Raw genomic sequence first — 230,686 nt, 5'->3', positions numbered from 1 at the left:
TTTATATAAGTCAAGGATCTGCAGCGTTTTTCCTTTGTCCGTGCTTTTGACAATCCCAAACGGGTTCTCCATCTTAGACCCTGGAGCAGGATGTCCACTGCTGTAAAAACCATCCTCTGCCATTGAGAAACCCATATAATCATGTTTTTCTCCTTCCTCATGGCTTTGCCACGCACCATCCTTGTATATTTTTAAACCATCATGTGCTGGTACGAAAATTTCTTTCCCATCACTTGTATAATCTAAACCATGTATATGATGAAAGTTAACTACCCCTTCGGAAATTGGAGAAGCACTCATCCATCCAAGAATGACCCCCATAACCAAAGGCAATAAGCTGGTCAAACCAACGGCTTTTCCGGCTTTTTCTAGTTTGTTTCGCTGTATCCTTTCTTCCTTTTTCTTTACATTTAAGCTCTTCATTCTTCTCCTGACTAGAAACCAAGCAGCAATCAAAATAATAAACACAGCGATAGACGTAATAAATCCATATCGAATTAGATTTTGCATAAAAATTTCTCGTTGATGCTCTTCTTCGGTTCCGTGCGCCAAAACATGTAAAGGAACATAGAACATACTTCCCGCAATACCTATACCATAAATGAGATGTTTCATATGATGAGCTATCCTTTCCAGATTTATAAGTTTATAGCATTATCTTATCTCTTTTTTTCTCGTCAATAAAAAATAAAGTAGACCGATAGTTGCGATTGGAACTACGGTCCAAAAACAAACCGTAACAAATGAATGAATCATAACCCATATCGGGTATCCTGCCATTACAGTCGGTGCTATGGAGAGGCATAATAAACCCGCAACAATTAGTATCCCTGCCATAAACCAAACCAGATATTTCATGTTCCCATCTCCTCTTTTCCAATAGGATAGGAAAACTCCTCGAAAATTCTGCTCCACGTCTCAATATTTTATTACTAAAATATTCCCCCTTTATATTTCACTGCCACAAGTAATACATAAGAACGAGATTTTCCAAGCTGTTAGCAATTTATTATGTCGTCTATACGTTCTATAAATAGTTTAAGATATATTTGTGAAAAAAGTATGTAGATACTATATCTCAGCGATTCCCTAGTTCATGTCACTTGAGTTATTTTATGAATTTTGGCACAAGAAAACGCTAGGACAAAAGCTATCCTAGAGTACTTAGCTATAGTTTGTTGAACCACCATGTTATACCTTATGGGTGTGACCCTTACCTTGCTCGCGTTGTTTACGCCACCCATAGCGGGTTATTCCACGAGGTTTGTGTTTCGTCACAAAACTGTAACTAAAGAAAGCTAATCCCATCAAAGTTTCTTCACAACTACCATCTAAGATGAAAAGGAGAAGAAAATGGGAGGTTACAATATGAAAAAATTCAATATCCTGTCCATAGCTTTAGTTGCAATTTTCGTGTTAGGAGCTTGTAGTAATACAGAAACCAATTCAAATCCAGAGCAGAATAACGAACAAATAAAGGTGGAAGAGCCTGTCACCTCAGAAGTTCCTGCAGAACAACCGAGCAACTTAAGCCCCTATTATTTCACCGCTAATCACAATGGTATTTCTAAAATAGATGCGAATTCAAACAACCTTATTGAAACTATTCAAGTAAAGGGTTCCGTCCATAATGTTCAGTTGTCCCCAGATGGAAAAACGTTAGCAGCTACTCTCATTCCAGAGTCTGAACACGGGCATAAAGATGACGGACATGGACACAACGATGAATCCAAAGGGTTTGCTCTATTTTACAATGCTGAAACAAATGAATTAATTAAAAAAGTCGAAGTAGGCTTACACCCAGCCCACATTGTTTTTACGGCCAATAACAAGTATGCCCTTGTAACCAATAGTGAAGATAACAATGTTTCGGTGATTGAGTTAGGTACTTATCAAATCGCTGAAAACATCCCCACCGGAAACGGTCCACATGGCTTTAGAATCTCCGCAGATAGCAAGTTTGCTTATATTGCGAATATGCTTGAAGATACCGTGAGTGTCATTGACTTAGATATCTTAAAGGAAACAAAGCGGATTAAAGTGGGAGATACACCGGTCACAACGGCTGTAACATCAGACGGGAGAACCCTTCTTACTACATTAAATAGCAAAAACTCTCTAGCTATTGTGGATTTAACCAATGATTCTGTTGAAGAAATCAAAGTTGGAGACGGTCCAGCACAGGTATATATCCAATCAGACGATAAATTTGCCTTCGTTGCCAATCAAGGTACCCATGATAAGCCGTCTAACACGATTACTAAAATAGATTTACAAACCAAACAAGTCATAGCGACTATTGAAGTAGGGAATGGCGCTCACGGGGTCGTAACAAGCGCGGACAATCGGTTTGTATATGTGACCAATATGTTCGATAATACAGTCAGTGTAATAGATAATAAAGAAAACAAGGTAATTACTACTTTCAATGTTGGTAACGAACCGAATGGTATTACTTTAAATTAGACAGAATGCGTCTTACAGTTTTTAAAACAGAAAGGAGCTTCTAACCAACACATATCGTTGGATGAAGCTCTTTTGTTTAGGATCCGATTTACTTACTTTTTTCCAGCACTCCAACTAGGTTTTGTTCAATACCTTCGGCAATCTCTTTTAATTCTTCATCATCCAACAGGTTTATCATTGAAGTTGGTTTAGGCAACCCTATTTTTCTTTTACCATCGCTTTCGTAAACAACAATTTTACAGGGCAAGAAATAACCCACTAATTCATTGCGCTTTAACTCTTGCTGCTTCGTGTGGATTACTACTTCAAGAATTCGATATGGATTCGTATAGGTATCAACACCTTTTTCTTCAAGCTTAGCTGGGAGGTCAAGTTGCCATAGGATACCGAATTTATGCTCCTTCAGATTTTGCTCAAGTGAATTAATCGCGTCATCAATAGATTTATTAGTAATTACGGTATAATGAAAATCCATTTTCAAAACTCCAGCGACTAGTATTTTCTTCTTAATATTTCCAACCAGAGAAAAATACATCTTAAAAAAGAAAAGTTTAGAAATTCAGGAACATACAAAAAAAGAGCGTAACTCAATTATGAATTAACGCTCTGCGAAATTAACTAGTCCAGACCAGAATTGGTCCCTTAGGCTGATTAATGATGTTTATTATGGTCTGCTGGTTGTCCCTTCTTATCCGTGCCTTCTGCTTGGTTTCCACCACCAGCTCCATGCCCTCCATGCCCTTCTCCGGTTGCCGAAACAATTTCAAGCATATCATCAATCTCTGCCTGAGCATCAAACGTAAAGCTCTCTATAGCCCCTGTTAGCCAAGCATGATTAAAAGGTCCATCAGAAGGAGTTAACTCAAATTTAGGTTGGATAGACATCACGTAATCCATAACTGACGCTGGCATCTTATCGTTATCCGTCCATAACATCGGAGCGTGTTTACCTAGGTGCGAGAATGGAGCTGCCGCCAGTGCTAAACCTGCAGAACCACTTGGAATAAAGGAAAGGTTATGCCCTGGTTTCGTTATCCCCCAACCGAATTGGGTTTCACTATCTTTAAACTGGGCGAAAGCTATCGCGTTCTCATAAGCATCGTTACCAGAAATTCTTGTTACCTTACCGTATTGCTTTAATTGCTCTTCAACGGCTGAAGATACCACGGTGTCCGGTCCCAGAAGATATATATTGGCTTTACCGTTACGGGTTTGGAGTGCATCCACAGTTTCTTGTGGAACTTCATCTTTACTTACTAGAAGTAGAGGTTCTGACATGTGAGAAATCCATTTTACAGCAGGTAGTGTAAATTCAGGACTATCCATTGAACCAATTACAACGGATTGCGGAATCTCATTTGCCGCCTTTGCATAGTACGTGTCAATGACCTTGCCATAATCCGCTGGACTACTTGCTTGGAGATGGTCCGTCTTAAACCCTAATGTTTCCAATTGCTCTTGTACCTGATTATCAAATTCCCCCACTAAAATCACTTGAATCCCTTGATTTTCTTGCGCTCCTGTTGGATTTAGTCTTTTTATTTCATTCAATGTGATTTCTGGGATTTCATTTTTACCGGTGAATAATAAAGGTCCATTGTTAGGAAAATGAACTAAATTTGCGCTGACCGCAGCGATTGGCCAATCGTCAGGATTTACTAGAATTACAGCTCCAGGGCGGTTCTGTTCATTAGTCGACGTCCAAAGTGTTTGGGATACCAATACCGCTGCTTCAGTTGGGTCATTTGTATTGATGCGGGTCGTATTCTTGGTTGCTACCCAAGGTGTTTGATTGGAAGCAGGCTCACTTACTGTATTAGGTGTTTCTGTTGGTGTCGTCGGAGCTGCTGTATCCGGCTCTTTCGATGTACAGCCTGCAATAATGACCAAAGATGCGATACCTATTATTCCAGCTTTCATGAGATTTTTTTTCATACCCTCAACTCCTGTAAGCTTTATTTCTAATCATTACGTGACCTATTATGGATTATAGCCCGTAATTATGTAGGAAGTGTGAAGAAACACGGTCGTTTTTCATTATTTGTTTATTCTCGTCTAAATCAATGTTAGGTTATTCACTTACCAAGATTAATCACAACCATTCAGCACTATCAGCCTCAATGTAAACCCATGGTAAACATGCTACTAGGTAGACCGGCTGTTTCAGCAAAAACCATGCTGGAATAAACAAACTTAACCAAAGAATAACACACGTACTCCAAAACACACTATCTCTGGAAAGCACTGGGAGCACCGCTTTATCATAACCAAATGGCTTATTAAACAAAAAACCACCCAAATTACTTGGGTGGTTTTGCCTATACATATTATCTAAATTCATTCCAGATAAATTCAAATCTATTTAGATAATCCTTTATACCTTGAATGCCGGATGTCACGGACTTGATGAATTTTGATTCGTAGTTCAAGACAAGAGAGTTGCTACCACTGTAGGATACGACTCATCTAAACCGCTTTTCGTTGATTCCCTTTAGTGGGTTCTCCCCAACACTCTACATTCTGGAGTCCATCAATGTTCGAGACATGGAAGATCGGATCGATTCCCTGCCGCTTTTGCTGTTGATAATCTTTTAAAGCGGCTAGCGCAATACGTCCTAACATAAGAATGGCAATCAAGTTTGTAATCGCCATTAGGGCCATGAATAGATCAGCTAGATCCCAAACGATTCCTACTTTTGCTACTGAGCCGAACAAGACCATCCCCACAACAGCAAAGCGGTAGATTAGCAGCCAAGTTTTACTCTTTTTAATAAACTCTATATTCGTTTCTCCATAATAATAGTTTCCAACAACCGAGCTGAAGGCAAATAGGAGAATTGCCAAAGCTATGAATCCAGCTGCCCAAGATCCAATATGAGGAGCGAGAGCGGCTTGAACGAGTTCAATACCTGTTAACTCTTTTCCGTAAGCATCGGATAGCAAGACGATAAAAGCCGTTGCACTGCACACTAATAGAGTATCTACAAAAACCCCAAGAGATTGGATAAGACCCTGTTTTACCGGATGCGTGACATGAGCGGTAGCCGCTGCATTCGGAGCACTCCCCATTCCGGCTTCATTCGAGAACAGTCCACGTTTAATCCCATCATGACCGCAGCGCCCATTCCCCCACCAGCAATTTGTTCAAGGCCAAATGCGCTTCTTACTATCATGGTGAGAACAGCAGGCAGCTCTGAAATGTTCGTGATCATCACATAAAGGGCTAGAATCACATATCCCCCCGCCATGATAGGAACGATAAATTGAGAGGCTTGCACAATTCTCTTTAGACCACCAAAGATAATAAAGGCTGTACATGCAGCCAGAATCACACCCATAATCATGCGATTAATGCCATAAGCCGATTCCATAGCCACCGAGATGGTGTTGGCTTGTACCGAATTGAATACAAGACCGAAACATAAGGTAATAAGAATAGCAAACACTATACCCATCCAGCGTTTATTCAAGCCTTTTTCCATATAATAAGCCGGTCCGCCTCGGAAATTCTCTTTATCCTTGACCTTATAAATCTGAGCCAAGGTAGATTCGATGAAGGCAGATGCCGAACCAATTAACGCAATCAGCCACATCCAGAAAACAGCTCCGGGTCCTCCAGCCGTAATCGCAATGGCAACCCCAGCCAGATTCCCTGTACCTACTCGCGAAGCGGTACTGATACAGAAAGCCCCGAATGAGGATACTTCCTTTCCTCCTTTGGAGGATTGGCTTGCCCCTTCCCCGAGTAAACGTATCATCTCCCCAAACATTCTAAACTGAACCCACTTCGTTCGGAAAGTAAAGAACAGCCCGACACAAATAAGAGAGGCAATAATTACATAAGACCACAATAAATCATTACTTTTTGCAACAAACATCTCTAAAAATCTCATTATTCTAACCGCCTTTCCCTCTTGATGATATATTGAATGCTCATGAATGCTTGCTTAAGCGGTTCCACGTTAAAATACTTTATTGATTATACATACTTATGTCGATTTTGTGAATGACATCTAGTATTTTAGCAATATTTCAAACTGATGATCGATTGAATTTGTTTTTATATAAAGTTATTAAGCTGCATGTGAACGTGGAAGTTTCTTGGTCAGATAAATGCCTTAAGGAACGAAAGTCAACTAGAATAGTAAAGCCCTAGGAAGTGCCTACTGGCAATCCCTAGGACTCTGAAGTTTCAATTATGTCGCCACCCTTTTGTGTAACAAATAATAAGACCGAACACAGCCATACTGATTCTGACGTAAGGTTATGAGCACTCTGCTTACAATAGCTTAAATAGTGTCATTTTTCCTTTTTCAGTAATTGCAAAAGCATTCACCGAAATCTGTTTAATATATTTACGCTCACACAAAAAAGCTAATTGATCAGGGATTTGAGGATCATCAATTTCAAGATAGAGTGTATGTTTATCGACAATTCCCTTCTGATCTAAAGAATTAAGAATCTGTTTTGTTAAAACCATAATTAACCACCTTTATACACTTGTTTATGTAGTTCATAGTATCAACACAATAATCTTATTTTGAGGGAATATATGAAAATGACTAGCGCTCGTCAAAGCATTCGCTAGTCATTTTTTATTTTGTAATTTTATTTTTCATTTTGGCAGCAGGTACACTTTCCGTAAAGTACACTTATCTTTTCATCTTTCATGAAATCGATTGTGTGTTCACACTCTTGGCAAACTAAAATTGTCATTTTGTTCATCTCCTTATCGATTGATGTGTCACAATTACCAATAAGTATATCACATTTGTATTTTAATATCGTTTACAAAAAATTAAAAGACTGCAATTTATGTCTTTGTTGGACAAGGTGAGTCCCACATTGCACACTGATAGCTTGACTATATTTAAAAATAAAAATCTCATTTATTAAGGAAGCATAAAAATGACAAAAAAAAGAGCAAGGATGGTTATCCTTACTCTACAGTCAAAGACTTCGCCAAATTTCTCGGACGATCCACATCATGATCACGGACGATTCCTGAATAATAAGCCAGCAACTGAAGCGGAATCACGGCCAAGATCGGCATCAAATAGGGATGGGTTTCAGGGATATAAAGCACCTGATCCACCTCTTCAACCAGAAGCTCATCTCCGGTGGTGGTGATGCCAATCACAAAGGCATCTCGAGCTTTCACCTCGCGAATATTGCTGATGACTTTATCAAGCACATGATGTTGGGTTGCTAAAGCAATTACGGGAACACCGGGTGTGATTAAAGCCATGGTTCCGTGCTTCATCTCTCCTGCTGCATAGGCATCCGCATGAATGTAAGCTACTTCCTGCAGCTTCAGAGCCCCTTCTAAGGCCAGAACATAATCTAAGCCTCGCCCAATTAAAAACAAATGCTCCTGGTCAAAGGTGACTTGTGCAAATTGATCAATGGCATCCTTTGTCATAATTAAGGTCGAATCAATATCTCCTGGTAAGCGGGCCAGTGATTGAAGCAGGGAAAGGGTAATTTCTTCTTCAAGGCCTTCCCTTTGTTCTTTGAGCCATAGCGCGAGAAGCATGATCGCCGTCAGCTGGGAGGTATAGGCCTTGGTAGAAGCCACAGCAAGCTCCGGGCCCGCTTTCGTATAGATGGTCGAATCCGCTTTACGCGAGATCGTGCTGCCCACGGTATTGGTAATCGCAATGGTGGGACACTTCAAACGCTTGCCTTCTCTTAGCGCAGATAAAGTATCCGCTGTTTCACCAGATTGACTCAAAACCACAATTAGACTGTCTTCATCCAGAGGTGGATGATCGTCCCTGAACTCTGACGAATAGGAAACGTGAACAGGGAGCTGCAGGAGCTGCTCCAGCACTTTTCGGCCAATCATCCCAGCATGGTAAGAGGTTCCGCTCGCCACAATGTCGATCTTTTTTAATTGTTGGACGCGTTCTTTACTCCAGGCTGCTTCTAATTCCGGCAGATGAATGCCTGATGAAGTCAAGCGCCCTGCAAGCGTTTCTTCCGCTGCCTTGGTCTGCTCAAAAATCTCCTTTAGCATGTAATGCTCATAGTCTTGGAATTGGACATCTTGCTTATCCCATTCCACGCGCATTCGTTTAGGTTCGATTGCTTCCCCATCAACGGAAGTCAATTGCACCTTGCCCGGAGTGAGGATGGCGATTTCTCCATTTTTAATCGGGTAGATCTCTCTTGTATAAGGAAGTAATGCTGGAATATCCGAAGCTAAAAAGGTTTCACCTTTTCCAAATCCAATAACCAGGGGGTTGTCTTGGGAGATCGCCACAATGGTTTGTGGATGCTGCTGCGACATGATCGCAAGGGCAAATGAGCCCTTAAGCAAAGGCAGCACGGCTCGTACGGTGGATTCAAAATCTCCCGTGTCATGCTCCTCTAACAGATGGGGAATGACTTCCGTATCCGTATCCGTCCGAAAGGTATGTCCGCTCTTCTTTAATCCCCTCTTCAAAGCGGTGTAGTTCTCAATAATTCCATTATGGACAACTAAGTAACGATGATCACACCCCGACAAAGGATGGGAATTCTGCTCAGATGGGGTACCATGCGTCGCCCAGCGGGTATGTCCAATACCTATGGTTCCCGCAGGAATCGGTTCTCGGAGAATGTGGGTTCTAAGATCCTTTACCCTTCCTACCGCTCTTCTTTTTTCTATACTGGTACCAGTTGAAATGGCTATGCCAGCGGAGTCATACCCGCGATAATCTAATTGATCTAAACAGTCCAACAGGATGGGCTGAGCATTCCGTTTACCTATGTATCCTACAATTCCACTCAATCGTTATCACCTCGTTCAACTCATGCACCTCCATTATAGCGAATTGATCTGGTTTGTGCGAATGATTGGGCGTATTCCTTACGAATAAACCATTTGCTTTCTAAGTAATTTTAGATTTTCAATGTCACAAACGTTGAAAAAGCGGTTATCTCTGGAGGGCATCTATATGTAATTTGTCGGTAGGGATCAATTTCAAAAAAAATTTATCAAATTCAGGCAACATAATACTTGGAGGATAATATATTTCTACTAATGACAGAAATCATAATTTCTTCATTCGTTATGATCTAACACAATAAAACTAAAAGGAGGCATGTACGATGAGCCTAGCGAACTGGTCTGATATCATCGACATCTGCAACAACAATTTCAAACAAGAAACTTTCCTTCGCGCGAAAAGGAAAAAAATCTCCCTTTCACAACTTCACAAAACAACGAAAGCTCCTCAACAAGAAGCTATCGCCCTAAAGTAACGCTTTCCCTCTTCACATCAACGTATAACCAGGAATACACTGCCATATAAACAAGGATTAGCATGGAGGGTAAGCAATGAAGGATTTCAAATGGCTTAAGGTGGAAAAGTCGAAGATTCACGACTATCCAAGAGACGCTCGATATATCATTAAGACCTATAAATTTTTAGGCATTCCGATTCATAAAGAGGTGATCAGGTGGTTTTAGTTAGATCAGGGTGTCCCTAGGCACCCTCTTTTTTAATGATTACCGTTGGGTGCAAATAGTACGGTATCCGCTCTACCTAGGTTGGCCGACCGGTCCGATCGGTCCTTTTTCCTCTGCTTAAAGTGGAAAAACTCCACTTATTTAAAGCAACAAGGGAAAATAAGAGCGAATACGTGGTAAAACTCCACCTATTATGCTGGGAATCGTTCCGTGATGAGGCTTTGAATCTGCTTAGGTGGAGAAAATCCACCTATACACCGCCTTCTAGCCTTCTCTATCGTAAATAGATGGATTTTTTCCACTTGTCCCCCTACCAACCTAAAACCACAGAAAAAAGGATGAAGCCAACTCGCTTCACCCTTAGGTGGCCTTCTCCGTTTTTCCTTCACGGATTAGCCAACGGTGCTGATAATATTCGGTTATGGCTAAGAAAGATGCTGCAATGAGAGCTCCAATCATCGATACATAAGCTCCAGCAAAGAAAAACTGGCTAACAAAGACGATGGCGGCGCTAGCGAAAAAGTCCACGATGGTCATCATCCACAGTCTGCCTCTTTGCAGCCACATGACTTCCATCATATGACCGGAAAAGGCTAGAACAAGTCCAACAACTAGCGCTTGATAGAACCTAGGATAATAGACGTCCATTGTTATCCAGTTCACAAATAAGATCACGGTAGGGCAAACCACGATTTTCATCCACAAACCTGTCACAGACCATTTCACTCCTCAAAGCGGTTAATTTGATCCTAGTTTACCCCCAACTACTTAAAGTATTAGTAGGATCCCTTCCTAAGAAGGCTCTTTTGCGAAAAGGAACGTGACCCATTCATTGGATTGCAATCGCTGAATCCCTTTGAAGCCCGCTTCCGACAACATGCTCTCGAGCTTCGCCGTATTCCACTCTACTAGCCCAGACACCAAGAGCTTTCCATGGAATCCGTCTAACAAGCCATGCCTCTCGAGCAGCTGAAGGGCTTCGTCTCCCCCGATATTAATGAAGATCCAATCAAAGTCCTTCCTTAATACGTAATCCCCGTGCAATAAATCTTGTTGCTCCACTTGAATGTCGACTCCATTCTGGGAAGCATTGTACTCGATTTCGCGTGCAACCGGCTCGATATCAATGGCCAGCACGCGGCTTGCCCCCCGCAGTGCGGCCGCGATGCCTAAGATGCCTGAGCCTGTCCCGAGATCAGCTACACAAAGACCGGAAAAGTCCTGTTCTAAAATCACACGCAGGCAATCTTGAGTTGTCCCATGCAATCCGGTGCCAAAAGCCACTTGAGGATCAAAGCGAATGCAGTGAGCATCCTGGTACTGCTCCGCTCGCTCAGGTAGACAGATCATCCAGCCATTTCCCAGATCAATGTCTTCGAAAGGTTGCTGCCACGCATCCTCAGTCAAGAGTTGGTAGGCGATTTGATCCTTTTCTAACGAAAAAAGCTCACCGATCAATTCTAGATAAGCATCCGGTAGATGGGGCCTGTCCCCTTCTTCTGCATAGATTTTAAGATCCACCAGAGCATCTGGCTTTTCCTGATAGTCATAGCCATTCTCGGTGGTAATCACCTCAATGGGGGTATCGTAGGAAACATAATAGACTCCCGCGTGATTCAGCTTCTCGATATAATCATCCGCCATGGCGTAGGGAATCGTGATCGTAAATTCATGAAGCATCTTCTTTACTCCTGTAAGAAAAGTTTGTATAAGGCTTGCGTTCCGCTATCCGCTTCCCCTTGATCAGCTAGCTGCTCATATAATGACTTGGCAAGTTTCAGCCCGGGTGTCATTAAGCCCATTTCTTCAGCGGCTTGAAGCGCAATGTTCATATCCTTGATAAAATGCTTAATATAGAAGCCTGGTTCAAAGTTACCCGCCATCATGCGTGGGGCCAGATTGTTCAGCGACCAGCTTCCTGCAGCTCCCGCCCCAATACTCTGCAGAACCAGAGCTGGATCCAATCCTGCTTTCTTCGCATAAGCCATCGCTTCGCAGACACCTATCATATTCGAAGCGATAGCAATTTGATTGCTCATTTTAGTATGCTGTCCTGCCCCCGCTTTTCCCTGTAGCACAATATTTTTCCCCATGACTTCAAGAATCGGCCTTACGCGTTCAAAGGCGTCCGGATCTCCTCCAACCATGATCGTTAATCGAGCCTCTTTCGCTCCTACATCCCCTCCCGAAACCGGGGCATCCAAAGCGATCATCTCTTTTTCTTTGGCCAGCGCATAGATCTTTTGAGCCAGAGATGGGGTTGAGGTAGTCATATCCACCATGACCGTACCGGCCTTGGCATGGGCCAGGATCCCCTCTTCACCTAAGTACGTTTCTTCTACATCACTTGGGTAGCCCACCATGGTAATGATGACCTCTGCTTCTGCTGTGAGTTGGGCTACCGTATCCTTCCAAGTCGCACCCTCCTCCATCAGCTCTTGAGCCTTGTTCTTGGTTCTGGTATAAACCAATACGGGATAGCCCGCTTTCAACAAGTGGCCGGCCATACTTTTCCCCATCACTCCCACTCCAATAAAGCCTACGATCGGTTTAGACATGTCTTCCTCTCTCCTTTAGCCTGCAGATGTTTTCTCCCCTCATTATAAGAAAGATCCTTATAAGAAACAATTGCCAGAGCGAATTCACAGATTCCCCTTCCACACATACAATATAACAGACTATGTTGGAGGAGATGTCTTCTTTTATGAGGAAACCAATTATAGGTATTTTAACCTGGAGACAGGGAACCCGATTTGAAGAACCTAACTACCTCCGCGGGTTAATATACGAAGGTCGTAGATTAGGAGCGACTATATTCTTATTCTCGCATGAGGATATTTTACTAGAAGAGAAAAAAATAAAGGGCTTTATCCCACACTCTGCATTTGGTTGGAAGAGTGCAATCTTCCCTTGGCCAGATGTTGTCATTGACCGTTGCAGGAAAGGGCTGCCTGGCTATCGCGCCTTGCGTAAACAGAAAGATTTATTTCGATATGCCAACAGTCCTTATACCAATAAATGGAGTGCCACTCAGCTTTTTTCCCAAGAGGAATCGTTAAGTAAGTGGATTCCTAAAACCGTTGAATATACAACGGAGAACCTCAGAGACATGTTAACTCAATATCCCATCCTTTATATTAAACCCGGAAACGGGACGGGCGGAAGAAGTATTATGCGGCTGACTCGATTGAAGGACGGCATACACTTTTTGGGTCGATCGCGTAACTTAGCAACGAAATCAGCCACGTTCCACAACTATGCGGGGCTCGTTGCAGCCGTTCAGCAATGGGCTTCCAAAGAAAAGATTCGCAATGGAAACTTTATGATCCAACAAGGATTGAATCTAGAGCTCATCCCCCATCGAGTAGCTGATGTTCGACTGCTCATCCAGAAAAATCAAAGGGGGGAATGGGAAATTACAGGAGCTGGAGTGCGGGTAGGACCTAAGCATAGTCCCACGTCCAATCTTCATAATGGGGGCAAACCGATCCCGTTCAAGAAATTGATATTCGCCCGTTTTGGTAAAGAAAAAGGGAAAGAAATTCAAAAAGAATGCCAGTTGCTCGCCTTCCATGTTGTGGAAATTATTGAAGAGCACTTTGGGAATATGATGGAATTTGGGTTAGATATTGGAGTCGATGTTGATGGAAATGTATGGTTAATTGAGGTAAATCCTAAGCCGGGACGTGAAATATTCAAAGAGCTCGGTCTTTCCAATGTTTACCGCAAATCGATTCAGCGCCCCGTTCAGTACGCGATCCATCTCGCTCAAGACCCCACCTATACCCCTATTTGAAAGAGTTCCAATAAGGAACTCTTTCAAATTTTGGAAGACTGTTGGTAATTTTTAAGGAGTTCTCACCTCTCAGTAAATCCTTTACTATTGGAAAAAGCACTTTCAATGCCAAATCAAAACACTACTACTACGAGAGGATGGAACAAGTCCATGAAAAAACTACTCCATCTTACCCTTGCCGCGATGCTGCTGACGACAGGAGTTTTGGGGTTTACTCCACAAGCTTCTGCTAATACGGCAACGACGAGCTCCTTAACTAGCACGCAAATTCAAACACTACGAACCAAAGTTGTGAAAACCGGGCATCAATTTCTCGGCGTACCCTATAAGTTCGGGGCAGAATATGAAACGTCCCGCCGATTTGACTGCTCCTCGTTCGTACAATACGTTTATAAAAAAAATGGGATCAAGCTTCCTCGTGGGGCGAGAGATCAATACCGAGCAGGGACCCCGATCGCGCGTAAAAACCTTAAACCAGGAGATCTTGTATTTTTCTCCACGAAAGCCACGACAAAATATTCGCGTACCTCTGTTAAACGAATCGGACATGTTGGGATCTATGCTGGGAACAACCGGGTTCTGCATACGTTCGGCGAAGGCGGAGTCAAATACAGCACCATGGCCAGCGGCTGGTGGGACAAGCACTATGTAGGAGCTGCGCGCGTAATTAAGTAATTTGATACAATGGACAAAACCATGTACTAGCTTTTGAGGGAGTGACTAGTTTTGTCTTCATTTGTACTGATTACAGGCGCTTCAAACGGAATTGGGTATGAACTCGCGAAGCATTTTGCCCGAAATGGGTATGCTCTGGTGTTGGTTGCCCGAAACAGAAAGAAATTAGAAGAATTGGCCCAAGAGCTGGAATCCATGTACGGCACAAAAAGTCATATACTTGTCAAAGACTTATCGATTCCTGGGACTCCCCTTGAGATTGCGGAGGAACTCCAACAAAAAGCCTTACCGATAGAAATTCTCGTTAACAACGCTGGGTTTGGCTTATATGGGTTGTTTTCCGAAACGGAGGCAAAAGAAACCCTGGATATGATCCAGGTGAACATCTCCTCCCTTACCCATTTAACCAGGCTGCTTCTCCCTGAGATGATGAGCAGAAAGTCCGGGAAAATCCTGAATGTCGCATCCACGGCTTCCTTCCAACCGGGTCCGTTGATGGCTGTTTACTATGCAACGAAGGCTTATGTTTTATCTTTTTCCGAAGCTCTTGCTAATGAGCTTGAGCCCTATGGGATAACAGTGACAGCCCTTTGTCCTGGCCCTACCGCTACTGGATTTGAACAGCGCGCCGGTTTCCGAGCTTCCAAGCTATTTAAAGGCATGAGCGCGGAACAAGTGGCTGTTATAGGGTATGAAGGCCTTCAGCAAGGGAAAACGGTGGTTATCCCCGGTCTAAAAAATTGGTTGCTTGCCTCGAGTGTTCGATTTATCCCGCGTCGAGTGATCACGAAAATCATCCGCCGTTTTCAGGAAACGCGGGCATAAACAAAAGGAATGAGGGTACTTGTAGGAGTACCCTCATTCCTTTAAATACAGTTTCGTCGGATAAGCCCCATTAAAGCAAGCCAGGCAATGCTCCGGACCATTTGGCATACCCATGCCAATCACCTTTAGCAGTCCTTCTTCGCTCAGAAAAGCCAAAGTATCCGCGCCGATGGCTTGTCCCATCGCGACTTCTTCCGCATGGCGATTGGCGAATAATTCTTCTCTGTTGGGCATATCGATGCCATAATAGCAGGGATTTCCGACTTTAGGAGAGCTAATACGTACGTGCACTTCTTTTGCACCGGCTTCACGCAACAGCTGCACAATTCGCTTACTCGTGGTTCCACGGACGATGGAGTCATCCACTAGAACGACTCTTCGGCCTTCTAGCAGCTCTCTGACTGCGCTTAGCTTAAGACGAACGGCAAGTTCTCTAAGCTCCTGAGTGGGTTCAATAAACGTTCGGCCTACATAAGGATTTTTAATAAGCCCGATCTCGTAGGGAATACCTGAGGATTGAGCGTACCCAATGGCCGCTGGAACACTGGATTCCGGGACCGCAACGACTACATCCGCCTCCACCGGATGCTCTTCTGCTAGGATTTTGCCTAGCTCTTTTCTTACGGACATCACGCTACGCCCTTGGATCACACTGTCTGCTCGAGCAAAATAAATAAATTCAAAGGAACAAAGCGACTTCTTTTCTTCCTCTGCAAAGGTTCCCGTTCGAATCCCGTCCTCATCCACGAGAATCCATTCGCCCGGGACCACATCTCTCCAAAAAGTGGCTCCCACCGCATTTAAGGCACAGGTTTCGGAAGCCACCACGATTCCGTTCTCTCCAATTCTGCCTAGGGATAGGGGACGCAATCCATGGCGATCGAGAGCAATCAGCATTTGTTTTTCCGTCATCATCAGCAACGCAAAGGAACCGTGCACTCTCTTAAGTACATCCGGAGCAGCTTCAGCGAATGTCTTTTTAGCTGAACGCGCAAGAAGGTGTGCGAACACCTCGGTATCCGTGGTCGTTTGAAAAATACTTCCCTGTTGCTGCAGCAGCCCTCGTTCGTATTCGGCATTAACAAGATTGCCGTTGTGGGCTAACGCAAGATCTCCTTCGCGGTACTTGAATACAAGAGGCTGAGAGTTATGCAGCAAGCTTTCTCCCGTCGTAGAATAGCGAACATGCCCAATCGCCATCTGTCCTTCTAGGCGGTCTAGGATCTCCCTCGTGAAAACCTTCGTCACTAACCCCATCCCCCGGTGATAACTGAAGGTTTTTCCATTACTGGCCACGATACCAGCACTTTCTTGCCCACGGTGTTGAAGAGCATGAAGTCCGTAATAAGTCAGGTCAGCTGCTTTCGGATGATTGAAAACCCCGAAGACCCCGCATTTTTCCTTCATTTCACTTCCCATTGGTTCCTCTCCTTATCTAAGAAAATCAAGGATATGATGGTTGGTTTCTTCCCACTTTTCCTCATGTAAGAAATGACCACAATTCGAAAAGGTAACCAACTGAGAATTAGGCAAATCCTCACGCAAGCGGTGGGACTGCTCTAGTGGAATCACCCGGTCATTTTCTCCCGCTAAAATAAGGGAATCGTGTTGGATCTGCTGATAAGAATCTTTGTACTTTCCAAAGTCAAATTCACGCAGCATGCAGAGATACGATTCCTCGAAGCCTTGAGAGTAGATCGGGTTTAAATAGGCTTTAATCTCTTCCGGCGTTAAGACATCAGGGTTATAGTAGGCTCCTTTTACCATTTCCGCTAGTACGTCCTCTTTTAAGTATTTATTGCGAATAAAGCGTTTAATGAATGATTTGTACGGTAAATGTCCCAGCAGTTTAACCCATATAGGAAGCTTATCCCTGTAGCCGGAACTGCCAACCAAGACCAGTCGCCCAATTAAGCGTGGGTTCTTGAGACATAACCGCAGTCCTATTTCTCCCCCCATCGAACTACCAATATAATCTACACGGCCAAGGCCCATCCTGGTGATAAATTTTTCCATCATTTGGACATGATCATCAATCGAATAACCTGAGCCTAGCGGCTTTTCTGAATATCCGAAGCCTTTTAGATCAACGGCAAACACCTGATAGGATCGGGCTAGTTCATCAATGTTATATCTCCAGGTAAAAGAGTACGCTCCCAAGCCATGAACTAAGACAAGCGGCTTCCCCTCTCCTTTTACTACATAATGAATTCGCACGCCATCAATCTGTATGAAATGACCTTTCCACACACTCTGGGGCTGATTTATCATAGGCATTACCATCCGTTTATTCATTGTAGTAATAGTATAAGTATGCCCGGGAAAAAGTGCCTCTATTTCACTACCCAACTTTTCAGTTCAGAGGCAAGCTGAACAGGACCCGTAAATCTTTGTTTCGCCTGTTCCACTAAACGCTGATGCTCGCCATAATGAGGAAAATGGGCAAGGATCAAAGCTTCGACTCCTGCGAGTTGCGCCAGCTGGCCGGCCTCTCCCCCGGTCATATGCCCTGGAACCTGGTCTTTTTGTTCGTCATATAGACTAGACTCACAGATCAGGAGATTGGCCCCCTTACAGAACTTCACGAGCTCATCGGACCACCCCGTATCAGCGGAGTAAACAATCGACCTTCCTGCAGAAGAAAACTTCATAGCAAGACAATAAGCAGGATGAACCGTAGGGCAAAACGACACCTCCCACGGTCCAATCGTGATCTTGCGATCGGCACTAATTTCTACCCCATGGGAATAAGTCTGATAGGTTAACGAATCAAATGGGCCTTCTCGATGCGCATAAATGGGAAGCGAGTCCTTTCTTTTTCCCAATAGGGTGTTGATCAGCAGAGCATACTGCATACAGCCCAAATCCGCTATATGATCGTGATGATAATGAGACAGCACGAGAGCATCCAATTGTTCAACGGGGACGATCTTTTGCATTTGAGCGAGTACCCCACTGCCGCAGTCGATCAACAGCGTAAAGCCTTCATCCTCTAGAAGAAAAGACGTAGTAGCGGATCCCGCTTCCGGGTAGGCACCCCAGAAGCCTAAACAGGTGAGTTTCATCGATTAGCCCTCCTTGATATTATTCCTTGTAGTTTTGCCAGAACTAGAAACTACATGGGCGACCAATTTATCACAATAGCAGAGAGTGTCTTCTCGCTTCGGCTTCTCTTTTTTGATCCGTATGATTCACTGAAACCGCCCTGGAGCGAAAATGGAGGTATCATAGAAGCCGAATGAAGAAGGGCTTCTTCCAACATAACAAGTTGAGAGAAGCCCTTCTTTTGTGATTTTAACTCATCCTTGCTCTTAGTGATCGCCGTGATTTCCTTTGCTTGGATTCGTAATCACAAATCCTTCTTTAGGGATATAGAGATAATCGATCTTTACCCCATCTAACAGTTCTTGATTTCGGTCGAGAAGAACATCAATATCTTTGTCGGTTTTGACAATAGCATCATTTTCTCCTGGCTCATCCACACCTATACCATAGTGGGCGTGATCTCCGTGAGAATGTGTGATATACACCCTGAGGGTTTTGCCCTGTGTGTCTTCCTTCTCCATAATCTCTTTTATTTTTTTAGCTGCGTTTCTTGTAATTTTGCAATTCATAGCTTTACCCTCATTTCTCAGTTCTCATATCATTCATATACCATTATAAACCAAACTCTATTAATCCAACCTACATTTTTAAGAGTCTCAGCCCATTCAATATCACCAGGATGGTACTTCCTTCATGGCCGATAACCCCTAATGGAAGAGCAAGCTCATAGGCGAAGTTTGAAAAAATAAGCAAAAAGATGATACTCAGTGAAAACACCATGTTTTGCTTCATTACTTTTTTCGACCGTTGTCCGAGGCGAACCGCAGCTGGAACCTTTTCTAGATCGTCTTTCATAAGTACTAGGTCTGCCGTCTCGAGAGCAACATCACTGCCTGTAGCCCCCATGGCAATCCCTACCGAGGCCGTTGCTAAGGCAGGAGCATCATTAACGCCGTCTCCCAACATAGCCACTTTTCCATACTTCTGTTTTAATTCTTTTACCATCTCTACTTTTTGCTCTGGAAGCAGATCAGCATAGTAGGCATCTACCCCTGCCGCACTCGCGATATTTTTAGCCGTAGCTGATCGGTCCCCCGTGAGCATGACCACTTGAATCCCTAATTGCTGAAGCTGCTTAACGGTTCGTTTCGCTTCCGGGCGAATGGTATCCTGGATGCCAATGACTCCTGCTAAACCTTGTGTATTCTGAACATACACCACCGTCTTGCCCTCACCCTCCAGCCGTTCCGTCAGAAGCTGCAATTCGCCTGTCAAAAAAGACGGCTCCATAAAAGCTCCTTTGCCAATTTTCCAATGCTCCCCTTCTAGTGTTGCCTCAATTCCAAAGCCCGGAATCGCCTGCACTTCCTTCGGACGCTCAAGTGAGGCTCCTAGCTCTTCAGCCTTCTGGACAATAGCCAAGCTGAGAGGATGTTCAGACAGACTTTCAATGGAACCGATGGTGCGAAATAACTCTGCCTGACTCAAAGACTGAAACACATGAATATCTGTCACTTGGGGGCGTCCATAGGTTAAAGTCCCTGTTTTATCTACAGCCAACACCTTAATCTCTGCTAAATTTTCTAGATGCGCTCCTCCCTTAAACAAAATGCCATGTCTTGCCGCGGAAGAAATGGCAGACAGAATCACTGGCATAATCGATGCAACTAAAGCACAAGGAGAAGCTACAACCAAAAACACCATCGCCCGGTAAAGCGACTGCTCCCAATCCCAAGATAGCAAATAGGGAGGAACGATTATAAGCAGCACGGTAACCCCAATGATAACCTTCGCATAAATCTTCTCGAATTTCTCCATAAAGCTCTGGGAAACAGGCATCTCGCTTTGCGCTTCTTGAACCAACCGAATAATTTTAGAAAACAGAGTAGATTCACTTCGACAGGTGACCTCGATGACGAGCGAGCCTTGACCATTCAAGGTACCGGCAAACACACCGTCCTGCGGCCCTTTCTCTACCGGTACGGATTCTCCCGTGATGGAAGCCTGGTTAACTAAGGAGGTCCCCTCAAGGACCATACCATCCGATGGGATTCGTTCTCCTGGTCTTACAATAACAAGATCTCCGATCTGCAAGTCCTCAATGCGCATTTCCTTTTCCTGATTGTCCTTCAACACGATGGCAGTTTCTGGCTTCATCTCAATGAGTGTGGCAATATCGCGATAGCTGCGCGCAATCGTGTAACTTTCCATAACCCCACTTACGGCGAAAATAAAGATGAGAATGGCTCCCTCTAGCCAATATCCTATTGTAGCCGCTCCTATAGCGGCCAGCAGCATTAACAAGTTCACATCGATTTCTCTATCCTTGACTAAGGTGATCAAACCTTCTTTTGCTTTAACAAAGCCTCCTATCACATAAGCGCAGATAAATAGGAAAGGGGCTAAGACAGCAAAGTCCATTTGTTCTACTATCCATGCGATTAAAGTCAGCCCTCCACAGGCTAATGCCGCGATCCCTTCTGCATGCCGCTTCACAAACGCAACCACATCTGGCACATTGTTTTGTATTCTTGAATCGTGCTCGGGTCTAATGGTACTCACGTCTCATCCCTCCTGATAATGAAATTCATTTAATTTCTCCCCCTAAAATGAGCCGATGCTGCTGTCACAAGGACAGCAGCATCTTAGTTAAGAATGATTATTATTATTTTGTACACATCTAATTTTGTTGCCCATAGGAAACTCTTATAATTCCATTATATGCTACCCTCTGATTTTTGTAAACAATAATTTGACAATTTAGGTTAACGCCATTATAATAAGGTAAAAATGATAATTATTCTTAATTAGGAGTGGATTTCATGACTCTTCAATTGATAGAAGTCGGTCTCTTGTGTAGTTTGTTGGTTGCCTTGCCTTTCCTAATGAGAAGATTTAACAATACAATGAAATAAATAAGTTGCGGACAGTAGATTCGTTATCTGATAAAATTTGCTATAGGTTGAGGGCGCAATGGATATAGCTTCCGTTATTTTGTTAAGATCCAGCTCTTTTTTCTCATTTTTGCACATTTAACAGACTCCATGTCCGAAAGAAGCTCCAATCTCCTGTATTTCACGAGAATAACGAACCTTATGTCCGAAAAATAAAAAGACGCGAGCTTAGTTCGCGTCTTTTTCCTTTGGCAATATTCCTTTCAGGGAGAGTAGCGAGCGAGCCACACTTTCGATGGATCTGCGCTCCTTCATGGCTTGCATTCTCATGAGCTCATAGGCCTTAGATAGGCTGACGTGATTGAGCTCGGCCACGATTTCTTTGGCCCGATCGATGAGTTTTCGTTGCTCTAACTTCACCTTTAGTTTCTTGTTTTCGATCATAAGACCTTTCCGGCGCTCAAACTGGTAACAGCCCAGAAGCAGCATCCCTAAGATCTGAGATTCATTCATAGTGTGATCAATGAATCCATCCGCTTCCAGATTCCACTTGCGAAATGCACCCTCTTGCCCATGTCCATACCAAAAAACAGGCAATTGCTGGTTGACTCGGCTAATCCATTGCCCCAGTTCTTCTAAACGACAAACTACAACCACCGCGTCATACACCGTTAGATCCTCAGGAAGCTCTTCGCAGAAAGTAAGGTGAAGCGAATGGAACTGGAAGTCCCGCTCCCAGCCATTCGCCTCATCCCTTCCTATACGCTCGAGCCATACCAAGCGTATAACGGAATCAAACACTTTGTTTGAATTGCGGTGTTTTGCCTTGAAGATGCTCAGGGTATCCATAAGCCCCATGCTCACTGATATCCAAGCCCATAATCTCTTCTTCTTCACTTACACGCAATCCAATCGTCGCCTTGAGTACAGCTAAGACAACATACGTAGCAACAGCTACATAGATACCACATGCGAGCACCCCTACCGCTTGAACTCCTAATTGGTGGAATCCGCCACCGTAGAACAACCCTTCTTGACCCACTCCTACAATTTCAACTAATCGCGGAGAAGCGAATAATCCGTTAGCTAAAGTTCCCCAAACCCCTGCGATACCGTGAACCGATGCCGCATAGATGGGATCATCAATTCCTTTTCGATCAAGGAAGATCGAGAAGAAGTAAGACAAGACTCCGGCAATGGCCCCAATGACAACGGCTGCCCATGTTTCAACGAAAGCACAAGAAGCTGTGATGGCAACTAGAGCAGCTAATACCCCATTTAACATCGCCGAGATGTCAGCTTTACCTGTGTAAATCCAAGAAGCAAGAAGAGCAAACACGGTACCCGCTCCGGTAGCCAAAACAGTAGTCATGGCTACATGGCCAAAAAATCCATCGGTAACACCTAGCGTACTACCTGCATTAAATCCAAACCAGCCTACAAAAAGAATCACAACGCCTAGCACTGTATAAACCTGATTGTGTCCTGGCAAGAAATTCGGTTTGCCATTTGCATTGTATTTGCCAAGACGAGGCTTCAGCATAATCGTAGCAACAAGAGCGGCAACGGCACCTGTTAAGTGAACAACGGTGGAGCCGGCAAAATCCTGCTTCCCATGGTCACCCAACCATCCGCCTCCCCAGATCCAATGTCCGATCACAGGATAGATAAGAGCTGTAAACAATACGCTAAAGATTAAATAAACGGAAAGCTTCGCTCGTTCTGCAAATCCACCGAAAGCAATCGCTAAGGAAACCCCGGCAAAAGCCATTTGGAAAACAAAGAAGATCGGAAGGGGAACACCGAAAACTTCGTCAATTCCTTCTAATAGAAACCCATCCAACCCGATAATGGAATTTCCTTCACCAAATGCAAATGCAAATCCTACTGCCCAGAAAACTAAAACACATATTCCAAAGGTAAATACCGTTTTCCCTGCGACGTGACCTGCATTCTTCATTCGCGTAGAGCCTGCCTCCAGCAATACGAACCCCGCTTGCATGAAGATGACCAACACCGCAGAAATCATTACCCATAACCAATCCACCGTACTTGCGACTTGTTCGATCTCGGCTGCCAAGGCCATGTGAGGGAACAAGAGCAGAAGAGCTAAAATCAAGGAACCCCATAATTTTGTTTTCATTTCTCAACACTCCTTTGTGTTAGTTTTCATAACAGCCGTTGTTATATTTAGATTTTATGCTGAGATGGGGTTCACTTCAACTGAAGTGTTAGATTATCTTACACACGAATCTTTTCAACAATTTTTAACCATTCACATAATATGGGTATCATCCTATTAAGGAGGCCTCTGCCTACCTATGACAACTGTTAAAGCAAGATTAACCCCTGTGGAGGAGCACTCCTTCTGGTTAGAAATTTTAGAAGATCATGCCCGGTTCATTCGTGATTATTTATCATCTGAGGAAGCCGTTTGGGTTAAAACGGCTCAGGAATATATCCTTCGATTCCAGGCTTTGCGCACGCGACTAGCTTCCTTTGCTCTAGACGTGCCGGTTAATTCCCCCGATTTGATTCTCTTTTCCCGGAATGCTCATGCTACTGCTTGGGGCTATTATCAGTTTGAAGGGCATATGCAGCGTCTTCGTATTCTAAATGAAGTCAATCTGAATCTCACTCCCACTTACCTCATTGGCACATTGAATGAAAACGCTGAATACTTAAGAAGACTGCATTACTACGTCAAGGGTTTAGACTCCCCCGACCAACCCCTCACCGATCTGCTAGATCTGTGGCTCGAAGATCAACTGGGACATGCGGCCCTTCTGCGCAACGGATTAGATCCGGTAGAGTTAGCCCTGGCCGGAGAAGCAGCCAAGTATATGGAAGCCTTCAATGCTCATATGCTTAAAAATAATGCCATTAAGCGATATCTTCGCTTTCTGCCACCCGGTTTCCCTGAACAGCTAGGATTTGTCCGGGAGGTCGGACGGACGGTAATGGGCTTTAATCAGCTCGTGGACCGCGTAATTCAATTGCATAAGGTGGATCAAGTGCTGGGTCGCTTAACCCTTCGGTTCCTGGAGCACCACATCCCAGAGTCTTGCTATTTCCTTCGCAAGCTTGCCTCTTTTTCTCCTGCTATCCTTCTGGATCCTAACTGTCCGCTGACTAAGCCTTCTTTCTAACGATAGTAAACAAAAATGATCATTGGGCGGCCTGCCGCCCCCACCGAACTTGACTCGAACAGAAGGGTTTGTCATCATATAGGGGTGTACACTCAGAGGAGGAAGCTTATGGAGGAATTACGCTGGGACATCCCCGGAAAATTAACACATCTGATTATACATAACAGCAACACCTATCAAGTCAAGTTTGAAAACGAAACCGTTCAGGTCTTTGAAAACGGCGAAATGATAATAGAGGAGGACCTCTCCGAGGACTTCTTGCCTCGTCATCGGGATCCTTCCATCGCGATGGAAGCGCAATTGCTGAATTGGGCCCAGAACGTTTTGAAAACGTTTCTTCAGCCCTGTGGAAAATGCAAGCAGGTGAAGCTTTCTTTCCCCCCTGAACTCACAGCTCCATCCATCCAACATACCTTGGAACAGCAGGGGATCCAATTTATCTGTCCCTCCTGTATTGAGGTTACATTACAGGAAACGCAGGAACACTCCAAAGGGAAGAAGGAAGCTTTTTTCCGAGGGGATATTCGGATTATGGGGGGATCCCAGGAAGAAGTTCAACGCCTTGTTCAATCGGCAGCGATCCTGTCCATCCGTCGTTATATCCAAACGCTAGGCAAGGGATGGCATTTAGGGATGATGAAATTTTCACAACATCGCTTTTACCTTGTGGCGCTGAAGATCACTTCAGACAATGAAATGGAGTCCTTCCTCCTATTGACCCAAGACGATAAAGGGATCATTGCCTCTTTGCCTCCAGCAACGGGTTTGCCTGCTTTAGGCTTCCAAGAAGGGGAAGAAATCGAATTTATGGCTATTGGAGACTGATCGGATCCTTTTCCACATAGAATGTACAAACCCAAGTACATCCATAGGAGGGAGTCCCTTTCAATGAATGAAAGAAGCTTTCTTCTCTATAACCTTGCAGCCATCTTTCTCTTTTATCTGAACGTGGTGATTAGCTTCGCGCTGGTATATATCTTTTTAGATACCACACAATGGGGACCTATCGTGGACCACCATGCTTCTGCTATTCATCAGGCCCACGAATGGGATCGAATTACTCGTTCCTTGTACTTTAGTGCGGTAACTTTGCTTTCCGTAGGTTATGGAGACGTTACGCCTTTGGGCTGGTCCAAAGCTATTGCTATCCTCCAAGCCATGATCGGTTATATACTGCCTGCCTTCATCGTCGTGAATTTTGCAAAAAACGTTAAAAATGGCATTCATGGATAGACTAGGAAAGTGAGGTGATGGTATGCGTTACGTCGGCCAATTTCGTATGTCTAAGAGCGACAACTTACTTTACTATTTTGAGGATGGCCCCTATAAAGATGTATTGCAGTATTTAAAGGAATGGACGCAGAGTGAACCTAAATATATCCGCTCTACCCGTGCATGGACCGTTCCCTTGCCTAAGGTGAGCAAAAAGTCTTTCCAGGAGATCCTAGAAAGCAAGGGCTGGAGCGGGGAGATTCTATAAGGCTGTGGGTGTCCCTGAAAATTTCAGGGACACTTTTTTAGCTTACAACATACCCCTCCCCCTATTTAAGAGTGCCCTAATACTTACTTGCCGGTAAACAAGCCTCAGTCGCCAGTAAACTAAGGTGTGTCGCTAGTATTTGAAAAAACTCGCCGGTAAGACTAGCTGACTCGCCAGTATCCTTGCCAAAGTCGCCAGTACCCTCCGATTTCTCGCCAGAAGCGAACCCGCCGCCAGCAGCGCTGGCACCCTCACCCCAAGGCTGGATCCCTTTTTCCATGTTTATTTTCTTCCGAGTGAAGGGGATAATAACGATACTTTTCGAAAGGAAAAGGAAAGAGGAGGATTCACCTTGAGAAGTGACAGCTCATTTGAAGATTTAGGCGATTGGGAGAGTTCTCCTAATCTCTATGAAGTGTATGTAGATGAAGAGTTTGTTGGTCAAAAACTGCTCTTGGGTCAAAGTGACTCGGTCCAGGATGTAGATTATTTCCTTATACAAAATGGGTTTCAACCCTTTACCTCCGAGCTAGAGGGCGAACGCTATCGCATCTCCCCCACACAGAAAGAACAAGCAGCGGCTATGAAGGAACAGCTCGGCATTTATTTGCAGCTAAGATAGCTTTTAACAGCTTCCTCGTTGTATCATGGTACTTAAAGGAGGAATGACCATGATCACCGTTATTGTAAAATATCCTGAGCAAGAACCCCTTACTCAAGCCATTACAGGGCCTGAGAGGTTAGAGGAGCTGATGGAGGGAGAATTCGAAGTTGCTCACGATGATCATCTAGAAGGGATCCTGATCCTCGTGAATGAGGAAGTACGGGGAATTAAGCCACATAACTTTACCATTGAAGCCGATGGCTCACATGACTGGGTGTATGGCACCGCCATCTTTACAGCCGTAGAAGATGGCCAGCTGATCTCGCTCCATGACGCTCAGATTGCCTTGGTTCAGGAATACTTTGCTAAAACGAGGGCGTACAAATAGGTCAGAGGGAAAACTCCCTCTGACTTAATACGTGAAATCAAAAAGGGTAGGCGCTTTTTGATAGTCGTCATCCTCTTCCGAGTAAGGCATAAAATCTTGATATGCCGCCTTGGATACCGCCACCGCATCATCAAAATGATCGAATAACCCCAGATTTTTCATCTTTCCTTGTAGGCAAATCTGTACTCTCCACTGTCCGGTTTTCTTATACCACGAAACCCCACGAACACCACTTGTATTATTGCTGTGAATCTTTCGGTTTTGCATGTTCTCCCCAGCGGAAATGACGCGAAGGTTTTCTCTTTTATTATTTAAAGAATTTCGATCGATATGATCCACCACCATGCCATCAGGGCAATCCGTAATCCAACGGTGTAGCATGATCGTTTTGTTAACCCCATTTTTTCGGTCTTTCCCATGGATATAATATCGTTTCCCAGAATCATCAAATCCGGCAAACCATGTTCCTCTGTAGGACTGGACCTTCTCCAAATCTGCCGTATCGATAAACACTCGAAGATAATATACTTTATAACGTACATAAAGGACCGTGGTTTCGCCCACGATCTCAAACTCGTTTTTCATCCGTTACCTCTTTCGTCTTCAGAATCTCACCCAAGCGCAGGAGAACAAGTTGATCACGCGATAGTCCTTTTCGCTTCCATTCCGTTTGCAGCCGGACAAGAGCTTCCCAGGGGGTATCGTCGGCAAGCCGGAATGTACTGTAGTGCATAGGAATGAAATGTTGAGCCTCTAGATCCAGAAAGGCTTGAACCGCTTCCTCCGGAGAAACATGTTGCATGCCCATAAACCACTCGGGCTCGTAAGCCCCGATGGGCAGAATCGCGAAGTCCACGCTAAACTTGCTGCCAATTTCTTTAAAGCCCGGAAAATATCCACTATCTCCTGAAAAGTAAAGGGTCTCGTTGGACTCTTGATCCCTAATGATCCACCCACCCCAGTGAGAGGCATTGGTGTCAAAGGGTGTCCTCTTCGACCAATGCTGGGCCGGCACAAAGGTCATCTCAATCCCTTTCACCTGTTTCGATTGCCACCACGTGAACTCCTCCACCTTCGGCAAGCCTTTGATCATAAACTTCCTGGCTAGTCCTTCAGGCACGAGATGCGTGGGATTTCCTTGCAGACGCCGAAGGGAGCGGAAGTGCAGATGGTCATAGTGACTATGAGAAATCAGAACGAAATCAATATCTGGCATATCCGCAAGAGCAATCCCTGGAGGGGTCAGTCGCTGGGACATCGCCATCCGCTTAGCCCATACCGGATCCGTTACAATGTTAAGACCTCCAATCTGAATCAGAAAGGTCGCATGACCGATCCAAGTAAGGGAAGTCTGCTCACGGTTCGCTTTAAGAAATGCCAGGTCGGGCTCTGTCTCACTTGCCATGACATAAGAATAATCCTTCGTTACGGAGCGACGAGATCGCTGCCAACGGACAAAGTGATCCCATGTCCGTTTGTTTGGAGTATCGTCCATATTCGAATATCTCTTTCGACGCATCGCGGCAAGGTCCCTCCTTTGCTGTTTCTATTATATGATCGCTCTTTCCCGCGCTACATACTTTTTAGTAATAGCTTTTTCAACAAAGGAGCAAAGTGCTCAGGCAGCTCCTTCACACTAGGGACCATCACGTGCTCCCGGTCGTAGATGTTCTGCATGGTTTTTTCATCCTCTTCAAAGATCTCTCCATTAGATAAGAACATCCCTATCACTTCAACCCCCTGCTTTCGCGCTTGCATCACCGCTTCTTTCGTGTCTACGATTCCATTCTGATCATATTGGGCTGCCGCGGGTTCTCCATCCGAGAACACAAGGAGAAAGTGATTTTTTTCCTTTCGCTTCTTCAGCTCCTGGAGCGCTACGCGGATACTGAATCCATCCCGATTATCCTCCTGGGGCTCCAATTGCATGATCTCCGCTCCACTTCTGGCCGTGATCGAGTAGTGAAAATCTTTGATCCAGTGAAAGTAGTTAGGCTGATATCCATCCTTTACTCCGTTCGCATCCTCCCAAAAGCCTACAATGGCGTGCGGGATTCTTAAGCTCTTTAGGACCTCATGGAATAGGATAATGCCTTTTTTCGTTTCCTCCATTTTATTATGCATGGAGGCTGAACAATCGACAAGCAGCATAAAAGCGGCATCAATATCTTTAGATTCGTTTTTCTTTTTGTAAAAAACCTTAGGGAAATCCTCCAAAACCAAGGGCAGTAAATTCTTAGAAAGTCGTCCAAAAGGCAAACCCTGCTGCGGATCTTCTCGCCGATGCTCCAGTGTTTTTTGAATGGTCTTAGACAAATCTTTAATATATAAATCCACTTCCAGGAGAAGTTCTTTGTACCGCTGCTCATCTAGGGCGCTCGGTTTTTCCGCGTTTTTCCGAATGGATACCGCATGTTTATTTTCTGTACCAAAGGCGCCTGCCCCTCCTGGCATCGCTAGAAGCTGTTCTTTGGTTTCTTCCGCTTCGCTATAGTCCCTTTGTTTGCTGGCACCTGATTTTCCTTGCACACTGCCTAACGCTTCATCCCCATCTTCGGTGGCCCGTGCAGTACCGCCAAGCATCTGCGTCTGGGTCCCACTTTCTAAGTCGAACTGCAAGAAAGCTCGGGATTGTTCCTGATCTTTAGTCTCCCCATGCCAGGTTGGCAGTTTTTCCTTTTTAGCTTCTTCCAAGTCATGGCGGTTCTCGTCTTGATCTTCATTTTTTAAGGAAGAGCTTCGCTTAAGTTCATCAAAGGTCAGGCCTTCTTCTGCCTTGGAATGAAGATGGAGCACAGGAAGAATAAAATATTCATTCAGGACATCCTTGCTGTAATGAGGGGCCACATAATGAATCATTTGTTCCGCGATCCTGACATTATCTCTTGTTGATGATGCATCGAACACTTCATAAAGCATCGGTCTTAAGGCTTCGAAATGAATCCTTTGACTGTCCTCCACGTCCGAAAAACTGCGATCTGGCCCGCTCGCGTGCAACGTCAGATAGACCATACAAAATAAATGATCAAGCAAGTACCCTCGGCTTTGGTTAACGATCAGCTGATTCTCAAAATATTTATGGTACTCCTGATTTCGTATGGAGAACAACCGTGAAGTTCCAGGTCTTTCTCTTTTACAAATCTCTTGGAGTCTCAGATCCTCAAATAAAGTAAAAAGCTCGATCCCGAATTTCTTTAATGAAGATGGCTTTAAGAATTCGCCATACGCCTGGACCTGAGCGGTGTCCGTATGACGAAGCGTTCCAATCGCCCGAAGGTAAATATCTGTTTTATAGCCTGCCTCCATCTCGAGGGGCGGGAGGGTATCCCAAAAATGGCTAGCTGAGATTACCTGTCCCTCAAGATCGACATAAGAACCGTAATCAAACTTAAACTTCAGCTCTTTTACCCCAGACAACACATTGGCCAAATCTTGCAGCTGGATAAAAAGAGCCGTATCCACTTTTTTGTTGTTAAAAACAATATACTTCAACGTTTACACCTCATACGAAAAGGAACTTAAAAAAAGGTTTCTGCAAGGTTTTGGATAAACATTTTTTCTGATTCCTCTTCCATCTTATCACTAATCGCCCGTTTGATCGCTCGTATTGGGGGGATGGCTGTACTTAAATCGCAAGCATCGAGCAGCGCTCGAATCGAAGCCGCTTCTTCTGAAACCTTGCCCTGACTTGCGGCAAGGATTAAATCTTGAGATAGCCGAACAAATAGATCGATCGTTTTCTCGTCCTTTAACAGGCTATTAGAACGAATCAATCCCTTCAACTCTTCTCCCTTAATATAAGGGACTTCAATAACGATAAAGCGATTCATTAACGCTTCGTTAAGAGGCACGGTCCCAATATATCCTTCATTGATCGCAGCAATTACTCTGAACCCCTGCTTCGCTTTTACAACATCACCGGTATACGGATTGGTAACCATTCTTCGATAATCCAATACTCCGTTAATAAGCGGAAGGGTCTCTGGCTTGGCCATGTTAACCTCATCGATGTAGAGGAAATGCCCGTGGTTCATGGCTTTAATCACTGGACCAGGTGCAAACTCAATCACCTGCTTCTCATCCTTATAGGCAATGAATCTTCCCCCGATTAAACTCTCCGCATCTAGATCCACGGAGCAGTTGACCATATGCATCGGCTGGTTAAAAAGAGCGGACAGCGTCTCAGCAAACTTGGTTTTGCCTGCACCTGTCGGTCCCTTTAACAAGACATTCTTTCCCATCATTAAAGCGGCTAGCGTATCGACTAACAAATCCGGATGAGGAGGAATATACCCCCCTTTTCCAATCAAATCGGCAAACTCGGTAGACCCTGGATTTCTATGTTTGGTTAAAAATTCTCTGATTTCAGGTGTAATTAAGCTTTCTATATTTGACAACCCCAACACTCCTTATCAATCACTCTCTAGTTAAGTATAGTTCCTTCCCTTAAAAAAGACAAAAAAGCTGTCCTCCATGCAGGGCATCGGAGACAGCTCAAGTCTGTTGGGTATCTGGTTACTACAAGATTCGGTTGGAGTTCTGTTTTTATGGGGGAAAACTCAGAAGCTTTTGTATCGCTTGTGCCACTCCGTCGCGTTCATAATGATCCGTAACCTCATCGGCGGCAGCCTGTACTTCGGCTGGTGCATTCGCCATGGCAAATCCAAATCCTGCCCAACGAAGCATAGCTACATCATTCAGGCCATCCCCCATCGTGACAACCTGTTGCGCCGTAATATTTAGATAGTCACAGACCTTCTGGAGTCCAGTCGCTTTGGTTATGCCTTTGGGGTTCACCTCAATGTTGCTAGGGTCAGAACTGCTGAGCTCTAGCCTTCCGTAGGTTTTTAAGCGTTTCCAAATTTCTTCTATCACATCCCGATCTTCACTTTTAAACCCAAATTTAAGCCACTGATAGAGCTCAATCTGTTCGGGGAACGTTCCAGGCTTAAACACTTGATCAACCACAGAGCTCCAGAATCGAGTACCAAATTCCTGTGTCAGAGCATATAAAAAACGAATATCCTCATGTTCGATGGTATGGCGCTCTAGCAGGACTCCCCCAGAAGTCCATACCTCACTCCCATTTGCCACTACAAAAGGAACCTGTACATCTAACATTTCTAAGTAGGGTATAATCATACGTTTCGGCCTTCCGGTTGCAATCGTAACTTCGATTCCTGCATTGCGGGCTCGACGGATCCATTGCAAATTGGGTTCCGATATCGTCCCTTCCGCTTCCAAGAGTGTGCCGTCCATATCCAAAGCAATGAGCCTCCAGCGATTCAACCTTACACCTCCACTCCAGCAAGACTTACCTTTTATTACTATATTCTACATTGATATATTGTTAACCTTTAAGCAGAAGTGAAACTTAAAAGGACATAAGGCATTCGCGCCTTATGTCCTTTCGTCCTTTTATGAACGGTAGCTTGCATTGATCTTAATGTAATCGTAGGTGAGGTCACATCCCCAAGCGGTGGCGGCTGCCTCTCCATCATGTAAATCAATCACAACTTTAACATTCTCTTGCAACAAGTAGTCCCTCGCTTCTTCTTCGCTAAAAGGCACAGGGAAGCTTGCCTTTACCACCTGGATCTCCCCCAGAAACACGTCGACCAGCTGTGGTTGAATCGCTGCTCCGCTATAACCGACCGCACAAAGGATTCTGCCCCAGTTAGCATCGGCACCGTAGATCGCGGTTTTGACTAGGTTAGAGCTGATGACGGTCTTGGCTACTTGTCTTGCAATCTCCTCTGATGGCGAGCCCTTTACTTCCACTTCAAGCAGCTTCGTCGCACCTTCACCATCGCGTGCAATCTTCTTCGCTAGCTCTTTCATCACATAGGCTAACGCTTGATAAAAATCATCCGCTTGAACGTGCTCGCTGTTTAGTGCGCTGTTACCTGCCATTCCGTTGGCCATGACTACGACCATGTCATTCGTACTGGTATCTCCGTCCACGGTGATCATGTTAAACGTCTCATCGGTCGCTTTTCTCAAAGCCTCTTGCAGGTAAGCCTGCTCAACCTTGGCATCGGTCACGATGAAGCCGAGCATGGTTGCCATGTTAGGATGAATCATGCCGGAACCCTTAGCGGTTCCCGCGATCGTCACTTTTTGGCCATCCAATTCAAGCTCCACACATAAGGTTTTTTCCACCAAGTCCGTAGTAAGAATGGCTTGGGAAAACAAAGGGCCACTCTCCTCGCTCAACACAGGGGGAAGTTGCTTCATTCCGCTGCTTACCTTGTCCATAGGCAGGAATTCACCTATCACTCCTGTCGACGCCACACCAACGAATTCAGGCGAAACAGCGAAAGCCTCCGCAACCCCACGCTGCATGGCTCTTGCATCTTCTATGCCGCGGTCTCCAGTACATGCATTGGCATTCCCACTATTTACAATTATCGCCTGAAGCTTGCCTTGCTTTTCGATGCTTTCCTTAGTTACCACTAAAGGCGCCGCCTGGAATAGATTCGTTGTATAAACACCAGCAGCTTCCGCAGGCACTTCACTTAGGATCAGACCCAAATCGTGCTTCTCCACTTTCTTGATTCCACTGTAAATCCCTGTGGCCTTAAACCCCTTGGGTGTTGCGATATTTCCATCTATAATATGAAACGTTGACATCAGATTCTCTCCTCTAACCAATGAGATCGAAAACAGCTATATTGTATATTTATACTATATAATCTATGTTAATACAATAGCATTTTAAAACTCCGCTTTAATCATGTTGTGCTTTAAAGCGTGAGGGTATATAATGTTTTTAATCACGAAGCCTGGTAAGGCGGAGGGGGCTAAACAGATGAAAGAAGTAGGAGAGAAACCGGAAGCGGGAGACGTCTACCAAAGCTATAAAGGAAACCTCTATATGATTATTGGTAGGGCGATCCATGCCGAAACCACGGAAGAGATGGTCATCTATAAGAGTGATGGCGAGATGACGTTTGTGCGACCCTTAAGTCTGTTTCTGGGGAGTGTCGTTATTGACGGACAAACTCGGCCACGGTATATAAAGATCTGGGATAAAGAAGGTCATTCGGCTTCTTAAATCCATGAGAGAAGGGCTAGCTTCGATGCATAGCCCTTTTTTTCATCTTCCGGAAAAAAGACGCGTCAGCCATCCGCTCTCTTTCTGCCTTCTTCTTCGCTGTCTGGGCGGAAGTTTCGGATAGGGATCCTCTCTAGAGACCAAGTCTGCGGGAGCGTGAGTCAAATAGTGGAGCAGCTTAGCCTGACTTTCCTGATTTTCAAGATGCTCGCGAAAGAAAAAGTTGCTAAACAAAGGGGGGACATGTTCCTCTGACAAGACAAGGGCATCGTTGAGTACGTAACGAATGTTGCTTTCTTGGCCTGGTACAATATAGTATTCATAGACAGGAAGCGGCACTAGACCTTTCTCACGTTGGATATGTCGGACCCCTTCTCCTCCCCGCCCCACTTGATATCCTCCTTCCTCTTTTTCAGTCGCCCAAATTAGAGAATTCGGCAACACAGAGATCCGCTGAACATCCAGGGGAAGCAGATAGAAAAGATAGACTCCTCCTGGCGTTAGCAGTATGGCCTGGCATAGGAGATGTGGATGGACATTTTCCATAAGTAATACTTTCGTATAGGAAGTGGTTTCATCTACCTCCTGTAACCTCATAAAAAAGGATAAGGTAAATTCGATCTGCTCATATTCGCTCTGTTCACTAGGGGTCCATTCTCCCTGAGCTTCGAGCTCTTGCTTACGTTCCTGCAAGAATAGGATAGCCTGGTTCATAGTAGATGTTCAGCCTCCGACTAGTTGTTCACCGGTTCTAATTCAATATCCAGATATCCTAAATTTTTGGCTAAGTCCGTAATCAGGCTATTCACTTTCAAACGTTCCTCATCCATCAGCTTTACGGTTTCCTCTAAACTCGTAATAAAGGCCTCTGCCTGGATAGAGCTTCCTTCTAATTGATCCATGGCTGAAAATACATTAGGAATGCCATAAGAAATACAGTCATATTTGTTAATCGGCAATTTTTCTATCTTTTGTGACTTTAATTGAATAAATCCTTGATAGATTTCAGCTAAACGTTTTTCCACTTGAATTTTTACACCTTGGCGAATGCGATTGTGCTCAAAGTCAATGTTGCGCACCAAGAGCTCACGCAAATAACGCACCTGCTCGTAGGCATCGTTCAGATAGGTACGGACTTGCATCATTAGTTTCATGCCGTTCTTGGTATTAAGATAGTATTGCTCCTTCATCACCGGACTAACAATCGCATCCTGAACAGCGCTCTGGGCTCGATATTCCTCGAGTTTATGCCTACTGAAGACATATCCGGCCAGAAGCTTAACCCCGCCATATCTCGGATAATGATCAACAATAGATCTTTCTGATTGACCCAGAATCGCTGCTGCCGTACTCACATCGACAGGATCAAAAATAGGGGCTGGCTGACCCGCTAAGATGTAACGGCACAAATACCCAAGTGGGGTGTGATGCCATTCTTCTGGCACACGATAGTGGGTGTCCCCTAATGGTTTCCATAACGCCTCATGCACTTGGTGAACAGCCGTTAAAGATGGATTATGTATAAGCCCTTGTTGCTTGTACACTTGAATAATCGCCTGGAGGGCTTGTCCTAGCTGGGTTTGCTTCAACGACTCCACACTCATCGAATGAAGAGATAGGCCATACCATTGAGAGACCTGGGCTGCCTGCTGATGGTATAGGTTTACGAGAATCTCTTCCGCCTGTTGTGTGAGTTCCTCTAGGGTTAGCTGAGCAAAACTAGTAATGCGAGAGGATGGATCTTCGTCTTGAGCCATCTCGAGCTTACTCGTTGGTGCCTCCACGAAGCTGGATCCCTCAAGTTCAGGCTCAGGCTCAGCCATCGTAACAAGCTCTGGGAGAGCTTCTTCCCTCAATGGTTCGTCTACGTGCGGAGTGTCTACTTCTGGTGTTAGAGCCTCAGCGTTCTCTGCAGGAGGCGGTATGAATGGTTCGACTTCCTCTTCCTTAGGGACTTGCTTTTCCTTATGGCTATTAACAGCCTGCTGCCATAATTCACGAATGGATACCTCTTGATCCTCAGAAGGAGACAAGCTCTCTTCCTCCTTTGACTTCGGGTCACGGTCTTGCTCTCGAAACTGATTCAGTTTATTAAAGAAGTTCATAGCGCCCTCCTATTTATTCAATATATTTTTTATATTAAATTCCGCTGACACCTCGCCCTGCGCTTCTTCGATGGGTAAAGAAACAGTCTCCGAATTCCGGAGGTCCATACGGATATGCATTCTACCTACTAAACACGATGGGCAATGGATCTGTTCGGTCTGGACATGCAAGGAGGTATGGTAAATCCATTCCTGGTCGTAATCCTTGCAATCCCTATTCATACACTTTTGGGTGACCCACACTCTTTTTCTCCCCCTATAGCCTTGGGATTTGCTTGTATCAGGTATTCCACAAAAAACTCCAAAAACCTTCCTCAAAAGACAGAATCCTGCAAATTTCGCACCAAAAAAGCCCGCCATCCTATCGACAGCGAGCTCTACAATTAGGCTTCGGTAAGGGATAAAGGCGGATTGCCTCTCGAGCTTATCCGCATATCATATAGTACTAGAATTTCTCGAGGGGGAGAGCGATGGGATCCGATCGGGAATGGATGGTAGTGTTACAATGCCCATGTACCCCATACGAAAATATCATCATTACCCACCGAAAGATGAAGGATGGCTTAGTCGTGATTTGCAGTCTATGCAAAAAACCATTAGTAATCCTCGGTACGGATGGACATTTGTACCTAGTTGGAGATATTATTGTTTCGGATGCCAAAACAAATAGCTCTTGAGTATCTCTTTTTCCCTGGTCAGCTCACTCAGGGAAAGTTTTTTGGTTACTGATGGACAAGCACCTGTGCCGCTGGCCCATACTCTTGCAGCAAGCTTGCGATGACATCTGCACGCTCTTTGGCTTGAATCTCCAGCTTAGGAGCCTCGGCTAAATACAGAATATGCCTTTGCGTCAACTTCTCGCAGATTTCCTGGAACACCACTTGGTTTGCACACTGGATACGACAGAGCATATGTTTTTCCTCCCTATTTTCTGTCTTTATCCTATGTATATGATCCGACCAGGCTAGGGATTACGACATCTATGTTACAATGTACCTTAAGGCAGATATCGCTTACTGAAAGGCAGGCTCTTTAGATATGACCCTTGCAGTTACCATACTTAGTGTTCTAATGGCTATTTTTGTTACCACCATGCGCGTCAAGCGGGCAAAACAACCAACCTCCCTGAAACAAATCGTTTTACCCCCTATTTTTATGAGTACGGGATTTATCATGTTTCTCTATCCTCCCTTGCACGTGGAGTGGTCTTATGCCCTTGAATCTTTTTTTCTAGGTGCTGTCTTATCCTTGCCTCTGATTTTCACAACGAAGTTTGAAGTTAAAGGACAAGATATTTACATTAAAAGATCTAAATTATTTATTTTCATTTTGTTAGGCTTATTTCTTACTCGCATGACGATGAGACATTTTATAGAGGAATACGTCTCGTTCTATGAGGCTAGCGGGTTGTTCTATATCATGGCCGTAGGGATGATTTTTCCGTGGAGAGCCGCCATGCTTCTTCAATATCTACAAATCCGCCGGGTACTAAAGAATGGCTCCCCTCGAAGTAACGGTTCTATTTAAAGAGGCAAGCAAAGAAGGACTATTTCAATGGAAGAAATAGTCCTTTGTTGTTTGTATATGCTTTATTGCTACCCTTGAACGTAATTTTAGTGTGCAGACAACCCCAGCATGTTTTCCATATCTTCTTGCGCTTCCCCAATAAGTTTTAAGTTGAAAGCCTGTTGCAAAACGTTCAGTACACCTGGAGTAATAAATTCTGGTGGCTTAGGACCAATGCGAATATCCTTAATTCCTAAGCTAAACAATCCTAGAAGAATGGCCACTGCTTTTTGCTCAAACCAAGACAAGACAATGCTTACAGGCAAATCATTAACCTCGCAACCAAAAGCATCAGCTAAAGCCATCGCAATCTTAACCGTTGAACCAGAGTTGTTGCATTGACCTAAATCAATGTAACGAGGAATGCCTGTATCTCCTACTGTTCCATAATCCACATCATTAAAGCGGAACTTACCACAGGAAGTCGTTAAGATTACTGTATCATTTGGCAAGGACGTCGCTAGTTCACGGTAGTACTCGCCACCTTTTCCAGGTGCGTCGCAGCCTGCAATAACAAAGAATCTTCGAATTTTGCCGGCTTTCACCGCATCGATAATTTCTGGCGCTAATCCAAGAACCGTTTCATGATGGTATCCGGTTGTTAAGGTTTGGTCAGATTCCATATTTGTATCCGGAAGGGACAAAGCTTTTTCAATTAATGGGCTAAAATCTTCGCCTTGAATTTTTGTAACATTTTCTAGACCAGCCACTTCATAAGAGAAGAATCTATCGGCATACGTTCCTTTAATCGGCATGACACAGTTTGTGGTCGCCAAAATCGCCCCAGGGAACTGTTCGAACAAACGGCGCTGATCAAACCAAGCCTTCCCAATGTTACCCTTCAGGTGAGCATATTTTTTTAGCTGCGGATAACCGTGAGCCGGAAGCATTTCGGAATGGGTATAGATATTGATGCCTTTACCTTCGGTTTGCTTCAATAACTCCTCTAAAGCAAAGAGGTTATGTCCGGTTACCACGATAGCTTTGCCTTCCACCTTATTTTGGGATACAGTAACCGGCTGCGGAATCCCTAAACGCGACGTATGGGCCCGATCGAGCAAATCCATCACCTTAACAGCTGCACGTCCAACCTTCATCGCCATATCAATATGCTCTTGCATGTTAAAATTCGAATTGGTTAAAGTCAAATACAGCGCTTCATGTGTGGTAGCATCCACTTCAGGATCGGAATAACCCAACTGGCGAGCATGGGTCGCATATGCTGCAATCCCTTTTAAAGCAAAGATAATCGTATCCTGCAAGCTTGCGATATCTTCATTTTTTCCACATACCCCTACTACTTTACAACCGCCTGTCGGCGTCTGTTCACATTGATAACAAAACATTCCACATTCCTCCTTGGTAAGTTTCCTTGAACTCATCTTACCAAGGTGGGAAGATATATATAGTGATGGATATCACACGTCACAGATCTGTCAAAAAAAGACCTGGGTCAAAAAGGATTGAAAAAACTTATAGTGTTCCCCTATTTAGCATCATTACCGGTTTGGAAGCAAATGACTTGATTTTGTGATCAAATCGCATGAATAATTTGGAAATGTAACAAGTACGTGAGCAAACGGCACTTCTTTGTGAGCATCCATCACTTTTCCGTGAGCATATCAGAATTTTCGTGATCATCCCGACCCAAGCAGTAGCAATACAGTCCCCGAACACGCCAGGATGAAAATGAAAAGCCGGATTACTTTAAAAAGCAGCTTGAAATAGAAGGCTCTAAACCAAAGTTTAGATTGCACTTCTAAAAACGGGACTGAAATCACTCGAAACTTCGAAAAAACTTAGTGAGCTACTCTACTTATTTGGAATCATTTCCGGTATGGGAGCAAGTGACTTGGTTTTGGGAGCATCGTCGTCCTTGGACCGGGCGGCTAATTTACATTAAAAAAAGCTGTCCTTCGCCACAGTCGGTATAAACCGACTACGCTAAGACAGCCTCTCTCATACTATGCGTCTAAGTGCGCTAACACTTGTTTTAGTTTCCAAAGCTTTTCCTTCGATTGAGCAAGTACTTTATATTCAGCACTCCACATCAGGGAGTTAACCATATATTCAATCGTCTCAGTGGCCTCAATTAGGGACTTTCGCAACAATTCACTTTCCTGTTGCGATTGAACTTGGAACTCTTCTGCTTTTTCCAATACTTCCGTATTCATTACCTTCCCCTCATTTCATCCCTTAGTCATGTTTTAAATATACATTATAATTAATAAAAATGCAACACCCTTTTTATTTTGCCTTAGTAAGAGAAATAATATCACGGGACTTATGTGGGGCCTCACAGCCTCCATTGGGCATCCCACTCCCTCATTTGGGCGCTTCCCTGCTGGAATTGGGCGATCCCTTCTCTCTTTTGGGCGCTTGCTTCTCCATTGGGCGGCCCACCACCTCATTCGGGCGCTTCCCTGCTGGAATTGGGCGATCCCTTCTCTCTTTTGGGCGCTTGCTTCTCCATTGGGCGGCCCACCACCTCATTCGGGCGCTTCCCTGCTGGAATTGGGCGATCCCTTCTCTCTTTTGGGCGCTTGCTCCTCAATCGGACTCCTCACAGCCTCCATTGGGCGTCCCCCTCCCGCACAGCCGTCCCACCTCGCCCCATCACCATCCCTGAAAAAAAAAGAAGCATTCACCGCTCCATGCGTGAATGCTTCTCTTCTCATTATCCAAATTGTCGTGTTAAATTTGCCATTTCAATCGCGGAGGCTGCAGATTCCCAGCCCTTGTTGCCTGCTTTTGTTCCTGCTCTTTCAACGGCTTGTTCAATGCTGTCTGTCGTTAATACGCCAAAGATGGTAGGCACACCGGTTTGAAGGGCAACGGCTGCCACTCCCTTGGCTGCCTCGTTGCATACATAATCAAAATGCGGGGTCGCTCCGCGGATAACCGTTCCTAATGTAATGACGGCATCATACTTTCCGCTCTCCGCCATCTTTTTCGTAATGACCGGAATTTCGAATGCTCCAGGCACCCAAGCTACTTCAATATCATTTTCTTCTACGCCATGGCGCTTTAAGGCGTCTAGAGCGCCGCTTAATAATCTAGAGGTGATAAACTCATTGAATCGTCCTACTACGATTCCAAATCGAAGTCCTGTACCAATTAATTTTCCTTCGTATAATTTCGTCATGTTGTTTCCCCTTTTCCTATAAGTTTAATAGATGTCCAAGTTTCGTTTTTTTCGTGTGCAAGTACGCCTCATTGTCTGCATTCAATTCCATCTGGATCGGCACTCTTTCCACCACTTCCAGGTTATAGCCGGATATCCCTGTAATCTTTCGAGGGTTATTGGTCAAGAGTTTGATTTTCCCTACCCCTAGGTCTCTTAGGATCTGGGCGCCTATTCCATATTCCCTTAGATCAGCTGCAAATCCCAGCTTCTCATTGGCTTCTACCGTATCTAGCCCTTGTTCCTGAAGCTTATATGCTTTAAGCTTGTTCACTAAGCCGATGCCTCGGCCTTCTTGTCTCATGTAAAGGAGAACGCCTTGGCCCTCTTTTTCTATTTGCGTTAGCGCCGCTTCTAGTTGAGGTCCGCAGTCACAGCGATGGGAGTGAAACACGTCTCCTGTTAAACACTCAGAATGAACGCGTACCAGAACCGGCTGTTCGGGGTCAATCGTACCTTTAACAAAGGCCACATGTTCCTTTTGGTCGACTTCGTTTGTATAAGCAATGGCCTTAAAGGTGCCAAAATCCGTTGGCAAGTTGACTTCCACTTCACGATGTACGAGCTTTTCTTTCTCTGTGCGATATTTGATCAGATCTTCGATTGTGATAATCTTTAAATCAAATTTCTTGGCAATCTCCAATAGGTCAGGCACACGCGCCATGGTCCCATCGTCCTTAATGATCTCGCATATAACGCCTGCTGGATAGGAATTGCACATCCTGGCTAAATCAACCGCTGCTTCGGTATGTCCTGCACGACGAAGCACTCCTCCAGCCTTAGCGACGAGTGGGAAGATATGTCCCGGTCTCCGGAAATGAGTCCCCCTCACTGAAGGATTAATCAAGTCCATAATGGTCTGGGAACGCTCCGGAGCAGAAATCCCTGTTGTGGTATCAAACGAATCCACCGACACGGTGAAAGCCGTAGCGTGGGCATCGGTATTATTTGTTACCATAGGCCCCAAACGAAGCTCCTGGGCTCTATCCTCCGTGATCGGAACACAAACCAGCCCTCTCCCATGCGTAATCATGAAATTGATGACTTCAGGGGTTGCTTTTTCCGCTAGGGCGACAAAATCTCCTTCATTCTCGCGATCCTCATCGTCTACAACGATGATCGTTTTCCCCTGCCTTAGATCCTCTAAGGCCTCTTCTATTGGATGGAACATGCTTTTCTCCCCTTTCTTTTTACACTATTTACATAAATCCATGCTCTGCTAGAAATGATGCAGAAAGCTTCGACGTGGGCTTTCTAGCCGTAATAAATTTTTCCACATATTTTCCAATCATGTCGCATTCCAAATTTACCGTAGCCCCGATGCCCTTATCTTTTAGTATGGTCATCTCAAGGGTATGAGGGATAACCGAGACGCGGAAACGATCTAAGGATAGGTCTACGATGGTCAGGCTGATCCCATCAATCGTAATGGAGCCCTTAGGCACCATGTAATGCAGCAACTGTTCAGATGCTTTGATCTCAATGAGGACGGCATTGCCATAGACTGTTTTGCTGGCAATGGTTCCTGTACCATCGACATGGCCTGATACAAAGTGGCCTCCAAAGCGTCCCCCTGCAGCCATCGCCCTCTCCAGATTCACCTGGCTGCCGATTTTGATATCAGCGAGGCTTGTCTTATGAAAAGTCTCAGGCATGACATCTACCGTAAATTCCCGTGACGTAAACGACGTGACCGTTAAGCAAACACCGTTGACTGCAATGCTATCGCCTAGTTGAACATCCTTAAGAATGGCGGAGGCACCAATCGTAAGAACGAGCCATTCTCCTCCTCGCTTTACTCCAAGAATGGTGCCTAGTTCTTCAACGATTCCCGTAAACACTTCATCCCTCCTCATGAATGTAAGGTCTGTATAAATCTTAAGTAAAAACGAAAAACCCCGAGAATAGTCAAAACGACTCTCGGGGCATAATGGATGATAGCCAAAGAAAAGCAGAGAATAAGAGGTTTAAGCGCATAGCAAAATAAGCACTGTCCTCGTACTGCTTTAAACTTTTCCTTCTCCCATCCAGACTATACTGTCGGTTTCGGAATTGCACCGAATCAGCGTCAACCCTAAAAGGTATCGGCTCACGGACTAAGGGTGGTTACCTGCTTGTACCCCCATCACCGCCGGTCGGGAATCTCACCCGGCCCCGAAGGAATATTTAGTTTTAGATACTTGTGTTCTACAGATTATATCTAATTTATCAGTCAATGTAAACATTACAATTCATCAATCATTAGAATCTCCAAACCAGCGCTTCATAATCTTTCTCAGCCACGTTTCATTTGGATGATAGCCTTCACTATAAATATGAATGTTGCCTGAGGGATCAATGCTACAATAAATCGGCAATCTCCCTGGCCATTGGTTTAAATAATGTGGGATTAGTGCTTGTTTCACTTCTTCTGTATTCATCGTATGATCAGGGGGACCGTTGTTGATCAAATACCATTGGACCGCTCTTTTTAATGTCGCCTCTGCTCGTTTTTGCGCCTTTGTCTCTTCAATCGTCAGGAGCTGCTCAAAAATTAAGGGGAAAACTAGTCCAGCCAAAAGACCTAAAAGGAGAAAGAAAAATAGTAAACGTCCAAGCCCCTTCATCCAAATCACCCATTTGAGCTTTTCCTTTATTCTATGAGGCTAGGCGTTTGTCCTGTTACACTTTTTGTTTAGCAGCCTGTATTTCTTTCTTGAGTGCCACCGCCGCTTGCTTCGGTGACTCCGCATGGCAGACGGCCGAGATCACCGCAACAGAGTTTCCACCTGCATGAATGACAGGTGCCGCAAAACCAAGCTGTATACCCCCAATTCCGACGATGGGAAGCTCCGTCAAGCGTCGAATATCCGTAATAAGCGATGGAGTCACCGCATCGCCCGCATCGCTTTTCGAGTGAGTCGGATAAATTGAACCTACGCCGAGATAATCAGCGCCATGCTCAATCCCCTTTAACGCTTCTTCCACACTGGAAGCTGAAATACCAAGGATCATCTCCTCACCAATCAGCTCTCGAACGTTCCCCTCCGGTAGATCGTCTTGCCCAAGATGCAAACCGTCCGCTTTCATCTCAACCGCAAGGCTTAAACGGTCATTGATAATAAATACCGCATTTTTTTCTTGACAGAGCTGTTGAATCGGCGAGGCAAGTTGTATGAACTCAGCGTCTCCCATCCTTTTTTCTCGAATTTGAACAACCCGAACTCCGCCCTCTATCGCTTCCTTCGCTAACTCAAGCGCACTAAAGCGGCCATGCCCCTCTAAATCCATCACCAAATAGACATCCCATTCCGCCATTCGATCCCGTTTATTCATGCCTGCTCACCATATGCCCAATGATTGGTAGGTCCATGCCCTTGACCTAGACCCAGCTCATTCGTAATCGCCGCAGTAATAAAAGCTTTAGCCGTATGAATCGCTTCAGGCAGGCTTTTTCCTTTTGCTAATTCAGCGGTAATGCAAGCGGCAAAGGTGCATCCTGTCCCATGCGTATGGCGAGTTTGAACTCTCACCCCAGGGAAAGTCATGAATTCCGTTCCGTCAAAAAACAAATCTATCGGCTCTTCTTCTAAGTGCCCTCCCTTTACGATCACCGTTTGGGCTCCCATTCCTACAATCTCCCTCGCGGCCGTCCGCATCTCTTCCATATTGCGGATCTTCTTTCGGGTGATCACTTCCGCTTCTGGAATATTAGGGGTTACAACTGTAGCAAGTGGAAGCAGATGTTGAATCAGACTGTCTACGGCTTCCTCTTGCAGAAGCTTCGCTCCTCCTTTGGCCACCATCACAGGGTCTACCACCACATTGGGTACCTGATAGTGCTTCAGTTTCCGAGAGACAAGCTGGATAATCTCGGGCGTTCCCAACATTCCCGTTTTTACGGCATCGGTCCCAATATCCTCAATGACCATCTCGATTTGCTTAGCTATCATATCTAGAGGAATCGGGTGGATTCCCTCTACGCCTTGTGTATTTTGGGCGGTAATGGCCGTAATCGCACTCATTCCGTACACTTGACGAACGGTAAAGGTCTTAAGATCAGCCTGAATGCCTGCTCCGCCTCCGCTGTCCGATCCAGCTATAGTTAAGGCTCTTGGTATCGTCATGAACTGCTGCCTCCTTATGATCACAAAATTAAAGCTAGCATAGGACATTTTAGTTGAGATTTCAAGAGATGCATGAAAAAAGGAGCCCTTCTCCACAAGGAAAAGGCTCCCACTCATCTCATGACTACTTTTTCGGAGCAATATTCATCGTTCCTTTTTCCAAGGGCACGCCGTCCCTCATCAAGCCATTGCGATTACGAGGCGTTTTCTTCATGTTGGCTTGTTCCTTTAGCGCCATGCTTACCACCTCCCAGAAGTAGTATGCCCAATCCGTTAGGACTACTTGTTGGTTCTTTTTCGGTAGTCATATTGCTCCTGCATATCCGAATCCGAATCTGGATTGTTCATTTGGTTTCTTCCTTGGAGGTACACAAGGGGTTCACTTTTGGCGGGAATTGTTCGGCGACTATTGAACCAGCTTAATGCTAAAACTAGAAAAATAACAGCCCCTAAAAGTAAAACGAAGTTCCATTCCAAGTAGCTCTCCTCCTCTTTTTGTTTAGTCTTTTTCTTCTGCCTGTGCCTTATCCTTACCTGTTTTTGCTACGAGGAGAAGGATTTGGGGGAGGGGAACGCGAATCCATGAAGACACCATCTTATTTTACGGAGGAAACTTATGTATAAGATTCACGATATTTCCATGGCCATTTACCCAGGTATGACCGTTTATAAAAATAAGCCTGAGAAGCAGCCTGGCTTCGAACGAGTACAAAATAATTATGTAAGTGAAACAAGGGTGAGCTTGGACGTTCATGGAGGTACCCATGTAGACGCTCCCCTTCATATGGTGATCGATGGAGACACCATCGAAACGATTCCAGTCGAGAATTTGGTTGGCCCTTGCCGGGTTTTAGATCTATCCCACGTTACAGATGGGATCTCAGCCGCGGATTTTGCGCCATTTGACATTCAAGAAGAAGAATTTATTCTACTGAAAACGGCCAATTCAAAGGATGAAACCTTCAATCCTGATTTTATTTATGTCAATGAGGAGGGGGCACGCTTCCTAGTTGAAAAACGCATTAAAGGAGTCGGCATTGATTCACTTGGGATTGAGCGAAGTCAACCAGGCCATCCTACCCATAAAACCTTGTTTGGGGCTCAGATCATCATTATCGAAGGGCTTCGTCTCAGCGAGGTTTCAGAGGGACGCTATTTTATGATGGGCGCCCCCATTAAGCTATTAGGAACAGATGCGTCTCCTGCACGCGTATTGCTTATTGAAGGAATCACCTATTAATTATTTCATCAAAAGCTGAGTAGAGGTACCTTGCCTTTATTCAGCTTTTTCAGTAAGAATATGGTAAACTAAGACTACGATTAGTAATTAAGGAGAATCCCTATGTTCCAACTCATCGAAAAACCGACTTACTGGCACATCCGGATCAATCAAGATAAAGGAAATTCGATTGACAACCACTTTATCGAGCGCTTTTCCCATACGCTAGAACAGCTGCCTGAGGATGCGCGCGTCGTGATCATTGAAGGCAACGCTCATTTCTCCGTAGGAATGAATCTTCAATCTTTATCACACATGAGTCCACCCGAAGTGAAAGCTTATTTTTTGCGATATGAAACCCTCTTAACCCAACTCGAAAAAGCCCCCTTCATCACCATCGCCAAGATGACGGGCTATGCCATGGGCGCAGGTGCTGAGCTTGCTCTTGCGTGTGATTTTCGCTGGATGGAACAAAAGGCGAAGGTAGGCTTTCCTGGTGTAAACGTAGGGTTTACCTATAATACAAAAAGACTGAAAAAACTCATTCCCCACCAGCTGGCGAAACGATTGGTCCTGTCTGGAGCCACGATCAATGCCAAGGCGGCGAGTGAGTATGGTATCGCAGATCGGGTGCTTAGCCACAAGCGTTTAGACCTTGATCTGGAAGAATTTGCAACCCAATTTGCGGGAAAATCCCCCCATGCGTTAAAATATGCAAAAGCAGCTTTCTTCCACATGGATCCAGAAGAAGCCTTGGATCTCTCCATTGAAACCGAGCATTACTTGGAAGGAGCCACCGCTTTTATGGAGGGGCGAGCTCCTCGCTGGACTATGGAGGATAAAAAGGAACCATTAACACCTAGGCCTGATACATCCAAAAACGGTCTGATGAAAAAGCATTCCTTGAACGTGGATTCAAAGGAAAAGCAAGATCGGACGAGCAAAATTTTGTCTCGTTTTAAATCCCTAGATCAAGAATCCCTAAAGGATTAATGGAGGAGGCAATATGCTCCCATCACGCAAGTCCCCTTATCAGTGGGTGACATATTCATTTACTCATCTTCCACTCATTCTTCATCACCAAAGAGAGCTTTACTCCCTTAACTTTGCTAGAATGAATTTTGATGAGCAGTTCTACCAAAACATTACACAGTGGTATACGGAAGGTATCCAACTCCAGGATTGTCACTCCTTCTTGTTAACCGATGAGCTCGAACAACTCATTGGCTTTTACTTGTTTCAGCGCAATGACTCTACGGTCTACCTCATGCAAATGTTTGTGGAGAAGGGATACAGAGGCAAAGGCTACGGAACCCTTCTGCTGGGTCACTATGAGCAAATGGGAAAGCAGCTCGGCGCCGTTTCCTCCTTCCTTCACGCTAGCCAGATGAATCAACAAGCTGTAGGCTTCTATTTGGAAAATCGCTATGTCATCATCGATCAAGAGACGGACGAAGACGGAAGCCCGCGTTATTTAATGTTTAAGAACTTACGAAATAAGGAAGCTGAAGGCTCATAACCCTCAGCTTTTTTTCGTCATTCCCTGAAACTCTTCTTACAATTTCCACTAGATTTCCACTATAATAATATATGGGACTGAAACTAAAATTCAGGGGGAACAGAACTATGACTGACAAGCACGTTTATTTATTCTCTGAAGGGAATTCAAGCATGAGTAGCCTCCTTGGAAGAAAAGGAGCGAACTTAGCTGAGATGTATACCCTGGGTCTCCCTGTTCCGTTTGGCTTTACCGTTTGCACTGAGGCTTGCCGAACTTTTTATAAAGATGGCAAAAAGATCAATTCCTTTATCGAAAAACAGATTGACGACGCCCTCATTACGTTGGAAGAACAAACAGGAAAAGAATTTGGACATGCTAAGAACCCTCTTCTCGTTTCTGTTCGATCAGGGTCGCCCATATCGATGCCGGGCATGATGGATACCATTCTGAACCTCGGCCTTAATGATATTACTGTAGAAGGGCTCGCACAAAAAACAGGGAACCCGCGTTTTGCCTTTGACTCCTATCGGAGATTTATTCAAATGTTTAGTGATATTGTCCTTCAGATTGATCATTATCAGTTTGAAAGTGAACTAGAGCAAATGAAGGCAAAGGCTGGCGTCAGCAAGGATTCAGACCTTTCTGCCATGCATCTCTACGAGCTGGTTAGAGCCTATAAGAAAATTGTGAAAAAAGAAATTAAAGATGAATTCCCCCAGGATCCAAAAGTCCAGCTCATGCTCGCAACGGGGGCCGTGTTTGAATCGTGGAATAACCAGCGGGCGGTCTTGTATCGCAGAATCAACCGAATTGAAATGGATCATGGAACGGCCGTTAATATTCAAGCCATGGTGTTTGGAAATATGGGCGACGATTCAGGAACTGGTGTTGCCTTTACCCGAAATCCCAACACCGGCGACAACGAACTGTTTGGAGAGTTTCTCATGAACGCCCAAGGAGAGGATGTTGTAGCAGGGATCCGAACGCCACAGCCACTCTGCGAGCTGAAAAGACTGATGCCGGATACCTATCACCAATTTAAGCTTTTGGCCAGGAACCTTGAGACTCATTATAGAGCTGTACAAGATATTGAATTTACGATTGAACAAGGGAATTTATTCCTGTTGCAAACGAGGACGGCGAAGGTGACGCCCGAAGCAAGCATTAAAATTGCAGTAGATATGGCTCAAGAGGAATTTATTACCCAGGACGAAGCCCTTATGAGAGTGGATCCTCACTCCCTCCATTCGATGCTCCATGAAACTCTCGACTCCACGGTAGAGGTAGAGGTTTTGGCGGTCGGGTTACCGGCAAGCCCTGGTGCCGCTGCAGGGATCATTGTGTTTGATTCGGAAGAAGCGGAGCGCCTCCAAAGAACCGGCCACGAAGTCATTTTGCTTCGAAGGGAAACAAGCCCTGACGACATCCACGGGATGGTAGCAAGCGTAGGGATTCTCACCAGCCAGGGCGGTATGACTAGTCACGCTGCTGTTGTAGCCAGAGACATGAGCAAGCCTTGCATCGTGGGGTGTGAAACCATGCAAATTAATGAGTCTCGCCAAGAAGTTACGTTCGGTGAAACGATTCTTAAAGCAGGGGACACGATCACACTGGATGGATCGACAGGCCGGGTGATATTAGGACGAGCCCCTCTTGTGGCTCCGACGTTCAGCCAGGAATTTACCACGATGCTCTATTGGGCCAAGAGAAGAAAACAAATGGAGGTTCTCGGCAGTGTAAACACCCCTAAAGAGGCCATCCAAGCGAAATCCTTAGGAGCTGAGGGAATCGGCCTGTGCCGAACCGAGTTCATGTTTATGGATCCTGTACGCGTACCGATCGTCCAGGAAATGATCCTTTCTCAAAATAAATGGGAACGGAAAAAAGCCTTAGATAAGCTTCTTCCCATGCAGAAAAGCGATTTTCTGGAGATGTTTCGAATTATGGACGGCAAGGATGTGATTATCCGTCTGCTCGATCCACCGTTGCATGAATTCTTGCCAAGCGCCGAGACCCTCTCGATCGAGATTGAAAGAGCAAAGGTCAACAAGAATTTTGACGAGGTTCAAGAAAAGGAAAAATTGCTCCGCCGAGTTAAAGCGCTCCATGAGCTCAATCCTTCCTTTGGTCACCGGGGCTGCCGATTGGGAATTACCTACCCGGAGATCTATGAAATGCAAGTCACAGCTATCGCAGAGGCTGCGCTGGAGCTTAAACATGAAGGCATTCGCATACACCCTAATATCATTGTCCCGTTAGTTAGTCATGCCAATGAGATGAAGCTGGTGCGCGAACAAGTAGAAGAAACGCTGAAGCACGTATTCGAAGTCTATAAGGACGAGATCCAAATCCCGATCGGAGCCTTTATTGAGCTTCCTCGCGCCTGCATCACAGCCAATCAAATTGCGAGATATGCTGACTTTATGACCTTTGGTTGCAATGATTTAACCCAAACTACGTATGGGTTCAGCCGAGATGATGCCGAAGGGAAGTATCTAGCTTACTACATAGATCACAAGATCTTGCCCGATAACCCCTTCACCGTTATTGATCAGGAAGGTGTCGGAGGGCTCATCCGCTTCGGCACGGAAAACGGAAGAAAAAACAAACCGCAGCTTCGTGTAGGAGTTACCGGGGTGCCTAGTAGTGAGAAAAAATCGGTTCGATTCTTCCACGGAATTGGGCTAGACTATCTATCTTGTGTTCCTCATCTTGTTCCTATAGCCATCGTATCTGCTGCCCAAGCGGCCATTCTGGCTGAAGAAACCAAAGCAGTGAAGAAGGACCAAGTAAAAAGTACCGTATGATTAAAAGAAAAGGCTGCTGCCCTAGTCATCATAACCGACCAGGGGCGACAGCCTTTTTTTAGTCTTCCATTGGTTTTAATTCGTATCCTTCTTCAAATAGCTCTGCATAACGAATAGAAGGAAATTTTTTTTTCGTGTGGGTATAAAACATCGTATCCACAACAACTGAGCCTTCCATCGGATACTGAAGGATTTCAAAATACTTTTTGGCTTGCTTTAATTTTTCCTGAACGTCTTTCCACGCTTCAAATTGCCAGCAAACTTCAAGCTTATCATTGAAGATGCTAAAATGAAGTCCTGTCTCCGGCATGAACGGCATCACTTTGCTATGCATTACCTCACCATTCCAAACGATTACATCGCCGTTCTTTAGAATCACGCCGCGCGCATACTTCTCTTGGCTATAGATGTTCTTAACATCCCGTCTCGTTGGGTTCGTGCATATAAAAAGATCATCAAGATTGCTCATGGCTTGTCCCCCAGATTGGTCTAGTCCTCTTCTTCCTCATCCTCTTCATCATCCGTCACAAAGATGAGCTCCACGCCAAGATCTTGCAGCAGCTGAAGCACTTCATCGTTTAGCCGGGTATCGTGAACGAGTCCAATGGATTCAACCAGCTCAAGCTCCTCGAGATCACCTTTTTCCGCATCTTCAATCAGTTCAATGATATCCTCAAGACCTTTGCTTTTCAGGGATTGTAAAATTTCGTCTTTTGTCATCAGTTCGGCACCCCTCTTCTTCATTTCCCTTCCCATATTATACATGATTTTAACCGCTCATTATACTTTCCTGTTTCCTTTGCCTTCCTTTGGATTAAAATTACAAAATATTAACATTTGCTTCACATCGTCCTGTTAAACTGAATCATAAAGCATGTAACCGAGCACATAGACTTGTACAAAGGATCTTCTTATCTTGGATTCTTGAGGAGGGATACCGATGAGAGGAAAAGCACTGATCCTTTCAGAAGCCTTTGGCGGCGGCCATACCCGAGTGGCTAGAGCAGTCGCAGCTTCCCTGAATGGGTGGCAATGCTCTATTTACGAAATGGGCTATTTTCTGCACCCCAAACTCACTAGCCAGCTTACCAAAAATTATTTGCTCACCATTCAAAAAGCTCCGTGGATCTGGAAAAAATTATATTCGAGTTCACTTTCTGAGAGTAATGTGATACCCTTTATATATCAGAAAATTTACTTTACTAAACTATCTGTACTTTTACTGCAACATAATCCAGACATCATCATTGCAACACATCCTTTTCCAGCAGCAGCCATTAGCGCATTTAAGAAAAGGGGAGTGAACATCCCTCTCATCGGGGTCACGACCGATTTCCACGTGCATCCTAGCTGGTCGTTGGCTGACTGGGATATCCTCTGTACACCAAGTACGAGCATTCCAGAATGGATAAGCAGGCAGCACTGTACCTTGCCCACAGGAATTCCTGTGATGCCCGCCTTTCACCTGAAGTCTAATAAGAAAGAAGCTCGATCTATCCTCAACCTGGATGCGAATCGACCCGTCGCCTTATGGATGGGCGGCAGTCAAGGCATTCATAAAAAAATGAATTGGATCCACAATATTCCTAAGGACCCTTCTATTCAATGGATTTTTGTAGCAGGCCACAATGATGAACTTTTTGGATCCTTGTCCACCAGCTTAGGCGGGTTGGACTATGTAAGGCTCTTTAAATACACAGAGGATATTTCTTTGCTAATGGATGCTGCCGATCTCATCATTACCAAGGCGGGCGGAGTTACCTGTTCTGAGGCTATTCAAAAAGAGCTTCCTATTATCCTTGGACCCAGCCTTTCGGGTCAAGAAGCCGAAAATGTGCAGTTTCTCTTGCAGCAAGGATTGGCCATGCAGCCCTTATCATCTTCATTCTGGCTCACATTGAAAGAAGTCATTAGCAATCCCCAACAACTTCATATTCTTCAGGGTAACATAAGAGCTTACAAGCAATCCACTCAACCCAGAAGCTTGTATCCTCTTATCGAATTCTTAACTTCCAAAGGAGGCGTTGTGAGTTGAATCCAAATGAACGCATGGTAACCCGTATTAAGTCAATCTACTACTATCTGAAACAGAAAGGGAACGATGTTCATTCTACGGAGTTAGCAGAAGAATTTGGATATAATGCACGAACCATTCAGAGGGATTTAAAGACGTTAGAGTATAACAATCTTGTAAAGAATACTGGAAGAGGCAAGTGGGCGGTTATTTAGGAAAAAAAGTCCCTAGCGGTTTACGCTAGGGACAATTAAGGATGTAAAAACACTAAAACACTCGACCATTTTATTATAATCTATTGAAACCAAAATGTAAACGCTTTAAAACATGAACAAAAAAAGAAGAACGTTATGTTCTTCTTCTACTCTATCGTTAATTTGCCGCTTTTTCTTTCCAGTTTTCCAGGAACCGTTCCTTCTCTGTACGCTCTCTTTTCGTAGCTCTTCGTTCCATTTTATAAGAGGAACAGTCTTCGGAGTGATCGCTTGCGTGGAAGGAAAGCTTCTTTTCCTTTTTCATACATAGGTTTTCTGATTTCACCAGATAAAAGCAGTTACGGCATGAGTTAACAGCCTGAATTTGGGGTGTCTTCTTCTGGGTGATGACCATCGTGCCACTGCAAAATGGACATACTTCCATATCAAGATTCTTTGACCAGCCAATGCAATCATCACTGATGCATTTGCGAACTTCGACCCACTCTTCGCCAGCAATGATGTTAGTCTTCAGCTGAGCTTCAGGACTTTCAGACATTAGAAAGATGTGATTCACTTCATCACGTCCCATTCTATTAAGAATTCAGAATTCGTTGAAGAGGTCCTCTTATTAGGTAGTATTGTATCATACCTTGATCCAATTGGATGCAAGTAACTATTGGAAAAGCCACCTATACAAGGTGGCTGGATCATTACTTTATTACAGGTACAGCTTCCTTCACCAAATCAGGGGTAACAACTTCCATCTCACCAAGTCCACGGATGATCTTACGCGCATACGCCTTTTCTGGCTTTAGAATCTTAACCAAATATTCAATGGCAACTTCAGGATCTACGGTTTCACCGCAAGTATAACAGTCAAGAGCAGCAAAACCTCTCTCAGGATAAGTGTGAATTGAGAGATGACTCTCAGACAAAAGAACCAGAACAGTAGCCCCTTGTGGATCAAATTGCTTGGATTGCACAGATAACACCGTAGCTCCACAAGCCTCTGCAGCTTCTACCATATGATGCTGTAGCAGTTCTGCATTGTTTAGTAAATCAAAGTCTACACCCCAAGTATCAATTGCAACATGTCTTCCGAAAGTTGAGTATTCCATCTTTCGGTCCCCCCTCCTAGCATATTATAGTTAAACGATATCGCTAGGACCTACGCCATTCACTTTCATCGAGGAGAATTTCCTTGAGTGAATCCTGGTTCCTATTCTGTATCAACAATGAATAAAATAACATGTATCGCCCCATGACGCAAGCCTTTTTTTCATCGAGTTCCTCTAGGTTCACAATCATTTAAGGAGATAAACGCCTCTTTTACCCGATTCCAAAATGGAAAAGACCTAGACCTTAGGAATCGAATTCGCTGTTTGGCAACGGAACATTTCATGCGACAAATGGTATCAGGCTGGAATGATTCATGATCGACCGAAACCATATAGGCATCGGCCTTAGGAACCAACGTGAGTTCATGATGCTTCGGAATCACGAGGGAAGACCCAATGGTACGATATACGCGGTTGTTGATGGAAGCCATCTCGCTGAGCTGAATCATCTCCAGGGACGGGTGCACGATTGCTCCTCCTAAGCTCTTGTTATAACCTGTGCTGCCCGATGGGCTTGAAATGCATAAGCCGTCTCCCTTAAACGACTCAAAGTGGTACTGGTTCAAGTGTACATCAATTTGAACTGAACCCTTTACCCCTTTAATGGTTACGTCATTGAGAGCAAGATATGTCTTAGAAACCCCCTCTTCCTCCATCACCGCTTCGACTAAGGGATACTCTACCATGATTAAGCTGTTGTCCACGACTGCTTCAAGTAAGGATTCTACGGTATCCCAATCCGAGTAAAAACCAAGATGACCCGTATTATAAGCAATAAAAGCAGTTTTTTCTAACCTCTGTTTATACGTATGAAAAGCTTGCAAAACGGTTCCGTCTCCACCAATGGCAATGACCGTATCGGGGGATTCCTCATGATAGGTGTAGCCATGATCTTGTAGATGCTCTATTGCCTGCTTTTTTTTTGCTTCAGAGATCTCATCGCCTCTGCTCACCACCGCAAAATTCATGCTTTACCTCTCCGCCCTCTTATGATTAATGAATTCTAGTTCTAATTCTCCCGTATTTCGATTTTTTAATACAAGTTTGGCTTCATATGGATGTCCAGCTTTGCTCTTAAACTTGAGCTTATTCGTCTGGCCCTTATTGATCAAGGTCTGGACCATGCTGGAGGACAGCTTCTTGCCAAAGCTGTTTTTCCAGATGACGAACGTACAGCCCTGCTTGTATTGCGAGCAGCCAAAGCCCTTATGCCCCTCGATAATGACTCCGCCCTCACAGCCCTCTCTCGGGCACTTGGCAAGCTCTCGGGGTCCTTCTGAGGCCCGAACCCGTGTGGCAACAGGTGCCGGCTGCTGTCGAACTTTTTCTACGATCACATGGGCTAGCTTTTTTACTTGTTCGAGAAAGCTGGCGTCCGAGGCTTGTCCTTTCGCAATTTGGCTTAAACGCCTCTCCCATTGCCCTGTCATCTCAGGGGAGGTCAGGAGATCGATGCCAATCTCGCGGATCCATTCGATTGTACTTCTCCCTTTGTCCGTTAAGGTTAATTTTTTACCTGACAACTCAATATACCCGACCTTCTTCAGACGTTCAATAACAGAAGCACGCGTAGCTGGGGTTCCGAGTCCCGCATCCTTCATCGCTTCTCTTAGCTCTTCATCCTCAATCCGCTTTCCAGCGCTCTCCATGGCCTTCAGCAGGGTTCCTTCTGTATACAGGGAGGGAGCCGTCGTCTCCTTTTCCATGCACTTCGCTCCCTTGCATCTCACCGGCTCGGAAGACATAATCTCAAAGGCCTCTTTCGTCTCCTCGATCTCCTCTGGCTCCTCTTTTGATTTTTTCTTGCTACTCGAGTCGGGATAGACCACCTTCCATCCCAAGCTGATCAACTGCTTCATCTGAGTCTTAAAACGTTCCTGCTCTACCTCTGTCTGAATGAGATGTGTCCAATATTCGGCAGCAGGGTAGAATTGAGCCAAAAACCTGCGCACGATCAGATCATACAGCTTTTGCTCATCAGGAGTCAGCTTGCCTGGTTTCTTATTGGTGGGCAGGATCGCATGGTGATCCTCCACCTTAGACGGATTACAAATGCTTCGATTTCCTTTATGAACCAAGCTTTTATCCGCTCCCCGAACCCATTCCTCATAAGGTGTACCCCTAAGTGCTTCGAGGGCTCTGTGCATATCCGGAATATTTTCTTCTGTCACGTAATTGCTGTTCGTTCTTGGGTAACTGATGACCTTATGCTTTTCATAAAGCGATTGCGCCAGGTCCAGCGTCTTCTTAGCCGAATAATGAAGCTTCGCATTTGCCTCCCTTTGTAGGAGCGTCAAATCATAAAGCTTAGGAGCATAATCCTTCGTATGCTTTTTTTCGTATTTTGCAATGCGGCCCATTTTCCCGCGAACTTTATCCGCCAACGCTTGGGCCTGCGTTGGATCGACCAATTTCTCGCCCATCCATTTCCCCTTATATCCCTGCGCTCCTTGGATAAACTGGGCTTCCACTTCATAATATTTCGCGGGCTTAAACTCCTCAATTTCCTTTTGTCGATCATAAATCAGCGCAAGCACCGGGGTTTGTACTCTTCCAACGGAAACAAGGGTCTTTCCTTGAATCGTAAAGGCCCTAGACCCATTCATCCCTACTAACCAATCGGCCTCACTCCTCGAGCGGGCAGCCCTTGTCAAATTCGTGTATTCTTCTTCATCCTTCAAATTCTGGAAGCCTCGCCGAATGGTTTCAGGTGTCAGATCCGAAATCCATAGCCTTTTGACAGCTTGCTTCAAGCCTAAATGCTTGCGGATAAAATAAAAGATGAGCTGTCCTTCTCTTCCTGCATCGCATGCGTTAATGATTTCTCGGCATTGTTTGGATAGCTCGCTAATGGTCTTAAGCTGGTCGCGAGTTTTGTAATTGGGGACAAGTTTAAAGGCTTGAGGAATAATAGGAAGGTCAGTTAAATTCCACTTCTTGTATTTCATGTCATATTTATCCGGCTCAGCCAACTCCACGAGATGTCCAATAGCCCAAGTAATAATAAAGTTTTGCCCTTCGATATAGGTTTTATGATTTTTTCCTTTCGGCTCCACGACACTTGCAATCGTACGCCCCATGGAGGGTTTTTCGGCTATAATTAGGGTTTTCAATACAGAACTCCTCTCCTTTAAGACTAAAAAAAGCGCGCGAAGGCGCACTTTATTCATTCTATCTTTCATTTAAAAATCCCTTTGTCGCATCAAAAAAATCTTGAAAACGATAGGTAGGAAGTTGCTGGTCTGATACTTCCGTATGAATTAAAGCGGATGACATCCCAACCAAGTTTGCCCCTTTAATATCATGATGAATCGAGTCTCCAAAATGAACGGCCTCAGTAGGAGATATTCCAGCGGAAGTCAAAGCGGAATGAAATATACCGGGATCCGGCTTACTCACTCCCACCTCTTCCGAAATCACAATCAGCTTCTCTTCAAAAAAAGGAAGCATATTCATGCGTTCCAGCTTGGCTCTTTGCATGTCAACAGCACCGTTTGTAATTAAACCGACTCGGTATCGTTCCTGTAGAAGCCCTAAAAACTCTTTAGCGCCCTCGTAGGGCTCCACAAACTCGAGATAGTTAGAGATAATAAATTTATTCAACTGATTCATCATATCATGATCTACGGGAATCTGGAAGCTCTTAAAGGTCCGGATCCACCGTTCATCCCGATAGCTGTCCATGCTGCGTTGACCTTTTTCCACCTCAAAGTAAAGCTGATCCGCTATGCTTCGAAACTGATCATAAAACACATCAAATGAGATCCCTAGCTGATTAAGGCCTATGACGTGCTGGAGAGCTTGCTGGGAAACTTTTTCATACATATTGTCAAAACTGAACAGCGTATTATCCAAGTCTAAAAATACAACCTTATACATGGCTTGTCCCCCTTATCTTTTTCAGCTTGTCCTCCACCCTGCCCATCGTTCGGTTCACCTGTTCCCGGCAAGCTAACTCCAGCCTTTCCTTTTCCTTAAGAAGCGATTGGACAAGCTCTGGATCCGTAAGATACCTCAGGTTGATCTTCATGGTCAATAAAGAGCCTTCACAAGCCGAACGAAGAAAGAGAATAGCACAACCCAAGTCACTTGCTACATTTTTCTGTATCAAAGGCGCCAATTGTTCGCAAAGTTCTAGAGCTTTCAGACATAACCTAGCGATTTCTAAAGGAGCCTCGGCTGCTTTTTGGATTGCGGTTTGAAGGAGCTCTTCTCCTGCTTTTTTCCGAAGCGTGTCCATCACTTCTTGGAAAGAATAGATATCTTCTAAACATTGCTGTTCGAAACCTTCCGTTATCGGTTGAAAGGCCTTCACTAAGGCTTGAATGTTGGGTTCTTCTTTTCTTGAACGCAGGGTTATATTGGCGGCCATCAGGGCCATCGCAGCCCCTAGAGAGGCCACGACGGCAGATGTACTTCCTCCACCAGGGGTAGGGGCATCCGAGCCGAGCTGACGCAAGTATTCATGAATGGAAAGCTCATACGGTGCTACCATGGATCATTCATGACATTATAGCCTACTTCCTCGAGATATTTTTCTTTATTGAGCCGATCCAAATAGGAAGCTCCTGCAATATCCTGCTCAAACTTTCTAACCTGTCCCTTGAATCCATCAATGATCCAAAGAAAGACGAAAGATAAAAACGTTACCGCTGAAATCAATTGAACAAGCATGGCCATCCCTCCTACTTGAATAGTATTCCAACAGTCAGAGGTTAATTCATATAGGTGACCGCTTGTCTCCCCATCTGTATCCATCCTTTTTCAAACTGAAACCGGCTTACCTTTCGATTCTTATACCCTCTTAGCGGATCATTAATATATACATAGCGATGATCATACCCTACAAGCAGTACCGCATGTTCCCTAAAAGTGGCCCGAACAACTCCCTGGGGTCCTCTCCATGTGACCCAATCCTGCACGGGCCGAAAACGAGAGTTGATAATGGTCAGCACGGGCACTCCTTTTTCCAGGAAACGCAAAACATCTTGAAACTCTCCTCCTGTAAGGTCCAAGGCATTGCCTTTCAGGTACTGGTTGGCCAGCACAGTCAAGGGCTCATGGTAAACCCCAAACCCTGGTTTGTCCATGTCATACATATTTCCGACGAAGCCAAGCTCAGGATCTCCCCATGAGATGATCTGGTTTCCCTTCTTCTTGACAGGGGTGGAATCCTTGATGACCTGTTCAGCAAGTGCCATTTTATCAACAGGCTTACCTGCATAATGAAGGAGCATCGCCAGCGTAGTGACTTCACATCCCCTCGGCAATTCAGGGTTTTGTCGGATCAGGGGAACATCCAGTAAGGAATAGCCCTTGACGGAATCCTTAAACTCCCAGATCGTCCTCCGGTCTTTTTCCCGGACCACTCGGCTGTGCTCCCAGCGGCGCGCATAAGGAATAGCATCTTTTAAGTGAGTAAATCCTTTTAAAAACTTTTGGTTTTGATAGACATGAAAGGGCTGGCCGGTTAGAAAAACAGGCTCCATTTGCCCTTCTTGCCTCACCACTGAGCCTGGATGGTCTTTAGCATACCGTACGGCTTCCTTCGCTTTTTGAAACGACTTCAGCTTTTTGTTGTACTGGAACACTTCATAAGGGTAGTTATCCCACACCCGCATCGGACCCGGCATTTTCACGATGGCAGCATGATCCCACTTCCGGGCATAGCGAACCGCTTGCGCATAATGGTCAAATTCTTTGAGTTTCTTATTATACTGATACACTTGGTAGGGATAATTATTCCAAACCCAGTTTCCTTCTTGCCGTACAGAAGCGTGACCCCACTTTTTTGCGTAGGTAATCGCCGACAGTTTATTGTCAAATCGTTTCAGTAGCTTTTCTCCTTGATAGACGTCGTAGACAGACGAAGCTGCTAGAGCGGGGATAGACGTCCCGCTCCACACCGAAATGGCCATCATGATGGCCAGTAATCTGATCCAATACAACACCAAAACCCCCAGTGCATAAATATTTCCTATTTTGCACTGAGGTCGGTTCATTTATGTTGAACTTATTTGTATTTCTTCCAGTCCATTCGAGATTCGTTCAACAGCTCCTCAAAGGACTTGTTTTTCTCTCTTTGCTTGGCTTCAAATTGCTTGCGCGCCGCTTCTTCTTCTTTCTGTTTCTGAATTTCCTGTTCCTTGTCTTTCTTGATTTGCTTTAACTGCTCGGCCATTTCACTGCTTAGGAAGTCTCCTAGGCTTAAGCCTTTATCAGCCTCTTTGGGTTTAGATGTTGGTTTAGGTGTTGGTTTTTTCTTCATAGCGCCCTCCACTAATGCTTACGCGGCAATTCTCCAGTGAGTTGATACTGCTCGGCTAAGGCATCAATCTCTTTTTTAAGCTCTGCCACAAGTTCTTGTTCCGGTATTTTTCTAACAATTTCCCCGTGTCGGAAAAGAAGGCCCTCTCCGCGCGCACCCGCGATCCCAATATCGGCTTCCCTCGCCTCTCCTGGGCCATTGACCGCACATCCAAGCACGGCCACTTTAATCGGAGCTTTAACCTTACTGATATAGTCCTCAATTTCATTGGCGACGGAAATTAAATCAATCTCAATTCGTCCGCAAGTCGGACAAGAGATTAGGGTAGCAGCGTTGGCCGCTAGTCCGAAAGTCTTTAACAGTTCGCGACAAACCTTAATTTCTTCCACCGGGTCCGCACTAAGCGAAATCCGGATGGTAGACCCGATGCCTTGAGCGAGTAAAGCGCCTAGTCCAGCCGCACTTTTTACGGTTCCTGAAAAGATAGTGCCCGCCTCGGTGATTCCCAAGTGCAGCGGATAAGAAAAAGCCGCGGAGGCCTTGGTATATGCCTCAATCGCTAAGGGTACATCGGAAGCCTTCAGGGAAACAATGATATCATGGAAATCAAGATCTTCGAGAATCTGAATATGATGCAGAGCGCTCTCGACCATGGCGTCCGCAGTAGGATATCCATATTTATCTAGAAGGTGCTTTTCTAGAGATCCAGCATTCACTCCAATTCGAATGGGAACGCCTCTCTCTTTACAAGCCTTAACGACTTCCTCTACTTTTTCCCTTTTCCCAATATTCCCAGGGTTGATTCTTACTTTATCAATGCCATTCTCAATCGCCTTGAGAGCCAGCTTATGATCAAAATGTATATCTGCCACAAGTGGGATGTGAATTTGCTTTTTAATTTCGCGGATCGCTTCCGCAGCTTCCATATTATTTACCGTAACACGTACAACCTGGCAACCTGCTTCTTCAAGTCGAAGAATTTGCTCCACGGTAGACTTTACGTCCGCCGTTTTGGTAGTAGTCATACTCTGAATGACGACTTGATTACTTCCGCCAATCGTGAGATTCCCCACCTTGATTGGCTTCGTTTGCGTTCTATGGTACATGACATAACTCCTTTTTTACTGGATAAAGGTCTACTTATATTGTAAACAATCTGGGCAATATGTCGATATTGTTTTTCACCCCACAGGGGGCATAAACTCTTTTTTAATTTTTAAAAAAATTCTGTCAAAATACAGATGTTTATGATATAATAAGTTTACCTCATAACCTTTGTTTTTTCTCCTCAGCTCCTGAGGAGATTTTTATTTGAAAAAAGGAACGGTTTATACCGTCCCTTCAGGATCCGCTACTGCGCTTTCGATAGCTAGCCGAATTCGTTCCCCTAAATGGCTGAGCTGCGAGATTTGACCAAATTCCCATAGCTCTTTGAAGCTTTGGTAGAAGCGGTCGGCTTCCGTTACCTTGCCATATGTGTATAGCCTCTGAATGTCTCGTAAAATATTGCTCACCATTTGAGACTTCGTTTCAAACTCCTGCTGGGCCTCTTTGACCTCTTCACGGATAAGTGACATTTCCTGATCCAGCTCGTGGGCAGCCTCGGCAGCCTTGACTAGCCGCTTGCGAATATGAGGGGGAATGTTTTGTTCATATTTATAATTAAGAGAATGCTCAATGGTCGCCCAGAAATTCATGGCTAGCGTACGGATCTGGATCTCAGCCAAGATTTCTTTAGGGCCAAGTGAGGTTTGGACAGGATATCTTACAATGATATGATGACTGCGGTAGCCACTGTCCTTTTGGTTGTTTACATAGTCTTTTTCATAAAGAAATTCCATATCTTTCCTTAGTAAGATCAATTCCTTCACTTTTTCGATGTCGTCTACAAATTGGCACATCACACGAATACCGGCTATATCTTCAATGCCCGTCTCAATATTTTCCATGGGGACATTCAAGCGCTTCGCTTTTGAAAAGATGCTGGAGATTCGCTTGACCCTGCCTGTAACAAATTCGACGGGTGAATATTCTTCTCTTTTTTTATATTCCTTTCGGATTCCTTTAAACTTTATTTTTAATTCTTCTACCGCTTGTTCGTACGGTATCAAAAATTTGTCCCAGTCACGATTACTCACTCCGATTCCTCCTGCCAGAGTTTTTCCCTCCCATCCATCAAACGAGGGAAATCATGCTAATGCTTCCGAATCTATTTTACAGGATTTCTTCGGGATAAGAAAGTTATGAGGCCTCTCAACTTAACCGAGAGGCCTCCATTCGTTCATTATACAAGAACCGGTTTGTCGCATCTGCTCATCATATCTTCTATATCTTTAACAGATTGTTCCAGTTCTTTTATATCTTCGTCTAGCAACTCCTTTAAGCGGATTTTGTCTTTCAATAATTTCCTAGTATGTTCGAGTCGCTGCTTGAGATCGAATACGCCTAAGTACATGTCGAATCCCTCCATATTACCTATTCCTTGTTTTTAACCTTTATATCTATATGCACTATGGATGGAAAACTTGACACTTTTTTTCACACTAGGACACCCATTTGGCCACAATGGGGTATCCGAAAGGCTCATCTTTAGCCGCATAAATAATTCCTTTAATGGGGTACCATATCCCAACAATTCCAAAGAAAATTAATAGCGGAATCCCGATTAATACGAAGGATAGCACGAACGAAATAAAAATGCAGAAGCTCAGCAGAATATGGAACAAAAGTGCTTGGATGGCAAAATCCTTAACTTCGTGATCTTTCGTAATCAACATAAAGATAACAGGTACAAGAATAGGAGCAAAAAAAGCACTGGCATGTATCACAATAAAAGACCCTTTTCTATCCAAGATGTATAGGCCTCCTTTCATTGGTTCTCTTTTATATTTACGATGAAGATCGCAAAATAGTTTCGCTTGTGGTGAAGAAATAGGTGTGGGAGAGCGGGGCGAGTGCGAACCCAGAATGGGCACAGTTGGTGCCCCCCAGGCCGCTCAAGGCTCGGATCTGGGAATCAAAGCTGTCGATTGATGCCCTCCAGGCCTGCCGAGGCCCGGATCTGGGCACCAAAACCCTCGTTTGATGCCCTCCAGGCCTACCAAAGCCCGGATCTGGGCACCAAAACCACTCTTTGATGCCCTCCAGGCCGCCTGAGGCGTGCATCCGGGCACCAAAACCATTCTTTGATGCCCTCCAAGCCGCCCGAGGCCCTGATCTGGGCACCAAAACCACTCTTTGATGCCCTCCAGGCCGCCTGAGGCGTGCATCCGGGCACCAAAACCATTCTTTGATGCCCTCCAAGCCGCCCGAGGCCCTGATCTGGGCACCAAAACCACTCTTTGATGCCCTCCAGGCCGCCTGAGGCGTGCATCCGGGCACCAAAACCATTCTTTGATGCCCTCCAAGCCGCCCGAGGCCCTGATCTGGGCACCAAAACCACTCTTTGATGCCCTCCAGGCCGCCTGAGGCGTGCATCCGGGCACCAAAACCATTCTTTGATGCCCTCCAAGCCGCCCGAGGCCCTGATCTGGGCACCAAAACCACTCTTTGATGCCCTCCAGGCCGCCTGAGGCGTGCATCCGGGCACCAAAACCATTCTTTGATGCCCTCCAAGCCGCCCGAGGCCCTGATCTGGGCACCAAAACCACTCTTTGATGCCCTCCAGGCCGCCTGAGGCGTGCATCCGGGCACCAAAACCATTCTTTGATGCCCTCCAAGCCGCCCGAGGCCAGGATCTGGGCACCAAAACCCTCGTTTGATGCCCTCCAGGCCGCCTGAGGCGTGCATCCGGGCACCAAAACCATTCTTTGATGCCCTCCAGGCCTGCCGAGGCGCACATCAGGGCATCAAACAAAAAAACTTGCCCCACCATCCCCGGTGTTTGAGCAAGTTTTTTCCACTACTTGAATAAATTTAACCTGTCCAGCCGTGCCACAGCTTCCTTCAAGCGCTCTTCGTCGGTGAGCAGACCGACTCGGACATATCCTTCGCCATAGGATCCGAAGCCTTTTCCAGGAGCGACTACGATATGTGCTTCTTCAAGCAGCTTGTCCGCAAAGGAAACGGAGGTGTAGCCATTGGGAACCGGCAGCCAGGAAAAAAACGATCCTCTAGGAGGCTGTGCTTTCCAGCCGATTTCCTTCAATCCCTCAAAAAATACATTCCGTCGGCTTTCGTACGTTGACACCAGTTGTCGGACGCAATCCTGAGGAGCCGTTAAAGCATGGGCTCCCGCCATCTGTACGGCACCGAATAAGCTCACAAACAGGTGATCCTGCAGGAGGTTCACGAGGCGAACGATCTCGCGATTCCCTACCACGAACCCTACTCTCCAGCCGGCCATGTTATACGTCTTCGATAAAGTATAAACCTCGACGCCGACTTCCTTGGCTCCAGGAGCCTGCAGGAAGCTGATTGGCTTGTTTCCGTCGAATCCGATGGCCCCATAGGCGAAATCATGGCAAACCACGACCCCATGCTTCTCAGCAAATCGAACCGTTTCCTCGAAGAAGGAAAGAGGAGCTGTTGCCGAGGTAGGGTTATTCGGATAGTTCAAAAACATCAGCTTCGCTTTGTTCAGATGGTCTTGCGAAATTTCATGAAAGTCTGGAAGATAATCTGCAGACTCTCGAAGGGGCATAAACGACATTTCGGCCCCGGTTAAGGCTACGCCAGACCAATAGTCCGGATAGCCCGGATCCGGAACTAAGCAGACGTCTCCAGGATTTAATAACACCTGGCAAACTTCAATGAGGCCTGTCTTTCCTCCAAATACGATGGCGACCTCCTGCTCCGGATCTAACTCCACACCATGCTCCTGAAGGTACCAATGAGCCATTGCTTCTTTTAATTCCCTTCTCCCTTGAAAAGGAGAATATTTATGATGCGTAGGATTGGCTACCGCCCTTTGCATTTCCTCTACAATATGAGCAGGGGTAGGCTGGTCAGGGTTCCCTTGCCCTAAATTGATAATATCATGTCCGGCTTTAACGGCCTGACCCACCTTAGCAACGAGTGTGGCGAAGAATTGCGTAGGCAAACCTTTCATGATGTCCGCTGATTCGATTTTCATCCTATCATGCTCCTCTTAATTTTTACGGAGTCGCTTGGCAACGTAGTTTCCGATGGACTGAACTCCTTGCACAATGATGACAAGAAGGACTACCGTCCAAAACATGACGTCGAGTTCCCAACGCTGATACCCATAACGAATCGCTAAATCTCCAAGTCCCCCTGCACCAATTACCCCTGCCATGGCGGTTGCGCCAATAAGCCCGATCGTGGCAATCGTTAAGCTAAGGGTAATGGCGGGTCTCGCTTCTCTGACCATCACGCGCCAGATAATTTGGCCGCGGCTGGCTCCCATCGCTTTAAACGCCTCAATGACTCCCGCATCTACTTCAAGCAGAGCTTGTTCTATTAATCGCGCGATATAAGGAGCTGTATAGACCACAAGCGGTACAATCGCTCCTTTTACCCCAATGGAAGTACCCACAATCAGCTTGGTAAACGGAATAATCGCTACCATTAGGATAATAAAAGGTATGGAACGAAGAATATTAATCACGACATTCAACACATTGTAAACAATCGTATTCTCATAGATATGCTTCGGTCGGGTAACGACAAGCAATACTCCTAAAGGCAATCCAATCAAGGTGGAGATGGACAGGGCATAGAATACCATCCACCAGGTTTCCACGATCGACGTTAAATATAGACTACTTCGGTCAAACAAGCTAGTCAACATCATGCAGCACCTCCACCGTTAAGCCTTCTGCTTGTAGATACTCAATGGCTTCTCGAATCACTGCCGCTTCCCCGTTTAACTTGAGGATGAGGCTACCAAAAGTCGTATCCTTAATCTGTGTAATATTCCCAAACAGTATGTTGGGACGCAAAGGAAAGCGTGTCGCGAGCTCTGCAAAAAACGGCTCTGTTGTGTCTTCACCGATAAAAGACACACGGATCAATTCCCCATTTGCTCTTTCCCGTTGGAATTTAAGCTGCAGGCTTTCCGGTAAATTGATATCAAAGATATTTTTAATAAAATTACGTGTCGTTTGCGTTTGTGGTTTAGAGAAAATGTCCAACACACTTCCTTGCTCGATCACATGACCGTTTTCCATTACCGCTACCCGATCACAAATTTTCTTTATGACGTGCATCTCATGCGTGATGAGCATGATCGTGATGCGAAGCTTTTGATTAATATCAAGCAAGAGATCTAAGATCGAGTCCGTGGTTTGGGGATCCAATGCGGAGGTGGCTTCATCGCATAGCAAAATTTCCGGATCATTCGCTAGGGCGCGAGCGATAGCGACCCTTTGCTTTTGCCCTCCAGACAATTGGGAAGGGTAAAAGCTCCCTTTATCCGCTAATCCCACCAACTGAAGCAAGTCCGTCACTTTCTTCTCTATTTCCTTCTTCGGGGCATTCACGAGTCTTAGAGGAGACGCAACATTTTCGAATACCGTACTCGAGGATAAAAGGTTAAAGTGCTGGAAAATCATCCCGATCTTTCGGCGCGCTTCCCGCAAAGGCTTCTCCGCAAGACCTGTCAGCTCCACTCCATTCACGACCACGGAACCAGAGGTAGGAGTCTCTAAAAGGTTTACGCATCGAATAAGGCTGCTTTTTCCTGCCCCACTATATCCAATCACGCCAAAGATTTCGCCTTTTTGAATTTCGATATTTACATTCTTAACGGCCTCAACTTGCCGTCCCGCTTGATCGTAGGTTTTATATAAGTTTTTGAGTTTAATCATGAAGCTAAAACCTCCCGTCTTCAAATTTCAAAACCAAACAAAAGAAGGACCTCCAGTAAGGAGGCCACTCTTCCTAAACATTACCAACCTGGCACGACAGAGCCTTGGAATTGTTCTTCAATAAATTGTTTTACTTCATCAGACTGGTAAGCTTTTACCAGCTGCGCGATTTCCGCGCGATCCTTGTCTTCTGTACGAACGGCAATCAAGTTTACCCATGGAGAATCCTTTGGCTCGATGAAGATGGAATCATTTGTTGGGTTATAGCCGTGTTCCATTGCAAAGTTCGTATTGATCGCAGCTGCGGCTAAGTCATCAAGAGCTTTAGGGATAAATGCTGCTTCTAGTTCTTTAAACTTTAGATTTTTAGGATTTTCAGCGATGTCATGAATGGTGGCCTTTACGCCAACCCCTTCTTTTAGCTTAATCAATCCAGCTAGCTCAAACAATTGAAGAGCGCGCGCTCCATTAGTTGGGTCATTAGGCAATCCAACCTCGGCTCCATCCGCAATCTCTTGAACATCTTTAACCTTAGTGGAGTAGATCCCCATTGGGAAATTGATGGTGTTGGCAACTTTGATCAAATCTAGGTTATGGTCTGTCTTAAATCTCTCAAGGTATGGCTCATGCTGGAAAATATTCGCATCCAATTGCCCCTCGGCAAGCACTTTGTTTGGTTGAACGTAGTCGTTAAAGGATACGATTTCGATTTCTAATCCGTCTTTCGCTGCAACTTCCTTTACTTTTTCCACGATTTCTTCATGCGGTCCTGCAGTAACTCCAACTTTAATCTTTGCTCCATTCGCGTCGCTAGCTTCGGTAGCCTTATCTCCTGAAGTGCCGCATCCCGCAAGCAAAGATATTGCTAGAATAGAAGTTGTTACTACTTTTGTCCATTTTTTCATTTTTCTGTACTCCCCTTTTATGTTTGTAGTAATTAGGAGAACGAACCTTTTTATCGTCATGACCAGGGCCCTTGGGTTCTGACAAATAAAAAACCTCTTCGAGAGAAGAGGTTCGACGTGTAAAGGTCACGGTTACGCTCTTATCTACCAGGACTGTTCCGTCCTGTGGAATTGGCACAGCATCTTCTCCTAGAAGATCCGCTGCCGGGTTTCATCGGGCCAGTCCCTCCACCTCTCTTGATAAGGCGACAATTCCGATAAGAATTGTCTGATTTATTATTACAGTTACTTTACCATCCTTTTAAATTCCTGTCAACAACTAATGCTGTAGTCGTCATGTGGATGTTAAAGTGAATTAACCTATATGAGAATATTACGTTTTGGTAAGACTGTCAAGATAGGCTCATAAATACAATATAGTTGAAAAATTAAATGTTTTGGGAAAGAGGGCAAAATAATCGGAATTGCCTCCGGTATTTTCCAGCTAGCAAAACAAAAAAGAGGGCTTCCACTAATGGGCGCCCTCTCAACTTGGAACTACTCTTGATTATCTGGCATTAAAGAAACAGGTCGTTGCGGCAAGAACGTCGAAATCGCATGCTTATAGACGAGCTGCTGCTTCCCATCGCTATCAATAACTATAGTAAAGTTATCAAAAGCTCGAATCAAACCTCTTAATTGAAATCCATTTACAAGATATATGGTAACTGGAACATTTTCCTTTCTTAAGTGGTTAAGAAACGTATCCTGAATATTAATGGAATTTGCCATTGGGGGTTTACCTCCTCTATTTATATCTTAGAAATTATATTCGTGCTCTTAGCACATCTTTCCTGCTACAAAGGTTCGAATATTTTCGACAAGCGACAGCCTATCCCCTGCATTGGTCATATCAAGCCAATGGATATCCTTCATGGACCTGAACCAAGTCAATTGCCGTTTAGCAAAATTTCGGCTGTTCTTCTTAATGAGTTCAACCGCTTCCTCTAACGGAATTTTTCCTTCAAGATATTGAACCACTTCTTTATAGCCTATTCCCTGCATGGAAGTCAAACTGCCAGGATAACCGTTATTCAGAAGACTTTCGACTTCTTGTACAAGACCTTGACTCATCATGACATCTACCCGATGATTAATTCTCTCATACAAGAGAGATCGCTCCATCGTTAATCCTAACAGGCACAGCTGATAGGGTGATTCCGGAGATCGCTTCTGAAATTCTGCCATTGGCTTGCCGGTGAGCTGATAGATTTCCAGGGCGCGTATCACTCGCTTCACATCATTCGTATGGAGACGCTCGGCGGTAATGGGGTCAACTTCCTGCAATCGAAGATGTAGCGCCTCTTTTCCATGAACATGGGCAAATTCTTCCCATTTGAGTCTTAAGGCTTCGTCTTTTGGTGCCTCAGAAAATTGATATTCATAAATGACCGATTGAATATAAAGACCTGTCCCGCCTACAATCATAGGAAGCTTTTCTCTAGCATTGATCGTCGCGATTAAGCTTTTGGCTTCTCGCTGGAATTCCGCAACAGAATACGGTTGATCCGGATCTAAAATATCAATTAGATAGTGTGGTATGGACTCCATCTCATCTGGCGTAATCTTTGCTGTACCGATGTCCATTCTTCTATACACTTGCATGGAATCACCCGAGATGATTTCTCCATTCAGCTGTTTGGCGAGATCAATACTTAATGCCGTCTTACCGACAGCGGTTGGACCAACTATAACCAAGAGCTTTTCCTTCATGCTCCATCCCCCTCAAGATCGAGGATCCCATAGGCAACTTCTTTGCTTTCCTTGCGTTCTACTTTGAAGCCTAACCGCTCAAACTCCCCGCTGCTCTTGCGCTCCTTTAAAACAATGCGGCGTCGGGCCACCCTTCTAGCTTGTTTGATAGCCTCTTGGCTAATGGCAGCTGGGTTCGCATAATGACGCAGAACCTTTAAGGCATCGGATTCCTGGATGCCCGCGCGAAACATCGGATCAAAGTAAACGACGTCGAAGCATTTATCTGGCAGCTCCTTGAGGAAGACTTCATGCTCCTTGCACACCACTTCCACTCTTCTCGCTGCTTCATCAAGCTCCTGATATTCCGCTACCGTTTTTAGCCCTTCTCGAACCAATAGAGCAACCGTGGATTCAGACTCCACACCTACAACCTTGCCCTTAGGCCCTACCCTATATGAGGCAACGATGGAATCTGAGCCAAGACCCATGGTACAATCCAACCACGAATCTCCTGGTTGAATTTGGCACATTTGAATCATTATATCATTATCGCCTGCTAGTAACCTCTTTATACGAACGCTAGACATGCCGGGATGAAAAAAAAACGGCTGCTTCGTCCCCTTCACATACCAAAGAATACGCTCTTGGGTTACGACTAGACATTCCTCGGTGGCTTCTTCATGATAAATGGCTTCAATCGATCTGCCCCGCCGTGAAACTACACGGCCGTTAGTCAGGTGCGCCCAATGGATCGCTTGATGGATCAGTTCTTCATTTTCCTTTTGTGCCGTGGTTACCACCATCATCCGTTACATCACTCGCTTAAACATTTTTTCAATCTCATATTTGGAAAAGTGGATAATGATCGGCCTGCCATGCGGACAAGTATAAGGAGAGTCTGTTATTCGCAGCTTGTCCAGCAAACCTTCCATTTCCTGATGATTAAGATGTCGGTTGGCTTTAATTGCCGCTTTGCAAGACATCATAATAGCTGCTTTCTCCCGCAGTTTTAGGGTATTAATTTTCGATTCACCGGAAACGATCATGTCCACCATTTCATGGATTAAAGCCTCTTCTTCCCCCGCTACGAACCAGCGAGGGCAAGCGCGCACAAGAAAGGTTTGAGCTCCGAAAGGCTCTAGCTCAAGACCAATCTCTTTGAACCACTCCATTTTCTCTTGGACCTGCTTCACCTCTTTGAGCGACAAGTCGATGGATAAGGGAAACAAGAGCTCTTGCATCTCCACTTCTTCTTCATTCAGTCTAGCCAAAAAATACTCATACCATATTCGTTCCTGAGCAGCATGCTGGTCGATGATATAGAGCCCTTCTTCACTCTGAGCTAGAATATAAGTTCCGTGCAGCTGGGCAAGCGGATAGAATTCCGGAACCTCTGGACGGGGTGGCTGTTCGGGTTGAACAGGAACAGGAACAGGAACTGGAGCTGGAGTTGAAGTTTCTTTTTCCTCGACGGGACGTAACAGCTGTTCTTTTTTGGGCTCCTCTGCCTGTTTTAAGAACCAGTCTGTATAGCGTTCCGTCGTCTCCGACACGCTTTGCTCATACACATAGGGCTGACTTCGGGGCACCGAGCCCGTTGGATCGGCTTGTATCTGCGGACGAACCGCAGGCCGGCTTAAATCAAGTCTAGTCTGGATCGTCGCTTCGGTGGTTTGCGTTTTTGCCGGTTCCGGGATGAGCCGTTGGCCTCCTAATACCTCTTTAACCTTCCCTTCCACCCACGTAAGCAGCTCTTGCTCCTTGCTAAGCCGAACCTCCAGCTTAGAGGGGTGGACATTCACATCCAACAGAGAGGGTTCCATTTTGATATTCAGGACAGCAATCGGGTAACGATTGATGGGCAAAAGCGTGTGGTAGCCGCGGAGTATCGCCCCGTTTAGAGCTGGATTGCGGACATATCTGCCGTTGATAAGCAGCGAAATATACGAGCGATTGGCACGAGTGAGCTGAGGGTTGCCCAGATAGCCTTCTAGCTTGAAATCGAGGTTCTCAGCCCCAATGGGCAGCATCTCCTTCGCTACTCCCATGCCGTATACCGAAGCAATAACATGAAGCAGCTGGCCGTCGCCATACGTCTGAAAAACGGTTTTGCCCTCATTAACCAGCAGAAAAGATATATCAGGATAAGAAAAAGCCAAGCGATTCATGTAATCAGAAATATGGCCGAGCTCGGTCTGAATGCTTTTCAAGTATTTTAGTCGAGCAGGTGTATTATAAAACAGCTCTCGGACTCGAATTTCCGTCCCTCTCGAATGAGCGATGGTTTCAACCGATTGGATTTTTCCGCCTTCCATCACGACTTTCGTGCCTGCCTGACCGGCATGGTGACAACTCTTTAATTCCAATCGGCTGACGGCTGCGATACTAGGCAAGGCTTCCCCCCGGAAGCCTAAGGTAGCAATTTGGAATAGGTCTCTTTCTCGTTTAATTTTACTCGTCGCATGACGTTCAAAGCAGAGGTGGCAATCCTCGCTAGACATTCCGCTCCCATTATCTATAATCAAGATTTCCTGAAGTCCGCCTTCTTGAATATGTACCTCCACCCGCGTACTCCCTGCATCAATTGCATTTTCTACTAGTTCTTTTACTACGGAGGCTGGTCTTTCCACCACTTCACCCGCAGCAATCATATTGGCTAACCGGTCGTCTAATACTTGGATGACCCCCACAGTAACACCTTCTTTCTAGCCTTATCATATCACAGAAACTAAGAAGGCTACTAACGAAAGCCTTATGCGTATTATACTTTCTGATAAGTGAAAAAAAGGAACCAGTTTTAGGTTCCTTTATCCTTGGTAATATAGCCGTTGGTCCCGTTGGATCGTCTGCACTCTTCCTTGCTCGAGAAGAAGATCCAGATGTCCAATCACTTCGGAAAGAATGAGAGACATCTCCTCCTTGAGACGCTCGCCAAACATCGCGATCGAGATTTCCCAAGCTGTTTTTTCTCCTCGCTGCATCAAGTCAAGGATAGCATCTGCTCTTTGTTCCTGACGCTCTAGACGGTTCTCAATCAGCGAAGATACTTCTTCGATCGGTTCACCGTGACCAGAATAAACCTTCTCTATGTCCATACGTAGACATTTTTTCAGCGAATCGCGATACTGAATCAGAGTTTTCGGGCGTTCTACATCTGCTTGGGGTGCTTCGAGAATCGCATTAGACGAGATATGTTTAATCAAATGGTCCCCGCCTAACAGGATTTTTTGGTCCCGCTCATAGAAGCAGAGATGATCCTGAGAATGTCCAGGCATGTGATAGATCTCCCACTCTTCGTGTCCGGGTAGGCCCTCTCCTCCCTTTAACCAGCCATGGATCTCGGCCGTTGATCCGAAATCATCGTACAGCTTCTTATGCCCAATGGCTTGACTTGCCACGCGCTCGGGAACGCCATGGAGCAAATATAATTGTTCAAAGTAGTCCACTGCACGTTTTAACTTTTCTTCATCCCGTCGAACAAACATCTCGCTTAAAGGATGGCAATAAAGCCTTGCTCCTTTGATCTCCTGAATCCTAGAAGCAAGACCATAGTGGTCAATATGATGATGAGTGAGCAGTATCTGATCTATATCTCCTGGAGTCAATCCATGGGCTGCCAGCCCCCTCTCCAGAGCAACCCAAGCCTCAGGCGTGTTCGGGCCAACATCGACTAAAGATACAGCATCCCCCATGAGCAAATAGACATTGACATCCCCGACGGCAAACGGAGTGGGGATGATAATTTGCTCCAGACGTTCCTTCTTACTTAGCGTTACCATGTGATCACCTCCATTGTCTAAATGACTGAATAATCATTCATTTAGTATATTATACCATATTTATCCCATTATTGCCTTGGGAAATTATATAGTAGTGTATTTCCCCTTCCGTCAAGGAAGATTATACTTACCCCATGAAGAAAGGAGGACAAACGGGTGGACCCCAAACATAACCGTGCCATTTCCCTTCACCATTATAACAGTGTAAGGGACCCTAATGAACTGCAAGAAGGGCGTGTTGAGGGATTGAATGTATACGAAGCCCTCCTGCGCCCCAACGAGACAACAACCGCAGCGAAAAAAAAATAGAGGGGGAAACCCCTCCTAGTAGCGATGAAATTCTTCTGGCGTATCGAAGTCCAGCTCGTTATCAAAGTAATAATTCAGCTTGCCATCGATACCTAAGGTCTGATCCACAGCCTGAATCATCTCATTTAAAAATTCAGTTGCGGAACCTTCTGTTTTTAGTGAGGCTTTGGTCACATTCGGAATATTGTCTTCTCCTAATGTGATGGTCATGTTAAAATGCTTATTCACCAGTTCAACAATGGTTTCCATCAGGTTCTCTTTTGTAGACATTTGATCTTCCCCTAACCTTCTATTTGGGTTAGTATGCCACGATCATTCTTTTAATATAAAAACATCGACCTGCTGTACGCCGTACTGCATGATATTTCGCCTGGACTGGTTAATAAAAATGTCGATCTTGTTTCCTTTAATCGCCCCTCCGGTATCTTCCGCTACAGCGAGAAATCCCTCCGATGGCAAATACGGACACTTATACCCTGTCACAAAAAGCTTTGTCCCCAGTTTAATGACCTTAGGATCGACGGCCACCATGCCAAAAGCTACTCGTTTCCCTGTAGCGGTTCGGGAACCCACATGCGGACCGTAAGCCGTTGAGCGCATCGAAAGCTTCTTCGAATATTCATAGCTTCGACCGGAAACGGAGACCACCTTCTCACGAAGGGGAGGCGGAGGGCCAAAGGCCATGCGGTCTAGTAAGACGGCGACTTCTGCTCTTGTGGCCTTCTGTTTCGGGTTGAACTGCCTTTCCCCAATTCCTACAATCCAATTTTGTTCGGCTGCAAAAGCTATAGCAGGGCGGGCCCACTCGCTAATATCGTCATCATCAAGGAACTTCTTCTGTTGCTTTGCAGGTTTTATTGGCTGTTTGAGACGGGTAGCAATGGTAACCATTTCTTCCCTTGTCAAAAAGCCATAGGGATCAGTCCAGCTTGGCTTCGATCCCTTCAGGAGCTGGTATTGGAGAGCAATCGTAACTTCCTCGTAATAAGGATCTCCTTTTTCAAAGTTCCTAAAGACAGGATTGGGTGTTATATTTTTACTTGTCAAATTCATAATTTGAACCATCATCGCCAGAAATTCAACCCTTGTAACAGGGTCCAACGGTCGAAACTGTTTTCCCTCGAGGGGCAGCATCTTTTTTTCATCTAATCGTATAAGGCTCGCTTTTGCCCAGTGGGCTTCATCCACATCTGTAATGGCGGCGGCCTTAAATGGAACAAAATAAACCAACATTAAGACGAGTATTCCCAATCTCAACTTCATTCCTCCTCTAAACTCGTGATGCACACCGTCCATCTATATGTCGAAAAAACAAAGTTTAGAAGGAAAAAAGTTCAGAAGGAAAAAAAGCTTAGGTAAATTACCTAAGCTTTTGCTTCATCTCATGCAGGAAGTTGAGCGCCTGCAGGGGTGTCATATTAATGAGATCGACTTCTTTGAGCTCTTTTAACCACTTATCCTGCTTGCGTTTCGGATCTTCTGATGCCTTCACATCAGAGGATTCCTGTCCAGCGAATAAATCGAGCTGAAAGTTCTGGGTTGGCTCTTGCGGGGGTGGAGCGGCAACCGAATCTTTATAGCCAGTGAGCAATTGCTGGGCACGCGTCACAATATCATCAGGTAATCCTGCTAGCCGGGCGCAATAGATGCCGTAACTTTCATCCGTAGCCCCTCGCTTAAGCTTGCGAAGGAAGATCACGTTGTTTTCTTTTTCTTGGACCGCCATATGATAATTTTTCACGCCTGGCAACAGCTCTTCCAGAACAGCTAATTCATGATAATGAGTGGAAATTAAAGCTTTGCACCCTACATGATGGTGTAAATATTCGATGACTGCCTGAGCGATGGACATCCCATCATGGGTTGAAGTTCCCCTTCCAATTTCATCAATGATGACGAGACTATTGGACGTTGCTTCTGTGGTCATGAGTTGAATATCCTTCATTTCCACCATAAAGGTACTTTGCCCGCCCACAAGATCATCTGCAGCTCCGATGCGAGTAAAGATTCGGTCCACAACAGCCAGACGGGCCTCTTTAGCAGGAACGAAGCTTCCAACCTGAGCCATGATCACGATAAGGGCCAATTGGCGCATGTAGGTACTTTTTCCCGCCATATTGGGGCCTGTAATCAGTAAAATTCTTTGGTCGGAATCATCTAAGAGAGTATCGTTTGCGATAAAAGACTCGTTCGTAAGGACGCGTTCTACCACGGGATGTCGTCCTTCTCGAATCGCGATCGTAGGCTCAGCTGAAAACTCAGGTCGAACCAATCGGTATTCTTGAGCAATTTGCGCGAATGAACACAAGACATCTAAAGAAGAGACCTGCTTGGCCAGTTCCTGTAAGCGAACGGTTTCTCGCGCTACCTGCGTTCGGATATCTATAAATAGCTGGTATTCCAACTCTGTTAATTTTTCTTCCGCCTCTAGAATCAGGGCTTCCTGCTCCTTTAATTCAGGGGTCACGAATCGCTCGGCATTCGCCAGCGTCTGTTTCCTTTCATATCGCCCTTCAGGAACAGATACTAAATTGGACTTTGTAATTTCAATATAATAACCGAAAATTTTGTTATAGCCGATCTTTAATGATTTTATCCCTGTTGCTTCCCGCTCTCTTTGTTCCAATTGGGCGATCCACTTTTTGCCGTCTCGACTAACGAGCTTAAGCCTATCCAAATACTCGTCATATCCCTCTCGAATGATACCGCCCTCTTTTAGAGATATAGGAGGATCTTCGGTGATCGCACCATCAATCAGCTCCACGAGATCTTTACATTCATCTAGTTGGCTCACTAGCACCTCAAGCCCGCCCGGCAGATCTTGCGCCCCCATTAATAACGACTTGATCAAAGGAATGAAGGCCAATGAGTTTTTAAGATTAGCCAAGTCCCTCGCATTTGCGTTTCCATACGAGATCCGCCCGGCCAATCGCTCAAGATCATAGATAGACTTAAGGTAACTTCTTATTTCCTCGCGAAGCATCAGCTTCTCAGATAAGTATTCGACCGCATCCAAACGCTGCTCAATATTCTGTTGTCTAGCCAATGGCTTGTCCACCCATTTACGCAGCAATCTGGCTCCCATGGGAGTAAGCGTCTGGTCTAAGAACCAAAGCAAGGAACCTTTCTTGGATTGATCCATTAAGGTTTCGGCCAGCTCCAGATTTCTCTTGGAATGATGATCGATGGTCATATATTCAGCAGAGCTATAAAGGTCGATCTTTTGAATATGTCCTAGTGTTCTTTTTTGTGTATCGTGAAGGTAGGATAACAACATCCCCACATTTTTCCAAAGAAGAGATGAGTTCATGTCTTGAACATTAAACTGGCTCTTCACGAACCGCGCAAGTGTCTCCTCCTCTAGGGACGGTAAGGATTGAATGGCTCGTATCCCCATGGCGTAAAAGTGATTCCGGAGTTCCTGTTCACATGGACTGTCACAAATTAAGATCTCTTTTGGTTGATAAGACAAGGCCTCTCCGACTAGTCCATGAAGGCTATCGACTGATGTCGCGTGAAAATGCCCCGTAGAAATATCACAAGCCGCTAAGGCAAAGCTATCGTCCTGCATCCAAACCGCTGCTAGATAATTGCTTTCTCGATCCGTTAACATCTTTCCTTCCATGACGGTTCCAGGAGTGAGGACGCGGACAACCTCCCTTCGCACCACTCCCTTGGCTTCTTTCGGATCTTCCACTTGCTCGCAGATCGCGATTTTATAGCCTTTTTGCAGTAAGGCTTGAAGATAGCCCTCAACTGAATGATAGGGGACTCCGCACATCGGGATCTTTTCTTCCCCTCCCCCTTCACGTCCAGTAAGGGTAATCTCCAATTCACGAGAAGCCTGAATCGCATCTTCAAAGAAGAGCTCATAAAAATCTCCTAAACGAAAAAAAAGAAAGGCATCTGGGTAGTCTGCCTTTATAGATAAGTATTGCTCTATCATCGGTGTATATTTAGCCATACGAATTCCTCTCCTACTTCAGTAAATCCCTCCCTATTATATCATAAAACCAGCGATTTTCTCCTGGAATAAGGGGGGATTTGCCACGCGCCACGGATGTCCTTAAATTCGTCCCACTCTTCCATTCGGAAGATGCTATCCTTCAGAGGATTAATATATTTATGGTACTTGAAATAAGCTGGAAGTTTTTCTAGATTGCCCCAGATCGAACGAACAGCCGATAGCATCACATCTTTATTTCCTTCGTAGAAGGCCTGTTGGATCGAGGGATTCAAAACAGGCAGCTGGTTTAACTCGGTGTAGGATTCTGCAATGACCTTCGCCAGAGAAAGAACACCCTTAGTCACGCGGGGAGATACGAGCCAACTAGGAAGGGTTCGGTATTCAAAGCCACCATGAAACTGCATTCGGAAATCTCCCAGGAAGCCATACTTAGGTCTTCGGGCTAACGAATGTTGATTCTCTAATAGCATCAGAGGGAATGCGAGATAGGAATCTAAGGCGCGTAAAAAAGAAGAGTTGACCTTGGTTTGACTAAAGTGAATGTGACCTCCAATGGGATACCCCTTAACAGGCATGCCTCCGGCTAGCCACTCAATCGATGAACTGGCAATTTTCCTTTCGGCTAACAGCATGGCTTTATAAAGATTTACGGTTAATTGACGGGGTTCCGGAGAGGGTTCCGGGCGTAATTCGGCTAATGGATGCTGTCTTCTGTTTTGGTTAATGGAAATATTATCGCAGCCTACCCTCCCCTTTTTGCCAAAAAAACGAGAAGCTAGAACCATTTTTCCACTGGCTTGATTTCGAAACATGAATTCCGGATCTGCTCCCAATACGACAGGCTTAGGAGCCTTAGGTTGATACTGAGAAATGTAGTCGCGAAACGCTCGCGCATACTTCAAAGCAAGACCCTCATTTAACCTAGGAGTCGGTGTGATGTCCATGACATTAATGGAACCATTGAGTCCAATGGCAATCAAGACACCTCCAAAATCCAGCCCTGCAGCATAAAGACTACGTACGGCAAGCCGACAAACTTTTCGGATCTCTCTTATGCTTGGGTTGATCTTGATTTCCTCATACGTATCATCCGAGTTCGCTGAAATTTCATTGGTGAGCCATACTTTTCTTCCTTTTGAACGATACAGTCCCAGCTCCTGCTGTTGAAAAACAGGAACAAAATACCTTCTCACGGTTGCTACCTTCTTGGCTTGATACCTGCTATCCAGAATGGGAATTCCGTTCCAACTTAACAGATCCAACATGAGGCTGCGATTCGATACATTGTATAGCCCTTCCGCTCCATTCAGTACATGCTTGTTTGGATCCTGTGTTGAGAAAGTATTGACTCCCCATTGAATCACGATATCGGGGTCTACACTGGGCATGGTTGTGCCGCTGGGTATTTTTAAATGGGATAGTAATGGGGCCAATGAGATCTGCTTAGAATATAACAAGAATGCTGACATTGAACTCTTCCTTTCTCCAACATCAAGGGTACTTCCTTTAATGTCAAGAATACCGCCATTGCTCCATAACAGCATATGCACCTATGCTTTGAGGGTGCATAAGAGAAAATGACAAAAAACAAAAAGGGAGGAAACTCCTCCCTTCCTTAATCAAGGTCGTCAATAAGACCGTCTAGGTCATCAAAGTCTTCAACATCCTCAAGGTCGTCAAAGTCAATATCCTTCTCGTTATCATCGCAGCTGTCGCAAACCACAACGCACAGCTTCGTTTCACCGATGACCTCTACGGCAAATTCACTTTCGACTTGCACCAGAATCTCTCCGGCAGAGGCGATCCGGGCTTCTAGGCAATTTGGCTGTTGCGTCGCTTGCGCATATACTTCCAAACTTCCTCTTGCATTATTATCATAGAAGGAAAGGGGCACGTTTTCGACAAAGGAAACATTTTCCTTAATAACGGCTGTATCCGTATTGTTGTTATACGATACCCAGATTTGCACATCGTAAGAACCGGACACCTCAATCACGTCACCTACCTTATCTGCCTCAAAGGTATGGTTAATGATCCAGGCTCCCAAAATGCTCGTAGGTCTTTGTTTTGGGGTAATGGTATGCGTACGCTGTGAGAACTTACGACCTTTTCCACAGACCGCTTTTGTAAGAATTTCACGGCACTGCATTTCTTTATCTGTACTCGGCATTGTTTTTACCTCCTCCATACTGCTTTTCAGTACATTTGTATGCAGGACATTCGTCTAGGGTGCAACATTCACTTTGACAAAAGTGAAATTCACAAACGTACTTCCAAACCTAAGATGTTTTTCTATATTTACTTTTAGCCTATGCAGGTCATTCGTCTAGGGTTCTTACTTCTTCTGACACACAAAAAGAGCACAAGACTGGTGTCCTGTGCTCTCTTACTTCCCATTATTCTATTAGCAGCAACCGCAATCATCGTCACTATCGCTTGCCTTTGCCTTCGGGTAGCCAGTTTCTCCGCTTAGAGGATCCCCTCCCGTAGACACAATGATATTCTGTGATACGGTGTTCGCAATCACATTAGTGACCATCTGAAGCAAGTCATTAATGTCCACTTGGGTTTGCTTGAACTCTGAAACCAGTGGAATCTCGTCGAGCTCTTCCTGAAGCTGATCTATCTCAGCTTCTACTTTTTTCAAGAGTTCAGCACGACCTAGGTGTTCTAACGCCACCGCTTCTTTTTGCTTTTTCTTAATGGCGGATATCATCTCTTGGACCTTGTGATTGGCCTTAATCTGCTGCTCCGCTTTCTTATAAAATTCAACTTCGCTGGAGCTCGCAATCAGATCTGCTAACTCCTTTGCCTTATCTACAATCAAACTAGAATTAATCACTTGCTCATTCCCCATCCCCATCAAGCCTCCACTTTCGTCATGAGATCCCCATATAGGGTCCATGTTTTTGCCTCTGTAATTTTAACATGGACAAACTTCCCGATACAATCCTTAGGACCAACAAAGTGGACCAGCTTATTGCTTCTTGTCCGGCCTGAAAGCACTTCGGGGTTATTTTTCGACTCTCCTTCAACTAAGAGCTCCACAACCTGGCCTGTCAACGCCTCATTTTTCTCACGGGCAAGGCGGTTCACCACTTCCATTAAGCGATGAAGACGTTGCTTCTTGACCTCTTCTGAAATGTCGTCCTCCATGCCAGCAGCAGGTGTGCCATGTCTTGGGGAATAGATAAAGGTATACGCCGAATCATACCCCACTTCTTCAACTAGAGACATGGTATCCTGGAACTGCTCTTCCGTTTCCCCTGGGAATCCGACGATAATATCGGTGGTCAAGACCACATTTGGTATAGCTTTCTTGATCTTGTTTACCAGTTCAAGATACTGTTCTCTGCTATATTTTCTAGCCATTTTTTTCAGCACTTCGGTGTTACCCGATTGAACAGGAAGATGAATATGCTCTACCAAGTTCCCGCCTTTTGCCAGTACTTCAATCAAGTGATCGTCAAAATCACGCGGGTGACTGGTTGTAAACCGAATTCTAGGTACGTCTATTTTGGAGATGTCATCCATTAAATCCCCAAATAAGTACTTACGATCAGTTAAGTCCTTTCCGTAAGCATTCACGTTTTGCCCTAATAAAGTGATTTCCTTATAGCCTTGACGAGCTAGTTCCCGAACCTCGGAAATCACATCTTCCGGCAGACGGCTGCGCTCTTTTCCTCTGGTATAAGGAACGATGCAGTACGTACAGAATTTATCGCAACCGTACATGATGTTGACCCAAGCCTTTAAGCCGCCCTGGCGGACCTTAGGCATGTTTTCAATCACATCGCCTTCTTTAGCCCAAACTTCAACGACCATTTCTTTGCTGTAAAGGGCGTCTCTCAATAGAATAGGAAGACGATGGATATTATGCGTACCAAAAATCAAATCCACGTGTTGATATTTTTGCAGAATTCGATTTACGACCGATTCGTCCTGAGACATGCATCCACATACGCCAATGATCATGTCAGGGTTCTCTAGCTTTGCCGCTTTTAGTGCGCCGAGATGGCCGAAAACTTTATCTTCCGCATTTTCACGGATGGCACAGGTGTTATACAGGACAATATCGGCTTTTCGCTCATTGTCCGTAGCGCTATACCCCATATTCTCGAGAATACCAGCGATGGTCTCACTATCATGTTCATTCATCTGGCATCCAAAGGTAACCAAGCAGTACGTTTTATTTTTACCCAATTCCTTGAGCTCGTCAGGAACAGGATCAAAGTTTACCACCATGATTTCTTCTTTGCCGCGACGCTTCGCTTCTTTTTGAGAATATCCGACGTCCTCGGCTGTCTTCGGCTTTTTCTTTTTATCCTCTGGGTTAAAGGTGCTCTGGAAATATTGGCTATAATCTTTGTCAGACAATTATATTCACTCCTTAAGGGAAACTGGCTTTCCCCTATCTAAGATCCTCTTCATAGTGTTTACACATTTAACTACCCTATTATAACAAAAGCCACTCAAAAAAAGAAACAGTCACACGTTTCTGTGACTGCTGCCTTGTTACCTCTCTTTAACTTCGATGATGCGCTTGAGTCCGTTCTTCTCATTTACGTCTTGCTCCGCTCGTTTTCTGGCATCTTCTTGCGTGTTTGCCAGCATATGACCGGTGATCTGTTTTCCTTCCGTTGTCTCAAAAAGAATCTGATATCTGCCCATTCTAATCACCTGTGCCTTTTTGTTTTTTCCGAGTTATATTTTAAATCGAAAATCCTTCGACGTCCATTCTTTTTTCGCTGCAGTCATTAATCTTCAATAAAAGGAGGGGAAGCCCACACCCGGCTGTACACTTCTGTGCCTGAAGCAATCTTTTCATCGAATAATTCCCACACGTCGAGAACCTGTTCATATACCCATCGTGTTTTGTTTCCATTGGTTTCCCATATTTCATCCTCATATTCTTTTCCCCATTGCTCAGCCAAAAGATAAGCTTCATCATCGGAATCCGCGTTAAATAAGACTAATGTTTCACAATAGGTAGGCAAGCTTTCCATTTGCTCCAAGCGAAATAATACGGCAGTTGAATACCACATATCCTAGTCACCCCACTAGCTTAATTTCCGTAACCCAACATTATGTTTACGTTTCCCTAAGCCCCATGGCTCCATGCATTGGCGGATCTTTCAAGGAGTTGAGGGGACTAGACCCGGTTAAACTATAGCTAGTCCTTTAAGGAGGTGCTTCACTTGCCAAGTGACATTTTCCGCAATAAGCGTGACTTTGCCCGCGCTGAATTTGCGACTGAGTTTTACAAACCTGCTGGCCGTCCTCGACCACGCGAAGCAAAATCTCAAGTTCGTCAATATGCGCCTGAACATTATGAGGGTCTTAAAAATAGAAAAATACCTATGCAAAAAAAGCTTACCTAAAGTCCAGGGAAAAAGGAAGGGAATTCCCTTCCTTTTTATGTATGTCTATTTCCGTTTTTCAATGGCTAACACAAAGGGCGGCTGGTTCTTAGGATTTATATACTGATATTTTAAGACCATATATTCGGGATAGGGAAGCTGTTCTACATATTCTTCAACCTTCAGCTTTTCTTCCTTACCTTGTTCATGCCCCCAATAAACGGTTATAACAATAAGCCCCCCAACTTTAATGAGCTTTCTCGCTAAATCCAGTGCTCCAAGGGTGGTGTGGGGCTCCGTCGTTAGGCTTTGGTCCGAACCAGGCAAGTACCCAAGATTAAAAACCACCACAGATACAGAATTCTCCTCATGCTCCATTTGATCATGTGAACATAGCCGCAGCGTTACCCGATGGTGTAATCCCTCCTCTAGGAGGCGCAGCTCTGTATTCTCTATCGCTTGTTGTTGAATATCATAAGCAAATACTTGACCTGTGTCTCCCACTATCTTAGCCAAAAATACAGTATCATGCCCATTGCCCATGGTAGCGTCAATGACTAGATCTCCTTGCTGAATGCGGGGTTGAATCAACTGATGTACATACTCAGTAATGCGAGGGAACATACCTAAGCCTCCATTCTAAAGAAAACTTGGCTGGCGCCAAGCCCCAAGAAGGCGAAGGCAGCAGCCTCGTTGCGGCAGATGAAATTCTTATCTGCAAAGATATAAGACCTGCCCAATGTGGACAGGTCTTATCATTATGTCTTACATGAACTCCGCGCAAAGCTTATCGAATTTAGCTTGATCTAAAGATAGATCTGCCTTCGCTAATCCTTCTTCCTTAAATCCTGGAACAAGGGATTGATAATCCTTCACTTCGGTGTTTTGATAAATCAATCCATTTACAAGGTCATTATGTTCCATCAGAACGCGCATAGCATTGATTTTGTCGCTTGGATCATAGCCTTCAACATCACTTAGGTTCACAACATTTTCTTTAAACCAGTCATACGTGTTGATCTTGTTGAACGTCACGCATGGACTAAATACGTTAACAAGAGAGAACCCTTTGTGGTTGATGGCTTTCTCAATCAAGTCCGTCATCCCTTTAAGATCGCTAGACATCGTTTGTGCGACAAACGTTGCACCAACTGAAAGAGCTAACTGCATCGGTGATACCGGTGCCTCAATTGCTCCCTTTGGTGTGGACTTCGTTACGAATCCAGTTCCGCTTCGCGGAGAAGTTTGACCTTTGGTCAATCCGTAAATTTGGTTGTCCATTACGATGTACGTAACGTCAACGTTTCTACGGATAGAGTGAACCGTATGGCCCATCCCGATCGCAAAACCGTCGCCATCTCCACCTGAAGCGATAACAGTTAGATCACGATTCCCCATTTTCACCCCTTGAGCAATTGGGAGCGCACGTCCATGAATGGTATGGAAACCGTAGGAATTGATATATCCGGAGATACGACCAGAACACCCGATACCTGAAACTACAGCTAAGTTTTCAGGCTCTAAACCAACATTTGCAGCAGCACGTTGAATGGCAGCTTGAACAGAGAAGTCTCCACAACCAGGGCACCAGTTCGGCTTGACATTGTTACGGAATTCTTTAAATGTTGCCATGACTATAACAACTCCTTACACTCTTTGTAAACGATAGAAGGCAAGAACGGATTACCATCGTACTTTAATACAGACTTAATCTTGTCATGCATTCCTGCATGAAGCTTGATGAGGTTCGCTAGTTGGGCTGTCGCATTATTTTCTACTACGATAACGGTTTTGGCACTGTCAAGGTATGGCTTTAATTCGTCAATTGGGAACGGCCAGATCAGACGAACGTGCGCCTGGTTAACCTTTAATCCGTCTTGCTCTAATCGCTCAACCGCTTCTTCAATGGTTCCACGCGTAGAGCTCATCCCTACCACCAAGACATCCGCTTCTGCATGCTTCGCATTAACAAGAATAGGGTTCGTTACCTTAAGGTTTTTAAGCTTATTCAAGCGCTTATCCATCATCTTTTGACGGTTCATCGCATCCTCGGAAGGTCGTCCGCCTTCATTGTGCTCAACCCCAGTTACGTGGTGAATACCGTTCTTCACGCCAGGGATGATTCGAGGAGAAATTCCGTCTTCCGTAAACTCATAACGCTTAAACAAGCCGCCTTCTTGCTCCGGCTGGTCTGCAGTGACCAATTTACCGCGGTTGATGCTAATGCGGTTGTAATCTAGAGGCTCTACAGACATTTTCCCAAGAGAAAGTTGAAGATCTGTTAATAGAATAACAGGTACCTGGAACTCCTCGGCAATGTTCAAGCTTTCCATAGCATCGTAGAACGCTTCTTCAGCTGTACTTGGTGCAAGTACGACCTTTGGAATCTCTCCGTGCGTACCAAAGATCATAGCATTTACGTCACTTTGCTCTTGTTTCGTAGGTAGTCCTGTAGAAGGACCTCCACGTTGTGTATTTACGATAACGATTGGGGTCTCAGTCATACCAGCTAGTCCAATAGCCTCCATTTTCAAGGAAAGTCCAGGACCTGCAGAAGCTGTAATCGCACGAGTACCTGCATAGTTTGCACCCAAGGTCATTGTAACCGCAGCAATTTCATCTTCTGTCTGGATAACGGTGCCGCCAAACTCAGGAAGCTTCTTAATTAGGTACTCCATAACTTCAGAAGCTGGAGTGATCGGGTATGCCGCCATAAAACGTACTCCACCCGCTACAAAACCAAGAGCAATCGCATCGTTACCAATCATGAACATACGCTTCTTACCATCCGCAGGCTCAAGTTGGAATTCAGGAATGCTTCCACCTGCTTCATTATTTATATATTCAGCGCCCTTAGCGATAGCTTCCATATTCTTATCTACAACTTTTTGACCTTTTTTACCAAACAATTCGGTCACAACTTCAGTAAAGGCTTCGACAGGCAAGCCTAAAACCGCGGTCGATGCGCCCACGGCAACCATGTTCTTCATTAAAGAAGTACCAAGATCTTCTGCTAGCTGTGTGAAAGGCACAGAAAACAAACGAACATCCATGCCTTCTGGAGCCGTTGGTGAAAATTTACTATCAGCGATGATGATACCGCCCTTGCGTAATTCGTGAGCATTAACATCAATGGTTTCTTGATCAAAGGCAACGAGGATATCTAAATCATCGGAGATCGCGCTGATTGGCTTGGTGCTAACGCGCATTTTATTATTTGTATGTCCCCCTTTGATTCGAGAAGAAAAGTGACGGTAACCGTACAGATAGTACCCTTGACGGTTCAAGGCAATAGCAAATATTTCACCTGTACTGTCAATCCCTTCCCCTTGCTGTCCTCCAACCTTCCATGAAAGTTGACTTAACATGAACTCCACCCCTTCAAACGTAACATCATTTTCTTTCTCAAACTACACCTACAAGTTTAGCATTTCTTACTTTTAGAAGGAAGAGCATTCCTGAGGGTTTGAGCGAAACCCCACCTATTTGTAGAAATGTGAACAAATTGTTAAGCTTTTTTAACCGTCTCCATTGTAGTCCTATCTTCAGAAAAATGCAAGCAATTTTCCAAAAGTAAAAATGTAATTCACAATCTTCTATTTTAACCAAGTATATCCAAAAATAATCGCTTCCAATTTCCGCTTAGCCATTTTTCTACCTGCTCTTCTTTATAGTGGCTTAATAAGCGATTAACCAAGTTGGTATAATCTGCCATTTTGCCTAAATCCGTTAAGGTACTTGAGATCCCATCAAAGTCTGATCCAAAGGCAATATGATTTTCACCGCCCAAAGAAAGAGCATGATCCAGATGACGTAAGAAATCGGAGATGTTCCTCTCTTTTTTTGCAGCCACAAAATCAGGAACAAACGTTAATCCGAGTACGCCGTTTTTCTGATAGATTGCCTTGATCTGATCATCGTTAAGGTTTCTTTGATGGTAGTGGATACTCTGGCAATTGGAATGGGAGGCAATGAACGGGGCGGCTGAAAGCTGTACTACGTCCCAGAAGCCCTTCTCTGACAGGTGGGAAACATCCAGGATGATCCCTAATCGATTGCACTCCATCAGCACTTCTCGACCGAAGTGCGATAACCCCCCTGGATTAGGCTCTTCTACGCCGTCAGCTGCCTCATTACGATAGTTCCAGGTAAACCCTAGAGCTCTTACCCCTAAACGGTACAGGGTGCGCAGATGCAAAATACTGCCCTCTAGCGCATCAGCTCCTTCTAGGGATAAAACGCCTCCTAGAGGGCCTTGAGTATTGCCTAGTACCTGCTCTACTTCTGAGCCTGTATAAATGGGGATGATTCGGTCTTCCTTTACAACCTGCTCATAAAAGATATCAATCATTTTGAGCGCTTTCTGGAATCGCAGTTGGGATGGGGTGTCCGGGGAAATGAACAAGGCAAAAAATTGAATGGCCACATTCGCCTGTTTCATGTATTTAAATTGAACTTGCAGTTGGTCATTATCTTTATAAAAGGATAGATTGGGATCCTCCATAAGCTTCAGCAGAGCATCACAATGAGCATCAATGATTTTCATACCTATCGCCCTCCTCGTAAACACTAAAAAACCTGTTTATTCATCTAGAACAAACAGGTTTTAACCATATATTATCATAGAAACTTATCGGGGCTCTACAATAAGTTTAATGGCCGTACGCTCTTCTCCATCTATTAGGATATCTGTAAAAGCTGGTATGCAGATCAGATCAACACCACTAGGAGCTACAAATCCTCTTGCAATAGCTACCGCTTTAACCGCTTGGTTCAGCGCGCCTGCTCCAATTGCCTGGATTTCAGCAGCGCCACGTTCCCGCAGCACTCCAGCAAGCGCACCAGCTACAGAGTTGGGATTGGATTTTGCTGAAACTTTTAATACCTCCATGATCCAGTACCTCCTTGAATGATTGTAAGATTATTACCACTGCTACTATATTCAAGAGTTTTTGCAAAAATGCCTATATGAATTTCCGAATTTTCAAACTACCTAATTAAAAAACAAACCCCTTCTAATCTTCGAAGGGGTTGTCTTGGTCAATTCGTATAGCTTTGATCTTGAGTGCTTTTCCCGTTTGGGGCTGCAGGTCCATAATAACGGCATTCAATTGAGTTCGTCCTCCTGCCACTTCAAAACGAACGGGTAGCTGAGTGAGAAATTTTTTAAGAACAGCTTCTGTTTCCATGCCTAGAATCGAATCGTAGGGTCCAACCATGCCCACGTCTGTCATGTAAGCTGTGCCTTTAGGAAGGATTCTTGCATCTCCCGTTTGCACATGAGTGTGGGTTCCTACCACCGCTGATACCTTCCCATCCAGAAACCAGCCCATCGCTTGTTTTTCAGAGGTGGCTTCTGCATGGAAATCAACAAAAATATAGGGTGTTCGCTGTCTTACTTGTGGAAGCATTTCCTCTACTACACGAAACGGACAATCCAGTGGAGGCAAAAAGGTTCGTCCCATAAGATTAATAATCGCTAGCTCGGTTTGATTTGCTTTTATGTATCTCAGACCTACTCCAGGTGTTCCCGGAGGATAATTAGCGGGACGTGCAATCTTAGTATCCTCATCAATAAACTCAAAGACCTCTCGATTATCCCAAGTATGATTACCCAATGTAATGCCCTGTACCCCAGCTTCATAGAATGACTTCGCAATAGCGGGAGTAATGCCTCTCCCTCCGGCCGCATTCTCTCCATTGGCAATCGTAAATAAGGGTTGATATTTTCTTCTTAATCTCGGCAGCAGTTCGACTAAGGTCTCCCTTCCACTCTTTCCAACAATATCACCAACAAACATAATTCTCATGACTTCACCTCAGTCTTATAGTGCACCTGATTGTTTTCGCTTTATACGGTAAGACGGCCAATCTATGAGTTGTTGAAAAAAAATAAAGTGGCATAAGCCACTTTATTTTGCATATTCAACCGCTCTTGTTTCTCGAATGACCGTTACCTTGATATGACCAGGATAATCTAATTCACTCTCGATCTGCTTGGTAATCTCCCGAGCCAATCGATGGGCTTCTAAATCATCTACAACCTCTGGCTTTACCATGATGCGTACTTCACGGCCAGCTTGGATTGCATACGACTTCTCTACGCCATCAAAGGATTCAGAAATTTCTTCCAGCTTCTCAAGACGCTTAATGTACGTCTCAAGGGTCTCTCTTCGTGCTCCAGGTCTTGCCGCAGATAGAGCATCAGCAGCCGCCACGAGCATTGCAATAATATTATCTGGCTCCACATCACCATGATGGGAAGCAATCGCATTAATAACATGGGAATGTTCATTATACTTCTTCGCTAGCTCCACACCGATTTCTACGTGGCTTCCTTCCACTTCGTGGTCAATTGCCTTACCAATGTCGTGGAGAAGTCCTGCCCGCTTCGCCAAGATAATATCTTCTCCTAGCTCAGCAGCCATTAAGCCACAAAGATGGGCAACTTCTATGGAGTGCTTAAGCACGTTCTGTCCATAGCTTGTACGATACTTCAAACGACCAAGAATCTTAATTAAATCAGGATGTAACCCGTGAACGCCGGTTTCGAAGGTGGCTTGTTCTCCATACTCACGGATTCGTTCATCCACCTCACGTCGGGATTTCTCCACCATTTCCTCAATCCGTGCAGGGTGGATACGCCCGTCAGCCACTAGCTTTTCTAGCGCTGTCTTCGCAATTTCTCTTCGAATCGGGTCAAAACCAGATAAAATTACAGCTTCCGGAGTATCGTCAATAATCAGATCGATCCCTGTCAACGTCTCGAGCGCACGAATATTACGGCCTTCACGTCCGATAATTCGTCCTTTCATCTCATCGTTCGGCAAGGACACAACGGAAACCGTGGTCTCAGCCACATGGTCAGCTGCACAACGCTGAATCGCCGTGGTGATAATCTCTCTTGCGCGCTTATCCGCTTCTTCCTTCGACCTTTGCTCAATCTCTTTGACAAGCATTGCGCATTCATGTCTTACTTCACTCTCTACTTGGGTCAAGATAATCGATTTCGCTTCTTCTCTCGATAATCCTGATACTCTTTCCAATTCAGCTTTCTGAGTATTGTAGAGTTCTTCCACTCTGCTTTGCATGTCTGAAATGGCGCGTTCTCTGCGCTCTAGTTCAGTTTCTTTTCTTTCGAAATTCTCCAACTTGCGGTCTAGAGTTTCTTCCTTTTGCAGGATGCGTTTTTCTAAACGCTGAATCTCATTTCGTCTTTCCCGATTCTCTTTCTCTGCGTCGGTGCGAATCTTATGCACCTCGTCCTTGGCTTCAAGAATTTTTTCTTTCTTAAGCGCTTCTGCTTCTTTTCCCGCTTGATCTACAATCTGCTTCGCAGCTTCTTCCGCACTGGAAATCTTCGCTTCAGCAATGGACTTACGAACTAGATAACCGATACCGACTCCGACCGCCGTGGATGCAAGCAGAATGGTAATTCCTCCTACGGTTAACAGCTCCATCTGTTGTCACCTCCTTGCATCTGGGTCAAAAAGTCAAATCATTTTCACTTTTCATTTACACATAAACAGTTGATTGAAATTTAGAATAAAATGGTCCTAAGGACACGCTACATGTTTCTAAAAATCAAACTTCTTATCAGAAATAAGAGTATAAGTGAATATACCTTTATATTTTACTGATAGAAAGTGAACATTGTCAAGAAATTACTAATAAAACTACAACGGAACCATAACTTATCAATCTTCTGATTTTAAGTAATCGGGCCCAACACTGTTCACGACTTCTTGTATCGTATCTAACGGAAATCCTTTTCTTTGTAGAAAAGGAACTAATTTTCTTTTTAATTCATAAAGACTGTCAAATTTCTTTCCACTTATTTTTTTCTCCATCCATCTTTCAATCATTTCTTTTTCCTCTTGCGAGGAAAGGTGCTCAATCGCCAGATTGGCTTCGTCATCGCCAACCCCTCTTTGCGTCAGTTCTGCTTTCATCAAGTACCTGCCCCGGGGCTTAAGTCGTTTACGTTCTTCTACCCACTGTTTGGCATAGATCTGGTCATCTAAATACTTCTTTTCTATGAAGGAGTCAATTACTTGCTCTATGTCTTCTTTCGTGAAGCCCTTTTTAGTAAGATAATCTCTGACCTCTGTAATGGTTCTAGGACGAAAGCTGAGATAGCGGAGGCCATACTGCATAGCCTTATTTCGCTCTTCAGCCTCCAGCACCTCCTTCATTTCTTCAGGGTCCATTTCTCTGCCCTTGATCAGCCTATACTTAACCAGTATATCTTCATGGACAGCAAAGGAATACTCACCGTTGATGTAAATATTATACCGGGAACGGTTCTTTTTCTGCTGTTCGATCGCAGTAATTTTGGATTCTTGGATTCGTTCTTCATTCACGAGGATCCCTACTTTACTAGCTAAGATTATTGGACACAGGAAAGCAGTCTGCTTGGCTCCTCTAGGTGCGTGTCAGACTGCTTATAGACTGCTTCTATTCAAAGTCTAGCTCTAACTCCTCCAACTCATCAGCGCTGTCCTCCTGAGGCTGAATGACTGGATTATCTAAGCTATAGTGTTCGCGAATTTGTCGTTCGACTGCCTTCGCAATCTCAGGATTATCCTTTAGAAATTGCTTGGAATTCTCTCGACCTTGTCCTAAACGGTCCCCATTATAGGAATACCATGCCCCACTCTTGTTGATTACGTCAATATCAGAAGCAATATCCAACAGACTTCCCTCGTGGGATATTCCTTCTCCATACATAATATCAACCTCGCAAACCTTGAACGGAGGGGCAACCTTATTTTTAACCACTTTAAGCTTGGTTCTATTACCGACCATATCATTACCTTGCTTAATGGTGTCTGCGCGTCGAACATCTAATCTTACGCTGGAATAGAACTTTAAAGCTCTACCTCCAGGAGTAGTCTCTGGGTTACCAAACATGATCCCTACCTTCTCGCGAAGCTGGTTGATAAAGATAGCAATCGTCTTGGATTTGTTAATAGCTCCTGCTAGCTTCCTTAACGCTTGGGACATTAAGCGAGCTTGTAAACCAACGTGTGAATCTCCCATTTCTCCTTCGATCTCTGCCTTCGGTACAAGGGCAGCCACCGAGTCAACAACGATGATATCCACTGCTCCGCTTCGAACAAGCGCTTCTGCGATCTCTAAAGCCTGTTCACCCGTATCCGGCTGAGAAAGAAGCAATTCGTCAATGTTAACCCCTAGCTTCCGGGCATAGACCGGATCTAGAGCGTGCTCCGCATCAATAAACGCCGCTTGTCCTCCGCTCTTCTGCACAGATGCGATAGCGTGCAAAGCAACTGTTGTTTTACCAGAAGATTCCGGTCCATATATCTCTACAATTCTTCCTCTTGGATATCCACCAATACCTAAACAAATATCTAACGCAATGGATCCACTTGGCACGGTTGAAACAGTTGCGGAGGCAGCCATTTCCCCTAGCTTCATGATGGAACCTTTACCGAATTGCTTCTCTATTTGGCGTAACGCCATATCTAAGGCAGCTTTTCTATCAGACAAAAAAGCTCTCCCCTTCCCACAATTAGAGTAACGACCAAAGCTTAACTTCTAGCTTTGCATCCTTCGTCTCTATGATACCTAAAAACGAAGCTGTTGCCAATAGCATTTTCCAAACAAACGTTCTCTTTTTGTGATTCTGCGCTTTCAAGCCCAAAAAACAAAAAACTCCGTCTTATCATGGTGAAAGGATAAGCGGAGTTTTTAGGCATAATCGGAGAAACTCCGGTTATTTTCCCAAAAAGCTCCCCAATGGGGCAATAAGGCGGACAAAGTCCGATTAATTGCCCCATTGGGATCATTTATTAAGCTAAATTACCCAAATAAGCGGAAAATTTCCGGTTAAATCACACACTACCCTTCCATTTCTGAGAATGAGTCGGATTTACTCCGGTTAATTCCGGCCCACATGCCTTTTAAGCGTGTTTTATGCCTTAGCCCCTCTTGGCTTAGCCGGCTCTACATTTACACGTGCTCCTTTAATGCGAGACTGTCGAAGAGCCTCATACACGAAAGGAGCAACCTCTTCGGTCACTTCAAAGAACGTAAATTTCTCGAAGATATCGATGCGGCCAATAGACTTGGAAGTAATACCGACCATTTCCGATACTTCCTTCACAAGGTCTTGTGGCTTCATATCCACATTCCTGCCCACGTTCATGAAGAAGCGCACCATCCCCTTGGTGGCTCCCGTCTCTCCGAAGTTATACACCTCTTCTTCTTCTCCCACTTGGAGCGAGGAAGAGAAGGCGGTATAAAGAGCTGCAGAGGCAATCTTATCCAATGGGAACTTATCTTTTAATTCATCTACGATACTGTCAAATAAAGACAAATCAACATCCTCTGACAATAGAGAAATAATCTGATCCTTCCACTGTCCTTGTTGGCGCTCAGCCACTTCTTCAAGTGTCGGAACATGCTTAGGCGCAATGATCGATTTCGTTACTTTTTCAATCGTAATCAGCTGCTTCATTTCTCTTGGAGTCACGAGGGTTAAAGCAATCCCTTTGCGGCCTGCCCGTCCGGTTCTTCCAATGCGATGTACATAGCTTTCTGGATCCTGTGGGATATCAAAATTGATTACATGCGTGACATTCCCTACATCAATCCCTCTGGCTGCTACATCGGTTGCTACCAATAATTCAATGGTGGAGTCACGGAACGCTTTCATCACGCGATCGCGCTGAGCTTGGCTAAGATCCCCGTGCAATCCATCTGCCATATAGCCACGTTCTTGCAGGGCATCTGTTAATTCATCCACTCCTCGTTTGGTCCGGCAGAAAACGATGCCTAAACCAATGTCCTCCGAATCAAGGATACGACACAAGCTATCCATCTTATTGCGTTCCAAGACCTTATAGTACACTTGGTCAATCAAGGGTGCCGTAACTTCCTTGCGATTAATGGCAACCGTTTCTGGGTTGGTCATATATTTACGGGATAGATCTTTAATCTCATGAGGCATAGTCGCCGAGAACAGAAGGGTTTGTCGGGTGTTAGGCGTATGGGCAAGAATCTCTTTAATATCATCGATAAAGCCCATATCGAGCATTTCATCCGCCTCATCTAGAACCACCATGCTGACTTCGTCGAGACGAAGGGTTTTTCTTCTTAGATGATCCAAAATTCTCCCTGGCGTTCCGATGACAACCTGAACACCTTGCTTAAGCGTACGAATCTGGTGTCCAATGGACTGACCACCGTAGATGGGCAGCGTACGGGTCCGCTTATACTTCGAGATTTTTCTAAGCTCCCCTGACACCTGAATCGCAAGCTCCCGTGTGGGGGTTAAAACAAGGGCTTGAACCTTCATCTCATTCGTCATTTTTTCAATCAGAGGTATACCAAAGGCAGCCGTTTTCCCTGTACCAGTTTGGGCTTGGCCTAATAAATCTTTCCCTTCAAGAATGAGAGGAATTGCGGAAGCCTGGATGGGAGATGGCTCCTCAAAGCCCATGTCATGAACGGCGCGATGTACATTCCGATGCAAATCAAAATCTGAAAAAGTATTCATAATTTACCACCTTGCATTCAATTAGTTTCATTCTTAAGATGCTGAATCAGCATAAATAAACTGTTTTTGGCAGCTCGAGTTTGGATACCGTCCCTTGTCCCCGAAAGTCTAAGCTCGATAGAATAAGTCCTCAATGTAGTGGATAATCCCAGATAAACCAGTCCAACCGGCTTATTCTCGGTAGAAGCAGGTCCTGCCACGCCTGTAATGGAAACACCGATATCCGCCCCTAGCTTCTCTCGAGCCCGACTGGCCATCGATTCGGCAACTTGGCCACTAACGGTACCATGCTCGGCGATGAGCTCAGACGGGACGTCCAACAGGGTCTGTTTAGCTTTTGCTGCATAGCTCACCACTCCCCCTAAAAACACTTCCGAGGAGCCGGGCAGGGCGGTGAACATACGACTTACTAAACCTCCTGTACAGCTCTCAGCAAGCGCCAGGGTACTCTTATTTTCCTTCAATAGATGAAAGGCCACGACTTCTAAGGAATCTTGATTGTAGCCATACAAATATCGCCCTACACGTTGCTGAATCGCTGATTCCACTTCTTGAATCAACTGATTAGCTGACTCAATCGAATGTGTTTTGGCCGTGATACGAATAGTCACTTCTCCTTCACTTGCCAGAGGGGCAATGGTCGGATTGGTTTGCTGATCAATTAAATCCATTAAAATTTCCTCTAAGGCGGATTCACCAATCCCAAAGAAGCGAAGTACCTTGGAATGAACCACTTGCTGATCTGTAAACAGGGCCTGGAAGTAGGGAATAGCATAGGTATCAAACATGGGGTTGAGCTCTCTTGGCGGACCAGGCAACAGCATATAATGGATGTCATCTACCTCTATGGCCATACCAGGGGCCATTCCATGATCATTGGGGAGTACGGTGCAGCCCTCAATCACCATCGCTTGCCTGCGGTTGTTCTCCGTCATCGGGATCCCGCGTTGGATAAAATACTTTTCAATACGGTCCATGGCGTAAGGGTCAATCGTTAGAGACTTGCCGATGCATGTTGCAATGGTTTCCTTGGTTAAATCATCCTTAGTAGGACCAAGACCCCCTGAAAAAATAATAATTTGGGACCTTTGTTGTGCAGCCTCAACCACGCCCTTCAGTCGTTCCCCATTATCTCCGACTACGGTGTGGTAGTGCACATCCACTCCAACTTCCGCTAATTTTTTAGATATGTATTGGGCATTCGTATTGGCAATCTGCCCTAGGAGAAGCTCTGTGCCGACCGCTATAATCTCCGCTTTCATTTCTCTCCACCCCTTGCCATTAGCTAAAATCTATTACATGTTTATTTTTCACAAAGTAATCGATACCGGAAAAAAGCGTAATGAGTACAGCTGCCCAAACCGCGATGTCCGAGAAGGGAAATCCGATATAGGAGAAAGGAAAGTTGTTAATCATCAGAGCGCATACGGCAACAATTTGAACGACGGTTTTCAATTTTCCCCAATTGCTTGCAGCAATGACTTGTCCCTCGGCTACAGCGACTAAGCGCAAGCCTGTAACCGCAAATTCTCGGCTGATGATAAGGATGGCCACCCAGGCATCCAGTCGCTGCATCTCAACCAGTGAAATAAGAACAGCCGAAATCAGCAACTTATCTGCCAACGGATCAAGAAACTTCCCTAGGTTCGTCACTAGCTTCTTTTTTCTGGCGATATAGCCATCCAGTCCATCCGTACTGGCTGCAACAATAAAGATAAAGGTAGCAATGATCTCACTATATGTAATCTTGAATTCCCCAATGGTAAGCACACCAAAATCAAAGCGTACCAGTAGGAAAAGCATCACTACTGGTACTAAAAAAATTCGTGCTAAGGTTATCTTATTGGGCAGATTCACCTAGACTTACCTCCCCTGACAGGTCATAGTCATATGAATGCGTAATTTTTACTTTTACAATTTCACCAAGTGCTCCCTCGTAGCCGGTGACAAACACTTCCCCGTCAATTTCAAGAGCATCAAACTGGGTACGCCCAATATATATATCGTTTTTTCCATCATACTTTTCAATCAATACATCTAAAACTTGACCGACAAACTGACCATTTCGATCATTAGCAATCTCGCGTTGAATTTCCATAAGGGTATTCGCTCGGCGTTCCTTCGTTGCGTCATCAAGCTGATCACCCAAGCGATTCGCAGCGGTTCCCTCTTCTTGTGAATAGGTGAATACGCCTAAACGATCAAACTTCATCTCTCTTACGAAGTCACATAGTCTTTCAAATTCTTCTTCGGTCTCCCCTGGAAAGCCGACGATAATGGAGGTTCGAATGGCCACTTGTCCTACACGGTCTCTGATCTTATTGACTAATTCGCGGGTATCTCGTTGTCTTCCTGGACGGCGCATTCTCTTCAGAATAGCATCCTCACTATGCTGCAACGGCATATCAATATAGTTACAGATCTTTGGATTCGTCGCGATTTCCTCAATCAATTCATCTGAAAAATAGCCTGGGTAAGCATAATGGATGCGAATCCATTCGATTCCTTCAACTTTACTGACTTCCTTCAGCAATTCAGGAAGCTGATGCTTGCCGTAAAGATCCATACCATAATTGGTGAGGTCCTGAGCAATTAAGCTGACTTCCTTGATTCCTTGCGCTGCTAGATCTTCAGCTTCTCGCACGATGGATTCAATCGAGCGGGAACGAAACTTTCCTCTCAATTGCGGGATGATACAGAAGGTACAGGTGTTATCGCATCCCTCGGCAATCTTGATATAGGCAGTGTACGTTCCTTTTTCCACCTTGCGGCGGGCCACATTTTCGTAGGAGAAGGCAGGATTCCCCACATAAATGGGTCTTTCGCCGATGAGGGACTGCTCAATGATATCAGTAATTTTATCGAAATCGCCTGTTCCTACGATCCCATCAATCTCCGGCATTTCGTCCATCAGCACATCCTTATAGCGCTGAGTCAGGCAGCCGGCAACGATTAAGGATTTAACATTTGCCTTCTGCTTCAGGTCCGCCATGTCGAGAATAGTATTAACGGATTCCTCTTTCGCCGCATCAATAAAGCTACAAGTGTTAACGATGACCACCGTAGCTTCTTCCGGGTTTTTTACTAGCTCATATCCACGCTTATCGATCAGCTCCGTCATGATGTCGGAGTCTACAAGGTTTTTCTCACAGCCCAAGGTTACAATCGCAACTTTTTCCTTGGCATTTGTTTTTATTGTCATTCGTATGCCTCACTTTTCTATTAAAAACTCAGCTGATGGCTAAGTTGTTTTTTAACTCCTACAGTATAATATATGGATAAGTAGCTGTCAAAAAAGATACCCTTGCTAGGAGCAAGGGTTCTTAAGGTTTAAGCGTAATGGAAATGTTTTGCGATGATCTCTTCATCTGACTTGTATCAACGGATTGACCATTCACGGTAATCTCCACATCGGGAGCACTTCCTAAACGGATCCATGCTGAATTGGCTCCTGTCAGCGTCCAGTCCTTCTTCAGTCCAGTGGTCATCGTTAATTCATCTACTCTCTCCCCATTCTGACCATTCTTCAGAATACGCAACCAGCAGTTTCCCTTGGCCGAAATCGAAATGGATATATCGGTGGCACCGGTTAACTCATAGTTATAAATGTTATTGGTCTGTCCTATAAACTTGAGTTCAGCTGTAGGGGTCGGCTGTTCGGCAGCAGGCGGGGCTGCTGGCTCTTGTGCAGCAGGCGGTGGCTGAACAGTTCCCGGATCTGGATGCTGAACCTCAGGCGGAGATATAGGAGCAGTCGGTGCAGGCTGATTTTGTCCCATATCAGGAGTCTCACCATATTGAGAGACAGCAATATAGATAACAAAAAGGATAAGGACTGCAAAAAGATAAAGAAGAACCCTAGAAAGCCATCTACCGGCTTGACCTGGGGGTTTGGGTTGCCTTCCGCGCCTTAAGTTCACCATTTGTTCTTCTGGCGGAGGCGGGGCGAAATCTGTTTTAACTTGCCCGAGCACAACCTCTGGATCTAATCCAACAGCCTCCGCATAGCTCTTGACAAAGGCTCTTGCATAGAAATGGCCGGGCAGCGCATCAAGATTTCCTTCTTCAATCGCTTCTAAATACCGACGCTGGATCTTCGTCATCCGTTGTATATCTTCTAGGGTGTAATCCTTTTTTAGTCTTGCTTCTTTTAGCATTTCACCCAACTCATTCACGGTTTCACCTCTTCCCACATTCTTATGTTAAGTCAAATCCGGTGAAATTTGACTCGACCAATTCATATGTAATCTCTTCTTCCGGATAGCTTCGCAATTCGATGATATAATCGAAATCATCTAAGGTATACTCTGTTTCCCTCACAAAGATATCGGGGTGCTCAATCACTTTAGGTGCTGGAAAGTGCATGACTTCCCTCATCAAAGAATGGTGCTTTTCCGTTGAGCGCATCGTAGATACAATGCCGTCGATGAAAAAAACACTCTCCGCTACAATCTCGTCATTAGCCAGCTGATTGCGAACGGTCTGTCTTAGAAGGGTTGACGATATAAAAATCCATCTTCTATTCGCAGAGACACTTGCAGCCACCATGGATTCCGTTTTGCCGACTCGCGGCATCCCTCGTACTCCGATAAGCTGATGTCCCTCTTTCTTGAAGACTTCTGCCATAAAATCAACCAACAGCCCGATTTCGTCTCTTGTAAAGCGAAACGTCTTCTTATCCTTCATGTCTCGTTCAATATATCTTCCATGTCTTACAGCTAGCGTATCCATGATGGTCGGAGGACGAAGTGCTGTAATGGTAATATTCTCCACCTTGCGAAGGATATTCCCAAGAAGCTCAATTTTCTTCTCATCATCCGTTTGCAGAAGCATCCCTCTGCGTTTCGTTTCCACACCATTAATGGTAATGATATTAATGGTTAGCATACCTAGTATGGACGCAATATCTCCCAACAGTCCCGGTCTATTTTTATGAATCTCATATTCTAGATACCAATCTTGGCTTTCCATCTTATTATCCCCCTAATTCCCATGAATCATGTAGCAAAAACAAAATCTGGATAGCGGAAACGATTCTTTTGGAAAGTATATCATATTTTTTTTCATACATCCCCCATTTTATTTGTTTTCCGGCACAGATTTCAACCTTTCGTTGAAGAAAAAAAGAAAAACCCCCTATCGGGGGCCAAACGAACACTTTAATGGGACACACGTCCCTCCCTGAGTAATGGCCGCAGGCGAAATAACCTGCTCACTAATTAATATGAGAAGATATAGCCCCGTTTATTCAAGTATACCAGCCCCCATTTGGACTAATGACTTGTCCTGTGATGTAAGCGGCATCTTCTTGGATGAGGTACCAGACCAATGAAGCCACTTCTTCAGGTTTTCCTAGCCGCCCCATCGGAATTTCATCCGTAATCAGTCCTAGTTCCTCAGACGAAAACTGTCGCTGCAAAAGCTTGCCTTCAATCGCCCCAGGTACCACAGCATTGACAGTAACCTGACTCGGTGCCAACTCCTTGGCCAGTGCCTTGGTGAAGGAAAGAAGAGCCCCTTTCGTCATCGAATACAGAACCTCGCATGATGCTCCTGTCATTCCCCATATAGAGGAAATATTGATAATTCTTCCGAACTGCCTTCGCACCATAGAAGGAGTAAACATCTGCGCGAGCAGGAAAGGAGCCCTAATATTAATTTGGTAAAGCTGCTCTACATCCTCTATCCGCGTTTCCGTAAATAAGCCATAGTGCGTCAGGCCAGCGTTGTTAACCAGTACGTCAGGCATCCTGGATATCGTTCTTCCTATGTTCTGAAGCTCATCTAGATCAGTCAAGTCTGCTTGAATTAAAACGACATGGATTCCATATTGTTCGCAACGTACCTTTATCTTTTCAATTTCCTCATGGCCTTTTCTGTAATGGAGGTACAGATGGTATCCTTTCTGCGCTAACATCAGCGATATGGCTGATCCAATCCCCCCGCTTGCTCCAGTGATAAAAGCCCATTTTTCCATCCTTATAAATCCCTTCTTTCCAATACAAAGAGAAAAAGAGGGATCTATTCCCTCTTTCCTTTACTTAAGTTACTGCTTTTGCAATGGTTTGACAATCGATATGCTCAATTGACTTTCATGAATATGATCTTGAAGCCTTTGATTCACATCTTCAAGTGAAATTTGTTCTAGAGTCGGGACAATTTGAAACAAGTCGGTTTCGTTAAATTTATATTTGGTAAAGGAATTGGCAATAAATTCAATAGAATTCAAGGAGCGTAAGAACGAACCGATCTTCTTTTTGCGATTCAACTCAAATTCATCCTGCTTGATCCCTTCCGTCTTGGCTTTTTCAAGTCCCTCGGTAACTAACTGAACGAGTTTTTCTGGGTCTGGTGAATCTCCTCCCATAACAGAAAAGCCATATTGCGTCTCTCCGCTATAATCCGTTCCAAACGTATCATTGATCAAGCCCTGTTCATACAACTTTTGGTAAAGATCAGAGCTTTGTCCAAGTAGAATGTCGAGCATCAGCTGGGTTGTCATTTCTCTTTTAAGAAGCTCATCCCCCGTTAGCCCCACTACCCCTTCTTTATAGCCGAACATGACCTTAGGCATCGCTACTGACATTTCCCGGATTGTTTGACGCTTCTGCACCGACTTAGGCTCTTCTTCAAAAAAACGCTGAATGTCCGGTTGGCGGACGTAGGACTTCTTATTTTGGTTTTCTCTAACAAGTGCCATAATTTCTTCAGGCTTCACTGCCCCGACAATGAATAATAACATGTTACTCGGATGATAAAAGGTTTCATAGCAGGTATAAAGCATTTCTTTCGTAATTTCAGAGATAGAGGGAACCGTTCCGGCAATATCAATTTGAACCGGATGCTGATGATACATATTATCAATTAGACCGAAATAAACTCTCCAATCGGCATTATCATCGTACATTTTAATTTCTTGCCCGATAATCCCTTTTTCCTTTTCCACATTTTCGTCGGTAAAGTAAGGACTCTGGACAAAATCTAACAGGGTGGTCAGGTTTTCGCCTACGTGACCTGTGGATGAAAATAGATAAGCCGTACGATCAAAACTCGTAAAGGCATTAGCCGATGCGCCATAGGTGGCAAACTTATTAAATACATCGCCGCCCTCTTCTTCCTCGAACATTTTATGCTCGAGGAAATGAGCAATACCGTCTGGAACTTTCACAACCTCTTTTCCTGGAACTTGAAAGTGATTATCTATTGAACCATACTTGGTGGTAAAAGTAGCGTAGGTTTTACTAAAACCATGCTTCGGCAGGATGTATACATCCAACCCATTCTCTAGCTGTTCATGGTAAAGCGTTTCCTTTAGTTGATCATATCCGATTTCTCTCATCCTTGAGTCCCCTCCTTATCTCTTAAGAAATAAATGGTGTCAATTTCGATTTTGTTTGCAATCTGGATAATGTCTTCCTTTGTTACCTTCTCAATTCCCTCTAACATCTCCTCTAAAGACTTTACTCGTCCGCTCAATCTTCCGTTATATAAGAAGTCAACCATGGTACGTGCATTGTCTTGGATTTCCAGGAGTTGATTTTTTAAGGTGGCTTTGGTTTGTGACATTTCTTGCTCACTGATGATTCCGTCTTTAAGCTGCTGAAGCTGCTCTTTCATAATGCTGACGGCTTGCTCGTATTTCTCTATCTCAACTCCGGACATCAGCATGAGAATCCCCTTCTGACTCTCCAGTCGAGAAACAGCATAATACGCAAGACTGGCCTTTTCTCTAACATTCACAAAGAGCTTCGAGTGAGGAAATCCGCCTAGAATCCCATTGTACATCAGAAGAGCTTCATAATCGTCATCGACTAGTGTCGTATGGGTCCGGCAGCCTATGTTGAGTTTTCCTTGGCCTACTTCCATATGCTCGATCACGGTGCGTTCTTCTACATTTTTCTTCTGAACTGGATTGAATACCAGTTCCTTGGTTTGCTCTCGATCATGGGTAAAATGCTTGGTGATCTCAGCTTGCACCTGCTCTTGCTCTACATCTCCAACAACGTAGATATCAATCGGATTCTCAGAAAGCAGTTGCATGTAGTATGTATAAAGCTCCACAGGATCTACTTGATCAAGCTCCTCTAGATTTCCGTAGGAAAGAAGACGATAGGGTTCATCCTTGCACATTTCCTCTGTGACTCGTTGATTGGCATATTTAATTTTGTCATCTACCAATCCTGATATTTTATTTTTCAGGAGCTCAGCTTCAGACTTTACAAACGCAGGCGAAAATCCTCCGTTCTCGACAAGAGGGCGAGTCATCACTTCACCTAAGAATTCTATGCCTTTGCTCAGCAGGGGCTCTGCATCTGAAAGGTATTTTTCGTTAGCTAGCTCAATTTGTAGCTGAATAATTTGTTTTTCACCTTTTTTGATCACATCCGTATGGAATACAGCCCCAAACAAACTATCCAAATATTGACGTAGCTGTTGCGTCGTAGGATATTTAGCACTTCCACGCTTCAGCACATAGGGGACTAAAGCCGTTTTGGTTACCGTTTCCTCCTGTAAATCCTGCTCCATCTGAACAATGATGGTGGTTGTTTTAAACTTATCGGTTGCTAGTACATGAAGATTCATGTGATTGATCGAGGCGCTGTTTATCAAAAGCTGACCCAAAACGAACCCTCTCCTTTTAGAGTGTATTATTTCCATTATACGCCATTAAGCTTGATTGTTTAACCTTTAATGTGCAATAAGTCTCAAGATAGAAAAAAGAGTCCTGCTTATTCAAGCAAAACTCCAAGCCTCTTCCTCTGATTGATCCACTCCTCCAAAGGTTTGGTCATCCATCTCCTCAAAGCGACCGCAATCCGGGTGCATACAAAGCATTCCTTTTAAATTACGGTCCCTAAACTTAACTCCGCTGTGATTTCCGCAATAGGGGCAAGACCACATCTCTTTTACACATCCTTTTAAGGTTTTCAATTCTTATTTTTGGGAAAAGAGAGGGTTTTATACCCTAAAAAAGAAAAAAAGGAATAGACGCTCATCTATTCCTTCAAAACATATTAGGATATTTGGGAATCCGTTTTCTTGATGAGAACTTCACGCGGTTTACTCCCCTCAAACGGACCAACCACTTTATTTGCCTCCATCATGTCTACAAGCCTTGCTGCTCGCGTGTACCCAATTCTAAATCTGCGTTGGAGCAAGGAGGCCGATGCGGTTTGCGCATCAATCACCAATCTGACGGCTTCTTCATACAAATCGTCTTCTGGTACCGTTTCGGTTACCTGTTCCGGTTCAGAAGGGATCATTTCGGAGTGATAACGTGCTGTCTGCTGTTCCTTAACAAATTCCACAACAGCTTCAACCTCTTCGTCTGAAACAAAAGCTCCTTGTACTCGAATAGGCTTCGAGGCGCCCATCGGAAGATATAGCATATCTCCACGCCCTAAAAGCTTCTCTGCGCCACCCATATCTAAAATGGTCCGTGAATCGGTCATCGAGGATACCCCAAAGGCGATTCTGGATGGGATGTTGGCTTTGATTACTCCCGTAATAACATCGACAGAAGGTCTCTGGGTTGCGATAATCAAATGAATCCCTGCAGCCCTTGCCATCTGAGCCAAACGACAGATGGCATCCTCAACATCCCCTGCAGCAACCATCATGAGGTCTGCCAACTCATCTACAATAACCACAATAAATGGCAGAGGCTTGCCGGTGCCTGATTGAATGACAGATTGATTATATAAATCGATATTCCTGGTGCCGCTCTTCGCGAACAGCTCATACCTCTTTTCCATCTCTACTACCACTTTTTTCAGGGCCATAGAAGCTCGTTTTGCATCCGTTACGACAGGAGCCAGAAGGTGGGGAATCCCATTATACATATTAAGCTCTACCATCTTAGGGTCAATCATCATCAGCTTCACCTCATGCGGCTTCGCTTTAAAAAGAAGGCTAGTAATAATCCCATTGATGCACACACTCTTCCCGCTTCCTGTAGCACCGGCCACGAGCAAGTGCGGCATCTTCGCGAGGTTAGCCACAATGGGCTCACCAGAAATATCTCGCCCTAGCCCCACATTTAATTTAGCTTCCGCCTCTTGATACGTACCGCTCTCTAATACTTCTCGTAGGGTTACAATTGCCACTTCCGCATTAGGCACTTCAATTCCTACCGCAGACTTTCCGGGTATAGGAGCTTCAATTCGAATATCTTTTGCCGCTAGAGCTAAGGCAATATCATCGGCAAGATTGACAATTTTGCTCACCTTTACGCCAACAGCCGGTTGAATCTCATAGCGCGTTACGGTTGGCCCTCGATGGATCTGCATGACTCTTGCATTGACTCCAAAACTCTCCAGCGTCTGCTCTAGCTTGCGCGCGTTAGACTGCATGTCCCGGTATTCTTTGCCTTGCTGTTTGGCCACCTTAGGCCTAGCTAGAAGGGATAAGCTAGGAATCTCATAGTGAAGGACGGGCTCTTCCACAATGACTCCACTTGCATCTTCTGTACTAATGAATTCGATATCCTTCAAGTCTAAATCAAGCTCGGTGCTTTTCGCTTTTGGTGCGGCTGCTTGCGATGGTGGAATAGAAGGTACACCAAGCGCAGGCTCTATGCCCAGATCCATTTCTTCCTGCTTATAGGCAGTTTCTACAAAGTCATGAATAACAGGAGGGTCATAGGCTTTATCTGCTGGTACTTCCGTTGACTTCGAAAAAGTTAAGTCCACATCTTGAAAATCCCCAATCGTCCGTGTTGACTTTTTGGGTGAATCCTCAAGAGCAGGCTCCTTTTCTTTTTTCTCTAGCATAAGATGAACCGCTTCTCTCCCTTTGTCAGCGACTGAGCGGCCAGCGGAAGCCATCATATCTCTCATTTTGGAGAATAAGGTAACATACGAAATTTGGAACAGAAGCATTAATCCAATGAGAAAAGAGAAAATGGCGATAATCATCGTTCCAGTTCGGGCAAACAGATAATAATTAATGGCTAGTCCCATAGCCCCAATCATGCCGCCCCCGATATCGGTCGTTGACACTTGTCCTTTTTCAATTTGAGCCTTCTCCTGGAGGATCGAATCCCAAGAAACCCTTAGAATGCTTTGGTCGGTAAACTTGCCTTGGGCGGATAATTGATCAAAGAAGAAAATATGATCAAACAACAAAATAGCAGAAAACATGATAAACAATCCGATCCACCGTGGGGTAAAGAGAATAGGCCACTGTCTTCGAACCATGATATAGCCTGCACAATAAATCCCAATCAAGGGAATAATAAAGTCCCATGTCCCCGCCAGAAAACGAAAAATCCACGAAAAGGTTTCTCCAAACCATCCAAACTTAGACAAGGTAATAAGAAAAACCGCTAGCAGAATGAGCCCATATAATTCAAAAACAAGAGTTGCTTTCAGCGGAAATCTAGGTGAATGCTCTTTTTTTGTTTTTTTGCTTTTACTTGATGCCATAATTTGCTCCACCTCTCTTGGAAAAAGGAAAGGCAGCCATGAGGGGGGCTGCCCATTTATTACTATTAGTATAGCATAAATTCCAACTTGGATAATAGTTCCTTTTAACCAGCTAGGATAGCCGAGCCTCCGGGCGAAAATAGATGGTTTGTCCTGGCATGTAGCGAGGATTTAAATAATCCTGCGGGTCTGGACTCATTAATCGGACGATCTTGACTTCTGTTGAATGAGGCACTGGCTCTACCAGCATTTTTACGCCATCAATTTCTGTTTCTTGATATTGGTACTCCGTATGGTCTACGTTCCTCATAATCATTTCCATTGGCATGACCGAATAAATAATCATGTTCATTCCACCTTTTATTGGAGCATGTGACCCTGTTCTTTTTTCTGCTGTATGAGTTCATTTAGCTTCTTCATTGCCTGGGCAATCCCGCCGACCTCATTAATCAGCCCTACCTCCACAGCTGTCGTGCCCACCACATTGGTTCCAACATCTCGTGTAAGTTCCCCCACTTTTAACATGAGTTCACGGAATTTTTCCTGTTCAATTCGCGAATGCTCGACAACAAAACGGACGACACGATCCTGCATTTTCTCTAAATACTCAAAGGACTCGACCACATTGATCACCAGACCCGTTAATCGGACAGGATGCACAATCATCGTCGCGGAAGGAGCTATAAAAGAGTAATCGGCTGAAACTGCAATAGGAACCCCAATGCTATGCCCCCCGCCTAATACGAGGGAAACCGTCGGTTTTGATAAAGATGAAATCATTTCTGCGATCGCTAGCCCCGCCTCCACATCTCCTCCGACGGTGTTTAATACAATGAGTAGTCCCTCAATTTTAGGATTCTGTTCGATCGCCACCAATTGAGGGATGATATGTTCATACTTCGTCGTTTTGTTTTGGGGCGGTAGCTGCATGTGTCCTTCAATTTGCCCAATGATGGTTAAGCAATGAATATTGCTGTCTGGGCTTGTAGGAACATTAGTCTGTCCTAACTGCTGGATGGTTTCTAGGATTCCTTTCTTTTTATCGTCATTAGCCTGTGGAGGTTGGCCCGGATTCCGGTTTGGTTGTTGGCCAGGGTCTTGATTTGGTGGTTGCTGCTGAAACGGCTGATTCACAAACCCCGGTTGTCGCCCAGGAGTCTGTATAGGTCTATAAGGCACAAAGTTGTTCCAATCATATGACATCATCTATTCCCTCCATCATTAACGAAACTTGGAGCTTCCTCCATTATTATGAACCGAATTAGGAAGAACATGTGCTGAAATGATAAAAGCCTGTATTCAGGCTACTGAATACAGGCTCACGATGCTTTACTAGGCTTCCATAATAATAGGCAGGATCATTGGTCTTCTCTTCGTTTTCTCGTACAGGAAGCGGCTTAGACCGTCCCTCACGCTATTCTTAAGCGAGGACCATTCGTTAACCTTCTCTTCCATACATCTTAACAGGATTTGACTCACTAACTTGTTAGCTTCATCTAGGAGTGCTTCAGATTCCCTTACGTAGACGAAGCCTCTGGATAAAATATCAGGGCCAGAAAGAATCGCTCCCGTTTGCTTACAAAGAGTGACTACGACAACTAGGATGCCATCCTGAGACAATAGTTTACGGTCTCGCAAGACGATATTTCCGACATCTCCCACACCTAAGCCATCAATAAGTACTTGTCCAGCATGAACCCTGCCGCCAAGTCGCGCCAATCCACCGGAGATCTCAACGGTATCTCCGTTATCTAACAAAAAGATATGATCGGGAGGAATACCCACGAGTTCAGCGAGCTTCGCATGCGATCTCATCATACGAAATGCTCCATGAACTGGGATGAAGTACTTCGGTTTGAGCAAATTGATCATGAGCTTGAGCTCTTCTTGACTTCCATGACCAGATACATGAACCTCCGGGCCATAGTATACGTCAGCGCCAATACGATACAACTGGTCCACAATCCTGCCGACATGCCTCTCGTTCCCAGGAATCGGAGTAGCCGCAATCAAGACCGTATCTCCGGGGAGAATATCTACTTTACGATGGGCAGAGCGGGCCATTTTCGTTAAGGCGGACATCGGTTCGCCTTGGCTGCCTGTAGACAGGATCGCTACTTGCTCAGCCGCGTAACGATGAATATCTTCCACATCAATGAGCATACCCTCGGCGGCATGCAGATAGCCCAAATCCAACGCGACTTGCATCACATTTTGCATGCTTCTGCCGATGACAGCCACCTTTCGCCCATAGTGCTGGGCGGCGTCTAAAACCTGTTGAATCCGATGGATGTTAGAAGCAAAGGTGGCCACGACAATTCGTCCCTTCGCCTGGTAAAAGATCCGATCAATAGCTTGTCCCACTTTTCGCTCAGATCCTGTAAAACCCGGCTTATCTGAGTTGGTACTATCCGATAAGAGTGCAACCACTCCCTCTGCTCCGATTCGCGTCATGGCTGCAAGGTCTGCTACTTCATAGTCAACGGGGGTCTGATCAAACTTAAAGTCACCTGTGTGAACCACTTTTCCCTCAGGTGTATCGACACAAATGCCGAGTGAATCCGGTATGCTATGCGTAGTCTTAAAGAAACTCACGCTTAATGTTTCTAAAGAAATGACAGACTGGTCATCCACTAGGATCAGAGAAGCATCTTTTAGAATACCTGCTTCTTTTAGCTTTAGCTCCACGAGTCCGAGCGTCAGCTTGCTTCCATAGACCGGAACATTAAGGTGTTTAAGCACATAGGCCAAACCGCCAATATGGTCTTCATGTCCGTGAGTCAGGAATATACCTTTTACTTTATCGCGATTCTCTTGAAGATATGTAATGTCAGGTATAACCATATCGATTCCTAGCATCTCTTCTTCAGGAAACTTTAACCCCGCATCTATGACGACCATTTCATCATCGTATTGCACCACGTACATATTCTTGCCTATCTCGCCAACGCCGCCCAAAGCAAAGATGGACAATACCTTGTTGCCTTGTTTCACCAACTGTATACCTCCTAGCCTTGACTCCTGTATTCAGTTTTAGCATATGAAGATTCCCCGTAGTCAACGGCCACGAGAGAGGATGTTAGCCTTCATAGGTTCAATATCACCGGACGAGTCATTTAAAATAATTATACATCAATGATATATCTAAGGAAAGATATTCCGTCTCCATAGGAATGGTAAATAGTTAAATTTAATTTAACCCTCAACATAAAAGAATATGATTTGTTGAAAAAGAAAAAGCAGCCAAGATGGCTGCTTATTGTTCCAGTAATTTTTCGATAAATTGTGCTTCCTGTGGATTCGCTGGCACTAATGGAAGTCTCACAGAACCCACTTCAATTCCCTTTTTGTTAAGCGCGTGCTTAACTGGGACCGGATTGGATGTAATGAAAAGTCCCTCAAAGATCGGCAAGTACCTTTGATGAAGAGCAGCTGCCTGTTTTACCTCACCGTTGATGAAGGCATCAATCATGCTCTTCATTTCGCTGCCGATCACATGGCTTGCTACACTTACCACACCATGACCTCCAACGCTTAATGTAGGAAGAGTAAGCTTATCATCGCCTGTGTAAACAAGGAAGTCCGCTGGGGATTTATCAGCGATCACAGCAACAGCAGAAAGATCTCCGCTTGCTTCTTTTACTGAGGTAATGTTAGGAATTTGCGCTAATCGCAGGATGGTTTCTACATTCATGTTGATCGCAGAGCGGCCTGGAATGTTATATAGCATAACGGGAAGCGTCGTAGATTCCGCAATGGCTTTAAAATGTTGATAAAGCCCTTCCTGAGATGGCTTGTTGTAGTAAGGTACAACAAGCATAATACCGTCTACTCCAGCTTCTTCCGCTTTTTTAGTTAATTCGATCGATGCTTGGGTACTGTTGCTTCCTGTACCGGCAATTACCTTCGCTCTCCCTTTTGCTTGTTGAACCACATGCTTAAAGAGGGCAATCTTTTCTTCTTTGCTTAAAGTTGGGGATTCGCCTGTTGTTCCTGCCACAACAAGGGTTTCTGTCCCGGTTTGAATAAGATGGTCAACCAATTGTGTAGTTTTCTCGAAATCTACCTCGAGCTGTTCATTAAAAGGTGTGACCATTGCTGTTAGTAAACGTCCAAAATCCGTCAAGATCTGGCTCTCCCTTCGTGTCTAATCTCCTGGTTTATGCAAATTAAATTTCCGGTGGAGGGCACGGACTGCTTTAATCATGTCCACTTCTCTCACTAGGACCCATATGGTGGTATGGGAATCTGCACATTGTAAAATTTGGATGTCTTCTTGGTTAAGTGCTTCTGCAATTTTTGCCATAACTCCAGGAACTCCTGCCATGCCTGCCCCTATAATGGATACCTTGGCGCAGTGGGGGGTAGTTAAAGGATCGTAGCCCATTTCCTGTAAAATCCTTGTTGCTTTTTCCGCAACCTCATCCCGCACCGTATACGCCACACCGATGGGATTTACATTAATGAAATCCACGCTTATGCCATTCTCGGCCATCGCTTTAAATACACTTAGTTGCAGATCATACTGTCCATCCTTGGCCATTACTTTAATCTGAGTTATGTGCGAGATATGAGCAATCCCGGTGATCAGGCGTTCTTTTGTTCGATCCCCATTCTTTTGCATCTCCGAACGGTTCGTAACAAGCGTTCCTGTATCTGAGCTAAACGTAGAGCGCACTCGAATTGGCACATTGCCCTGCATCGCCATCTCAACCGCCCGCGGATGGATTACTTTGGCTCCTTGGTGAGCCATATTGGCAATTTCGGTATACGTTACGGTATCCAGCTGTTGAGCATCCTCCACAATGCGTGGATCAGCTGTCATTACCCCGCTTACGTCTGTGAAGATATCCACATACTCGGCTTGTAAGGCCACGCCAAGTGCAGTGGCTGTTGTATCACTGCCGCCTCTGCCTAGTGTGGTAATTTCCCAATCTTGCGTACGTCCCTGGAAACCAGTAACGACCACAACTTGATGGGTCTTTAGTTTGTCTAGAATCCGTTCTGGATTAATTTGTTGGATCTGGGCATTGCTAAATTCCTCATCTGTAACGATTCCTGCTTGGCCTCCAGAAAGTACCGTAGCCGTGATATTCCGGCTATTGAGCATGCTTGCCAAGGTTACTGCTGAGATAATCTCACCGCAATGCAGGAGTAAATCCCACTCTCTTTTCTCTAGTGTGGATCCATTCTGTTGAATCAAATCAATAAGCGTGTCTGTGGCATAGGGTTGGCCTTTCCTTCCCATAGCCGATACCACCACGCAAACAGAGAATCCCTCGTCAAGCGCTGTACAAATATGATTAATGGCTTCTTCCCTATCTTCAGGTAAAGATAGGGAAGAACCTCCAAACTTTTGCACTAGTATTTTCATGCATTCATTGCTCCCTTGCAAATGATTGCTTAGTAGGGACCCAATTAAAGGTAACTTACTATTCGTCAGATTTTAAGATCATTTGTTCAGCGATTTGAACGGCATTCCACGCAGCACCTTTAAGAAGGTTGTCGCTCACAATCCACATGTGCAATCCACGTGGCTCCGAGACATCTTTTCTTACCCGTCCTACAAATACATCTAATTTTCCCGTAGAGTCGGTGGCTAGTGGGTATCCTTGCTCCTCAGGAACATCCACAAGCGTAACACCTGGAGCTTGTGCCAACAGTTCTTTTACTTCTTCTATCGTAAAATCTTCTTTCGTTTCTACATAAACAGACTCGGAATGTCCATTCAGAACAGGAACGCGGACACATGTAGCGGATACCTTTACCGTGTCGTCACCGAAGATTTTTTTGGTTTCGTTGATCATTTTCATCTCTTCAAGTGTAAATCCGTTATCTTGGAATACATCGATTTGAGGAACGACATTGAAAGCCATTTGATGCTTTTTAGGAAGGGACCCTACAGGAAGAATTTCCCCTCTTACTTCCTCTCCTGCAAGTGCAGATTTGGTTTGGTTTACTAGATCATTAATCGCTCTTGCACCAGCTCCGGATACAGCTTGATAGGTGGATACAATGATGCGATCAATGCCAAACTTTTCTCTGATTGGGTTTAACGCGGCTACCATTTGGATGGTAGAGCAGTTTGGATTCGCAATAATTCCTTGATTTTCAAACGCCTTATCCATATTTACCTCTGGAACAACCAGGGGTACGTCTTGGGCCATACGGAAAGCATTCGTATTATCAATGACTACAGCTCCACGCTGAACGGCTTCCTTAGCTAAAAGCTTGCTTACGCTGCCACCGGCGCTGAACAAGGCAAAGTCAACCCCTTCAAAGCTCTCTGGTGTAGCTTCCTGAACGGTGACTTCCTGCCCTTTAAAGGTTAATTTTGCACCTGCAGAGCGTGCGGAGGAGAGAAGCTTTAGCTGATTCACTGGAAAATTGCGTTCTTCTAGCAAACGCAGGATTTGTGTACCTACAGCTCCTGTTGCTCCGACTACTGCTACATTATAGGTTCTTTGATTAGTCATTGTGTTCTCTCCCTTATCCTTTGTTTATGATTACATGTTTAATGTTTATACTAGTCCATATATCTAAATTTTTCAACGATTACCGGCTGAAGTTGTTTACCTTCAAGCGCCATCTCGCAAGTTTCCTTAATCAATTCCATTCGTGCGACTAAGGATTTAGGCTTTTTTTCAGGGGCATCCTGGCCAAAAGGAACAAAATAGATATCCTTCGCTGCCATCAGCTTTGCAATATTTGCCATATTTAATCCTAAGCCATCATTAGTAGAAATCGCAAGCACCACAGGACGGTGGTTGCGCATGGTTGCCTTAGCCGCCATGAGTACGGGACTGTCCGTTAGGGCATTCGCCAATTTGCTGGTTGAGCCGCCCGTCATCGGGGCGATCACCATGACGTCCAAGGGACGCTTAGGGCCAAGTGGTTCGGCATCTACAATGGTTGCTACAATTTCATTGCCTGTAATGTCTCTTAACTGCTTCTTCCAATCCACCGCATTCCCGAAATAGGTATCTGTTGTGGCTACCGTATGTGTAATGATAGGAATAACATTGGCTCCTTCATCCACTAAGCGCTTGATTTGCGGCATAATCTCTTCCAACGTGCAATGGGACCCCGTCACGCCAAATCCAATGGTTTTTCCAGTTAATTTCATGATGTTCCCTCCCGGTCTGCCATTTGTTCAGAAACAAGCCTTGACAAGGTCTTAGCTATGATCTGGCCTGCTGTCTTCGGCGCAACAATTCCAGGCAAACCAGGTGCTAATAGGGCTTTGATTCCTCGCTTTTCAGCATAACGAAAGTCTGTTCCACCAGGCTTTGACGCTAGATCAATAATCAAGGCATGTTGTGGCATCTGAGCAATGATCTGAGCTGTGACCACCATCTTAGGAATCGTGTTGTAAACGATATCTACATCATCGACCTGTTCGGCAAGATCTTTGAGCTCAAACGGTGATAATCCCATCTCATAGATTCTAGCTAGGTGCTCCGGCTTCCTTGCTCCTACTCTTACATGTGCACCAAGGGCATGAAGAGCGCGTGCCATAGAAATGCCTACTCTTCCAAGACCTAACACGATGCACGTGGAGCCATGGATTGTAATATCCGTATTCTGGATAGCCATCATCAAGGCACCCTCGACCGTCGGAATCGAGTTATATATAGCTACATCATCTCGGTCTAGTATCTCAGTTAAGTTAAGGCTATGAGCCTTACAACGATCCCTTAAATAAGCTTTAGCCATCCCCGTGTAGATCGCTATTTTCTTATTCATTGCTTCAAAATGCTTATCAGACAATTGAATCGACTTCGAACAGAAGATGCTCTCAACAAAGCCTTCATCATCTGTTCCTACTATGGGGAGAATTAATGCGTCCGTCTCTTGTAAGACATCTACAGAAAGATCTTTTTTCGTTGCTCCTGTAAAATTGCTTTCTAAATTATCAAAACCGATGAGGGTTACCGATGCGTCCAGCTCGATGAATTTTTTGATGACCTCAAGTTGGCGAGCATCTCCTCCGATGAAGGTAGCGTGAATCCCAGTGAGCATAAAGCTGATAACCCCTTTCAAACAGTTTACTACAATGAAGTGTACATTAAAAGTGGAAAACAAATTGAAACCTAAAACTTGAGTTTTGGTTTGCCGGAATTCGTTGCGTTCTACCCTCATCGTATGTGACCGCCCATCGAAGCGTTACACCCAAGTATTTGTTTAGGACCTCGTCTTTCCTCTCTCCCTTAACTCTACAATAATCATTTCTGGACCCACTTTCCGGATAGCATCCCACGGAATCATCACATCATTTTTTTTCTTTCCCCAACCGAACAAGGATGTTCCTGGCAGAATAATGGAATCAATCTGTCCCGTCTCCGGATGAATAACCAGATCCGATTGGCCTAATGGTCCCATTCGTTCCCCATTCTCCAAATCGATCACTTCCTTGCCGCTAAAATCACTATACCTCATGGCGCTAACCTCCCTTTTGCTTTTGTCCAAGTCCCTGCAGTGGAAGGATATGCTGAAGGAAAAAAAAAAAGTACTTCTCACCTTTGCAGGTAGAAGTACTTCTTTTATCCTTTTATTTAAACGCCAGTATGACCAAAACCGCCTTGCCCTCGATCACTCGATGGCAGCTCATCAACTATTTCCCATTCGACAGGCGGAACATACTGGATGACCATTTGGGCAATACGATCCCCACGAGTGATGCGAAAAGCTTCATGACCATGATTAATCAAAATCACGCCAACCTCTCCCCGATAATCGGCATCAATGGTCCCAGGAGAGTTCAAGCATGTAATACCCTTTTTTAATGCTAGACCACTCCGTGGTCGGATCTGCGCCTCCATATTCCTCGGTAGAGCGATACTGAAGCCTGTCGGGATCAACGTCCGCTCGCCGGGAAGCAGATCCATAGGTTCTTGCACTGCGGCCACAAGGTCAAAGCCTGCAGCCCATTCCGACATTCGACAAGGAAGCGGGATATCATCATTTCCTGGAGTTTTTCTAATTTGAACGGTTACTTTTGCTTCCTGCAATCGATTCACCTCGTCTGTCTCTAAGTCATAAGTTGAACTTGGTTAAAGGATGAAGGCAGCTCTTCATAAGGGCTGACTAAGGCAATCGACATGGAATGGTTAAAGATCTTTTCAATCGCAGCTTGAACATGATCAAGCGTGACACCGTCTACCTTTTGAAGGATCTCATCTAGACCTAAGTGCTTGCCGAGAAGCAATTCATTTTTTCCAAGTCTGCTCATGCGACTGTTCGTGCTCTCTAAGCTAAGCATCAAGCTTCCCTTAAGTTGTTCTTTACCCTTTAGCAGCTCTTCTTTCGTGATGCCTTCTTGCTTTAGTTTCTGCAGGGTGTTGACAATGACAGAGTAAACCTCCTCCAATTGCTTGGGAGCCGTACCTGCATAAACGGTAAACATTCCATTGTCTCGGAAGGAAGAATGGTAAGAGAAAACCGAATAAGCCAATCCTCTTTCCTCGCGAACTTCTTGGAATAAGCGCGAGCTCATGCTGCCGCCGAGAATATTATTCATTAGAATCAGGGCATAGATATCCTTATTTCCAACCTCTAGACCAGGAAATGCTAGGCAAAGATGCGCTTGTTCTGTTTCTTTCTTCTTTAGCTTACTGCCCGCGTGGAAGCTAGGCGATAGACGATCCGTGTTCACTTCCTCACGATAAAAATGAGAAAACTGTCCTTTGATGGAGTCCAGCAAGCTATCATTCACATTACCTGCGACCGTAATGACCACATTGGATGGTGTATAACGCTTATCAATGTAGGAAAGGATGGTATCGCGATTGATCTCGTTGAGTACCTCTTCCGTGCCTAAGATACTATAACCTAAAGAATGCTGGGGAAAGCTGGCTTTTGCGATGAGGTCGTGAACAAGATCGTCTGGCGTGTCATCATACATTTTAATTTCTTCAATAACAACCTTTCGCTCCTTCTTTATTTCCTCTTCATCATAAACGGAATGAAAGAACATGTCCGATAGGATATCCAAGGCCATAGGAGCGTGATCATCTAACACCCTTGCATAATAACAGGTATATTCTTTTGACGTAAACGCGTTTACGTGTCCACCGATTTGATCGAAGGATTCGGCTATCTCTTTCGCAGATCTGGTCTTTGTACCCTTGAAGAGCATATGCTCAATAAAATGAGAGATTCCATTGTTCGATGGCTCTTCATTACGGGAACCGGTTCCAACCCAAATCCCTAACGCTACTGAACGTACAGTAGGGATTTTTTCAATTATCACACGTACCCCATTCTCTAGGGTGTATTTTTCGATCACGAGTGAAAGCCTCCTTATGAATGCCTTAGCATCAAGTAACAAACTCTTTTTAAGCTGGAATTCTAATTGGTAAGTTCTACTTATTGAAAGTCAGTATAATTACTATAGCAAAATTACCTCTTGACCTCAATAGCATCTACACGCTTTGAAGACAGAAGATCACTTACGGTTCCTACCTTCAACCCTTTGGATTTGGCAGCTTCTAACAGAGCTGGCAAGGCCTTCATCGATGATTCGGTAGGATGCATTAAAATGAGTGATCCGTTTGCAAGCTTCGGGGATAATCTCCGGATAATCTCGGAAGGAGCCGGCTTCCGCCAATCTACCGTATCTAATGTCCATAATATGGTATACATCTTTTCTTGTGCAGCCATTTGAACTACACGGTCATCAAACGAGCCAGAAGGTGGGGCAAACAAAACGGGGCGAATATCCAGCTCTTTTTGAATGACCTCATTCGTCTTGGTGATTTCGAGTCGAATGCGGTTTAAGGAGATGGTCTTCATGTCCGGATGGGAATAAGCGTGATTGCCAATCTCATGTCCGGCCTGCTTAATTTTTCTTGCCTCGTCTGGGAACTTATTTGCCCAGGATCCGTCTAGAAAAAAGGTTGATTTGACCCCATATTTTTCTAATGTTTTCAGAATTTCAGGCAAATATTCATTGCCCCATGCAACATTGACCATAAAGGAGATCATGGGCTTTTCCGGATTGCCCTTATAGATCGGAGAAGGCTTCAAGTCCGCGAGACTTATTTTGGGCTCTAGTTCTTCCCATACGATTAAGGATTCATCCCACTTTCCAGCTTCCTTTAATTTTTTGTGCGACGCCTCTATATTGACCTGAACTCCATTATATCCAGGTATAGCTTTCCAGATCGGATCGATGCGGGCATCAATGGGGGCAACATCATGTTGACTCTTAAATTCTTTCAACTTCACCATCCAGTCCTCCGAGAGGGATCCCGATACAGGTGTACCTTTTACCGCCGAGATATACTGCTTGATTGCGGGAGATTGCAAGGTAAATAAAAAAAGCACAAGAAAAAGCCCGCCTAGTAAGAGCTGTACCTGCGCTTTCGTCCGTTTCATGGCACCACCACCTCCAAAGTTTCACAAACTTCCCAATGGTACAAGTTATGTCGGACGAGGTCGTTATATTCTCAAAACAAAAAAAGCTTCTGTTACGAAGCCTTTTGTTCTGATAAATGAAGGGATCTATCGATTGTAAACAAACCGATATCTCCCGCGTTTTATGTGGTTGGATTTTCTTGTTCCTTCGCTTCTTTCAACAACACTTTCCTAGAGAGGTTCACACGGCCCTGGTTATCAATCTCCACGACTTTAACCATGATTTGGTCACCTACCGCGACAACATCTTCTACCTTAGCGACTCTTTCCTCCGCTAATTGAGAGATATGCACCAGACCTTCTTTCCCTGCAAAAATCTCGACGAAAGCTCCAAACTTTTCGATGCGCTTCACCGTTCCAAGGTAAGTCTGTCCTACGGCTACTTCACGAACAAGGTCTTCGATGATTTGTTTTGCCTTCTGGTTCATGCCCTCATTGACGGAAGCAATGAAGATTCGACCATCTTGCTCAATATCAATCTTAACCCCTGTTTCTTCGATAATCTTGTTGATGATCTTTCCGCCTGGCCCGATGACATCGCGGATCTTATCCGGATGGATCTTCATGCTAAGAATCTTCGGAGCGAAAGGAGATAGACTTTCTCTTGGTTGCTTAATGGCTTCTAGCATGCGATCAAGGATGTGCAAACGTCCTTTCCTTGCTTGCATCAGGGCCTCTTCAAGGATTGTCCGATCAATTCCTTCGATTTTAATATCCATCTGTAGGGCTGTAACGCCTTCACTCGTACCAGCAACCTTAAAGTCCATATCGCCAAGATGATCTTCCATTCCTTGAATATCGGAAAGAACGGAAACGTGATCCCCTGATTTGACTAGTCCCATGGCAATTCCAGCTACTGGCGCCTTCAGCGGTACACCTGCATCCATCATCGCTAGCGTACTGGCACAAATACTGGCTTGAGAGGTTGATCCGTTCGATTCGAGTACTTCAGAAACCAAGCGAATGGTATAAGGGAATTCTTCTTCGGACGGGATTACCGGCTCGAGGGCTCGTTCACCTAGGGCACCATGACCGATTTCTCTGCGGCCTGGCGGGCGCAATGGTCGAGCTTCCCCTACACTGAATGGCGGGAAGTTATAGTGGTGCATGAATCGCTTACTTTCTTCGATGCCTAGCCCGTCAAGGATTTGCACATCTCCTAAAGCCCCTAGAGTACAAACACTCAAAGCTTGGGTTTGTCCTCTAGTAAATAAGCCGGATCCATGAGTACGTGCCAAGAGATTCACTTCAGAAGTAATCGGTCGGATCTCATCAATCGCGCGGCCATCTGGTCGGATCTTATCATGAGTAATGAGTCGGCGAACCTCATCCTTTACGATGGTGTAAAGGACTTCAGATACGTCTTTCGCATTCTCTGGGTAGATCTCAGCAAAATGAGTTTGCGTTTCTTCTTTGATCGCATCAATCGCTTCTTGTCTTGCTTGCTTTTCCTCCACTCGCACAGCTTGTACCAAGCGATCCATCGCATATTCACGAACCGCAGCATCAATTTCCTCATTAACGGAGTGAAGAACAACCTCCATTTTCGGCTTACCAACTTTAGCTTGAATCTCTTCAATAAATTCAACTACGGAGCGGATGTGGTTATGTCCAAACATGATTGCTTCGAGCATCACTTCTTCAGGTACTTCATTGGCACCGGCTTCTACCATGTTGATGGCATCTTTTGTTCCGGCGACAACCAAATGAATATCACTTCTTGTCTGCTGTTCCACGGTAGGGTTTAAAATAAATTCTCCATCTATTCTGCCCACAATGGCTCCAGCAATGGGCCCATTAAACGGCACATCGGAAATGCTCAAGGCAATAGACGTTCCGATCATGGCTGCAATTTCGGAAGAACAGTCCTGATCAACAGACATCACAATGTTTACCACTTGTACTTCATTCCTAAAACCTTCCGGAAAAAGAGGACGAATCGGTCTATCAATCAATCGACTAGCCAAAATCGCCTTCTCACTTGGTCTCCCCTCCCTTTTAATAAAGCCTCCAGGGATCTTTCCTACTGCGTAGAGACGCTCCTCATAGTTAACCGTTAGAGGAAAAAAATCGAGGGTAGAAGGTTGACTAGATGCTGTTATCGTCGACAAAACTGCTGTATCGCCATAGCGCACGAGAACTGCAGCATTGGACTGCTTGGCCATTTTTCCATACTCTACGGTGAACGGCCTGCCACCTAATTCATAAGTAAATACTTCCATTATATGTATGCCTCCCTTCTCCATGGGTCGTACGTATGATATTTACCACGGAAAATCTTGATATCTAAGTCATTATACTATTATTTCCTTCAAATTAAAAATTAAAAGATGGATAACGTTGAATATTTTTGTACCATTTACCAATAAGAAATATAACAGAAAAAGCGGGGGAATCCCCGCTTTTTTTGTTTCCAAAGCTTATCGACGTAAGCCTAACTTATTGATTAGATTACGGTAACGAGTCACATCAGAATTCTTCAAGTAGTTCAACAGGTTACGACGTTGTCCTACCATCTTAAGAAGTCCGCGGCGAGAGTGGTGATCTTTCTTGTGCTCACGCAAATGACCGTTCAAGTAGTTAATCTTTTCCGTAAGGATAGCTACCTGTACTTCTGGAGAACCAGTATCAGATTCGTGTACACGGTATTCTTCGATCAACTGTTGCTTGCGCTCTTGTGTTAATGCCATCCTTCTTCACCTCCTTTTTCATAAATCCCCAATAGCCTAGACAATCGCCGGTGAAAGTCGAATCTCCAAGCCACGGTTACTTGCCAATGATGGTGATGACCATACGTCCTTGCGGAATATCCTTCACTACCATATCGAAAACCCTGCCACTGTTCGACATGAATCCTCGAAAGCGAGTTGCCACGGGTACAGTGCCCGGGATAGACTTCGCCTGGTGGATAATATCTGGTACAGATATTCCTACCTGGCGATGTTCACGGATTCTCTGCTTGACATGTGAAGTGATGATCACATGCATAGCTAGAGGTAGGGAACTTCTTCCCTTGCCTCAGGATGGTATTGTTCAAGATAAATGGAAAATAAGGAATCTTGAAAGGCAACACGGTTCGCATCCGATAGTCCGTTCTTACGGTAGATCTTCGACATTTCCTTATGTAGCTTCTTAAATTCGTCGCTACAGCAGATATAGGCCACATCTTGGCAAATCTTGCTTAGACGCCGATCCATTTCTTCGGCCTTAGGCAATTCCACAGTGAACCTCTCCCTTCTTCATTGAAATGTTTCCAAGTGAAGGTATATAGGAGGAGTTATCCTAGCACAAATAAGCTACAATGAAATTACCAGAAGTAAGTATAACATATCTTAGAGGACAAGTAAATGTTTATATCGTTTTTTTTCGTTTTACTACCATGATTATGCCTTGTTTTTTAGGAATATGTCTAGAGTGACTTAAACTTTTGCTTAGCAAACAGCACATCTTGTTGAATTTGCTTGACGAGCTGCTCTACCCCAGCAAATTTTTGTTCTTCCCGGATAAAGACAAGAAACTCCACTTTCAATTCCTGATCATATAGGTTTCCTTCAAAGTCAAAAAGATGAACCTCTAGGCTCTTCTCCTTCTTCTCTTGCTCGAAGGTAGGCTTAATACCAATGTTCATCACTCCGAAGAATTCCTTCTCCGCGTGTTTCACACGTACGCCGTAAACGCCTGTGCGCGGGATCAGATACGGTTCGGTCATCCCAATATTCGCTGTTGGGAAACCGATCTGTCTGCCTCTTTTTTCACCATGGATGACGGTTCCGCTTAAACTATACGGTCGTCCTAAGAATTCATTGGCCTCTGCAATTTTACCCTCATAAAGATATTCTCTAATAATCGTGCTGCTCACTTTTTCTCCATAACGGGTAATAGGAGAAACCACGTCAAGACCATACCTTCCTTGGCTAAATTCTTTTAAGGTAAAGGCTGTGCCTTTCCCCCGATAACCGAATGTGTAATCGAAGCCCACAACCACATGTCTAGCCTCTAACGGTACCAAGAACTCATTAATGAAATCCTGAGGGTAGACAGAAGAAAAAGGAATATCAAACTGAACCACATACGCGATCTCAACACCCATTCGTTCCAAAAGCTCTAGCTTTGCGCTAAGCGGAGTTAAGTACCGCGTATAACCGCTTTGCCCCAGCACTTCTCGGGGATGAGGGTGAAAGGTCATTACAGCCGATTTTATCCTGAGTTCTTTAGCCAGATCGATAGCCTTCTGAATTACTCTTCGATGGCCCTGATGCACCCCATCGAAATAACCAATCGCGAGTACGGTTGGTTCATACGCTATGGATTCTAAGGGATAATGCAAATGCTGCACGATCATTTTTTATTCCCCTTCCAATCGAAACACTTTTTCCGGTTTCCCCCACCATTCTCCTTCTTGCTCTATTGTTCTATATAGGGCCAAAAATCTTCGGTCCGGGGAGTAGATTCGTAAAAGCTGACCGTCTACATATAGCGGACCCAGCCTGATCTTTTTTCCATTATATATATCTTGTACTTGTTGTCGCTCTACCGTAAATTCAGGATATTGCAAGAGAGCCCAATCGATAGGCTTAAGCAGCTCCTCAACAGCCCCCCTGTTGGCCGCTTCTTCAATTTGCTCAAAGGTGTAGCAGTTCTGAAGCTTAAATGGGCCGCTAGCTACACGGTTTAAGTTTTTCATATGCGCAGGGTACCCAAGCTTTCTTCCAATATCCACACACAGCGTACGAATATAAGTTCCTTTTGAACATTTCACATGCATGGTGAATTCAGGATAAGGACCCTCTAGCGAGGTGGATAGCAAATCGATTCGATAGATCTCCACTTTTCTCGCTTTGCGTTCAATTTCTTTCCCCTGTCTAGCCAATTCATGCAGGCGAACCCCTCCTACTTTAACGGCAGAGTACATTGGAGGAATCTGTTCAATCGTACCCATGAATTGCTGTAGAATATCAGCAATCTGATCCCCGGTAAAAGTCTCCTCAACCGGCTTGTCCTCCACCACTTCACCATCGGCGTCCTCCGTAGTCGTCGATCGTCCCAGCGAAAGAGTGCCTACATATTCCTTTGGTAGATCTTGAATGTATTCCGCAACCCGTGTAGCATGTCCTAAGCATAACGGTAGTACGCCAGAGACAGAAGGATCTAACGTTCCTGTATGGCCAATTTTCTTCATTTTTAGGATTCTACGAAGTTTATTCACGCAATCATGCGAGGTCATTCCTGGCGGCTTTAGCAAAGGGATAATCCCGGTGAAGCTCATTGTTCATTCCCCCAGGCTTGCTTCAGCTTTTCCCTCACCACTTCTGTCACCTCTGTAAGACTTCCTTTTACCGTGCACCCGGATGCTTTGGCATGGCCGCCTCCGCCTAGTTCCTTAGCAATAGCTGCAACATCTACGGTACGATTGGATCTCATACTAACCTTCACGATATCTGAGTCTACTTGCTTAAACAGAACTCCCACTTCAACCCCTTCAATGTTGCGAGCGTAATTCACGATCCCTTCCATGTCCTCCCGGTTAGCTTGGCTTGCCTCCATCGCCTCGAGGGTTATGGTTAAATAAGCTGCCCGGTTATTAAAATCCATGGTCAGGGTGGGAAGAACCTCTCGAAGTAAACGCAAATAGGAAACGGTAATCGTCTCCAGACAACGTTCCGCAACTTCTCCCGGAGAAACTTCGTAATTCAGAAGATCAGCAGCCTTATGCAGGACTTCCGCTGTCGTATTGGAATAGCGGAATCCTCCAGTATCTGTTAATAACCCCATATAAATCGATGTGGCTAGATCCTTATGTAGTGAAATTTGCATGTCCTTCATTAGATCATAAAGGATCTCCGCGGTCGCACACGCGTCGGTTCTTACAAGATTAGCTGACCCAAAGGAATCGTTAGTCGGATGGTGGTCAATATTGAGTAACTTGAACCCCTCAGAAAAATAATCAGCTACTGCCCCTATTCTTTGAAAATCCCCACAATCCAAGGCAATGACTCGGTCGAATGTACGATCTAATTTTTGCTCAGAGAGATCGATGATTGCTTCACTTAAGGGGATAAATTTAAATTTTTCAGGCGTAGGTCCTTCATTGGCTAAAGTGAAATTTTTTCCTAGCGATTTCAGCATGTGTCCAACCGCCAGCAATGAACCTGTAGCATCACCGTCAGGGTTAACATGATTCACAACAAGAAAGTGGTCGTTATCCGCAAGGAAACGACCAGCCGCTGCAAGATCCAGTTTATAGCTCATCTTCTGAATCCTTCTTGATGTCATTAAGCAGGTTTTCGATTCGGCTTCCATAATCGATGGAGACATCAATCTTGAATTGTAAATCAGGTGTATGTCGCAATTGGATTCGCTTGCCTAACTCGCTTCGAATAAATCCTTTTGCCTTTTGTAGAGCTGCAATCGAGTTTTCCTTCTGGTCTTCACTTCCCATTACACTAATAAAAACCTTCGCCAATTGAAGATCGCCGGTAACTTCAACAGCTGTTACCGTCACAAACCCAATCCTCGGGTCTTTAATTTCCCGTTGGATGATCTGGCTTAGTTCCTTTTTCATTTGTTCACCAATTCTGCTTACACGAACTTTACTCATGGCCCTCACCTCGAGGTAGTATTGTGCCGTCGGGAACTCGTACCCGACGGCAAATGATCCTTGCTTAATTATTCTTCAGTCAACATCAAGCGATTATCCTAGAAGATTTAGGACGCTGGAACTTCTTGCATGATAAACGCTTCGATAATGTCGCCTTCTTTAATATCATTGTATTTCTCAATCGTGATCCCGCATTCGTAGCCTTGAGCTACCTCTTTGGCATCATCCTTGAAACGCTTCAAGGTATCTAGCTTACCTTCGAAGATGACGATACCGTCACGAATGATACGAACACCAGAATCACGGGAAATTTTTCCTTCCGTTACATAACAACCTGCAATGTTCCCCACCTTGGAAACCTTAAACACCTGGCGCACTTCAGCTTGCCCGATGATTTTCTCTTCAAAGTTCGGATCGAGCATCCCCTTCATGGCTGCTTCAATCTCTTCCATAACTTTGTAAATGATGCGATGAAGGCGAATATCCACTTTTTGTGCTTCCGCAACAGACTTCGCATTTGCATCAGGACGTACGTTAAAACCAATAATAATAGCATTCGACGCATCGGCTAAGATAACATCCGATTCTGTGATGGCTCCTACTCCGGTATGGATGATGCGTACGCGTGCTCCTTCCACATCAATCTTCTCCAACGATCCTTTAAGCGCTTCTGCCGATCCTTGTACGTCGGCCTTGATAATTACGCCAACTTCCTTAATATCTCCTTCTTTGATTTGATTGAATAGATCATCCAAAGAAACGCGTGCAGAGGCTTTAAGTTCATTTTCTCTGCGCTTGGAAGCTCGCTTCTCACCAATCGATCTCGCTTTTTTCTCGTCTTCAAAGACCATGAATTGGTCGCCCGCTTGTGGAACGTCGTTCAATCCTGTTATTTCCACTGGCGTACTTGGACCTACTTCTTTAATTCTGCGTCCTTTGTCGTTGACCATCGCTCTTACCCGTCCAAAGGCACTTCCCACAACTAACGGATCCCCTACACGCAGCGTACCATGCTGAACTAATACGGTAGCTACAGGTCCGCGCCCGCGGTCTAGCTCAGCTTCAATTACGGTCCCACGTGCACGCTTATCTGGATTTGCTTTTAGTTCTTGTACTTCTGCAACAAGAAGAATCATCTCAAGCAGTTCGTCTAATCCTTCTTGCTTCAGGGCAGAAACATGAACAAAGATCGTTTCCCCACCCCATGCTTCTGCCACCAATCCATGCTCGGTTAGTTCTTGCATCACACGATCTGGATTCGCCGCAGGTTTATCCATCTTATTGACTGCTACGATAATCGGCACGTTCGCTGCTTTCGCGTGATTAATCGCCTCAACCGTTTGAGGCATAACGCCATCATCTGCAGCAACGACTAGAATCGTAATATCCGTAACTTTTGCTCCACGTGCACGCATGGAAGTAAAGGCAGCATGGCCTGGCGTATCCAAGAAAGTAATCTTCTTCTCATTGATCTCAACTTGGTAAGCTCCGATATGCTGTGTGATACCTCCAGCCTCTGATGAAACCACCTTCGACTCACGGATTGCATCAAGTAATGTCGTTTTCCCATGGTCAACGTGTCCCATAATCGTAACAACCGGAGGACGCTCGGATAAATGAGCTGGGTCATCAATTTCCTCAATCGTTTCGAACTCTAACTCATTGATCAGTATCTTCTCTTCTACTTCAACTCCGTAATCGGTGCAAAGCAATGTAATGGTATCGCCATCCAATTCTTGATTGATATTGGCCATTATTCCAAGGAAAAGAAGCTTTTTAATGATCTCAGAAGATTCTCGATTCAATTTTTTAGCGAGTTCCCCAACCGTCATTCCCTCGGAGAATACAATCTTTTGGGGTAGAGGCTTAGGTCCTCTCGCTTCTGGCTGATTAGGTCTCTTATTCTTAAGTTTATTGCTAAAGTCCACTGAATTTTTGTTATCGTCAAATCTTTTCGGATTCCCTTTAGATTTAACTTTAGTTTTCCCGCGAGATGCATAATTTTCATCTGGACTTGACGTAGGTCCTACTTTCGGCTTCACATTATTATTCGTATTTTTTTTCTCCACCAAATTCCCTCTCTTTTCCTTCTCACCATGGAATGGCTTGTTGTTTTCCGTCTGTTGAGCAGCCGGTCTTCTCTGTTGGTCATTTCTCCCTTGGCCACCACCAGGGCTTTGGTTTGGTCTAGGTCGCTGTTCCCGTTGGTCACGGTTCGCTTGATGATTCGGCTTTCCCTGATGTGGTTTGGGTGTATTTGCTCCCGTCCCCTCTGGCCGTTTGGGTCGAGCGGCTTGGTTGCCCTCATTTGAGGCTTGCGGACGTGTAGGAGTGTCTGCTTGATTTTTGAGGTTTTTCAAATGATTCTCTACCTTGCTTATTTGGTCATTCTCTAGTGTGCTCATGTGGTTAGCGACCTCCACATCCACTTTCTTGAGCACGTTGATGAGTTCTTTGCTTGACATGTTAATCTGTTTGGCGTATTCATAAACTCTTATTTTATTCATACGTTACCCCCTTCATCTTGTTCCATATACTTCAGTAGTTCCCGGGCAAATCCTGGATCCTTCACCCCAATGACAACCCTCTGTTCCTTACCGATGTATTGCCCAAGACGGTATCTGTCAGCAAACAAGCGTATAGGGATGTCATATGATCTAGACTTATCCGTTAGTTTTTTCCTTGTGTTTTCAGAGGCATCGCCAGCTAATATGACTAAATGCACTTGTTTGGCTCTCACGGCTTTCACGACTAGCTCTTCGCCTGTAACCAATTTGCCAGCGCGCTGGGCAAGTCCGAGGAATTGCTGTACTTTACTATGGTTCACGGGCACCAATTCCCATCAGGTCTTTTTCCAGACGCTCATACACTTCTTCAGGAATTCCTGCTTCCAGTGATCGATCAAGGGCTTTTCGCTTTTTTGCCAGCGTAAAGCATTCAGCCTTCCGACAAATATAGGCGCCTCTCCCGGATGCCTTGCCGGTTAGATCCAAGTTCACTTGTCCTTCGGCATTCCGAACGACTCTCAACAATTCTTTTTTAGGGATCATTTCTTGACAGGCTACGCATTTACGCATAGGTATCTTTCTTTGCTTCATGTGATCCCCCCCCTTTTACTCATTTACATGGCGTTCATCATCCAAACCCTGTTCTTCTTCAAGTATATCATAGGAACTCTCAGGGACTTCAAACCCTTCTTTCTTCGCTTGCGTTTCGCTCTTGATATCAATTTTCCAGCCCGTTAATTTGGCTGCTAAGCGTGCATTCTGACCTCTTTTTCCGATTGCTAAAGAAAGCTGGTAATCCGGCACAATCACGCGAGTCATTTTTTCGTCTTCAGAAACTTCCACGGAAAGAACTTTAGACGGGCTCAAGGCATTCGCAACGTAGACGGTAGGATCTTCTGACCATCGAACAATATCGATTTTTTCGCCGCGAAGCTCATTTACAATCGTTTGAACTCTCGCGCCCTTGGGTCCAACACAAGCTCCTACAGGATCCACATTAGGATCAATTGAATGCACCGCAATCTTCGAGCGGTCCCCTGCTTCGCGAGCCACAGACTTTAGCTCAACAACGCCGTCAAAGATTTCCGGAACTTCTAGTTCAAATAATCGCTTCAGTAAACCAGGATGGGTTCTAGACACAAAGATCTGCGGTCCCTTTGTTGTCTTCTCTACCTTCGTGATATAAGCCTTAATCCGGTCACCCTGTTGAAAATTCTCCCCAGGCATCTTTTCATTCACAGGCATGATTGCCTCGACCTTCCCTAGGTCGATGTAATAATTTCTTGGATCCTGTCTTTGAACAATCCCTGTAATGATATCATCTTCACGGTCAATGAACTCACTGAAAATAATTCCACGTTCGGCTTCACGGATCCTCTGCGTTACCACTTGCTTCGCTGTCTGTGCAGCAATTCGCCCGAAATCACGAGGAGTAACTTCAATTTCTACGATATCATCGATCGTAAAATTCGGATCAATTTCCTGTGCAGCCTCTAACGAAATCTCTAAGCGAGAGTCAAGCACATCCTCCGTTACGGTCTTGCGGGCAAACACCTTAACAGCTCCTGTATCACGGTTGATATCCACTCGTACATTCTGGGCAGAGTTAAAGTTTCGCTTATAACCCGAAATAAGTGCCGCTTCAATGGCTTCGATTAAGATTTCTTTATTAATTCCTTTTTCTTTTTCTAAATCATTCAGTGCATCAATAAAATCTGAATTCACTGATATAGACCTCCTTTAGTTGAGCTTTATCCATATCCACATAGACGGCTAAAAAGGGTTTATCACTCTTCAGCAGGCGTTCAGCTGGAGTGTCACCCTTTTCCCTAACTTATGGTCGAAAGAACGTTATGTATGGTTTAGAATACGAACGCTAAACGAGCACTTTCCACTTTATCGTAAGGAATCTGGTATGATTTCTCATCTTCTTCGATCGTCAACATGCCGTTGTCAAAAACAGTGAGTGTTCCTTCAAAAATCTTAGTATCCTCAATGGGCTCTTGGGTTTTCACTTGCACCCTTTTTCCAATCGACCAATGGAAGTCCTTTTCCTTCTTCAGGGGACGTTCGATTCCGGGAGAGGAAACCTCCAAAAAATAAGCGTCTGGGATGGGATCCACCTCATCTAGCCGCTTGCTTAGCTTCTCGCTAACTGCTCCGCAATCCTCGATGTCCACGCCGCCTTCCTTATCGATATACACACGCAAAAACCAATTACTTCCCTCTTTTACATATTCTATATCAACGAGCTCAATGCTCAAGCCTGCGAGGATGGGTGTCACGAGTTCTTCTACAACAGCGGTCACATTCTTACCCATCGAAATGCCTCCTTCAAATTAGCAGTGAAAATTGGGGACGGTCAAGAAATGTTGGCTCACCAACTTTCTCGACGGTAAAACGAAAGAGTGGGTTTCCCCACTCTCACTCATCCAGTATCTTCAGTATTTCCAAAAAGATTATACCATAATCCTACAGTCCAGGCAATAACAGCTCTTAAGAAGCTGGCGATCATCGAAGCTGAGTTGGTGTCTGGAACAAATAGATGTAAGTGGAAAAAGGTTAACTATTTGCTTAAGATAATCATAAACAGTTTCCTCTAGTAGGACTTTTTCCATCTAAAATACGTTCACGTCACGTAGTCAATCCATTCCCAGATCAATAAGTAAACTTTCTCCACTTATTCGTATCTCTGTTTAAGCATTTTTTCTAAATAAGTGGCGATTTTCCATCTATTACTTCCTTCATCCTACCCATCCCCTAAAACAAGGACAACTGATTCGTTTCCGGCAATCCCTTCAAGCAGCCCTGCTCCTGCAAGTACTCAATCACCGTCTTCGAAACCTTAGACCGCTGCTGCAAGTCCTCAATAGAAAGAAACTCTCCATTTTCTCGAGAAGCGGCAATACTGATTGCCGCGTTCGTTCCAACTCCTGGCAGGGAATTGAAAGGAGGAAGGAGTCCATCTTCTTCCACAAGAAATTGCGTCGCATGGGAACGGTAGAGATCTAGGTTCTTGAAGTGGAATCCGCGCTCGCACATCTCAAGCGCAATCTCTAATACGGTGAGCAGGTTTTTCTCTTTCGGCGAAGCATCGTTTCCTTTTCTTTCGATTTCTTCGATTTTTGGTCGGATGGCCGCACTTCCCTTGACCATCGTCGGAATATCGAAGTCATCGGCACGAACCGTAAAGTACGTTGCGTAATAATGGATGGGATAATGAACTTTAAAGTAGGCGATTCGCACAGCCATTAATACATAAGCTGTGGCGTGCGCCTTCGGGAACATGTACTTGATCTGTTTACATGACCAAATATACCAATCCGGTACTTTATTATTCTTCATTTCTTCTTCCATCTCTGGCGTAAGACCCTTTCCTTTACGGACACTTTCCATGATCTTAAAGGCTAAGCTCGGCTCTAATCCTTTATACATCAAATACACCATGATATCATCGCGACAACCGATAACGTCTTTAAGCGTACATGTTCCTTTGCGAATCAATTCTTGGGCATTATTAAGCCAAACATCGGTACCATGAGATAGTCCCGAGATCTGTACTAGCTCCGCAAAGGTAGAAGGCTTCGTATCTTCTAACATCTGGCGAACAAACTTAGTCCCAAACTCCGGGATTCCAAGCGTCCCGGTATTGGTTCGGATTTGCTCAGGAGTTACCCCCAGTGGTTCCGGACTGCTGAAAATCCCCATGACCAACTTGTCATCCGTCGGGATTGTTTTGGGATCCAGTCCAGTTAAATCCTGAAGCATACGAATCGCGGTCGGATCATCGTGCCCGAGAATATCGAGCTTCAGCAGATTATCATGGATCGAGTGGAAGTCAAAGTGCGTCGTTTTCCATTCCGACTCCCGATCATCGGCAGGGAATTGAATCGGACAAAAATCATAGATATCGGTATAGTCGGGCACCACGATAATTCCGCCGGGATGCTGACCTGTCGTTCGCTTAACTCCGGTACAGCCGGATGCCAAACGAAGAATTTCCGTATTTTTTAATTGAAGCCCTTTTTCTTCTTCATACTTCTTTACGAATCCGTAGGCTGTTTTGTCGGCAACCGTACCGATCGTACCCGCGCGATATACATAATCCTCACCGAAAAGAACTTTCGTATAATTATGAGCGCGGGGTTGATACTCCCCGGAAAAGTTCAAGTCAATATCCGGTACCTTGTCTCCTTTAAAGCCCAAGAACGTTTCAAACGGAATATCATGGCCGTCCTTATTATATTTGCTGCCGCACTGCGGACAATCCTTATCAGGCAAGTCGTAGCCGCAGGCAACCGATCCATCCTCTATGAATTCCGAGTGCTTGCACGCCGGACAAACATAGTGAGGAGGCAGCGGATTAACTTCTGTAATTTCCATCATGGTAGCCACAAAGGAAGATCCTACGGAGCCACGCGAACCTACTAGATAACCATCATCGAGTGATTTTTTTACGAGCTTATGAGAAATCAAGTAGATCACCGCAAACCCATGCCCTATAATACTGTCGAGCTCTTTTTTAATACGTTTTTCCACCAGCTCAGGCAAGGCCTCACCGTAGATGCTTCGAGCGCGCTCATAACTCATTTTTTCCGTATCTTCATTCGCTCCTTCGATCACGGGGGTATACAGCTTGTCTGGAATCGGCTTAACCTCTTCGATCCACTCATTCACCTGATGAGGCCCTCTAACCACCACATCTAGTGCATTGTCTTCCCCTAGATAGCGGAAGTGCTCCAAAAATTCATCCGTGGTTGGAAAATGGGCGTCTGGAAGTTTATCTGGCTTTAGCATACTTGCTCCGCCTAGGCTTCGAACGAGGATTTGACGGTAAATTTTCTCATGCGGGTCTAGATAGTGGACATTCCCGGTCGCTACCACCGGTTTTCCAAGCTTGCGTCCTAGCTCAAGAATTTTTCGGTTAATCTCTTCCAGCGCCTTTTCATCTTTAACCAATTCTTTCTCAATTAAGTGCAGGTTATAGTAAGTAGGCTGTATTTCTAGGTAGTCATAGAATTTGGCCACTTCTTCGGCTTCTTCAATTGACTTCTGCATCACCGTTTCAAACAGTTCCCCGCGTTCACAACCGGAACCAATCAGAAGTCCTTCCCGATGTTTGACGAGTTCGCTTCTCGGAATTCGCGGCACGCGGTGAAAATATTCCGTATGAGCCTTCGAAACCAGGATATATAAATTTCTTAACCCTACTTGGTTTTTAACCAAAATAATGCCATGAGAAGGACGCTGACGCATCCAATCCCCGTTGCTTCCCATGTAATCATTCATTTGGGCAAGGTTCGTCATGCCCCGCTCTTCTACTCGTAAAATTAACTTCCACAACACATGACCCGTTGCTTCCGCATCGTATACGGCACGGTGATGGCTGACTAATTCTACTCCTAAATAATTACTGATAGTATTGAGGCGATGGTTTTTTAGTTCAGGCAACACAAAACGCGCCAGCTCTAACGTATCGATCACCGGATTCGTAAGCTCCGGCTGATTGTATTTTCGGTAGCCCGTGTTAATGAACCCCATATCAAAGCGGGCATTATGCGCCACGAGAACAGCATCCCCAACAAACTCGCGAAAATCAGCTAAGACGTCCTCTACTTCCGGCGCTCCAACGAGCATATCGTCGGTGATGCCAGTCAATTCAATAATCGTATTCGTTAATCGTTCATGAGGATTGGCAAAACGTTCAAAACGATCGATCACTTCACCATTTCTGAGTTTTACAGCAGCAAGCTCAATGATCGTATTATAAACAACGGATAAACCGGTGGTTTCTACGTCGAAGATCACATAGGTGCCCTCTTTCAACGGCAAATCCGTAGGATTGTAAGCAATCGGCGCGCCATCATTTACAATATTGGCTTCTACCCCGTAGATCACTTTGATTCCAGCTTTTTGGGCAGCACTATAAGCTTCTGGAAAGCTTTGAACCCCAGCATGGTCCGTTATGGCGATGGCCTTATGCCCCCATTTAGCGGCTTGTCCTACTAATTTTTTCACGGGTGTAATAGCATCCATCGTACTCATGGGTGTATGAAGGTGCAGCTCGATTCGTTTTTCGGGCGCCGTATCTTCCCTGCGTTTCGGCTTGATCTCATTGACATCGTTCGCTTCCATAGCCAACTCACGAGCAAATTGATCAAAGGTTACGCGTCCGCGAACCTTCACCCACATCCCTTCCTTAACCGCGTTCATCATCACGAGATCTTCTTTGTCTCTTGAGAAGATCTTCACACTAATCGAATCCGTATAATCCGTGATACGGAACGTCAGCAAGGACCGTCCGCTCTTTAACTCCCGAATCTCGGTTGCAAATACCTGTCCTTGTACCGTGATTCGTTTCTCCTCTTCCACAATTTGTTGAATTGGGCTGGGATCATCTTGAATCTTGTATCCAATGAGGAACTCCACCTTCGCTTCAGCCAAGGCAGGCGCATCCCCTTTTTCTTTCTCTTTTTCTGTTTCAATTAAAGCCTCTAACGCTCGAGAGCGATCTTCTATCATTCTTTCTTCCAGAAATGCCTGATAGGCTTCCTCTGATTCTTCCACCTTAAATTCAATCTGAACCGTCATCCCAGTCAGCTTGTTAATAGATCCCGAGAGAATGCGGTCTACTTCTTTTTTCTTCATCATCGACATCGAGATCTCATTCGTCACAGGTAAGACTAATTTATTTCCGATCATTGCCGGCTGTGTCTCTTTCATAGAAGAAGCAAAAGAGGATATTTGACCAGTTATTTGATCTATGATGTAACCCCAATAATCAGGGATAAACACTGCCCAATCGATAGGTTGGGTATAGGTAATATAGCAATCCACTAATGCCAAGTGAGAAAACGTCTCTTGAATTCGCTGATGAAAGGCACGAAATACCAAACATGGCAACGCGTGTTCCAGCTCAATATGAAACGTCCACTGTTTGTTTTGCCTACTTAAATCTAATCTATGAATTCTTCCCTCTTGAAAATATCGGCTACGATACTCTTCAGGTATGTCAGCCTGTTGCAATAGAACTTGAAATCGCTCCTTCTGTTCCAGCCATTGCTGCATCCCCAACACCTCTTGTTTTTACGGTTTCTCCTTCAGTACAAAAAGAAAGAGTTCCGAGTCAACCGGAACCCACCTCTTAGTTATTATAGCTTAGAAAGTGTTGCTTTCAAATAGTCCAACAACTGGTCAGTCGATAGTTCTTCGGATTCGCCCGTTTTTCGAACTTTACACTCCACCACGCCTTCAGCGGCTTTTGCCCCCACTGTGATGCGAAGCGGTAAACCTACTAAATCAGCATCCTTAAACTTCACCCCAGCGCGCTCGGGGCGGTCATCATAAAGAACTTCATAGCCAGCTGCTAGCAACGTTTCATAGAGTGATTCAGCTAATTTAAGCTGGTCTTCATTCTTCACATTGACGGCAATGAGATGAATCTCAAAGGGAGCAATGGACCTAGGCCAGATAATCCCATTTTCATCATGGTTTTGTTCCACCACCGCTGCAACCGTTCTTGAAATTCCGATCCCGTAGCATCCCATAATCATCGGCTTTTCTTTTCCTTGTTCATCAAGGAAGGTGGCCTTCATTTTCTCACTATATCGAGTACCCAGCTTAAAGACGTGTCCGACTTCAATTCCGCGTGCAAAACGAATTTCTTCGCCGCACTGTGGACATGGATCGCCCTCTTTGATGTTTCTTAAATCTCCATATTGCTGAACAGAAAAATCTTTTCCTGGGGTCACATTCTTCAAGTGATAATCCACTTCACCGGCACCCGTAACCGCATTAACCATATCCTTCACGGCATGATCGGCAACAACCGTTACTTTCTTGCCTTCTAATCCTATTGGTCCTACGAATCCGACAGGAGAGCCCAGGATATCTTTTACCTCTTGCTCAGAAGCCATGGAAATCACATTCGCATCGAACATATTTTTCAGTTTCACATCATTTAGTTCGTGATCCCCTCGAATCAAAGCTAGAACATATTGCTGATCTAGTTTAAACAACAAGGACTTAACCGTGTTTTCAGCTGGGACCGCCAAGAACTCGGCTAACTGTTGAATGGTCTTAACCCCTGGAGTATGTATGCGTTCCGTTTCTGCAGCCGCTTCCTCACTAGGTTGCCCTTGATAGACGACTTCGGCTTTCTCTAGGTTCGCGGCATAGTTGCAGGATGAACAATAAGCAATTGTATCCTCACCAATGTCAGAAAGTGCCATGAATTCATGAGTTCCTTTTCCGCCGATGGCCCCAGCATCTGCATCTACTGCTCGAAAATCCATTCCACAACGGGTAAAGATTCGGGTATAAGCATCATACATCGCCTGATAGCTTCGGTCTAATCCTTCTCTTGTTGTATCAAAGGAGTAGGCATCCTTCATGATAAACTCTCTCGAGCGGATAACGCCGAACCTCGGCCTTACTTCATCGCGATATTTTGTTTGAATTTGGTAAAGATTAACAGGAAGCTTCTTATAAGAGTTAATCCCGTCACGGGCGATGCTTGTCACGACTTCTTCATGAGTAGGACCCAGTACAAAGCTGCGGTCATGGCGATCCTTAAGCCTCATTAATTCCGGTCCATAAGCTTCCCATCGACCCGTTTCTTGCCATAACTCCGCTGGCTGAATGGCAGGCATGGAAATCTCTTGTGCACCTGATCGGTCCATTTCTTCCCGGACAATTTGTGTAACTTTACGTAAAACTCGGTAACCAAGGGGTAGATAGGAATAAACCCCTGATACCAATTGCCGGATAAATCCAGCACGCAGCATTAATTGATGGCTCGCGATCTCCGCTTCTGATGGCACTTCACGGAGCGTCGGTAAAAACAAGCTAGATTGACGCAAATCCTTCATCCTCCTTAAACACATGCACAGCTTCTAATTTAAAAGAAAAAGCGTTGTATATCGTTCCATGTAATAACTAATATCAGCAGCATCAAAAACGCAAAGCCTAGAAAGTGAACCATTCCTTCTTTTTGTGGATCAACAGGCCTCCCGCGTAAACCTTCTAACCCAAGGAATACGAGACGCCCCCCATCAAGCGCGGGTAATGGCAGCAGGTTGATGATCCCTAAATTGATGCTCAATATCGCAGACCACTTCAAGAGGATCGCTATTCCTCTTTCCGCTGCTTCATAGGTATAGTTGAATATCCCAACAGGACCTGACAATTCATCCATAGATACCTTGCCTGTCACTAACATGCCTAGGCCTTTAAAGATTAACGTAGAAAACTGCCATGTCGTTTCACCAGCATATTGAACCGATTGACCCACTTCACGGCTTACCGGCGGATAAACGCCAATTTTCCCAACCGTCTGGCCCTCTACATCTACGGATTCCGTAACCAATGGTACTCTAAACTGCTCCTTGTTGCGTTCAATAGTAAAAATCAACTCTTTGCCTGGTGATTGGCTTACGATTTTGACGATATCCTCCCACGTTTGAACTTCCTGGTTCTCGACTTGCAAGATGCGATCGCCTTCCTGCAGCTGGGCTCGTTCGGCAGGACCGCCTTCACTAATCTTTCCTAGGATGGGTTGGTTAACAGGGGTGCCGTAGGACAGGGCCATCACCATCAAAAGAATAAATGCTAAGATGAAATTAGCCGCAGGCCCAGCAAATATAGCTGCTGCACGCTGACCAATCGTCTTACTGCCAAACTGTCTGTCCCATGGGGCAATTTGGATTTCTTGACCTTGATGAACGAGATGCGCCTGTGGATGGACAGACCACTTGTTCAACTCACCGTCAACATAAGCCTCGATCTGCAACTTACGGTCTAAGTCAGCTCTTTCCACAGAAATGATCTCAGCATGTGGATATGCGCTTAAGGGGTCCACTATAATCTTAACCACTTGGTTATTCTCGACGAGGATACCCACTTCCTGCCCAGGATTAATCTTAATGACCTCGGGATCCTCCCCTGCCATTCGGACAAAACCGCCAATGGGTAAGAGGCGCAGCGTATACGTAGTTTCTCCTTTTTTAAATGAGAACAGCTTGGGTCCCATTCCAAGCGCAAATTCGCGACATAGAATTCCTGCACGCTTGGCAAAAACTAAATGGCCTAATTCATGGAAAAATACCAAGGCACCAAACACAAGAATGATGGATAATACCTCAAACATAATACCCCACCTTTCCGGCTAAATTACTAGTTTTTTAAACTAGGCTGGCTTCTCTTCGTGCCCAATGATCGGCTTCCCAAATTGCCTCTAACTGCGGTTCGGCTATCATCTGATGCTTTTCCAACACTTTCTCAATCTTTGGCTCTATCTCAGCAAAAGGAATAAGCCCCTTTAAGAAACGATCGACGATCACTTCGTTGGCTGCATTTAGCACGGTGGGCATTGTCGCGCCCATCTCACCGCACTGATAGGCTAGCTTCAATGCAGGATATCTGCTCCAATCAATTGGAGCGAAATTCAAAGAAAAAATCTGGTTGAAATCAAGAGAAGGTGTTTGCAGTGGAATGCGCTCCGGTTGGGTCATGGCATATTGAATTGGAATCTTCATGTCAGGCGTCCCAACTTGGGCCATGATCGCCCGATCAGAAAATTCCACCATAGAATGCACAATACTCTCTCGGTGCAGAACACACTCAATCTGAGAAAAGGGCAGAGAAAATAACCAATGCGCTTCAATCACTTCCAAGCCTTTATTCATCATTGTAGCAGAATCAATGGTGATTTTCGCCCCCATTTTCCAATTAGGGTGGCTTAGTGCTTGTTCAACGGTGACTTGATGCAACTCTTCTCTTGACTTGTCACGGAAAGAACCTCCCGATGCAGTCAAGATAATACGCTTAATGGCTTTCCGATCTTCCCCTTGCAAGCACTGATAAATAGCAGAGTGTTCACTATCGATAGGCAAGATCTGTACATTTTTCTCGGCCGCTAGTTTCATCACGATATGCCCTGCTGAAACTAAGGTTTCCTTATTAGCTAATCCAATCGTCTTTCCTGCTTCTATAGCAAGAAGCGTTGGTGCCAACCCGACACTACCAACCATCGCTGATACGACAAAATCGGCTTGTGGATGCGTAGCCACTTCTGCTACGCCATCTACACCATATGTAACTTTAATATCTAGAGGTATATGTTGACGTACCTTATCTGCTAATTCCTTGGTTGCAACTGAAACCAGACGAGGTCGAAAGCGATTCGCCTGCTTGACTAATACTTCCCAATTCGTTCCCGCTGCTAAGGCTGCAACATGAAAACGTTCCGGGTGCTCTTCAACAACTTCTAAGGTCTGGGTTCCAATCGAACCGGTCGACCCAAGTATAGATATGGATTTCAAAATGGCTCTCCTTTCCTCAGTCTAAATTAAAGACAATAGGTGTAAGACTGGAAATACAAACAACAGGCTGTCAAAGCGATCCAATGCTCCCCCGTGTCCAGGCAGGATTTGTCCTGAATCTTTCACCCCAAGCGTTCGCTTCACTGCAGATTCTACCAAATCCCCTAACTGACCAAACGTAGAAACAGCCAAGGCTAAAACCAAAGCATAAGTAGTAGAGAGTTGCTCTGTAAACACAGAGAGCACTACTAAAACGAAAATAGCCACAATAATGCCGCCTAAAGACCCTTCTACGGTTTTATTTGGACTTATTTCAGGCCAAAGCTTACGCTTTCCAATCGCCTTTCCCACGAAATAGGCCGCTGTGTCTGTCGCCCATGTGGCAAGCAACACCGCTAAAGTTAAGACAAGCCCATTCTCAAGTAATCGTGTTTCTAACATAAGATGCAAGGAAACGCCTAAATAGACTGAGCCCATAAAAATATAGGAAACCTCGTGAATGGAGGATTTATTCTTACTTAACACTGCTATAGCCAGGAGGACTAGTAACTGTAGAAGAATAGCTTCAACAGTCAAACCACCTGTAATTTGACTTGGCAAAAAATAATAGGTGGTAAAGGCCAATCCTGCCATGGAGGAAAGACTCCAGATCGAGATCTCATTCATTTTTAACCACTCGTAGTATCCTACCAACGCGATTAAAAAAAGGAGGACTCCGTAACTAACTCCCCCTAAAAACAGAAGGGAAAGAAACACAGCCCCTCCTATCGCTCCAGTTATGATTCTTGTCTTCAACGTTTATCCACTCCAACTAGACCCCGCCATACCTGCGACTGCGGTGCTGGTATTCAAATATGGCTTGATAAAATTCTTCGCGAGTAAAATCAGGCCAGTAGACTTCGCTAAACCACAGTTCTGAATATGCTAACTGCCAGAGCATGAAGTTACTCAACCGCACTTCCCCACTTGTTCGAATGAGAAGATCCGGATCAGGCAATCCTTCAGTAAACAAGTACTGGTTCATGGTTTGTTCCGAGATGTCTTGGATATCTAGGTTGTCGTTTTTCACTTCTTGAGCGATACAACGAATCGCATGAAGCATTTCATCCCTGCTGCCATAATTTAAGGCAAAGTTAAGAACAAGTCCTGTATTCTGCTTGGTTTTTTCTTGCGCTTCAAAAACAGCATTCATTGTGTAATCAGGGAGTTGATCTTTATTACCAAGCATGCGAACCTGAACATTTTGTTCAATCAATTCGTTCAATTCGGAAAGCAAATATTCCTGGGGAAGTCTCATCAGGTACTCCACTTCATCCTTAGGCCTCTTCCAGTTTTCAGTTGAGAAAGCATAGAGCGTAAGTGCTTTAACCCCAATATCGTCAGCTGCACGTGTGATTTCCTTGACCGTCTTCATCCCAGCTCGGTGTCCAGCCACACGAGGGAGTCCTCTTTTCTTTGCCCATCTCCCGTTACCATCCATAATAATGGCGATATGCTGAGGAATATTGTCAAGGTCAAGCGAAAGACCTTCCCCTTCTTTACCTTGCATCCATTTGGTAATTCTGTTTAACATAAGTCTTCCCCCAAAAATAGGCAATATACACAAGCCCCCACGTGAATGGGGGCGTTATGATGTCACTAGACTTCCATGATTTCTTTTTCTTTTTCCTGCACAATCTTATCCACTTGCTGAATATTGCTATCGGTAGATTTCTGAATGTTATCTTGGTATCGCTTCAGGTCATCTTCAGAGATCGTACCTTCTTTTTGAAGCTTCTTAAAGGCGTCATTGGCATCTCTTCGCACATTGCGAATGGCAACCTTCGCTTCTTCGCCTTCTTTTTTCGCCAGCTTAACCAGCTCCGCCCGTCTTTCTTCCGTTAACGGCGGGATCATTAAACGAATCGTCGTACCATCGTTGGTTGGTGTTAAGCCTAAATCGGATTTCATAATCGCTTTTTCGATTGGCCCCAACTGGGATCGATCCCAAGGCTGAATCGTAATTAAACGCGCTTCAGGAACGGAAACATTCGCCATTTGCGAGATCGGAGTAGGAGAACCGTAATAGTCTACCTGCACCTTATCCAACAAAGACGGATTCGCTCTTCCGGCACGTAGCGTTGCTAGTTCCTTACGCAGGGCGGCAAGAGCTTTGGTCATGCGCTCTTCTGCATTTTGAATAACACTTTGTGGCATAATCAATTACCCCTTTACAATTGTACCAATTTTTTCACCCATAATTGCTTTTTTGATATTTCCTTCTTCTGTGATCGAGAAAACAACAAGCGGGATGTTATTATCCATACAAAGGGAGGATGCCGTGGAATCCATCACGCCCAAGCCCTGATTCAAGACCTCGAGGAAAGATAGGCGATCATACTTTACAGCATCTGGTGTGGTCGAAGGATCAGCATTATAAACGCCATCTACTTTATTCTTCGCCATCAAGATCACTTCAGCTTCGATTTCAGCTGCACGCAGGGCAGCCGTAGTATCCGTAGAAAAATAAGGGTTACCTGTACCGGCAGCAAAAATGACGACACGATTTTTTTCCAGATGACGAATCGCTTTTCTTCTAATATACGGCTCTGCAACTTGTCTCATTTCGATTGAAGTCTGAACACGAGTCGGTACGCCCGCTTTTTCTAGTCCATCTTGAAGTGCCATGCTGTTCATGACGGTAGCTAACATGCCCATGTAATCGGCAGTCGCCCGATCGATCCCTTTAGCACTTCCAGCAATCCCGCGCCAAATATTTCCGCCGCCAACGACGATGGCAACTTGTACGCCTAGCTCCACGATTTCCTTAATCTGCTCAGCAATGGAGGCTATGACCTTAGCTTCAATTCCGTAACCCATATCACCAGCCAAAGCTTCTCCACTTAATTTCAATACAACCCTCTTATATGCGGGTAGAGGCATGTATGACCCTCCAATTCTTCCATGAGTAATCAATTGCCCTTGTCAAAAGTGGCAATCTGGACCTTCAAAAATGGGGAACACCCTGTGTCCCCCTATCAACTGACTATTGCTTCTTCGTTTGTGCCATTACTTCTTCTGCAAAGTTTTCTTGACGCTTCTCTAAACCTTCTCCTACTTCGTAACGAACGAAGGCAGCAACCTTTGCACCCTTCTCGCTTAACAACTTGCCCACTTTTTTATCTGGGTCTTTAACGAATGCCTGATCGTTCACACAGATTTCTTCGAAGAACTTACTTAAGCGTCCTTCTACCATTTTTTCTACGATGTTAGCTGGCTTTCCTTCGTTAAGCGCTTGTGCTTTTAAGATTTCTTTTTCCTTTTCCACTTCTTCTTGGGACACTTGGTCACGGGAGATGTACTTAGGATTTGCTGCTGCGATGTGCATCGCTACGTCTTTAGCAAGGGATTCATCGTTTGAACCTTCAAGCGCAACAAGCACGCCGATTTTACCGCCCATATGTAGATAAGCACCAAAAGCTCCGTTTTCAGGCTTTTCTAAGATCGTGAAACGACGAAGAGAGATTCTTTCTCCGATCTTGGCAATCTTTTCGTTAAGGTATTCGTTTAGCGAAGACACGTTACCAAAAGCACCAGCTAAAGCTGCTTCCACATCAGCAGGGCGTTGCTCGACCAAGTGAGCGGAAATTTCCTTCGTTAGGTTTTGGAACTCTTCGTTCTTCGCTACGAAGTCTGTTTCAGAGTTGATCTCTAATACCACACCATAGTTTCCTTTTACTTCAACCGCTGTTAAACCTTCAGCTGCAATACGATCGGATTTCTTCGCTGCTTTCGCGATTCCTTTTTCACGAAGAATTTCCGCTGCACGCTCCATATCCCCATTGGATTCTTGAAGCGCCTTCTTGCAATCCATCATTCCAGCACCCGTTTTTTCACGAAGCTCTTTAACCATGCCTGCAGAAATAGACATAAAGATCCTCCTTCATAATATGTATTAGAATATTGTTTATACCCATAGAGAAAGGGTGGTAAGGGTTACTACACCCTTAGGCCACCCTTCTTAAACCTTACGCAGTTGTTTGTTCACCTTGGTTTCCTTCAATGATCGCATCAGCAACCTTCGCAGTTAATAGCTTAACAGCGCGGATTGCATCATCGTTTCCAGGAATCACATAGTCGATTTCATCTGGATCACAGTTAGTATCTACAATCGCAACGATAGGGATACCTAGTTTACGTGCCTCAGCAACAGCGATACGCTCTTTGCGTGGGTCAATGATAAACATAGCATCTGGAAGATCGCGCATTTTGCTGATACCTCCAAGGAACTTTTCAAGACGCTCTTTTACCTTGCGAAGAAGGATAACTTCTTTCTTCGGAAGAACTTCAAACGTTCCATCTGTTTCCCATTGCTCTAATTCATGAAGACGGTTGATACGCTTCTGAATGGTAGAGAAGTTAGTTAAAGTACCACCCAACCAACGTTGGTTGATATAGTACATGCCACTGCGTTCTGCTTCTTCTTTAACAGAATCTTGTGCTTGCTTCTTCGTTCCAACGAAAAGGATTTTTCCTCCGTTAGCACCAAGATCGCGCACGAAGTTGTAGGCTTCTTCAACCTTCTTAACTGTCTTCTGCAAATCGATGATGTAAATTCCGTTTCTTTCAGTGAAGATGTACTTCGCCATTTTGGGGTTCCAACGACGAGTCTGATGTCCAAAGTGAACACCTGCTTCAAGCAATTGTTTCATAGAAATAACTGCCATCTTCACGCACCTCCTTTATGGTTTTAGTTTCCTCCGTTTACCTCATTTTCAACCAAGACTATTCTGAGATAGCACCCTTGATCGAATTGATAAACGTGTGTATTTTTACACTGCTGATAACTATACCATATGTGTTTTTGAAAAGCAACATTTACACTGTGATCTTATCGATGCCCCGCTAATTGAAGGATCAGCTCAAGCTCTCCTTTGCCATAGCCCAATTTTTTTGAAATCTCTTCGATAGATTTTCCCTCTTTAAATAGCTCAAACACTTCTTGATATCGGTTCCTCAGGTGCAAAACATCCCTTGGTGGTGGTTCTGGCACCTCCACAGGGGGAGGTTGCTGAAGCTGACTTACTTCTGCTTCTAGCTCTTGTATGCGAGTCATTAAAAGGGATACCTTAACATCAGTCTTTCGATTGAGCTCGATCACCGTTTCCATCAATTGCTGATTTTCTTTTACCATCTCATCCGCAAATTTCTGCATAAGTTCATAAGTATGCTCGTCTATTGCTCCTTTTTTGTTTTTGACAAAAAAAAGGACCAATCCAATCAACATACCGACTAATAATACGGGGTATATCCAATCGTCCATGGCCATCACCACTTTTTACAATGAAATATCTAAGCTAAAGATCTGCTCTAGCTCTTGCTTAATAGGGCACGAATACGCAAGAGGGCTTTAGAGTGAATCTGTGAAATACGGGAAGGGGACAAGGCCATAATCTCCGCAATTTCTGTAAGTGTTAATTCTTCATAGTAGAATAGGGATACTACGATTCTTTCCTTCTCTGATAACCGATCAATGGCTTCTGCGAGAATTTGTTTTTGAACAGCCTCATCTAAAGCTCGCTGTGGCTCCTTTGCTTTCTCGTCCACGATCAAAGATTGTCTCAGATTTTTTTGGTCTTCCTCATCGTGAACAGGTTCATTGAGCGACAGCAGACTTGCAAAAGAGGCATCCGCATAGACCTGTCCCAGCTCTTTTTCAGAAATCCCGAGGTATGCACTTATTTCCCTATCCGTTACCGTCCGAAGGTTCTGCTGCTCCAGGACAAAATAGGCTTCCTCGATTTTCTTAGCCTTATCTCGGGCTGAACGGGGTATCAGATCACACTCTCTTAGCCCGTCCATAATAGCGCCACGGATACGCCAAGTCGCATAGGTCTCAAATTGAAGCCCACGCTCGTAATCGAATTTTTTCATCGCGTCCAATAAACCCATATGCCCAAAGCTCTGTAAGTCTCCTCGATCTACGGTACCCGGAAGACCGATGGACAAGCGCCCAACCACATAGCCGACAAGAGGGAGATACGCTTGTACCAGCTCCTCCTCAGCTTCTTTGTCCTTTTCAAGACGCCAGCGTTTCCATAAGTCGATGTTAAACGCCTTTTTTTCGACGGTTCGTGCCATTGATCAAACCCCTCCTCCCTCTATCTGTTTCCTTTTATTGGTTGGAAAGTACCCGGATGGCATTGGCAATATCTTCCGGATTATTCGCTGCACTTTTCTTTTTTACAACGGGAGGGGACAAAGGCGTAAACGTGCTGTACTCTGGCTTTGCCCCTGGTCCCTCTGCTGAATAGGAACCCATTTGCCCCAGTAAATCTTCCTCTGGTGTTTCCGCATTTACCCGCACTCCCACACCCTCCTCGTCCCGCTTCGTGTCAGAATTCTTCCTTGGGATTTGAAGAAAGAACCATCGAATCACAAGCATGCAAACGAAAAAAATAACAAACCCAAGCGTCGAACGCACAATTGAGGTCATCCATGTATTGTTTCCAATGGAACTTATGAAGGTAAAAAGAAAAGCGACACTGCCGAAAATAAAGGGTAGACTCCATCTATTCATTAAATTGCCTTCACTCCTTGATTCACCGTTCGGATATGCAATTCTCCGGTTGCACAATCCATCTCAATGGTGCGCCCGCAATTTCCGCCTGTGTCCTCAGAAAGTATACGGATGCCTTCCTTTCTCAGAGTTTCCTTACATGCCTCTACATTTCGGGGACCAATGCGCATGATATCGCTCGTAGATGAGAAGCTAAACATCTGAGCACCACCAGCTAATTTGGCCACAAGCCGACGACGGTTTGCTCCCTTTTTCTCCAGGTCTTTTATTAATTTAACAATAGCAGTGTCTGCATATTTAGCCACATTTACTTCACCTTTGCCCAAACTCGAGGAGGGAAGCATAACATGAGCCATTCCCCCGATCTTTGAAACTTGATCATATAGTGTTACACCTACACATGAACCCAGCCCCGTCGTTCGGATGCGGTCGGGAGAAGCTGCAACATTAAGATCTGCCATTCCTACTTTTACAATGTTCATTCTAATGGCACTCCTAATGACGAAAATATCTTTCCCAAATAGGCTGGGTCTGGCAGCAGAAAGAAGTGTCCCTGCACAGCTTCACTCCCTTCAAAAAAAACCGTATCAATCGCCAGGGCATAGTCACTAGACTGTCCTAGCTCAATTAATCCGTAGCTTAAGACGGCTCCAGCCATATCAACAGCCAAGGCCGGTACAGAGGGTTGTAAATTTAATTGAGTAAAGTCCGCTAAGGAGGATAAGTACGAGCCAATTAAAATATTCCCGACCTCACAGAGTGCCGATTTTTCCAGCTCGGTTAACTCCTCTCCTGCCGGCTCCGTTCCCAGTGTCTCCTTCACGAGACTGTAGGCAGAGCTTTGGTCCATAATAAAAAACATGTTGCCTGGTATATCCCCTAGAATACGCAGAAAAACAGCGACAACAACTTTTTCTGGCCCCCCTACAGAATCCGCAATTTCATCGAATCCAACAATCTGGACATGAGGGACTAACATGTCGACATCCTTTGCGATGAGCTTCGACAATGCTGTCGTAGCATGTCCAGCCCCAATATTGCCTATTTCCTTCAAGACGTCAAACTGAAACTCACCGAAATTGCCAAAGCCTTTGTTCATCTTATACGGCCTCAATGCCTTCAAGCTGTTGCACTTCAGATGCGTCCAACACTTTATCGAGGTTGAGCAAAATGAGAAGACGATTCTCCAGCTTAGCCACTCCGTGAAGGTATACGACTTCTACTCCTCCGATAATGCGAGGAGGCGGTTCAATTGCGTTGAGCGGAACATCAATCACATCGGATGCCGAATCTACAATAAGTCCCACTTCAACACCATTAACCGTCACGATGATCACTCGTGTATTTTCTGTATTCGAAGCATCATGCAAAAGTTCAAACCGCTCTCTTAGGTCAATAATGGGAGTGACGACCCCCCGCAGGTTAATGACTCCTTTTACAAAGGCTGGAGTTTTTGGCACTCTTGTGATGGCTTCAAGTCTTTCGATGGATTTTACCTGCTTCACATTCACGCCATATTCTTCATCCTGAAGGCGAAAAACAATGACTTTCATTTCTTCTACAATGTCACTCTTATTGGTTAGCATCAAGATTCCCCTCTACTTAATTAGTGCATTGCAATCTATGATTAAAGCGACTTGTCCGTCACCAAGAATGGTAGCGCCAGAAATCGCAAAGACGTTGACTAGATATTTTCCAAGAGACTTCAACACAATCTCCTGTTGACCTATGAACGAATCGACCACCAATCCTGCCATTTTGTCCCCCTTGCGCACGATGACCACCGAGATTTCGTCCTTTTTCTCTTGGATCTGATCGGGGATATGAAAAATCTTCTTCAAGGATACTAACGGGACTACTCGACCTCTAAAGTCGATGACATCTTGCTGATGAGCCCGCATAATCTGCTCTTTCTTAAACACCGCTGTCTCAATAATGGAGCTTAGAGGAACGGCGAACTTTTCCTTTTCCACTTCCACTAACATGGCGGAAATAATAGAGAGCGTTAGCGGCAACTGAATGAGGAAGGTGGTCCCTTGGCCTGAGACTGAATCTACGCTGACTGCGCCACCCAAGGATTCGATCTTGGTTTTGACCACATCCAAGCCAACGCCGCGCCCTGAAACATCTGTAATTTTCTCTGCAGTGCTTAAGCCCGAAGCAAAAAGCAGCTCATAGACTTGTTTATCCGACATTCCTTGGGGATCTTGAATAATCCCTTTTTCTATCGCTTTTTTCAGGATTTTATTCCTGTCTATTCCTTTTCCGTTGTCCATAACTTCAATAAATACGTGGTTGCCGCTGTGGTACGCTTTTAGAAGAACTCTGCCTACTTCATCCTTACCGAGTTTGGCACGCTCTTCTGGTGATTCCAAGCCATGGTCAATGGAATTTCGCAGCAGGTGAACAAGAGGGTCCCCTATCTCGTCTATGACGGTTCGATCCAATTCCGTTTCCGCACCTTCAATAATCAGGTTTACTTTTTTATTAAGATCCTTGGCCAGATCTCGTACCATTCGAGGGAATCGATTAAATACTTGCTCGACCGGCACCATCCTCATGTTCAAGATGATATTTTGGAGGTCACCGGAGATTCGGCTCATATGCTCTACCGTTTCAATGAGAGCTGGATTTTTAGAATCTCTTGATAACTGTTCCAGACGTCCTCTATCAATTACAAGCTCACTAAATAAATTCATGAGGATATCGAGTCTCTCAATGTCGACTCGAATTGTTTTTCCGCTTGCTACTTTTTTCTGCACAGGAGCTTTTTCTTTTTCTGCCAGTACACACTCACCCGCCTGCACTTCTTCTTCGACACGGGTACTTTCCTCTAATTTGGGTTCCACGATGTCCATTGAAGCTTCAGCCGTATAAGCCACTTGACCATCGATTTCTTGTATGGAAACCGACTCAATTTCAGACACGCTCATGACAAGCTTCTCTAGCTCTTCTTTGGTTTTCTTCGTTATAAGCACAACCTGAAAGTGCTGATCGAATTTTTCTTCCTCAAGTTCTTCAACAGATGGAATTGCTTTAATGATATCCCCGTTGGACTCTAATTGATCAAATACCATGTAAGCCCGCGCAGCCTTTAACACACAGTTTTCTCTTACTACGGTATCAATTTGGAAAACCGAGAAGCCCGAATCAATCGATTGCTTGATTACCGTCCATTCATAATCATCAAAGGGCATCGTAGGACCCGATTCACTAGAAGGGGCTGGTGCAACCACAGGAGGGGATGGGACGATTTCTCCTGAAAGGATACTCCGTAAATCTTGCAGAACGTAAGTTACATCGTGACGGCCATCCCCTCCTTGGGCAATGGAGTACACCATGGATTCAAGGATATCGACGCAGCGAAACAGCGTATCCATCATGGATGATTTTACGCCCAACTTTCCGTTGCGAACCTGATCCAGTACATTTTCCATCTCATGGGTCAGGTTAGCCATATCTTCAAAGCCCATGGTTGCTGACATACCTTTTAAGGTATGAGCTGAACGAAAAATATCATTGACGATCCCCGTGTTGCCCGGCTCGCCTTCCAGTCGCAGCAAGTTTTCATTTATAGCTTGAAGATGCTCCTTTGACTCCTCTATAAACATGTCCAAATATTGTTCCATATCCATTTATTGTTCACCCCTTCGTTTCTCCATGGATTACTTTTGTTAAATAGGCTCCTATTTTCGACAAAGGGAGAACGGTATCCACATTCCCCGATGCGATGGCTGACTTTGGCATTCCAAACACGACACAAGTCGTTTCATCCTCGGCTACTGCCTCTTGGCATTTCCCTGTTGCCTTTAGCGCTTGCAGTCCCTTGGTCCCGTCACTGCCCATACCAGTCATGATGACGGCGTAGGTAGTTGGCATACTCATTGCTGCCACGGATTCAAATAAACTGTCAACAGAGGGCCGATGTCCTGCTCTCGGTTCCTCTTGGTTTAGGGCCACATGTAACGTTCCTGACCCTTTTTTCTTGACCGTCATATGATAGTCACCTGGTGCTATGTATACCGTTCCTTTTTTTATTTCCATTCCGTCCTCCGCTTCAACAACGTGAAGAGAAGAAAGAGAGTCTAACCGTTGTGATAGAGACTTAGTAAATCCGGGCGGCATATGCTGCACGACGAGCACAGCCGCGGGGAGATCCTTGGGCAGAGAGGATAACACAATCTGCAAAGCTTTAGGCCCGCCCGTGGAGGTCCCTATCAGTATTATATTGGATAGTTCGGATTGACTAATAGGAAATGTAGCTTTGTTCCTAAAATTGTCGAATTTCATGGGTTCAAGTATCTGTTCGTTGGATCTCAGGGGAAGAGGCTGACGATTCACTTTAGCCATAGACGCTGCCTTCACCTTGGAGATGATTTGATCTTGAACTTTATGAATATCAAGAGAGATAGATCCAGAGGGCTTCCGGATAAAATCTACAGCCCCCAGCTCTAGAGCCTTCATGGTGGCGGCTGCTCCTTCCTGCGTTAAACTGCTCAGCATAACCACCGGTACAGCGTGATGCTTCATCAAATACTCAAGGGCGGCTAACCCATCCATTACGGGCATCTCAACATCCATGGTGACTACATCCGGCAACAACGCCTTGACCTTCTCTGTCGCTTCCAATCCATTCCTGGCGCGGTCGATCACTTCAATCTCGGGATCTTGTGACAAAATGTCGGAAATCATCTTTCTCATAAAAGCAGAATCATCAACAACCAAAACCCTGATCTTTCTCACCATCTCACCCCAAGTTTATCTCATATGACTCATTAATCGTTTCAAGAAGCCTTTAACTCCTCTTGGAACGTGTATGCTCTGAACGGTTCCTTCTAAGTAGCTATGGACCAAGTCCTTAATCCCTAATGATGCAATAGAACCCGGGTAAGCAAGGAAAAACGGGGTTTGCTGTTTTACGGCTCTAGACACATGACTGTCATCGTGCATATAACCTAAAGAGGAAATCTCAAGGTTTAAGAATTTCTTTGATACAAGCGCCAGTTTATCAAAGGCCATTTTCCCTTCGCGAGGATTCCCGACTCGATTGACCACCATTTTAAACTTGACACTCGGTTCATGAGCAGAAACCAATTTAACGACGGCATACGCATCCGTAATTGAAGTCGGCTCCGGTGTGGTCACGAGCACGACATCATCAGCAGCCATAATGAAACTAAGAGACTGTTTCGTTAATCCCGCTCCTGTATCGATAATGACAAAATCTGCATAGCCGTTTAAAGCGGCCATTTTTTCGAAGAATCGGTTAAGCTGTACTTCATTTAATTCCAATAGGTGGCTAAAGCCTGTACCCCCGGAGATAAATTCCAGGCCATTAGGCCCTTTTTCCAATACATCCCAAATGGTTTTATCCTGTTCAATTAAATCTAGCAAATAACTTTTAGGAGAAACACCCATGAGCACTTCAATATTAGCTAAACCAAGGTCAACGTCTAGAATGACTACCTTCTTCCCCGCCTGTATAAGACCAAGTGCAAAGTTTAGGGCGAAATTGGACTTGCCTACTCCGCCTTTTCCACTCGTAACCGTTACAATTCTGGTTTGCTTTAACGATTGATCGATTTGCTTCTTTACTATCTCGCGCAAACCTTGAGCTTGATCATACATGTCTATCTTCTCCTAGAATCAAATTAGCCACTTTCCTTGGATCAGCAACACGAATATCATCAGGGACATTTTGCCCTGTCGTCAGATACGATATTGATAGATGATAACGCATGACCATGTTTAGGATGGATCCGTAGGTTTGGGTTTCGTCTGATTTTGTAAATATGACTTTTTCTACTGTAATGCACTTAAAGTTTTCTAGTATCTCGATCATGTCGTTATTTTTGGCAGTCAAGCTCAGAACAAGATAGTTTTCCCCGCCTGTTAAACTTGGAAAGTACTGCGCCAACTCTTGTGCATAGTCTTGCTTCCTGTAGTTGCGTCCAGCCGTATCCACAAGAATAAGATCACAGTCAACTAAATTTCTCATCGCGGTTGCCATTTCACTAGGCTGAAAGACCACTTCCAACGGGATATTAAGAATATTCGCATAGGTACGCAACTGGTCTACCGCTCCTATCCTATAGGTATCGGTTGTGATCAAGCCTACCTTTCTTTTATGCTTCAATACGCCCTCTGCCGCTAGCTTGGCAATGGTTGTGGTTTTTCCTACACCGGTAGGACCAAAAAACCTTACCATACGAGTATCCTGACCGATAAGGCTAGTAGCCTTTTGTCTTTCCGTTAATAGCTCCTCGATGATCAGTTTTGCATGCTGTAATTGTGAAAGTTCCGTTTGTATGAATGTATGGGAATACCGGGTTTCCATTCGCTGCAGGATCTGGGCGATCCATTGTTCTTCTACGTCTTGTTTCCTTAACTGTGACTTCAGGCTATCAAAGTTTACATTTATGGATGCGGGCAAAGGGGCTGCTTCTGGCGGATTTTCAACCGAGCTTGGATGGAAATTTGCCGGAGCTTTTTGCCATTCCTCCTGAAAGATAGGGGCCTTTCTGGCTACAATCGATTTCAGATCATAAGTAGGAACCTCTTTTTTGCTTTCTTCCTGCCTTGCCATGGCCCTTGGCTGAGGAGGTCTGGTTTCTTCGTAAGCAGGAGAATATCCATTCGCCCCCTTCGGGGCTGCTGTAGAAGAAGAAGGACCATTATTTACATCAATAGCAGCAATGACCTCAATTTGCTTTCTAGTGAAAAAGCCAAGAAATCCACCTGTCTTGATGTTTTTGGTATTGAGAATAATGGCATCCTTCCCCAGCTCCGCTTTAATTCGCTGGAGGGCATCCGGCATCGAATCCACTACATATCTTTTGACGCGCATTATAGATTCACCACCCCTAGGCTTTGCACTTCAACATCTGCTTCAATTTCGTTATAAGAAAGAACGGGTAAATCGGGAAACATTCTTTCGAGTAGCTGTCTAGTATACATTCGGATGGCGGGAGAGGTTAAAAGAATAGGCTGGTGCCCCATATTCATTAAACGCTGCACCTGTTCAGAAAGAATCTGATAGATTCTCTGAGAAAGGTCTGGGTCCATCGCCAGATAGCTCCCTTGCTCCGTTTGCTGCACACATTCTGAGATCGTCTTCTCTAAGCTTGGTCCTGCGGTAATGACCCTAAGCGCTTGGCCAGGCTCAGCGTATTGAAGGGTAATTTGCCTAGATAAGCTCTGGCGCACATATTCCGTAAGCAAGTCAGGGTCTTTCGTATATTGTCCATAGTCTGCCAATGCTTCCATAATCGCATGAAGGTTTCGAATGGATATTTTCTCTTTTAACAGCTTTTGCAGCACTTTCTGAATATCCCCAACCGACATAATGGACGGAACCACTTCTTCCACAAGCGCCGGTGCTTGCTCCTTTAAGTTATCGATTAATGATTTAGTATCTTGTCTGCTGAGTAGCTCATGTGCATACTTCTTTATGATCTCAGACAAATGGGTGGCTACGACGGATGGAGGATCGACGACGGTATAGCCGGCTAACTCGGCTCGCTCTCGTACATCCTCAGATATCCAAAGCGCGGGGAGACCGAAAGAAGGTTCAATGGTATCAATCCCAATTACACTGTCATCTTCAATCCCTGGACTCATGGCTAAGTAATGATCCAATAGAATCTCGCCCCCAGCTACCATGTTCCCTTTAATTTTAATCATATATTGATTAGGCCGTAATTGAATATTGTCACGGATACGAATCACAGGTACCACTAATCCTAATTCCAAAGCACATTGCCTTCTGATCATGATGACTCGATCCAGCAAGTCTCCCCCCTGATTGGTGTCAGCCAGAGGGATTAAGCCGTATCCAAATTCAAATTCAATAGGATCTACATGGAGCAGCCCCAAAACACTTTCAGGGCTCTTCACTTGTTCTATTTCAGCGTCTTCCTCAGGAGCTTGAGCGGCCAGTTCCTCTCTTTGGTCGATCTGGCGCTGCAAGCGCATGCCTCCGAAGATGAGTATACCGGCAACAGGAATGGTACTGTAGGGACCGATGGGAGTAAAAATTCCTAGTAAAGCAATCGTTCCCGCTACAACAAATAAAAGCTTCGGGTAAGCTAATAACTGCTTGGACAAGTCGTCGCCCAGATTTCCATCGGATCCGGCCCGCGTCACCATGATCCCTGTCGCGGTGGATATCACGAGGGCTGGAATCGAGCTGACCAACCCATCTCCAACGGATAGCAAGGTAAAGGTTGTAGCCGCTTCAGCAAAGCCCATACCATGTATAGCCATTCCAATAATAAAACCACCAAGAACGTTAATTAAAAGGATAATAATCCCCGCTATCGCATCGCCCTTAACAAATTTACTCGCTCCATCCATGGCTCCGTAAAAATCAGCTTCCCGCTCAATTTTCTTACGTCTATCCCGAGCTTCATGCTCCGTAATCATACCCGCATTCATATCTGCATCAATACTCATTTGCTTGCCGGGCATGGCGTCTAAAGTAAAACGTGCTGCTACCTCAGCTACTCTCTCAGATCCTTTGGTAATGACGACAAAATTAATAATCACTAGGATAATGAAGATTACAAAACCTATGACGGGGCTTCCGCCGACGACAAACTCCCCAAATGCCCTTACCACCCTGCCTCCATCTGCATCCTGCAAAATGGAGCGCGTGGTGGAAACGTTGAGGGATAAGCGAAACAAAGTCGTCAATAGCAGAAGGGTAGGAAAAATCGAAAAATCCAAGGGCTCCTTGGTATTCATGGATACCATAAGAATAGTCAGAGCCAGCGAGATATTTACAATTAGCAAAAAATCGAGCAAAAGAGTAGGTAGAGGGATCACCATCATCATGACCACACAAATCACCATTACTAGAACGGAAATATCTTTAAGCTTCATGAATGACCCCCTCCTCTCTACGCTCGTTTTCTAATCTGATACACATAGGCTAAAACTTCAGCTACGGCCTTAAATAAGGATTCCGGCACTTCTTGTCCAATCTCAACTTGAGCATACAGCGCTCTGGCTAATGGCTTGTTTTCCATCATGATCACGCTCTCGCGCTGGGCAATTTCTTTCATTTTTAAAGCCACCTGGTCTTTTCCCTTGGCGACCACTTTAGGCGCCTGCATTTCTCCCGCTTTGTATTGAATCGCAATAGCAAAGTGGGTAGGGTTGGTGATAACCACATCGGCATTGGGAATTTCCTGCATCATTCTTCTCATGGCCATTTCCCGTTGCCTTTGTTTGATTTTCCCCTTAATTAAAGGGTCCCCTTCTGTTTTCTTAAATTCATCTTTGATATCTTGCTTGGACATTCGCAGTCCTTTTTCGTGTTCATACTTTTGGTAAAGATAGTCTAGTACAGACAGAACCAATAGCAGTAGGGCGATAAACGCTCCAATTTGGACAGTCAAAGTCGAAACAAGCGAGAGAACATTTCCTACAGACGTTTGTGACAAAACCATAATTTCGTCCACCGCCTTACCTAATACAAGGATGGCGATCGTTGAGGTCAGCACAATTTTCAAAATAGACTTTAGCAACTCCACGATGGCACGCAGAGAAAATATTTTTTTCGCACCCTGAATGGGATCTAGCTTCTCTAGCTTCATTTTCAGCGGTTCGGTTGTAAACAAGAATCCAATCTGAATATAGTTTGAAAAGATGCCCATAATTAAAGCAAGTAAAAGAAATGGAGCGACGATCATGGCGCTTTCGAACAAGAGATTATGAAACATCACCTGAATATTGGTGGAGGTGATCTCCCAATGCACATATTCGGTAAACGTGCCTCTCATCATCTTGAGAATATTCGCTGCCATGGATTGGCCCATGAATAAGAGGAATAAAAAACTAGATAACATGATTAAGGCAGAGGCTACTTCCTGACTTTTCGCGACTTGTCCTTTATTGCGAGCTTCTTGCTTTTTCTTTGGTGTTGCTTTTTCCGTTTTTTCACCTGCAAACATTTGCAGATTGACCGGAATCCATAGTTTTCCTTGTTCCACCTAACCCCACCCCATGGCTTTCAGCAAAGCCTCCATTGACTGGATTAACGATTTAAAGAGATTTTTTAGTGTGAAGAAATAGCCTGGAAGGACGATAAGCAGCATGAGGAAGCCTGCCAATAGTTTAATCGGAATCCCGACCACAAATATATTCAACTGAGGAACCGTTCTTGCAACGATTCCTAAGGCAACATCCACTAAAAAAAGTGAAACGACAAGAGGTGCAGCAATCATAAACGCGGAGAGAAACATATGATAAAAAGCCTGAGCTATGACCTGCGTGATTTCACCTTCGGTTAGATTCAGACCCAGCTGATCCAAAGGCACCATTTTATAGCTTTCTATGATTCCTTTGATAAGTAGATGATGAGCATTAATGGATAACAAAAAAAGCAAAGCCAAAATATATTTAAACTGACCCATTATAGGAGTGTGCACTCCGGTTTGCGGATCAATCACGCTAGCAATAGCCAATCCCATCTGCATGTCAACAAACCCGCCTGCGGTCTGTATCGCGTAAAGGATGAGCGTACCGATGAATCCTAGAACCAGTCCGACAAACACTTCTTTTAAGATAAGCAGGAAATAGGTTTCATCGAACACTACAGGTTCAATTCCTATTGACATAAACGTAATAAGGCTTAGGAAAAAGGCTAGACCAATTTTTGCCGATTGCGGGACATTTCGCGACGAAAAAATCGGCACGGTTACGAAGAATGAAGTAAGACGAACAAAAATTAATAGAAAACTAGGAAATAAGTCCAATGCAAAAAACAGGTTCATTCTTCTAACCTATAAACCGATATAAATTATTGAAGATATGATACGTAAAATCTACGAGCTGAGTTAACATCCATGGGCCAAACACAACGAGTGCGACCAAGATAGCGACAATCTTTGGCACAAAGGCCAATGTCTGTTCTTGTATCTGTGTTGTAGCCTGAAAAATAGCAACTAATAATCCTACCATTAAGCCGATTCCCACCACCGGGGCCGTTACGAGTAAGATCATATACACCGAATTTTTTGCAATCTGAATTACACCTTCCGGAGACACCCGCTTCACCTCACCTTAGTGGAATCTAAAAGCTTGATAGTAACGATTTAACGATTAGGTGCCAGCCGTCCACTAAGATAAAGAGCAGAATCTTGAATGGCAAGGAAATCATAACTGGCGGGAGCATCATCATCCCCATTGCCATTAAAATACTAGCGACTATCATATCAATGACAAGGAACGGGATAAAAATCATAAAGCCCATCTGAAAGGCCGTTTTAAGTTCACTTATTACAAAAGCCGGGACTAAAGCCGTTAAGGGGATTTCTTGGATTGTCTTAGGTTTTTCTAGCTGCAAGTACTCAAGAAACAACAGCAAATCCTTTTCACGCGTATACTTGCCCATAAACTCCTTCATGGGGACTGCAGCTTGTTCGAAGGCTTGCTGCTGATTCATCTGCCCAGCTAAATAAGGCTGTAAGGCTGTCTCGTTCACCGCCGAAAAGGTAGGAGCCATCACAAAAAAAGTTAAGAACAACGCTAGGCCAATCAAAACCTGATTGGGCGGCATCTGCTGTGTGGCCAAAGAAGTTCTTACAAAAGATAAAACAATGACGATTCTCGTAAAAGATGTCATTAATATCAACAAAGCAGGCGCAATGGATAATAGAGTAATAAGCAAAATAATCTGCAGCGTTGTGGAAACATCTTGCGGGCTATCACTCGTCCCAATATTTAAATCTAATCCGGGGATGACGGTTCCTGCAGCGAATATGGTCTCACTAAACATATGGGAAAAGATCAAGAGTAGAGGAAAAACCTTGAGCCAATTAACCTTCATGTTTTCTACCTTCTTTTGTTTCCGTTGCTTGATAAAGAACTTGTTCTGCTCTTGACCGATTTTCCTTTAACTGGCTAAGCTGATCCTCAAATATATATTGAAAACTCTGCTCTTCCGACTTTTGTTTCTTCCATCGCATTAGTAGATCTATCATCTTAGGTGTCTCCGTCTCTTTAGTCAACCAAGTTTCGATCTCTACTTGATCCTCTATTTCGGTCAGCATGCGAACATCTTGTCCTACTCCTACTACATAAAGCTTCCGCCCGATCTGGACCACTTGTAAAGAACGATTCTGACCGAGAGCCACGCCTCCCACAATACGCAGAGGCAGCCCTCCCAGAGACTGCCTTGACTGATTGGAAAGAAATCGGATAAGAAGATAGATGAGAACTCCAATAATAATGAGGAAAAAAACAACTTTTATTAGATAAGGCAAAATTTCAAAATCAGCTCCTACATTTCCTAACTGATCTTGATTCACTTCTTTGCCTATCCCCTGGTCAACCATCGGCTGCTCGCTATCGGCAAAGGCCAGTTGGAACTGGGCTCCCCCGAAAAATAAACTTATAAGAATCAAAGCTAAGTAAATCAAGCTAAGCCGTGACATGATCATCTTTTTTTCCCCTAGCCTAGAGTTTTCTTGATTGCCTCTATGACTCGATCAGCCTGGAATGGCTTTACCACGAAGTCTTTCGCACCGGCTTGAATCGCATCAATAACCATGGCCTGTTGACCCATCGCTGAACACATAATGACTTTTGCGGAACTGTCTAGCTTCTTAATCTCTCTTAATGCTGTAATCCCATCCATTTCTGGCATCGTGATATCCATTGTCACGAGGTCTGGCTTTAACTCCTTAAACTTCTCAACTGCTTGCGCCCCATCGCTTGCCTCACCGACCACCGTGTAGCCATTCTTAGTTAGGATTTCTTTAATCATCATTCTCATAAATGCTGCATCATCAACGATTAATACGGTATTTGCCATAATTGTTTCTGCCTCCAAGTTATTATAAATTTAGTTTATTGTAATTTTTGAACTCGATCCCATTGACTGATGATATCGGTTACGCGAACCCCAAAATTCTCCTCAATAACCACAACTTCGCCTTTAGCGATTAGTTTGTTATTAACAAAAATATCAACAGGCTCCCCCGCCAGCTTATCTAACTCAATAATCGATCCGGCCGACATCTCCAGAATCTCTCGAATTTGTTTTTTGGTGCGGCCCAGCTCCACGGTTACTTGAAGTGGAATATCTAACAACAAATTTAAGTTTCGCTCATCCATGGCAGGATTGGCGCCAGGGGTATGAAAAGGGCTAAATTGAGCATTATGGACATTGGGCGGCTGTCCCCCGTTTGGCATATTCTGAGGCGGCGTACCCGGATAACCAGGTGCACCGTACATGGGCTGCGCAGGCGGATACAGGGGTGGTGCGTAAGGGTAGCCAGGTACGGGCTGATACATCGGCGGTTGTCCGTAAGGTGGATACATAGGTGGTGGATAACCGGCCGGCGGCATCTGCCCATAGGGATCAGGGACTCCCTGTGCAGCCTGTGTGGGAGGCTCCGGCTTTATCTCGGGCGTCTTAGGTGGCACAGGAACCGGCGGCTCCTCCTCTACACTTCCTCCACCTAGAAGCAGAGAAACCATGTCTTTCGCAAAATGGACCGGCAGGAGCTGCATAATGCTAGAATCTATTAAATCTCCAATTTTCAATCGAAAGGAGATCTTAATAAAAACCTTGTCTTCCGGGAATGAATAGGATTGCTGATCCGTTCCAAAATCAAATAAATCGATTCCAGGCGGGGAGATATCCACCCGTTTATTAAATAACGTAGACATGGAGGTAGCTGCCGAGCCCATCATTTGATTCATCGCTTCTTGTACAGCACTAATGTGAAGCTCCGTAAGCTCAATATCTCGATTCGTCCCATCGCCACCCATCATAAGATCGGCAATGACCTTCGCATCGTCCGTCTGTATCACGAGAAGGTTTAGCCCTTTAAAGCCTTCCGTATACTCCACATGAACTGCGACATGGGGATGCGGAAACTCTTCAGAAAGCCGATCACGTTCTATCACACTCACGGTGGGTGTTGTAATATCCGTTTTTTGCCCTAGCAGCGTGGATAAGGCCGTGGCAGAGCTCCCAAAACAAATGTTCCCAATCTCACCCAGGGCATCTTGTTCCATGGGGGTTAAGTAATTACTAATATTTAAATTTTCGTTTAGTGCTTTTTCGTCCAGATTGTTCTCACGAAGCAGGGCATCGATTTCTGCTTGGGAAAGCATATCTCTATTGTTCATCTTCTTCCATCCCTTCGTCTAGCACCTTGTCAATCTGTATGGCAACTTTTCCTCCTTGAGTACCAGGACGCCCTTGGAATTTATATTTTGTACCAATGCGAATATTCATTGAACTGTCTTTTTTTGTATTAAGTTGAATAATATCCCCACTAGAAAGGTTAATAAATTCACCTACAGATATGGTTGCAGTCCCTAGCTCCGCAATAATTGGGATGTGGGCTTTTTTAACACGCTCTTGTAACACCGTCATTTCCTTTTTGTCCCTTGTCTTCTTTTGGGAGGAAAGCCAATAGTGGGCTGAGAGTTTTACCATCACTGGCTCTAACACCACATGGGGAAGACAAATGTTGATCACTCCCGTTGTGTCTGCAATCTTTGTGCTAAAGGAAATAACGGCTACCGTCTCGTTAGGCGACACAATTTGCATGAACTGTGGATTCGTTTCTGTCATGGTCAGCACCGGATCGATCGGTACCGCATCTTTCCATGCATCTGCATAGATTCGAAGTGATTTTCTGAACACTCTTTCAAGCACCATCGTTTCTATTTCCGTCAGCCCGGTGAACTTACTTTGACTGCTTCCCTGTCCCCCAAGCAACCGATCCAGCATCGCATAGCCAACATTAGGGTTTACCTCCAAGACCATGCGCCCTTCCAAGGGATCAGCTTCAAATACATTCAGAATGGTCATTTTAGGGATGGACCGAATAAATTCATCATAGGGAAGCTGATCGACGGAAGCGACGGTGAATCGTACTAACGTCCTAAGCTGAGCTGAAAAATATGTGGTCAATAATCGAGCATAGTTTTCATGAATACGTGTTAAGGTTCTGATCTGGTCTTTAGAGAAGCGCAGCGCTCGTTTGAAATCATAGAGCCTGACTTTTTTCTCCGTGAAGTCCTTTTTCATTTCCTCTGCATTCATTTCTCCAGATGACAGCGCAGCAAGTAAGGCGTCAATCTCATTCTGGGATAATACTTCCGATGACAGTGCGGCCACCCCCTTTGTCTCGAAGCTCGCTTATTGGATGATCATCCGCGTAGTTAGAACCTCTTCCACTTCTCCTTCTTGCAGCAGACCATTGATTTCAGACTGAACCTGCTCTTCCACCCTCTTAATGCCTTCAGGGCCTCGAATCTGCTCTTCCGTCATGCCGGAAAGTGTCTTCAGTATAATATGATCAACCTGGAATAATCGTTTTTCCAATTCCGCTTTCGATTTTTTGTTGTCTGCTTGAAGCTTAAACTTAATGCGGATATACCCTCCTCCGCTGAGATTCGTCGTAATCTCCTCGGTCTCCACGGTGAGCTTGATAATTTCATCGATACTCAGTGGGTCTTTTTCTTCTTCTACGCCCGCGTGAGCAGGGTTTATGTATAGCTTATAGACCGCAACAGCAGCCACTCCCAATAAACTAATGGCAATCATAAGAATAAGAGCAATATTAAACAATTTATTCTTAAACATTCGGGTCCCCTACTTCCTGTATTCCTACTGTTTTAAGCAGATGGATATCCCGGTAAAACTCTTTTATTAATACCATAACATCTAATGCTTTTTCTTTAACTATGAACTTTTTCCCATTGGTTAGTGTGATGATCGTATCTGGAGTTTCCTCAATGATCTCTATTAAAAAAGGGTTTAAAAAATAAGAGCTGTTATTTAATCTCGTAAGCTTAATCATACATTACAAGCTCCCCGCCGAAGAGTGAGAAAGAAAGGGAGCTATATGTCTCCCTTCCGTTAACCAATATTAGCGTTTCAGGTTGATGATCTCTTCCATCATTGTATCCGATGTGGTAATGATTCTTGAATTGGCTTGGAATCCTCTTTGGGTGATAATCATGTCTGTGAATTCTTCCGTTAAATCTACGTTAGACATTTCGAGCTGGCCAGAGATGATTTGAGACTTTCCTTCCATTTCATCAATAGAAGTAATGAGATCCCTAGGGTCATCTACATCCTGATGAGCATTAGGTGTAAGCTCATAAAGCGAGCCTCCAACCTTGTTTAGTCCAGCCGGGTTGGTTACTCTAGCAATCCCTATATATTGGTCTTCTATTGGACCTGTTACACCAGCAGCATCTGTCCCTATGACTTGTCCATTGGGTGCGATTGAGAAAGAAATGTAGTCTTCAGGGATATTGATCGGCTCACCGTCAGAGCTCAATACAAGGAAACCTTGCGCCGTTACTAGATTACCGGCTGCATCTCTAGTAAAATCCCCTGCTCTTGTAAAAAACACCTTGTCCTGGTCTTCACCCCCAGGCGTAACTGCAAAAAAACCGTCCCCATTAATAAGCAAATCTGTCGTTACGTTCGTCGATATAGGACTTCCAGGTGTATGGATCACATTAATGGCGGCTACTTGGGATCCTAGTCCAATCTGTCTAGGATTTAGCCCGCCCCTTGTTTCGACTTCACCAGAGGATGCAGAAGCAACCGTCTGGTTTAGCATATCCTGAAATGTCACTCTGCTTTTCTTAAAGCCCACGGTGTTCACGTTGGCGATATTATTTCCGATGACATCCATTTTGGTCTGGAAACCTCTCATCCCAGAAACTCCCGAATATAATGAACGAATCATACATTCTCCCCCTTTTGTAGTAGACTGCATCGGTCGGTCAGCAGTCATAAAGCCCCCCGTAGGTCCAGCTCTATTAGATTAATATGGTACTGTCAATTTGCGTAAACACGTGATCCTTCATGGATCGATCATCGATAGCGGTAATGACGGTTCGATTTTGGGTGCTGACAATAAATGCTGTATCGCGCATAATGACAAGCGTTTCTCTTCCGCCTTTTTGCACCGCTTTATCGACCGCTTGCTCTAAACGTTGAAGCTGCTCCTGAGATAGCTGTATTCCTCTCGATTGCATTCGAATCTGAGCATGTTGGCTAAATTGTAAAGGCTGACTCGCAGCTTCTTGTGTTTGCTGTAGGACATGGGCAAAACTTTTTTTCTCAGTCCCTGCTGTAGGAGATGCTGTCTTGTTGCTAACGGGCGGCATAATGGGAGGAAAAAAAGGTCTGTTGATCTTCACCTTGCTCTTACCCCCTTATACGGTGTAATTGATACCAACTTGTCCGATGACTGATCTCATTGGCTGTAGATTCACTGCCTCATCATCAGGATCTATGTATTCCTTATTTTTCTTGCCACGATTCGTATAGCCTCTGTGCTCTTGTGGATGCTGCTTCTGCTGCTGTTGGAAAAGCAAGCTTGTTGAACTTGCGGTGGATGATTCTACAACCTCCAAATGTTGAACCGAAACTCCTTGAAGCTGAAGGTTATGTCTTAGCTGGATAAGCTGATCCTCCACGGCTTGTTTGGCCAGGGCCGTCTCCACCATAAACTTAGCAGTCAATTGACCGTTGATCGTTTGGAGTTTTACATCGAGTCTCCCTAGTGATTCTGGCTGGAGTTGTAAGATCATCTCCTGAATCTGAGGGGTGCTCTTCACCAGAAACGTCCTCATCATGATAGGCTCCAACTCTTTTGTCAGAAGTTGAATCGGAACTTGGCGATGCTCCATTATTTCTGTCTTGCTTATCGGTTTCGGAGGATGGGTAAAGATAGAACTTAAATCCGTACGATATAGTAGTCCGTCTTCCTTCTCCCCAGAGTGCACAACAGGTTGGATTGACTCTATTGGGTGGCTGATCCCTACGTTCTTTACTTGCCAAGACTGTAATCCCAAACGATCCTTGCTTAGGAATCGAGCGTCTTTGAGCCCTCCCGTTTTTTCGATTGCCTCAAACTTGTCTAGAATCAATCGGAAGATGTGAGAGACTTTATCGCTATTTTTGCTGCCCTCTTCTCCTACTAGAGTAAAGGAATTCAATGTTTCGAGAATGTCTTCACTTAAAGATTGGAGCTTATTTATCTTGCCAGCAGAATCCAATCGAGCTTGCGGTAATTCTAATTCCTCTCGTAATGCCTTCGCTTGTGTGATCCCTTCCTCTAACTTTCCTAACAGGGCATGTTTTCCCTGATTTCCCCCTTTTTCTAGGGGGATTCTTGGTAGAAGAGCAGATAGGCTTGCGATCAAGTCATCTAAAGTCATGAACATCTCTTGAGACGCCTCGCTCCTATCCAGCTCTTCCTCTAGCAGCCCTGCAAACAAACCTGACTGGTCATTTTTGGGTTGAAGTATGGTCGATAATGCTGTTGGAGCAGATAGCAAGTCCACCGATGACATCATTTTCACTTGTGTTTCACCTCCCTTCACAGGGTAGACTACTTAAAATATAGTGCAAGCAGTGTGAAAATACAACAATCTTCCTATTTTTGAAACAAAATTTTCTCTTATTCGACATTAATCCTCGATTAATTTTGATATTAACTCAGCCCTCAATTCTGAATCCATTTGTTCCAATACAGTTCCCCGCTGCTGATTCGACATCTTCGCTAGTATCGAAAGCACTTTCTCTTTTTCTTCTGTTGATGAATGATGCATCTTAATTAGTATATCGGCTACCGTGGCCGGATTCATAACCGAAAACGACTTCACCATTTCCTCGATGTCTCTTCTTGTTTTTTCTACCTCAGCTAAAGATTTCGTTAGCGCTTGTATTCTTTGTTGCAGCGCAGCCATCTCATCTTTTTCCGATAACCGCAGATCCTTCAACAAAATGGTGAGCTCTCCAGCTCGCTGTGGGTTCATCTTAGCTACAATGCCCACTCGATCAGCAGGCTTCATAGCTGCCAAAACAAGAACCGCCTCCTCAGTAGATAGGCTTTCGAGGATCGGAGCTGCCTTACTAGGAGACATGGAACTATAAAGTTTAGCCAAGTCATTCATTTTGACTTGTCTTTCTTCATCCGTTACTCGCTTCTCTTCTAGCTGTTTCTGAAGATTGATGATCTCTTCCTCAAGCTTTTTGGTCTGGTTGTCCACGGATTCATGCTCTTTTTTCATGCTTTCAATTTCACTTTGTTTTCTCTGTATCTCTTCGTTAAGAACTGAGATCTCTTCTGTCAGCCTTGCAACTTGTTCTTCAAGGTTAGGCTGCGCACTCTCCATATCTTCATCCTCTTCCACAGGATCAGGCAAGTACTTCTCTATGTAGGGAATCTTATTTCCTACCGTCAGGACTTTATTCACTACGTCATACCCAAGCATATTTAACAGTAATCCCGTCAGGACCAAGGTGAAGAGAACTGGGAGGAAGATAATATAGAAAAACCATTCCATTTTACTATATTTTCGTTCTTCCACGGTTTCCTCCATGCTTACGCTCCCCCCTGTCGGATAAATCGCTGCAAGGCTAATTCATCCATTTCCTTTTGCTCCATTCGTATGGCTGCATGCTTATATTCTTGGTAGTCCTTTTCTTTCCAATGATCCCAAACCTGGCATTCTTTCGTTTTTTCTGTTAGTTGAGAATGGTAGTGATTTGCTTCTTGTTCAGCAAAATCTATGTCCTTTAGCTTTCTACTCACTAACTGCTCTAAGTGTTGAATATAGGACGAAATGGAAGCAAGCTGCTGAATAGGGACTGACTCCCCTCCCCAGTTCGAACACTTGTGCTCCCATTCTAAGATCATCGCCTGAAGGGTTTCTAGTTCTTGCTGTTGAGCATGTAAAGCCTGCAGACTTTCCGCATATTTCGTTTTGATCTCATCTTTTTCTTTCGTTTTTAAATCCATTAGTTTTTGGAAACGGAACAAGTAGCCACTCATTCTTCTCACCAGCTATCCCCAAAGTTTTCTCTCAGTATCTCCGTTGCAGTTTCAAAACTAGAAGGCTCATGAGTTCCTTGAGCCGTAATTCCGCGAATCAACGGTCTTGCCTTAATGGCTTGATCGATGTCTCGATTAGAGCCCATCTTGTACGCACCAATATTAATCAGGTCTTCATTATCCCGATAGAGGGCCATCAGCCTCTTCATTTGGGTGGCGGCTTGTCTATGGTCTGGACTGACAATATCATTCATTACACGGCTGACACTAGCCATGACATCAATTGCTGGATAATGTCCACTCTGCGCCACCTTACGACTCAAGACAATATGACCATCTAATATTCCCCTTACATTATCAGCAATGGGATCATTCATGTCATCTCCATCTACTAGCACCGTATAAAAGGCAGTTATACTTCCTTTATCCGAAGTACCTGCCCGCTCGAGTAACCTAGGAAGAAGGGCGAAAACAGACGGCGGATATCCACGAGTCGCTGGGGGTTCTCCAATGGCTAGTCCTAACTCTCTTTGCGCGGTTGCATAGCGAGTTACGGAATCCATCATGAGCATGACGTTAAGTCCTTGGTCTCGAAAATATTCAGCTACCGCTGTTGCCACCATGGCGGCTTTAATACGGATCAAAGCGGGTTGATCCGAAGTCGCAACGACAAGGACAGACCGCTTTAGACCTTCCGGCCCCAAGTCCTTTTCAATAAACTCAACAACCTCTCGTCCTCTTTCTCCAACCAGTCCAATAACATTGACATCCGCTTGAGTATTTCTTGCAATCATCCCCAATAATGTACTTTTCCCTACCCCGCTTCCAGCAAAAATTCCGACTCTCTGGCCTTGTCCAATGGTGAGAAGGGCATCGATTGCTCTGACTCCCACACTTAAGGGTTGATGAATTCTCGGCCGCTGGAGCGGATTAGGAGGGGGAGTAACCGCTGGAAAAGGGGAGAGCGATCGTGGCAAAGGAGCCCCATCCATTCTCTCTCCTAAGCCGTTAAGGACTTGTCCGAGCAATTCTTGTCCCACATGTATCATGAATGGCTTTCCTGTTGCGACTACCTCGCAGCCAGGCCCTATCGCTTCCAATTCTCCCAGGGGCATAAGAAGTACCTTATTATCACGGAACCCTACCACTTCGGCTAGTACAGGAGAACCTTTTCCATGAGGTAGAATACGGCACACCTCACCTAATCTTACATTTGGACCTTGGGATTCCACAGTAAGCCCAATCACTTGAGTAACCTTCCCATTCAGTCTGATCGAATCCAATTGAGTTAGGCAATCGAGATAAGCTTGTAAATTAGGCATGTCCATCTCTTCCCTTAGCCAAATCCAGCAACACTTGAGAGATGGCTTCAAGCTGCGTATCTACCTTGGCATCCACGGAACCAAACGCACTTCGAATTACGCATCCCCCCTCCTCAACGTCGTAGTCCGGCAACAGCTGAATCTCAACCTGTCCATGAAGCCATTTCTTTAATTCCATTTGCTTATTCTCGAGGAAATCATACTGACTAGGAGCAACAGAAATCGTAACCTTGTCTACCTCTTGCACCTTTAAGAGCGCTTCTCGCACAATAGACCATGTTTTTTCCGGATGAACCGCAAGCTCTTCTCGAATTACTTTCTTGGCAATGGCCATTGACAGCTCGACTAAGAAGGGTTCGGACTCTTGAATCCATTTGTCTTTTGCCACATAAGCCTCTTGTAAAATTTGTTTTGCCTGAATAATGGCTCGTTCTTGCTCCTCTTGTGCCGCTTCATATCCTTGCGCATGACCGTGCCGAAATCCTTCTCGATAGCCATCCGCTTTTGCTTCTTTCTGAATACTCTCATCTCCCACTCTTCTTTGGTTCCACCAATTCTCGATCTCTTCCTGGGCTTGCTGTTGGATCCTCTGGGACTCGAGTAAAGCTTGCTGTATGATTTCTTCAGCTTCTTGTTGGGCAGCTAGAATGATTTGTTCAGACGTTTGTTTCGCCTGTTGGACCTCATCCTCGTCCAAATCGGTCTCTTGTTCTAGACTTTCCTCATTAACCGAAGATCCTTCGGTTGATATTACGACTTCATCTTCTACCGAATAATATTCATAGGAGCGAATGACACTGGATCTGGGCCTTTCCGGAGAAATGGGAGTAAAAGGGTGGGACTTGATGATATTAGACAATAATTTCGTCGCCTCCTCCACGCGAGATGATGATTTCTCCTGCTTCCTCTAAACGGCGAATGGTGGATACGATGCGGGTTTGTGCTTCCTCGACATCCCTCAAGCGTACCGGTCCCATGTACTCCATTTCTTCCTTAAAGGTCTGGACCATTCTCTTAGAGATATTTCGGAATATCGCCTCTTTCACTTCTTCGCTTGCCACTTTGAGAGCTAACATCAAGTCTTGGTTCTCCACATCGCGAATAATGCGCTGAATCGACTTATCATCAATGGTGACAATATCCTCGAATACAAACATTCGCTTTTTGATCTCTTCTGCCAGTTCTGGATCCTGGATCTCCAAAGTATCCAAGATCGTCCGCTCTGTACTCCGGTCTACATTATTAAGAATGGCAACCGTGGCTTCAATTCCTCCGGCCTTCGAATAATCCTGCGTAATCGTCTGAGACAGCTTCTGCTCTAGTACCTGTTCCACTTCGCTAATAACCTCTGGCGACGTACTATCCATCAGCGCAATCCGTTTCGCTACATCTGCTTGACGCTCATGTGGCAAGGCGGAAAGGATAGCAGAGGCTTGGGCGGGCTCCAAGAAAGACAAGACTAAGGCAATCGTTTGCGAATGTTCATTCTGTATAAAGTTAAGGATCTGCGAAGGATCCGCTTTGCGGGCAAAATCAAACGGCCGTACATGCAGATGCGAAGTTAAGCGATTAATAATGTCCATGGCCTTCTGCTGACCTAAGGCACGCTCTAAAATATCTTTTGCATAGCCAATGCCCCCTTGAGAGATATAATCTTGAGCAATGGCAATCTGATGAAATTCATCCACCACTTCTTCTTTAACAAAGTTATCCACCCGGCGGACATTGGCAATCTCTAGGGTTAGGTCTTCAATTTCATCTTCGCGCAGATGCTTAAAAACTTGCGCTGAAGTTTCTGGTCCCAAGGAAATCAACAGAATCGCTGCTTTCTGCCTACCGCTTAGTTCTTTATTTGCCATAGCCTATTCACCTCTCTAGTCCTCTTGAAGCCATACGCGCAGCAGGTTGGCAAATTCCTCCGGCCGTTGTTTAGCCAGTTTTTCGAGCTGTTTGCGAGCTATTACTTCTTCGGTTTCCGTATACTCAATGTCCGGAATCTCGGTATTAACGGAGTCCTCTGCCTCGATTACCGCAGCCGCCTCTTCACTTTTCCGCTTACGACGCACGAAGAAGTAAGCTACTCCCCCAATAACCGCTAATGCGGCTACCCCAGCTAGTACGTAATAAAGCAAGTTATTCTCAGGCTGAACGGTTTCGACCTTCCCTTGGAATGGTTGAGCAACTACCTTAATCCTATTGGATAAGTATTGTTCGTCCACCTCTTTGCTAATAGCTGAACGGACAACATTCTTAATCACTTCTTCAATCGCTTCTTTGGTCGTCTCTACTTCAGGAGAATCGGCTGGAATATCTACGCCAACGTTAATGGATAGATCCTCAACGAAATAAGGACTTCTAATAATATCGCGAGTAATTCGGTTTACCTCGCGATTTACCCTTTCCTCCATTTCTTCCATTTCGCTTCTTCCCTGACCACCCGAATTCCCAGGATATTGAGGAACATCCGTTTCTCCCGTACCCGGAACTCCTCCACTTTCCCCGCCGGTACCACTGAAGGTTTTAGTTATCTTTTCAACCATGATGGCAATACCTTCTTGATTTTCTGTATCTACCGGTTCAAATAACTTTTGGTCTTCTTTGACCTTATCAAAATTTAATCGAACTTTAGCATAAACATAGACCTTATCCATGCCGATAATAGTACCAAGCATATTATGAAGATCTCGCTGGATATCCTCTTGTACGCGTCTTTCAATCGAGCGCTGCTGTTCATACGTCGTTAGCCCTAGATCAGAGCCTTCTGCGTTGGTATATTCTAGCATATTGCTAAATTGATCCGTAATCACGATATTTTCAACTGGCAGATTAGGCACCGTTTTAGAAACAAAATGATAGAGGGTATTAATTTTATTTTGATTTAATTTGGTACCTGGCTCTAATTGTAGGAGAATCGATGCCGTAGCCGTCTCTTCCTGGCTCCTTAGAAACAATTGCTCCTTAGGAAGAGTAATCATCACTCTAGCATCGGTTACTCCGCTAAAGCCCTTAATAATTTTTGCCAAATGACTTTGAAGCACATCCCGTTCCGCTACATCAAACTGCCGCTCTGTAATACCAAACCCCATATTTTCAAAGATATCAAGACTGATATTACTTCCCTTAGGTAACCCTGCTGCAGCCAGATCAACCGTTAGACTAGGGGCATCTTTCCTTGGAACAAGGATATTACGTCCATCCTCTGAAAGCTTAAACTGAACCCCTTTCGATTCGAGTTCAGCTTTGACCTCTCCTACTTCTTCCACGCTCAATGCATTCCTAAATAAAGGAATAAATTCCGGCCTTGAAGCGAAATAGACCCAAAGCGAAAGGGAGATAACGAGAAGCAAAAACGTCCCGCCGATGATCCATTTTTGCTTCGTTGAATAAGAATGGTAAGCATCTATTAATTTTCCTTTTATGGCTTGCAACTGCTCATTCATGTTTCCACCCCGGGGCCTTCATAAGATCTATCTATTTCTGGAGAAATTAATCCTCCACTCGGAGGACCTAAATGCTCATTCTCATAATTTCTTGATAGGCTTCAACTGCTTTATTTCGGACCTGTATCGTTAAATCCAGCGTCACGCCTGCTTGCTCCTTAATTATGAGAGCTTTATGTAAATCCTGGACGTCGCCAGCAGCAATTTTCTTTGTCATATCAGAAGAGAGCAGCTGCTGTTTGTTCACATTTTCTAGGGCCTGGTTCAAAAAGCTTGAGAAGTTCTGAAGAGCTTCACCAGATGTTTTGCTCACAGGAGCTGGCGCAACCTGGGATTTAAAGGAGATTGGATTAATAGCCATGTTTGTTTACCTACCTTCCAATTTCTAAGGTCTTAATCATCATCGATTTTGTCGCATTAAAAGTAGTTAAATTGGCTTCATATGCTTTTGTCGTGGCCATTAAGTCAACCATTTCCTTAAGTGGGTCAACATTAGGAAGGAATACATAGCCTTCATTATCCGCATCGGGGTGTTCTGGCTGGTATACTCGTTTAAACGGGGTTTGGTCCTCTATAATTTTGGTTACTTTGACTCCACTCGGAGGTGTTGGATTGCTTTTTCCCATTGCCGCATGTAACACAGCATCAAAAGGGGTTGCATTTAAGGGTGCGACATGAACCATTTTCCTTCTAAAAGGCTCCCAAGTCCCATTCACATACTTTCCTCGTGTGGTATTCGCATTCGCTAGATTCGATGAGATAACATCCATTCTTAGACGATTGGCAGTTAAAGCAGAAGAACTAATGTTCATACCCGTAAACATGGACATTATCCTTTACCTCCTGAAATAGCTTTCTTTAAGCCGTTAAAATGGCTATTCGTTTGATCAACGAGTGCATTATACCAAATTTGGTTCTTTACCATATTCGTCATTTCGGCATCTACATCAACGTTATTTAAGTGGTTCTGCATAATACCCGATCTGACAAAAACCTGTGGAGATATGGAGGAAGCCCTTGAATTACCGCCAATCGAGATGTGTTTAGGGTCTGTCCTAAAGCCGACAAAACTGCTTTTCACCTCCATTGCCTTTTTTAATTCGTGCTCAAAGGCAACTCCCTTGCTTTGATAACGTGGGGTATCCACATTCGCAATGTTGTCTGCAATGACCCTCTGCCTCATGGCTGCCGCATCTAGAGCATGGCTAATCATGTTCAATTTACTTGAATTAAGCAATATCAACCCTCCTATTCCACCAGGCCTCTTTTTTGTATTACTAACTATTCCACAAGATCTTTTATAATTCCTCCCTATTCGACTTGAAAAACTAGAGTAAGTCTTGGTATATTGTCGAAATTTTGGTAGTGGAGGAACAAGAAAAGCCCTATCTCCAGGATAGGGCTCCGCATGCTCGTTTTTATGATGATTTTAGTTTAGCCAGCTCAGGAAGCAACTTATCGTTAAGCACTTTAATATAAGTCCCCTTCATCCCGAGGGATCTGGACTCAATTACTCCTGCACTCTCTAGCTTACGCAGAGCATTTACGATTACGGAACGGGTAATTCCCACGCGATCGGCAATCTTGCTTGCAACAAGCAAACCTTCCTTGCCATCCAATTCCTCAAAGATATGCTCTACGGCTTCTAGTTCACTATAAGATAAAGATCCTACAGCCATTTGAACTACAGCCTTACTTCTAGCTTCTTGCTCTATTTCTTCCGCTCTCTCGCGAAGAATCTCCATTCCTACCACGGTAGCTCCAACTTCTGCTAGAATCAGATCATCATCCGTAAACCGCTCAGTTACCCTTGCAAGCACTAAAGTACCTAAACGATCTCCGCCTCCAATGACGGGAACCAGTGTGGTTAGAGATTCATTAAAGACATCCTTCATCTCTACAGGAAAAGCGGTATAAGGGCTTTCGATATCTAAGTTTGCTGTGGTCTCCTCAACCTTTAGCAGCTGATGGCTGTAATCGCCCGGGAAGCGTCTTTCTTGCAGCATAGCTGCAATGCGATCATTGTTTATTTCTTGCGCGATCGCGTAGCCCAGAATTTTTCCTTTTCTACTAAGAATAAAAGCATTGGCTTCAATGACCGTACTTAACACCTCTGCCATTTCCATGAAATTAACAGGATGCCCCGCTGTCTTTTGCAATAAGCGGTTAATTCTTCTAATCTTTGTTAGCAAATCCATTTCTTTTTCCTCCTAGGTTCTCTTCAAAAATGTTAGTTACAGTATATATTGAGAGAGATCTTTGTTTTTCACTATCCCTTTCAAGCGTTCCCCTACATACTCCGGTGTTATGGTGATTTTCTCCATCGTAATGTCCGGTGCATTAAAAGATAAGTCCTCTAGAAGCTTTTCAAGGATCGTATGCAATCGTCTTGCTCCAATATTGTCTGTATAGTCATTCACTTCTTTGGCCATATTTGCCAGTTCCCTAATAGCTTCGTCAGAAAATTCGATTTTTATTCCTTCCGTCTCTAAAAGTGCAGAATATTGTTTAATAAGTGCATTTTTCGGTTCTGTAAGAATCCTTACAAAATCTTCGGCAGACAAGCTCGTTAGCTCAACGCGAATAGGAAATCTGCCTTGAAGCTCTGGAATTAGGTCGGACGGCTTGGAGATATGAAACGCCCCTGCCGCTACAAACAAAATGTAGTCCGTCTTGACCACACCATATTTGGTATTCACCGCAGAACCCTCAACGATCGGAAGAATATCGCGCTGAACCCCTTCACGAGAAACATCCGGGGATCCGCTTCCTCCCCGCCCAGCAATCTTGTCTATTTCATCAATAAAAATAATGCCCTGCTGTTCTGCCCGATGAATGGATTCCTGATATACTTCATCCATATCGATGAGCTTCTGGGCCTCTTCCTGAGTAAGAATCTTCCTCGCTTCCTTGACTGTAAGCCTGCGCTTCTTCATCTTCTTAGGAATTAAGCTGCCTAACATCTCTTGCATGTTCATCCCCATTTGATCCATTCCAGCACCGCTAAACATATCAAACATGGACGGCACAACATCTTCCACCTCTAGCTCGACCATATGGTCTTCTAGCTCGCCTAACGCTAGCTTATGCGCCGTTTGTCTTCTCCTTTGAGCGATATCCTGATCTTCAGCTTGATTAGAGGGCTGATGGGTTTGCATCTGACCAGCGAAAAGCATCTCAAATGGATTCTTGAAGCTCTTGTTCTCCCGCTGAGAAGGGACAAGGAGCTGGACGAGACGTTCCTCCGCTTGTTTCTGAGCTTGCTCTTTCACGCCTTCCATCTTCTCGGCCTTCACGATTCGAATCGAAGTTTCCACGAGGTCACGAACCATGGATTCTACATCCCTGCCTACGTACCCCACTTCGGTGAATTTCGTTGCTTCGACCTTAATAAACGGAGCTCCAACCAACTTAGCTAATCTCCGCGCAATCTCTGTTTTTCCAACCCCGGTAGGACCTATCATCAAAATATTTTTCGGGGCAATCTCATCCCTAAGATCCTCAGGCAGCAAGTTTCTCCGGTATCGATTTCTCAGAGCAATAGCCACAGACTTCTTTGCTTCGGATTGACCAACGATATATTTATCAAGGGACTCCACAATTTGTCTCGGTGTATAGTTATCGGCGTTCTTCATTCTGCCACCCCGCTATTCGAGTTCTTCCAATACAATATTATGATTGGTGAAAACACAAATCTCTGCCGCCACTTTAAGAGAAGCTTGAGCGATCTCCTTAGCCGACATGTGTTCGCCTGCATACTGGGCTAGAGCCCGACCAGCAGAAAGCGCAAAGTTGCCGCCTGAACCAATCGCTAAAATCCCGTCATCCGGTTCAATGATTTCACCGTTTCCAGAGATGAGAAGCAAATTTTCCTTATTCATTACAATCATCATCGCTTCAAGACGGCGCAATATTTTGTCCTGTCTCCATTCCTTGGCCAGCTCAACAGCTGCTCTCTGGAGATTTCCGTGAAATTCCTCCAGCTTAGCTTCAAACTTCTCAAACAAGGTGATGGCATCAGCAACGGACCCAGCAAAGCCGGCAATAACTTGTCCGCGGTAGAGCCTTCTCACTTTCTTGGCCCTTTGCTTCATGACCACACTGTTGCCGAAGGTAACCTGACCATCTCCTGCCATAGCACCCTGCCCCTTATGGACGATAGCAAAAATAGTCGTAGCATGAAATGTCATTTCCAACTGATTATCCCCTTTCCCTCCATACAGAAATTGATGTAGGGTTGATGTCAAGGTTGGTGCGATACTAGCCAGCTTCATTTCAGGTGGGATTCGAACCACCCGCAAGCTGAAGAATGGGAGCTGTTTATCACAGCTCCCTTTAAGACTTAATAAATATTATCACAACATGCATATTATTGGCAACTCAAATTGTATATTCACCTAACAAAATTCTGAATAGTTTCAAGTGCACGTTCTGCTAACTTTTCATATCTTTCTTTTTTGCTGCGAATCTTTTTTTCCAATGGAGGGAACAAACCGAAGTTTGCATTCATAGGTTGAAAATGTTCAGGATTCGCGGTGGTAATATAATGAGCCATGCTCCCAATTGCCGTCTCTGGCGGGAACGTGATCGTGTCTTCGCCTTTTGCCACACGGGCTGCATTGAGTCCAGCCACAAGACCCGCTGCTGCTGATTCGACATATCCTTCTACTCCAGTCATCTGACCAGCAAAGAACAGATTTTCTCTTTCGCGATACTGATACGTGGCTCGAAGAAGTCTCGGGCTGTTGATAAAGGTGTTCCTGTGCATCACGCCATATCGAACAATCTCGGCATTTTCCAATCCTGGGATCATACGGAACACTCGTTTCTGATCCCCCCACTTCAAATGAGTTTGGAAGCCTACCATATTGTAAAGAGTTCCTGCGCTGTTGTCCTGACGCAACTGGATGACTGCAAAAGGCTGTTGACCCGTTCGAGGATCCACTAAGCCTACAGGCTTCATGGGTCCAAACAGCAGGGTTTGCTTTCCCCTGCGGGCTATTTCTTCAGCTGGCATGCATCCTTCAAAATAAATTTCTTTTTCAAACTCTTTTAAAGGGACGACCTCAGCGGTTGTGAGCGCTTCGTAGAATTGATCAAATTCTTCTTCCGACATGGGACAATTCAGATAAGCCGCTTCCCCTTTATCATAACGAGAAGCTAAAAAAACTTTTTCCATATCAATGGTTTCTTTATCAATGATCGGGGCAGCCGCATCGTAGAAGTACAGATACTCCTCACCTGTAAGCTTTCTTAATTGCTCCGATAAAGAAGGCGAGGTCAAAGGCCCTGTGGCAATCACACAAATGCCTTCTGGTATAGTATCGATCTCTTCGTTATGGACCGTAATATTAGGGTGATTGCGTACCGCCTGGGTGACTGCATCGGCAAATTCATGTCGATCCACAGCGAGCGCTCCGCCCGCTGGAACCGCACACGAATCAGCCGAACGAATAATGACTGAATTTAAGCGGCGCATCTCTTCCTTGAGAATGCCTACTGCATTGGTAAGGGTGTTTGCCCTTAACGAGTTACTGCAAACTAGTTCTGCAAATTTATCGGTATGATGGGCAGGCGTTTGCTTGACAGGTCTCATTTCGTACAAATCGACTTGAACGCCTTGTTCAGCAATTTGCCAGGCAGCTTCACTGCCGGCCAACCCTGCTCCAACCACGGTTACTTTTTCCATATGTGATCTCCTTACTGCGTAACTTCCATGTAATCACAAGCCGTGCACTGCACATTGGCTTCTTTCTTTTTCCCTTTTTTCTCCACAAGCATAGAGGTGCATTTCGGACATTTTCTTTCAATAGGCTTATCCCATGAAACAAACTCACATTCCGGATAGTGACTGCAGCCATAGAAGGTCCTTTTCTTTTTGCTCTTGCGTTCCACAATCATGCCGCCTTCACATTGTGGACAGCCTACGCCTGTTTCTTTAAGAATCGCCTTGGTGTTGCGACAATCCGGAAACCCGGAACAAGCCAAGAACTTCCCAAATCGCCCCAGCTTATACACCATGTGTTTTCCACATTTCTCGCAGAGTTCGTCGGAAACCTCGTCTTCAATCTCTACTTCTTGCATGTATTTATCGGCTACTTGCAATCGATTCTCAAAGCCCTTGTAGAATCCATCCAAGACATTCACCCAATCGGCTTTTCCTTCTTCCACATAATCAAGATCCTCTTCCATTTTTGCTGTAAACGTGGGATCCAATATTTCCGGGAAGAATTCGCCCATGAGTTCTATTACAATCTCCCCTAGCTCAGTTGGGATAAATCGCTTGTCTTCTAAAGCTACATATCCTCGCTTTTGTATCGTATCAAGCGTCGGGGCATAAGTGCTAGGACGCCCAATCCCAAGCTCTTCTAACGTACGGACGAGTCTCGCTTCCGAATAGCGAGGAGGCGGCTGCGTAAAGTGCTGCTTCGGATCCATCTGATGAAGGGCTAGAACCTCTCCTTCAGTCAACGGCGGCAAAATATTGTCTTTTTCTTCTGTTCCATCGTCGTTTCCTTCCACATAAACCTTCATGAAACCCATGAAATTCACCTTTGACCCATTGGCTCTAAAGGTTCCCTCACCTGCTTCGATCGTCACGGTCATCGTATCCAAGATGGCCGAGGCCATCTGGCTAGCTAAAAAGCGTTCCCAAATTAAACGGTACAATCGCAGCTGGTCCCGGCTAAGAAATTCCTTCATCGATTCCGGCGTCCGTAAAACCGAGGTGGGACGAATCGCTTCATGAGCATCCTGGGCATTGCCCTTCTGAGCATGAGTGCGGGCTTCTTCTAGGGCATATTCTTTTCCAAAGCTTTCCGTAATATACGACTTCGCTTCCTCGATAGCCGTTTGGGAAATCCTTGTGGAGTCCGTTCTCATGTACGTAATAAGACCGACTGTCCCTTCTTTCCCTAGATCAATTCCTTCATATAATTGCTGGGCTATCATCATGGTCTTCGCGGCGCGGAAATTTAGCTTTCTCGCTGCTTCCTGCTGTAAGGAACTTGTAATAAAAGGAGGGGCGGGATTCCGCTTTCGTTCCTTTTTCTTAATATCCTTGACGATAAAAGGAGCATCACCAATCCGCTGCAGTAAATCCTTAATCTCTTGCTCTGACTTTAATTCGGCCTTGGTTCCCTGATACCCATAAAACTTGGAGTCGAATATTTCTCCGGAATCTGCTTTTAAATGGGCGGTTACCGTCCAATACTCTTCAGGGACAAAACTTTTAATTTCATTTTCCCTATCAATAATCAATTTGACTGAAACCGACTGTACTCTTCCGGCGCTTAAGCCTTTTTTTACCTTTTTCCATAATAAAGGGCTAATGTTATAACCAACGAGACGATCTAGAATTCGTCGTGCTTGCTGTGCATTCACGAGATCCATGTTAATTTTTCTAGGATGCTTAAATGCTTCCTTGACTGCATCTTTCGTTATCTCGTTGAAAACGACCCTACAAGGCTCACTCTGGTCCATATTGAGGCTATGCGATAAATGCCAGGCGATAGCCTCTCCTTCGCGATCAGGGTCAGCTGCCAGGTAGATTTTCTTTACTTTTTTCGCTGCATCTCTGAGTTCCTTCAATACATCCCCTTTACCGCGTATGGTAATATACTTGGGATTAAAGCTTTCCTGAACATCAACCCCCATTTGACTTTTAGGCAAGTCACGAACATGGCCCATGGAGGCTTTAACAATATATTTTTTTCCGAGATATTTCCCGATAGTCTTTGCTTTTGCGGGAGACTCTACAATTACTAAGGCATCTGCCAACTTTTGCCCTCCCCCTTTCCCAACGAATCACTTAATACCTTCATACAAGTATGTGTATATGGTCAACCTGGATATACCGGATGGTTAATCTTCCCTATTATTAAATATGCAACATCCATTTGTCAAACTTCTTTTATTTCCTCTTTGCATACATACTGCCGTCCATCCGTTCAATTTTTCCTTTTATTTGCAATATGAGCAGCTCTGTCAGCACCTCTTGAACGGGCATCTGAACCTCCTCTGCTAGTTGATCGATCGTTATCGCTGTATCCTCTATCTTATCCAAAATTTTACTTTGTCTTTCCGTCAGCTCTTCCCCTTTGAAAAAGTTTCCACTATTTGAAGATTCAGATGGAAGTTCCTCCAAGATATCACGAATATGGGTAACCAGTTTAGCTCCTTCTTGAATAAGCAGATTCGTCCCTTGACTTAGTGGGGAATAGATCGGACCTGGTACAGCAAAAACATCCTTCCCTTGGTCTAGCGCACAACGCACCGTAATGGCAGAACCACTTTTCACGGCTGCCTCTACGACTACAACACCTAGAGACAACCCACTAATGAGACGATTGCGTGCAGGAAAATGAAGGGGATGAGAGGGATAACCGGGGGGATATTCCGATAGGATCAGACCGCGTTGGATGATTTCCTTATAGAGGGCTTCGTTTTCTCGAGGATAGATAACATTGATGCCGCTGCCTAAAATAGCGATCGTCCGTCCTATAAAAGGCAGGGAGCCTTTGTGAGCTTCTGTATCAACCCCTTTGGCTAAGCCTGAAATTACGGCATAGCCGGCATCACTTAATTCCGCGGATAGCTGAAAAGCTACCTTTCTTCCATAATGAGTAGGCATTCTGGTACCTACGACAGCGACTGCCGGTACCGATAGAAGCTCTAGGTTTCCTCGAGCATAAAGTACATAAGGGGGATCAGCGATTTCTAATAAGGAGGGCGGATAATTGGAGTCTAATCTGGTGATGGTCTGAATTCTCAAGTCTTTTAGTTTCCGCTTCACTTGAAGCACAACATCAGAGTTCAATTCCTTGATCTTTGATCGACGTTGGAGCGTAAGATTAGGTAAGGATGGTAGCGAGAGGTGAGTCATAGTGAGAGAGTTAGGGAGCTGTTGGAGGTAAGGAAGCAGGGAATGTAAAGTTCTTCGGCCAATCCCGTCAAGCTGGCTAATCGCAATGAGCCAATCTCTCGGCTCTAGGGCAACGGTCATTTTCATCAACCTTTCTAACTTTTAGGATAAAAGAAGAGGAGCCTATAGGCTAGACCCCTCTTGAAATTCTTACTTAATGGTTTTGCATACTTCAAGCAAGCCTTTTTCTTCAAGGACTTCAATAAGAGTTTGTCCCATAACGGCCGGAGTCTTGGCAACACGAATGCCACACTCTTCCATTATGCGGATTTTCTCTTCTGCAGTACCTTTTCCGCCAGAAATAATCGCACCAGCATGACCCATGCGCTTTCCTGGAGGGGCAGTTTGACCACCGATAAAGCCTACAACAGGCTTTTTCATATTAGCCTTTACCCATTCAGCTGCTTCTTCTTCTGCCGTACCACCAATTTCACCAATCATGATTACAGCTTCGGTATCTGGATCCTCATTAAATAACTTGAGAACGTCGATAAAGTCAGTTCCATTTACAGGGTCTCCACCAATACCTACAGCAGAAGATTGTCCAATACCGTTAGTAGTCAACTGATGAACTGCTTCATACGTCAAGGTACCGCTGCGGGAAACGATTCCGACTTTACCAGGAGCATGGATATATCCTGGCATAATTCCGATTTTGCACTCGCCTGGAGTAATAACACCTGGGCAGTTTGGCCCGATTAAGCGAGTTTTCTTTCCTTCCATGTAACGCTTTACTTTAACCATGTCTAATACAGGAATACCTTCTGTAATACAAATAACAAGGTCAAGCTCAGCATCAACAGCTTCCATAATGGCATCTGCAGCAAAGGCAGGTGCAACATAGATGACAGAAGCGTTAGCGCCTGTAGCGTTAACCGCTTCTTGAACGGTGTTATATACAGCAAAACCGTCAATCTCAGTTCCGCCTTTACCAGGGGTTACCCCACCTACCATTTGTGTACCGTATTCTGCACAACCTTTAGCATGGAACAGACCTGTTGCGCCTGTAATCCCTTGTGTAATAACCTTTGTGTTTTTATTTACAAGAATACTCATTCTCTCACACCCCTTTTATTTCACCAAGGAAACGATTTTTTCTGCGCCGTCAGCCATAGACTCAGCAGCAACGATGTTTAAGCCGGACTCATTAAGGATCTTCTTGCCCAGGTCAACGTTAGTTCCTTCAAGACGAACCACTAATGGACGGTCAAGCTGTACTTGCTTTGCAGCTTCGACAACCCCGTTAGCAATAACATCACACTTCATGATCCCACCGAAGATGTTAACGAAGATACCCTTAACATTTTCATCGGAAAGAATTAGCTTGAACGCTTCGGTTACTCTTTCTGTTGTGGCACCGCCCCCAACGTCAAGGAAGTTAGCCGGTTCACCGCCAGCGAACTTAATGATATCCATGGTTGCCATCGCGAGTCCCGCACCATTAACCATACATCCGATATTACCGTCAAGCGCGATGTAGTTAAGGTCATGCTTAGACGCTTCGATTTCCTTTTCATCCTCTTCATTCAAGTCACGCAGTTCAACCACGTCCTTGTGTCTGAAAAGAGCATTGGAATCAAAGTTTAATTTAGCATCTAGGGCCATAACATTGCCATCGCCTGTTACAACAAGCGGGTTTATTTCTGCGATAGAGCAGTCCTTATCAACAAAGGCTTGGTATAAGCTCATCATAAACTTAACAGCCTTATTTACTAGTGCATTTGGAATATTGATGCTGTAAGCAAGCTTACGAGCTTGGAAAACTTGAAGTCCAACTGCTGGATCAACTACTTCTTTAAAGATTTTTTCAGGAGTCTTCTCAGCAACTTCTTCAATCTCCGTACCCCCCTCTTCAGAGGCCATCATAGTAACACGACCGGTTACACGATCGATTACGACACCGATATAATATTCTTTCTTGATGTCGCAGCCTTCCTCGATTAGGATACGTTTTACTTCTTTCCCTTCCGGTCCTGTCTGGTGAGTAACCAGTACTTTTCCGATTAACTCTGTTGCATATGTGCGAACTTCATCAAGATTTTTTGCAATCTTGACTCCACCAGCTTTTCCTCTTCCACCTGCGTGAATTTGGGCCTTTACTACATATACGCTAGAGTTTAATGTTTTCGCAGCTTCCACCGCTTCATCCGCAGTAAAAGCTACTTTTCCATTGGGAACAGCAACGCCGTACTGCTTTAGTATCTCTTTACCTTGATACTCATGGATATTCATTCTCCATCCTCCTATTACGGTATCTGTCCTGAATGTAGATTAGCTTTTCCTTTTTTTTCGTTTAGAAAAATCTCCCTACTCAGCTATTCTGCACACTCAAATAAAACATATTCGACTGGAAATGTCAAAATCCTTCTTTCTTTTTATTTTTTTCTACGGGGCTTTATTTTTTAGGTCTTTGTTTAATAAACCACTCGTCCTCGTACACATACTTTTTGATTTGGTTAAGTATCCCTTGTCTTGCATAAACGGCATCTAGGTAAACGTAATGATCAGTGTATATGTAAACTGGCACTACCCTCTCGTCTAAAACAAATTCTAGGGTAAGCGGGGGAAGCACCTTGTTATTTATAGGCCTGTCTGTTTTTTCGGCTTTAGCTATTTCTCTAACAAGCTCATGGATGAGGGACTTGGCCTCAAATCGGTTCACCTTGTCCGGGTTAATTTGCAAACTCTCCATGTGGTAAGGTATAGACTGATCCACAATACCTATATCCTTTGCTCTAAACAGGTATTTCGGATGCTGTCTAGCATAGTCCATCGTGCTCATCTCATCTTTGAGAGGTGCAAGCAGCGACTCATCTGATTGAAAAAACAGCTTTTCTCCGCCTAGCGCAACAGAAAATAGGGTCGGGGAGAGGATATCTACCGCTACAATTTCTTTACCCCCTGCGTCAATTTCCAAACTATAGCTAGGATAAAGCGGGTAAATCAGTCGAGGTTTGCCCGAGATATACTGAGCTTCTCTTAACAGCTTCGAAAGCTGTAGCAATTTATTATCCGGCAATCTCTTCGTGCGATCCATATCCTTGGATCTAAGCATCATCCTGTCCATGTTCAGCTGCTCAAAGAAGCTTTGACTAACGGCTTTACGAACCAAAGCAGCCAAAACTACAGCCTCCTCATTGCCGTAGTATTCATTATCCCACTGGACGCCTTTAGGATTGATCAGCAAAACACTCGGTTCATTAGAGCTTGACCAAATCAAAACAGTATAATTAAAGGCACCTGAGGGACTAAATGATTTCGCTTTCAAAGGGTTCTTTGGGAAAGCATCCACAAACCGCTTATGATCAATAGTCACTTCCCATCCTTCGGACGTGATGACAGAAACGTGTTTAAGGTTATTAATCATCGTTTCCCACTCTTGATTCCACGCGTCAGTTGAAGAGGACTCAGCAACATCTTGCGCTTTTTCCATAATTATCGTTGGCTCTGTGGAAAGGATAGAACACCCCGCCAGAAATAATAGTGTTAACGTAATCGATAGTGACTTATTCCCATTCCATACACGCATAGCCAAGACCATCTCCTCCTGATGCCCAGCAACTGGGCTGTTAGAAGTTTATACCCACTAAAACCTCGTTCTCCATCTTTAGCCCTAATTCCTTCTTTTTTTTCAAAATTCTTCTATGGTTGCAGGAAATCTCGAGAATTCGTCGAAACTTTACTATGTTTTCTCATATTATTTAAGGTGGTGACCCTTATTTTCCACAAAACTTATAGTGCTGGAATCACAGGGATCGATGGCTTCATTGTCGAGGTGGAAACCGATATCTCTAAAGGACTACCCCAATATTCTATTGTGGGACTTCCCGATTCAGCAGTAAAAGAATCTAGAGAACGCGTCCGTTCAGCCATTCGCAACAGCGGCTTTATATTCCCGCTCGGGAGGATCACTGTAAATCTAGCTCCTGCCCACATGAGAAAGGTCGGACCTGCCTTTGATCTGCCGGTTGCTGCAGGCATTCTGGCCGCATCGGAGCAATGGACTTTGGGCAACATGGATACCACGCTACTCATTGGTGAGCTGTCCCTAGATGGTAACCTGAAACCTGTTCAAGGCGTACTCCCCATGGCTATAGAGGCAAGCAGACAGGGCTTCACTCAGCTCATCGTCCCCAAGGAAAATGCCTTAGAAGCCTCACTTTCTGAACTAGACGTTTACCCTCTACATCACCTTCAAGAACTTCCTCTTCTCTTAAAAGGACCTCCATTTCACTCTATCCGTCCACCTCTTAACTCACCGATTACACATGATTTCGCTCACATCTTTGGACAATCCCAAGCAAAGAGAGCATTAGAAGTAGCCGCTGCCGGTTTTCACAATGTTTTGTTTACTGGACCTCCAGGAACAGGGAAAACGATGCTAGCTTCGAGTCTCCCCTCCATCCTCCCTCCCCTCTCACAAGGGGAATGGCTGGAAGTAGTCAAAGTCTATAGTTCAGCGGGCAAATCCCTTCCTATCGATACGCCAGTCAGACCTTTTCGTTCTCCGCATCATTCGATCACTTCTGCTGGATTGGTTGGAGGCGGAAATCACCCTAAACCTGGGGAACTTACCCTCGCTCACCATGGAGTCTTATTCCTTGATGAAATATGCGAATTCCCCCGTCACGTTCTGAATCTATTACGTCAGCCTTTGGAAGATCGGCGAATCGAGTTGCATCGTCAACGGCAGTGCATCAGTTTTCCCGCACGGTTCCTCTTAATCGGCAGCATGAATCCATGTCCTTGCGGTTACTTTGGTTTTCCAAATGATGTCCAGCGCTGCAACTGTAAACAAGCAGAAATAGAGCGATATCGAAAACGGCTCTCTGGGCCTTTACTCGATCGATTTGATATTCAAATTGAAGTCCCTCGCCTTCCCACATTTGTGGAGTTGACTCATCAAGCGGAAAATTCTTTACGCATTAGGGAGCGCGTTATAGCTTCCTACGAGATTCAAAAAGCCCGGTTCCAAGACTCTCCAACACGAGCCAATGCAGAGATGACTCCAATAGAGATTGGGCAGTTTTGCCGTCTTTCCCGCTCCGCCAGTCAGTTGCTAAAAACGGTCTACGAACGGCTGCAAATGAGTCATCGATCTCACCATCGGATCTTAAAACTAGCTCGAACTCTCGCAGATTTAAATGGTCGCGAGCAGATTTCAGAGAATGAGATAGGTGAAGCGGTCCAATATCGGACGGTAGAAAAAAATTTTTTAAACTAAATTTACCCCTGTGGATAACTTTAATCACAATATCCCCTTAATAATCGTGGGTTTTTCGACACATTCCCACAATTAATCCCCACATTATACACAGCTCTATGTGGATAACCGAACGATTGTTCTCTTTTCCCTGGGGTGCTATAATATGGTAAAACTACTATTCGAGGTGATATTATGAAACTACTAAGTGACGAAGCTCTAATAGATGCATACTATAAATCCCTAAACCTCGAGCTAGATAGAGACTTTATAAATCTATTATTGGACGAGATTCACCAACGTAATTTACAAACGAAACTTCGCCAGCAGTAATTGCTGGCTTTTTATTTGGAAAAAAAAAATTCCCCGCCGTCAGGCGGGGGATTTGGAGGAGTCTTTCGCGTCGAGTACATTATACTATACGTAAGCCGTCGGCCTGAGGAAGTAAGGCAAATCCCCAATTTTACGCCTATTTTTATTCTTACATCAGCTCAAATGCATTCGGAAAGTGAACCACTTTTTTCACCTGACCGTTTTCTCGGTTCACGCTAATGGTGATCACATCAAACCTGACTTGCTTGCCTAGCGGATAACGCAATAGAAAAAGCTCAGCAAAGCGAATAAGTCTCCTTTGTTTTTGCTGGGTTACCGATTCTGCGCCACTGCCATACAGCTCCGTCGTGCGTGTCTTGACCTCAACAAAGACAATGAGGCCCTCCCTTTCGGCCACAATGTCCATTTCATGTCGTAGTAACCGTAAGTTTCTTTCAAGTATGACATACCCGCGCTCCTCTAAATACCGTGCAGCTGCGGACTCCCCTAGACGTCCCCACTCTTGTTCACGTTTGCTCACCTTTACTCCTCGCCCTCTTCTCCATTCGATAAACGCTGGCTAGCACTTCGGCAACCACTTGATACAGCTCTGGCGGAATCTGATGATTAAGCTCAATCTTGGAAAGCAATTCAACGAGGGCTTTATCTTCTTGTAAAGGGACCCCATACTGCATAGCCTGACGGACGATTGCATCAGCAATGACCCCTTGTCCCTTAGCCGACACGACTGGGGCCGCCAAGCCCCCACTGGAATAGGAAACAGCGACTGCCGTTCTTTTATTCTTCTGGTTCATATTCGAACGTCCACTCCTCGATACAGCGCTTGTAAGCTCGGATTTAGGGCCGGTCGGGGTGCGGCGACCTTTACACTCAACAGTGGATACCCTAACTCCTCGAGCACGGGCTGAAGCTCCTCCCTAAACGGAGAAACAAGATCTTCAAGCTTCTTCTCATCTCCTAAGAGTTCGATGGTAGTCATGCGGTTAGTAATTTTCAGATCTAGAATCAAGCTCCCTAGATGCGGAAGTTGCAGAACAAAAAGAAGCTGACAATGAGCCGGATCCATCTGTCCATTTGATTTTTTCCTGCCTTTAATCTGAACAAACGAAGATTCCTCCATTGATGGAAGAGGAAAGTGCCAAAACAAGGAGTTAGAGGAGTCTACGGAAGGATGGACGGGCTGCTGCTGCGTCATGGCAAGCGAGCGAGTATCCTCTTGAGAGAGTGCTTTAAGAACAAGCTTCTGTTGATTTTCCTTTACTTCAAACCAGATGATCTTACCAGGTTCTACTGGTGTCTCCAATTGCGCGATTAGCTTCATTCCTTGCAGATGCAACATCGCTTGATTTCCTGGAAGCAGTTCTAATACTTTCCCTTTAATCTGTTGGCCTGGTTGAAGATCCAGATGGGCTCGTCCTAAAGACGAGGGGTGTTGCAGAAACACCCGCAGCAAAGATCCGTTAATCATACATTCACCCTCTTAAGTGGCTTGGTTCCATTCCTTTACACCGGCAAACGTCAACCGATGAAGAGGACAAGGCCCGTACTGCGCAATGGCAGCAAGATGTTCACTTGTACCATATCCAGCATTGCGATCGAATCCATAGTGAGGATACTGTACGGCAGCTTCAGCCATCCAACGGTCTCTCGTCACTTTGGCGACGATGGAGGCAGCTGCAATCGAAACACTTAAGCCATCACCACCTACTAAGGCTAACTGAGGCAAGGGAAACTCCTTCACCTCTAATCCATCCACTAGACAGATGTCCGGTTTATGGCTAAGCCGGGTCACACAGGTTCTCATCACTTTCATCGTCGCTTGATAGATGTTTAACTGATCAATTTCTTCTGGGGAGGAAAAGGCAACGGAATACGCAAGCGCTTGGCTCGTAATCACGTCGTAGTAGCTTTCTCTTAGTGAAGGGGAGATTTTTTTAGAATCGTTAAGTCCTGCTAGATAAAAATTTTCCGGCAAAATCACAGCGGCTGCCACCACCGGACCCGCTATAGGACCTCTCCCGACCTCGTCTACCCCGGCGATAAAACGATGCCCTGACTTCCTCAACTGCTTTTCCTGAATGGTCATTCTCTCCCACTGCTCTTCCAGCTGTCGAGCTCGTTCCAGCCTCTTCTGATACTGCTTCCATAATTGCTGCACGCCCTGTCGTTCATCTTGAGCGAGACTTTCGGCTAACGCAAAATCTATATCGTCACGGCTTAGTAATTCCTTTATCTGATTAATAGTAAGCTTATGTATTGGAGTCATCTGTTGTTGGAATCCCTTCTTAAGGTGTTTTAGGTAGGGCCGAGGGAGGGTCGCCTGAACAAATAAGCGGAGTGGCTACGGTTATCTCAGCCAAAAAATCTTAGCAAGTGCTCCAGATACTTGGAATCATTACCGGTACGGGAGCAAGTTACTTGATTTCACGATCATCCGAACCTACCAGCCCAATAAAAAAAACTTCTATCGAAGTATTTCCAGGGTAGCCAGACCGCCTTTAGAGGAAGTTTTTTATGCGTCTAAGAAAGTTTGTTCACTTTAATGCTTTAGTGAACTTAAACTTTCTTAAACAGTAAAAAAGGGCCTCCACCTATGGCGAGTACCCTTCTATTGTATCATGTTTCCGCTAGTTCGGTTTTTAGGATTTCAATGGAGAACTGATCGTTAGGTCTCTCTAAGGAGATCGTACCCATTTTTCCTGAACGTAATTCACGCAAGATCAGTTGAGCGACCTTTTCGTAATCTACTTGACCACGCCCCATGATACATCCACGTTTTCTTCCGACTTCTTCTAATAATTCGATCCGATCGTCGGGGATATCGGTAATCTTGAATCGGTCTTTCAACTGCTCAGGGTAATACATTCTCATGTATTCCGTAACGAATAAGGAGACTTCACCCACATCGAGAATCTCGTCTTTAATGGCCCCACTCGCGGCTAGGCGATATCCTACCAGCGGGTCTTCAAACTTCGGCCATAAGATTCCAGGTGTATCAAGCAAATCTAATCCGTCCGTCATTTTTACCCATTGCTGTGATTTCGTTACTGCTGGACGATCTCCTGTTTGGGCAACCTTTTTCCCGGCTAGCCTATTGATCAAGGATGATTTTCCTACGTTTGGAATCCCTAAGATCATTACCCGGACTGCTCGATCATTCATCCCTTTGGCTCGCCGTTTTTCCATGATGGGCTCCACTAGCTTGCGGCACTGTTCCGGTATCCGATGAACTCCGCGTCCTGACAAAGCATCAATACCGAGAGCTTGCAGCTGCTGACCACGGAAGTACTCAATCCATTGATCGGTAATAGCGGGATCTGCTAAATCCGTTTTGTTTAGGAGCACTAGTCTGGGCTTATCTTTAACAATCTCATCGATCATAGGATTGCGACTAGAAAGTGGAAGTCTTGCATCCAGCAACTCAATCACAACATCAATCAACTTCAGCTTTTCCGTTACTTGTCTGCGGGCTTTTGCCATATGCCCCGGAAACCACTGAATCGTCATCCTGCTCACCTGCTTATTTGTCTGTTTTATTCGGGAATCGGAAATCCGTTAGTGGCCAGAATACGACATCCGCTCTTCCCACAATGCTTTCTAAAGGAACTGTACCAATGGCTCGGCTATCCTTACTATTTCTCCTATTATCCCCCATTACAAAGATTTCACCCTCTGGAACGTCTATGGGTCCGAAGTCATTGGTAAGGGGGTATCCTTCAGCTTTGGCCTGAAGCTTATATTCTTCAAGATAGGGTTCGTCTATAGGCTGATCATTTAGATAGAGCTGATCATCTCTCATCTCAATTTTATCGCCGCCTACGGCAATGACCCTCTTAATATAGTCTCTTTCCTGTGTAGCATGGAAAACGATCACATCACCGCGTGATGGCTGTTGGATAAAATAAATGAGTTTCGTGACAATGAGCCGCTCCCGATCATGCAAGGTAGGCATCATGGACGTCCCATCGACGACGAAAGGAGCAAATAAGAAGGAACGAATAATAAAAGCTAGAACCACAGCAATCGCTAGTGCCTTCAGCCATTCCCAAATTTCATTTTTGGGCTTCTCTGGTTTGACCAGCTGTTCCTGCTGACTCGGGTCTTGGTGTTCCATACCTTTCTCCTCCCTAACTAAAGCATATATAATTAATTATATGTAAAACGGTCTTTTAAATTAGTAATTAATAGTAATTTACTTAATAAAGCCAAAAAGGAGCTTGTTACCAAGCTCCTCTCAGCCTTATCGACGACGGTCTTTGATACGAGCTGCCTTACCCACGCGCTCACGTAGGTAGTAAAGCTTCGCACGACGAACCTTACCGTAACGTACTACTTCAATCTTATCGATCTTAGGGGAGTGAAGAGGCAATGTACGCTCAACACCTACACCATAAGAAACTTTACGAACAGTGAAAGTTTCGCTAACACCTGTTCCGCGACGTCTGATTACTACGCCTTCAAAGATCTGAATACGCTCACGCTGTCCCTCGATAACCTTCAAGTGAACACGTACAGTGTCCCCAGGACGGAATGCAGGAATATCAGACTTTAAATGTTCTTGAGTAATGTCACGCAAAATTTGCTTCATAGTAATTTCCTCCTTCCAACCAGCGTTCATATCGTGAGGAAATGCCTCTTCGACAGCGGACCACCGTAATACGGGCTAAAAGCCCAACAAAAAACATTCTAACACATATAGATTCTCTTATCAAGAGCAAAACCTCTGCCTAGTTTTGCTTTTCTTCTTTTTCAATGGCCATCACGAGCTTCTTTAGCCCAGGTTCTTGCTCTAAGATGGAAGGAAGAAGGTCTGGTCTCCGCTGCAGCGTTCTTTTTAATGACTCTATTTTCCTCCACTCTGCAATTTTCGCATGGTGCCCCGATACCAGGACATCGGGCACCTTCCAACCACGAAATTCAGCCGGGCGGGTATAATGCGGATGTTCCAATAATCCTGTACTGAACGAATCCGTATGAGCAGAGCTCTCATTGCCTAACGCTCCTGGCAATAACCTTACTATGCTGTCAATGATGGTCATGGCAGGAAGCTCTCCGCCTGTAAGGATAAAATCTCCAACCGAAATTTCATCTGTGATCAAATGCTGCCGGATACGCTCATCATACCCTTCATAGTGGCCGCAAAGAAAAATCAAGTGCTCCTCCTTGGCCAGTTCTTCTGCCTTCTGTTGGGTATAGCGTTCTCCTTGAGGGCACATTAGAATCACTCTTGGCTTATTCACAGGATCCTGCTGCAACGATTCTACCGCGTCAAACAAAGGCTCAGGGCGCAGCACCATGCCTGCTCCTCCACCGTAGGGATAATCATCCACCTGCCCATGCTTGTTGACGGAAAACTCCCTGAAATTCAACGTATGATATTCCACAACTCCCTTCTCCGCTGCCTTACCAAGAATACTGCTCCCCAGCACTCCAGAAAACATCTCGGGAAAAAGTGTCAGTATGTCGATACGCACCCTAAATCAGCCCCTCCATCACGTGCGCGGTAATCTTACGATTAGGCACGTCAACCTCTAGGATACAATCCTCGATATAGGGTAGGAGCACATCCTTCCCATTCTGCATCTTAACCACCCATACATCATTTGCTCCTGTGGTAATAATCTCTTTCACAGAGCCGAGGAGCTCTCCTTCGTCCGTCCACACCTCGCAGCCGATAATATCATCGTAATAGAATTCATCTTCTTCTAACGGGATCCTTTCGTCCTCTGGGACCTTTAAAGAACCCCCTTTATATTTTTCAACTTGGTTAATATCCGCGTATTCTTTAAACTTTACAATGTATGTATTTTTTTGCAGCCGTGCAGTTTCCACCGTAACCGTTAAGGGCTGTGGCAGGTTATCATGAAACAAAAAAAGCTTGCTTCCTTTTCTGTAACGCTCTTCTGGAAAGTCGGTTACGGAATGTATCTTCAGCTCACCTTTAATTCCATGGGTATTTACAACCTTGCCTACCTCGTAATAGCGGGTATTGCTCACGTTCTAACCTCCATTTCGAATTTCAGTAATGATTCCATCACGCACAATAATTTCTGACTTGCCCATTAGTTTATCCCAATGGTCACCTACACTTACTTCGACTTCGCCTTCAAGTTCAGAATGAAGAATCTCGCTTTCATCTGGAAGCAAAGCAAGCTGATGAATCATTTCCTTATAGTGCTTTACTTTATCCTTGCGAGCAGCGGACTCCTTCTGTAGTCGTTCCTGTACGACTTTTTGAGCATCTGGCCCTTTCTTCAATGCTTCCTGCAGCAATTTCTTACTCTGGAATTGAAGCTGCTCCAATTCCACTTCATACTTCTTGATATAGCCGTTATACTCTTCCAGCAACTTTTCTCTTAGATCAGGGGTAAGAATCATCTTCAGCAAGACCGTCCGTTTCAGCTTCAATGGGACTCCCTCCTTCCACTGGTAACAAAAAAGCCGGGAGTTCCCTCAAGGGTCCCAGCTTTGTTTCCTTACACAATATCAATCGTAATTCGCTTGTTTTCCTTTACGGCTGCTGCATTTACAACAGTACGCAAGGCTTTGGCCACACGGCCTTGCTTGCCAATGACCTTGCCCATATCCTCTGCATGAACAGATAGCTCATAAACGGTTAAGCGATCTTTTTCCACTTCGTTGACGTGAACTTCCCCAGGGTGATCTACTAATGCTTTGGCGATGACTTCAATTAATGTTTTCATGCCAACTTCCCTCCCCTAAGGACTTCTATTACTTCTGGTACTTTGCTTCGTGAACTTGCTTCAAGATTCCAGCTTTGCTGAACAAGTTGCGAACCGTATCAGTTGGTTGTGCACCAGTCAACATCCATTTTACAGCTTTCTCTTGATCGATGTTTACTACAGCTGGTTGAGCAACTGGATTGTAGTATCCGATTTCTTCGATGAAACGTCCATCACGAGGAGAACGGGAATCTGCTACTACTACACGATAGAAAGGAGTTTTCTTTGCACCCATACGCTTTAAACGAATTTTAACTGCCATAATAATCTTGCCTCCAATTAGTTGTTAGTTTTTTTACGGCATAAAAGGAAATTTACCAAACATTCCTTTGCCTTTTTTCTTCTTGGCTTGATCAGCCATCTTGCCAAACTGTTTCATCATTTTTTGCATATCCTCAAATTGCTTCAAGAATCGGTTGACTTCCTGGATGGAGGTTCCGCTTCCTTTCGCAATCCGCTTTTTTCGGCTTGTGCTCTTCAAAAGCTCTGGATTTTGCTTTTCTTGCGTGGTCATGGACTTGACGATGGCTTCCACCCGGTTGATGGCCTTATCATCGATCTTAAGGTCTTTCATCCCCTTCATCTTGTTCATGCCGGGAATCATGCCTAATAAGTCCTCTAAAGGCCCCATCTTCCGTACTTGTGCCATCTGGTCAAGGAAATCTTCGAACGTAAATTCCGCCTTGCGCAGCTTGCGCTCCATTTCCTTTGCTTTATCTTGATCGACTGCGGCTTGCGCCTTCTCAATCAAGGATAAAACATCGCCCATTCCCAAAATGCGTGATGCCATTCGATCTGGATGGAAAGGCTCCAAGGCATCCATCTTCTCGCCCATACCCGCAAACTTAATCGGCTTGCCGGTTACGGCCTTAACAGATAGAGCAGCTCCACCTCTTGTATCTCCATCTAGCTTCGTTAATACAACCCCGGTTAGTTCCAACTGACTGTTAAAGCTCTCCGCTACATTCACTGCATCTTGTCCGGTCATCGCATCCACAACAAGCAAGATCTCGTGGGGACCTACAGAATCTTTAATATTCTTCAGCTCATCCATGAGATGCTCATCAATATGCAGTCGCCCAGCCGTATCGATCAGGACATAGTCGTTATGGTCGGCTTTCGCCTGGGCTATTGCTTGTGTAGCAATCTCCACAGGGCTAACCTGATCTCCAAGGGAGAATACAGGAACCTTCAGTTGTTCACCTAAAACCTGAAGCTGCTTAATGGCAGCCGGGCGATAGATATCTCCAGCAACCAGCAAAGGCTTGCGGTTTTGCTTCAAAAGATATTTAGCAAGCTTACCTGTGGTCGTGGTTTTCCCTGCCCCTTGCAGTCCTACCATCATAATGACAGTCGGCGGCTTATTCGAGTGGGCAATCTTACTTTGCTCTCCACCCATCAGCTGAGTCAGTTCATCATTCACCACTTTAATGACTTGCTGGCCAGGGCTTAAGCTCTTAAGGACTTCTTGTCCTACTGCTCTTTCCTTTACCTTAGCCACGAATTCTTTTACAACTTTAAAGTTAACGTCTGCTTCCAGCAAGGCCAGGCGTACTTCCCGCATCATGTCATTGACATCATCTTCGGTCACTTTGCCTTTTCCTCGCAAGCGATCAAAGGTGGCTTGCAGACGATTGGCTAAACTTTCAAAGGCCATGCTATGCCTCCTCATTCCATTCCAACTCAGCTAGTTCCTTCACTAAAGTCCGAATGCGTTCCTGATCCCAGTCAGTAGAATCTGAATCAACCAGGCTCAACAGCCGACCAATACGAGATTGTCTCTCTTGGAAACGGGACAGCAGTTGGAGTTTCTCCTCATATTGTTCCAGAACGGATTCCGTTCGTTTCACCTGGTCGTACACCGCTTGCCGTGTTACTTCCATGAGCTCTGCAATCTCACTCAAGGTCAAATCCTCTCGATAATACATCTCAAGGAACTGCCTTTGCCTGTCCTTTAGTAAGGGTCCATAGAAGTCGAACAGCATGTTTACCCGATTCGTTTTCTCGAGCATTGTCTTCCCCTAATCCCATAGAGTTGGTTTTAGCCTTCTTGCAAGAAAAATTCTTTACAGGAAATTATAATACCTATCTTACAAACGATTGTCAAGAAAAAAGCTTTACGAGTTTTCCTCCACCTGTGTTTCTTCCATAAATCCGGTAAATAAGGCATGAACAAATTGCTCCGGATCAAATGGCTGCAGGTCATCCATCTTTTCACCCAATCCGACATACTTCACTGGCGTTTTTAACTCATTGCTTATCGCAATAACAATTCCGCCCTTTGCCGTTCCATCCAATTTAGTTAAAACAATGCCGGAAACCTTCGTCGCTTCGCCAAAAGCACGCGCCTGATTCATGGCATTCTGTCCCGTGGTGGCATCCAGCACAAGCAACGTTTCATGGGGAGCATCCGGAACTTCGCGGGCGATGACACGATACACCTTATTTAGCTCCTCCATCAAGTTGACTTTATTTTGCAGCCTTCCAGCCGTATCACACAAAAGAATATCGACTCCACGAGAACGCGCCGCGTGGATGGCATCGTACACGACCGCCGCTGGATCTGCGCCTGCCTGGTGTTTGACGACTTCCACCCCGACTCGCTGACCCCAAACTTCCAATTGCTCAATCGCGCCTGCTCTAAAGGTGTCCCCCGCAGCTAACAGCACCTTTTTTCCCTGTTGCTTAAACATATGGGCCATTTTACCGATCGTTGTCGTTTTGCCCACTCCATTTACGCCTACAAACATGATAATAGTCAATCTGCCTTCTTGGATATTTAATCCATAATCCGTGGCATTCTCTTGGAATAGCCCTACTAGCTTTTCAGAGATCAAGGGCTTGAGGGCTAGAGCATCTTCAATTTTCTGCTTTTTCGCCTCCTTTCGCAAATCGTCCACGAGCTCCATAACGGTATTGACGCCAACGTCGGCGGAAATCAAAATCTCCTCTAACTCCTCGAAAAATTCTTCATCAATTTTTTTGTATCGGCGAACTAAGTCTTCCACTTTGCCTACAACGGCATCACGAGTTTTGGTTAGTCCCTCTTTAAACTTGACCGTTACTTCTTCGGTTTTTTGAGAGATCTTTTCTTTTAGCTTCTTAAAAAAACTCATCCAACTTCCTCCTTAGATCATCCTTAGGATCAAGACGCGGTCTCCGAGATCAGCGACTTATCTTCTAATTTTACAGATACGAGCTTCGATACGCCAAATTCCTGCATGGTCACCCCATAGAGAACGTCCGCTCCCTCCATCGTACCCTTACGGTGTGTAACGCAAATAAATTGGGTTTGACCGCTAAAATGACGAAGATATTCAGCAAACCGATAAACATTGGCGTCATCAAGCGCCGCCTCTACTTCATCGAGGACACAGAATGGGACAGGCTTAATACGTAAAATAGCAAACAACAGAGCGATGGCGGTCAGCGCTTTTTCTCCTCCGGAAAGAAGCCCTAACGTTTGCAGTTTCTTACCTGGAGGCTGAGCTACGATATCAATTCCAGTCGTTAATATACGAGTAGGATCTGAAAGCTGCAGGTCAGCTCTCCCTCCTACGAATAAATGAGTGAACACTTGTTGGAACTCGGTCCGAATTTGTTCAAAGGTCTCAAGAAATCTTCTGGACATTTCATCGTCAATGTCTTGAATCACTTGATAAAGCGTCTGCTTCGCTTCTTCTAGATCTCGGCTTTGACTGGATAAGAATTCGAGGCGCTCAAATTGTCTTTCATATTCCTCAATGGCCCCCAGATTCACGACACCCAAGGCTTGTATCTGTTTTTTTAGCTTGGCAACCAGCTCTCCTGTTTCCTTCGGGTTCTCGGGGAGTTCAACCATTTCTTTCGCTAATTCATAAGAGAGCTCATAGTCTTCCTGCAGCTTCTGTAGGACATTATCTAGCTCCACATCGAAGCGACCGGCCTTGACTTCTTCTTTATGAAGACGATCCTCGAGTTCCTTCAGCTGTTTTCGGCTAACCTTGGCCTCTGCCTCAAACTTATCAATGTGCTGCATTGTTTCCGTGCGTTCCTTTTTTAGAAGAAGGATCTGCTGACCGATCCCTTCCTTTTCCTTGCGGTACTCTTGAATCATCCGATCAAGCTGTTCTTCACCATCCAGATTTCCTTCAATTAAATCGGCTAGATTCTTAAGATAGTCTTCTCCGCTTTTCCACTCGTTTTGAACGGTATTATATTCTTCTTTGACTCTTTGGATTATCGTGTGAACGGACTCTTGCTGCTTGCGGAGCTCTGCTGACCTGACCTTTAATTCTGTGATCACGCTTGCGAACTCTTCTTTGCTATGCTGAAGCTGGTTGCGATGAGCCTCAATATCACTGATCTGTTGCTTGTAATCCAGTTCTTCTTTCGCCCAGTCTTCCAATAGCTGAATGAGCTGATGTTCTTTTTCTTGAAGCTCTGAGGCCTCTGCGTGAGCACTGGCTAGATCCTGCTGGACCACCTTCAAGCGGTCGGCTTGATTACGGCTTTCTGCCTCAATCTGATTCAGTTTATTTTTGGCTCCCTGTTCCTGTAATCGATACTGCTCACCCAATCGTCTCAGTTCGTCTTCTTTGGTCTTCTGAGCGGAAATTTCTTGGTCGAGTTTCAGTAATTCTTCTACTAAGAAGGCTCTCTGTGAGGAGCCTTCTTGTAAAGCCAGCTCGAGTTCTTCCAATTGACGGTTTCGTCCTAGAAGATTGGTGCTCTTCTGCTGAACCGTTCCACCGGTCATGGCTCCTCCGGGATTTACTACATCCCCCTCAACCGTTACAAAACGGTAGCGATACCCTGTTTTTCGGGCAGCCTGGTTCGCCTGCTCTAATGTTTCGGTCACAATGACCGAACCTAAAAGATTTTCGACGACATGTCGATACTTTTTCTCGCATTGAACCAAATCTGACGCAATGCCTACAATACCTTTTTGCTGATTCAGCATGGATTCATCCTGGGATGAGATTCTCCGGGAGCGGATAACGTCCAGAGGAAGAAAGGTTGCTCGGCCCAATCGGTTTTCCTTAAGCCACTGGATCGCTTTTCTTCCGGATGCTTCATTTTCTACCACCACGTGCTGCAGTGCTCCGCCTAACGCCACTTCTAGTGCTGTCTCATATTGCGTAGGAACAATAACTAGCTCGGCCACCGCCCCATGGATGCCAGAGAAGCCGTTTTCCCGTGCCTTCAAGATTTCCTTGACCCCTTGCATGAAACCGGTGAAAGCCGATTGCATTTCTTGCAAAACGTCTCGGCGCGAGGAAATCGATTCTATCTTTTGCTCTAGCTTTCGTAGGGTTTGAGATTGCTGCTCTCGCTTGGCTTGCTTTTCTTTATAACTACCGGCAAGCGCCTTATAGTCTGCCAAGCAGTTCTCCAGAGCAGTAACGGTAGCTGTCACTTCCTCCTCTGTCTTCCCTTTCCTGGTCAAGAGCTCCCGTTGTGCTTCAGAGAGTAAGTCAAGCTGCTCCTGAAGCTTTAGCTTTCTTTTTCCTGCTGTTTCCATTGCCTGCTGACAATGTCTTAAGTCGTTTTTCGTGGAGGCTACCCGATTCAACAGCTCAATATAATCGCTTTTTAGCTGCTCGACGTCGGTTTCTAGGCCCTTCGTTACATCCTGCAGGAGTCCCTCTTGGTTTTTTAACTCTTGATGAACGACCTTTTCTTCCGCCCGAAGGCCAGTCAAACGTTCTTCTTCAACGGAAATCTGGCGGGATAGCTCCTCCATGCGAGCATGGAGCTGCACCTGCTTGTCTTTCGTTAACTTATGATTTTCCCTTACATTCTTTTTGCGCTCCTTTAATACTTCGCGCTTTCCTTCCGTTTTTTCTACTTCTTCACTGACGTTTAAAAGCTTGACCTGCCACTCTTCCAGCGTCTGATCTTGCTCGTTCATTTTCCAGCGCCAGCTAGACAACTGAGCATCAGTCGAACTCAATGAGGAAGAATGGACGGCATGCTGTTCTTTCAGTTGCAGCACGAGCTTCTTGGTTTCATTCCATGATTGATTTAAATCTTCTATTTGATGGACGTATAGACCAATCTCTTGTTCCTTTAAGTTTTCCTTCAAAACTAAATAATGGTTCGCTTTCTCCGCTTGTTCCTTTAGGGGGTCAATTTGCTCGGAGATCTCTGCGATGATATCCGCGATCCGTACTAGATTAGCCTCGGTATCGTCAAGCTTCTTTTCTGCTTCTTTTTTGCGTGCCTTATATTTTACAATTCCGGCAGCTTCCTCGAATATCCCGCGCCTGTCTTCCGACTTCGTGCTCAGAATTTCCTCAATCCGGCCTTGCCCAATAATCGAGTAAGCTTCCTTTCCTACACCTGTATCCATAAACAATTCCACAATGTCTCGAAGTCGACAAGACTGCTTATTTATGTAGTACTCACTGTCACCAGAACGATACACTCGACGCGTAATGGTGACTTCACTATAATCGATCTTCAGCGTATGATCGGAATTGTCTAAGGTCAAGGACACCTCGCAGTAATTCACTGGTTTACGAGTGTCGCTGCCTGCAAAGATGATGTCTTCCATCTTGCTTCCACGCAAAGACTTTGCACTCTGCTCGCCTAAGACCCAGCGAATCGAATCGGAGATGTTGCTTTTTCCGCTTCCATTCGGCCCTACCACGGCCGTTACTCCTGGTACAAACTCCAGTTCCGTCCGGTTGGCAAAGGATTTAAAGCCTATTAATTCTAGGCGTTTTAAGTACATGTTCCTTCCCCCTACCCTGTATGTAATCTCTCAGATGCTCGAGCCTAAGATGAACTCTTCGTTGGACTTGATTATTTTATCATACTTTGTATGAAAAAAGACAAAGAACCCAGCTTAGAGAAAACTGGATTCTAGATCTGCTAAGGCAGACAAGCGATATGAGATAACCTGACCGTCCCTCATACTGACTTCAATCATGTGACGGTGGAGAGAAGAGTTGAATTCAAGCAAAGGAATGTTTGGGGAGCATTGCTTCACAAAGCCCTTCCAATTCCCTCCCTTTGATCCGCGAAGAGCGGTTTCATCCGCTGGATGAAGAGTTACTTTTTTGATTTCTTTAGGGTCTACCTCTTGTTTAACGAGATCAAGTAGATCTGCATATAACTTAGCTTCTACAAGCTGTCGAAAAGAAGGGTGGAAGGGTCCTGCGATAATCGTCCCTTCCGTCCGGAGATCCTCAGAAGAATGCAATCCCATTCGAATCACAGGAATGTCCGCTTGCATAAATTCAACCCACATGCCCGCAACTAGATCAATCGCTTCTTCTAGTGTGAGAGGGACATATTGCTTCGTATGAAACAGCCACTCCAATTCAGTCCCTGCAATGACAAGGGCCGGATAGATTCGAACAAAATCGGGTTGAAGCGAGATGGCCTTTTGCACGGTTTCCATCACTAGCTCTTTTGAATCGCCCGGGAGACCCGGAAGAAGTTGGAGACCTACTTCGATCCCCGGATACTTGCGTATCGTCTCTACCGCCTTTTTCACTTGAGCTGCCGAGTGTCCGCGCGCAGAAAGTTCGAGAACCGTGTCATCTAGCGATTGCGTCCCCAGTTCGATCGTAGTGACCCCATACTGGATCAAGAACTCCATGATAGAATCCGTAATATAGTCGGGACGTGTAGAAAATCGAATGCCCTGTACCACGCCAGCGTCAATGTATTCCTTTGCTACTTCAAGAAGCATTCTCTGATAGGAACGAGGAAGTCCCGTAAAGCTGCCGCCAAAGTACGCGATCTCGACCAACGCGTCCGGAGGTATGGTTGCGCGGTGCTCTTCAATGGTCCGTCGAACCTGTTCCTCCGTCAGTCGGTTCTCCCTCTTCTGGCCCGTAATTCGGGACTGGTTACAAAACACGCAATCTTTAGGACAACCTTGGTGAGGAACGAATAGGGCTATTCTTCGATGTAACATCTAGATCTCTCCCTTTTCATTTACGTTTGATCCCCAGTTTTTCGATTGCGACCGCTGCAGCATGTTGCTCCGCTTCTTTTTTTGAGCGACCTCGGCCTGTTCCCATGGAGACTCCATTCAGCAGTACCTCGGAAACGAATTCCCGGTTATGGGCCGGTCCTTTCTCTTCAATGATGCGATAGGATATCTCTCCAAGATTATCATGCTGAACATGCTCCTGGAGCTGAGACTTATAGTCTGTCGTCTTCATAAACTCTCCACGGTCAACCGAAGGAAAGACAAACTGCTCGAGAAAGGAAAACACCTTGGGCAAACCCTGATCTAAATAAAGAGCACCGATAAAAGCTTCAAACACATCCGCTAAAAGAGCAGGTCTTTGTCTTCCACCAGTCATCTCTTCTCCCTTTCCTAACAGGACCGTTTTCCCAAACTCTAGAGATTCCGCAAAACGAACCAGAGAGGGTTCACAAACAATGGCAGCCCGAAGCTTTGTCATCTCCCCTTCGGACATCTTAGGGAAGTGTGTAAAGAGAAATTGGGATACAGTCAGTTCTAGGACGGCATCTCCTAAAAACTCCAAGCGCTCATTGTCCTGATAAGGCTTCCCGCGATGTTCATTCACATAGGAAGAGTGAGTAAAAGCCTGGCGCAACAACTTTTCATTATGAAATTGTATACCGATAGTGTTTTGTAATTTTTGAAAGTCCACGTTTATCCACCTAAGGAGTTACTCTTCAAACTTTTTGATGATAATCGTTGCATTATGACCCCCGAAGCCCAAGGAATTGGATAACGTAATATCCACTTTGGCCTTACGCGGGACATTCGGAACATAATCTAAATCGCACTCTGGATCAGGCGTCTCATAGTTAATAGTCGGAGGAAGGGTTTGATCGCGAATAGCTTGAACACAGGCTATCGCTTCCACCGCACCTGCTGCCCCTAACAAGTGTCCTGTCATGGATTTAGTTGAGCTGACGGCCACTTTATAAGCATGTTCACCGAGAGCGGTTTTGATTGCCATGGTCTCAAATTTATCATTGTATTCGGTTGAGGTACCATGAGCATTAATATAATCAATTTGATCTGGTGTAATCCCTGCATCTCGGATGGCCATCGCCATGCATCGTGCAGCCCCTTCGCCTTCTGGCGCTGGCATGGTTAAGTGGTGGGCATCTCCGCTCATCCCATATCCCACGATCTCGGCTAGGATGTTGGCGCCGCGCTTCTTCGCATGTTCAAGAGATTCTAGAACCAAGACCCCAGAGCCCTCTCCCATAACGAATCCATCTCGATCCAGATCAAACGGCCGGCTCGCCTTTTGCGGTTCATCATTGCGAGTCGACATCGCTTTAGCTGAACAAAATCCAGCAAGCCCCGTTGGTCGAATCGTAGCCTCTGATCCTCCCGCGAACATCACGTCTGCTTCTCCCCGCTGAATGATTTTAAACGCATCACCGATGGAGTTCGTTCCCGTCGCACAAGCTGTTACTGCGGCACTGTTTGGCCCCTTAGCTCCCAAAGCGATGGATACCTGGCCCGAGCCCATGTTGGCAATCATCATCGGAATGAAAAACGGACTGACGCGTTTGGGACCTTTTTCCATCAAGGTACGATGTTGATCCTCGAAGGTGCCAAGTCCCCCGATTCCTGAACCTATATATACACCAACCCGATCACGGTTGAGTTCATCCATATTGATACCGGCATTTTCCATCGCTAGTTTCCCGGCAGCAATGGCAAATTGAACAAAACGATCGGTACGTTTTACATCTTTTTTCTCCATGAATTCTTCTGGATTAAAGTCTTTGACTTCCGCAGCAATCTGCGTCGGATAGTCCGATACATCAAATGAAGTTATATGATCAACGCCAGATTTCCCAGCTAATAAATTTCCCCAAAACTCTTCGACTGACTTCCCAATCGGAGAAATAACGCCCATTCCGGTAATGACGACACGATTTTTCATAATTTTTCACCTCAGAGTACCCTTCTTGGATTAAGAAGAAAAGCTTCTTCCGAAGCATTGTCATAATAGCAAGACCGCTTTTAGAGGAAGCTTTTCATGCCGCGACTTAAGAAAGTTACAGGAACTTTCTTAAGTCGCGATAGTGTAAATGAAAGTCCCGTTACAAGAACGGGACTAACGAAATTATTTGTGGGATTTTATGTATTCCACTACATCGCCCACTGTGGAGATCTTTTCCGCATCTTCATCGGAAATTTCCATGTCGAATTCGTCTTCTAATTCCATAACAAATTCTACAACATCCAAAGAGTCAGCTCCTAGATCTTCTTTAAAAGAAGCTGTCAACGTGATAGCTGATTCATCCACTCCAAGGCGATCAATAATGATCTTCTTCACTCTTTCCAAGATATCGTCTGCCATTACCTTCACCTCCTCTCAGGTATTATACTGAAACTTCCTATGGAAAACTAGTCCACAATTTAAAAGTTTTTTGGCTTACCCCATATACATTCCGCCATCCACATGGAAGGTTTGCCCTGTAATGTAGGAAGCCTGCTCAGAAGCCAGGAAACGAACCATGTGAGCAATATCCTCAGGCTTTCCTAGGCGCTGCAGGGGAATTTGTGTCATCAGCCCTGCCTGAATTTCCTCGCTGAGCTTTGAGGTCATGTCGGTTTCAATGAACCCAGGCGCCACGGCATTGACTGTAATTCCACGGCTTGCAAACTCACGGGCAACCGATTTGGTTAGGCCGATGACTCCAGCTTTAGCCGCAACGTAGTTGGCCTGACCTGCGTTACCCAATGCTGCCACAACGGAAGAAATGTTAATGATTCGGCCTGAACGCTGCTTCATCATGGGACGAGTAACCGCCTTAATGCAGTTATAGACTCCTTTTAAGTTGGTATCAATCACAGCATCCCACTCATCATCTTTCATTCTCATGAGCAGATTATCACGAGTAATTCCCGCATTGTTCACAAGAATATCCACGCGTCCGAATTCATCTAGGGTGCGCTGGATTAATTGAGCCACTTGCTCCTGATCTGCTACATTTGCTTGAACAACCAAGGCCTTGCGCCCCAGTTTCTCCACTTCAGCTGCGACCTCACGAGCCGCTTGTTCACTTCCGGAATAGTTAACGACAACATCCGCACCAGCCTCTGCTAAAGCTAATGCAATAGATCTTCCAATTCCTCTTGATGCCCCAGTAACTACAGCTACCTTATCTTGAACCATCCCTATCACCTCTATACCCATTCGCTTATTAATTTATTCAAGGACGCCTCATCCTGAACAGAAAATACTTTCGCATTGCGGTCAATCTTCTTCACTAATCCAGCCAGTACGGTTCCTGGACCGACCTCGATGTAGGTATCTACTCCCTGTTCGGACATGTACATCACAGAATCCTCCCACAGTACAGGAGAAGAAACCTGTTCCACCAAGGAAGTAAAGATATCTTCAGCTTTGGTCAGCTCACGAGCGGACACGTTAGCAACCACGGGAACTGAAGCATCAGAAATGCTAATCCCGCTCAGTTTGGATTTTAATTGTTCAGAAGCAGGTTGCAAAAGACTAGAATGGAAAGGTCCACTCACATTTAACGGAATCGCCCGCTTAGCCCCTTGCTTTTTCGCTTCGTCACTCGCTGCCCCAACCCCTTCTGCGGAACCAGAAATCACAATTTGCCCGGGTGAATTGAGATTAGCCAGTTGGACGGGAGTGCCGTTTGAAGATATCTCCTCGCAGATGGCATGCAGCTTGTCCCGATCCATGCCAAGGATAGCGGCCATAGCCCCCACCCCTGCAGGTACCGCTTCCTCCATATACTGACCTCGTGCACGAACAGCTACTACGGCGTCCTCAAAGCTTAGGGCGCCTGCAGCCACTAGAGCCGAATACTCGCCCAAGCTATGACCCGCTACAAAAGCTGGAGTGATAGCTTGCTTCTCCCTTAGCCACTCTAGTAGGGCTACACTTGTAGTCAGAATGGCAGGCTGTGTGTTCACCGTCAGTTTCAGCTGTTCCTCAGGCCCTTCCAAACAAAGCTGGGTTAAAGGCAATCCTAGAGCCTTATCTGCTTTTGCAAACACCGCTGCAGCAGCTGAACTTTTCTCTAGGGCCTCCTTTCCCATTCCAACATATTGAGATCCTTGACCTGGAAATATTAATGCGACTTTAGCCATGATTCAATTGCTCCTTTTCCTTCATACTCCATCTCAGAACACAAGCGCCCCATGTTAATCCTCCGCCAAACCCGACGAGAACCAACCGGTCTCCCTGCTTAATTCTTCCCTGTCGCACGACCTCATCTAACGCCACGGGAATTGAAGCCGCAGACATGTTGCCGTAGCGGTCTAGATTCACCACCACTTTATCTATCGACAATCCCAACCGCTTAACCGCAGCATCAATAATGCGCAAATTGGCTTGGTGAGGGACGAGAAAGTCAATCTCCTCTTTCTTCATTCCCGCTTTCTCTAGCGCAGCTTCCGCTGAACTTCCCATGACCCTAACCGCGAACTTAAACACATCGCCGCCAGACATATAGACATAATGCAGACGATCGGCTATGGTCTGCTCGGAAGCAGGAAGGCGTGATCCCCCTGCAGGAAGCTTCAACAAATCTCCTCCAGCTCCATCGGAACCTAGATCAAAGGATAGGAAGCCAAAGCCTTCTTCAACAGGTCCCAACACCGCCGCGCCCGCTCCATCGCCAAACAACACACAAGTATTGCGATCGGTCCAATCGACAATCTTAGATAAGCACTCTACACCAATAACAAGCGCATAACGATAAAGTCCATTTTCAATAAATTGTGAAGCCGTAGCAATACCATAGAGAAACCCTGAGCACGCAGCGGCCAAGTCAAAAGACGCGGCTTTTTTAGCGCCTAAACGGTCCTGTATAATATTGGCTGTGGAAGGGAAAGAAGTGTCTGGAGTGACAGTCGCCACGATGATCAAATCCAGTTGATCTGCCCGAATTCCTGCGGCTTCAAGCGCCTTTTCGGCTGCATACAAAGCGAGATCTGATGATGCTTCCTGCTCGCTGCTAATTCTTCTTTCGCAAATTCCGGTTCTCGAAACAATCCACTCATCTGAGGTATCCACCATGGTTTCTAGCTCTTTATTCGTGAGAATCTTTTCTGGAACGTAGGACCCTGTTCCCAATATCCCAACAGAACTATTCCTGTGCATCCCTTTCCCCTCTTTCCAGCTTGACTTCTTTACAGATATGACCAACCACATCTTTCTCAACAAATCGTACAGCCTGGAAGATTGCATTTTTGATGGCGTGAGCATTCGACGAACCATGGGCTTTAATGCAGGCCCCTTGAAGCCCGAGTAGTGGGGCTCCACCGTACTCGGTATAATCCATTTTCTTCTTGATGCCTCGTAAGCTGGGTTTGAGCAGCGTTGCTCCGACCTTGGACACAAGGGATCTTGAAAATTCTTCCTTCATCACCTGGAAAAGTGCACTGGCGATTCCCTCCATGGATTTCAAGAGAATGTTTCCCGAAAACCCGTCACAAACCACCACATCGCAGACTCCAAAAGGAATATCTCTTGCTTCTACATTGCCCACAAAGTGAAACTCTTGACTCTCAAACAGAGCGTATGCCTCTTTCGTCAATTCGTTCCCCTTCAGCTCTTCGGTTCCAACATTCAATAAACCGATGCGAGGGCGATGTATTCCCATTACATTCTGTGCATAGATATGGCCCATCATGGCATACTGCAATAGATGCTCCGGTTTAGCATCCATATTGGCGCCTACGTCCAATACTAAAACTCCTGTGCCTTCAAGAGTAGGTAATATCGGTGCTAAAGCCGGGCGTTCGATTCCCTCGATACGCTTGGTAATGAAAACTCCACCAGCCATAAAAGCGCCCGTATTTCCAGCAGAAATCACAGCCCCTACCTTCTTTTCCTTCACCATGTCCAACGCTACGGCCATGGAAGAATCCTTTTTGCGGCGAATGGCCTTAGCTGGCTCTTTCTCATCAGGGTCAATCACCTCTGATGCATGAACAATCTCTATGTTGTTCGGTAAGGTTCGATTTACATGTTGCATAATCTGTTGTTCGTTCCCTACCAATACAATATGTACATCTGTTAGTTTTCGCGCTGCTTGCAGCGCACCCTCCACAATCGCTTGGGGGGCATGATCGCCACCCATCGCATCTACCGCGATTTTCAACGTTTTCCCTCCTATGACTTGTGCAAATCCGCCGCCTTGAACACTCGGAATGTACCGCTGAAAACCAGTTCTTCACCTACACGCGTTTCCACCCGGACCTTTATCTGATCCCCTGATGCAGAACGCACAAGCGCCTTGGCAACTAGCTTCTCGCCTAATCTGATCGGCCGTATGAAGCGAATGCGTGCGGCTCCTGTCAAAACGACCTCTGCGTTGACGAGAGCTACAGCTAACGAGTTAGCTTGAGCAAATATATAATGGCCTCTCGCTACATAAGTACGGGAAAAAACATGTTCCTCGCTTATCAAGAGCTCCGAGGTTGCACTATGATCCAACTGTAAGTCGACGAGTTCTCCAATTACTTCATGAAGCGGCAAAGATCTGACAGGATCCAGTTTCTGTTCGGCAACATGCTTGATGCGCTCACGCAACTCCGGTATACCCAGTTCCATACGATCAAGCCGTATAGTCTGGATGCTAACCTTATAGTTGTGTGCTAGCTCCTCGTCTGTAAGGAAGGGATTCATCTGTAAGTCATTAGACAATCTAGTCTGTCTTTCCTTCTTCTTTAAGCGTGGTATCTTCCTCACCACCGTGATGGAGATGTTCGTGATCAAAATTTATTACCTGGTACTAAGAGTATATAAAAAAAGATCCAACCCTGCAACCGGTTGAAACTGTCGAAAAAAGTATATTCGTCTTTAAAAGATCTTGGCTGGAGCCATGCCTTAAAAGGGGCAGGCGGCAGCCAAGCTGGGCTTACGGAGATAAAAAATTTTAGTACCTACCAAAAAAGGCAAAGTGCCATTCTTGCACTTTGCCTTGTGAGCACATTAGTTGTTTACAACTTCTTCGCCCTTGTAAGATCCGCAGGCTTTGCAAACACGATGAGCTAATTTATATTCACCACAATTTGGGCATTTTACCATACCTGGCACTTCAAGCTTAAAATGAGTACGGCGCATTCTCTTGCGAGTTTTGGAAGTTCTTCTTTGAGGTACTGCCATTTCTTCCACCCCCTTCGGATATTCTTGCACTCTTGTATGAGTGTTATTAGAGTATTCATGTATTCTACGTACCACCAATGGGGTCTACGATAGAAGTATATTATAACTGATGTCTCACCTGGAGTTCAACATCAGGCATAATTAAAATTATTTACTTTCCTTGTCTTGGTTGAAAAACATGGCCAAGTCTGCTAAGCGAGGATCAATTCGTTCATTGACGCATTCGCACGGCTGTTCATTGCGATTCACTCCGCAACTGGGACATAATCCCTTACAGTCATCTTCACAAATAAACACCTGAGGCATGTGCAGCAGGATATCTTGATGAAAGAACGGTTCTAAGTCAATCTTCCCCGCTTGATAAGGGTTAAGATCGCTTTCTTCCTCATCAATCTCCCCTTCAGTAAAGCCTTCATCAAAAGAATGCGTAAAAGCGTAAAACGTAGGTGCGATACACTTTGCACATTTTGACTTCAACTCCCCGGTAAGCGTTCCCTCTACAAAGACAATCTCGCCTTCCTTACGTGCTTGTCCTGCAAACTGGAAATTCTCAAAGCTTATGCCAGGTTGTCGAAGTTGATCGGTCGTTACAGCGGACTGCAAGGCAAGCATTCTGCCTGGTGCCTTTTCTAGCTCATTAACATGGATTATCATCAAAATCACTCCTAAGACAACAGAAACTATTATATATTTCTCTGCTAACGTTTGTCAATCATATTCCTTGTCACTATAATGAGATTCAATACAACAAAAGTGAGGGATCGAATAAATGAAGGTAGTAGGACTCATTGTTGAATATAATCCACTTCACAATGGACACTTATATCATTATCAGGAATCACTCCGAACCACAGGTGCAGAGGCATCCGTTGCTGTAATGAGCGGTAATTTTTTGCAAAGAGGCGAGCCCGCCATAGTGAACAAGTGGGCCAGAGCTCAAATGGCGTTGGATATTGGTATTGATCTTGTCCTAGAACTTCCGACCGTTTATTGTACTCAGAACGCTGAAACGTTTGCCTATGGAGCGGTATCAACGCTAGACGCTCTTGGAGTTGTACAGCAGGTCTGCTTTGGTAGTGAAAGCGGTGACTTAAGCTGGTTGCTGGAATTGGCTGCCCAACTTGAAGATGAGCCGGTTTCATTTAAGGAAGCCTTAAAAGCTCAGCTAACCCTCGGACTTCCCTATCCTAAAGCCTACGCTCGCGCTGCGGCTTCATTAGTTGGTGTACCGGAAGAGCTTTTGAATCGCCCCAACAATATCCTTGGACTTAATTATGTGCTAGCTTTGAAAAGGCTTGGAAGCTCCATTCAACCTGCAACGATCACAAGACAAAAAGCTGGCTACCATCAAGCCGATATCACAGATCAAAAAATTGCCAGTGCAACCGCCCTAAGAAAGCTTATCTTTGAACAAAACTTAGAGGCTATAGGACCTTATGTTCCGCAGGCCACCCTAGAGATCCTACAGCATGAAAAAGATCAACATCGGTTTCCGATGAGCTGGGATCAATTTTATTCCTTTCTATCCCATAGCTTGACTGTTCATTCAGCAGAATCTCTGTCTCATATTCATGAAATGGAGGAAGGGATTGAACACCGGATAAAAAAGCTTCACTCTTCTGCTTCTCATTTTCAAGAATTAATGGAAATCTTAAAAACCAAACGATATACCTGGAATCGGATCCAACGACTCCTATTATACATTTTATTGAATCTTCACAAAAAAGAAATCGAGCAATTAACGAAGGGGAAGACGCCTTCTTATATCCGGGTGCTCGGATTTAATGAGAAAGGCCGTCAGCTGCTTCATATGGCAAAAAAGAAAGCAACGGTACCGATCATCGCGACTGTCGCTGGGAAGGAAGAATGGCCCATGCTCGGCCTAGATCTGCGTGCTGCTTCCGTATACTGCCTAGGCTACCCGGGAAAGCATCCAAAAGAACGGGAATTTACACGCATTCCCCTGATGAAGGCATAAAGCTTACTTCCCTTTAGGAGGTAAGCTTTCAAGATAATCCAGAGCCTCATCAATGGTATTCACAGGCACAATTTTCATTCCCGTTTTGATCTCCTGTGCTCTTTTAACTGCTTGGTCGTAGTTGGAAATTCCTGTCTCATCCTTTACCACTGGTGCAAAGAAAATATCGACGTTTTGTTTATGCGCAGCCACTACCTTATGGTGGACGCCGCCGATGCGTCCAATCGTGCCATCATCATTTATTGTTCCTGTACCCGCAACATCATATCCCTTAGTAAGGTCTTCCGGGACAAGCTGGTTAATCATTTCAAGCGTAAACATCAGCCCTGCAGAGGGTCCCCCAATATCTTGGGATTTAATCGTTACCTCTTTGGGAAGCTCAAATTGTCGTTTTGTAATGGGGGAGGCAATGCCAATCCCTGGCTTCTTCTCGCCTTTTTCATCCGTTCCCGGGAGCTGCTTCAGATCGATAACTGCCTCTTTTTTAACCCCGTCTCTGATATAACTAAGCTTTACCTGATCGCCCGGTTTTTTACCTTTAAGGGAATTGATCAGGGCAATGGCGGTGTCTATGGGTTGCCCATTGACCCCCACGATGGTATCCCCAATTTCGAGCACCTTCTCAGCAGGATAATCCGGTATGAATTGCATAACCACCGCTCCGCTATTCTGTAGCTTTACATCATAACCCGCCCGTTGGAAAGCCACAATTTTAGCGGTGTCCTGAGAGGCTTTCATGACTTCAAGCTGTCTTCGGATATACTGCTGATTGCTTTCATGGGGACTGTGAACCATACTGGATTCAACAAGATCAGCATAGGGATCGATAAGGGCATACAGGTATCCAGCTACATTCGTTTGACCTGTCCTCACTGTGGTTAGACGAAAAGCCCCTGCTTCGTCCTCATAAGCATCCTCAACGACAACCATGTCATGTAACGAAATGGCTCCGCCCGGGGTGGTAATATAGTAAGGAACCTGAATATTAATAGCAATCAGTACGGCGAAAATGGCAGCAGCTATTCCCCAGATCTTTTTATTTTTCATTGTGTCCCTCCAGATTACAATACTTCCTTGATTTGATCTAAGGCGTTTCTTGCCGCCTTTTCCCCAGCCGTTATCAACTCGTCGATCTGATCAAAGGAAGTAGCACTTAAATGTCCCACATCGGGGGTAATGAGAACGTCAGCCTCTAAGATCCGATATCTAAAAATCTCTCTTTCCATCACTTGAATGGACTGAGCGATCACATCAAAGATCGAGGTAAACTTCCCTTCCGTAGATATCATCCCTACATCTACCCCAATCACCACATCTGCTCCCATTTCCTTTACAACGGTTATAGGAACGCGGTCAATCACCCCGCCATCTACGAGCGTGTGACCATCCACAACCTCCGGCACAAAAATCCCAGGGATGGAAATGCTGGCCCGTACAGCCTGGGCAATAGGACCCTTTTTAAAAACGACTCGTTCCCCGGTATGGAGGCTGGTTGCTACCACAGAAAGAGGGGTGGCTAAATCCTCCAAATTCTTTCCCTGGGTCAAGAGGCGAACCATTTCTTTTATCTTATCTCCTGCAATAAAACCCATCTTGGGTACAGTAAGATCTAACCAATAGCTGCGCTTAATATTTTGGGCGAGCTTCTTCATCATGTCTGGGTTGATTCCAGCCGCATAAAATGCACCTACTAAGCTCCCCATGCTGCTACCGGCTATAAAATCAATAGGAATCCCTTCTTCTTCTAAGACTTTAATGACACCAACATGAGCGATGCCCCGTGCTCCTCCCGAACCTAATGCTAATCCGACCTTCGGCTTGTGCATGGCTCCTCCTCCTTGGATGTGCTGAACGGTGAAGTCTTTTCTTTTATCTATTATATGAAGGGCAATTGGAAAAGATCAACAGCGAAGGATACACATCTGAACAGCTTGGTCTAAACCACTCCATCCAAGCGTAAATTTTATTGAATGTGTTATTTTGCAGCGATGGAGGCCGTACAATGCGCTACAAATCTTATTTAATTACGCTTCTCTTGTCTTTTACAACTATGATCCTCGTGGTTTCCATGGTACGTTATCCACAGATCGCTTTTGAAGCTTCTCTTCGTGGCTTGCAAATTTGGTGGGAAGTGGTTTTCCCCGCTACTCTGCCTTTCATGATCTTGTCTGAACTGATGCTTGGCTTCGGAGTCGTTCACTTTATTGGGGTCTTTCTTGAGCCGTTGATGCGTCCCTTGTTTAAAGTGCCGGGTACAGGCGGTTTTGTTATGGCCATGGGGTTTTCTTCTGGTTATCCCGTAGGGCCAAAACTCGCTGCTCGTCTTAGGGAACAAAAACTAGTTTCACGCTCTGAAGGGGAAAGACTGTTATGCTTTACAAGCACGTCTGATCCGATCTTTATCTTTGGCGCTGTAGCGGTAGGATTCTTCCACGATGCCTCGCTTGGCATATCGATCGCCATTGCCAATTATACGGGCGCCATCCTGATCGGAGTGCTCCTGCGCTTTCACGACCGTCACGAGTCCGTACGCTCTTCAGTTCCCGAGGAACCCGCTCCGACACTCCCGATCATTTTAAGAGCTCTGCAGGCCATGCACCGGGCAAGGCTAAAAGATAATCGTCCACTGGGAAAATTAATGGGAGATGCTGTTATAAGTACCTTTCAAACCCTAATGGTTATCGGAGGGTTTATTATGATTTTCTCGGTTATCATCAAGTTTGTTTCCATGGGTCTGTTAGCCGAAATCTTAGCTGTACCGGTTGCCCTATTTTTATCCTTCCTGCACATACCAGCTCAGATGTCCCAAGGCCTCATTATCGGGTTCTTTGAAGTTACCCAAAGCATGCACCATATTAGCGAGCTTGCTTCTAGCATCAACATGCAAACTAAAATTGCGGTAGCCTCAGGATTAATAGCTTGGGGAGGGATTTCTGTACATGCCCAAGTAGCCAGTATTATTAGTACTACGGATATGAGATATAAACCCTACTTTATCTGGAAAGGACTTCATGCACTCTTTTCAGGAATCATCTGCTTTATCATCTGGTCACCTTTGCAGCCTTACGTCACCCTTTGGTCACAATCCTTGCCTGTATTAGCCAGACAAGTACCCGAAGGTGGAGCTCAATACACCCTGAACACGTTTCAGTTCCTTACACCCTACACCCTTATCATCTTAGCTGGCCTATTCCTGCTAGGAGCGGTTCCCTATATCGTAAGAAAATATCTAGCAAAAGTATAGCAAGAATCCCGGCAAGCAACCGGGATTTTTGCTATGTCGTTAAGTTGATCTCCGCATATTTTTTCTTTAGCGCCTTCTCCACAAGAGGAGGAACAAGTGAGCTCACATCCGCTTCGTATTTAGCCACTTCCTTAACAATGCTGGAGCTGAGGAAAGAGTATTGATTGTTTGTCATCATAAAAAAGGTTTCGATATCCTCTTCTAATAACCGATTGATGGACGCCATTTGCATTTCATATTCAAAATCGGAGACCGCGCGAAGTCCTTTAATAATGGCTTGTGCCTTTTTTTCTTTCAGGTAATCGATCAATAACCCTTGAAACGAATCCACCTCCACGTTTGGCAAGTGGCTGGTGACTTCACGCAAGAGTTCTACTCTTTCTTCTATTGTAAACAGCGGGCTCTTATTTCGGTTTATCAAGACGGCAACGATCACTTTATCAAAGATCTTCGCACCGCGTTGGATAATGTCTAAATGTCCTTTCGTGACAGGATCAAAGCTTCCTGGACAAACGGCTATTCTCATGGTTAATCAGCCCCTTCTTCGTTTGAATCCAACATCTTCATCTGGAAGACCGTGACGCGTGTATTTCCATACTCCACTTCCTTGATCCTATGTACTGCTCCAATTTGAGAGGAAAAACGGACTTCTGCATCGGTTTCCGCTACAATATAGGCACCAGACTGCAGCAAGCCGTGATCGTGCATGGCGGCAATCTCACTCTCAATTCGTTGATGGGCATATGGTGGATCTAAGAAAACTAAGTCGAGTTTGATCCCTCTTTTAATAAGAGCTTTAAGCGCTCGGCCTGATTCATTCTTATAGACTTCGGCTTGCCCTTGAAAACCCGTTCGCTCCAGATTTTCCTTTATCACTTCGATCGCCTTGCGGTCGAGATCCACGAATATCCCTTTTTCCATGCCTCGACTTAATGCTTCTATCCCTAAGCCTCCTGTCCCTGCATAAAGATCAAGGACAATGCCGCCTTGAAAATAAGGACCTATCATGCTGAATATCGATTCCTTTACCTTATCGACGGTAGGACGAGTTCCTTTTCCCGGCACCGCCAGTAAAGGCCTTCCTTTTTGCGAACCGGAGATTACTCTCATCTTTATCCTCCTGGCTTTTCTAGACATTTATATCTTGATAAGTGTATCACAATCCAATAAATCTGGTAAATGTTTGCTCTTTTTCAAAGAAAGTTTGTCCCTCAGGTATATTGTCTCCAAACTATGCCCATAATATGGTTAGTAACATGTTATATGTTACTGACAACCGCGGAGAAGACTTACGTTTCCCCATAAGCTCTTCCTCCGGTTTCTCCTCTCCCATTGCGTGAATGAGACTTATGTCTTATTCACGCTTTTTTTCGTACTTGCGAATTCCTCCCCTTTTTGAATATTTTATCTTCGAAGTCTGTATCCTAAGCATGATTCGCTCTATTTATAAAAAGAGGTGAAAAAATGAATACTGAGCTTCTAATGAAAGAAGAAACCAATGCTCCTCTTCAAGTTTTACGTCCTGATGGGACGCTGGTTTCCTCTGAAGGTATGCCGGAAATTACGGATAATCAATTAAAGGAATTAATGAGAAAAATGGTGTATACCCGTGTATGGGATCAACGCGCCATCAGTTTGAATAGACAAGGAAGACTAGGCTTCTACGCCCCTGTCGCAGGACAAGAAGCAACCATGGTAGGCAGTCAATCTGCTTTGGACAAAGAAGACTTTATCCTGCCAAGCTATCGAGATATCCCGCAGATTGTCTGGCATGGCTTACCCCTCTATCAAGCCTTTCTTTACTCTCGCGGGCATCAGCATGGGGGTCAGATACCAGAAGGTGTTAATGTCCTTATGCCTCAAATCATTATTGGTGCTCAAATTATCCAATGTGCTGGTGTTGCCATGGGCTTTAAGCTTAAGCAGGAAAAGCAGGTAGCGGTTACATATATTGGGGATGGGGGAACTTCCCAAGGAGACTTCTATGAAGGGTTGAACTATGCAGGTGCGTACAAGCTGCCCGCTATCTTTATCATCCAAAATAATCGCTATGCGATTTCCGTACCTGTTGAAAAGCAAACAGCAGCCAAAACTTTAGCCCATAAAGCCGTTGCTGTTGGAATTCCCGGTATCCAGGTCGATGGAATGGACATCTTAGCCGTTTATCGAGCCGTACAGGAAGCCAAACGCCGGGCAGCAAACGGAGAAGGACCAACATTAATAGAAGCCTTAACCTACCGATTTGGTCCTCATACCATGGCTGGCGATGATCCGACGAGGTACCGTACACACGAAGAGTTGGGTGAATGGGAGCAGAAGGATCCCTTAATTCGCTTCCGAAAATTCTTAGAGTCCAAAAATTTATGGTCGGAACAAGAAGAGAATGCTGTCATTGAGCAAACCAAGCAAGACATTGCAGATGCCATTAAAAAGACAGATGAGACTCCAAAGGTTAGAATTCCTGATATGATTGACAGCATGTTTGAGCACCTGCCTCCACATCTAGAAGAACAAAAAGCTGAGTTTCTAAAAAGAGAGGGAAAATAAGATGGCTCAAATGACCATGATTCAAGCAATTACTGATGCAATGAGAGTCGAGCTGAAACGGGACCCCTCCGTGCTCGTGTTTGGAGAGGACGTCGGAAAAAATGGCGGCGTTTTTCGAGCAACGGAAGGATTGCAGAAAGAATTTGGAGAAGATCGTGTGTTTGACACGCCTCTTGCAGAATCCGGCATTGGCGGACTCGCCATTGGGCTTGGACTAAAAGGTTTTCGCCCCGTAGCCGAGATTCAATTTTTTGGTTTTGTATTTGAGGTATTTGATTCTATAGCGGCTCAAGCAGCTAGAATGAGATACCGCTCCGGAGGTCGTTATCATAGTCCGATTGTGTTTCGTTCACCTTTTGGCGGCGGGGTGAAAACGCCTGAACTTCATGCGGACAGTTTGGAAGGTCTTATGTTGCAAACTCCAGGGCTGAAAGTCATTATTCCTTCTAATCCATACGATGCCAAAGGACTACTGATTTCTGCTATTCGTGACAATGATCCGGTCGTTTTCTTAGAGCATATGAAGCTTTATCGCTCCTTTAGAGGAGAAGTCCCTGAAGGGGAATATACGGTTCCAATCGGTAAAGCCAATATCGTGAAAGAAGGCAGTGACATTACGGTAATTACGTATGGAGCTATGGTTCATACCTCCTTAAAAGCAGCGGAAGAACTCGAAAAATCCAGAGGGGTCAAAGCTGAAGTCATCGATTTAAGAACCATTAGTCCTTTGGATATAGATACGATTCTGACGTCGGTCAAGAAAACCAATCGCGCGGTAGTGGTTCAAGAAGCCCAAAAAACGTCAGGAGCGGCAGCTGAAATTATTGCTCAGATTAATGAAAGAGCGATTTTACATTTAGAAGCACCAGTGATCCGCGTAGCCTCTCCGGATACAATTTTCCCATTCGCTACGATTGAGGATCAATGGCTGCCGGATCCAGCACGAGTAATTGAAGGCATGGAATACGTATTGAATTTTTAGGAATCGAGGTGAACAGGGTTGGGTATTTTTACATTTACTCTACCGGATATCGGGGAAGGTATTCATGAAGGTGAAATTGTCAAATGGCATGTCAAGCCTGGTGATGCGGTCCAAGAGGATCAGACCATCTTAGAAGTTCAAAACGATAAAGCTGTGGTGGAAATTCCTTCTCCGGTCAACGGTACGGTTAAGGAAGTCAAAGTGAAGGAAGGCACGGTTTCCGTCGTCGGTGACGCCCTAGTAACGTTTGAGGTTGAAGGGGCTGGAAATGATGGGGCTGTAGAGACAGCACCTGCGCATGCTCCGGCCCAGGATACAGCTCCCGCTGCTAGCGAAAAAGCACAAGCGCAACCTGAACCAACGGATGTTGAGGTGGATAAAACGCTGATCTTAGCCACACCAAGCATCCGAAAGCTCGCTCGCGAGAAGGGCGTCAACCTGTCCTTGATTAAGGGAACAGGGACCAACGGACGCATTACAAAAGAGGATGTTTTAGGCTTTACGGGCGCCCCTGCCGCAGATGCAGGGCTTGAGAAGCAAGCTGTGACACCGGCCAAGGAAGAAGCACCTACACCTACTCCGGTCATAACAGCCGCAGCACAAGAGGACCGGATCGAACGTGTTCCTTTAAAAGGGGTGCGCAAGGTGATCGCCGAAGCTATGGTTCGCTCAAAGTCTACGGCCCCTCATGTAACCATTATGGATGAGGTCGACGTCAGCAAGCTAGTTGCCTTCCGCCAGCGCATGAAGCCTGTCGCGGAAAAAAAGCAAATTAAAGTAACCTATCTTCCTTTTATTGTAAAGGCCGTATTGGGTGCCCTAAAAGCTTATCCTGCACTCAATGCGTCCATTGATGATGCCAAGGGGGAGATTCTGTATAAAAAGTTTTATAACATCGGCATTGCCACAGATACGGACAATGGGCTGATGGTTCCTGTTATTACAGAAGCGGATCGACGCAGTATCTGGGACATTTCCACAGCCATTAGCGGACTCGCGGCCAAGGCGCGAGATGGAAAGCTTGCCCCCCAAGACATGAAAAACGGTACATTTACGATCACAAACATCGGCTCTGCCGGAGGTCAATTCTTCACACCTGTGATCAATTATCCTGAAGTCGCTATTCTTGGTGTGGGCAGAATTTCTGAGAAGCCTATAGTGAAAGATGGACTGGTACAGGCCGCTCCCATGATGGCCCTATCCCTTAGCTTTGACCATCGTCTGATTGACGGAGTGACGGCGCAGCAGTTCGTCAATTTCTTGAAGCAAGTTCTAGAAGACCCTGAACTGATGCTAATGGAGGTGTAGCCCGTGGTTGTAGGGGAATTTACAACAGAAGTAGACGTCTTGGTCATCGGAGCAGGTCCAGGCGGATATGTCGCCGCTATCCGGGCCGCACAGCTTGGAAATAGTGTCGTGGTGGTAGATAAAGACATCGTGGGCGGGGTTTGTCTAAACCGTGGCTGTATTCCTTCCAAGGCTTTAATCACAGCCGCCAAGCGCTATGATTCCATGCAAGAAGACGCCAATATGGGGATCACAGCCGAAAACGTTCAGATTGACTATAGCAAAGTGCAATCCTGGAAGGATAGTGTCGTCAACAAGCTGACCAAAGGTGTGGAAGGCCTGCTTAAAGGCAATAAGATTCAGATCGTTTCAGGTGAAGCTCTGTTTGTGGAGAAAGATCAAGTCCGAGTGCTTAGCGGATATGAAAGCAATCGGTACAAATTTAACCATTGCATTATAGCAACTGGCTCACGACCTATCGAGCTAAGAGCTTTCCCTTACGGGAATCGGATCCTCTCTTCCACCGAAGCTCTCAGCCTAAAGGAAATTCCTAAGCATCTCGTGGTTATTGGAGGAGGCTACATTGGAGTAGAATTGGGTCAGACCTACGCCAAGCTAGGTTCAAAGGTCACGATCATTGAGGGTAGTGATCAAATTCTCCCTGGCTTTGAAAAATCCATGACCCAGTTGGTCAACAAAGCGTTAAAGAAGAAACAGGTGGAGATTCATACGAAAGCAACGGCACAGAAAGCGGAACAAACCGATACGGAAGTAACGGTAACCTTCCAAGTCGGCGAGGAGCAAAAAACGGTCACTGGAGATTATTTGCTTGTCACCGTTGGCCGAAGACCCAACACCGACGAGCTTGGACTCGAAGGAATTGGACTTGCCATGGACGAACGTGGCTATATTCAAATTGATGATCAGTGCAAAACCAACATCCCCAATGTTTATGCGATCGGGGATATTGTTACAGGGCCAGCCCTTGCCCATAAGGCCTCTTATGAAGGCAAAGTGGCAGCAGAGGTGATTGCGGGATTGCCTAGTGCCATTGACTACAAGGTGATTCCTTCTGTCGTCTTTTCCGATCCGGAGATGGCTTCAGTTGGCTTGAGTGAAGCTCTGGCCAAAGAAAAAGGGATCACGACGGTCACAGGTCGATTTGCCTATGGTGCAAATGGCAGGGCCTTGACGGCCAATGAGCCTGATGGAGTCGTAAAGGTTGTTGCGGAGAAAGATAGCGGCATTATCCTAGGGGCTCATATCGTTGGTTATGAAGCGTCCAATCTAATCGCCGAGGCTGCTCTGGCGATAGAAATGGGCGCCACATTAGAAGACCTCATTCTCACCATCCATGCCCATCCTACCTTAGCGGAAATGGTCATGGAAGCAGCCGAAGCCGCTGCAGGTCATGGCATTCATTCTCTTGGAAAATGAGCAAAGCAAAGGACAAGCTGATAAAATCGTACAGCTTGTCCTTATCAACTAATCAAGGATTTCCATTTCCAAGATTCCTTGGTTTTCTAGATAACCCTGAAGCCCACTATATTGCGGGTTCCGCCAAAAATCAGGCGCTCTTAACAATTCAACCGCTTCTTGTCTCGCTAATTCAAGCTGCTCAAAGTCTTGGGTAAGATCCGCTAAGCGAAATTCCGGAAGCCCGCTTTGCTTGGTTCCAAAAAAGTCACCGGGTCCTCTTAGCTGAAGATCCCGCCGGGCCACTTCAAACCCATCATTGGTCTCCTTCATGATCCGCATGCGTTCTTTCCCCACCTCTGTCTTAGGATCGGCTACAAGAATACAATAGGACTGTTCTGATCCCCTGCCCACTCTTCCGCGGAGCTGATGCAATTGGGCTAGACCAAATCTTTCAGCATCATAAACCACCATAACCGTAGCATTGGGAACATTAACTCCAACCTCAACTACCGTTGTAGAAACCAATACCTGTACCTGATTTTCGCTAAAAGCCTTCATGACCTCATCTTTTTCTCGAGGTGATAATCGACCATGCATCAGTCCAACGCTAAATTCTCCTTTAAAATACTCCGTCAAGATCGCATGAACTTCTAATGCATTTTGTACATCCAGCTTTTCTGATTCCTCAATCAGTGGACAGATGACATAAGCCTGTCGACCAGCCTTTAATTCCTTGCCAACAAAGGCGAGCACGCGTTCAAACATTTCTTCTTTGACCCAATAGGTTTCAATCGGCTTTCTTCCTGCAGGCAGTTCATCAATCGTGGAAACATCCATATCACCAAATACGGAAATGGCCAGGGTTCTTGGAATAGGGGTCGCTGTCATAAACAAGACATTGGGATGAAGCCCTTTCTCGCGAAGTACCTTGCGCTGTTCTACACCGAATCGATGCTGCTCATCGGTAATCACAAGTCCTAATCGGGAAAAATAGACGTCTTCCTGAATGAGGGCATGGGTTCCCACGACCACGTCAATGGTACCCATCTGCAATCCCCCGACCACTTCTCTCCTTTGCTTTGCGGATAAGCTTCCCGTTAACAGGGCCACTTGAATCCCATGCCCCGACAACAGTTCCGTTAAGGAGGACTTATGCTGCTCTGCCAAGATTTCTGTGGGAACCATCAGGGCCCCTTGAAAGCCTGTCTTCACTGCGGCAAATAAGGCAACAGCAGCTACAACGGTCTTCCCCGAACCCACATCCCCCTGGAGCAATCGATTCATCGCATATGGACTTTGCAGATCATCAAGAATTTCCTTCAATACTCTTTTTTGTGCTTGGGTTAATTTGTAGGGCAGGGACCAAACAAATTGGCGAACCTGCTCAAGCGGTACCGATAGGGCCAGGCCCTTCTGATTTTGTTTTTGAACCATTTGGTAGGCTTGCATTTTTAATTGATAAAAGAATAATTCTTCAAAGGCTAGCCTCTTTCTCGCCAATTTCCCGTCCTGCGTAGAACGCGGAAAGTGAATGGCTGCAAGAGCAGCAGCCCGATCCATAAACTCATGCTTCTGTACAATAGATGAAGGCAAGATTTCGATGATCTCGTTTTGATATTGCTTTAAGGCTTGGGCAATATACTTTCTCATTTGCTTGATGGTGATAGAGGCCGAAACAGGATACACTGGTTCAATCTTAGGTCCGCTGCTTTCCTGCTCTTTCGCCTGTTGGGGACTTACCTTGGTTTCAGAGACCGTCATTTGCAAGCGTTGCCGTTCCCACTTGCCTGTAATTTGGATTTCCTTTCCTGGGGTGAGCTTGGGCTTAAGAAAATGCTGATTAAACCAAATGGCGGTGACCACCACTTGGTCTACGACAAGTCTGACCATCATGCGACTTTTATTTCTACCGTAAAAACGAACCGTCGGCTCTCCATATAGCGTCCCTCGAATCGTAACCCGATCTCCGTCTTCAACCTCAGCTAGATCCTTGATTGTATAATCTTCATAGCGTGAAGGAAAATAGAAAAGCAAATCATGAACCGTATAGATACCTAGACCTTTTAGGTCTTGGGCCTTCTCCTCGCCAATTCCTTTTATATCTGTTACCGATGACCACAATCTACTCATATCAATCCACAGAAGTCCCAAAAATTCGACGTTCAAGCTCACGGCCTGTTGGGGTCGCAGCCAATCCACCTAATGCCGTTTCTTTAAGCGCGGTAGGCATCGAACAACCGATTCGATACATCGCGTCAATCACCTCATCTGTTGGAATGGCACTTTTGATCCCAGCCAAAGCCATATCTGCAGCGGTCATGGCAATAGCGGCTCCCATTGCATTTCGTTTCACACAAGGAACCTCCACCAAACCCGCGACTGGATCGCATACGAGCCCAAGCATGTTCTTCAAGGCGATGGCCACCGCTTGAGCCGACTGCTCCGCTGATCCTCCAGCCATCTCTACAATCGCGGCGGAAGCCATGGCCGTTGCTGATCCCACCTCGGCTTGGCATCCGCCTGCCGCACCAGAAATAAAAGCGTTGTTTGCAATGACAAAACCAATAGCACCCGACGTGAACAAATAGCGTACCATTTGTTCCCTTGAAGCCTGCAGCTTTTCGCTGACCGCAAACAGGGTTCCTGGAACGATCCCGCAAGCTCCAGCCGTTGGCGTTGCACAAATCGTTCCCATTTTGGCATTGACCTCATTCGTGGCGACAGATTTACTGACGGCATCGAGTAATAGTTCACCTGATAGCGGCTTGGTATGACGTAGATAGTTCTGCAGTAGTACCGCATCCCCACCTGTTAACCCACTGCGGGACTTTTCAACCTCTTTTATTCCACGATTTACTGCTTCTTCCATCACCTCTAAATTACGTGTCATTAGTTCCATAACCGTCTCTCTGCTCTTGCCAGAAAGCTCAATCTCGGTTTCAATCATAATTTCTGAGATCGGCTTTTGTTCAGTGACCGAAAGCTCCACCAACTCTGCTACGGTTCGAAAGCCCATTTCACTCACTCCTCTTTGCTGCTTAATCCAACGGATTAAGGACTGTAACTTTCTTAATATGTGCCAAGGCTTCGATTTCCCTACGCACGTCGTCTGCAATAGGCTGGTCAATTTCTATTACCATGAGGGACTCCGACCCTTTTTCTTTTCTTGCCATTTCCATATACCCAATATTGACTTGATGCTTAGCAAGCACATGAGAAACGGCCGCTACCAGCCCGTAACGATCTTCGTGCCAAATGAGTATCGTCGGACCTTCTCCTGTTATGCGCAGGGAGTACCCATTAATCGAAGTGATTTCCATTTTCCCGCCGCCTATGGAGATCCCTTCAATGGTCATGGTCTCCTGGTCGCTTGATAGCGTAATTTGAGCCGTATTCGGGTGATTCGGAATCACTTCCGATACACTAATCTGAACCTGAACTCCGATCTTCTTTGCCCAATCAAAAGAATCTACGATCCTTTTATCGAAGGTATTAAAGCCGAGAATTCCTCCTACAATAGCAATATCTGTTCCATGACCCTTAAACGTCTTAGCGAAAGAGCCTAGAAAAACGATATGGGCTGTCTTAGGGTTCCCTGAAAATAAATTGCGGGCGATCAATCCGATTCTCGCTGCGCCCGCCGTATGAGAGCTAGAAGGCCCTATCATAATAGGTCCGATGATATCAAAGACCGAACGATACTTCATCTAAGGATTCTCCTCTCCAATAAATGCAAAAACAAGAAGAAGGAAGGTGTGTGTTGCCCTTCCTTCCCGCCCATCTAAACTTTATACATACAAACAGCCAATACATTCGGACCGACATGCGCACCAATGACAGGCCCAATCTCCGATAGTGTAATATCCGTGGTGTTGAAGGACTGAGTAATTTGTTCTTTTAGTTCCATTGCTTCTTCGAGGTTCATGGCATAAAGTATCGAAACAATGACTTCTTGATTCCCTGCATATTCTTTTAACTCTTCAAGAATCCTTACGATCGCTTTCTTTTTTCCTCTTACCTTATCGAAGGGGAAAACCTCTCCGTGAGCATTAAGGGAGAGAATAGGTTTTACGTTCAGGATTGTACCAATTAGAGCTTGCGCCTTTCCAATCCTTCCTCCCTTTTGCAGGTAGGTCAATGTGTCCACAACAAAAAATTCCTTCTGTCCTTCAATCATACGCGCCAAGAGTGCAATGCATTCTTCCTTCGTCTTTCCTTCTTTTACTGCTTTGGCCGCTTCGACTACCATCATGCCAAGCAAATATGCAGCTTTCTTGGAATCAATCACCGTAATATCCAGCTGCGGTTCGATCATTTTACTTGCGAGGTTTGCCGATTGTACGGTTCCGCTTAATGCGCTGGACAAATGAATGGATAGAATCTGAACATCCCGGCCATACATATGGGCAAGATCGAGGTACAGTTGTTCAAAATCCGCTGGAGATGGCTGTGACGTTGTAGGAAATTGGTGAACTTGACCCAGCTTTGTAAAAAACTCGGATGGGGTAATGTCTATGCCATCAAGATAAGTTTCGCCAGCCATATGCACACGCAAAGGAACAATATGAATGCCCCATTCTTCTGCCAGCTCCCGAGGGATATCTGCTGTACTGTCCGTAACAATGCAAATCTGAGCCATCATGCCGCCCCCTGTCTTTTATGCTATTCAACCGAAAATATAAACGAATAAAGAGGTTGTCCCCCTGCGTAGCACTCTACTTCAAGCTCAGGATGCTGGTCTTGCAGATGCTCCTGCAAGGCGTGTGCTTGCTCAGCCGTAATATCCTCGCCATACAGGATGGTTACAATCTCATCTGATTCTTCGAGCATTTTAGCCAGCAGGTGTTTCGCCGCCTCCATGACTGAAGGAGCCGTTGCTACGATTTCACCATTGGCTAACCCAAGATAATCGCCCTCTCTGATGTCGATTTGGTCGAGCTTGGTATCTCGAACGGCAAAGGTGACTTGCCCTGTCTTAACTAGACTAAGTGCTTTTGTCATTTCCTCCTGATTGACCTCGGCAGACTCGTCCATCCTAAACCCTAGCATCGCCGCCATTCCTTGAGGAATCGAACGGCTTGGGATCACCGAGGATGGGGTGTCAAGCATTTGACGTGCCTGTTCAGCGGCCATAATAACATTCTTATTATTAGGTAGAAAAAGGATATGATCGGCTTGAACGCGCGAGGCTGCTTTGACAAGATCTTCGGTGCTCGGATTCATGGATTGGCCGCCAACTACCACCTCATCGACGCCAAGACTCTTGAAAATTTCCGAGATTCCTTCTCCCATCACTACGGCAACAACTCCAATCGGGTGACGAGGTCTACGCCCTGCAGTTGGAGATTCGATAGACGGTTCATCATCTTCTTCCTCAGACAGGATATGAGCATGCTGTTCTCTCATATTTTCAATTTTAATGCCAATAAGTTCCCCGTATCGTTGTCCGAAGCTTAAGACATCCCCCGGCTGTTCGCTGTGAATATGTATTTTTACTAAGTCCTCGTCAGCCACAACAAGCAAAGAATCCCCAAACCGACTCATATCTTCACGGAATCTTCCTTGTTGAAAGGGAAGCTGATTGTTGAGCCTTACTAGGAATTCAGTGCAATAACCATATTGGATATCTTCGGTTTTCAGGTGAATCTGGGCCTTGGCTTGAGAAAACTCTTGCAAGTCAACAGCATCCTCAGAAAGCTTCGTCTCTTTCTCAACTTGTTCCTCGCCCGTTAAGGCTTGGTAAAAACCACTATAGATATAGACGAGTCCTTGTCCCCCAGAATCCACAACACCTACTTCCTTAAGGACCGGCAGCAGGTCGGGAGTACGAGACAGTGACTCTTCAGCAGCATCTACAGCAGCCTTCAGCACAACCAAGACATCTTCAGACTTTCTCGCTGCTCTTTCTGCTCCGGCAGCCGCATCTTTAGCTACTGTAAGAATCGTTCCTTCTACAGGCTTCATGACGGCATCATACGCCTTGGAAACACCCTGAGTTAAAGCTTGAGCAAATTGTGCCGCATTGATGGTTTCCTGATCTCCAACGGCCTTGGCGAAGCCTCGGAAGATCTGCGACAAGATAACGCCTGAATTCCCTCTTGCGCCCATGAGCAACCCCTTAGATAAACTTTGAGCTACTCTTCCTGCGTGGACCGAAGGCTGTTTCCGGAGTTCTGCCACTCCGGAAGTCATGGTCAAATTCATATTGGTGCCGGTATCTCCGTCTGGAACAGGAAACACGTTCAGGGCATCCACTTTAGCCGCATGGCGAGAAAGGGTGGCTGCCCCAGTCAGATACATTTTCGTTAACTCTTTTGCATTAAGTTCTTTCATGTCAATTGCCGTACCTCCTGGTCTACGCTTCGGACACTCTCACACCTTGTACAAATACATTTACTGCTGCAACATCAAGGCCTAGGGTTTGATTTAGGGTGTACTTGACTTTACTTTGAACATTATGAGCTACTTCGGAGATCTTCACTCCATAACTAACAATAATATATAAATCAATTTCGATTGGACCCTCTTGATCCTTTACATTTACACCGCGGCTGAGGTTTTCTTTTCCAAGCAGTTCCGTAAAGCCATCTTTTAACGCTTTCCTAGAGGCCATGCCAACTAAACCATAACAGTCTACTGCTGCACCTCCGGCTATTGTTGCAATTACGTCATTCGATACGTCAATTCTTCCTAGTGAGGTGTTGATTTCTACTGTCATCGCGTAAATCTCCTTTGCATGGGAGTGGATTGTTATCCATTTTACTACAAACTTCCTGCATTTGAAAGGCTTACACCATTCAATTCTTCTATTCTATATTGCGTAAAGTAGAGGGATATGTTATTATGTTTTAGTATTTCTTTTACTGATGGTGTTGTATCAGGGAGGTGGAAAAAATGGCACGCGTATGTTTTGTAACTGGTAAAAAAGCTGGAACTGGAAATAAAAGAAGCCACTCCAATCGCGCATCTAAGCGTTCTTGGGGCGTTAACGTTCAAAAAGTGCGCATCTTGGTTGATGGTAAACCAAAGCGCGTTTATGTAAGTGCAAAGGCTCTTAAATCCGGTAAAGTAACCCGTGTTTAATTTATAGAATGCTAAAAGAGCACCTGTTTAGGTGCTCTTTTTAGTTTTAGGGAGGTACATACCCTATAATATAAAAAGATGCCTATCCTCCCTTTTGAAAGCTTTTGTGTCATTATTTCTTCTTAAAAGCCCCCAGTACCACCTTAACCATACCGCCTATAAACTTCGGAAGCTTGATCGTATAAAATTTCATGACTGCCCCTCCTTACCTCCTAGTTAAGTTCATTCACCGTCATCAGCCATCCTGTAAAGAATCCATTGACCCCCTTGAGATTCCCTATGGATCGATGAACAATTAACATTTAGTAAAGTATATTCAAGACCCGGCCAGAAATGTTCCTAAATTCTTTTTGAGCCTATTAAAATCCTGTTCTACGTCGTTATCTCTGTTCATATGGTTAAAGTAAGGATTTCATACAGCCTAACTTATGGGCTAATAAGGATAAGGAAAAGGAGGGTTCAACATGGGACAAGCGGGCCTTTTCACCCCCCCACCCATTCACAAGTCGAATATGGTCATTTTTCCGCAGTATTTTCAAAGGAATAGAATAAAGCAATTCGTCAAAACGATTCAGGGGCAATTTACTTCTAATCACGACGGTTTAATTACGGTGATTAACGATCATTTTGAACTACATTATCAGCTGTACCACCGCCATATAGATTTAGCCGAGCTTCATGTCAGCCCAAAAGCGATGCCGGATGCCACTCGCTGCCTTGAATTTCTCAAGTATGAGTCCTATATTCTCCAGAAGCCTATCTATGCCAGTTCCATTGATGCAGCCCTGCAAGAGTTCTTCGTAACGCATGGCTTCCGCATGTTAAGTGAGCAAGAGAAAACAGAAGTGTACGAGGGCTTCTGGCAAAAAGAGCCTCAAAACGCATAGATAAAGAAAACTTGGCTACAGCCTAGTTGCCCTTATGCAGATGTAGAATTCTAGATATCTTATAAATTCTTATCTGCCAAAAAAGAGTGAGACTCTCTTGCGAGATCTCACTCTTTTTTCTTGTATATCCCTATCCTCTAATCGCTTCAATAGCCGCTTTCCGATCCGTCTGGTTATAAATAGCGCTGCCTGCCACCAATACATTAGCCCCCGCTTCTATTACCCATCTAGCCGTCTCCGCTGTCACTCCCCCATCGACTTCTATATCTACCTGATGAAGTCCGCGATCATTGAGCAACTGCCTCAGTTGTCTGATTTTCGGCAACACGCTAGGGATAAATTTTTGTCCGCCAAACCCTGGATTCACCGTCATCAGTAAAACCATGTCAAGGTCTTCTAGAATAGGCTCAATGGTCATGATAGGCGTGGCTGGGTTGAGTACGACTCCGGCCTTGGCACCGTACTCCTTGATAAGATGGATCGTTCGATGCAGATGCGTGCAGGCTTCTTGGTGAACGGTAATGATATCTGCTCCTTGTTTAGCGAATTCAGGGATGTAACGGTCAGGAGCTTCAATCATTAAATGAACATCGAGTGGAAGCTTGGTGTGTGGTCGAATGGCTTGCACGACTAAAGGGCCGATGGTGATATTAGGTACAAAATGACCATCCATAACATCCACGTGAATATAGTCGGCTCCCCCTTGCTCTACCTCACGAATCTCTTCTCCCAATTTGGAAAAATCAGCGGATAGGATCGAAGGGGCAATGATTATGGGTCTTTGCATATATTAGTACCTCCGCTTTTTGTCCTTTATCTCTTCAATAAACTGTTTGTAGCTTTCGTAGCGTGAAGCAGGGATCTTTCCCTCTTCCAGCGCAGATCTTACCGCGCATTGGGGTTCACTTAAATGCGTGCATCCCCTAAACTTACACTCTGGGATAAAGGGCCTCATTTCGATAAAATAGTGGCTTAATTCCTCTGGTGTAATTTCAAAAAAATCAAGCTGACTAAACCCAGGCGTATCGGCCACAAACCCGCCATCAACCGGTATCAGTTCTACATGCCGAGTCGTATGCTTCCCTCTCCTAAGTCTTTCACTGACTTCTCCGGTTTGAAGATTGACCCCAGGCAACAAGGCGTTCAGTAATGTGGATTTCCCCACTCCAGATTGACCGGCTAGAACGGAAATACGTCCTTTGAGCATTTCTCTAAGCTCTTTGATTCCTTGTGGTGATTCCTTACTTGTCACAAGTACTTCATAGCCTATCCCTCGATACAGCTGCTCTACTTGATCGATCCCGTCATCCAGCAGATCCGCCTTCGACAAGCAGATGATGCTCTGAATCCCAGCTGATTCAGTATGGACGAGAAACTTATCCAATAATAAGTGACTCATAGCAGGCTGAGCTAACGAGAATACCAGAATCGCTTGATCTACATTGGCGATGGGTGGGCGAACTAGTTCCGTGGAACGGTCATCAATTGTTTGAACATACCCCTCTTGATTATTCTCCTGATCATAAGTCACCCAGTCGCCCACTAAAGGGGTAATCCCTTTTTTCTTAAAAAGACCTCTGGCCCTGCATTGCCAAATGGTATCCCCATCGAGTACATAATAAAAACCACTTAATGCCTTGATAATCCTACCTTCAGGCATGCCTATCCTCCTGTGCGTCAAGGAACATCCACATATTGGATATTCCGTTTTTCCAGTAAACTTCCATCTTTGTATATCGTGATGGTGGCATCCTGGGACGGAGACAGGACAACCTCCACATCAAACGTATCCGATTGGCGAATGGTCTTGCGTACCAATTCAATCTCTTTTCCGCGAGCATCAGATACTTGGATCATAATATCTGCCGAGGGCTGATCACCAAGCAAGACGAGTACCGGTTCAGAGACGACCTTGGCATCTGGCGGAAAACCACTGCTTACGCCCAGTTCAATCTCTGCTCCAGGTGAAGCTTGGCTGCCCGCCTGGAAGGGATATTGCCGAAAGATCGTTCCTTCTTTGAGGTAACTCGCCTCAAGCTTGACTCTGCCTTTCTTCAGGCCTGCTCTAGCTAGTGCTGCCTCTGCCTGGTCCACTGTCAGTCCTTGCAGGTCAGGTACGAGCACCGTTTGTTTCCCCGTACTGATCTGAATTAGGACATTCGTTTGGGAGGGAATCACCATTTCTCCGGCAGAAGGCTCTTGATTCATCACGATTCCACTGGCGTAATCATTGCTCGGTTTACGTTCAATCTTAACATTTGCAAATTTCTCCACCTGCAGCTCAATATGCCGCTCTGGTAACCCTACGAGGTCCGGCATCGCAATCTCTTGCTGGCCTTTGCTGACGAAAAGCGTAATTTCCGATTTTTGTTTCACCCTCATGCTGGGGGGGGGAGTTTGACGGATCACCATATCTTTGGGCACTTCATCGTTAAAGCGCTCCTGGATCACGTAATTCAGGTCTTTTTCATTAAGGACCTTAATCGCTTCTTCTAAGTACATCCTTTCGACACGAGGGGTTACCACTTCGGGAACATAAAAGATCCCAATTAAGTAATTAAATCCATAGAGCGCGATCACAAAAAAAGCCGACAGGAAACTTATCCAGGCTAGCGATTTGATCCACTTTCGGGGCTTGGCTTCGGTGACAGCGTCGCGACGAGGCCTGCCGTCATCATCGTCCTCGTCCTCGATTTGTCTACCTTCCATCTGTTTCATCATTTCCGGCGTAATAGCAGGAATGATCCGCGTTGCTTCCTCATCGTCGTGCTCCACTACGAAAGGAGGCTCATTCAGGCGATTCGGGTCTAAGCAGGTTTTGAGGTCCATTTGCATATCCCTAGCAGATTGATAGCGGTGCAAAGGATCCTTTACCAAAGCACGAAGAATCACATTTTCTACGCTTTGGGGAAGTTCGGGATTTAGCTCTCGAGGGGGGACGATATTTTCCTGGAGATGCTTCAGTGCTACACTAATCGGCGAATCTCCGGAAAAGGGAACCTGCCCCGTAACCATCTCGTAGATAACAACTCCTAAAGAATAGATATCCGATTTTTCCCCGCTAATTCCTCCCCTTGCTTGTTCAGGAGAGAAATAATGAACCGATCCAATCACCGAACCAGTATGGGTGATCGTGGCAGAGGTCACTGCACGGGCAATGCCAAAATCTGTTACCTTTACGCGTCTTCGCGGCCCGATCAGAATGTTGTGCGGCTTGATATCCCGATGAATAATATGATTATGATGGGCGTGTTCAAGTGCATCACAAATCTGTATGGCAATATGGATCGCTTCATCTAGTTGCAATTTTCCTTGTTGCGTAATCAGCTCTTTTAAGGTTAAGCCCTCAACATATTCCATTACGATGTATTGGATATCATCCTCTTCCCCTACATCATACACATTGACTACATTGGGATGGGATAGTGAAGCAGCCGCTTGAGCCTCCCGACGAAATCGACCAATAAAATCATCATCATGCCCAAATTGGGATCGGAGGATCTTAAGTGCAACGGTGCGGTTTAACAAATTATCATGGGCTTTATAAACGACGGCCATGCCGCCTCCGCCAATCCGCTGCTCCACTTCATATCGACCGCCTAGGCGCTTACCAATCATTCAGTCACCTCGCTTCCCCTGGGAGGAGGGCTGTCCGGACCGGCTACAATAATTGCGGTAATGTTATCCTCACCACCCGCTTGCAGCGCTTTTTCAATTAAGTTATCTACGGCATCTTCTATTGTGGCTGCGTTTTGCATCGTATAAGCCATGTCGTCAGCAGATACTTTATTCGAGAGACCGTCCGAACATAAAAGAAGTTGATCTCCGGCTTCCCATTCCATAGCCTTCAGTTCTACCTCGACGTTGTGGTCTGTACCTAAGGCCCGAATCAAAATGTTTTTTTGTGGGTGGTTTACTGCTTCTTCTGCTGTGATTTGACCATTTCTTAAGAGTTCATTGACAAGGGAGTGATCATTGGTTAATTGGGTAATCTCTTCGTTTGAGACCCGATAGATTCGGCTATCGCCTATATGCCCGATAACCAGCCATTCCTTGCTGACAATGCAAGCCGCTACAGTCGTTCCCATCCCATGGCAGTCATCGTGACTTTTGGAATAGTTATAGACCGCATCGTTAGCCAAGAGAATAGCACGGTCCAGACGGTCAATGGCATCGTCTGGGGTAAGCCGATCCGGCAATTCCTGCAGCTCCATCTTGACAATATCAACCGCCATCAAGCTAGCAACATCCCCTGCTTGATGACCTCCCATTCCATCCGCAACAATAGCAACAATATACCCATTGTGCAGATTGACAACCGCTCCCGTATCCTCGTTAAACGCTCGAACACAGCCGATATGTGTTTTGTAGGCTGCTTGCATCCTTTCTCACCTCGTTATTTCCTCTGCAGCTTCTCTTTTCGCAGATGCGGAAGAAAGAGCTTCCTCACCCTGTTTGTTTTTGGCATGCTGTGCACGAAGCTGCCCGCAAGCAGCAGCGATATCGCTTCCGTGTTCCCTGCGGATCGTGGCATTTAAGCCTTTTTTCTGCAGCGTTCGCTGAAAAGCAAAAATATCGTCACGCGGTGTGCGTACATAGTCTCTTTCAGGAACATAATTGACCGGAATCAGATTTATATGACAGTTCAACGTTCCAATCAGTTCAGCCAACTCTTCTGCGTGCTCCACCTGATCGTTGACTCCGCCAAATAGACCATACTCAAACGTAATTCTTCGTCCTGTCTTATTCACATAGTATCGACAAGCTTCCATCAGGTCTGGGAGAGGAAAGCGACGATTGACAGGCATGAGCCTAGAACGAATTTCCGAATTAGGGGCATGAAGCGAGATCGCAAGATTAAATTGGTTCATATCATCGGCCCACTCATAGATCTTAGGAACAATCCCGCTTGTAGAAACGGTAATGTGCCTTTGTCCAATATTTAGGCCTTTATCATGGTTGATAACATAGAGAAAGTCGAGCAGCGCATCAAAATTTTCGAATGGCTCCCCAATCCCCATGACGACCACATGGCTTGCCCTTGCACTATCTTCGTCTAGTGCTCTCTGTGCCATCAGCACTTGGGAGACAATCTCGCCTGCCGTCAGATTCCGCTTTAGACCTCCTAAAGTAGAGGCACAAAACGTACACCCAATACGGCATCCTACCTGCGTCGTGACGCAGATACTGTTCCCATAGTTATGTCTCATAATCACGGTTTCAATGGCGTGGGCATCATGTAAAGAAAAAAGAAACTTAATCGTACCGTCAGCCGACTCCTGCCGGGTGATTTCCTTTAAGCCAGCAAGCTCAAAATGAGCCTCCAGTTTATCCCTCAAGGCTTTCGATAGGTTACTCATCTCTTCAAATTGGTTTACTCTTTTGACGTAGAGCCAATCAAAAATTTGCCCTGCTCGAAACGCTTTTTCTCCGTTCTGTTCTAGCCACTGCTGTAAAGCCTCAAACCGCAAATCATAAATTAATGGTTTCAATTGTGAATCACCATTTCTTTCGTTTTTTATGTAGTTTTCCCAACATTCTTCGTTTGCTTTCCTCTCATTCTAACATAGAGAAACCTAAAAGACTAAGAATGACGCCGTAAACGTGAAATAAAAAACCCATCACTCCCAAATTGATGAGGAAGGATTTGGATATATCCCCCAGATTTATGGAAGTAAGGACGGACAAGGGAGGGCATATCCTCCACAAGCGACTCGTCTAACGAGAAGGCAGGAGTCTCATCTAAAAAGCGGTGAATTAACCGACTGTTTTCTTCTGGATCTACCGTGCAAGTACTATATACAAGAGTGCCTCCCTCCTTCACCCAGCGAGATGCCTCTTGCAAGATTTGACGCTGTGTTTGCGCAATGGCAGAGATGTCCTGAAGACTCTTCTGCCATTTGAGATCTGGTTTTCTGCGGATTACGCCAAAACCAGAGCACGGGGCATCCACTAACACGCGATCAAATAAACCAGGATAGAGTTCCTCAGGCAGTGCTCGGGCGTCAGCTTGTCGAGTTTCTATGATGGTCACGCCTAGGCGAGCTGCATTATCTTCAATAAGCTTTAATTTATGCTGATGGATATCTAAAGCTAGTATCTTTCCTTGATTGTTCATCCTCTCGGCGATATGCGTCGTTTTTCCTCCTGGCGCCGCACACATATCCAGCACCTCCATACCTGGAGCTGGCTGCAAGGCATGAGCAACCAACATAGAGCTTTCATCTTGAACCGTACAGAGCCCTTGACGGTATACACGGGAAAGAGCAAT

Annotated in this window: 239 protein-coding genes, 3 pseudogenes and 2 riboswitches (2 of these 244 running past the window's edge); of the genes and pseudogenes, 33 read left to right on the top strand and 209 right to left on the bottom strand. The window is 45.0% G+C overall.

The window, feature by feature from the left end:
* Positions 1–615, bottom strand: partial view of a F510_1955 family glycosylhydrolase gene (locus EIZ58_RS10440; protein ID WP_134700590.1) — the 5' portion only. It extends 549 nt beyond the left edge of the window; 615 of the gene's 1,164 nt are visible here — the first part of the coding sequence; the start codon lies at positions 613–615; its stop codon lies off the left edge, out of view.
* A 753-nt stretch (positions 616–1,368) separates the two neighbouring features.
* Between EIZ58_RS10440 and EIZ58_RS10435 the strand changes: the two genes are divergently transcribed.
* Entirely contained in the window at positions 1,369–2,466 is a 1,098-nt protein-coding gene (locus EIZ58_RS10435) for a YncE family protein (RefSeq protein WP_134700588.1), read from the top strand.
* 88 nt (positions 2,467–2,554) lie between these two features.
* Here EIZ58_RS10435 and EIZ58_RS10430 read toward each other — a convergent pair whose 3' ends face one another.
* From EIZ58_RS10430 to glmS, 6 genes and pseudogenes are all read right to left on the bottom strand, one after another.
* Positions 2,555–2,941, bottom strand: coding sequence for a DUF302 domain-containing protein (locus tag EIZ58_RS10430; RefSeq protein ID WP_134700586.1), 387 nt, complete (start codon positions 2,939–2,941; stop codon positions 2,555–2,557).
* 176 nt (positions 2,942–3,117) lie between these two features.
* Positions 3,118–4,401 carry a cell wall-binding repeat-containing protein gene (locus EIZ58_RS10425; protein WP_205672137.1) on the bottom strand — a complete coding sequence of 428 codons (1,284 nt, stop codon included), beginning with the start codon at positions 4,399–4,401 and terminating at the stop codon, positions 3,118–3,120.
* Positions 4,402–4,932: 531 nt separating this feature from the next.
* Positions 4,933–6,359 (bottom strand): annotated as a pseudogene (locus EIZ58_RS10420) (alanine/glycine:cation symporter family protein).
* Between the two features lie 386 nt (positions 6,360–6,745).
* On the bottom strand, positions 6,746–6,946 hold the full coding sequence (locus EIZ58_RS10415; RefSeq protein WP_134700584.1) for a hypothetical protein: 201 nt from the start codon (positions 6,944–6,946) through the stop codon (positions 6,746–6,748).
* A 143-nt stretch (positions 6,947–7,089) separates the two neighbouring features.
* A pseudogene (locus EIZ58_RS10410) lies at positions 7,090–7,182 on the bottom strand (GapA-binding peptide SR1P); the annotation flags it as partial.
* Positions 7,183–7,405: 223 nt separating this feature from the next.
* On the bottom strand, positions 7,406–9,241 hold the full coding sequence (glmS, locus tag EIZ58_RS10405) for a glutamine--fructose-6-phosphate transaminase (isomerizing) (RefSeq protein WP_134700581.1): 1,836 nt from the start codon (positions 9,239–9,241) through the stop codon (positions 7,406–7,408).
* Between the two features lie 320 nt (positions 9,242–9,561).
* Here glmS and EIZ58_RS33245 point away from each other — a divergent pair, with 320 nt between their 5' ends.
* Both EIZ58_RS33245 and EIZ58_RS34795 read left to right on the top strand, forming a co-directional pair.
* Entirely contained in the window at positions 9,562–9,714 is a 153-nt protein-coding gene (locus tag EIZ58_RS33245) for a hypothetical protein (RefSeq protein WP_167577604.1), read from the top strand.
* Positions 9,715–9,790: 76 nt separating this feature from the next.
* Positions 9,791–9,922 (top strand): hypothetical protein, encoded by a 132-nt coding sequence (locus tag EIZ58_RS34795; RefSeq protein ID WP_255438240.1) that lies wholly within the window; start codon positions 9,791–9,793, stop codon positions 9,920–9,922.
* Between the two features lie 360 nt (positions 9,923–10,282).
* Here the strand turns inward: EIZ58_RS34795 and EIZ58_RS10400 are convergent, their stop codons facing one another.
* The 3 genes from EIZ58_RS10400 to EIZ58_RS10390 all read right to left on the bottom strand — a co-directional run bounded on the left by EIZ58_RS10400 (position 10,283) and on the right by EIZ58_RS10390 (position 12,480).
* On the bottom strand, positions 10,283–10,636 hold the full coding sequence (locus EIZ58_RS10400) for a DUF2512 family protein (protein ID WP_134700579.1): 354 nt from the start codon (positions 10,634–10,636) through the stop codon (positions 10,283–10,285).
* A 78-nt stretch (positions 10,637–10,714) separates the two neighbouring features.
* Positions 10,715–11,602: a 50S ribosomal protein L11 methyltransferase gene (locus EIZ58_RS10395; RefSeq protein WP_134700577.1), complete on the bottom strand. Its 888-nt coding sequence runs from the start codon at positions 11,600–11,602 to the stop codon at positions 10,715–10,717.
* Positions 11,603–11,607: 5 nt separating this feature from the next.
* On the bottom strand, positions 11,608–12,480 hold the full coding sequence (locus EIZ58_RS10390; RefSeq protein ID WP_134700575.1) for an NAD(P)-dependent oxidoreductase: 873 nt from the start codon (positions 12,478–12,480) through the stop codon (positions 11,608–11,610).
* Between the two features lie 146 nt (positions 12,481–12,626).
* Here EIZ58_RS10390 and EIZ58_RS10385 point away from each other — a divergent pair, with 146 nt between their 5' ends.
* The 3 genes from EIZ58_RS10385 to EIZ58_RS10375 all read left to right on the top strand — a co-directional run bounded on the left by EIZ58_RS10385 (position 12,627) and on the right by EIZ58_RS10375 (position 15,218).
* A complete protein-coding gene (locus EIZ58_RS10385; protein WP_134700574.1) occupies positions 12,627–13,718 on the top strand; it encodes a YheC/YheD family endospore coat-associated protein in 1,092 nt (363 codons plus the stop codon).
* A gap of 150 nt (positions 13,719–13,868) precedes the next feature.
* Positions 13,869–14,393, top strand: a complete 525-nt coding sequence (locus EIZ58_RS10380; RefSeq protein WP_240689002.1) for a C40 family peptidase — start codon at positions 13,869–13,871, stop codon at positions 14,391–14,393.
* A 51-nt stretch (positions 14,394–14,444) separates the two neighbouring features.
* A complete protein-coding gene (locus tag EIZ58_RS10375; protein WP_134700570.1) occupies positions 14,445–15,218 on the top strand; it encodes an SDR family NAD(P)-dependent oxidoreductase in 774 nt (257 codons plus the stop codon).
* Between the two features lie 33 nt (positions 15,219–15,251).
* Here EIZ58_RS10375 and purF read toward each other — a convergent pair whose 3' ends face one another.
* The 7 genes from purF to EIZ58_RS10340 all read right to left on the bottom strand — a co-directional run bounded on the left by purF (position 15,252) and on the right by EIZ58_RS10340 (position 23,243).
* Positions 15,252–16,637, bottom strand: a complete 1,386-nt coding sequence (gene purF, locus EIZ58_RS10370; protein ID WP_134700568.1) for an amidophosphoribosyltransferase — start codon at positions 16,635–16,637, stop codon at positions 15,252–15,254.
* Positions 16,638–16,649: 12 nt separating this feature from the next.
* On the bottom strand, positions 16,650–17,489 hold the full coding sequence (locus EIZ58_RS10365) for an alpha/beta fold hydrolase (RefSeq protein WP_167577603.1): 840 nt from the start codon (positions 17,487–17,489) through the stop codon (positions 16,650–16,652).
* A gap of 62 nt (positions 17,490–17,551) precedes the next feature.
* A complete protein-coding gene (locus EIZ58_RS10360) occupies positions 17,552–18,283 on the bottom strand; it encodes an MBL fold metallo-hydrolase (protein ID WP_134700564.1) in 732 nt (243 codons plus the stop codon).
* 246 nt (positions 18,284–18,529) lie between these two features.
* Positions 18,530–18,832: a HesB/IscA family protein gene (locus EIZ58_RS10355; protein ID WP_134700562.1), complete on the bottom strand. Its 303-nt coding sequence runs from the start codon at positions 18,830–18,832 to the stop codon at positions 18,530–18,532.
* Positions 18,833–18,902: 70 nt separating this feature from the next.
* Positions 18,903–20,816, bottom strand: a complete 1,914-nt coding sequence (locus tag EIZ58_RS10350) for a heavy metal translocating P-type ATPase (protein ID WP_370297667.1) — start codon at positions 20,814–20,816, stop codon at positions 18,903–18,905.
* A 569-nt stretch (positions 20,817–21,385) separates the two neighbouring features.
* Positions 21,386–22,006 carry an ANTAR domain-containing response regulator gene (locus EIZ58_RS10345; protein WP_167577602.1) on the bottom strand — a complete coding sequence of 207 codons (621 nt, stop codon included), beginning with the start codon at positions 22,004–22,006 and terminating at the stop codon, positions 21,386–21,388.
* On the bottom strand, positions 21,951–23,243 hold the full coding sequence (locus EIZ58_RS10340) for an ammonium transporter (protein WP_240689039.1): 1,293 nt from the start codon (positions 23,241–23,243) through the stop codon (positions 21,951–21,953). Before EIZ58_RS10340 ends, EIZ58_RS10345 begins: the two co-directional genes overlap by 56 nt.
* A 235-nt stretch (positions 23,244–23,478) precedes the next feature.
* Here EIZ58_RS10340 and EIZ58_RS10335 point away from each other — a divergent pair, with 235 nt between their 5' ends.
* From EIZ58_RS10335 to EIZ58_RS10310, 6 genes are all read left to right on the top strand, one after another.
* Positions 23,479–24,306 carry a DUF2935 domain-containing protein gene (locus tag EIZ58_RS10335; protein ID WP_134700557.1) on the top strand — a complete coding sequence of 276 codons (828 nt, stop codon included), beginning with the start codon at positions 23,479–23,481 and terminating at the stop codon, positions 24,304–24,306.
* A gap of 108 nt (positions 24,307–24,414) precedes the next feature.
* On the top strand, positions 24,415–25,131 hold the full coding sequence (locus EIZ58_RS10330; RefSeq protein ID WP_134700555.1) for a hypothetical protein: 717 nt from the start codon (positions 24,415–24,417) through the stop codon (positions 25,129–25,131).
* 63 nt (positions 25,132–25,194) lie between these two features.
* Positions 25,195–25,539, top strand: a complete 345-nt coding sequence (locus tag EIZ58_RS10325) for a potassium channel family protein (RefSeq protein WP_134700553.1) — start codon at positions 25,195–25,197, stop codon at positions 25,537–25,539.
* 46 nt (positions 25,540–25,585) lie between these two features.
* Positions 25,586–25,786 (top strand): hypothetical protein, encoded by a 201-nt coding sequence (locus tag EIZ58_RS10320; protein ID WP_167577601.1) that lies wholly within the window; start codon positions 25,586–25,588, stop codon positions 25,784–25,786.
* Between the two features lie 352 nt (positions 25,787–26,138).
* Positions 26,139–26,408: a hypothetical protein gene (locus EIZ58_RS10315; protein ID WP_134700549.1), complete on the top strand. Its 270-nt coding sequence runs from the start codon at positions 26,139–26,141 to the stop codon at positions 26,406–26,408.
* 49 nt (positions 26,409–26,457) lie between these two features.
* Positions 26,458–26,778 carry a DUF3846 domain-containing protein gene (locus EIZ58_RS10310; protein ID WP_134700547.1) on the top strand — a complete coding sequence of 107 codons (321 nt, stop codon included), beginning with the start codon at positions 26,458–26,460 and terminating at the stop codon, positions 26,776–26,778.
* Between the two features lie 24 nt (positions 26,779–26,802).
* On the opposite strand, the gene EIZ58_RS10305 is transcribed toward EIZ58_RS10310, so the two are convergent.
* The 6 genes from EIZ58_RS10305 to argJ form a co-directional block, all read right to left on the bottom strand.
* Positions 26,803–27,363, bottom strand: coding sequence for an HNH endonuclease (locus EIZ58_RS10305; RefSeq protein WP_134700545.1), 561 nt, complete (start codon positions 27,361–27,363; stop codon positions 26,803–26,805).
* Positions 27,347–28,297: an MBL fold metallo-hydrolase gene (locus tag EIZ58_RS10300; protein ID WP_167577600.1), complete on the bottom strand. Its 951-nt coding sequence runs from the start codon at positions 28,295–28,297 to the stop codon at positions 27,347–27,349. Before EIZ58_RS10300 ends, EIZ58_RS10305 begins: the two co-directional genes overlap by 17 nt.
* Positions 28,298–28,350: 53 nt before the next feature.
* Positions 28,351–30,270 carry a vWA domain-containing protein gene (locus EIZ58_RS10295; protein WP_240689000.1) on the bottom strand — a complete coding sequence of 640 codons (1,920 nt, stop codon included), beginning with the start codon at positions 30,268–30,270 and terminating at the stop codon, positions 28,351–28,353.
* A gap of 26 nt (positions 30,271–30,296) precedes the next feature.
* Positions 30,297–31,175, bottom strand: coding sequence for an ATP-binding protein (locus EIZ58_RS10290; protein WP_134700543.1), 879 nt, complete (start codon positions 31,173–31,175; stop codon positions 30,297–30,299).
* Positions 31,176–31,323: 148 nt separating this feature from the next.
* Positions 31,324–32,067: a Cof-type HAD-IIB family hydrolase gene (locus tag EIZ58_RS10285; RefSeq protein WP_134700541.1), complete on the bottom strand. Its 744-nt coding sequence runs from the start codon at positions 32,065–32,067 to the stop codon at positions 31,324–31,326.
* A 129-nt stretch (positions 32,068–32,196) separates the two neighbouring features.
* Positions 32,197–33,411 carry a bifunctional glutamate N-acetyltransferase/amino-acid acetyltransferase ArgJ gene (argJ, locus tag EIZ58_RS10280; RefSeq protein WP_134700539.1) on the bottom strand — a complete coding sequence of 405 codons (1,215 nt, stop codon included), beginning with the start codon at positions 33,409–33,411 and terminating at the stop codon, positions 32,197–32,199.
* Positions 33,412–33,589: 178 nt separating this feature from the next.
* Between argJ and EIZ58_RS10275 the strand changes: the two genes are divergently transcribed.
* Positions 33,590–33,835 (top strand): DUF1653 domain-containing protein, encoded by a 246-nt coding sequence (locus EIZ58_RS10275; RefSeq protein WP_167577599.1) that lies wholly within the window; start codon positions 33,590–33,592, stop codon positions 33,833–33,835.
* Positions 33,836–33,877: 42 nt separating this feature from the next.
* On the opposite strand, the gene EIZ58_RS10270 is transcribed toward EIZ58_RS10275, so the two are convergent.
* Together EIZ58_RS10270 and EIZ58_RS10265 are read right to left on the bottom strand one after the other, a co-directional pair.
* Positions 33,878–34,549 (bottom strand): hypothetical protein, encoded by a 672-nt coding sequence (locus EIZ58_RS10270; protein ID WP_134700536.1) that lies wholly within the window; start codon positions 34,547–34,549, stop codon positions 33,878–33,880.
* 20 nt (positions 34,550–34,569) lie between these two features.
* Complete coding sequence (locus EIZ58_RS10265; RefSeq protein ID WP_134700534.1) at positions 34,570–35,940, bottom strand: hypothetical protein; 1,371 nt, start codon at positions 35,938–35,940, stop codon at positions 34,570–34,572.
* 470 nt (positions 35,941–36,410) lie between these two features.
* On the opposite strand from EIZ58_RS10265, the gene EIZ58_RS10260 reads away from it, so the two are divergent.
* A complete protein-coding gene (locus tag EIZ58_RS10260) occupies positions 36,411–36,617 on the top strand; it encodes a hypothetical protein (protein ID WP_134700532.1) in 207 nt (68 codons plus the stop codon).
* 45 nt (positions 36,618–36,662) lie between these two features.
* On the opposite strand, the gene EIZ58_RS10255 is transcribed toward EIZ58_RS10260, so the two are convergent.
* A complete protein-coding gene (locus EIZ58_RS10255; RefSeq protein ID WP_134700530.1) occupies positions 36,663–36,851 on the bottom strand; it encodes a hypothetical protein in 189 nt (62 codons plus the stop codon).
* Between the two features lie 127 nt (positions 36,852–36,978).
* Here EIZ58_RS10255 and EIZ58_RS10250 point away from each other — a divergent pair, with 127 nt between their 5' ends.
* Positions 36,979–37,467, top strand: a complete 489-nt coding sequence (locus EIZ58_RS10250; protein WP_134700528.1) for a CcdC family protein — start codon at positions 36,979–36,981, stop codon at positions 37,465–37,467.
* Between the two features lie 86 nt (positions 37,468–37,553).
* Here EIZ58_RS10250 and hcp read toward each other — a convergent pair whose 3' ends face one another.
* The 10 genes from hcp to EIZ58_RS10205 form a co-directional block, all read right to left on the bottom strand.
* Complete coding sequence (gene hcp, locus EIZ58_RS10245) at positions 37,554–38,852, bottom strand: hydroxylamine reductase (protein ID WP_134700526.1); 1,299 nt, start codon at positions 38,850–38,852, stop codon at positions 37,554–37,556.
* Positions 38,853–39,470: 618 nt separating this feature from the next.
* Positions 39,471–39,680, bottom strand: coding sequence for a hypothetical protein (locus tag EIZ58_RS10240; protein ID WP_134700524.1), 210 nt, complete (start codon positions 39,678–39,680; stop codon positions 39,471–39,473).
* Between the two features lie 151 nt (positions 39,681–39,831).
* Entirely contained in the window at positions 39,832–39,999 is a 168-nt protein-coding gene (locus tag EIZ58_RS33240) for a hypothetical protein (protein ID WP_167577597.1), read from the bottom strand.
* Between the two features lie 184 nt (positions 40,000–40,183).
* Positions 40,184–40,651, bottom strand: coding sequence for a 6,7-dimethyl-8-ribityllumazine synthase (gene ribH / locus EIZ58_RS10235; RefSeq protein WP_134700522.1), 468 nt, complete (start codon positions 40,649–40,651; stop codon positions 40,184–40,186).
* A 16-nt stretch (positions 40,652–40,667) separates the two neighbouring features.
* A complete protein-coding gene (locus EIZ58_RS10230) occupies positions 40,668–41,861 on the bottom strand; it encodes a bifunctional 3,4-dihydroxy-2-butanone-4-phosphate synthase/GTP cyclohydrolase II (RefSeq protein ID WP_134700520.1) in 1,194 nt (397 codons plus the stop codon).
* A 28-nt stretch (positions 41,862–41,889) separates the two neighbouring features.
* A complete protein-coding gene (ribE, locus tag EIZ58_RS10225; RefSeq protein ID WP_134700518.1) occupies positions 41,890–42,531 on the bottom strand; it encodes a riboflavin synthase in 642 nt (213 codons plus the stop codon).
* A 170-nt stretch (positions 42,532–42,701) separates the two neighbouring features.
* Positions 42,702–42,856: riboswitch (FMN riboswitch) on the bottom strand.
* Positions 42,857–42,924: 68 nt separating this feature from the next.
* Positions 42,925–43,305, bottom strand: coding sequence for a hypothetical protein (locus EIZ58_RS10220; RefSeq protein WP_167577596.1), 381 nt, complete (start codon positions 43,303–43,305; stop codon positions 42,925–42,927).
* A 46-nt stretch (positions 43,306–43,351) separates the two neighbouring features.
* On the bottom strand, positions 43,352–44,005 hold the full coding sequence (gene thiE / locus EIZ58_RS10215) for a thiamine phosphate synthase (RefSeq protein ID WP_134700515.1): 654 nt from the start codon (positions 44,003–44,005) through the stop codon (positions 43,352–43,354).
* A complete protein-coding gene (thiD, locus tag EIZ58_RS10210; protein ID WP_134700512.1) occupies positions 44,002–44,796 on the bottom strand; it encodes a bifunctional hydroxymethylpyrimidine kinase/phosphomethylpyrimidine kinase in 795 nt (264 codons plus the stop codon). Before thiD ends, thiE begins: the two co-directional genes overlap by 4 nt.
* A 279-nt stretch (positions 44,797–45,075) precedes the next feature.
* The gene (locus tag EIZ58_RS10205) at positions 45,076–45,273 is read right to left on the bottom strand and encodes a hypothetical protein (protein WP_134700510.1); all 198 of its coding nucleotides are present in this window, start codon (positions 45,271–45,273) and stop codon (positions 45,076–45,078) included.
* A 139-nt stretch (positions 45,274–45,412) separates the two neighbouring features.
* On the opposite strand from EIZ58_RS10205, the gene EIZ58_RS10200 reads away from it, so the two are divergent.
* The 4 genes from EIZ58_RS10200 (at position 45,413) to ppdK (ending at position 50,323) form a co-directional block, all read left to right on the top strand.
* A complete protein-coding gene (locus EIZ58_RS10200; RefSeq protein ID WP_134700508.1) occupies positions 45,413–46,036 on the top strand; it encodes a cyclase family protein in 624 nt (207 codons plus the stop codon).
* A 102-nt stretch (positions 46,037–46,138) separates the two neighbouring features.
* A complete protein-coding gene (locus tag EIZ58_RS10195; RefSeq protein ID WP_134700506.1) occupies positions 46,139–47,008 on the top strand; it encodes an enoyl-CoA hydratase/isomerase family protein in 870 nt (289 codons plus the stop codon).
* 13 nt (positions 47,009–47,021) lie between these two features.
* Entirely contained in the window at positions 47,022–47,534 is a 513-nt protein-coding gene (locus EIZ58_RS10190) for a GNAT family N-acetyltransferase (protein WP_134700504.1), read from the top strand.
* A 107-nt stretch (positions 47,535–47,641) separates the two neighbouring features.
* Entirely contained in the window at positions 47,642–50,323 is a 2,682-nt protein-coding gene (gene ppdK, locus EIZ58_RS10185) for a pyruvate, phosphate dikinase (RefSeq protein ID WP_134700502.1), read from the top strand.
* A 58-nt stretch (positions 50,324–50,381) separates the two neighbouring features.
* Here ppdK and EIZ58_RS10180 read toward each other — a convergent pair whose 3' ends face one another.
* Both EIZ58_RS10180 and EIZ58_RS10175 read right to left on the bottom strand, forming a co-directional pair.
* On the bottom strand, positions 50,382–50,792 hold the full coding sequence (locus tag EIZ58_RS10180) for a hypothetical protein (RefSeq protein ID WP_134700500.1): 411 nt from the start codon (positions 50,790–50,792) through the stop codon (positions 50,382–50,384).
* Positions 50,793–50,812: 20 nt separating this feature from the next.
* The gene (locus tag EIZ58_RS10175) at positions 50,813–51,043 is read right to left on the bottom strand and encodes a hypothetical protein (RefSeq protein ID WP_134700499.1); all 231 of its coding nucleotides are present in this window, start codon (positions 51,041–51,043) and stop codon (positions 50,813–50,815) included.
* A gap of 220 nt (positions 51,044–51,263) precedes the next feature.
* Between EIZ58_RS10175 and EIZ58_RS10170 the strand changes: the two genes are divergently transcribed.
* Both EIZ58_RS10170 and EIZ58_RS10165 read left to right on the top strand, forming a co-directional pair.
* A complete protein-coding gene (locus tag EIZ58_RS10170; RefSeq protein ID WP_134700497.1) occupies positions 51,264–52,358 on the top strand; it encodes an MGDG synthase family glycosyltransferase in 1,095 nt (364 codons plus the stop codon).
* The gene (locus EIZ58_RS10165) at positions 52,355–52,552 is read left to right on the top strand and encodes an HTH domain-containing protein (RefSeq protein WP_134700495.1); all 198 of its coding nucleotides are present in this window, start codon (positions 52,355–52,357) and stop codon (positions 52,550–52,552) included. The genes EIZ58_RS10170 and EIZ58_RS10165 overlap by 4 nt, the downstream gene beginning before the upstream one ends.
* 157 nt (positions 52,553–52,709) lie before the next feature.
* Here the strand turns inward: EIZ58_RS10165 and EIZ58_RS10160 are convergent, their stop codons facing one another.
* The 22 genes from EIZ58_RS10160 to EIZ58_RS10060 all read right to left on the bottom strand — a co-directional run bounded on the left by EIZ58_RS10160 (position 52,710) and on the right by EIZ58_RS10060 (position 73,108).
* Positions 52,710–53,123, bottom strand: coding sequence for a hypothetical protein (locus EIZ58_RS10160; protein ID WP_167577595.1), 414 nt, complete (start codon positions 53,121–53,123; stop codon positions 52,710–52,712).
* Positions 53,124–53,244: 121 nt separating this feature from the next.
* Positions 53,245–53,652, bottom strand: a complete 408-nt coding sequence (speD, locus tag EIZ58_RS10155; RefSeq protein WP_134700491.1) for an adenosylmethionine decarboxylase — start codon at positions 53,650–53,652, stop codon at positions 53,245–53,247.
* Positions 53,653–53,813: 161 nt separating this feature from the next.
* Entirely contained in the window at positions 53,814–54,620 is an 807-nt protein-coding gene (locus EIZ58_RS10150; RefSeq protein WP_134700489.1) for an NAD kinase, read from the bottom strand.
* A gap of 3 nt (positions 54,621–54,623) precedes the next feature.
* On the bottom strand, positions 54,624–56,765 hold the full coding sequence (locus tag EIZ58_RS10145; protein WP_134700487.1) for a type IA DNA topoisomerase: 2,142 nt from the start codon (positions 56,763–56,765) through the stop codon (positions 54,624–54,626).
* A 58-nt stretch (positions 56,766–56,823) separates the two neighbouring features.
* Positions 56,824–57,531, bottom strand: a complete 708-nt coding sequence (locus tag EIZ58_RS10140) for an HAD family hydrolase (protein ID WP_134700485.1) — start codon at positions 57,529–57,531, stop codon at positions 56,824–56,826.
* The gene (locus EIZ58_RS10135) at positions 57,524–58,147 is read right to left on the bottom strand and encodes a cyclodeaminase/cyclohydrolase family protein (protein ID WP_134700484.1); all 624 of its coding nucleotides are present in this window, start codon (positions 58,145–58,147) and stop codon (positions 57,524–57,526) included. The genes EIZ58_RS10140 and EIZ58_RS10135 overlap by 8 nt, the downstream gene beginning before the upstream one ends.
* Positions 58,141–58,326 carry a hypothetical protein gene (locus tag EIZ58_RS10130; RefSeq protein ID WP_134700482.1) on the bottom strand — a complete coding sequence of 62 codons (186 nt, stop codon included), beginning with the start codon at positions 58,324–58,326 and terminating at the stop codon, positions 58,141–58,143. Before EIZ58_RS10130 ends, EIZ58_RS10135 begins: the two co-directional genes overlap by 7 nt.
* A 41-nt stretch (positions 58,327–58,367) precedes the next feature.
* Positions 58,368–59,600, bottom strand: coding sequence for a C39 family peptidase (locus tag EIZ58_RS10125; RefSeq protein ID WP_167577594.1), 1,233 nt, complete (start codon positions 59,598–59,600; stop codon positions 58,368–58,370).
* A 65-nt stretch (positions 59,601–59,665) separates the two neighbouring features.
* Positions 59,666–59,920 (bottom strand): YqkE family protein, encoded by a 255-nt coding sequence (locus EIZ58_RS10120; protein ID WP_134700478.1) that lies wholly within the window; start codon positions 59,918–59,920, stop codon positions 59,666–59,668.
* Between the two features lie 11 nt (positions 59,921–59,931).
* Positions 59,932–61,026 carry a flavodoxin-dependent (E)-4-hydroxy-3-methylbut-2-enyl-diphosphate synthase gene (gene ispG, locus EIZ58_RS10115; protein WP_134700476.1) on the bottom strand — a complete coding sequence of 365 codons (1,095 nt, stop codon included), beginning with the start codon at positions 61,024–61,026 and terminating at the stop codon, positions 59,932–59,934.
* 222 nt (positions 61,027–61,248) lie between these two features.
* Positions 61,249–62,058, bottom strand: coding sequence for a GTP diphosphokinase (gene yjbM / locus EIZ58_RS10110; RefSeq protein ID WP_134700474.1), 810 nt, complete (start codon positions 62,056–62,058; stop codon positions 61,249–61,251).
* A gap of 146 nt (positions 62,059–62,204) precedes the next feature.
* Entirely contained in the window at positions 62,205–62,375 is a 171-nt protein-coding gene (locus tag EIZ58_RS33235; RefSeq protein WP_167577593.1) for a hypothetical protein, read from the bottom strand.
* A gap of 88 nt (positions 62,376–62,463) precedes the next feature.
* Complete coding sequence (locus EIZ58_RS10105) at positions 62,464–62,772, bottom strand: DUF4870 domain-containing protein (protein ID WP_134700472.1); 309 nt, start codon at positions 62,770–62,772, stop codon at positions 62,464–62,466.
* Between the two features lie 1,049 nt (positions 62,773–63,821).
* Entirely contained in the window at positions 63,822–64,994 is a 1,173-nt protein-coding gene (locus tag EIZ58_RS10100) for a pyridoxal phosphate-dependent aminotransferase (RefSeq protein WP_134700470.1), read from the bottom strand.
* A gap of 15 nt (positions 64,995–65,009) precedes the next feature.
* The gene (locus EIZ58_RS10095) at positions 65,010–65,672 is read right to left on the bottom strand and encodes a methionine ABC transporter permease (protein WP_134700966.1); all 663 of its coding nucleotides are present in this window, start codon (positions 65,670–65,672) and stop codon (positions 65,010–65,012) included.
* The gene (locus EIZ58_RS10090) at positions 65,662–66,690 is read right to left on the bottom strand and encodes a methionine ABC transporter ATP-binding protein (protein WP_134700468.1); all 1,029 of its coding nucleotides are present in this window, start codon (positions 66,688–66,690) and stop codon (positions 65,662–65,664) included. Before EIZ58_RS10090 ends, EIZ58_RS10095 begins: the two co-directional genes overlap by 11 nt.
* Positions 66,691–66,770: 80 nt before the next feature.
* Positions 66,771–67,595 carry a MetQ/NlpA family ABC transporter substrate-binding protein gene (locus tag EIZ58_RS10085; RefSeq protein ID WP_134700466.1) on the bottom strand — a complete coding sequence of 275 codons (825 nt, stop codon included), beginning with the start codon at positions 67,593–67,595 and terminating at the stop codon, positions 66,771–66,773.
* Positions 67,596–67,732: 137 nt separating this feature from the next.
* Positions 67,733–67,842: riboswitch (SAM riboswitch) on the bottom strand.
* 290 nt (positions 67,843–68,132) lie between these two features.
* On the bottom strand, positions 68,133–68,366 hold the full coding sequence (gene hfq / locus EIZ58_RS10080) for an RNA chaperone Hfq (protein ID WP_129197296.1): 234 nt from the start codon (positions 68,364–68,366) through the stop codon (positions 68,133–68,135).
* 48 nt (positions 68,367–68,414) lie between these two features.
* Positions 68,415–69,347, bottom strand: coding sequence for a tRNA (adenosine(37)-N6)-dimethylallyltransferase MiaA (gene miaA, locus EIZ58_RS10075; protein WP_134700464.1), 933 nt, complete (start codon positions 69,345–69,347; stop codon positions 68,415–68,417).
* Entirely contained in the window at positions 69,344–70,135 is a 792-nt protein-coding gene (locus tag EIZ58_RS10070; protein ID WP_134700462.1) for a class I SAM-dependent methyltransferase, read from the bottom strand. Before EIZ58_RS10070 ends, miaA begins: the two co-directional genes overlap by 4 nt.
* A gap of 3 nt (positions 70,136–70,138) precedes the next feature.
* A complete protein-coding gene (gene mutL, locus EIZ58_RS10065; RefSeq protein WP_134700461.1) occupies positions 70,139–72,019 on the bottom strand; it encodes a DNA mismatch repair endonuclease MutL in 1,881 nt (626 codons plus the stop codon).
* 117 nt (positions 72,020–72,136) lie between these two features.
* Entirely contained in the window at positions 72,137–73,108 is a 972-nt protein-coding gene (locus EIZ58_RS10060; protein WP_134700460.1) for an MBL fold metallo-hydrolase, read from the bottom strand.
* Between the two features lie 156 nt (positions 73,109–73,264).
* Between EIZ58_RS10060 and EIZ58_RS33230 the strand changes: the two genes are divergently transcribed.
* Complete coding sequence (locus EIZ58_RS33230; RefSeq protein WP_167577592.1) at positions 73,265–73,417, top strand: hypothetical protein; 153 nt, start codon at positions 73,265–73,267, stop codon at positions 73,415–73,417.
* Positions 73,418–73,432: 15 nt separating this feature from the next.
* Here the strand turns inward: EIZ58_RS33230 and EIZ58_RS10055 are convergent, their stop codons facing one another.
* The 9 genes from EIZ58_RS10055 to EIZ58_RS10020 form a co-directional block, all read right to left on the bottom strand.
* Positions 73,433–73,687 (bottom strand): hypothetical protein, encoded by a 255-nt coding sequence (locus EIZ58_RS10055; RefSeq protein WP_134700459.1) that lies wholly within the window; start codon positions 73,685–73,687, stop codon positions 73,433–73,435.
* 42 nt (positions 73,688–73,729) lie between these two features.
* Positions 73,730–74,674, bottom strand: a complete 945-nt coding sequence (locus EIZ58_RS10050) for a 3D domain-containing protein (RefSeq protein ID WP_167577591.1) — start codon at positions 74,672–74,674, stop codon at positions 73,730–73,732.
* A gap of 103 nt (positions 74,675–74,777) precedes the next feature.
* On the bottom strand, positions 74,778–77,381 hold the full coding sequence (gene mutS / locus EIZ58_RS10045; RefSeq protein WP_134700457.1) for a DNA mismatch repair protein MutS: 2,604 nt from the start codon (positions 77,379–77,381) through the stop codon (positions 74,778–74,780).
* 41 nt (positions 77,382–77,422) lie between these two features.
* On the bottom strand, positions 77,423–78,853 hold the full coding sequence (locus EIZ58_RS10040) for a putative amidoligase domain-containing protein (RefSeq protein ID WP_167577590.1): 1,431 nt from the start codon (positions 78,851–78,853) through the stop codon (positions 77,423–77,425).
* A gap of 146 nt (positions 78,854–78,999) precedes the next feature.
* On the bottom strand, positions 79,000–79,554 hold the full coding sequence (cotE, locus tag EIZ58_RS10035; RefSeq protein WP_134700455.1) for an outer spore coat protein CotE: 555 nt from the start codon (positions 79,552–79,554) through the stop codon (positions 79,000–79,002).
* A gap of 234 nt (positions 79,555–79,788) precedes the next feature.
* On the bottom strand, positions 79,789–80,241 hold the full coding sequence (locus tag EIZ58_RS10030) for a YlbF/YmcA family competence regulator (RefSeq protein ID WP_134700454.1): 453 nt from the start codon (positions 80,239–80,241) through the stop codon (positions 79,789–79,791).
* A 5-nt stretch (positions 80,242–80,246) separates the two neighbouring features.
* Positions 80,247–81,761, bottom strand: coding sequence for a tRNA (N6-isopentenyl adenosine(37)-C2)-methylthiotransferase MiaB (gene miaB / locus EIZ58_RS10025; RefSeq protein ID WP_134700453.1), 1,515 nt, complete (start codon positions 81,759–81,761; stop codon positions 80,247–80,249).
* Between the two features lie 138 nt (positions 81,762–81,899).
* The gene (locus EIZ58_RS33225; protein ID WP_167577589.1) at positions 81,900–82,055 is read right to left on the bottom strand and encodes a hypothetical protein; all 156 of its coding nucleotides are present in this window, start codon (positions 82,053–82,055) and stop codon (positions 81,900–81,902) included.
* 86 nt (positions 82,056–82,141) lie between these two features.
* A complete protein-coding gene (locus tag EIZ58_RS10020; protein ID WP_134700452.1) occupies positions 82,142–82,429 on the bottom strand; it encodes a DUF4288 domain-containing protein in 288 nt (95 codons plus the stop codon).
* A gap of 153 nt (positions 82,430–82,582) precedes the next feature.
* Here EIZ58_RS10020 and EIZ58_RS10015 point away from each other — a divergent pair, with 153 nt between their 5' ends.
* On the top strand, positions 82,583–82,765 hold the full coding sequence (locus EIZ58_RS10015) for a hypothetical protein (protein WP_134700451.1): 183 nt from the start codon (positions 82,583–82,585) through the stop codon (positions 82,763–82,765).
* Positions 82,766–82,810: 45 nt separating this feature from the next.
* On the opposite strand, the gene mnmM is transcribed toward EIZ58_RS10015, so the two are convergent.
* The 96 genes from mnmM to EIZ58_RS09535 all read right to left on the bottom strand — a co-directional run bounded on the left by mnmM (position 82,811) and on the right by EIZ58_RS09535 (position 181,149).
* Positions 82,811–83,368, bottom strand: a complete 558-nt coding sequence (gene mnmM, locus EIZ58_RS10010; RefSeq protein ID WP_134700450.1) for a tRNA 5-(aminomethyl)-2-thiouridylate-methyltransferase MnmM — start codon at positions 83,366–83,368, stop codon at positions 82,811–82,813.
* A gap of 141 nt (positions 83,369–83,509) precedes the next feature.
* A complete protein-coding gene (locus EIZ58_RS10005) occupies positions 83,510–84,376 on the bottom strand; it encodes a 2-oxoacid:ferredoxin oxidoreductase subunit beta (RefSeq protein WP_134700449.1) in 867 nt (288 codons plus the stop codon).
* Between the two features lie 2 nt (positions 84,377–84,378).
* Positions 84,379–86,112: a 2-oxoacid:acceptor oxidoreductase subunit alpha gene (locus EIZ58_RS10000; RefSeq protein WP_134700448.1), complete on the bottom strand. Its 1,734-nt coding sequence runs from the start codon at positions 86,110–86,112 to the stop codon at positions 84,379–84,381.
* 233 nt (positions 86,113–86,345) lie between these two features.
* A complete protein-coding gene (locus EIZ58_RS09995; protein ID WP_134700447.1) occupies positions 86,346–87,290 on the bottom strand; it encodes a dipeptidase in 945 nt (314 codons plus the stop codon).
* A gap of 84 nt (positions 87,291–87,374) precedes the next feature.
* On the bottom strand, positions 87,375–87,635 hold the full coding sequence (gene spoVS, locus EIZ58_RS09990) for a stage V sporulation protein SpoVS (RefSeq protein ID WP_094835567.1): 261 nt from the start codon (positions 87,633–87,635) through the stop codon (positions 87,375–87,377).
* 124 nt (positions 87,636–87,759) lie between these two features.
* A complete protein-coding gene (locus EIZ58_RS09985) occupies positions 87,760–88,554 on the bottom strand; it encodes a TIGR00282 family metallophosphoesterase (protein WP_134700446.1) in 795 nt (264 codons plus the stop codon).
* 102 nt (positions 88,555–88,656) lie between these two features.
* Positions 88,657–90,204, bottom strand: a complete 1,548-nt coding sequence (gene rny, locus EIZ58_RS09980) for a ribonuclease Y (RefSeq protein ID WP_134700445.1) — start codon at positions 90,202–90,204, stop codon at positions 88,657–88,659.
* Positions 90,205–90,441: 237 nt separating this feature from the next.
* A complete protein-coding gene (locus tag EIZ58_RS09975) occupies positions 90,442–91,107 on the bottom strand; it encodes a RecX family transcriptional regulator (RefSeq protein ID WP_134700444.1) in 666 nt (221 codons plus the stop codon).
* A gap of 94 nt (positions 91,108–91,201) precedes the next feature.
* A complete protein-coding gene (recA, locus tag EIZ58_RS09970) occupies positions 91,202–92,257 on the bottom strand; it encodes a recombinase RecA (RefSeq protein WP_134700443.1) in 1,056 nt (351 codons plus the stop codon).
* A 424-nt stretch (positions 92,258–92,681) separates the two neighbouring features.
* Entirely contained in the window at positions 92,682–94,268 is a 1,587-nt protein-coding gene (locus EIZ58_RS09965; protein WP_134700442.1) for a DEAD/DEAH box helicase, read from the bottom strand.
* Positions 94,269–94,285: 17 nt separating this feature from the next.
* The gene (locus EIZ58_RS09960) at positions 94,286–95,530 is read right to left on the bottom strand and encodes a competence/damage-inducible protein A (RefSeq protein WP_134700441.1); all 1,245 of its coding nucleotides are present in this window, start codon (positions 95,528–95,530) and stop codon (positions 94,286–94,288) included.
* Between the two features lie 19 nt (positions 95,531–95,549).
* The gene (pgsA, locus tag EIZ58_RS09955) at positions 95,550–96,125 is read right to left on the bottom strand and encodes a CDP-diacylglycerol--glycerol-3-phosphate 3-phosphatidyltransferase (protein ID WP_134700440.1); all 576 of its coding nucleotides are present in this window, start codon (positions 96,123–96,125) and stop codon (positions 95,550–95,552) included.
* Positions 96,109–97,470, bottom strand: coding sequence for a 30S ribosomal protein S12 methylthiotransferase RimO (gene rimO / locus EIZ58_RS09950; RefSeq protein WP_134700439.1), 1,362 nt, complete (start codon positions 97,468–97,470; stop codon positions 96,109–96,111). The genes pgsA and rimO overlap by 17 nt, the downstream gene beginning before the upstream one ends.
* A 121-nt stretch (positions 97,471–97,591) precedes the next feature.
* On the bottom strand, positions 97,592–98,443 hold the full coding sequence (locus EIZ58_RS09945) for a helix-turn-helix domain-containing protein (protein WP_134700438.1): 852 nt from the start codon (positions 98,441–98,443) through the stop codon (positions 97,592–97,594).
* Between the two features lie 22 nt (positions 98,444–98,465).
* Positions 98,466–99,239, bottom strand: coding sequence for a DUF3388 domain-containing protein (locus tag EIZ58_RS09940; protein ID WP_134700437.1), 774 nt, complete (start codon positions 99,237–99,239; stop codon positions 98,466–98,468).
* A 277-nt stretch (positions 99,240–99,516) separates the two neighbouring features.
* Positions 99,517–100,245: an elongation factor P 5-aminopentanone reductase gene (ymfI, locus tag EIZ58_RS09935; RefSeq protein ID WP_134700436.1), complete on the bottom strand. Its 729-nt coding sequence runs from the start codon at positions 100,243–100,245 to the stop codon at positions 99,517–99,519.
* A gap of 69 nt (positions 100,246–100,314) precedes the next feature.
* Positions 100,315–101,607 (bottom strand): EF-P 5-aminopentanol modification-associated protein YfmH, encoded by a 1,293-nt coding sequence (gene yfmH, locus EIZ58_RS09930; RefSeq protein WP_134700435.1) that lies wholly within the window; start codon positions 101,605–101,607, stop codon positions 100,315–100,317.
* Complete coding sequence (yfmF, locus tag EIZ58_RS09925) at positions 101,604–102,890, bottom strand: EF-P 5-aminopentanol modification-associated protein YfmF (RefSeq protein ID WP_370297646.1); 1,287 nt, start codon at positions 102,888–102,890, stop codon at positions 101,604–101,606. The genes yfmH and yfmF overlap by 4 nt, the downstream gene beginning before the upstream one ends.
* 392 nt (positions 102,891–103,282) lie before the next feature.
* The gene (locus EIZ58_RS09920; protein ID WP_134700433.1) at positions 103,283–105,694 is read right to left on the bottom strand and encodes a DNA translocase FtsK; all 2,412 of its coding nucleotides are present in this window, start codon (positions 105,692–105,694) and stop codon (positions 103,283–103,285) included.
* A 112-nt stretch (positions 105,695–105,806) separates the two neighbouring features.
* Positions 105,807–106,040: a YlzJ-like family protein gene (locus EIZ58_RS09915; protein ID WP_134700432.1), complete on the bottom strand. Its 234-nt coding sequence runs from the start codon at positions 106,038–106,040 to the stop codon at positions 105,807–105,809.
* 14 nt (positions 106,041–106,054) lie between these two features.
* Positions 106,055–106,900 (bottom strand): ClpP family protease, encoded by an 846-nt coding sequence (locus tag EIZ58_RS09910; RefSeq protein WP_240688999.1) that lies wholly within the window; start codon positions 106,898–106,900, stop codon positions 106,055–106,057.
* A gap of 126 nt (positions 106,901–107,026) precedes the next feature.
* Entirely contained in the window at positions 107,027–108,622 is a 1,596-nt protein-coding gene (locus tag EIZ58_RS09905) for a ribonuclease J (RefSeq protein ID WP_483296325.1), read from the bottom strand.
* Positions 108,623–108,950: 328 nt separating this feature from the next.
* Positions 108,951–109,820, bottom strand: a complete 870-nt coding sequence (gene dapA / locus EIZ58_RS09900; protein ID WP_134700430.1) for a 4-hydroxy-tetrahydrodipicolinate synthase — start codon at positions 109,818–109,820, stop codon at positions 108,951–108,953.
* A 21-nt stretch (positions 109,821–109,841) separates the two neighbouring features.
* Positions 109,842–111,068: an aspartate kinase gene (gene dapG / locus EIZ58_RS09895; protein WP_134700429.1), complete on the bottom strand. Its 1,227-nt coding sequence runs from the start codon at positions 111,066–111,068 to the stop codon at positions 109,842–109,844.
* A gap of 58 nt (positions 111,069–111,126) precedes the next feature.
* Positions 111,127–112,170 (bottom strand): aspartate-semialdehyde dehydrogenase, encoded by a 1,044-nt coding sequence (locus EIZ58_RS09890; protein ID WP_134700428.1) that lies wholly within the window; start codon positions 112,168–112,170, stop codon positions 111,127–111,129.
* A 50-nt stretch (positions 112,171–112,220) separates the two neighbouring features.
* Entirely contained in the window at positions 112,221–112,823 is a 603-nt protein-coding gene (locus EIZ58_RS09885) for a dipicolinate synthase subunit B (protein ID WP_370297666.1), read from the bottom strand.
* Positions 112,817–113,716 (bottom strand): dipicolinate synthase subunit DpsA, encoded by a 900-nt coding sequence (dpsA, locus tag EIZ58_RS09880; protein ID WP_134700964.1) that lies wholly within the window; start codon positions 113,714–113,716, stop codon positions 112,817–112,819. Before dpsA ends, EIZ58_RS09885 begins: the two co-directional genes overlap by 7 nt.
* A 162-nt stretch (positions 113,717–113,878) precedes the next feature.
* Positions 113,879–114,133, bottom strand: a complete 255-nt coding sequence (locus EIZ58_RS09875) for a YlmC/YmxH family sporulation protein (protein ID WP_134700426.1) — start codon at positions 114,131–114,133, stop codon at positions 113,879–113,881.
* A 116-nt stretch (positions 114,134–114,249) separates the two neighbouring features.
* On the bottom strand, positions 114,250–114,714 hold the full coding sequence (dut, locus tag EIZ58_RS09870) for a dUTP diphosphatase (RefSeq protein WP_255438235.1): 465 nt from the start codon (positions 114,712–114,714) through the stop codon (positions 114,250–114,252).
* An 11-nt stretch (positions 114,715–114,725) separates the two neighbouring features.
* On the bottom strand, positions 114,726–115,982 hold the full coding sequence (locus EIZ58_RS09865; RefSeq protein WP_134700425.1) for a M16 family metallopeptidase: 1,257 nt from the start codon (positions 115,980–115,982) through the stop codon (positions 114,726–114,728).
* Positions 115,983–116,095: 113 nt separating this feature from the next.
* Positions 116,096–117,073 carry a polysaccharide deacetylase family protein gene (locus tag EIZ58_RS09860; protein WP_134700424.1) on the bottom strand — a complete coding sequence of 326 codons (978 nt, stop codon included), beginning with the start codon at positions 117,071–117,073 and terminating at the stop codon, positions 116,096–116,098.
* A gap of 161 nt (positions 117,074–117,234) precedes the next feature.
* Positions 117,235–119,334, bottom strand: coding sequence for a polyribonucleotide nucleotidyltransferase (gene pnp / locus EIZ58_RS09855; protein ID WP_134700423.1), 2,100 nt, complete (start codon positions 119,332–119,334; stop codon positions 117,235–117,237).
* Positions 119,335–119,532: 198 nt separating this feature from the next.
* The gene (gene rpsO, locus EIZ58_RS09850) at positions 119,533–119,802 is read right to left on the bottom strand and encodes a 30S ribosomal protein S15 (protein ID WP_134700422.1); all 270 of its coding nucleotides are present in this window, start codon (positions 119,800–119,802) and stop codon (positions 119,533–119,535) included.
* Positions 119,803–119,878: 76 nt separating this feature from the next.
* Positions 119,879–120,100 (bottom strand): hypothetical protein, encoded by a 222-nt coding sequence (locus EIZ58_RS09845; RefSeq protein ID WP_134700421.1) that lies wholly within the window; start codon positions 120,098–120,100, stop codon positions 119,879–119,881.
* A gap of 2 nt (positions 120,101–120,102) precedes the next feature.
* On the bottom strand, positions 120,103–120,333 hold the full coding sequence (locus EIZ58_RS09840; RefSeq protein ID WP_134700420.1) for a hypothetical protein: 231 nt from the start codon (positions 120,331–120,333) through the stop codon (positions 120,103–120,105).
* 188 nt (positions 120,334–120,521) lie between these two features.
* Positions 120,522–121,454, bottom strand: coding sequence for a bifunctional riboflavin kinase/FAD synthetase (locus tag EIZ58_RS09835; RefSeq protein WP_134700419.1), 933 nt, complete (start codon positions 121,452–121,454; stop codon positions 120,522–120,524).
* A 3-nt stretch (positions 121,455–121,457) separates the two neighbouring features.
* On the bottom strand, positions 121,458–122,378 hold the full coding sequence (truB, locus tag EIZ58_RS09830) for a tRNA pseudouridine(55) synthase TruB (RefSeq protein ID WP_134700418.1): 921 nt from the start codon (positions 122,376–122,378) through the stop codon (positions 121,458–121,460).
* Complete coding sequence (locus tag EIZ58_RS09825; RefSeq protein ID WP_134700417.1) at positions 122,375–123,361, bottom strand: DHH family phosphoesterase; 987 nt, start codon at positions 123,359–123,361, stop codon at positions 122,375–122,377. Before EIZ58_RS09825 ends, truB begins: the two co-directional genes overlap by 4 nt.
* The gene (rbfA, locus tag EIZ58_RS09820) at positions 123,351–123,710 is read right to left on the bottom strand and encodes a 30S ribosome-binding factor RbfA (RefSeq protein WP_134700416.1); all 360 of its coding nucleotides are present in this window, start codon (positions 123,708–123,710) and stop codon (positions 123,351–123,353) included. Before rbfA ends, EIZ58_RS09825 begins: the two co-directional genes overlap by 11 nt.
* Before the next feature lie 107 nt (positions 123,711–123,817).
* A complete protein-coding gene (gene infB / locus EIZ58_RS09815; protein WP_134700415.1) occupies positions 123,818–126,217 on the bottom strand; it encodes a translation initiation factor IF-2 in 2,400 nt (799 codons plus the stop codon).
* Positions 126,214–126,537: a YlxQ family RNA-binding protein gene (locus EIZ58_RS09810; protein ID WP_134700414.1), complete on the bottom strand. Its 324-nt coding sequence runs from the start codon at positions 126,535–126,537 to the stop codon at positions 126,214–126,216. Before EIZ58_RS09810 ends, infB begins: the two co-directional genes overlap by 4 nt.
* The gene (gene rnpM / locus EIZ58_RS09805) at positions 126,527–126,808 is read right to left on the bottom strand and encodes an RNase P modulator RnpM (RefSeq protein ID WP_134700413.1); all 282 of its coding nucleotides are present in this window, start codon (positions 126,806–126,808) and stop codon (positions 126,527–126,529) included. The genes EIZ58_RS09810 and rnpM overlap by 11 nt, the downstream gene beginning before the upstream one ends.
* Positions 126,809–126,823: 15 nt before the next feature.
* Positions 126,824–127,942 carry a transcription termination factor NusA gene (gene nusA / locus EIZ58_RS09800; RefSeq protein ID WP_134700412.1) on the bottom strand — a complete coding sequence of 373 codons (1,119 nt, stop codon included), beginning with the start codon at positions 127,940–127,942 and terminating at the stop codon, positions 126,824–126,826.
* Positions 127,943–128,079: 137 nt separating this feature from the next.
* Complete coding sequence (gene rimP / locus EIZ58_RS09795; RefSeq protein WP_134700411.1) at positions 128,080–128,538, bottom strand: ribosome maturation factor RimP; 459 nt, start codon at positions 128,536–128,538, stop codon at positions 128,080–128,082.
* A gap of 439 nt (positions 128,539–128,977) precedes the next feature.
* Positions 128,978–133,285: a PolC-type DNA polymerase III gene (locus tag EIZ58_RS09790; protein WP_134700410.1), complete on the bottom strand. Its 4,308-nt coding sequence runs from the start codon at positions 133,283–133,285 to the stop codon at positions 128,978–128,980.
* 83 nt (positions 133,286–133,368) lie between these two features.
* On the bottom strand, positions 133,369–135,078 hold the full coding sequence (locus tag EIZ58_RS09785; RefSeq protein ID WP_167577624.1) for a proline--tRNA ligase: 1,710 nt from the start codon (positions 135,076–135,078) through the stop codon (positions 133,369–133,371).
* 38 nt (positions 135,079–135,116) lie between these two features.
* Positions 135,117–136,364, bottom strand: coding sequence for an RIP metalloprotease RseP (rseP, locus tag EIZ58_RS09780; protein WP_134700408.1), 1,248 nt, complete (start codon positions 136,362–136,364; stop codon positions 135,117–135,119).
* Positions 136,365–136,398: 34 nt separating this feature from the next.
* Positions 136,399–137,538, bottom strand: coding sequence for a 1-deoxy-D-xylulose-5-phosphate reductoisomerase (locus tag EIZ58_RS09775; protein WP_134700407.1), 1,140 nt, complete (start codon positions 137,536–137,538; stop codon positions 136,399–136,401).
* 21 nt (positions 137,539–137,559) lie between these two features.
* On the bottom strand, positions 137,560–138,333 hold the full coding sequence (locus EIZ58_RS09770) for a phosphatidate cytidylyltransferase (protein ID WP_134700406.1): 774 nt from the start codon (positions 138,331–138,333) through the stop codon (positions 137,560–137,562).
* A 16-nt stretch (positions 138,334–138,349) separates the two neighbouring features.
* Positions 138,350–139,087 (bottom strand): undecaprenyl pyrophosphate synthase, encoded by a 738-nt coding sequence (locus EIZ58_RS09765; protein ID WP_240689034.1) that lies wholly within the window; start codon positions 139,085–139,087, stop codon positions 138,350–138,352.
* 89 nt (positions 139,088–139,176) lie between these two features.
* Positions 139,177–139,734, bottom strand: a complete 558-nt coding sequence (gene frr, locus EIZ58_RS09760; protein ID WP_134700404.1) for a ribosome recycling factor — start codon at positions 139,732–139,734, stop codon at positions 139,177–139,179.
* Between the two features lie 6 nt (positions 139,735–139,740).
* Positions 139,741–140,460, bottom strand: a complete 720-nt coding sequence (gene pyrH / locus EIZ58_RS09755) for a UMP kinase (RefSeq protein ID WP_134700403.1) — start codon at positions 140,458–140,460, stop codon at positions 139,741–139,743.
* A 103-nt stretch (positions 140,461–140,563) separates the two neighbouring features.
* Positions 140,564–141,448, bottom strand: a complete 885-nt coding sequence (gene tsf, locus EIZ58_RS09750; protein WP_134700402.1) for a translation elongation factor Ts — start codon at positions 141,446–141,448, stop codon at positions 140,564–140,566.
* 97 nt (positions 141,449–141,545) lie between these two features.
* Positions 141,546–142,244, bottom strand: a complete 699-nt coding sequence (gene rpsB / locus EIZ58_RS09745) for a 30S ribosomal protein S2 (RefSeq protein WP_134700401.1) — start codon at positions 142,242–142,244, stop codon at positions 141,546–141,548.
* A gap of 164 nt (positions 142,245–142,408) precedes the next feature.
* Positions 142,409–142,840 carry a DUF6115 domain-containing protein gene (locus tag EIZ58_RS09740; protein WP_134700400.1) on the bottom strand — a complete coding sequence of 144 codons (432 nt, stop codon included), beginning with the start codon at positions 142,838–142,840 and terminating at the stop codon, positions 142,409–142,411.
* 47 nt (positions 142,841–142,887) lie between these two features.
* Positions 142,888–143,658 carry a FliA/WhiG family RNA polymerase sigma factor gene (locus EIZ58_RS09735; protein WP_134700399.1) on the bottom strand — a complete coding sequence of 257 codons (771 nt, stop codon included), beginning with the start codon at positions 143,656–143,658 and terminating at the stop codon, positions 142,888–142,890.
* A gap of 34 nt (positions 143,659–143,692) precedes the next feature.
* A complete protein-coding gene (locus tag EIZ58_RS09730) occupies positions 143,693–144,097 on the bottom strand; it encodes a hypothetical protein (protein WP_134700398.1) in 405 nt (134 codons plus the stop codon).
* Positions 144,097–144,579: a chemotaxis protein CheD gene (locus EIZ58_RS09725; protein WP_134700397.1), complete on the bottom strand. Its 483-nt coding sequence runs from the start codon at positions 144,577–144,579 to the stop codon at positions 144,097–144,099. Before EIZ58_RS09725 ends, EIZ58_RS09730 begins: the two co-directional genes overlap by 1 nt.
* A complete protein-coding gene (locus EIZ58_RS09720; protein WP_134700396.1) occupies positions 144,576–145,196 on the bottom strand; it encodes a chemotaxis protein CheC in 621 nt (206 codons plus the stop codon). The genes EIZ58_RS09725 and EIZ58_RS09720 overlap by 4 nt, the downstream gene beginning before the upstream one ends.
* Before the next feature lies 1 nt (position 145,197).
* Positions 145,198–145,683, bottom strand: coding sequence for a chemotaxis protein CheW (locus tag EIZ58_RS09715; RefSeq protein ID WP_134700395.1), 486 nt, complete (start codon positions 145,681–145,683; stop codon positions 145,198–145,200).
* Positions 145,684–145,695: 12 nt separating this feature from the next.
* On the bottom strand, positions 145,696–147,732 hold the full coding sequence (locus EIZ58_RS09710; protein WP_134700394.1) for a chemotaxis protein CheA: 2,037 nt from the start codon (positions 147,730–147,732) through the stop codon (positions 145,696–145,698).
* 7 nt (positions 147,733–147,739) lie between these two features.
* Entirely contained in the window at positions 147,740–148,840 is a 1,101-nt protein-coding gene (locus EIZ58_RS09705) for a protein-glutamate methylesterase/protein-glutamine glutaminase (RefSeq protein WP_134700393.1), read from the bottom strand.
* Positions 148,841–148,855: 15 nt separating this feature from the next.
* Positions 148,856–149,725: a MinD/ParA family protein gene (locus tag EIZ58_RS09700; protein ID WP_134700392.1), complete on the bottom strand. Its 870-nt coding sequence runs from the start codon at positions 149,723–149,725 to the stop codon at positions 148,856–148,858.
* The gene (gene flhF / locus EIZ58_RS09695; protein ID WP_134700391.1) at positions 149,718–150,944 is read right to left on the bottom strand and encodes a flagellar biosynthesis GTPase FlhF; all 1,227 of its coding nucleotides are present in this window, start codon (positions 150,942–150,944) and stop codon (positions 149,718–149,720) included. Before flhF ends, EIZ58_RS09700 begins: the two co-directional genes overlap by 8 nt.
* Positions 150,944–152,980 (bottom strand): flagellar biosynthesis protein FlhA, encoded by a 2,037-nt coding sequence (gene flhA, locus EIZ58_RS09690; RefSeq protein ID WP_134700390.1) that lies wholly within the window; start codon positions 152,978–152,980, stop codon positions 150,944–150,946. The genes flhF and flhA overlap by 1 nt, the downstream gene beginning before the upstream one ends.
* 17 nt (positions 152,981–152,997) lie before the next feature.
* Positions 152,998–154,092: a flagellar biosynthesis protein FlhB gene (gene flhB, locus EIZ58_RS09685; protein WP_370297644.1), complete on the bottom strand. Its 1,095-nt coding sequence runs from the start codon at positions 154,090–154,092 to the stop codon at positions 152,998–153,000.
* The gene (gene fliR, locus EIZ58_RS09680; protein WP_134700389.1) at positions 154,093–154,875 is read right to left on the bottom strand and encodes a flagellar biosynthetic protein FliR; all 783 of its coding nucleotides are present in this window, start codon (positions 154,873–154,875) and stop codon (positions 154,093–154,095) included. It abuts the gene before it with no gap.
* A 4-nt stretch (positions 154,876–154,879) separates the two neighbouring features.
* Entirely contained in the window at positions 154,880–155,149 is a 270-nt protein-coding gene (fliQ, locus tag EIZ58_RS09675; RefSeq protein WP_134700388.1) for a flagellar biosynthesis protein FliQ, read from the bottom strand.
* Positions 155,150–155,174: 25 nt separating this feature from the next.
* On the bottom strand, positions 155,175–155,930 hold the full coding sequence (gene fliP / locus EIZ58_RS09670; RefSeq protein ID WP_134700387.1) for a flagellar type III secretion system pore protein FliP: 756 nt from the start codon (positions 155,928–155,930) through the stop codon (positions 155,175–155,177).
* A complete protein-coding gene (locus tag EIZ58_RS09665; RefSeq protein WP_134700386.1) occupies positions 155,920–156,543 on the bottom strand; it encodes a flagellar biosynthetic protein FliO in 624 nt (207 codons plus the stop codon). Before EIZ58_RS09665 ends, fliP begins: the two co-directional genes overlap by 11 nt.
* 11 nt (positions 156,544–156,554) lie before the next feature.
* Positions 156,555–156,917 carry a response regulator gene (locus EIZ58_RS09660; RefSeq protein WP_134700385.1) on the bottom strand — a complete coding sequence of 121 codons (363 nt, stop codon included), beginning with the start codon at positions 156,915–156,917 and terminating at the stop codon, positions 156,555–156,557.
* A 35-nt stretch (positions 156,918–156,952) separates the two neighbouring features.
* Complete coding sequence (gene fliY, locus EIZ58_RS09655) at positions 156,953–158,242, bottom strand: flagellar motor switch phosphatase FliY (protein ID WP_134700384.1); 1,290 nt, start codon at positions 158,240–158,242, stop codon at positions 156,953–156,955.
* Positions 158,232–159,242, bottom strand: a complete 1,011-nt coding sequence (fliM, locus tag EIZ58_RS09650) for a flagellar motor switch protein FliM (protein WP_240688998.1) — start codon at positions 159,240–159,242, stop codon at positions 158,232–158,234. Before fliM ends, fliY begins: the two co-directional genes overlap by 11 nt.
* 21 nt (positions 159,243–159,263) lie before the next feature.
* Positions 159,264–159,710 (bottom strand): flagellar basal body-associated protein FliL, encoded by a 447-nt coding sequence (gene fliL, locus EIZ58_RS09645; protein ID WP_134700383.1) that lies wholly within the window; start codon positions 159,708–159,710, stop codon positions 159,264–159,266.
* Positions 159,703–159,927, bottom strand: coding sequence for a flagellar FlbD family protein (locus EIZ58_RS09640; RefSeq protein WP_134700382.1), 225 nt, complete (start codon positions 159,925–159,927; stop codon positions 159,703–159,705). The genes fliL and EIZ58_RS09640 overlap by 8 nt, the downstream gene beginning before the upstream one ends.
* Before the next feature lie 69 nt (positions 159,928–159,996).
* Positions 159,997–160,830, bottom strand: coding sequence for a flagellar hook-basal body complex protein (locus EIZ58_RS09635; RefSeq protein ID WP_134700381.1), 834 nt, complete (start codon positions 160,828–160,830; stop codon positions 159,997–159,999).
* A 73-nt stretch (positions 160,831–160,903) separates the two neighbouring features.
* On the bottom strand, positions 160,904–161,287 hold the full coding sequence (locus EIZ58_RS09630) for a TIGR02530 family flagellar biosynthesis protein (protein WP_134700380.1): 384 nt from the start codon (positions 161,285–161,287) through the stop codon (positions 160,904–160,906).
* Positions 161,288–161,302: 15 nt separating this feature from the next.
* The gene (locus EIZ58_RS09625; protein WP_240689032.1) at positions 161,303–162,448 is read right to left on the bottom strand and encodes a flagellar hook-length control protein FliK; all 1,146 of its coding nucleotides are present in this window, start codon (positions 162,446–162,448) and stop codon (positions 161,303–161,305) included.
* Positions 162,449–162,562: 114 nt separating this feature from the next.
* Positions 162,563–163,477 carry a MotE family protein gene (locus tag EIZ58_RS09620; protein ID WP_134700378.1) on the bottom strand — a complete coding sequence of 305 codons (915 nt, stop codon included), beginning with the start codon at positions 163,475–163,477 and terminating at the stop codon, positions 162,563–162,565.
* A 2-nt stretch (positions 163,478–163,479) separates the two neighbouring features.
* On the bottom strand, positions 163,480–163,929 hold the full coding sequence (fliJ, locus tag EIZ58_RS09615; RefSeq protein WP_255438250.1) for a flagellar export protein FliJ: 450 nt from the start codon (positions 163,927–163,929) through the stop codon (positions 163,480–163,482).
* Between the two features lie 5 nt (positions 163,930–163,934).
* Entirely contained in the window at positions 163,935–165,257 is a 1,323-nt protein-coding gene (fliI, locus tag EIZ58_RS09610) for a flagellar protein export ATPase FliI (RefSeq protein WP_134700376.1), read from the bottom strand.
* Positions 165,244–166,110, bottom strand: coding sequence for a FliH/SctL family protein (locus EIZ58_RS09605; protein ID WP_167577587.1), 867 nt, complete (start codon positions 166,108–166,110; stop codon positions 165,244–165,246). Before EIZ58_RS09605 ends, fliI begins: the two co-directional genes overlap by 14 nt.
* Entirely contained in the window at positions 166,103–167,110 is a 1,008-nt protein-coding gene (fliG, locus tag EIZ58_RS09600) for a flagellar motor switch protein FliG (RefSeq protein WP_134700374.1), read from the bottom strand. Before fliG ends, EIZ58_RS09605 begins: the two co-directional genes overlap by 8 nt.
* A gap of 15 nt (positions 167,111–167,125) precedes the next feature.
* Positions 167,126–168,691 (bottom strand): flagellar basal-body MS-ring/collar protein FliF, encoded by a 1,566-nt coding sequence (fliF, locus tag EIZ58_RS09595; RefSeq protein ID WP_134700373.1) that lies wholly within the window; start codon positions 168,689–168,691, stop codon positions 167,126–167,128.
* A gap of 67 nt (positions 168,692–168,758) precedes the next feature.
* Complete coding sequence (gene fliE, locus EIZ58_RS09590) at positions 168,759–169,052, bottom strand: flagellar hook-basal body complex protein FliE (protein ID WP_134700372.1); 294 nt, start codon at positions 169,050–169,052, stop codon at positions 168,759–168,761.
* Between the two features lie 10 nt (positions 169,053–169,062).
* Positions 169,063–169,521, bottom strand: coding sequence for a flagellar basal body rod protein FlgC (flgC, locus tag EIZ58_RS09585; RefSeq protein WP_134700371.1), 459 nt, complete (start codon positions 169,519–169,521; stop codon positions 169,063–169,065).
* Complete coding sequence (gene flgB, locus EIZ58_RS09580; protein WP_240688997.1) at positions 169,521–169,928, bottom strand: flagellar basal body rod protein FlgB; 408 nt, start codon at positions 169,926–169,928, stop codon at positions 169,521–169,523. The genes flgC and flgB overlap by 1 nt, the downstream gene beginning before the upstream one ends.
* 181 nt (positions 169,929–170,109) lie before the next feature.
* A complete protein-coding gene (codY, locus tag EIZ58_RS09575) occupies positions 170,110–170,889 on the bottom strand; it encodes a GTP-sensing pleiotropic transcriptional regulator CodY (protein WP_134700370.1) in 780 nt (259 codons plus the stop codon).
* 36 nt (positions 170,890–170,925) lie between these two features.
* A complete protein-coding gene (gene hslU, locus EIZ58_RS09570) occupies positions 170,926–172,326 on the bottom strand; it encodes an ATP-dependent protease ATPase subunit HslU (RefSeq protein ID WP_134700369.1) in 1,401 nt (466 codons plus the stop codon).
* A 12-nt stretch (positions 172,327–172,338) separates the two neighbouring features.
* On the bottom strand, positions 172,339–172,881 hold the full coding sequence (gene hslV / locus EIZ58_RS09565; RefSeq protein WP_205672157.1) for an ATP-dependent protease subunit HslV: 543 nt from the start codon (positions 172,879–172,881) through the stop codon (positions 172,339–172,341).
* 203 nt (positions 172,882–173,084) lie between these two features.
* Positions 173,085–174,380 carry an FADH(2)-oxidizing methylenetetrahydrofolate--tRNA-(uracil(54)-C(5))-methyltransferase TrmFO gene (trmFO, locus tag EIZ58_RS09560; protein ID WP_134700367.1) on the bottom strand — a complete coding sequence of 432 codons (1,296 nt, stop codon included), beginning with the start codon at positions 174,378–174,380 and terminating at the stop codon, positions 173,085–173,087.
* Positions 174,381–174,391: 11 nt separating this feature from the next.
* Positions 174,392–176,470, bottom strand: coding sequence for a type I DNA topoisomerase (gene topA, locus EIZ58_RS09555; protein ID WP_134700366.1), 2,079 nt, complete (start codon positions 176,468–176,470; stop codon positions 174,392–174,394).
* A 133-nt stretch (positions 176,471–176,603) separates the two neighbouring features.
* Entirely contained in the window at positions 176,604–177,695 is a 1,092-nt protein-coding gene (gene dprA, locus EIZ58_RS09550; RefSeq protein WP_167577586.1) for a DNA-processing protein DprA, read from the bottom strand.
* Between the two features lie 69 nt (positions 177,696–177,764).
* A complete protein-coding gene (gene sucD, locus EIZ58_RS09545) occupies positions 177,765–178,670 on the bottom strand; it encodes a succinate--CoA ligase subunit alpha (protein WP_134700364.1) in 906 nt (301 codons plus the stop codon).
* 15 nt (positions 178,671–178,685) lie between these two features.
* Positions 178,686–179,846: an ADP-forming succinate--CoA ligase subunit beta gene (gene sucC, locus EIZ58_RS09540; RefSeq protein ID WP_134700363.1), complete on the bottom strand. Its 1,161-nt coding sequence runs from the start codon at positions 179,844–179,846 to the stop codon at positions 178,686–178,688.
* A 163-nt stretch (positions 179,847–180,009) separates the two neighbouring features.
* Positions 180,010–181,149: a hypothetical protein gene (locus tag EIZ58_RS09535; RefSeq protein ID WP_134700362.1), complete on the bottom strand. Its 1,140-nt coding sequence runs from the start codon at positions 181,147–181,149 to the stop codon at positions 180,010–180,012.
* A 174-nt stretch (positions 181,150–181,323) separates the two neighbouring features.
* Here EIZ58_RS09535 and EIZ58_RS09530 point away from each other — a divergent pair, with 174 nt between their 5' ends.
* Together EIZ58_RS09530 and EIZ58_RS09525 are read left to right on the top strand one after the other, a co-directional pair.
* Positions 181,324–182,838 carry a YifB family Mg chelatase-like AAA ATPase gene (locus EIZ58_RS09530; RefSeq protein WP_370297643.1) on the top strand — a complete coding sequence of 505 codons (1,515 nt, stop codon included), beginning with the start codon at positions 181,324–181,326 and terminating at the stop codon, positions 182,836–182,838.
* A gap of 174 nt (positions 182,839–183,012) precedes the next feature.
* A complete protein-coding gene (locus tag EIZ58_RS09525; protein ID WP_134700360.1) occupies positions 183,013–183,150 on the top strand; it encodes a sporulation histidine kinase inhibitor Sda in 138 nt (45 codons plus the stop codon).
* A gap of 148 nt (positions 183,151–183,298) precedes the next feature.
* Here the strand turns inward: EIZ58_RS09525 and EIZ58_RS09520 are convergent, their stop codons facing one another.
* The 27 genes from EIZ58_RS09520 to EIZ58_RS09390 all read right to left on the bottom strand — a co-directional run bounded on the left by EIZ58_RS09520 (position 183,299) and on the right by EIZ58_RS09390 (position 205,642).
* Positions 183,299–183,670 carry a YraN family protein gene (locus tag EIZ58_RS09520; protein WP_167577585.1) on the bottom strand — a complete coding sequence of 124 codons (372 nt, stop codon included), beginning with the start codon at positions 183,668–183,670 and terminating at the stop codon, positions 183,299–183,301.
* Positions 183,657–183,944 carry an EscU/YscU/HrcU family type III secretion system export apparatus switch protein gene (locus EIZ58_RS09515; RefSeq protein WP_134700358.1) on the bottom strand — a complete coding sequence of 96 codons (288 nt, stop codon included), beginning with the start codon at positions 183,942–183,944 and terminating at the stop codon, positions 183,657–183,659. The genes EIZ58_RS09520 and EIZ58_RS09515 overlap by 14 nt, the downstream gene beginning before the upstream one ends.
* A complete protein-coding gene (locus EIZ58_RS09510) occupies positions 183,941–184,618 on the bottom strand; it encodes a hypothetical protein (RefSeq protein WP_134700357.1) in 678 nt (225 codons plus the stop codon). The genes EIZ58_RS09515 and EIZ58_RS09510 overlap by 4 nt, the downstream gene beginning before the upstream one ends.
* Before the next feature lie 12 nt (positions 184,619–184,630).
* Positions 184,631–185,416: a ribonuclease HII gene (locus tag EIZ58_RS09505; RefSeq protein ID WP_134700356.1), complete on the bottom strand. Its 786-nt coding sequence runs from the start codon at positions 185,414–185,416 to the stop codon at positions 184,631–184,633.
* A 350-nt stretch (positions 185,417–185,766) separates the two neighbouring features.
* Positions 185,767–186,657: a ribosome biogenesis GTPase YlqF gene (ylqF, locus tag EIZ58_RS09500; RefSeq protein WP_134700355.1), complete on the bottom strand. Its 891-nt coding sequence runs from the start codon at positions 186,655–186,657 to the stop codon at positions 185,767–185,769.
* Between the two features lie 13 nt (positions 186,658–186,670).
* Positions 186,671–187,264 carry a signal peptidase I gene (gene lepB, locus EIZ58_RS09495; protein ID WP_134700354.1) on the bottom strand — a complete coding sequence of 198 codons (594 nt, stop codon included), beginning with the start codon at positions 187,262–187,264 and terminating at the stop codon, positions 186,671–186,673.
* Between the two features lie 126 nt (positions 187,265–187,390).
* Positions 187,391–187,738, bottom strand: a complete 348-nt coding sequence (rplS, locus tag EIZ58_RS09490) for a 50S ribosomal protein L19 (protein ID WP_134700353.1) — start codon at positions 187,736–187,738, stop codon at positions 187,391–187,393.
* A gap of 139 nt (positions 187,739–187,877) precedes the next feature.
* Complete coding sequence (gene trmD / locus EIZ58_RS09485; protein WP_134700352.1) at positions 187,878–188,624, bottom strand: tRNA (guanosine(37)-N1)-methyltransferase TrmD; 747 nt, start codon at positions 188,622–188,624, stop codon at positions 187,878–187,880.
* 1 nt (position 188,625) lies between these two features.
* Positions 188,626–189,147, bottom strand: a complete 522-nt coding sequence (gene rimM / locus EIZ58_RS09480) for a ribosome maturation factor RimM (protein WP_134700351.1) — start codon at positions 189,145–189,147, stop codon at positions 188,626–188,628.
* A 3-nt stretch (positions 189,148–189,150) separates the two neighbouring features.
* Positions 189,151–189,558 carry a YlqD family protein gene (locus EIZ58_RS09475; RefSeq protein ID WP_134700350.1) on the bottom strand — a complete coding sequence of 136 codons (408 nt, stop codon included), beginning with the start codon at positions 189,556–189,558 and terminating at the stop codon, positions 189,151–189,153.
* A 68-nt stretch (positions 189,559–189,626) separates the two neighbouring features.
* Positions 189,627–189,854 (bottom strand): KH domain-containing protein, encoded by a 228-nt coding sequence (locus EIZ58_RS09470; protein ID WP_134700349.1) that lies wholly within the window; start codon positions 189,852–189,854, stop codon positions 189,627–189,629.
* Between the two features lie 28 nt (positions 189,855–189,882).
* The gene (gene rpsP, locus EIZ58_RS09465) at positions 189,883–190,155 is read right to left on the bottom strand and encodes a 30S ribosomal protein S16 (protein WP_129197063.1); all 273 of its coding nucleotides are present in this window, start codon (positions 190,153–190,155) and stop codon (positions 189,883–189,885) included.
* A gap of 33 nt (positions 190,156–190,188) precedes the next feature.
* Positions 190,189–191,550 carry a signal recognition particle protein gene (ffh, locus tag EIZ58_RS09460; RefSeq protein ID WP_134700348.1) on the bottom strand — a complete coding sequence of 454 codons (1,362 nt, stop codon included), beginning with the start codon at positions 191,548–191,550 and terminating at the stop codon, positions 190,189–190,191.
* Position 191,551: 1 nt separating this feature from the next.
* The gene (locus EIZ58_RS09455; RefSeq protein ID WP_134700347.1) at positions 191,552–191,905 is read right to left on the bottom strand and encodes a putative DNA-binding protein; all 354 of its coding nucleotides are present in this window, start codon (positions 191,903–191,905) and stop codon (positions 191,552–191,554) included.
* 105 nt (positions 191,906–192,010) lie between these two features.
* The gene (ftsY, locus tag EIZ58_RS09450) at positions 192,011–193,009 is read right to left on the bottom strand and encodes a signal recognition particle-docking protein FtsY (protein ID WP_134700346.1); all 999 of its coding nucleotides are present in this window, start codon (positions 193,007–193,009) and stop codon (positions 192,011–192,013) included.
* A gap of 29 nt (positions 193,010–193,038) precedes the next feature.
* Positions 193,039–196,611, bottom strand: coding sequence for a chromosome segregation protein SMC (gene smc / locus EIZ58_RS09445; protein ID WP_134700345.1), 3,573 nt, complete (start codon positions 196,609–196,611; stop codon positions 193,039–193,041).
* A 114-nt stretch (positions 196,612–196,725) separates the two neighbouring features.
* Positions 196,726–197,805: an elongator complex protein 3 gene (locus EIZ58_RS09440; protein ID WP_134700344.1), complete on the bottom strand. Its 1,080-nt coding sequence runs from the start codon at positions 197,803–197,805 to the stop codon at positions 196,726–196,728.
* Between the two features lie 16 nt (positions 197,806–197,821).
* Positions 197,822–198,514: a ribonuclease III gene (gene rnc / locus EIZ58_RS09435; protein WP_134700343.1), complete on the bottom strand. Its 693-nt coding sequence runs from the start codon at positions 198,512–198,514 to the stop codon at positions 197,822–197,824.
* An 18-nt stretch (positions 198,515–198,532) separates the two neighbouring features.
* Positions 198,533–199,774: a beta-ketoacyl-ACP synthase II gene (gene fabF, locus EIZ58_RS09430; protein WP_134700342.1), complete on the bottom strand. Its 1,242-nt coding sequence runs from the start codon at positions 199,772–199,774 to the stop codon at positions 198,533–198,535.
* Between the two features lie 183 nt (positions 199,775–199,957).
* Complete coding sequence (gene acpP / locus EIZ58_RS09425; RefSeq protein WP_134700341.1) at positions 199,958–200,194, bottom strand: acyl carrier protein; 237 nt, start codon at positions 200,192–200,194, stop codon at positions 199,958–199,960.
* Positions 200,195–200,269: 75 nt separating this feature from the next.
* On the bottom strand, positions 200,270–201,013 hold the full coding sequence (gene fabG / locus EIZ58_RS09420) for a 3-oxoacyl-[acyl-carrier-protein] reductase (protein WP_134700340.1): 744 nt from the start codon (positions 201,011–201,013) through the stop codon (positions 200,270–200,272).
* Positions 201,014–201,024: 11 nt separating this feature from the next.
* Complete coding sequence (gene fabD, locus EIZ58_RS09415; protein ID WP_134700339.1) at positions 201,025–201,963, bottom strand: ACP S-malonyltransferase; 939 nt, start codon at positions 201,961–201,963, stop codon at positions 201,025–201,027.
* Positions 201,956–202,978 carry a beta-ketoacyl-ACP synthase III gene (locus EIZ58_RS09410; protein WP_134700338.1) on the bottom strand — a complete coding sequence of 341 codons (1,023 nt, stop codon included), beginning with the start codon at positions 202,976–202,978 and terminating at the stop codon, positions 201,956–201,958. Before EIZ58_RS09410 ends, fabD begins: the two co-directional genes overlap by 8 nt.
* Positions 202,965–203,981 (bottom strand): phosphate acyltransferase PlsX, encoded by a 1,017-nt coding sequence (gene plsX, locus EIZ58_RS09405; RefSeq protein ID WP_134700337.1) that lies wholly within the window; start codon positions 203,979–203,981, stop codon positions 202,965–202,967. The genes EIZ58_RS09410 and plsX overlap by 14 nt, the downstream gene beginning before the upstream one ends.
* 11 nt (positions 203,982–203,992) lie before the next feature.
* Positions 203,993–204,571: a transcription factor FapR gene (gene fapR / locus EIZ58_RS09400; RefSeq protein ID WP_134700959.1), complete on the bottom strand. Its 579-nt coding sequence runs from the start codon at positions 204,569–204,571 to the stop codon at positions 203,993–203,995.
* A 243-nt stretch (positions 204,572–204,814) separates the two neighbouring features.
* Positions 204,815–204,988 (bottom strand): 50S ribosomal protein L32, encoded by a 174-nt coding sequence (rpmF, locus tag EIZ58_RS09395; RefSeq protein WP_129197036.1) that lies wholly within the window; start codon positions 204,986–204,988, stop codon positions 204,815–204,817.
* Between the two features lie 147 nt (positions 204,989–205,135).
* Complete coding sequence (locus EIZ58_RS09390; protein ID WP_134700336.1) at positions 205,136–205,642, bottom strand: YceD family protein; 507 nt, start codon at positions 205,640–205,642, stop codon at positions 205,136–205,138.
* 115 nt (positions 205,643–205,757) lie between these two features.
* On the opposite strand from EIZ58_RS09390, the gene EIZ58_RS09385 reads away from it, so the two are divergent.
* Positions 205,758–206,966 carry a nucleotidyltransferase gene (locus EIZ58_RS09385; protein WP_134700335.1) on the top strand — a complete coding sequence of 403 codons (1,209 nt, stop codon included), beginning with the start codon at positions 205,758–205,760 and terminating at the stop codon, positions 206,964–206,966.
* 3 nt (positions 206,967–206,969) lie between these two features.
* On the opposite strand, the gene EIZ58_RS09380 is transcribed toward EIZ58_RS09385, so the two are convergent.
* The gene (locus tag EIZ58_RS09380; RefSeq protein WP_134700334.1) at positions 206,970–208,013 is read right to left on the bottom strand and encodes a SepM family pheromone-processing serine protease; all 1,044 of its coding nucleotides are present in this window, start codon (positions 208,011–208,013) and stop codon (positions 206,970–206,972) included.
* Between the two features lie 14 nt (positions 208,014–208,027).
* Positions 208,028–208,792: a patatin-like phospholipase family protein gene (locus EIZ58_RS09375; protein ID WP_134700333.1), complete on the bottom strand. Its 765-nt coding sequence runs from the start codon at positions 208,790–208,792 to the stop codon at positions 208,028–208,030.
* A 176-nt stretch (positions 208,793–208,968) separates the two neighbouring features.
* On the opposite strand from EIZ58_RS09375, the gene ylbJ reads away from it, so the two are divergent.
* Positions 208,969–210,210, top strand: coding sequence for a sporulation integral membrane protein YlbJ (ylbJ, locus tag EIZ58_RS09370; RefSeq protein WP_134700332.1), 1,242 nt, complete (start codon positions 208,969–208,971; stop codon positions 210,208–210,210).
* A gap of 31 nt (positions 210,211–210,241) precedes the next feature.
* Here ylbJ and coaD read toward each other — a convergent pair whose 3' ends face one another.
* Together coaD and rsmD are read right to left on the bottom strand one after the other, a co-directional pair.
* Entirely contained in the window at positions 210,242–210,736 is a 495-nt protein-coding gene (gene coaD / locus EIZ58_RS09365; RefSeq protein WP_134700331.1) for a pantetheine-phosphate adenylyltransferase, read from the bottom strand.
* 2 nt (positions 210,737–210,738) lie between these two features.
* Positions 210,739–211,320, bottom strand: a complete 582-nt coding sequence (rsmD, locus tag EIZ58_RS09360; RefSeq protein ID WP_134700330.1) for a 16S rRNA (guanine(966)-N(2))-methyltransferase RsmD — start codon at positions 211,318–211,320, stop codon at positions 210,739–210,741.
* Positions 211,321–211,674: 354 nt separating this feature from the next.
* Here rsmD and pdhA point away from each other — a divergent pair, with 354 nt between their 5' ends.
* From pdhA to lpdA, 4 genes are read left to right on the top strand one after another with little or no spacing between them, the layout of a single operon-like run.
* Positions 211,675–212,757, top strand: coding sequence for a pyruvate dehydrogenase (acetyl-transferring) E1 component subunit alpha (gene pdhA / locus EIZ58_RS09355; RefSeq protein WP_134700329.1), 1,083 nt, complete (start codon positions 211,675–211,677; stop codon positions 212,755–212,757).
* Between the two features lies 1 nt (position 212,758).
* On the top strand, positions 212,759–213,739 hold the full coding sequence (locus EIZ58_RS09350) for an alpha-ketoacid dehydrogenase subunit beta (protein ID WP_134700328.1): 981 nt from the start codon (positions 212,759–212,761) through the stop codon (positions 213,737–213,739).
* A gap of 18 nt (positions 213,740–213,757) precedes the next feature.
* Complete coding sequence (locus tag EIZ58_RS09345; RefSeq protein WP_134700327.1) at positions 213,758–215,047, top strand: dihydrolipoamide acetyltransferase family protein; 1,290 nt, start codon at positions 213,758–213,760, stop codon at positions 215,045–215,047.
* Between the two features lie 3 nt (positions 215,048–215,050).
* Positions 215,051–216,463 (top strand): dihydrolipoyl dehydrogenase, encoded by a 1,413-nt coding sequence (lpdA, locus tag EIZ58_RS09340; RefSeq protein ID WP_134700326.1) that lies wholly within the window; start codon positions 215,051–215,053, stop codon positions 216,461–216,463.
* A 48-nt stretch (positions 216,464–216,511) separates the two neighbouring features.
* Here lpdA and recG read toward each other — a convergent pair whose 3' ends face one another.
* The 6 genes from recG to EIZ58_RS09310 all read right to left on the bottom strand — a co-directional run bounded on the left by recG (position 216,512) and on the right by EIZ58_RS09310 (position 223,163).
* Positions 216,512–218,575 (bottom strand): ATP-dependent DNA helicase RecG, encoded by a 2,064-nt coding sequence (gene recG / locus EIZ58_RS09335; RefSeq protein ID WP_134700325.1) that lies wholly within the window; start codon positions 218,573–218,575, stop codon positions 216,512–216,514.
* Between the two features lies 1 nt (position 218,576).
* On the bottom strand, positions 218,577–219,461 hold the full coding sequence (sdaAA, locus tag EIZ58_RS09330) for an L-serine ammonia-lyase, iron-sulfur-dependent, subunit alpha (RefSeq protein WP_134700324.1): 885 nt from the start codon (positions 219,459–219,461) through the stop codon (positions 218,577–218,579).
* A gap of 22 nt (positions 219,462–219,483) precedes the next feature.
* Entirely contained in the window at positions 219,484–220,152 is a 669-nt protein-coding gene (sdaAB, locus tag EIZ58_RS09325; protein ID WP_134700323.1) for an L-serine ammonia-lyase, iron-sulfur-dependent subunit beta, read from the bottom strand.
* 74 nt (positions 220,153–220,226) lie between these two features.
* Positions 220,227–221,084, bottom strand: a complete 858-nt coding sequence (locus EIZ58_RS09320; RefSeq protein WP_134700958.1) for a DegV family protein — start codon at positions 221,082–221,084, stop codon at positions 220,227–220,229.
* A gap of 23 nt (positions 221,085–221,107) precedes the next feature.
* Entirely contained in the window at positions 221,108–222,784 is a 1,677-nt protein-coding gene (locus EIZ58_RS09315; protein ID WP_370297665.1) for a DAK2 domain-containing protein, read from the bottom strand.
* Positions 222,785–222,800: 16 nt separating this feature from the next.
* Positions 222,801–223,163 (bottom strand): Asp23/Gls24 family envelope stress response protein, encoded by a 363-nt coding sequence (locus tag EIZ58_RS09310; protein WP_134700321.1) that lies wholly within the window; start codon positions 223,161–223,163, stop codon positions 222,801–222,803.
* Positions 223,164–223,339: 176 nt separating this feature from the next.
* On the opposite strand from EIZ58_RS09310, the gene rpmB reads away from it, so the two are divergent.
* Complete coding sequence (rpmB, locus tag EIZ58_RS09305) at positions 223,340–223,528, top strand: 50S ribosomal protein L28 (protein ID WP_134700320.1); 189 nt, start codon at positions 223,340–223,342, stop codon at positions 223,526–223,528.
* Positions 223,529–223,640: 112 nt separating this feature from the next.
* Here rpmB and spoVM read toward each other — a convergent pair whose 3' ends face one another.
* On the bottom strand, positions 223,641–223,721 hold the full coding sequence (gene spoVM / locus EIZ58_RS09300; RefSeq protein WP_134700957.1) for a stage V sporulation protein SpoVM: 81 nt from the start codon (positions 223,719–223,721) through the stop codon (positions 223,641–223,643).
* A 271-nt stretch (positions 223,722–223,992) separates the two neighbouring features.
* Between spoVM and EIZ58_RS09295 the strand changes: the two genes are divergently transcribed.
* The gene (locus EIZ58_RS09295) at positions 223,993–224,415 is read left to right on the top strand and encodes a hypothetical protein (RefSeq protein ID WP_134700319.1); all 423 of its coding nucleotides are present in this window, start codon (positions 223,993–223,995) and stop codon (positions 224,413–224,415) included.
* 130 nt (positions 224,416–224,545) lie between these two features.
* On the opposite strand, the gene rpe is transcribed toward EIZ58_RS09295, so the two are convergent.
* The 6 genes and pseudogenes from rpe to rsmB form a co-directional block, all read right to left on the bottom strand.
* Positions 224,546–225,202, bottom strand: coding sequence for a ribulose-phosphate 3-epimerase (gene rpe / locus EIZ58_RS09290; protein WP_134700318.1), 657 nt, complete (start codon positions 225,200–225,202; stop codon positions 224,546–224,548).
* 3 nt (positions 225,203–225,205) lie between these two features.
* On the bottom strand, positions 225,206–226,075 hold the full coding sequence (gene rsgA, locus EIZ58_RS09285; RefSeq protein WP_134700317.1) for a ribosome small subunit-dependent GTPase A: 870 nt from the start codon (positions 226,073–226,075) through the stop codon (positions 225,206–225,208).
* 17 nt (positions 226,076–226,092) lie between these two features.
* Positions 226,093–228,033 carry a Stk1 family PASTA domain-containing Ser/Thr kinase gene (gene pknB / locus EIZ58_RS09280; RefSeq protein WP_134700316.1) on the bottom strand — a complete coding sequence of 647 codons (1,941 nt, stop codon included), beginning with the start codon at positions 228,031–228,033 and terminating at the stop codon, positions 226,093–226,095.
* Positions 228,030–228,797 carry a Stp1/IreP family PP2C-type Ser/Thr phosphatase gene (locus tag EIZ58_RS09275; RefSeq protein WP_134700315.1) on the bottom strand — a complete coding sequence of 256 codons (768 nt, stop codon included), beginning with the start codon at positions 228,795–228,797 and terminating at the stop codon, positions 228,030–228,032. Before EIZ58_RS09275 ends, pknB begins: the two co-directional genes overlap by 4 nt.
* A gap of 72 nt (positions 228,798–228,869) precedes the next feature.
* A pseudogene (gene rlmN / locus EIZ58_RS09270) lies at positions 228,870–229,937 on the bottom strand (dual-specificity RNA methyltransferase RlmN); the annotation flags it as partial.
* Positions 229,938–229,999: 62 nt separating this feature from the next.
* Positions 230,000–230,686 carry the 3' portion of a 16S rRNA (cytosine(967)-C(5))-methyltransferase RsmB gene (gene rsmB / locus EIZ58_RS09265; protein WP_134700313.1) on the bottom strand. It continues 681 nt past the right edge of the window, so 687 of the gene's 1,368 nt are visible here — the last part of the coding sequence; its start codon lies off the right edge, out of view; the stop codon is at positions 230,000–230,002.

The organism is Ammoniphilus sp. YIM 78166, from assembly GCF_004522215.1.
Lineage (GTDB): Bacteria > Bacillota > Bacilli > Aneurinibacillales > RAOX-1 > YIM-78166.
This window is presented reverse-complemented; position numbering and strand designations above follow the sequence as displayed.

Bases quoted from the DNA above. Each gene is read 5' to 3' on its own strand.
- EIZ58_RS09640 (WP_134700382.1), bottom strand. From the start codon at position 159,927: ATGATTAAGCTTACGAGATTAAATAACAGCTCTTATTTTTTAAACCCT.
- EIZ58_RS10355 (WP_134700562.1), bottom strand. From the start codon at position 18,832: ATGAATTGCAAAATTACAAGAAACGCAGCTAAAAAAATAAAAGAGATT.
- EIZ58_RS10175 (WP_134700499.1), bottom strand. From the start codon at position 51,043: ATGACAAAAGACGAAATTTTACAATCCCTGAAAAGCAAAGGTCTTGAG.
- EIZ58_RS10195 (WP_134700506.1), top strand. From the start codon at position 46,139: ATGTTCCAACTCATCGAAAAACCGACTTACTGGCACATCCGGATCAAT.
- EIZ58_RS09720 (WP_134700396.1), bottom strand. From the start codon at position 145,196: ATGAACAAAGGCTTTGGCAATTTCGGTGAGTTTCAGTTTGACGTCTTG.
- rpsO (WP_134700422.1), bottom strand. From the start codon at position 119,802: ATGGCATTAACACAAGAGCGCAAGCAACAGTTGATCGAAGAATACCGT.
- EIZ58_RS09350 (WP_134700328.1), top strand. From the start codon at position 212,759: ATGGCTCAAATGACCATGATTCAAGCAATTACTGATGCAATGAGAGTC.
- EIZ58_RS10135 (WP_134700484.1), bottom strand. From the start codon at position 58,147: ATGGTAGCACCGTATGAGCTTTCCATTCATGAATACTTGCGTCAGCTC.
- EIZ58_RS09455 (WP_134700347.1), bottom strand. From the start codon at position 191,905: ATGCTCGAGAAAACGAATCGGGTAAACATGCTGTTCGACTTCTATGGA.
- EIZ58_RS10095 (WP_134700966.1), bottom strand. From the start codon at position 65,672: ATGTTGACTAGCTTGTTTGACCGAAGTAGTCTATATTTAACGTCGATC.
- fabD (WP_134700339.1), bottom strand. From the start codon at position 201,963: ATGGCTAAAGTCGCATTAATATTTCCAGGTCAAGGATCTCAATATGTT.
- EIZ58_RS10425 (WP_205672137.1), bottom strand. From the start codon at position 4,401: ATGAAAAAAAATCTCATGAAAGCTGGAATAATAGGTATCGCATCTTTG.
- EIZ58_RS10310 (WP_134700547.1), top strand. From the start codon at position 26,458: ATGATCACCGTTATTGTAAAATATCCTGAGCAAGAACCCCTTACTCAA.
- sucD (WP_134700364.1), bottom strand. From the start codon at position 178,670: ATGAGTATTCTTGTAAATAAAAACACAAAGGTTATTACACAAGGGATT.
- rpmB (WP_134700320.1), top strand. From the start codon at position 223,340: ATGGCACGCGTATGTTTTGTAACTGGTAAAAAAGCTGGAACTGGAAAT.
- argJ (WP_134700539.1), bottom strand. From the start codon at position 33,411: ATGTCAACGTTTCATATTATAGATGGAAATATCGCAACACCCAAGGGG.
- EIZ58_RS09740 (WP_134700400.1), bottom strand. From the start codon at position 142,840: ATGGACGATTGGATATACCCCGTATTATTAGTCGGTATGTTGATTGGA.
- EIZ58_RS10320 (WP_167577601.1), top strand. From the start codon at position 25,586: ATGTCTAAGAGCGACAACTTACTTTACTATTTTGAGGATGGCCCCTAT.
- EIZ58_RS10160 (WP_167577595.1), bottom strand. From the start codon at position 53,123: ATGGGACGTGATGAAGTGAATCACATCTTTCTAATGTCTGAAAGTCCT.
- EIZ58_RS09275 (WP_134700315.1), bottom strand. From the start codon at position 228,797: ATGCAAGCAGCCTACAAAACACATATCGGCTGTGTTCGAGCGTTTAAC.
- rseP (WP_134700408.1), bottom strand. From the start codon at position 136,364: ATGTTTGAGGTATTATCCATCATTCTTGTGTTTGGTGCCTTGGTATTT.
- pnp (WP_134700423.1), bottom strand. From the start codon at position 119,334: ATGGAAGTATTTACTTATGAATTAGGTGGCAGGCCGTTCACCGTAGAG.
- ispG (WP_134700476.1), bottom strand. From the start codon at position 61,026: ATGTACCATAGAACGCAAACGAAGCCAATCAAGGTGGGGAATCTCACG.
- pknB (WP_134700316.1), bottom strand. From the start codon at position 228,033: ATGATTGGTAAGCGCCTAGGCGGTCGATATGAAGTGGAGCAGCGGATT.
- EIZ58_RS09860 (WP_134700424.1), bottom strand. From the start codon at position 117,073: ATGAAACGGACGAAAGCGCAGGTACAGCTCTTACTAGGCGGGCTTTTT.
- EIZ58_RS10300 (WP_167577600.1), bottom strand. From the start codon at position 28,297: ATGCGTCGAAAGAGATATTCGAATATGGACGATACTCCAAACAAACGG.
- fabG (WP_134700340.1), bottom strand. From the start codon at position 201,013: ATGGTTCAAGATAAGGTAGCTGTAGTTACTGGGGCATCAAGAGGAATT.
- EIZ58_RS10200 (WP_134700508.1), top strand. From the start codon at position 45,413: ATGTATAAGATTCACGATATTTCCATGGCCATTTACCCAGGTATGACC.
- EIZ58_RS09985 (WP_134700446.1), bottom strand. From the start codon at position 88,554: ATGAGAATTATGTTTGTTGGTGATATTGTTGGAAAGAGTGGAAGGGAG.
- trmFO (WP_134700367.1), bottom strand. From the start codon at position 174,380: ATGGAAAAAGTAACCGTGGTTGGAGCAGGGTTGGCCGGCAGTGAAGCT.
- EIZ58_RS09960 (WP_134700441.1), bottom strand. From the start codon at position 95,530: ATGAAAGCGGAGATTATAGCGGTCGGCACAGAGCTTCTCCTAGGGCAG.
- EIZ58_RS09515 (WP_134700358.1), bottom strand. From the start codon at position 183,944: ATGAACCAGAAGAATAAAAGAACGGCAGTCGCTGTTTCCTATTCCAGT.
- rsmD (WP_134700330.1), bottom strand. From the start codon at position 211,320: ATGAGAGTAATCTCCGGTTCGCAAAAAGGAAGGCCTTTACTGGCGGTG.
- EIZ58_RS09660 (WP_134700385.1), bottom strand. From the start codon at position 156,917: ATGGCAAATACCGTATTAATCGTTGATGATGCAGCATTTATGAGAATG.
- sucC (WP_134700363.1), bottom strand. From the start codon at position 179,846: ATGAATATCCATGAGTATCAAGGTAAAGAGATACTAAAGCAGTACGGC.
- EIZ58_RS09845 (WP_134700421.1), bottom strand. From the start codon at position 120,100: ATGCATGTGATCATCACTTCACATGTCAAGCAGAGAATCCGTGAACAT.
- speD (WP_134700491.1), bottom strand. From the start codon at position 53,652: ATGGAATACTCAACTTTCGGAAGACATGTTGCAATTGATACTTGGGGT.
- EIZ58_RS09410 (WP_134700338.1), bottom strand. From the start codon at position 202,978: ATGCACAGGAATAGTTCTGTTGGGATATTGGGAACAGGGTCCTACGTT.
- EIZ58_RS10335 (WP_134700557.1), top strand. From the start codon at position 23,479: ATGACAACTGTTAAAGCAAGATTAACCCCTGTGGAGGAGCACTCCTTC.
- ftsY (WP_134700346.1), bottom strand. From the start codon at position 193,009: ATGAGTTTTTTTAAGAAGCTAAAAGAAAAGATCTCTCAAAAAACCGAA.
- EIZ58_RS09765 (WP_240689034.1), bottom strand. From the start codon at position 139,087: ATGCAAGGTAAAGAAGGGGAAGGTCTTTCGCTTGACCTTGACAATATT.
- hslV (WP_205672157.1), bottom strand. From the start codon at position 172,881: ATGACATTTCATGCTACGACTATTTTTGCTATCGTCCATAAGGGGCAG.
- EIZ58_RS10230 (WP_134700520.1), bottom strand. From the start codon at position 41,861: ATGTTCCATCCAATAGAAGAGGCCTTAGAGGATCTAAGGCAGGGGAAA.
- tsf (WP_134700402.1), bottom strand. From the start codon at position 141,448: ATGTCTATTTCTGCAGGCATGGTTAAAGAGCTTCGTGAAAAAACGGGT.
- EIZ58_RS10255 (WP_134700530.1), bottom strand. From the start codon at position 36,851: ATGCTCTGTCGTATCCAGTGTGCAAACCAAGTGGTGTTCCAGGAAATC.
- rimO (WP_134700439.1), bottom strand. From the start codon at position 97,470: ATGACAATAAAAACAAATGCCAAGGAAAAAGTTGCGATTGTAACCTTG.
- EIZ58_RS09735 (WP_134700399.1), bottom strand. From the start codon at position 143,658: ATGGCACGAACCGTCGAAAAAAAGGCGTTTAACATCGACTTATGGAAA.
- EIZ58_RS10395 (WP_134700577.1), bottom strand. From the start codon at position 11,602: ATGCTTCATGAATTTACGATCACGATTCCCTACGCCATGGCGGATGAT.
- thiE (WP_134700515.1), bottom strand. From the start codon at position 44,005: ATGAATAAACGGGATCGAATGGCGGAATGGGATGTCTATTTGGTGATG.
- EIZ58_RS09730 (WP_134700398.1), bottom strand. From the start codon at position 144,097: ATGAATAGATGGAGTCTACCCTTTATTTTCGGCAGTGTCGCTTTTCTT.
- EIZ58_RS10250 (WP_134700528.1), top strand. From the start codon at position 36,979: ATGACCCTTGCAGTTACCATACTTAGTGTTCTAATGGCTATTTTTGTT.
- flhA (WP_134700390.1), bottom strand. From the start codon at position 152,980: ATGAAGCTTAAAGATATTTCCGTTCTAGTAATGGTGATTTGTGTGGTC.
- fliY (WP_134700384.1), bottom strand. From the start codon at position 158,242: ATGAACAATAGAGATATGCTTTCCCAAGCAGAAATCGATGCCCTGCTT.
- EIZ58_RS33225 (WP_167577589.1), bottom strand. From the start codon at position 82,055: ATGGGCAGATATCAGATTCTTTTTGAGACAACGGAAGGAAAACAGATC.
- ppdK (WP_134700502.1), top strand. From the start codon at position 47,642: ATGACTGACAAGCACGTTTATTTATTCTCTGAAGGGAATTCAAGCATG.
- fliI (WP_134700376.1), bottom strand. From the start codon at position 165,257: ATGGACATGCCTAATTTACAAGCTTATCTCGATTGCCTAACTCAATTG.
- EIZ58_RS09385 (WP_134700335.1), top strand. From the start codon at position 205,758: ATGAAGGTAGTAGGACTCATTGTTGAATATAATCCACTTCACAATGGA.
- mnmM (WP_134700450.1), bottom strand. From the start codon at position 83,368: ATGTTCCCTCGCATTACTGAGTATGTACATCAGTTGATTCAACCCCGC.
- EIZ58_RS10030 (WP_134700454.1), bottom strand. From the start codon at position 80,241: ATGGGGAATGAGCAAGTGATTAATTCTAGTTTGATTGTAGATAAGGCA.
- EIZ58_RS10005 (WP_134700449.1), bottom strand. From the start codon at position 84,376: ATGGCAACATTTAAAGAATTCCGTAACAATGTCAAGCCGAACTGGTGC.
- EIZ58_RS09910 (WP_240688999.1), bottom strand. From the start codon at position 106,900: ATGATGTCATATGATTGGAACAACTTTGTGCCTTATAGACCTATACAG.
- EIZ58_RS10060 (WP_134700460.1), bottom strand. From the start codon at position 73,108: ATGGTAACGCTAAGTAAGAAGGAACGTCTGGAGCAAATTATCATCCCC.
- EIZ58_RS09440 (WP_134700344.1), bottom strand. From the start codon at position 197,805: ATGTTACATCGAAGAATAGCCCTATTCGTTCCTCACCAAGGTTGTCCT.
- fabF (WP_134700342.1), bottom strand. From the start codon at position 199,774: ATGAAAAATCGTGTCGTCATTACCGGAATGGGCGTTATTTCTCCGATT.
- EIZ58_RS09825 (WP_134700417.1), bottom strand. From the start codon at position 123,361: ATGAGCTATAAACTGGATCTTGCAGCGGCTGGTCGTTTCCTTGCGGAT.
- EIZ58_RS10100 (WP_134700470.1), bottom strand. From the start codon at position 64,994: ATGAAAATCGAATCAGCGGACATCATGAAAGGTTTGCCTACGCAATTC.
- EIZ58_RS10055 (WP_134700459.1), bottom strand. From the start codon at position 73,687: ATGTCTACAAAAGAGAACCTGATGGAAACCATTGTTGAACTGGTGAAT.
- EIZ58_RS10365 (WP_167577603.1), bottom strand. From the start codon at position 17,489: ATGATAAATCAGCCCCAGAGTGTGTGGAAAGGTCATTTCATACAGATT.
- EIZ58_RS10275 (WP_167577599.1), top strand. From the start codon at position 33,590: ATGAAAGAAGTAGGAGAGAAACCGGAAGCGGGAGACGTCTACCAAAGC.
- EIZ58_RS10190 (WP_134700504.1), top strand. From the start codon at position 47,022: ATGCTCCCATCACGCAAGTCCCCTTATCAGTGGGTGACATATTCATTT.
- EIZ58_RS09710 (WP_134700394.1), bottom strand. From the start codon at position 147,732: ATGGATATGGAACAATATTTGGACATGTTTATAGAGGAGTCAAAGGAG.
- frr (WP_134700404.1), bottom strand. From the start codon at position 139,734: ATGCCACAAAGTGTTATTCAAAATGCAGAAGAGCGCATGACCAAAGCT.
- EIZ58_RS33245 (WP_167577604.1), top strand. From the start codon at position 9,562: ATGAGCCTAGCGAACTGGTCTGATATCATCGACATCTGCAACAACAAT.
- EIZ58_RS10430 (WP_134700586.1), bottom strand. From the start codon at position 2,941: ATGGATTTTCATTATACCGTAATTACTAATAAATCTATTGATGACGCG.
- EIZ58_RS10085 (WP_134700466.1), bottom strand. From the start codon at position 67,595: ATGAAAAAATGGACAAAAGTAGTAACAACTTCTATTCTAGCAATATCT.
- spoVS (WP_094835567.1), bottom strand. From the start codon at position 87,635: ATGGAGGTATTAAAAGTTTCAGCAAAATCCAATCCCAACTCTGTAGCT.
- coaD (WP_134700331.1), bottom strand. From the start codon at position 210,736: ATGAGAATAGCCGTTTGTCCAGGAAGCTTTGATCCTGTCACGAAAGGA.
- rpsP (WP_129197063.1), bottom strand. From the start codon at position 190,155: ATGGCAGTTAAAATTCGTTTAAAGCGTATGGGTGCAAAGAAAACTCCT.
- rny (WP_134700445.1), bottom strand. From the start codon at position 90,204: ATGGAGCTGTTAACCGTAGGAGGAATTACCATTCTGCTTGCATCCACG.
- truB (WP_134700418.1), bottom strand. From the start codon at position 122,378: ATGAGCTTCACCGGGATTATCCCTTTGCTAAAGCCGCCAGGAATGACC.
- rnpM (WP_134700413.1), bottom strand. From the start codon at position 126,808: ATGAAGCAAAGAAAGATACCTATGCGTAAATGCGTAGCCTGTCAAGAA.
- EIZ58_RS10130 (WP_134700482.1), bottom strand. From the start codon at position 58,326: ATGCTTGTTCAATTGATTTCAGCGGTAACGTTTTTATCTTTCGTCTTT.
- rimP (WP_134700411.1), bottom strand. From the start codon at position 128,538: ATGGGTAAGAATGTGACCGCTGTTGTAGAAGAACTCGTGACACCCATC.
- dapG (WP_134700429.1), bottom strand. From the start codon at position 111,068: ATGAAAATACTAGTGCAAAAGTTTGGAGGTTCTTCCCTATCTTTACCT.
- EIZ58_RS09915 (WP_134700432.1), bottom strand. From the start codon at position 106,040: ATGATTATTTATTCGGTCATGCCAATGGAAATGATTATGAGGAACGTA.
- EIZ58_RS09310 (WP_134700321.1), bottom strand. From the start codon at position 223,163: ATGACAGTAGAAATCAACACCTCACTAGGAAGAATTGACGTATCGAAT.
- hcp (WP_134700526.1), bottom strand. From the start codon at position 38,852: ATGTTTTGTTATCAATGTGAACAGACGCCGACAGGCGGTTGTAAAGTA.
- fliP (WP_134700387.1), bottom strand. From the start codon at position 155,930: ATGAAGGTTAATTGGCTCAAGGTTTTTCCTCTACTCTTGATCTTTTCC.
- EIZ58_RS09905 (WP_483296325.1), bottom strand. From the start codon at position 108,622: ATGTACGTGGTGCAATACGATGATGAAATGGTCGTCATAGATGCGGGG.
- sdaAA (WP_134700324.1), bottom strand. From the start codon at position 219,461: ATGGGCTTTCGAACCGTAGCAGAGTTGGTGGAGCTTTCGGTCACTGAA.
- EIZ58_RS10180 (WP_134700500.1), bottom strand. From the start codon at position 50,792: ATGAGCAATCTTGATGATCTTTTTATATGCACGAACCCAACGAGACGG.
- EIZ58_RS09940 (WP_134700437.1), bottom strand. From the start codon at position 99,239: ATGGAAAGCCAAGATTGGTATCTAGAATATGAGATTCATAAAAATAGA.
- EIZ58_RS09790 (WP_134700410.1), bottom strand. From the start codon at position 133,285: ATGCAGCAATGGCTGGAACAGAAGGAGCGATTTCAAGTTCTATTGCAA.
- dpsA (WP_134700964.1), bottom strand. From the start codon at position 113,716: ATGCTCACTGGGATTCACGCTACCTTCATCGGAGGAGATGCTCGCCAA.
- fliR (WP_134700389.1), bottom strand. From the start codon at position 154,875: ATGAACCTGTTTTTTGCATTGGACTTATTTCCTAGTTTTCTATTAATT.
- EIZ58_RS09470 (WP_134700349.1), bottom strand. From the start codon at position 189,854: ATGAAAACATTAATTGAAGTCATCGCCAAAGCATTAGTAGATCACCCT.
- EIZ58_RS10385 (WP_134700574.1), top strand. From the start codon at position 12,627: ATGAGGAAACCAATTATAGGTATTTTAACCTGGAGACAGGGAACCCGA.
- flhF (WP_134700391.1), bottom strand. From the start codon at position 150,944: ATGCGCGTCAAAAGATATGTAGTGGATTCGATGCCGGATGCCCTCCAG.
- EIZ58_RS09320 (WP_134700958.1), bottom strand. From the start codon at position 221,084: ATGGCTCAGATTTGCATTGTTACGGACAGTACAGCAGATATCCCTCGG.
- EIZ58_RS34795 (WP_255438240.1), top strand. From the start codon at position 9,791: ATGAAGGATTTCAAATGGCTTAAGGTGGAAAAGTCGAAGATTCACGAC.
- fliJ (WP_255438250.1), bottom strand. From the start codon at position 163,929: ATGAGTGGCTACTTGTTCCGTTTCCAAAAACTAATGGATTTAAAAACG.
- EIZ58_RS09625 (WP_240689032.1), bottom strand. From the start codon at position 162,448: ATGATGTCATCGGTGGACTTGCTATCTGCTCCAACAGCATTATCGACC.
- acpP (WP_134700341.1), bottom strand. From the start codon at position 200,194: ATGGCAGACGATATCTTGGAAAGAGTGAAGAAGATCATTATTGATCGC.
- EIZ58_RS10000 (WP_134700448.1), bottom strand. From the start codon at position 86,112: ATGTTAAGTCAACTTTCATGGAAGGTTGGAGGACAGCAAGGGGAAGGG.
- EIZ58_RS10140 (WP_134700485.1), bottom strand. From the start codon at position 57,531: ATGTATAAGGTTGTATTTTTAGACTTGGATAATACGCTGTTCAGTTTT.
- EIZ58_RS09390 (WP_134700336.1), bottom strand. From the start codon at position 205,642: ATGATAATCCATGTTAATGAGCTAGAAAAGGCACCAGGCAGAATGCTT.
- EIZ58_RS09965 (WP_134700442.1), bottom strand. From the start codon at position 94,268: ATGAATACTTTTTCAGATTTTGATTTGCATCGGAATGTACATCGCGCC.
- cotE (WP_134700455.1), bottom strand. From the start codon at position 79,554: ATGCCGAGTACAGATAAAGAAATGCAGTGCCGTGAAATTCTTACAAAA.
- pyrH (WP_134700403.1), bottom strand. From the start codon at position 140,460: ATGCCTCTACCCGCATATAAGAGGGTTGTATTGAAATTAAGTGGAGAA.
- EIZ58_RS10240 (WP_134700524.1), bottom strand. From the start codon at position 39,680: ATGAATACGGAAGTATTGGAAAAAGCAGAAGAGTTCCAAGTTCAATCG.
- rbfA (WP_134700416.1), bottom strand. From the start codon at position 123,710: ATGAGTAAAGTTCGTGTAAGCAGAATTGGTGAACAAATGAAAAAGGAA.
- EIZ58_RS09380 (WP_134700334.1), bottom strand. From the start codon at position 208,013: ATGAAAAATAAAAAGATCTGGGGAATAGCTGCTGCCATTTTCGCCGTA.
- fliG (WP_134700374.1), bottom strand. From the start codon at position 167,110: ATGGCAAATAAAGAACTAAGCGGTAGGCAGAAAGCAGCGATTCTGTTG.
- EIZ58_RS09715 (WP_134700395.1), bottom strand. From the start codon at position 145,683: ATGCTAACCAATAAGAGTGACATTGTAGAAGAAATGAAAGTCATTGTT.
- EIZ58_RS10305 (WP_134700545.1), bottom strand. From the start codon at position 27,363: ATGAAAAACGAGTTTGAGATCGTGGGCGAAACCACGGTCCTTTATGTA.
- hfq (WP_129197296.1), bottom strand. From the start codon at position 68,366: ATGGCAAATTCCATTAATATTCAGGATACGTTTCTTAACCACTTAAGA.
- EIZ58_RS10360 (WP_134700564.1), bottom strand. From the start codon at position 18,283: ATGAAACTCACCTGTTTAGGCTTCTGGGGTGCCTACCCGGAAGCGGGA.
- EIZ58_RS09920 (WP_134700433.1), bottom strand. From the start codon at position 105,694: ATGGCATCAAGTAAAAGCAAAAAAACAAAAAAAGAGCATTCACCTAGA.
- EIZ58_RS33240 (WP_167577597.1), bottom strand. From the start codon at position 39,999: ATGAGGTGGTGGGCCGCCCAATGGAGAAGCAAGCGCCCAAAAGAGAGA.
- EIZ58_RS09725 (WP_134700397.1), bottom strand. From the start codon at position 144,579: ATGAACATTGTAAAAGTAGGAATGGCAGATCTTAATGTTGCAGCTTCT.
- EIZ58_RS09505 (WP_134700356.1), bottom strand. From the start codon at position 185,416: ATGACTCCAATACATAAGCTTACTATTAATCAGATAAAGGAATTACTA.
- rpe (WP_134700318.1), bottom strand. From the start codon at position 225,202: ATGCAAAGACCCATAATCATTGCCCCTTCGATCCTATCCGCTGATTTT.
- EIZ58_RS10020 (WP_134700452.1), bottom strand. From the start codon at position 82,429: ATGTGGTATTCAACTGCCGTATTATTTCGCTTGGAGCAAATGGAAAGC.
- EIZ58_RS10070 (WP_134700462.1), bottom strand. From the start codon at position 70,135: ATGATGGTGGTAACCACGGCACAAAAGGAAAATGAAGAACTGATCCAT.
- EIZ58_RS09995 (WP_134700447.1), bottom strand. From the start codon at position 87,290: ATGAAAATCATTGATGCTCATTGTGATGCTCTGCTGAAGCTTATGGAG.
- hslU (WP_134700369.1), bottom strand. From the start codon at position 172,326: ATGAAGAACGCCGATAACTATACACCGAGACAAATTGTGGAGTCCCTT.
- recG (WP_134700325.1), bottom strand. From the start codon at position 218,575: ATGAGTAGATTGTGGTCATCGGTAACAGATATAAAAGGAATTGGCGAG.
- EIZ58_RS10330 (WP_134700555.1), top strand. From the start codon at position 24,415: ATGGAGGAATTACGCTGGGACATCCCCGGAAAATTAACACATCTGATT.
- fliF (WP_134700373.1), bottom strand. From the start codon at position 168,691: ATGAATGAGCAGTTGCAAGCCATAAAAGGAAAATTAATAGATGCTTAC.
- purF (WP_134700568.1), bottom strand. From the start codon at position 16,637: ATGGGAAGTGAAATGAAGGAAAAATGCGGGGTCTTCGGGGTTTTCAAT.
- smc (WP_134700345.1), bottom strand. From the start codon at position 196,611: ATGTACTTAAAACGCCTAGAATTAATAGGCTTTAAATCCTTTGCCAAC.
- EIZ58_RS10390 (WP_134700575.1), bottom strand. From the start codon at position 12,480: ATGTCTAAACCGATCGTAGGCTTTATTGGAGTGGGAGTGATGGGGAAA.
- ylbJ (WP_134700332.1), top strand. From the start codon at position 208,969: ATGCGCTACAAATCTTATTTAATTACGCTTCTCTTGTCTTTTACAACT.
- ylqF (WP_134700355.1), bottom strand. From the start codon at position 186,657: ATGACGATTCAGTGGTTTCCGGGGCATATGGCAAAAGCCCGCAGACAA.
- EIZ58_RS10150 (WP_134700489.1), bottom strand. From the start codon at position 54,620: ATGAATTTTGCGGTGGTGAGCAGAGGCGATGAGATCTCTGAAGCAAAA.
- dprA (WP_167577586.1), bottom strand. From the start codon at position 177,695: ATGACCGTTGCCCTAGAGCCGAGAGATTGGCTCATTGCGATTAGCCAG.
- EIZ58_RS10340 (WP_240689039.1), bottom strand. From the start codon at position 23,243: ATGGCCTTGGCAGCCGAGATCGAACAAGTCGCAAGTACGGTGGATTGG.
- EIZ58_RS10415 (WP_134700584.1), bottom strand. From the start codon at position 6,946: ATGGTTTTAACAAAACAGATTCTTAATTCTTTAGATCAGAAGGGAATT.
- EIZ58_RS10325 (WP_134700553.1), top strand. From the start codon at position 25,195: ATGAATGAAAGAAGCTTTCTTCTCTATAACCTTGCAGCCATCTTTCTC.
- sdaAB (WP_134700323.1), bottom strand. From the start codon at position 220,152: ATGAAGTATCGTTCGGTCTTTGATATCATCGGACCTATTATGATAGGG.
- EIZ58_RS09890 (WP_134700428.1), bottom strand. From the start codon at position 112,170: ATGACTAATCAAAGAACCTATAATGTAGCAGTAGTCGGAGCAACAGGA.
- rplS (WP_134700353.1), bottom strand. From the start codon at position 187,738: ATGAAGCAAATTTTGCGTGACATTACTCAAGAACATTTAAAGTCTGAT.
- ymfI (WP_134700436.1), bottom strand. From the start codon at position 100,245: ATGGAAAAATGGGCTTTTATCACTGGAGCAAGCGGGGGGATTGGATCA.
- pdhA (WP_134700329.1), top strand. From the start codon at position 211,675: ATGAATACTGAGCTTCTAATGAAAGAAGAAACCAATGCTCCTCTTCAA.
- fliE (WP_134700372.1), bottom strand. From the start codon at position 169,052: ATGGCTATTAATCCAATCTCCTTTAAATCCCAGGTTGCGCCAGCTCCT.
- EIZ58_RS09665 (WP_134700386.1), bottom strand. From the start codon at position 156,543: ATGATCATGTCACGGCTTAGCTTGATTTACTTAGCTTTGATTCTTATA.
- EIZ58_RS09620 (WP_134700378.1), bottom strand. From the start codon at position 163,477: ATGGAGGAAACCGTGGAAGAACGAAAATATAGTAAAATGGAATGGTTT.
- mutS (WP_134700457.1), bottom strand. From the start codon at position 77,381: ATGGCTAAATATACACCGATGATAGAGCAATACTTATCTATAAAGGCA.
- EIZ58_RS09295 (WP_134700319.1), top strand. From the start codon at position 223,993: ATGGGACAAGCGGGCCTTTTCACCCCCCCACCCATTCACAAGTCGAAT.
- fliL (WP_134700383.1), bottom strand. From the start codon at position 159,710: ATGTTTAAGAATAAATTGTTTAATATTGCTCTTATTCTTATGATTGCC.
- rpsB (WP_134700401.1), bottom strand. From the start codon at position 142,244: ATGGCAGTTATTTCTATGAAACAATTGCTTGAAGCAGGTGTTCACTTT.
- EIZ58_RS10270 (WP_134700536.1), bottom strand. From the start codon at position 34,549: ATGAACCAGGCTATCCTATTCTTGCAGGAACGTAAGCAAGAGCTCGAA.
- rsgA (WP_134700317.1), bottom strand. From the start codon at position 226,075: ATGCCTGAAGGTAGGATTATCAAGGCATTAAGTGGTTTTTATTATGTA.
- thiD (WP_134700512.1), bottom strand. From the start codon at position 44,796: ATGACGATACCAAGAGCCTTAACTATAGCTGGATCGGACAGCGGAGGC.
- ffh (WP_134700348.1), bottom strand. From the start codon at position 191,550: ATGGCCTTTGAAAGTTTAGCCAATCGTCTGCAAGCCACCTTTGATCGC.
- EIZ58_RS10380 (WP_240689002.1), top strand. From the start codon at position 13,869: ATGAAAAAACTACTCCATCTTACCCTTGCCGCGATGCTGCTGACGACA.
- EIZ58_RS09875 (WP_134700426.1), bottom strand. From the start codon at position 114,133: ATGAGGTATAGTGATTTTAGCGGCAAGGAAGTGATCGATTTGGAGAAT.
- EIZ58_RS09700 (WP_134700392.1), bottom strand. From the start codon at position 149,725: ATGTATGATCAAGCTCAAGGTTTGCGCGAGATAGTAAAGAAGCAAATC.
- EIZ58_RS10090 (WP_134700468.1), bottom strand. From the start codon at position 66,690: ATGATTAAACTCAAAAACTTATATAAAACCTACGATCAAGCGGGACGG.
- EIZ58_RS10435 (WP_134700588.1), top strand. From the start codon at position 1,369: ATGAAAAAATTCAATATCCTGTCCATAGCTTTAGTTGCAATTTTCGTG.
- ribH (WP_134700522.1), bottom strand. From the start codon at position 40,651: ATGACGAAATTATACGAAGGAAAATTAATTGGTACAGGACTTCGATTT.
- EIZ58_RS10120 (WP_134700478.1), bottom strand. From the start codon at position 59,920: ATGAAGAAAAAACCAACACCTAAACCAACATCTAAACCCAAAGAGGCT.
- EIZ58_RS09835 (WP_134700419.1), bottom strand. From the start codon at position 121,454: ATGATCGTGCAGCATTTGCATTATCCCTTAGAATCCATAGCGTATGAA.
- EIZ58_RS09525 (WP_134700360.1), top strand. From the start codon at position 183,013: ATGAAACTACTAAGTGACGAAGCTCTAATAGATGCATACTATAAATCC.
- EIZ58_RS33235 (WP_167577593.1), bottom strand. From the start codon at position 62,375: ATGTACTTAGGCGTATTCGATCTCAAGCAGCGACTCGAACATACTAGG.
- EIZ58_RS10040 (WP_167577590.1), bottom strand. From the start codon at position 78,853: ATGTCAGCATTCTTGTTATATTCTAAGCAGATCTCATTGGCCCCATTA.
- infB (WP_134700415.1), bottom strand. From the start codon at position 126,217: ATGAATAAAATAAGAGTTTATGAATACGCCAAACAGATTAACATGTCA.
- EIZ58_RS10170 (WP_134700497.1), top strand. From the start codon at position 51,264: ATGAGAGGAAAAGCACTGATCCTTTCAGAAGCCTTTGGCGGCGGCCAT.
- EIZ58_RS10265 (WP_134700534.1), bottom strand. From the start codon at position 35,940: ATGAACTTCTTTAATAAACTGAATCAGTTTCGAGAGCAAGACCGTGAC.
- yfmH (WP_134700435.1), bottom strand. From the start codon at position 101,607: ATGAGAGAAATCGGATATGATCAACTAAAGGAAACGCTTTACCATGAA.
- EIZ58_RS10260 (WP_134700532.1), top strand. From the start codon at position 36,411: ATGGGATCCGATCGGGAATGGATGGTAGTGTTACAATGCCCATGTACC.
- rpmF (WP_129197036.1), bottom strand. From the start codon at position 204,988: ATGGCAGTACCTCAAAGAAGAACTTCCAAAACTCGCAAGAGAATGCGC.
- codY (WP_134700370.1), bottom strand. From the start codon at position 170,889: ATGGATTTGCTAACAAAGATTAGAAGAATTAACCGCTTATTGCAAAAG.
- EIZ58_RS09510 (WP_134700357.1), bottom strand. From the start codon at position 184,618: ATGATTAACGGATCTTTGCTGCGGGTGTTTCTGCAACACCCCTCGTCT.
- spoVM (WP_134700957.1), bottom strand. From the start codon at position 223,721: ATGAAATTTTATACGATCAAGCTTCCGAAGTTTATAGGCGGTATGGTT.
- EIZ58_RS09635 (WP_134700381.1), bottom strand. From the start codon at position 160,830: ATGATTCGTTCATTATATTCGGGAGTTTCTGGGATGAGAGGTTTCCAG.
- EIZ58_RS10345 (WP_167577602.1), bottom strand. From the start codon at position 22,006: ATGGATACCCTGAGCATCTTCAAGGCAAAACACCGCAATTCAAACAAA.
- EIZ58_RS09375 (WP_134700333.1), bottom strand. From the start codon at position 208,792: ATGCACAAGCCGAAGGTCGGATTAGCATTAGGTTCGGGAGGAGCACGG.
- flgC (WP_134700371.1), bottom strand. From the start codon at position 169,521: ATGTCCATGTTTACGGGTATGAACATTAGTTCTTCTGCTTTAACTGCC.
- lepB (WP_134700354.1), bottom strand. From the start codon at position 187,264: ATGGAACACCAAGACCCGAGTCAGCAGGAACAGCTGGTCAAACCAGAG.
- miaA (WP_134700464.1), bottom strand. From the start codon at position 69,347: ATGAAGGAAAAGCTCTTGGTTATAGTTGGTCCAACCGCTGTCGGTAAG.